The 230686-nt window shown below is 51.6% G+C and carries 208 protein-coding genes, 6 tRNA genes and 1 riboswitch (2 of these 215 only partly in view); of the genes, 179 read left to right on the plus strand and 35 right to left on the minus strand.

Annotation, left to right across the window (positions count from 1 at the left end; translation table 11 throughout):
• From CLFS41_RS15100 to CLFS41_RS15145, 10 genes are all read left to right on the plus strand, one after another.
• A protein-coding gene (locus tag CLFS41_RS15100) for a M28 family peptidase (RefSeq protein WP_045092752.1) crosses the window boundary here: on the plus strand, positions 1–789 show its 3' end. It extends 1227 nt beyond the left edge of the window; 789 of the gene's 2016 nt are visible here — the last part of the coding sequence; its start codon lies beyond the left edge, outside the window; its stop codon occupies positions 787–789.
• Positions 790–843: 54 nt separating this feature from the next.
• A complete protein-coding gene (locus CLFS41_RS15105; protein WP_045092753.1) occupies positions 844–1479 on the plus strand; it encodes a GNAT family N-acetyltransferase in 636 nt (211 codons plus the stop codon).
• A 138-nt stretch (positions 1480–1617) separates the two neighbouring features.
• Positions 1618–2592: a hypothetical protein gene (locus tag CLFS41_RS15110; protein WP_007861369.1), complete on the plus strand. Its 975-nt coding sequence runs from the start codon at positions 1618–1620 to the stop codon at positions 2590–2592.
• A gap of 258 nt (positions 2593–2850) precedes the next feature.
• Entirely contained in the window at positions 2851–4134 is a 1284-nt protein-coding gene (locus CLFS41_RS15115) for an HD domain-containing phosphohydrolase (RefSeq protein ID WP_045092754.1), read from the plus strand.
• A 160-nt stretch (positions 4135–4294) separates the two neighbouring features.
• On the plus strand, positions 4295–5380 hold the full coding sequence (gene leuB / locus CLFS41_RS15120; RefSeq protein ID WP_007861366.1) for a 3-isopropylmalate dehydrogenase: 1086 nt from the start codon (positions 4295–4297) through the stop codon (positions 5378–5380).
• A 114-nt stretch (positions 5381–5494) separates the two neighbouring features.
• On the plus strand, positions 5495–7159 hold the full coding sequence (gene ilvD / locus CLFS41_RS15125) for a dihydroxy-acid dehydratase (protein WP_045092755.1): 1665 nt from the start codon (positions 5495–5497) through the stop codon (positions 7157–7159).
• Between the two features lie 38 nt (positions 7160–7197).
• A complete protein-coding gene (gene ilvB / locus CLFS41_RS15130) occupies positions 7198–8880 on the plus strand; it encodes a biosynthetic-type acetolactate synthase large subunit (RefSeq protein WP_007861363.1) in 1683 nt (560 codons plus the stop codon).
• Positions 8881–9095: 215 nt separating this feature from the next.
• Positions 9096–10187: a 3-phosphoserine/phosphohydroxythreonine transaminase gene (gene serC, locus CLFS41_RS15135; protein ID WP_007861360.1), complete on the plus strand. Its 1092-nt coding sequence runs from the start codon at positions 9096–9098 to the stop codon at positions 10185–10187.
• A gap of 31 nt (positions 10188–10218) precedes the next feature.
• Positions 10219–11382 (plus strand): phosphoglycerate dehydrogenase, encoded by a 1164-nt coding sequence (locus CLFS41_RS15140; RefSeq protein WP_007861358.1) that lies wholly within the window; start codon positions 10219–10221, stop codon positions 11380–11382.
• A 110-nt stretch (positions 11383–11492) separates the two neighbouring features.
• Entirely contained in the window at positions 11493–12731 is a 1239-nt protein-coding gene (locus CLFS41_RS15145) for a DUF1015 family protein (protein ID WP_045092756.1), read from the plus strand.
• A 117-nt stretch (positions 12732–12848) separates the two neighbouring features.
• Here CLFS41_RS15145 and CLFS41_RS15150 read toward each other — a convergent pair whose 3' ends face one another.
• Positions 12849–14807, minus strand: a complete 1959-nt coding sequence (locus CLFS41_RS15150; RefSeq protein ID WP_045092757.1) for a sigma-54-dependent Fis family transcriptional regulator — start codon at positions 14805–14807, stop codon at positions 12849–12851.
• A gap of 317 nt (positions 14808–15124) precedes the next feature.
• On the opposite strand from CLFS41_RS15150, the gene CLFS41_RS15155 reads away from it, so the two are divergent.
• From CLFS41_RS15155 to CLFS41_RS15175, 5 genes are read left to right on the plus strand one after another with little or no spacing between them, the layout of a single operon-like run.
• Positions 15125–15919, plus strand: coding sequence for an aldolase/citrate lyase family protein (locus CLFS41_RS15155; protein ID WP_045092758.1), 795 nt, complete (start codon positions 15125–15127; stop codon positions 15917–15919).
• 42 nt (positions 15920–15961) lie between these two features.
• On the plus strand, positions 15962–17113 hold the full coding sequence (locus CLFS41_RS15160) for a tripartite tricarboxylate transporter substrate binding protein (RefSeq protein WP_045092759.1): 1152 nt from the start codon (positions 15962–15964) through the stop codon (positions 17111–17113).
• Between the two features lie 18 nt (positions 17114–17131).
• A complete protein-coding gene (locus CLFS41_RS15165; RefSeq protein WP_007861347.1) occupies positions 17132–17608 on the plus strand; it encodes a tripartite tricarboxylate transporter TctB family protein in 477 nt (158 codons plus the stop codon).
• An 11-nt stretch (positions 17609–17619) separates the two neighbouring features.
• Entirely contained in the window at positions 17620–19119 is a 1500-nt protein-coding gene (locus CLFS41_RS15170) for a tripartite tricarboxylate transporter permease (RefSeq protein ID WP_007861346.1), read from the plus strand.
• 11 nt (positions 19120–19130) lie between these two features.
• Complete coding sequence (locus tag CLFS41_RS15175; RefSeq protein WP_045092760.1) at positions 19131–20558, plus strand: four-carbon acid sugar kinase family protein; 1428 nt, start codon at positions 19131–19133, stop codon at positions 20556–20558.
• 18 nt (positions 20559–20576) lie between these two features.
• On the opposite strand, the gene CLFS41_RS15180 is transcribed toward CLFS41_RS15175, so the two are convergent.
• A complete protein-coding gene (locus tag CLFS41_RS15180) occupies positions 20577–21803 on the minus strand; it encodes a M23 family metallopeptidase (protein WP_045092761.1) in 1227 nt (408 codons plus the stop codon).
• 501 nt (positions 21804–22304) lie between these two features.
• Here CLFS41_RS15180 and CLFS41_RS15185 point away from each other — a divergent pair.
• The 9 genes from CLFS41_RS15185 to CLFS41_RS15225 all read left to right on the plus strand — a co-directional run bounded on the left by CLFS41_RS15185 (position 22305) and on the right by CLFS41_RS15225 (position 31830).
• Complete coding sequence (locus CLFS41_RS15185; RefSeq protein ID WP_045092762.1) at positions 22305–23336, plus strand: LacI family DNA-binding transcriptional regulator; 1032 nt, start codon at positions 22305–22307, stop codon at positions 23334–23336.
• Between the two features lie 11 nt (positions 23337–23347).
• On the plus strand, positions 23348–24853 hold the full coding sequence (locus CLFS41_RS15190) for a YjjI family glycine radical enzyme (RefSeq protein WP_045092763.1): 1506 nt from the start codon (positions 23348–23350) through the stop codon (positions 24851–24853).
• Between the two features lie 20 nt (positions 24854–24873).
• Positions 24874–25848, plus strand: coding sequence for a nucleoside hydrolase (locus CLFS41_RS15195; protein ID WP_045092764.1), 975 nt, complete (start codon positions 24874–24876; stop codon positions 25846–25848).
• Between the two features lie 68 nt (positions 25849–25916).
• Positions 25917–26399, plus strand: a complete 483-nt coding sequence (locus CLFS41_RS15200; RefSeq protein ID WP_007861340.1) for a nucleoside 2-deoxyribosyltransferase — start codon at positions 25917–25919, stop codon at positions 26397–26399.
• Positions 26399–27922, plus strand: a complete 1524-nt coding sequence (locus tag CLFS41_RS15205) for an ABC transporter ATP-binding protein (protein ID WP_045092765.1) — start codon at positions 26399–26401, stop codon at positions 27920–27922. The genes CLFS41_RS15200 and CLFS41_RS15205 overlap by 1 nt, the downstream gene beginning before the upstream one ends.
• Positions 27923–27925: 3 nt before the next feature.
• Positions 27926–29029 (plus strand): ABC transporter permease, encoded by a 1104-nt coding sequence (locus tag CLFS41_RS15210; protein ID WP_007861338.1) that lies wholly within the window; start codon positions 27926–27928, stop codon positions 29027–29029.
• Positions 29026–29982: an ABC transporter permease gene (locus CLFS41_RS15215; RefSeq protein WP_045092766.1), complete on the plus strand. Its 957-nt coding sequence runs from the start codon at positions 29026–29028 to the stop codon at positions 29980–29982. Before CLFS41_RS15210 ends, CLFS41_RS15215 begins: the two co-directional genes overlap by 4 nt.
• 70 nt (positions 29983–30052) lie before the next feature.
• A complete protein-coding gene (locus CLFS41_RS15220) occupies positions 30053–30640 on the plus strand; it encodes a hypothetical protein (protein WP_007861336.1) in 588 nt (195 codons plus the stop codon).
• On the plus strand, positions 30640–31830 hold the full coding sequence (locus CLFS41_RS15225) for a BMP family ABC transporter substrate-binding protein (protein ID WP_045092767.1): 1191 nt from the start codon (positions 30640–30642) through the stop codon (positions 31828–31830). Before CLFS41_RS15220 ends, CLFS41_RS15225 begins: the two co-directional genes overlap by 1 nt.
• A 146-nt stretch (positions 31831–31976) precedes the next feature.
• Here the strand turns inward: CLFS41_RS15225 and CLFS41_RS15230 are convergent, their stop codons facing one another.
• Together CLFS41_RS15230 and CLFS41_RS15235 are read right to left on the minus strand one after the other, a co-directional pair.
• Complete coding sequence (locus CLFS41_RS15230) at positions 31977–32630, minus strand: GDSL-type esterase/lipase family protein (protein WP_045092768.1); 654 nt, start codon at positions 32628–32630, stop codon at positions 31977–31979.
• Positions 32631–32647: 17 nt separating this feature from the next.
• Positions 32648–33565, minus strand: a complete 918-nt coding sequence (locus CLFS41_RS15235; protein WP_007861332.1) for a dihydrodipicolinate synthase family protein — start codon at positions 33563–33565, stop codon at positions 32648–32650.
• Between the two features lie 208 nt (positions 33566–33773).
• On the opposite strand from CLFS41_RS15235, the gene CLFS41_RS15240 reads away from it, so the two are divergent.
• The 6 genes from CLFS41_RS15240 to CLFS41_RS15265 all read left to right on the plus strand — a co-directional run bounded on the left by CLFS41_RS15240 (position 33774) and on the right by CLFS41_RS15265 (position 40115).
• Positions 33774–34457, plus strand: coding sequence for an N-acetylmannosamine-6-phosphate 2-epimerase (locus CLFS41_RS15240; protein WP_007861330.1), 684 nt, complete (start codon positions 33774–33776; stop codon positions 34455–34457).
• Positions 34458–34532: 75 nt separating this feature from the next.
• Positions 34533–35390: a MurR/RpiR family transcriptional regulator gene (locus CLFS41_RS15245; RefSeq protein ID WP_007861328.1), complete on the plus strand. Its 858-nt coding sequence runs from the start codon at positions 34533–34535 to the stop codon at positions 35388–35390.
• A 112-nt stretch (positions 35391–35502) separates the two neighbouring features.
• Entirely contained in the window at positions 35503–36837 is a 1335-nt protein-coding gene (locus tag CLFS41_RS15250; protein ID WP_007861319.1) for an extracellular solute-binding protein, read from the plus strand.
• A 140-nt stretch (positions 36838–36977) separates the two neighbouring features.
• A complete protein-coding gene (locus tag CLFS41_RS15255; protein WP_007861314.1) occupies positions 36978–37928 on the plus strand; it encodes a sugar ABC transporter permease in 951 nt (316 codons plus the stop codon).
• A 13-nt stretch (positions 37929–37941) separates the two neighbouring features.
• Positions 37942–38826: a carbohydrate ABC transporter permease gene (locus CLFS41_RS15260; RefSeq protein ID WP_045092769.1), complete on the plus strand. Its 885-nt coding sequence runs from the start codon at positions 37942–37944 to the stop codon at positions 38824–38826.
• A gap of 104 nt (positions 38827–38930) precedes the next feature.
• Positions 38931–40115, plus strand: a complete 1185-nt coding sequence (locus tag CLFS41_RS15265; protein WP_007861312.1) for an iron-containing alcohol dehydrogenase — start codon at positions 38931–38933, stop codon at positions 40113–40115.
• Between the two features lie 76 nt (positions 40116–40191).
• Here CLFS41_RS15265 and CLFS41_RS29040 read toward each other — a convergent pair whose 3' ends face one another.
• On the minus strand, positions 40192–41034 hold the full coding sequence (locus tag CLFS41_RS29040) for a LysM peptidoglycan-binding domain-containing protein (protein WP_052665765.1): 843 nt from the start codon (positions 41032–41034) through the stop codon (positions 40192–40194).
• A gap of 54 nt (positions 41035–41088) precedes the next feature.
• A complete protein-coding gene (locus CLFS41_RS15275) occupies positions 41089–41892 on the minus strand; it encodes an MBL fold metallo-hydrolase (RefSeq protein WP_045092770.1) in 804 nt (267 codons plus the stop codon).
• Between the two features lie 143 nt (positions 41893–42035).
• Here CLFS41_RS15275 and CLFS41_RS15280 point away from each other — a divergent pair, with 143 nt between their 5' ends.
• The 4 genes from CLFS41_RS15280 to CLFS41_RS15295 all read left to right on the plus strand — a co-directional run bounded on the left by CLFS41_RS15280 (position 42036) and on the right by CLFS41_RS15295 (position 46314).
• Positions 42036–43973, plus strand: a complete 1938-nt coding sequence (locus tag CLFS41_RS15280; protein WP_007861309.1) for a fructose-bisphosphatase class III — start codon at positions 42036–42038, stop codon at positions 43971–43973.
• The gene (locus tag CLFS41_RS15285) at positions 43973–44479 is read left to right on the plus strand and encodes a DUF1700 domain-containing protein (protein ID WP_007861308.1); all 507 of its coding nucleotides are present in this window, start codon (positions 43973–43975) and stop codon (positions 44477–44479) included. Before CLFS41_RS15280 ends, CLFS41_RS15285 begins: the two co-directional genes overlap by 1 nt.
• Before the next feature lie 166 nt (positions 44480–44645).
• Complete coding sequence (locus CLFS41_RS15290) at positions 44646–45365, plus strand: NlpC/P60 family protein (RefSeq protein ID WP_007861307.1); 720 nt, start codon at positions 44646–44648, stop codon at positions 45363–45365.
• Between the two features lie 226 nt (positions 45366–45591).
• The gene (locus CLFS41_RS15295) at positions 45592–46314 is read left to right on the plus strand and encodes an NlpC/P60 family protein (protein WP_007861305.1); all 723 of its coding nucleotides are present in this window, start codon (positions 45592–45594) and stop codon (positions 46312–46314) included.
• A 180-nt stretch (positions 46315–46494) separates the two neighbouring features.
• Here the strand turns inward: CLFS41_RS15295 and CLFS41_RS15300 are convergent, their stop codons facing one another.
• Positions 46495–46698 (minus strand): cold-shock protein, encoded by a 204-nt coding sequence (locus CLFS41_RS15300; RefSeq protein WP_007861303.1) that lies wholly within the window; start codon positions 46696–46698, stop codon positions 46495–46497.
• 763 nt (positions 46699–47461) lie between these two features.
• Here CLFS41_RS15300 and CLFS41_RS15305 point away from each other — a divergent pair.
• The 33 genes from CLFS41_RS15305 to CLFS41_RS30105 all read left to right on the plus strand — a co-directional run bounded on the left by CLFS41_RS15305 (position 47462) and on the right by CLFS41_RS30105 (position 76067).
• Entirely contained in the window at positions 47462–47707 is a 246-nt protein-coding gene (locus tag CLFS41_RS15305) for a hypothetical protein (protein WP_007861299.1), read from the plus strand.
• A 1082-nt stretch (positions 47708–48789) separates the two neighbouring features.
• Positions 48790–50625, plus strand: a complete 1836-nt coding sequence (locus CLFS41_RS15310; protein ID WP_007861297.1) for a sensor histidine kinase — start codon at positions 48790–48792, stop codon at positions 50623–50625.
• Between the two features lie 14 nt (positions 50626–50639).
• Positions 50640–52157, plus strand: a complete 1518-nt coding sequence (locus CLFS41_RS15315) for a response regulator (RefSeq protein ID WP_007861296.1) — start codon at positions 50640–50642, stop codon at positions 52155–52157.
• Positions 52154–53401, plus strand: coding sequence for an extracellular solute-binding protein (locus CLFS41_RS15320; protein ID WP_007861295.1), 1248 nt, complete (start codon positions 52154–52156; stop codon positions 53399–53401). The genes CLFS41_RS15315 and CLFS41_RS15320 overlap by 4 nt, the downstream gene beginning before the upstream one ends.
• Before the next feature lie 113 nt (positions 53402–53514).
• The gene (locus CLFS41_RS15325) at positions 53515–54918 is read left to right on the plus strand and encodes an extracellular solute-binding protein (RefSeq protein WP_045092771.1); all 1404 of its coding nucleotides are present in this window, start codon (positions 53515–53517) and stop codon (positions 54916–54918) included.
• 173 nt (positions 54919–55091) lie between these two features.
• Complete coding sequence (locus tag CLFS41_RS15330) at positions 55092–55976, plus strand: sugar ABC transporter permease (RefSeq protein ID WP_045092772.1); 885 nt, start codon at positions 55092–55094, stop codon at positions 55974–55976.
• Between the two features lie 13 nt (positions 55977–55989).
• The gene (locus CLFS41_RS15335; RefSeq protein ID WP_045092773.1) at positions 55990–56811 is read left to right on the plus strand and encodes a carbohydrate ABC transporter permease; all 822 of its coding nucleotides are present in this window, start codon (positions 55990–55992) and stop codon (positions 56809–56811) included.
• Between the two features lie 26 nt (positions 56812–56837).
• Positions 56838–60020 carry an alpha-mannosidase gene (locus CLFS41_RS15340; RefSeq protein ID WP_045092774.1) on the plus strand — a complete coding sequence of 1061 codons (3183 nt, stop codon included), beginning with the start codon at positions 56838–56840 and terminating at the stop codon, positions 60018–60020.
• Between the two features lie 321 nt (positions 60021–60341).
• A complete protein-coding gene (locus CLFS41_RS15345; protein ID WP_007861289.1) occupies positions 60342–60674 on the plus strand; it encodes a rhodanese-like domain-containing protein in 333 nt (110 codons plus the stop codon).
• 47 nt (positions 60675–60721) lie between these two features.
• Positions 60722–61279 (plus strand): phosphodiesterase, encoded by a 558-nt coding sequence (gene yfcE, locus CLFS41_RS15350; RefSeq protein WP_007861287.1) that lies wholly within the window; start codon positions 60722–60724, stop codon positions 61277–61279.
• A 20-nt stretch (positions 61280–61299) separates the two neighbouring features.
• Entirely contained in the window at positions 61300–62463 is a 1164-nt protein-coding gene (locus CLFS41_RS15355; protein WP_045092775.1) for a class I SAM-dependent RNA methyltransferase, read from the plus strand.
• A complete protein-coding gene (locus CLFS41_RS15360; protein WP_045092776.1) occupies positions 62460–63980 on the plus strand; it encodes a lectin like domain-containing protein in 1521 nt (506 codons plus the stop codon). The genes CLFS41_RS15355 and CLFS41_RS15360 overlap by 4 nt, the downstream gene beginning before the upstream one ends.
• Before the next feature lie 29 nt (positions 63981–64009).
• The gene (gene rdgB, locus CLFS41_RS15365) at positions 64010–64651 is read left to right on the plus strand and encodes an RdgB/HAM1 family non-canonical purine NTP pyrophosphatase (protein WP_007861282.1); all 642 of its coding nucleotides are present in this window, start codon (positions 64010–64012) and stop codon (positions 64649–64651) included.
• Entirely contained in the window at positions 64629–65129 is a 501-nt protein-coding gene (locus CLFS41_RS15370) for a YfcE family phosphodiesterase (RefSeq protein WP_007861280.1), read from the plus strand. The genes rdgB and CLFS41_RS15370 overlap by 23 nt, the downstream gene beginning before the upstream one ends.
• 111 nt (positions 65130–65240) lie before the next feature.
• Positions 65241–65315: transfer RNA gene (locus CLFS41_RS15375), tRNA-Pro, on the plus strand.
• Between the two features lie 26 nt (positions 65316–65341).
• Positions 65342–65412 (plus strand) — tRNA-Gly (locus tag CLFS41_RS15380).
• A gap of 236 nt (positions 65413–65648) precedes the next feature.
• Positions 65649–66497 (plus strand): MurR/RpiR family transcriptional regulator, encoded by an 849-nt coding sequence (locus CLFS41_RS15385; RefSeq protein WP_117450772.1) that lies wholly within the window; start codon positions 65649–65651, stop codon positions 66495–66497.
• Positions 66498–66558: 61 nt separating this feature from the next.
• Positions 66559–67497 (plus strand): GNAT family N-acetyltransferase, encoded by a 939-nt coding sequence (locus tag CLFS41_RS15390; protein ID WP_045092778.1) that lies wholly within the window; start codon positions 66559–66561, stop codon positions 67495–67497.
• 15 nt (positions 67498–67512) lie between these two features.
• Entirely contained in the window at positions 67513–68193 is a 681-nt protein-coding gene (locus CLFS41_RS15395) for a PIG-L family deacetylase (protein ID WP_007861274.1), read from the plus strand.
• Complete coding sequence (murQ, locus tag CLFS41_RS15400) at positions 68187–69119, plus strand: N-acetylmuramic acid 6-phosphate etherase (protein WP_007861272.1); 933 nt, start codon at positions 68187–68189, stop codon at positions 69117–69119. The genes CLFS41_RS15395 and murQ overlap by 7 nt, the downstream gene beginning before the upstream one ends.
• Before the next feature lie 14 nt (positions 69120–69133).
• Entirely contained in the window at positions 69134–69622 is a 489-nt protein-coding gene (locus tag CLFS41_RS15405) for a PTS sugar transporter subunit IIB (RefSeq protein ID WP_045092779.1), read from the plus strand.
• An 18-nt stretch (positions 69623–69640) separates the two neighbouring features.
• Entirely contained in the window at positions 69641–70426 is a 786-nt protein-coding gene (locus CLFS41_RS15410; RefSeq protein ID WP_007861270.1) for a PTS sugar transporter subunit IIC, read from the plus strand.
• Positions 70423–71292, plus strand: a complete 870-nt coding sequence (locus CLFS41_RS15415) for a PTS system mannose/fructose/sorbose family transporter subunit IID (protein WP_007861269.1) — start codon at positions 70423–70425, stop codon at positions 71290–71292. Before CLFS41_RS15410 ends, CLFS41_RS15415 begins: the two co-directional genes overlap by 4 nt.
• 65 nt (positions 71293–71357) lie before the next feature.
• The gene (locus CLFS41_RS15420; protein ID WP_007861265.1) at positions 71358–71768 is read left to right on the plus strand and encodes a PTS sugar transporter subunit IIA; all 411 of its coding nucleotides are present in this window, start codon (positions 71358–71360) and stop codon (positions 71766–71768) included.
• Positions 71769–71958: 190 nt separating this feature from the next.
• A tRNA-Arg gene (locus CLFS41_RS15425) sits at positions 71959–72032 on the plus strand.
• A gap of 34 nt (positions 72033–72066) precedes the next feature.
• Positions 72067–72142: transfer RNA gene (locus CLFS41_RS15430), tRNA-His, on the plus strand.
• A 48-nt stretch (positions 72143–72190) separates the two neighbouring features.
• Positions 72191–72262 (plus strand) — tRNA-Gln (locus CLFS41_RS15435).
• Between the two features lie 216 nt (positions 72263–72478).
• Positions 72479–73075, plus strand: a complete 597-nt coding sequence (locus tag CLFS41_RS15440; protein ID WP_007861263.1) for a (p)ppGpp synthetase — start codon at positions 72479–72481, stop codon at positions 73073–73075.
• 112 nt (positions 73076–73187) lie between these two features.
• On the plus strand, positions 73188–74081 hold the full coding sequence (gene rfbD, locus CLFS41_RS15445) for a dTDP-4-dehydrorhamnose reductase (protein WP_007861262.1): 894 nt from the start codon (positions 73188–73190) through the stop codon (positions 74079–74081).
• Complete coding sequence (locus CLFS41_RS15450) at positions 74078–75364, plus strand: dicarboxylate/amino acid:cation symporter (protein WP_007861260.1); 1287 nt, start codon at positions 74078–74080, stop codon at positions 75362–75364. The genes rfbD and CLFS41_RS15450 overlap by 4 nt, the downstream gene beginning before the upstream one ends.
• A gap of 151 nt (positions 75365–75515) precedes the next feature.
• Positions 75516–75827 carry a hypothetical protein gene (locus CLFS41_RS15455; protein WP_007861254.1) on the plus strand — a complete coding sequence of 104 codons (312 nt, stop codon included), beginning with the start codon at positions 75516–75518 and terminating at the stop codon, positions 75825–75827.
• The gene (locus CLFS41_RS31015; RefSeq protein ID WP_264470482.1) at positions 75814–75945 is read left to right on the plus strand and encodes a hypothetical protein; all 132 of its coding nucleotides are present in this window, start codon (positions 75814–75816) and stop codon (positions 75943–75945) included. The genes CLFS41_RS15455 and CLFS41_RS31015 overlap by 14 nt, the downstream gene beginning before the upstream one ends.
• Positions 75924–76067, plus strand: coding sequence for a hypothetical protein (locus CLFS41_RS30105; RefSeq protein ID WP_156200059.1), 144 nt, complete (start codon positions 75924–75926; stop codon positions 76065–76067). The genes CLFS41_RS31015 and CLFS41_RS30105 overlap by 22 nt, the downstream gene beginning before the upstream one ends.
• 90 nt (positions 76068–76157) lie before the next feature.
• On the opposite strand, the gene CLFS41_RS15460 is transcribed toward CLFS41_RS30105, so the two are convergent.
• Positions 76158–76231: transfer RNA gene (locus CLFS41_RS15460), tRNA-Arg, on the minus strand.
• Between the two features lie 222 nt (positions 76232–76453).
• On the opposite strand from CLFS41_RS15460, the gene CLFS41_RS15465 reads away from it, so the two are divergent.
• The 5 genes from CLFS41_RS15465 (at position 76454) to CLFS41_RS15485 (ending at position 82162) form a co-directional block, all read left to right on the plus strand.
• The gene (locus CLFS41_RS15465; RefSeq protein WP_045092902.1) at positions 76454–78145 is read left to right on the plus strand and encodes an ABC transporter substrate-binding protein; all 1692 of its coding nucleotides are present in this window, start codon (positions 76454–76456) and stop codon (positions 78143–78145) included.
• A gap of 191 nt (positions 78146–78336) precedes the next feature.
• Complete coding sequence (locus tag CLFS41_RS15470) at positions 78337–79260, plus strand: ABC transporter permease (RefSeq protein WP_007861131.1); 924 nt, start codon at positions 78337–78339, stop codon at positions 79258–79260.
• Positions 79260–80162, plus strand: a complete 903-nt coding sequence (locus CLFS41_RS15475) for an ABC transporter permease (protein WP_007861129.1) — start codon at positions 79260–79262, stop codon at positions 80160–80162. Before CLFS41_RS15470 ends, CLFS41_RS15475 begins: the two co-directional genes overlap by 1 nt.
• Before the next feature lie 10 nt (positions 80163–80172).
• Complete coding sequence (locus CLFS41_RS15480; RefSeq protein ID WP_007861127.1) at positions 80173–81198, plus strand: ABC transporter ATP-binding protein; 1026 nt, start codon at positions 80173–80175, stop codon at positions 81196–81198.
• Entirely contained in the window at positions 81188–82162 is a 975-nt protein-coding gene (locus CLFS41_RS15485; RefSeq protein ID WP_007861121.1) for an oligopeptide/dipeptide ABC transporter ATP-binding protein, read from the plus strand. Before CLFS41_RS15480 ends, CLFS41_RS15485 begins: the two co-directional genes overlap by 11 nt.
• Positions 82163–82197: 35 nt before the next feature.
• On the opposite strand, the gene CLFS41_RS15490 is transcribed toward CLFS41_RS15485, so the two are convergent.
• Entirely contained in the window at positions 82198–83499 is a 1302-nt protein-coding gene (locus CLFS41_RS15490; RefSeq protein WP_007861117.1) for an SLC13 family permease, read from the minus strand.
• Between the two features lie 32 nt (positions 83500–83531).
• Entirely contained in the window at positions 83532–84875 is a 1344-nt protein-coding gene (locus CLFS41_RS15495; protein WP_045092781.1) for an enolase C-terminal domain-like protein, read from the minus strand.
• Between the two features lie 190 nt (positions 84876–85065).
• Between CLFS41_RS15495 and CLFS41_RS15500 the strand changes: the two genes are divergently transcribed.
• The 3 genes from CLFS41_RS15500 (at position 85066) to recJ (ending at position 89241) form a co-directional block, all read left to right on the plus strand.
• On the plus strand, positions 85066–85962 hold the full coding sequence (locus CLFS41_RS15500; protein ID WP_040415815.1) for a LysR family transcriptional regulator: 897 nt from the start codon (positions 85066–85068) through the stop codon (positions 85960–85962).
• 145 nt (positions 85963–86107) lie between these two features.
• Positions 86108–87463, plus strand: coding sequence for a branched-chain amino acid transport system II carrier protein (gene brnQ, locus CLFS41_RS15505; protein ID WP_045092782.1), 1356 nt, complete (start codon positions 86108–86110; stop codon positions 87461–87463).
• Positions 87464–87501: 38 nt separating this feature from the next.
• Positions 87502–89241: a single-stranded-DNA-specific exonuclease RecJ gene (recJ, locus tag CLFS41_RS15510; protein ID WP_045092903.1), complete on the plus strand. Its 1740-nt coding sequence runs from the start codon at positions 87502–87504 to the stop codon at positions 89239–89241.
• Between the two features lie 10 nt (positions 89242–89251).
• Here recJ and CLFS41_RS15515 read toward each other — a convergent pair whose 3' ends face one another.
• From CLFS41_RS15515 to thiS, 5 genes are all read right to left on the minus strand, one after another.
• Positions 89252–89857 (minus strand): thiamine phosphate synthase, encoded by a 606-nt coding sequence (locus CLFS41_RS15515; RefSeq protein WP_040415218.1) that lies wholly within the window; start codon positions 89855–89857, stop codon positions 89252–89254.
• Positions 89850–91049: a 2-iminoacetate synthase ThiH gene (thiH, locus tag CLFS41_RS15520; RefSeq protein ID WP_347468570.1), complete on the minus strand. Its 1200-nt coding sequence runs from the start codon at positions 91047–91049 to the stop codon at positions 89850–89852. Before thiH ends, CLFS41_RS15515 begins: the two co-directional genes overlap by 8 nt.
• A gap of 62 nt (positions 91050–91111) precedes the next feature.
• Positions 91112–91918 (minus strand): thiazole synthase, encoded by an 807-nt coding sequence (locus CLFS41_RS15525; protein ID WP_045092904.1) that lies wholly within the window; start codon positions 91916–91918, stop codon positions 91112–91114.
• A gap of 88 nt (positions 91919–92006) precedes the next feature.
• The gene (gene thiF, locus CLFS41_RS15530; protein WP_007861098.1) at positions 92007–92648 is read right to left on the minus strand and encodes a sulfur carrier protein ThiS adenylyltransferase ThiF; all 642 of its coding nucleotides are present in this window, start codon (positions 92646–92648) and stop codon (positions 92007–92009) included.
• Positions 92649–92650: 2 nt separating this feature from the next.
• Positions 92651–92848, minus strand: coding sequence for a sulfur carrier protein ThiS (gene thiS / locus CLFS41_RS15535; protein ID WP_007861096.1), 198 nt, complete (start codon positions 92846–92848; stop codon positions 92651–92653).
• A 235-nt stretch (positions 92849–93083) separates the two neighbouring features.
• Positions 93084–93188, minus strand: a riboswitch (TPP riboswitch).
• A gap of 367 nt (positions 93189–93555) precedes the next feature.
• Here thiS and CLFS41_RS15540 point away from each other — a divergent pair.
• From CLFS41_RS15540 to CLFS41_RS15640, 21 genes are all read left to right on the plus strand, one after another.
• The gene (locus tag CLFS41_RS15540; protein WP_045092784.1) at positions 93556–94530 is read left to right on the plus strand and encodes an ABC transporter permease; all 975 of its coding nucleotides are present in this window, start codon (positions 93556–93558) and stop codon (positions 94528–94530) included.
• 2 nt (positions 94531–94532) lie between these two features.
• Entirely contained in the window at positions 94533–95417 is an 885-nt protein-coding gene (opp4C, locus tag CLFS41_RS15545; RefSeq protein WP_227161842.1) for an oligopeptide ABC transporter permease, read from the plus strand.
• Positions 95417–96412, plus strand: a complete 996-nt coding sequence (locus tag CLFS41_RS15550; protein ID WP_007861091.1) for an ABC transporter ATP-binding protein — start codon at positions 95417–95419, stop codon at positions 96410–96412. The genes opp4C and CLFS41_RS15550 overlap by 1 nt, the downstream gene beginning before the upstream one ends.
• Positions 96393–97403, plus strand: coding sequence for an ABC transporter ATP-binding protein (locus tag CLFS41_RS15555; RefSeq protein WP_045092785.1), 1011 nt, complete (start codon positions 96393–96395; stop codon positions 97401–97403). The genes CLFS41_RS15550 and CLFS41_RS15555 overlap by 20 nt, the downstream gene beginning before the upstream one ends.
• Before the next feature lie 24 nt (positions 97404–97427).
• Positions 97428–98549, plus strand: coding sequence for an aminopeptidase (locus CLFS41_RS15560; RefSeq protein WP_007861088.1), 1122 nt, complete (start codon positions 97428–97430; stop codon positions 98547–98549).
• A gap of 125 nt (positions 98550–98674) precedes the next feature.
• Positions 98675–100381 carry an ABC transporter substrate-binding protein gene (locus tag CLFS41_RS15565; protein ID WP_007861086.1) on the plus strand — a complete coding sequence of 569 codons (1707 nt, stop codon included), beginning with the start codon at positions 98675–98677 and terminating at the stop codon, positions 100379–100381.
• Positions 100382–100985: 604 nt separating this feature from the next.
• Entirely contained in the window at positions 100986–102491 is a 1506-nt protein-coding gene (gene abc-f, locus CLFS41_RS15575; RefSeq protein ID WP_045092787.1) for a ribosomal protection-like ABC-F family protein, read from the plus strand.
• 81 nt (positions 102492–102572) lie between these two features.
• The gene (locus CLFS41_RS15580) at positions 102573–103184 is read left to right on the plus strand and encodes an NUDIX hydrolase (RefSeq protein WP_117450832.1); all 612 of its coding nucleotides are present in this window, start codon (positions 102573–102575) and stop codon (positions 103182–103184) included.
• Positions 103171–103731, plus strand: a complete 561-nt coding sequence (locus CLFS41_RS15585; protein WP_007861082.1) for a DUF3795 domain-containing protein — start codon at positions 103171–103173, stop codon at positions 103729–103731. The genes CLFS41_RS15580 and CLFS41_RS15585 overlap by 14 nt, the downstream gene beginning before the upstream one ends.
• A 104-nt stretch (positions 103732–103835) precedes the next feature.
• Entirely contained in the window at positions 103836–104162 is a 327-nt protein-coding gene (locus tag CLFS41_RS15590) for a hypothetical protein (protein ID WP_045092789.1), read from the plus strand.
• A 93-nt stretch (positions 104163–104255) separates the two neighbouring features.
• Positions 104256–104963 carry a precorrin-2 C(20)-methyltransferase gene (gene cobI / locus CLFS41_RS15595; protein ID WP_045092790.1) on the plus strand — a complete coding sequence of 236 codons (708 nt, stop codon included), beginning with the start codon at positions 104256–104258 and terminating at the stop codon, positions 104961–104963.
• A 4-nt stretch (positions 104964–104967) separates the two neighbouring features.
• Positions 104968–105813 carry an ABC transporter ATP-binding protein gene (locus CLFS41_RS15600; RefSeq protein WP_007861079.1) on the plus strand — a complete coding sequence of 282 codons (846 nt, stop codon included), beginning with the start codon at positions 104968–104970 and terminating at the stop codon, positions 105811–105813.
• The gene (locus CLFS41_RS15605; protein ID WP_045092791.1) at positions 105804–106538 is read left to right on the plus strand and encodes an ABC transporter permease; all 735 of its coding nucleotides are present in this window, start codon (positions 105804–105806) and stop codon (positions 106536–106538) included. Before CLFS41_RS15600 ends, CLFS41_RS15605 begins: the two co-directional genes overlap by 10 nt.
• A 116-nt stretch (positions 106539–106654) precedes the next feature.
• On the plus strand, positions 106655–106942 hold the full coding sequence (locus tag CLFS41_RS30770; RefSeq protein ID WP_242856880.1) for a hypothetical protein: 288 nt from the start codon (positions 106655–106657) through the stop codon (positions 106940–106942).
• A complete protein-coding gene (locus CLFS41_RS15610) occupies positions 106939–108141 on the plus strand; it encodes a sensor histidine kinase (protein WP_242856881.1) in 1203 nt (400 codons plus the stop codon). The genes CLFS41_RS30770 and CLFS41_RS15610 overlap by 4 nt, the downstream gene beginning before the upstream one ends.
• Before the next feature lie 9 nt (positions 108142–108150).
• Positions 108151–109068 (plus strand): response regulator, encoded by a 918-nt coding sequence (locus CLFS41_RS15615; protein WP_007861076.1) that lies wholly within the window; start codon positions 108151–108153, stop codon positions 109066–109068.
• Positions 109069–109340: 272 nt separating this feature from the next.
• Positions 109341–110885: a sugar ABC transporter ATP-binding protein gene (locus CLFS41_RS15620; protein ID WP_007861075.1), complete on the plus strand. Its 1545-nt coding sequence runs from the start codon at positions 109341–109343 to the stop codon at positions 110883–110885.
• Positions 110886–110887: 2 nt separating this feature from the next.
• Positions 110888–111952, plus strand: coding sequence for an ABC transporter permease (locus CLFS41_RS15625; RefSeq protein WP_007861074.1), 1065 nt, complete (start codon positions 110888–110890; stop codon positions 111950–111952).
• A 215-nt stretch (positions 111953–112167) separates the two neighbouring features.
• Positions 112168–113280, plus strand: a complete 1113-nt coding sequence (locus CLFS41_RS15630; protein ID WP_045092792.1) for an ABC transporter substrate-binding protein — start codon at positions 112168–112170, stop codon at positions 113278–113280.
• A 340-nt stretch (positions 113281–113620) separates the two neighbouring features.
• Positions 113621–114616 carry an adenosine deaminase gene (gene add, locus CLFS41_RS15635; RefSeq protein WP_052665767.1) on the plus strand — a complete coding sequence of 332 codons (996 nt, stop codon included), beginning with the start codon at positions 113621–113623 and terminating at the stop codon, positions 114614–114616.
• A gap of 156 nt (positions 114617–114772) precedes the next feature.
• Positions 114773–116854, plus strand: a complete 2082-nt coding sequence (locus CLFS41_RS15640) for a methyl-accepting chemotaxis protein (protein WP_045092794.1) — start codon at positions 114773–114775, stop codon at positions 116852–116854.
• Between the two features lie 115 nt (positions 116855–116969).
• Here the strand turns inward: CLFS41_RS15640 and CLFS41_RS15645 are convergent, their stop codons facing one another.
• Positions 116970–118142, minus strand: coding sequence for a YgeY family selenium metabolism-linked hydrolase (locus CLFS41_RS15645; RefSeq protein WP_045092795.1), 1173 nt, complete (start codon positions 118140–118142; stop codon positions 116970–116972).
• Positions 118143–118322: 180 nt separating this feature from the next.
• On the opposite strand from CLFS41_RS15645, the gene CLFS41_RS15650 reads away from it, so the two are divergent.
• Entirely contained in the window at positions 118323–119225 is a 903-nt protein-coding gene (locus tag CLFS41_RS15650) for an AraC family transcriptional regulator (RefSeq protein ID WP_045092796.1), read from the plus strand.
• 66 nt (positions 119226–119291) lie between these two features.
• Here the strand turns inward: CLFS41_RS15650 and CLFS41_RS15655 are convergent, their stop codons facing one another.
• Positions 119292–121034 (minus strand): FUSC family protein, encoded by a 1743-nt coding sequence (locus CLFS41_RS15655; RefSeq protein ID WP_045092797.1) that lies wholly within the window; start codon positions 121032–121034, stop codon positions 119292–119294.
• A gap of 246 nt (positions 121035–121280) precedes the next feature.
• Here CLFS41_RS15655 and CLFS41_RS15660 point away from each other — a divergent pair, with 246 nt between their 5' ends.
• A complete protein-coding gene (locus tag CLFS41_RS15660) occupies positions 121281–121727 on the plus strand; it encodes a MarR family transcriptional regulator (protein ID WP_007861064.1) in 447 nt (148 codons plus the stop codon).
• A gap of 28 nt (positions 121728–121755) precedes the next feature.
• Here the strand turns inward: CLFS41_RS15660 and CLFS41_RS15665 are convergent, their stop codons facing one another.
• Complete coding sequence (locus CLFS41_RS15665) at positions 121756–122760, minus strand: choloylglycine hydrolase family protein (RefSeq protein WP_045092798.1); 1005 nt, start codon at positions 122758–122760, stop codon at positions 121756–121758.
• 168 nt (positions 122761–122928) lie between these two features.
• On the opposite strand from CLFS41_RS15665, the gene nth reads away from it, so the two are divergent.
• From nth to CLFS41_RS15680, 3 genes are all read left to right on the plus strand, one after another.
• Positions 122929–123570: an endonuclease III gene (nth, locus tag CLFS41_RS15670; RefSeq protein WP_045092799.1), complete on the plus strand. Its 642-nt coding sequence runs from the start codon at positions 122929–122931 to the stop codon at positions 123568–123570.
• Between the two features lie 191 nt (positions 123571–123761).
• Positions 123762–124157: a hypothetical protein gene (locus CLFS41_RS15675; protein ID WP_007861060.1), complete on the plus strand. Its 396-nt coding sequence runs from the start codon at positions 123762–123764 to the stop codon at positions 124155–124157.
• Positions 124154–124351: a hypothetical protein gene (locus CLFS41_RS15680; protein WP_007861057.1), complete on the plus strand. Its 198-nt coding sequence runs from the start codon at positions 124154–124156 to the stop codon at positions 124349–124351. Before CLFS41_RS15675 ends, CLFS41_RS15680 begins: the two co-directional genes overlap by 4 nt.
• A 195-nt stretch (positions 124352–124546) precedes the next feature.
• Here the strand turns inward: CLFS41_RS15680 and CLFS41_RS15685 are convergent, their stop codons facing one another.
• Positions 124547–125230 carry a GntR family transcriptional regulator gene (locus CLFS41_RS15685; protein WP_007861055.1) on the minus strand — a complete coding sequence of 228 codons (684 nt, stop codon included), beginning with the start codon at positions 125228–125230 and terminating at the stop codon, positions 124547–124549.
• A 263-nt stretch (positions 125231–125493) separates the two neighbouring features.
• On the opposite strand from CLFS41_RS15685, the gene CLFS41_RS15690 reads away from it, so the two are divergent.
• The 14 genes from CLFS41_RS15690 (at position 125494) to CLFS41_RS15755 (ending at position 143232) form a co-directional block, all read left to right on the plus strand.
• Complete coding sequence (locus CLFS41_RS15690; protein ID WP_007861052.1) at positions 125494–126783, plus strand: hypothetical protein; 1290 nt, start codon at positions 125494–125496, stop codon at positions 126781–126783.
• Positions 126784–126803: 20 nt separating this feature from the next.
• Positions 126804–127595, plus strand: a complete 792-nt coding sequence (locus CLFS41_RS15695; protein WP_007861051.1) for an SDR family oxidoreductase — start codon at positions 126804–126806, stop codon at positions 127593–127595.
• A 41-nt stretch (positions 127596–127636) separates the two neighbouring features.
• A complete protein-coding gene (locus CLFS41_RS15700; protein WP_045092800.1) occupies positions 127637–128140 on the plus strand; it encodes an L-2-amino-thiazoline-4-carboxylic acid hydrolase in 504 nt (167 codons plus the stop codon).
• A 165-nt stretch (positions 128141–128305) separates the two neighbouring features.
• The gene (locus CLFS41_RS15705; protein WP_330412758.1) at positions 128306–131383 is read left to right on the plus strand and encodes an ATP-binding protein; all 3078 of its coding nucleotides are present in this window, start codon (positions 128306–128308) and stop codon (positions 131381–131383) included.
• 219 nt (positions 131384–131602) lie between these two features.
• Positions 131603–132460 carry a patatin family protein gene (locus CLFS41_RS15710; protein WP_252208192.1) on the plus strand — a complete coding sequence of 286 codons (858 nt, stop codon included), beginning with the start codon at positions 131603–131605 and terminating at the stop codon, positions 132458–132460.
• A gap of 14 nt (positions 132461–132474) precedes the next feature.
• Positions 132475–132900, plus strand: coding sequence for a PPC domain-containing DNA-binding protein (locus tag CLFS41_RS15715; protein WP_347468540.1), 426 nt, complete (start codon positions 132475–132477; stop codon positions 132898–132900).
• A gap of 94 nt (positions 132901–132994) precedes the next feature.
• Positions 132995–133855, plus strand: coding sequence for an AraC family transcriptional regulator (locus CLFS41_RS15720; RefSeq protein ID WP_007861044.1), 861 nt, complete (start codon positions 132995–132997; stop codon positions 133853–133855).
• Positions 133856–134015: 160 nt separating this feature from the next.
• Positions 134016–135545, plus strand: a complete 1530-nt coding sequence (gene xylB / locus CLFS41_RS15725) for a xylulokinase (protein WP_007861043.1) — start codon at positions 134016–134018, stop codon at positions 135543–135545.
• Positions 135546–135631: 86 nt separating this feature from the next.
• Entirely contained in the window at positions 135632–136255 is a 624-nt protein-coding gene (locus CLFS41_RS15730; RefSeq protein WP_007861042.1) for a DUF4867 family protein, read from the plus strand.
• 31 nt (positions 136256–136286) lie between these two features.
• Positions 136287–137771 carry an L-fucose/L-arabinose isomerase family protein gene (locus CLFS41_RS15735; RefSeq protein ID WP_045092803.1) on the plus strand — a complete coding sequence of 495 codons (1485 nt, stop codon included), beginning with the start codon at positions 136287–136289 and terminating at the stop codon, positions 137769–137771.
• Positions 137772–138037: 266 nt separating this feature from the next.
• On the plus strand, positions 138038–139063 hold the full coding sequence (locus CLFS41_RS15740; RefSeq protein ID WP_007861039.1) for a substrate-binding domain-containing protein: 1026 nt from the start codon (positions 138038–138040) through the stop codon (positions 139061–139063).
• Between the two features lie 10 nt (positions 139064–139073).
• Positions 139074–140567 (plus strand): sensor histidine kinase, encoded by a 1494-nt coding sequence (locus CLFS41_RS15745; protein ID WP_007861038.1) that lies wholly within the window; start codon positions 139074–139076, stop codon positions 140565–140567.
• A gap of 12 nt (positions 140568–140579) precedes the next feature.
• Positions 140580–142166 carry a helix-turn-helix domain-containing protein gene (locus tag CLFS41_RS15750; RefSeq protein ID WP_045092804.1) on the plus strand — a complete coding sequence of 529 codons (1587 nt, stop codon included), beginning with the start codon at positions 140580–140582 and terminating at the stop codon, positions 142164–142166.
• Between the two features lie 7 nt (positions 142167–142173).
• Positions 142174–143232, plus strand: coding sequence for a substrate-binding domain-containing protein (locus CLFS41_RS15755; protein ID WP_045092805.1), 1059 nt, complete (start codon positions 142174–142176; stop codon positions 143230–143232).
• A 69-nt stretch (positions 143233–143301) separates the two neighbouring features.
• On the opposite strand, the gene CLFS41_RS31020 is transcribed toward CLFS41_RS15755, so the two are convergent.
• Positions 143302–143430 carry a hypothetical protein gene (locus CLFS41_RS31020; protein ID WP_264470481.1) on the minus strand — a complete coding sequence of 43 codons (129 nt, stop codon included), beginning with the start codon at positions 143428–143430 and terminating at the stop codon, positions 143302–143304.
• 222 nt (positions 143431–143652) lie between these two features.
• Here CLFS41_RS31020 and chvE point away from each other — a divergent pair, with 222 nt between their 5' ends.
• The 3 genes from chvE (at position 143653) to mmsB (ending at position 147718) form a co-directional block, all read left to right on the plus strand.
• Positions 143653–144852: a multiple monosaccharide ABC transporter substrate-binding protein gene (chvE, locus tag CLFS41_RS15760; protein WP_007861033.1), complete on the plus strand. Its 1200-nt coding sequence runs from the start codon at positions 143653–143655 to the stop codon at positions 144850–144852.
• Positions 144853–145000: 148 nt separating this feature from the next.
• The gene (gene mmsA, locus CLFS41_RS15765; RefSeq protein WP_045092806.1) at positions 145001–146539 is read left to right on the plus strand and encodes a multiple monosaccharide ABC transporter ATP-binding protein; all 1539 of its coding nucleotides are present in this window, start codon (positions 145001–145003) and stop codon (positions 146537–146539) included.
• 3 nt (positions 146540–146542) lie between these two features.
• Positions 146543–147718 carry a multiple monosaccharide ABC transporter permease gene (gene mmsB, locus CLFS41_RS15770; protein WP_007861029.1) on the plus strand — a complete coding sequence of 392 codons (1176 nt, stop codon included), beginning with the start codon at positions 146543–146545 and terminating at the stop codon, positions 147716–147718.
• Between the two features lie 148 nt (positions 147719–147866).
• On the opposite strand, the gene CLFS41_RS15775 is transcribed toward mmsB, so the two are convergent.
• Entirely contained in the window at positions 147867–148103 is a 237-nt protein-coding gene (locus CLFS41_RS15775; protein ID WP_045092807.1) for a hypothetical protein, read from the minus strand.
• Between the two features lie 339 nt (positions 148104–148442).
• On the opposite strand from CLFS41_RS15775, the gene CLFS41_RS15780 reads away from it, so the two are divergent.
• The 7 genes from CLFS41_RS15780 (at position 148443) to CLFS41_RS15810 (ending at position 154850) form a co-directional block, all read left to right on the plus strand.
• Complete coding sequence (locus CLFS41_RS15780; protein WP_045092808.1) at positions 148443–149288, plus strand: Rpn family recombination-promoting nuclease/putative transposase; 846 nt, start codon at positions 148443–148445, stop codon at positions 149286–149288.
• Positions 149289–149429: 141 nt separating this feature from the next.
• Positions 149430–149912: a peptide deformylase gene (locus CLFS41_RS15785; protein WP_045092910.1), complete on the plus strand. Its 483-nt coding sequence runs from the start codon at positions 149430–149432 to the stop codon at positions 149910–149912.
• Positions 149913–150081: 169 nt separating this feature from the next.
• Entirely contained in the window at positions 150082–150909 is an 828-nt protein-coding gene (locus CLFS41_RS15790) for a hypothetical protein (protein WP_007861023.1), read from the plus strand.
• Positions 150899–151621 (plus strand): GrpB family protein, encoded by a 723-nt coding sequence (locus CLFS41_RS15795; protein WP_242856882.1) that lies wholly within the window; start codon positions 150899–150901, stop codon positions 151619–151621. Before CLFS41_RS15790 ends, CLFS41_RS15795 begins: the two co-directional genes overlap by 11 nt.
• Before the next feature lie 11 nt (positions 151622–151632).
• Entirely contained in the window at positions 151633–152115 is a 483-nt protein-coding gene (locus CLFS41_RS15800; RefSeq protein ID WP_007861019.1) for a GNAT family N-acetyltransferase, read from the plus strand.
• Positions 152116–152194: 79 nt separating this feature from the next.
• A complete protein-coding gene (locus CLFS41_RS15805; protein ID WP_045092809.1) occupies positions 152195–153070 on the plus strand; it encodes an AraC family transcriptional regulator in 876 nt (291 codons plus the stop codon).
• A gap of 256 nt (positions 153071–153326) precedes the next feature.
• On the plus strand, positions 153327–154850 hold the full coding sequence (locus CLFS41_RS15810; RefSeq protein WP_007861015.1) for a 4Fe-4S dicluster domain-containing protein: 1524 nt from the start codon (positions 153327–153329) through the stop codon (positions 154848–154850).
• A gap of 6 nt (positions 154851–154856) precedes the next feature.
• Here the strand turns inward: CLFS41_RS15810 and CLFS41_RS15815 are convergent, their stop codons facing one another.
• Positions 154857–156200, minus strand: coding sequence for an MATE family efflux transporter (locus CLFS41_RS15815; RefSeq protein WP_242856883.1), 1344 nt, complete (start codon positions 156198–156200; stop codon positions 154857–154859).
• Positions 156201–156314: 114 nt separating this feature from the next.
• Between CLFS41_RS15815 and CLFS41_RS15820 the strand changes: the two genes are divergently transcribed.
• The 6 genes from CLFS41_RS15820 to CLFS41_RS15845 all read left to right on the plus strand — a co-directional run bounded on the left by CLFS41_RS15820 (position 156315) and on the right by CLFS41_RS15845 (position 165287).
• Positions 156315–157211 (plus strand): LysR family transcriptional regulator, encoded by an 897-nt coding sequence (locus CLFS41_RS15820; protein ID WP_007861011.1) that lies wholly within the window; start codon positions 156315–156317, stop codon positions 157209–157211.
• 65 nt (positions 157212–157276) lie between these two features.
• Positions 157277–158107: an MBL fold metallo-hydrolase gene (locus tag CLFS41_RS15825; protein ID WP_045092810.1), complete on the plus strand. Its 831-nt coding sequence runs from the start codon at positions 157277–157279 to the stop codon at positions 158105–158107.
• 442 nt (positions 158108–158549) lie between these two features.
• Positions 158550–160499 carry a DNA mismatch repair protein MutS gene (locus CLFS41_RS15830; protein ID WP_347468543.1) on the plus strand — a complete coding sequence of 650 codons (1950 nt, stop codon included), beginning with the start codon at positions 158550–158552 and terminating at the stop codon, positions 160497–160499.
• 45 nt (positions 160500–160544) lie between these two features.
• Positions 160545–161789 (plus strand): metallophosphoesterase, encoded by a 1245-nt coding sequence (locus tag CLFS41_RS15835; protein WP_045092811.1) that lies wholly within the window; start codon positions 160545–160547, stop codon positions 161787–161789.
• Between the two features lie 352 nt (positions 161790–162141).
• Positions 162142–164355 (plus strand): PTS transporter subunit IIABC, encoded by a 2214-nt coding sequence (locus CLFS41_RS15840; protein ID WP_007861004.1) that lies wholly within the window; start codon positions 162142–162144, stop codon positions 164353–164355.
• 113 nt (positions 164356–164468) lie between these two features.
• Positions 164469–165287: a PRD domain-containing protein gene (locus tag CLFS41_RS15845; RefSeq protein ID WP_045092812.1), complete on the plus strand. Its 819-nt coding sequence runs from the start codon at positions 164469–164471 to the stop codon at positions 165285–165287.
• A gap of 16 nt (positions 165288–165303) precedes the next feature.
• On the opposite strand, the gene CLFS41_RS15850 is transcribed toward CLFS41_RS15845, so the two are convergent.
• The 5 genes from CLFS41_RS15850 to CLFS41_RS15870 form a co-directional block, all read right to left on the minus strand.
• Positions 165304–166185, minus strand: a complete 882-nt coding sequence (locus CLFS41_RS15850) for a DMT family transporter (RefSeq protein ID WP_007860999.1) — start codon at positions 166183–166185, stop codon at positions 165304–165306.
• Positions 166175–167041 (minus strand): AraC family transcriptional regulator, encoded by an 867-nt coding sequence (locus tag CLFS41_RS15855; protein ID WP_007860997.1) that lies wholly within the window; start codon positions 167039–167041, stop codon positions 166175–166177. Before CLFS41_RS15855 ends, CLFS41_RS15850 begins: the two co-directional genes overlap by 11 nt.
• Before the next feature lie 427 nt (positions 167042–167468).
• A complete protein-coding gene (locus CLFS41_RS15860) occupies positions 167469–168413 on the minus strand; it encodes an ABC transporter substrate-binding protein (RefSeq protein WP_045092813.1) in 945 nt (314 codons plus the stop codon).
• A complete protein-coding gene (locus CLFS41_RS15865) occupies positions 168410–169156 on the minus strand; it encodes an ATP-binding cassette domain-containing protein (protein ID WP_007860993.1) in 747 nt (248 codons plus the stop codon). Before CLFS41_RS15865 ends, CLFS41_RS15860 begins: the two co-directional genes overlap by 4 nt.
• Complete coding sequence (locus CLFS41_RS15870) at positions 169156–169857, minus strand: GTP-binding protein (protein ID WP_007860991.1); 702 nt, start codon at positions 169855–169857, stop codon at positions 169156–169158. Before CLFS41_RS15870 ends, CLFS41_RS15865 begins: the two co-directional genes overlap by 1 nt.
• Positions 169858–170054: 197 nt before the next feature.
• Between CLFS41_RS15870 and CLFS41_RS15875 the strand changes: the two genes are divergently transcribed.
• From CLFS41_RS15875 to CLFS41_RS15965, 19 genes are all read left to right on the plus strand, one after another.
• The gene (locus CLFS41_RS15875; protein ID WP_007860990.1) at positions 170055–170717 is read left to right on the plus strand and encodes a Crp/Fnr family transcriptional regulator; all 663 of its coding nucleotides are present in this window, start codon (positions 170055–170057) and stop codon (positions 170715–170717) included.
• 46 nt (positions 170718–170763) lie between these two features.
• Complete coding sequence (locus tag CLFS41_RS15880) at positions 170764–171519, plus strand: nitrogenase iron protein NifH (protein ID WP_007860988.1); 756 nt, start codon at positions 170764–170766, stop codon at positions 171517–171519.
• Complete coding sequence (locus tag CLFS41_RS15885; protein WP_007860986.1) at positions 171516–172772, plus strand: nitrogenase component 1; 1257 nt, start codon at positions 171516–171518, stop codon at positions 172770–172772. The genes CLFS41_RS15880 and CLFS41_RS15885 overlap by 4 nt, the downstream gene beginning before the upstream one ends.
• Before the next feature lies 1 nt (position 172773).
• Positions 172774–173985: a nitrogenase component 1 gene (locus CLFS41_RS15890; RefSeq protein WP_007860985.1), complete on the plus strand. Its 1212-nt coding sequence runs from the start codon at positions 172774–172776 to the stop codon at positions 173983–173985.
• Positions 173986–174065: 80 nt separating this feature from the next.
• Entirely contained in the window at positions 174066–175235 is a 1170-nt protein-coding gene (locus tag CLFS41_RS15895) for an ABC transporter substrate-binding protein (protein ID WP_007860984.1), read from the plus strand.
• Between the two features lie 15 nt (positions 175236–175250).
• Positions 175251–176264 (plus strand): iron ABC transporter permease, encoded by a 1014-nt coding sequence (locus CLFS41_RS15900; RefSeq protein ID WP_007860983.1) that lies wholly within the window; start codon positions 175251–175253, stop codon positions 176262–176264.
• A complete protein-coding gene (locus tag CLFS41_RS15905) occupies positions 176261–177070 on the plus strand; it encodes an ABC transporter ATP-binding protein (RefSeq protein ID WP_007860982.1) in 810 nt (269 codons plus the stop codon). The genes CLFS41_RS15900 and CLFS41_RS15905 overlap by 4 nt, the downstream gene beginning before the upstream one ends.
• A gap of 95 nt (positions 177071–177165) precedes the next feature.
• Positions 177166–177927, plus strand: coding sequence for an SDR family NAD(P)-dependent oxidoreductase (locus CLFS41_RS15910; RefSeq protein ID WP_045092814.1), 762 nt, complete (start codon positions 177166–177168; stop codon positions 177925–177927).
• Positions 177928–178256: 329 nt separating this feature from the next.
• Positions 178257–179276, plus strand: coding sequence for an alcohol dehydrogenase catalytic domain-containing protein (locus CLFS41_RS15915; RefSeq protein ID WP_045092815.1), 1020 nt, complete (start codon positions 178257–178259; stop codon positions 179274–179276).
• Positions 179277–179301: 25 nt separating this feature from the next.
• On the plus strand, positions 179302–180255 hold the full coding sequence (locus CLFS41_RS15920; RefSeq protein ID WP_007860979.1) for a C-terminal binding protein: 954 nt from the start codon (positions 179302–179304) through the stop codon (positions 180253–180255).
• Between the two features lie 187 nt (positions 180256–180442).
• Positions 180443–181285 carry an IclR family transcriptional regulator gene (locus CLFS41_RS15925; RefSeq protein WP_007860977.1) on the plus strand — a complete coding sequence of 281 codons (843 nt, stop codon included), beginning with the start codon at positions 180443–180445 and terminating at the stop codon, positions 181283–181285.
• Between the two features lie 71 nt (positions 181286–181356).
• Positions 181357–183564 (plus strand): DNA topoisomerase III, encoded by a 2208-nt coding sequence (locus tag CLFS41_RS15930; protein ID WP_007860969.1) that lies wholly within the window; start codon positions 181357–181359, stop codon positions 183562–183564.
• 239 nt (positions 183565–183803) lie between these two features.
• A complete protein-coding gene (locus CLFS41_RS15935) occupies positions 183804–184016 on the plus strand; it encodes a FeoA family protein (RefSeq protein ID WP_347468572.1) in 213 nt (70 codons plus the stop codon).
• A 78-nt stretch (positions 184017–184094) separates the two neighbouring features.
• The gene (gene feoB, locus CLFS41_RS15940; protein ID WP_347468547.1) at positions 184095–186305 is read left to right on the plus strand and encodes a ferrous iron transport protein B; all 2211 of its coding nucleotides are present in this window, start codon (positions 184095–184097) and stop codon (positions 186303–186305) included.
• A gap of 84 nt (positions 186306–186389) precedes the next feature.
• Positions 186390–186659, plus strand: a complete 270-nt coding sequence (locus CLFS41_RS15945) for a transcriptional repressor (RefSeq protein WP_007860964.1) — start codon at positions 186390–186392, stop codon at positions 186657–186659.
• A 352-nt stretch (positions 186660–187011) separates the two neighbouring features.
• Entirely contained in the window at positions 187012–187476 is a 465-nt protein-coding gene (locus tag CLFS41_RS15950; protein WP_007860963.1) for a hypothetical protein, read from the plus strand.
• Between the two features lie 124 nt (positions 187477–187600).
• Positions 187601–188266, plus strand: a complete 666-nt coding sequence (locus CLFS41_RS15955; protein ID WP_045092817.1) for a YkgJ family cysteine cluster protein — start codon at positions 187601–187603, stop codon at positions 188264–188266.
• Positions 188267–188344: 78 nt separating this feature from the next.
• On the plus strand, positions 188345–188884 hold the full coding sequence (locus CLFS41_RS15960) for a nitroreductase family protein (RefSeq protein ID WP_045092818.1): 540 nt from the start codon (positions 188345–188347) through the stop codon (positions 188882–188884).
• 20 nt (positions 188885–188904) lie between these two features.
• Positions 188905–189834 carry a 2-dehydropantoate 2-reductase gene (locus tag CLFS41_RS15965; protein WP_007860956.1) on the plus strand — a complete coding sequence of 310 codons (930 nt, stop codon included), beginning with the start codon at positions 188905–188907 and terminating at the stop codon, positions 189832–189834.
• Positions 189835–189853: 19 nt separating this feature from the next.
• Here CLFS41_RS15965 and CLFS41_RS30775 read toward each other — a convergent pair whose 3' ends face one another.
• Positions 189854–190159 (minus strand): hypothetical protein, encoded by a 306-nt coding sequence (locus tag CLFS41_RS30775; RefSeq protein WP_215630090.1) that lies wholly within the window; start codon positions 190157–190159, stop codon positions 189854–189856.
• Positions 190160–190628: 469 nt separating this feature from the next.
• On the opposite strand from CLFS41_RS30775, the gene CLFS41_RS15975 reads away from it, so the two are divergent.
• Together CLFS41_RS15975 and CLFS41_RS15980 are read left to right on the plus strand one after the other, a co-directional pair.
• Complete coding sequence (locus tag CLFS41_RS15975; RefSeq protein ID WP_007860949.1) at positions 190629–191528, plus strand: hypothetical protein; 900 nt, start codon at positions 190629–190631, stop codon at positions 191526–191528.
• 44 nt (positions 191529–191572) lie between these two features.
• The gene (locus tag CLFS41_RS15980) at positions 191573–191923 is read left to right on the plus strand and encodes an arsenate reductase family protein (protein ID WP_040415761.1); all 351 of its coding nucleotides are present in this window, start codon (positions 191573–191575) and stop codon (positions 191921–191923) included.
• Positions 191924–192053: 130 nt separating this feature from the next.
• Here CLFS41_RS15980 and pdaA read toward each other — a convergent pair whose 3' ends face one another.
• The 3 genes from pdaA to CLFS41_RS15995 form a co-directional block, all read right to left on the minus strand.
• Positions 192054–192884: a delta-lactam-biosynthetic de-N-acetylase gene (gene pdaA, locus CLFS41_RS15985; protein WP_007860947.1), complete on the minus strand. Its 831-nt coding sequence runs from the start codon at positions 192882–192884 to the stop codon at positions 192054–192056.
• Positions 192885–193010: 126 nt separating this feature from the next.
• On the minus strand, positions 193011–193556 hold the full coding sequence (locus tag CLFS41_RS15990; protein WP_007860946.1) for a GNAT family N-acetyltransferase: 546 nt from the start codon (positions 193554–193556) through the stop codon (positions 193011–193013).
• A 61-nt stretch (positions 193557–193617) separates the two neighbouring features.
• Complete coding sequence (locus CLFS41_RS15995; protein ID WP_007860938.1) at positions 193618–194040, minus strand: DUF2000 domain-containing protein; 423 nt, start codon at positions 194038–194040, stop codon at positions 193618–193620.
• A gap of 377 nt (positions 194041–194417) precedes the next feature.
• On the opposite strand from CLFS41_RS15995, the gene CLFS41_RS16005 reads away from it, so the two are divergent.
• On the plus strand, positions 194418–194957 hold the full coding sequence (locus CLFS41_RS16005) for a Gfo/Idh/MocA family oxidoreductase (protein ID WP_270279456.1): 540 nt from the start codon (positions 194418–194420) through the stop codon (positions 194955–194957).
• Between the two features lie 174 nt (positions 194958–195131).
• Here CLFS41_RS16005 and CLFS41_RS16010 read toward each other — a convergent pair whose 3' ends face one another.
• Positions 195132–196157 carry a LacI family DNA-binding transcriptional regulator gene (locus CLFS41_RS16010; RefSeq protein WP_007860937.1) on the minus strand — a complete coding sequence of 342 codons (1026 nt, stop codon included), beginning with the start codon at positions 196155–196157 and terminating at the stop codon, positions 195132–195134.
• 402 nt (positions 196158–196559) lie between these two features.
• Here CLFS41_RS16010 and CLFS41_RS16015 point away from each other — a divergent pair, with 402 nt between their 5' ends.
• From CLFS41_RS16015 to CLFS41_RS16090, 16 genes are all read left to right on the plus strand, one after another.
• Positions 196560–197927, plus strand: a complete 1368-nt coding sequence (locus CLFS41_RS16015; RefSeq protein WP_045092821.1) for an extracellular solute-binding protein — start codon at positions 196560–196562, stop codon at positions 197925–197927.
• A gap of 111 nt (positions 197928–198038) precedes the next feature.
• Positions 198039–198911 (plus strand): sugar ABC transporter permease, encoded by an 873-nt coding sequence (locus tag CLFS41_RS16020; protein WP_040415200.1) that lies wholly within the window; start codon positions 198039–198041, stop codon positions 198909–198911.
• 12 nt (positions 198912–198923) lie between these two features.
• Positions 198924–199751, plus strand: coding sequence for a carbohydrate ABC transporter permease (locus CLFS41_RS16025; RefSeq protein WP_007860930.1), 828 nt, complete (start codon positions 198924–198926; stop codon positions 199749–199751).
• Positions 199752–199823: 72 nt separating this feature from the next.
• On the plus strand, positions 199824–200729 hold the full coding sequence (locus CLFS41_RS16030) for a nucleoside hydrolase (RefSeq protein ID WP_045092822.1): 906 nt from the start codon (positions 199824–199826) through the stop codon (positions 200727–200729).
• A 49-nt stretch (positions 200730–200778) separates the two neighbouring features.
• Complete coding sequence (locus CLFS41_RS16035; RefSeq protein ID WP_045092823.1) at positions 200779–202179, plus strand: L-fucose/L-arabinose isomerase family protein; 1401 nt, start codon at positions 200779–200781, stop codon at positions 202177–202179.
• Positions 202180–202249: 70 nt separating this feature from the next.
• A complete protein-coding gene (locus CLFS41_RS16040; RefSeq protein WP_045092824.1) occupies positions 202250–203083 on the plus strand; it encodes a transketolase in 834 nt (277 codons plus the stop codon).
• Positions 203080–204024, plus strand: a complete 945-nt coding sequence (locus CLFS41_RS16045; protein ID WP_045092825.1) for a transketolase C-terminal domain-containing protein — start codon at positions 203080–203082, stop codon at positions 204022–204024. Before CLFS41_RS16040 ends, CLFS41_RS16045 begins: the two co-directional genes overlap by 4 nt.
• A 4-nt stretch (positions 204025–204028) precedes the next feature.
• Positions 204029–205528, plus strand: a complete 1500-nt coding sequence (locus CLFS41_RS16050; RefSeq protein WP_007860925.1) for a glycerol kinase — start codon at positions 204029–204031, stop codon at positions 205526–205528.
• A 404-nt stretch (positions 205529–205932) separates the two neighbouring features.
• On the plus strand, positions 205933–206919 hold the full coding sequence (locus CLFS41_RS16055; protein ID WP_045092826.1) for a LacI family DNA-binding transcriptional regulator: 987 nt from the start codon (positions 205933–205935) through the stop codon (positions 206917–206919).
• Between the two features lie 72 nt (positions 206920–206991).
• Positions 206992–208386, plus strand: a complete 1395-nt coding sequence (locus CLFS41_RS16060; RefSeq protein WP_048929880.1) for an extracellular solute-binding protein — start codon at positions 206992–206994, stop codon at positions 208384–208386.
• 78 nt (positions 208387–208464) lie between these two features.
• Complete coding sequence (locus tag CLFS41_RS16065) at positions 208465–209343, plus strand: sugar ABC transporter permease (RefSeq protein WP_007860922.1); 879 nt, start codon at positions 208465–208467, stop codon at positions 209341–209343.
• Between the two features lie 2 nt (positions 209344–209345).
• Positions 209346–210212: a carbohydrate ABC transporter permease gene (locus CLFS41_RS16070; RefSeq protein WP_082082605.1), complete on the plus strand. Its 867-nt coding sequence runs from the start codon at positions 209346–209348 to the stop codon at positions 210210–210212.
• A gap of 45 nt (positions 210213–210257) precedes the next feature.
• Complete coding sequence (locus CLFS41_RS16075) at positions 210258–211619, plus strand: glycoside hydrolase family 32 protein (protein WP_045092827.1); 1362 nt, start codon at positions 210258–210260, stop codon at positions 211617–211619.
• 257 nt (positions 211620–211876) lie between these two features.
• The gene (locus CLFS41_RS16080) at positions 211877–212389 is read left to right on the plus strand and encodes a LysR substrate-binding domain-containing protein (protein ID WP_045092828.1); all 513 of its coding nucleotides are present in this window, start codon (positions 211877–211879) and stop codon (positions 212387–212389) included.
• 152 nt (positions 212390–212541) lie between these two features.
• Positions 212542–214905 (plus strand): DNA helicase RecQ, encoded by a 2364-nt coding sequence (gene recQ, locus CLFS41_RS16085; protein ID WP_082082607.1) that lies wholly within the window; start codon positions 212542–212544, stop codon positions 214903–214905.
• 201 nt (positions 214906–215106) lie between these two features.
• The gene (locus tag CLFS41_RS16090) at positions 215107–216447 is read left to right on the plus strand and encodes an MATE family efflux transporter (protein ID WP_045092829.1); all 1341 of its coding nucleotides are present in this window, start codon (positions 215107–215109) and stop codon (positions 216445–216447) included.
• Between the two features lie 76 nt (positions 216448–216523).
• Here CLFS41_RS16090 and CLFS41_RS16095 read toward each other — a convergent pair whose 3' ends face one another.
• Positions 216524–217438 carry a LysR family transcriptional regulator gene (locus CLFS41_RS16095; protein ID WP_007860895.1) on the minus strand — a complete coding sequence of 305 codons (915 nt, stop codon included), beginning with the start codon at positions 217436–217438 and terminating at the stop codon, positions 216524–216526.
• 240 nt (positions 217439–217678) lie between these two features.
• Here CLFS41_RS16095 and CLFS41_RS16100 point away from each other — a divergent pair, with 240 nt between their 5' ends.
• From CLFS41_RS16100 to rhaM, 8 genes are all read left to right on the plus strand, one after another.
• Entirely contained in the window at positions 217679–219007 is a 1329-nt protein-coding gene (locus CLFS41_RS16100) for a glycoside hydrolase family 28 protein (protein ID WP_007860894.1), read from the plus strand.
• Between the two features lie 67 nt (positions 219008–219074).
• Complete coding sequence (locus CLFS41_RS16105; RefSeq protein WP_040415195.1) at positions 219075–220019, plus strand: ABC transporter permease; 945 nt, start codon at positions 219075–219077, stop codon at positions 220017–220019.
• 12 nt (positions 220020–220031) lie between these two features.
• Positions 220032–220886 (plus strand): ABC transporter permease, encoded by an 855-nt coding sequence (locus tag CLFS41_RS16110; RefSeq protein ID WP_007860892.1) that lies wholly within the window; start codon positions 220032–220034, stop codon positions 220884–220886.
• A gap of 13 nt (positions 220887–220899) precedes the next feature.
• Positions 220900–222939, plus strand: coding sequence for an ABC transporter ATP-binding protein (locus CLFS41_RS16115; protein WP_048929874.1), 2040 nt, complete (start codon positions 220900–220902; stop codon positions 222937–222939).
• Positions 222940–222962: 23 nt separating this feature from the next.
• Entirely contained in the window at positions 222963–224612 is a 1650-nt protein-coding gene (locus CLFS41_RS16120) for an ABC transporter substrate-binding protein (protein WP_007860890.1), read from the plus strand.
• A gap of 28 nt (positions 224613–224640) precedes the next feature.
• The gene (locus CLFS41_RS16125; protein ID WP_052665775.1) at positions 224641–225621 is read left to right on the plus strand and encodes a mannonate dehydratase; all 981 of its coding nucleotides are present in this window, start codon (positions 224641–224643) and stop codon (positions 225619–225621) included.
• Between the two features lie 13 nt (positions 225622–225634).
• On the plus strand, positions 225635–226750 hold the full coding sequence (locus CLFS41_RS16130; RefSeq protein ID WP_007860887.1) for an alginate lyase family protein: 1116 nt from the start codon (positions 225635–225637) through the stop codon (positions 226748–226750).
• Positions 226751–226909: 159 nt separating this feature from the next.
• Positions 226910–227224 (plus strand): L-rhamnose mutarotase, encoded by a 315-nt coding sequence (gene rhaM, locus CLFS41_RS16135; RefSeq protein ID WP_007860886.1) that lies wholly within the window; start codon positions 226910–226912, stop codon positions 227222–227224.
• An 88-nt stretch (positions 227225–227312) separates the two neighbouring features.
• Here rhaM and CLFS41_RS16140 read toward each other — a convergent pair whose 3' ends face one another.
• Both CLFS41_RS16140 and CLFS41_RS16145 read right to left on the minus strand, forming a co-directional pair.
• Positions 227313–227747 carry a hypothetical protein gene (locus CLFS41_RS16140; RefSeq protein WP_045092831.1) on the minus strand — a complete coding sequence of 145 codons (435 nt, stop codon included), beginning with the start codon at positions 227745–227747 and terminating at the stop codon, positions 227313–227315.
• A 203-nt stretch (positions 227748–227950) separates the two neighbouring features.
• On the minus strand, positions 227951–228832 hold the full coding sequence (locus tag CLFS41_RS16145) for a LysR family transcriptional regulator (protein ID WP_045092832.1): 882 nt from the start codon (positions 228830–228832) through the stop codon (positions 227951–227953).
• Between the two features lie 143 nt (positions 228833–228975).
• Between CLFS41_RS16145 and CLFS41_RS16150 the strand changes: the two genes are divergently transcribed.
• Together CLFS41_RS16150 and CLFS41_RS16155 are read left to right on the plus strand one after the other, a co-directional pair.
• Positions 228976–230481 carry a UbiD family decarboxylase gene (locus tag CLFS41_RS16150; RefSeq protein WP_242856886.1) on the plus strand — a complete coding sequence of 502 codons (1506 nt, stop codon included), beginning with the start codon at positions 228976–228978 and terminating at the stop codon, positions 230479–230481.
• Positions 230466–230686, plus strand: partial view of a UbiX family flavin prenyltransferase gene (locus tag CLFS41_RS16155; protein ID WP_007860861.1) — the beginning only. Its footprint extends 340 nt past the window's final position; 221 of the gene's 561 nt are visible here — the first part of the coding sequence; its start codon is at positions 230466–230468; the stop codon falls past the right edge of the window. Before CLFS41_RS16150 ends, CLFS41_RS16155 begins: the two co-directional genes overlap by 16 nt.

Consider the following 230686-nt stretch of genomic DNA (forward strand, 5'->3'; position numbering starts at 1 on the left):
GATAATGAGAATTTTTACCAGGAACCCGTGTACCGGTTTCACCATGAACTTTACGGCAGCCTGGTGCTGGCCCTGGATATGACCACGGTGGTGCCCCTTGACTTTAAACGGCTGTTTTGGGCAGTTAGGGACAGCGTGGACCAAACCATATGCGCCAGGACAGGCACGGATGCGGGGCCCCTCCTTGAGGCGCTGAAGCAGGGGGCCGGGGTGGCTGGAGAGCTGTACCGAAAGATCATGGAGCTGAATGAGCAGGAGTGGCCTGTAGGTGCATGGAGGGAGCTGAACAAACGCCTGCTTGATGCGTTTCGCAGGGAACAGGACTGTTTTGTGCGCCTGAGCTGGCATGATGATGTGCTGTTTCCCCAGCAGTCCGTGGAAAACAACCTGAAATCCGTATACCGGGCCCTGGAGTGCCTGGATCACGGAAATGTGAGGGGAGCCCTGGAGGCTGTATATGACATTGACAACAACCGCTATGCATTCCTGTTTGATGAGGAGGTATTCCGGTATTTTACCGAATATGTGCTGGACCAGCCCCCTGACCGGCTGAAATGGGGAACGGGCAGGATCGTCCATCACGAGAACCTGTTTGAACTGGTCCGGGGGTTAAAGGAGAAGCTTGGAGACCCGGAGGCTGATGTGGAGCGGGAGCGCGCTGTGCTGGAACAGGTCCTGGACAATCAGGTGCTGTGCTATAAGGATGATATCAAATACATGACCTTGTCTGCGGGCAGGCTGACACAGATGCTGGGATCATGTGCGGAAATGATCCGGGATATTAATTAAGAGGAAACGCATTTAGAGGAAATAAATTCTGAGGAAAAGAGGTTTGAATGCATTATGGAAAGCCAGAGGCTATACCGGGTTAGAAAAGAGGATCTTCCAAAATTGGAGGAGCTGCTGACGCAGTGCTTTTCCAATGACCCTTTGTACTGTAAGCTGATACCGGATCAGGAGACCAGGGAACGGCTGATGCCGGAACTGTTTGAATGCGACCTGACTGAGTTTTTTGAGACATGTGAGATCTATTCCGACAGCCCTGAGATGAATGCGCTGGTGGTGGTATCAGATGAGTCGGAGCCATACAATCCCCTTACATACTATCTGGCCGAGGCCTGGGCCTCCCTGAAGGCGGATGAATACCTGATCAGGGAAGACCCAAGCCTTAAGACCCTTTGGAATTTTGTGCTGGGAAAGGATTACCTGAATTCCAGGTGGACCGCGCAGCTGCACCAGGAAAACCGTCTCCATATCATTTACCTGGCCGTAAGGCCCACCATGCAGCACCATGGTCTGGCGGCCATGCTCATGGACGAGATGATCCGTTATGCCGACAGCCATAAGCTGATGATCTCCCTGGAAACCCATAATCCGCACAATGTGCCTCTGTATGAGCATTTTGGGTTCAAGGTGTTTGGCGTGGTGCAGAAGCATTTTTCCCTAAAGCAGTACTGCCTTATCCGGGAAGTCCGGTGAGCCGCGGCAGGCATCAGGGGAATCTTAAGGAAATCTATATTGACATGACATGAAAATGCAGATAAAGTAAGGATATGACAGGGTACGGTGGACTCTAGGAGTCCCCGAGAGTACACTACAGAAAGAAGGAGGTATATAATGCGTATTATAAAGAAAAAAGTGGTGCCGGCACTGCTGGCAGGAGTTCTTGCCGCGGCCATGGTCATACCGTCATATGCTGCCAGCCGTAAGCCCATTAAATCCATCACACTGAGTATAAAGGCCAACATTGTGCCGGGCACGGGATTTGGTGAGGAAGAGATAGAGATTGAGACCAGCAACAGCAGGTTTTCCGTGGATGGTTATGACATACTGAACGATGACTTTGAATGGCGGGATGACTCGGTGCCCAAGATCAGGATCACCCTGACAGCGGATGATGATTACTATTTCCAGTCCCTTCCCAAGGATAAGGTCACATTGAAGGGAGGAGCCCAGTTCCTGAAGGCCAGCAGGGAAGATTCCAGTTCCACCCTTTTGATGGACGTAGAGCTTCCCTCCCTCTCCACCTCCATCCGTGACGTGGAGAACCTGAAGCTTTCCGACAATGGTATCGCCACATGGGATCCCATCAGCGCGGCCGGAAGCTATGAGGTAAGAGTTTACAGGGACGACAAGGCAGTGGGATCCGCCATTGTTGTGAACACCAACACCAGCAACTGCCGCGACCGCATGACAAAGGGGGATACCTCCTATACGGTGAAGGTCCGTGCGGTCAGCCGGTTTGACGGTGGGGAGAAGGGAAACTGGGTGGACTCCGCAAGCGTCTACATCAGCAGCGATCAGGCGGCTGAGTTCAGGGATAACCCTACGGGCGGAAGCGGTGCGTGGGTACAGTCCGCGGAGAACGGAAGATGGTGGTATGACAACGGCGATGGGACCTATCCGGCAAACAGCTGGAAGCAGATTGGGGATAAGTGGTATTTCTTTGACGCCCAGGGGTATATGCAGACCGGATGGATCCAGTGGGAAGGCAAGGAGTATTACTGCTCTGAGAACGGCGACATGCTGACCAACTGTATGACGGCGGACAATTACTGGGTCGGTGAGGACGGAGCAAAGATTGCCCAGTAGTGTGAAGTTAATGATAAAAACTGACCAGTGGCGTCAGGCGCTAAAATAAAGACTGCCCTGTGATGTCAGGGCCCAGAAAATGCTGTACAGGCGGATGAAACTGCCTGGTACGGCATTTTTTAATCCATGTTTTGCGGTCCGGACCCATTTCCGGTTGATTAAAAAGGGATTTTATGTCAGAATACAGGAAGGCGGCCGAACCGCAGTGGTTAAAGGCCGGGCTGGGATGTTATCACAGCCGGAAAAGGGAGAACGTTTATGTATGATTATATGCTTCCAATGAGCAACAGGGGGATCATAAGTGTGGCAAAGAGGGCCTTTGATCTGGTGGATGCCAGACTGATGGGCCACGGACAACGGGTGGCGTCCATCATGTACCAGCTGATGAAAGCGGACGGCGGCTATGACGGAAGGAAGATGAGGGACATGCTGACCCTGGCCGTGCTCCATGACATCGGGGCTTACAAGACAGAGGAGATAGACAAAATGGTGGAATTCGAGACAGAGAATGTCTGGAACCATTCCATTTACGGCTATCTGTTCTTTTATTATTTCTCATTGCTGAAGGAACTGTCCGGAATCGTGCTCTACCATCACACCCCCTGGAATGTCCTGAGGCGGATGGACCATGTGCCGGACCATATTAAAAAGGCATCCCAGCTTCTCCACCTGGCGGACAGGATCGATATTTATTTTGAACATTCAGCCGGGGATGTGGATTGGCTGAAACAGTACCTTGGGACCCAGAGGGACCAAAACTTCTGCGGGGAGGTGCTCGACCTGTTTGAGGGCATGGATTTTGTGGCGCCCGGCAGCAGTTCGCTCTTTTTGGAACATGAATACATTCAGATCATGGAGGAGGTTCCCTTTTCCTCCAGAGAAAAGCAGTCCATTCTCCGGATGCTGGTCTATGCCATTGATTTCAGAAGCACCCACACCGTAACCCACACCATCACCACCACCATCATCAGTTCGGAGCTGGCCCTGCGCCTTTGCGAACGGGCGGATACCATCAATGACGTGATCTTTGGGGCTATGCTCCACGATCTGGGGAAGATAGGGATCCCGGTGGAAATATTGGAGTTTCCCGGGCGTTTAAGCCCACAGGCCATGAATGTGATGCGCGGTCATGTGAAAATGACAGAGTATATCCTTCAGGACTGCGTCTCTGACGCGGTGAGGGATATTGCCCTGCGCCACCATGAAAAGCTGGACGGCTCCGGGTACCCCTTGGGGCTTAAGGAGGGGCAGTTAAACCTGCCCCAGAGAATCGTGGCGGTGGCGGACATTGTAAGCGCCCTCACAGGCACCAGAAGCTACAAGGACGCGTACCCCAAGGAAAAAACCAGCGCCATTGTTTCTGAAATGGCTGAAAAGGGGCTGGTTGACCCGGGGGTGGCTGCCGTGATGGTGGAGAATTATGATGCCATTATGGATTCAGTGCGCAACAGGACAAGGCCGATCCTGGAAAAATACCAGGAAATGCAGGAACAGTATAAGAAATTATCCCATGAAATGAGGGAGTATATGAAAGCCCTATAACTTTTGATTATGTCAATAATTCCAAACTTGTATATTTGCCAAGGTGGAAAATAATTCTGAAAGGTTGAAATACGGCTTTAAATGATATATGATGGAAGGAAATTATATTATTACGGATAGCTATAACTACAAAGAATAGAAGACAGGGGAGATATGTATCATGAATTATAATGTCACTGTGATTCCAGGGGATGGGATCGGACCGGAGATCGTAAGAGAAGCTAAAAAGGTAATGGATCAGGTGGGCATGGTTTACGGACACACCTTTGACTATACGGAGATCCTTATGGGAGGATGCTCCATTGACGCCCACGGCGTTCCGCTGACAGATGAGGCGCTGGAGACAGCCAGGAACAGCGATGCGGTCCTGCTGGGAGCAGTAGGCGGGGATGTGGGCAACTCCAGATGGTATGACGTGGCTCCGAACCTCAGGCCCGAGGCAGGACTTCTGGCGATCCGCAAGGGACTGGGCCTGTTTGCCAATATCCGCCCGGCTTATCTTTATAAGGAACTGGCAGGCGCCTGCCCTCTGAAAAAGGAGATCATCGGGGACGGCTTTGATATGGTCATCATGAGGGAACTCACAGGCGGCCTTTATTTCGGAGACAGGTGGACCAAAGAGGTGGACGGCTGTATGACAGCCACAGACACCCTTACATACAATGAAAAGGAGATCCGGCGTATCGCGGTCAAGGCCTTTGATATTGCCATGAAGCGGAGAAAAAAAGTGACCAGCGTGGATAAGGCCAATGTGCTGGATTCCTCCAGGTTATGGCGCAAGGTGGTGGAGGAAGTGGCAGAGGATTATCCTGAGGTACAGCTCTCCCATATGCTGGTTGACAACTGTGCCATGCAGCTGGTCATGAACCCGGGCCAGTTTGACGTGATCCTTACGGAGAACATGTTTGGGGACATCCTTTCCGATGAAGCCAGCATGATCACCGGTTCCATCGGAATGCTGTCCAGCGCCAGCATGAATGAAAGCAAGTTCGGCCTTTATGAGCCGAGTCACGGTTCTGCCCCGGACATTGCGGGCAAGGATATTGCCAATCCCCTTGCCACCATTTTGTCCGCTGCCATGCTTCTGCGCTATTCCTTTGACCTGGACCATGAGGCGGATGCCATAGAGTCAGCAGTACAGTCCGTGCTCACAGAGGGCTACAGGACAGGGGATATCATGTCGGAGGGATGCAGCCAGGTGGGAACCGCTGCCATGGGGGACCTGATCGCGGCAAGAATCAGATAGGCGGATCGCATCAGCAGACCCGATAGGCGGATCGCATCAGCGGGCCGAAACAGCAGAAATTGACGGTTTCAAACCTTAGATAGGTAAATTCAGATAAGTGAAAGGGGATACAACATGAAAAGTGATGCAGTTAAGACAGGAATGCAGCAGGCGCCCCACAGGTCCCTGTTTAATGCCCTTGGTATGACGGAAGAAGAGATGAAAAAGCCCATGGTGGGTATTGTCAGCTCCTATAATGAGATCGTTCCGGGCCATATGAACCTGGATAAGATCGTGGAGGCGGTAAAACTGGGAGTGGCCATGGCGGGCGGTACTCCGGTGGTGTTTCCGGCCATTGCCGTGTGCGATGGCATTGCCATGGGGCATATCGGCATGAAGTATTCCCTGGTGACCAGGGACCTGATCGCGGACTCCACGGAGTGCATGGCCCTGGCCCATCAGTTTGACGCCCTGGTTATGGTGCCCAACTGTGACAAGAATGTTCCGGGACTTCTCATGGCCGCTGCCAGGATCAATGTGCCCACCGTGTTTGTCAGCGGCGGACCCATGCTGGCCGGACATGTGAAGGGCCATAAGACCAGCCTTTCCAGTATGTTTGAGGCGGTTGGCTCCTATGCGGCCGGCACCATGTCCGAGGAGGATGTAAAGGAGTACGAGAACAAGGCATGTCCTACCTGCGGTTCCTGCTCCGGCATGTACACTGCCAACAGCATGAACTGCCTGACTGAGGTCCTGGGAATGGGCCTTAAGGGAAACGGCACCATTCCGGCCGTGTATTCTGAGCGCATCAAGCTGGCCAAGCATGCAGGCATGCAGGTCATGGAAATGTACAGGCAGAATATACGACCCAGGGATATCATGACCAAGGACGCGTTTATGAACGCGCTGACCATGGATATGGCCCTGGGCTGCTCCACCAACAGCATGCTCCACCTTCCGGCCGTTGCCCACGAGGCAGGCGTGGAGCTGAACGTGGATATTGCCAATGAGATCAGCGCAAGGACACCGAACCTGTGCCATCTGGCGCCGGCCGGACCTACTTATATCGAAGACCTGAACGAAGCGGGAGGAATCTACGCTGTCATGAACGAGATCAGCAAAAAGGGTCTTCTGAACCTGGACTGCATGACCGTGACGGGCAAGACCGTGGGAGAGAACATCAAGGACTGCGAGAACAGGAATCCCGATGTTATCCGCCCTGTGGAACATCCGTACAGCGAGACGGGCGGCATTGCCATCTTAAAGGGAAATCTGGCTCCTAATTCCGCTGTGGTCAAGCGCTCCGCCGTGGCTCCTGAGATGCTGAAGCACGAAGGGCCTGCAAGGGTATTTGACTGCGAGGAGGATGCCATTGATGCCATTAAGGGCGGCAGGATCGTGGCAGGGGATGTGGTTGTGATCCGCTATGAAGGACCAAAGGGAGGACCGGGCATGAGAGAGATGCTCAATCCCACCTCGGCTATCGCCGGTATGGGACTGGGTTCAAGCGTTGCACTGATCACGGACGGACGTTTTTCCGGCGCATCCAGGGGCGCATCCATTGGCCATGCGGCACCGGAGGCAGCTGTGGGCGGCCCCATTGCGCTTGTGGAAGAAGGGGACATTATTTCCATTGACATTGACAATCACCAGCTGAATGTGCTGGTTGACCCGGAGGAGATGGCTGCAAGAAAGGCAAAATGGCAGCCAAGGACCCCGCAGGTTACCACAGGATACCTGGCAAGGTACGCTTCCCTTGTGACATCCGCTGACAAAGGGGCTGTTCTGCAGGTGAAGTAGAGGCCGGTATATATTAAGAGAAAAGGAGTGCGGTAAATATGAGCAAATTGACGGGGGCAGAGATTGTAGTTGAGTGTTTAAAGGAACAGGGAGTGGACACCGTGTTTGGATTTCCCGGTGGCGCGATCCTGAATATATATGACGCATTGTACCAGCATCAGGATGAAATTACCCATATCCTTACATCCCATGAGCAGGGCGCATCCCATGCGGCAGACGGCTACGCAAGGGCCACCGGCAAGGTGGGGGTCTGCATGGCCACCTCAGGCCCTGGCGCCACCAACCTGGTAACAGGCATTGCCACGGCATACATGGATTCGGTTCCCATGGTGGCGATTACCTGTAATGTGACCAACAGCCTTCTGGGCAAGGACAGCTTCCAGGAGATCGATATCACCGGTGTTACCATGCCCATTACCAAATATAATTTTATTGTAAAAGACGTTAAAAGACTGGCCACAGTGATCCGCAGGGCATTCACCATTGCCCAGACAGGACGCCCGGGTCCGGTGCTGGTGGATATCACAAAGGATGTGACCGCTGCCGCCTGCGAGTATGAGAAGGAGGTTCCCGAAGAGATTGTGCGCCAGAGCGATACCATCCGAGAGGAGGACATGGAGCGGGCCGTGGAGATGATCCGCAAGTCCAGAAAGCCCTTTATCTTTGTGGGCGGCGGCGCGGTGCTGTCCAATGCGTCAGATGAGCTGAGAGCATTTGCACACAAGATCCAGGCCCCGGTGGCGGACAGTCTCATGGGCAAGGGGGCGTTTGACGGGTGTGATGAACTGTATACAGGCATGGTGGGCATGCATGGAACAAAGACTTCTAATTTCGGCATAACAGAGGCCGACCTGCTGATCGTGGTGGGCGCCAGGTTCAGCGACAGGGTGACAGGCAATGCGTCCAAGTTTGCAAGGAATGCCAAGATCCTTCAGCTGGATATCGACCCGGCTGAGATCAATAAGAATATTAAGGTGGATGCCAGCGTCATCGGCGATGTGAAGGTGATCCTGCGCAAGCTGAACGCCAGGCTGGATCCCATTAACCATGACGAGTGGATCGCCCATATTGAACGCATGAAGGATATGTACCCCTTGCGCTATGACAAGAACACGCTCACCGGTCCCTTTATTGTGCAGACCATCAATGAGGTGACCCAGGGAGATGCCGTGATCGTCACCGAGGTGGGACAGCACCAGATGTGGGCGGCCCAGTATTACAACCACCGCCAGCCAAGGACCTTTCTCACCTCCGGCGGCCTGGGGACCATGGGATATGGCCTGGGCGCCGCCATCGGAGCCAAGATGGGGTGCAGGGACAAGACGGTCATCAACATTGCGGGTGACGGCTGTTTCCGCATGAATATGAACGAGATCGCAACAGCCACCCGGTACAACATTCCGGTGGTGGAAGTGATCGTAAACAACCATGTGCTGGGCATGGTCCGCCAGTGGCAGACCCTGTTCTACGGCAAGCGCTACTCCCAGACCATTCTTAATGACGGGGTGGATTTCATAAAGGTTGCCGAGGCAATGGGAGCAAAGGCGTACAGGGTGACCCAGAAGGAAGAACTGGAGCCCACCCTCAGGGAGGCCATTTCCCTGAATGTCCCTGTTGTCATTGACTGTCAGATCAGCTGCGATGAGAAGGTGTTCCCCATGGTATCGCCGGGTGCGCCCATTGCGGATGCTTTTGACGATACGGACTTGAAAATTAATTAAAAAGAGTGTATAGTAGTCATTAATACTTCGGAAACGTTATCAGATTACCTTGGTAAAGTGCATGGGTAGAGGACAGAGGTACAATGATGTATACGGTCAGACGGCTTCCTTCTGTGAGGATCCTTAAAAAGGGTCTGCATAGGTGGAAGTCATCTGTGTATATATATTAAAGAGGAAATGTGCAGTAGCCACAACCATTTAAGGAGGAGAACAAGATGAGCAGAGTTTACAATTTCTCAGCAGGACCGGCTGTATTGCCGGAGGACGTCCTGAAGGAAGCCGCAGCAGAGATGCTGGATTACAGGGGGACAGGAATGTCAGTGATGGAGATGAGCCATCGATCTAAGGCCTATGACGCCATCATTAAAGATGCTGAATCAGACCTGCGGGATCTTTTACATATTCCGGACAATTACAAAGTGCTGTTCCTTCAGGGGGGCGCATCCCAGCAGTTTGCCATGGTGCCCATGAACCTGATGAAGAACAAGGTGGCGGATTACATTGTGACCGGACAGTGGGCCAAGAAGGCATACCAGGAGGGCGGCATATACGGCAGGGCCAACGCCATTGCCTCCAGCGCTGACAAGACCTTCAGCTACATTCCGGACTGTTCCGACCTGGACGTATCAGAGGATGCTGATTATGTTTACATCTGTGAGAACAACACCATTTACGGGACCAAGTTCTGGACCCTGCCCAATACCAAGGGGAAGATCCTGGTGGCGGACCAGTCCTCCTGTTTCCTGTCCGAGCCCGTGGATGTGACAAAGTACGGCCTTATTTTTGCCGGCGCCCAGAAGAATGTGGGACCTGCCGGAACCGTGATCGTGATCGTAAGGGAGGACCTGGTGTCTGAGGACGTGCTTGAGGGAACCCCTACCATGCTCCGCTACAAGACCCATGTGGACGCTGAGTCCCTGTACAATACACCGCCCACCTACGGCATCTATATGTGCGGCAAGGTGTTTAAATGGCTGAAGGCCAAGGGCGGTCTGGAAGCCATGAAGGAATACAATGAGAAAAAGGCTGAGATCCTGTATGATTTCCTGGACCAGAGCAGGATGTTTAAGGGGACCGTGGAAAAGAAGGACCGCTCCCTTATGAATGTGCCCTTTGTCACGGGGAATGACGAACTGGACGCCCTGTTTGTAAAGGAATCCAAGGCTGCCGGCTTTGAGAACCTGAAGGGACACAGGACCGTGGGCGGAATGCGGGCCAGCATCTATAATGCAATGCCCATGGAAGGCGTTGAGAAGCTGGTTGCATTTATGGCTGATTTTGAGGAAAAGCACAGCGACATGCTCTAAAGCAGCGCTGATGTAGAGGAGAATGATAATTATGAAAAAGATTCATTGCTTAAATCCAATTGCCAAATGTGGCACTGATCTGTTCCCTGCTGATTATGAGCTGACCAAGGATGCGGCTGAGGCTGACGGCATCCTGGTGCGCAGCGCTTCCATGCACGATATGGATTTTCCGGAATGTCTTCTGGCCGTGGGCCGTGCCGGCGCGGGAGTGAACAACATTCCCCTGGATGCATGCGCAGAGGCGGGCATTGTTGTATTTAACACCCCGGGCGCCAACGCCAACGGCGTGAAGGAGCTGGTGATCGCAGGTATGCTGGTGGCTTCAAGGGATATTGTGGGCGGCATTGAGTGGTGCAAGGCCAATGCCGAGGATGACAATATTACAAAGGATACGGAGAAGAGCAAAAAGGCTTTTGCCGGATGCGAGATCAAGGGCAAGAAGCTGGGCGTTGTGGGCCTGGGCGCCATTGGTGCGGAGGTTGCCAATGCAGCCACCCATCTGGGGATGGAGGTCTATGGATATGACCCCTATATTTCCGTGAACGCCGCGTGGAGATTGTCCAGGAATGTAAAGCATATTACCAATGTGGATACCATTTTCCAGGAATGTGATTACATAACCATCCATGTGCCCCTGCTGGATTCCACCAAGGGCATGATCAACAGGGAAAAGCTGGCCATGATGAAGGACGGGGTTGTGATCCTTAACTTCTCCAGGGATACCCTGGTAAATGATGACGATATGGCTGCTGCCCTGGAGGAGGGAAAGGTCCGCTACTATGTAAGCGACTTCCCGAACCCCAAGGTGGCCAATATGAAGAATGTCATCCTGATGCCCCATTTGGGCGCTTCCACCCAGGAGTCTGAGGATAACTGTGCGGTGATGGCCGTAAAGGAGATGACCGATTACCTGGAGAACGGAAATATCAAGAATTCCGTGAACTATCCTTCCTGTGACATGGGAATCTGCCAGACAGAGAGCCGGGTGGCTGTCCTGCATATGAATATCCCCAATATGATCGGACAGGTAACAGGTACACTGGCAGGCCAGGGCGTGAATATCTCTGATATGACCAACAAGAGCCGGGATAAGTACGCATACACGCTGCTGGATCTGGAGCACAAGGCCGAGGAGGCCACCATTGAAAAGCTGAGAGCCATCAAGGGTGTCCTGAGGGTGCGCGTGGTCAAATAATGGATCTACCCACTGAGGGTAATGTGATTAGGGCCTTCATGGCTGGGCAACCTGCTGTGGGGCCTTAATTGGTCTGTGAAGCGGATGAGCTTAAGAGAAGGAGAGAGAATATGGCGATTGTGAGACCGTTTGTGTGTGTCAGGCCCCAGGCGGGCAAGGCTGACAGGGTGGCGGCCCTGCCCTATGATGTGTATAACAGGAAAGAGGCCCTGGAAGCGGTAAAGGGGAACCCCCTTTCTTTTTTAAATATTGACAGGGCCGAGACCCAGTTTCCTGATGATGTGGATACATATGACGACAGGGTGTATGACAAGGCCAGGGAGATCCTGGACAGGCAGATCGAAGAGGGGGTCTATGTGACGGATCCCCAGGAAAATTATTATCTGTATGAGCTGACCATGGATGGCCGCAGCCAGACCGGAGTGGTGGCCTGCTGTTCCATTGATGATTATTTAAAGGGCGTCATCAAAAAGCACGAAAATACACGGGAGGATAAAGAGATCGACCGCATCCGCCATGTGGATACCACCAATGCCCACACAGGCCCTATTTTCCTGGCTTACAGACAGGATAATACGGTTAAGGGGATTGTGGAAGGGGTAAAAAAAGAGCAGCCTGTCTATGATTTTGTGACAGAGGATGGGATCGGGCACCGGGTATGGATCATCGGGGACAGGGAGCAGGTTGCAGCCGTGGGCCGCGCGTTTGAGCAGATCCCTGCCACTTACATTGCGGACGGGCACCACAGGGCTGCTTCCGCTGTGAAGGTAGGGCTTAAAAGGCGGGAAGCAGATCCCGGGTATACGGGGGAGGAGCCCTTTAACTATTTCCTGACCGTGCTGTTCCCGGATGAGGAACTGATGATACTGCCTTATAACCGTGTGGTAAAAGATCTGAATGGAATGGACCGGAACGGCTTTTTAAAGGCTGTGGCTGAGCGGTTTGAGGTAAAGGAACTGGGTGCAGAGGCATTTGCCCCAAAAGAAAAGGGTGTCTTTGGAATGTTCCTGGAGGATTCCTGGTACTCCCTTAAGGTCAGGCCCCAGGGCTTAAGCAGTGATCCCGTGGAGGGGCTGGACGTGTCCATTCTCCAGAACCAGCTGCTGGAACCTGTTTTGGGCATAGGCGATCCGCGCACGGATAAGCGCGTGGACTTTATCGGAGGCATCAGGGGGCTGGGGGAACTGGGGCGCAGGTGCCATGAGGATATGAAGGTGGCATTTTCCATGTATCCCACCTCCATCAGCGAACTACTCAGTGTTGCGGACGCAGGGCTTCTTATGCCTCCCAAGTCGACCTGGTTTGAGCCGAAGCTAAGGAGCGGGCTGTTTATCCACAGACTGTCATGAGACTGGAACAAAACTGCATATGAGTTTGCATAAATGAACTGTTATGCTGGAAAAATCCCCTTCTGACAGGCGGGCGCATTGAGACGGGCCTGCCTCAGAAGGGGATTTTTCTGCTGTTTATCCTTCTATATGGTATTCCTTCATCTTTCTCCACAGGGTGGAGCGGCTCATTCCCAGCATGGAAGCTGCCTGTCCCTTGTTGAAACGGCAGAAGGCCAGGGCTTCAAGGATCCGGCTCTCCTCTGCCCGGTGGGCGGCGGTGGAGGTCTCGGCGGTGGAAGGCCCGGCGCTGGAAGGCCCGGTGGTGGAAGGCCCGGCGGATGGTGCGGATAGATCCGGCGCGGATGGCCCGGATGCGGAGTGGCATTCGGGAAATGCCAGTTTGGCACATTCCAGGTCCACATAATAATCGCTGCACAGGACAGCCATGCGCTCGCAGATGTTAAACAGATGCCGGACATTGCCGGTCCAGTCAGCCTGTGAGAGGAACTGCACCACCTCCGGCGCCATCCGGATACCGGGGAAATTTTTTCCCATGTAATCAGCTGCCAGCAAGGGGATGTCCTCCCGGCGCTGGTTTAAGGGCGGTATGGTGATCCTCAGCACGTCCAGACGGTAGAACAGATCCTCACGGAACAGGTGGTCCTTGACCAGGTTTTCCAGATTTTTGTTGGTGGCGGCAATGATGCGGATATCCACATGGATCACGGAATCGCCGCCCACCCGCATGATCTCCCTCTCCTGAAGTACCCTTAGAAGCTTGGCCTGAAGGGGGAGAGGAATCTCACCGATCTCATCCAGGAAAATGGTGCCGGTATGGGCCAGCTCAAAGAGACCGGTCTTGCCGCTTTTTTGTGCGCCGGTAAATGCCCCGGGAACATAGCCAAAAAGCTCGCTTTCCAGCAGGGTATCGGGAATGGCGGCGCAGTTGACCGCCACAAAGGGGCAGAGGCTGCGGGGGCTGGCGTTGTGGATGCTCTGGGCCAGCACCTCCTTTCCGGTGCCGCTCTCTCCGATGAGAAGGATATTGGAGTTGGTGCGGCTGTATTTTTTTGCGGTCTTTATAACAGAGGCCATGGACGGAGAGGACCCGATCATATCGGAGAAGGTGAGCTTTGCCACAAGGCCCTTTTGATGGAGCTGCTTGCGGATATCACCTTCCAGCCACTGGATCTCATTGACCAGCTGGATGTTCACAATGGACCCTGACAAAAATGTCTGGGTTTTTACAAATGTTTTGCTGATGCTCAGCAGGGTGCGGTTGTACTGCAGGATCTTGTTGGCGTATTCATTGTTGTCGGACAGCAGGTTTTTAAGCTCCAAAGGGAAGGGGATGTCAATGATGCGTTTTCCCAGGCAGTCCTTGTCCAGCCCGAAGATGGACTGGGCTTTTTTGTTTGCAGTGGTGACCCGCCTGGAAGGGTCTATGAAAATGATCCCGTCATGGGAAATATCCAGTATGGTCTGAAGGCGCATGGACTTTTCTTGCTCCTTGCGGAATATATGCAAAGCGCGCTTGGCCGAGGAAAGGGCGTCCCAAAATGCCTCCTCGCTGGTTTCTATGAGCATGTTGGGCACGTGGATCATCTGCGCGTATCGGCAGGTATTAAGACCTCCCAGGATCACCTGGCAGCCCTCCCGGATCGCCTGGTCTGCCAGGGCTTCGTTGTTCCAGTTGGGGGAGAGGAGGTAGGTTTTAATGGGGACATCGCACAGGTCGGACAGGCCGGTGATCCCTGCCAGCATATTGCCTGCGGCAATAATGCCGATCTGCTTCTGACCGTAGAGCCGGGTGCATTTGCGGATCGTCCTCAGGATATCCGCGGTGGGAACGGAGATCTGGACCACAGGGATGTCACCGGGAAGGTTGGCCAGAATCTGGGCCAAAAGCCCCCGGGTGAGGATGATGTCGGCATCGATCTTTGTATGTCCGGCATTGGAGTTATTCATAATGATCTCGTCCATGACATAGGTTTCCGAATCCTCCTGTTCATGGAAACGGTTGTGCTGGCTGAGGATTTGGGAGGCGTGGGCGATAAAATTTTCACAGGGTACTACAAGGGCTATCTTTACCATGGATCATCTTCCTTCTTTCTTGTCAGGTATACCCTAATGGTACCATAACCCGGAGGAAAATAGAACAATATGTTTTATAAGAAACAAAATGGTGCATCAAAATAAAACATAGTGGAAATGAGGACAAAAGGAGGGGGAGGTAACAGCTGGTATTAGTACTAAAAATACTTAAGTATTTTTAGATAAGATCCACAAAAAATCCGGGCTTTCGGAGAGATCAGCATCTTGGCATGGAATTTGCTTTTATAATCAGTATAAAATGCCGGGACAAAGGCTGCTGCACGTACCCGGCAGAAGGAATCATAAGGAGGATATCAATGCTGAGAAGAGGAGAGGTATTCCGCAACAGGGCCAAGCGCCTTTTGGCGGAAAAGAAAAAGCTGTCAGCCGCCTGGCTGCAGGCAGCCAGCCCCATAACGGCTGAGATCATGGCTAAGGCCGGATTTGACATACTGATGGTGGACATGGAGCACGGGCCCGGGGGGATCATGGATCTGATCGGCCAGCTGCAGGCCGTATCCCATTATGATGTGGTACCCTTTGTAAGGGCGCCCTGGAATGATTTTGTAACCATTAAGCGGATCCTGGATGCCGGCGTCAGCGGGATTCTGGTCCCTTATGTCAACAGCGCTGAGGAAGCAGCCAGGGCGGTAAGCGCCTGCAAGTACCCGCTGGAGGGGATCAGGGGCATTGCTCCCAGTCCCAGGGCCGGAGGATATGGGATGAACCAGAGGGATTATCTGGATTATGCCAATGAGGAGCTGGATGTGCTGGTGGCGGTGGAGACAAAGACGGCGGTGGACCACATTGAGGAAATTGTTAAGACCAATGGACTGGATGGGATCTTTATCGGTCCCATGGACCTGGCCACTTCCTTTGGACATTTCTGCAATCCCAAGGATGAGGAGGTTCAGGAGGCGATTCGCAAAGTGGAGGCAGTGGTCCTGGGATCCGATAAATTCCTGGCAACCGTGGCAGGGAGTTTTGAGGAGGCAAAGAAGCTGTATGAAAAGGGATACAGTATGGTGATCATGATGTCAGACACCACCACGCTGGGAAAGGTTGCCCTGGATCAGGTGGAGCAGTTCAAAGAAATGTATCCCCAGAGATGACCGTGACCGTAGGTAAAACACAAGGAGAAGGAGATTGGGAATATGAAAAAAAGAATCATGGCAGTTACGTTGGCAGCAGTAATGGCAGTATCCATGGCAGGGTGTGCGGGAAGCAAGCCTGCCGGCACAAAGGCGGCTGAAACAAAGGCCGCGTCCAATGAAGGTTCGGCCCAAAAAGCGGATACGGCGGGCAAGGATACGGCGGACAAGGATGCTGCGGGGACGGAGGCAGCCGGAGCCGGGAAGGCGGATGGTGCAGGTGCGGTCAAGGAAGGCGCGGAGGACAAAGGACAGACGGATTTTCCTAAAAAGCCCATTCAGATCATCTGCCCTGTGAAGGCGGGAGGGGATACGGATTATAACACACGTGTGATCGCGCAGTACCTTTCAAAATACCTGGATGTGAATGTGGTTGTCACCAATGTGGAAGGAGGGGCCACTATTCTGGGAATGCAGCAGGTCCTGGACGGGGAGCCGGATGGGTATACCATGGTGATCAATGGTCTGGACGCTTATATCCCCAATATGATGGGCACAACAGACATTACCATTGACAGTTTTAAGACAGTAGGCATTCCGCTGTTTGACAATACCACGGTTCTGGTAGCCAATAAGGCGTCCGGTTATGAGAGTATAAAGGATGTGGTGGAACGCACCCAGGCAGCCCCGGGTACTATTGAGTACGGCATGAAGATCGGCGCGGCAAACCAGGTATACGGAATCGCCATGAATCAGGAGTGGGGAGCGCAGTTCAAACCAATGGATATTGGAAACAATGCGGCCAAGATGACAGCGCTGCTGGGACAGCAGACCGATACGGCCGTTCTTGCCTATGCCCTTGCAAAGGATTATTTTGCAACAGGGGAATTCCAGGCCCTTTGCCTGCTGGGAAGTGAAAAGAATGAACTGCTTGCAGATGTGCCCCTGCCTTCCGAATACGGATTAAAGGACATTGATTGCAGTAAGTGGTTCTGGCTGGGGGTACACCCCGATACCCCGGATGAGGTGGTGGATATCCTGTCAGACGCCTTGGAGCAGGTGACAGAGGATCCTGAATTTGTAAAGACCATGGAGGATAATTACCTGACCGTCAGATACATTGCCAAAAAGGACGCCCAGGATTACGCCGACCAGTTCTACCAGGATACACTGGTGCCATATAAGGACGAATTTTTATCCACCAGCAGCAAGTAAGGTGGAGAAGGGGGTAAAATGTCACATAACAAAAAGGAAATAGGATCAGGCGTGATATTTTTTCTCATTGCAGTTGCTCTGTATGCAGGCTCTTACGCCATTGTGGTCACCACAAACGATGCCATGGGTCCCCAGTTCTTTCCAAGAACCGTTGCCATATGTATGGGGATTCTGGCAGTGGCTCAGGTGGCATCCGGCCTGAAAAAGGAAAGGAAGGAACAGGGATCAGGGGAAAGGAGCGGCTTTAACATAAGGGCCGCTGCCACCATAGGGATCCTCTTTGCATACGCACTATTGGTTCAGACGGTAGGCTTTATCATCATGACAGCGGTCTACCTCCTGGCGCAGATCCTTCTGCTTCTGCCTGAGAAACGTCTGAGATCCGGGAAAGGTATACTGGTCACCGCAGCAGTCTCGGTTGTCACGCCCATATTGATCTACGAGCTGTTCTACCGTGCATTCAGTATATTCCTTCCCACTGGATTATTAGGATAAGGAGGAGGAAAATGCAGCTTATTCAAGGTTTTATGGCAGTGTTCCATCCTGTTACTCTGTCTCTTATTATCGGGGGAGTGGTTGCCGGGATCGTTTTCGGCGCCATTCCGGGACTCTCGGCCTTTACGGCCCTGGCCCTGTTTTTGCCCATCACCTTTGGCATGGAGCCGGTCAACGGTATTGCGTTTCTTATATCTATCTATGTGGGAGGGCTTTCAGGAGGCTTGATCTCAGCCATTCTGCTGGGAATACCGGGCACGCCCTCATCCATTGCCACCTGTTTTGACGGCTATCCCATGGCACAGAGAGGGGAGGCCGGCAAGGCCCTGGGCACTGCGATTGTTTTCTCCTTTGTGGGAGGGATATTCAGCGCCCTTATACTGACCTATCTGGGGCCGGTGATTGCGGGGGTGGCATTAAAATTCGGACCCTATGAGTATTTTGCGGTCATACTCTTTGCCCTGACCACTGTGTCGGGCCTTTCCGCGGGAAATATCAACAAAGGGCTTTTATCCTGTCTTCTGGGCATTGCCTTTTCCTTTGTGGGAATTGACCGTCTCAGCTCCTACACCAGGTACACGGGAGGGATCTCCAGCCTGGCGGCAGGGTTTAACCTGGTCCCGCTTTTGATCGGTACCTTTGCAGTGTCCCAGATCATTGAAACCGCCGCCAAGGGGCCATCGTCCATTCAGCGCGCGCCATCCGCCAGGGTAAAGGGATTTGGACTGAGCCTGAAGGAATTTGTGTACCAGCTGAGAAATGCCATTCCTGCTGCTTTTATCGGATTGTCTGTGGGAATCCTTCCCGGAATCGGGGGAAATGCTTCCAACCTTCTGGCCTATGCTTTTTGCAAAAAGCGGTCCAAGTACCCGGAAAAGTTCGGGACAGGGGTCATGGACGGGATCGTGGCTTCGGAGACGGCTAACAATGCCACCATCGGAGGCGCGCTGATCGTTCTTCTGACCCTGGGGATCCCGGGGGATAACGCCACATCCATGGTGCTTGCGGGATTCCAGATACACAGCATCACACCAGGGCCCCTGTTGTTTAAGACAAGCGCGGACCTGGTATATGCACTGTTTGCGGCATTTATCATAGCAAACATTGTGATGATGGTGTCTGAGCTTTTGGGGCTTCCGCTGTTTGCAAAGGTCCTCAGCATTCCCGGCTCTTATCTGCTGCCCGTGGTGATCGCCTGCTGCTTTGTGGGTTCATTCTCTGCAAACAACCGTGTGTTTGATATACTGGTCATGGTGATATTCGGGCTTGTGGGGTATGTGCTCAAGCGATGGGAGTATCCGCTGGCTCCCATGGTGGTGGGATTCATACTGGCGCCTCTTTTGGAGGAAAATGTAAGGCGGTCCCTGATGCGCACGGAAGGCAGTTTCCTTCCCATCCTGACATCACCCATAGCTCTGGTATTTTTTATCCTTACCGCGGTCATGGTGGTCCTGTCTGTGAGAAGCGAGATAAAGGACAGGAAAAAGCAGCGTGAGACATCAACTGTATAGAGGAGGACCGGATGCTAAAATATAGTGATCTGCAATGGAAGGATGGCCTGGATCCACGGGCCATCCAACTTCTCCTAAAGGAGGAGGCGGAAAAGGACGGTCATAAGATCGTGGTCCTGGATGACGATCCAACCGGAATCCAGACCGTCCATGATGTGCCGGTATACACGGACTGGAGTTATGAGAGGATCCGGCAGGGATTCCTGGAACCGGGGAAGATGTTTTTTATCCTGACAAATTCAAGAAGTTTTTCCAGACCCCAGACCATACGGGCCCATGGTGAGATCGGGCGCAGGCTGGCAGCGGTGTCAAAGGAGCTGGGTATTGCGTTTGCCGTTGTAAACAGGGGAGATTCGACTTTGCGGGGCCATTTTCCCCTGGAAACCCAAACACTGAGGGAGACCCTTGGGGAGCAGATGGGAGAGGAGATACACGGGGAAGTGATCTGCCCCTTTTTTGCCGAGGGAGGCAGATTTACCATGGACAATGTCCACTATGTAAAAGAGGGGGAATGGCTGGTTCCTGCGGGTGAAACGGAATTTGCAAACGATAAGACCTTTGGTTACCGTTCTTCGGATCTGAGGGAATATATAGAAGAAAAGACCGGGGGAACCGATAAGAAAGAGGATGTGATATGCATATCCGCGCAGCAGCTGCGGTCCGTGGATATAGACGGCGTGGAGCAGATGCTTATGAATGCCGGGGGATTTGACAAGGTGGTGGTAAACGCACTGACCTCCCTGGAGATCAAGGTGTTCTGTATTGCACTGTACCGCGCAATGGCAAAGGGAAAGCGTTTTCTGTTCAGCACCGCCGCGGGATTTGTAAAGGAGTTTGCAGCAGTGGAGGACAGAGGATTTCTCACCGGCCGGGAACTGGTCCCTAAGGGGAGGATGGGGGGAGGGCTGGTGGTGGTCGGCTCCCATACTCGCAAAACCACAGCCCAGCTGGAATGTCTGAGGGAACTGCCAAATATCCGCCTGATGGAGTTTGATTCGGATCAAGTGCTGGACCCGGCCGCCATGGAGGAGGAGATCGCGTCCGTGGTAAGGCGGGAGGAAGCATGTATCAGACAGGGGATCACCGCTGTCGTGTATACAAAGCGGCGTCTGCTGTCCGTAAAAGGGGATACGGGAGAACAGGCCCTGGAGCGGTCTGTTAAGATTTCAGAAGCGGTACAGCAGCTGGTGGGGCGTGTTCAGGAACCACCGGCTTTTATTGTGGCAAAAGGAGGGATCACATCCAGCGATATCGGCACCAAAGCCCTGGGAGTAAAAAGGGCCTGGGTGCAGGGACAGGTCCGCCCCGGAATCCCGGTGTGGAGGACCGGTCCGGAAAGCAGGTTCCCCCACATTCCCTATGTCATCTTTCCGGGAAATGTGGGGGAGGATCATACGCTGCGGGACGTTCTTCAGGTTCTGATGGAGCCCTGGTCCTGATGAGGGGAGGTAGGAACCCTACTCCTGGGGCGGGGCGGATGGAGCCGGAGGCGCTGCCTCTGACGGCGTGGCCGGAACAGTGGGGTCCTTGGTCTGGTAGATGCGTTTCCATTCCTTGGTCCCTTCCACCTTCACCGTCTCACACCGGTTCATGTTCAGGAATTTTACCAGCTCATAGCAGCTGACCCAGATTTCGTTGTTGCTCTCCTTCTGGGATTCGTCAAAGATCAGTTCCAGGCCAAAATGAAGATGGGGCTCATTGATATTGTTGGTGTTTTCCGTGCGGCTGTAGCCGGTGCGGCCCAGGTAACCAACCACATCCCCGGCCTGCACCACGGACCCTTCCTTCAGACCGGACTGATAGGGATAGTTTTTACGGAGGTGGGCGTAATAATAGTACCGCTTGTGGTCAAAACTGCGGATGCCCAGCCGCCAGCCGCCGTACTGGTTCCATCCGATGGCCTCCACATAACCTGATTCCACTGCGATGACGGGAGTTCCCACCTGTCCCATCATATCGTGGCCCAGGTGCTGGCGCTTGAAGCCGTAGCTTCTGGCCACCCCAAAGTCATCAAAATCACTGTAAGGAAATCCTTTGGCAATAGGGGAAAATGCTTTCAGCCCATATTTGGTCACCCATACGGTGGCAGGATCGCCGGGAGCTCCCCCGGCCACGCCGGAGGGAAGATAGGCGGCAGGCGCTTCGCTGGCAGGGATCTCGGCCTGGAACTGGCCCACCATCCCGTCCAGCACCGCGCCGTAGGCATCCCTGTAATATGTATAATATTTCATGTCTTTTGTCAGGTCCGCCATGGTGGTCTCGCCGGTTTTCAGCTTTTCCGCCACGGTCTTCATGTGCTCCGGCTTATATTTGCTGAAGTCACCCCCGTATCTTGCACCCAGGTAGGCAAGCAGATCCACCCAGTTTAAATGGATTTCAGCCTGGCAGGTATCCACATCATAGCGGAACGCCTGGTTCATGGCTTCCGAGGTTACGGCAAAATCCACCCATTTGATATATTCTTTTTTCTTTTCCTCCTGTTTCTCCTGGCCCGGGCCGTTGGTGTCTTCCAGGGGATTGACGGTTCTGGCCAATCTGGCCGCCTGGCTCATCACTGCCTGGCCGGAGTCTGTCCTGTAAAGGAAGATACTCAGACACAGCAGGCTTAAGGCCAGCATTTCACCGTAAATCACCGTTTTTGTACTGATATGCAAATGCTTCCTGAGCATATGGATAAGTTTCATGATATACCGCCTCCTGACAAGGGTTCCCGGAATATTGGGGCTCTATGTTAATCTTATGTTTGTCCGGGCCGGATTATGATTCCGCGCATCAATTCTTTGGGAGTGCGGGGGAAGATGAACATAAGATGAAAAAAAGTCCCGATTACAGTAAAAAAGTGTGCAAAATGCATAAATGCTATTGATTTGATAGATAGAATATGCTAAAATCATGGTGAAAAACATGTAACCGCTTACCTAAATTCAAAGAAAAGTATGGAAAATACAGCAAAACCCATTGGGGAAATACAGTAAAACCGTGTTTGTCCGCGTGGGAGGGGCATGTTTGGGATTTCAACAAGAATAACGAAATATCATTGTTATTTGAAGGAGGGGGAATATTTTTCCTTGCGGAAAACCGGCTTCAGGTTTTGCGGGGAAGCTGTAAGATATAAAATATGTAACCGGTAACATATATAACCGCTAATATAGTTTGGATTATTAAAAAAGGGGGTAGAGGCTGATATGACAATATCTGATATTGCAAAACTGGCAGGTGTTTCTGTTGCAACGGTTTCACGTGTGCTGAACAACAAAGGCTATGTAAAGGAAGAGACCAGACAGAAGATAGAGAATCTGATCCAGGAGAATGGTTACCGTCCCAATGCTGTGGCAAGAAGCCTGACCCGCAGCAATACATCCATGATCGCCGTGATCATGTCCAACAGGCTCAATCCGTTTTTCGCCAATGTCCTGGATGCCATAGAATCCCGGGCCGAGCAGCAGGGATACAGCATCCTGTTTTATAACACCTCGGAGGACAGGGACAAGGAGTGTAAAGCCATTGCCCAGGCCATTGAGCACCGTGTCATGGGGATCCTGCTTCTGCCCGTTCTGGATCCGGACGAGCGGACGGAGGAGCTGCTTGCAGGAGCGGAGGATTCGGGGATACCGGTGGTGCTCATTGACAGGGATTTACATAATAGTGATCTGGATATCGTACTCATTGATAATAAGAAGGTAGTGTACGAGGGAGTCAAACTCCTGATCGAATCAGGCCACAGAAAGATCGGGATCGTCACCTGTCCCGAAGTGGTGAAAAAAGGAAAGACAAGGCTGGACGGTTATGTCCAGTGCCTGAAGGATTACGGCATGGAGATGGAGGATGAATATATTTATCCCGGGGATTTTGATGAGAAGAGCGGATATCAGGCATGTGAAAATCTGCTGGGACTTCCCGATCCTCCCACAGCGGTGCTGGTCACCTGCAGTTCCGCCACCCTGGGCTGCATCCGGTATCTGAATGAGCACAGCCTGCAGATGGGAAGGGATATAGGATTGGTGGGATTTGATGACATTTCCCTTCTGGGCACCCTTGGATATGAAATTACAGTGATGGACAGGCCCATGAAGGAGATGGGGGAGATCGCATACGACCTTCTCACAGAACGCATGGCAAGTCCCGACACAAAAAGGCGCCGCAGGGAGATCCTGCTGCAGACCCGGCTGATCATCCGCGGCAGTGAGAAGCTGCAGGATGTGCAGGCCGTCTCATAGGAGGAATATTTATGACACAGGGAATCGAAGAGATCATCAAAGGAATTTTGGCAGATCCAAAGCTGACGTACCCTCAGAGGCTGACCGCCCTGGCCGGAGCGGCTGAGAACACGCCGGATCCCGTGCCTCTTAGCAGGGAGGCCCAGTGGTTTGCGGACAGGGATATTGTGTTTGATATGGGAGAGGGAAATGCACCGTACCGTCCCAGATATGTGCTCCCTGACTATGATACGTTTATGAGGCAGGGAAGCAGGTTCCTGATGCTGGATCCGCCCGGGGATATATGGGATGCGGTGTCAAATCTGCTGATCCTTTACCGCCATGTGCCCTCGGTGATCGCGGGGCCTGTGTACATCGGCCATATCGACAGGCTTCTGGATCCCTTTGTAAAGGATGAGGAGGAGGCGCGCCATGCCATCAGGATCTTCCTGACCCATGTGGACCGCACCATCAGCGATTCCTTCTGCCACGCGGACATAGGGCCTTATGACACAAAGGCTGGCAGGATCATCCTGGAGCTGTCGGCACAGATGCAGCGCCCGGTTCCCAATATGTCCCTGATCTACAATGAGCATACCACGGATGAATTTGCCTGCAAGGCCATTGAAACCGGCCTGGTTACGGCAAAGCCCAGCTTTGTGAACGATGCCATGTACACAGCGGACTGGGGGAGGGAATATGCCATTGTGAGCTGCTATAACGCCCTGCCCATCGGGGGCGGGGGGCTGACCCTTGGACGGCTGAACATGAAGAAGCTGGGGGACGTGGCTGAGAGCAGGGAACATTTCCTGGACCACCTGCTTCCGGCCGCAGTGGCAGCGCAGTGTGAGCAGATGGATAAAAGGGATACATATATTTTGGAGCAGGGAAGATTCCTGGAAAATACCTTCCTTTGCTCCGAGGGATTGATCCACAGGGATAAGTTTGTGGGCATGTTCGGAATGGTAGGCCTGGCGGAGTGTGTGAACACGGTGCTGAAGCTTGAAAAACCGGAGGAACGGTATGGGCATGGCAGGGAAGCGCAGGAATTTGCCCTTTTGATCCTGGACCGGATGCATGAGCAGATCAAAGCATATAAGCCCAAGTACGGACGCTTTGAAATGCATGGACAGGTGGGGATCGCAACAGATACTGGGGTCACCCCCAATACCAGGATACCTGTGGGGGAGGAGCCGCCTCTCCATGACCAGCTTTTATTCACGGCCCTGACCCAGAAGCATTTTGCGGCAGGGATTGGGGAGCTGTTTCCCTTTGAGGAGACAGCCAAGAAGAACCCTATGGCGGTACTGGACATTATCAAGGGGGCTTTTGGGGAGGGAATGCGCTATTTCTCCTTTTACTCCAGCAGTTCGGATGTGGTGCGTGTCACCGGTTATCTGGTAAAGCGCTCGGATATAGAGCGGTTTGACGCAGGAGAGGCCTGCCTTGGCAATTCCACGGTGCTGGGAAGCGGAGCCAGCAGGGGACTTCACATTTTTGAGCGGAGCGTGAGACAGGTACCGCAGGAAAAAGACTAACAGAAAGCCGGGTATACGATATGGGAAAGAAGATTTTATACAGCTGCGACACGGGGATCGATGACGCCCTGGCTATTGCTTACCTTTTGGCACAAAAGGAGTGTGAGGTAGTGGGCATCACTGTCTCATACGGCATGGGACATGTGGGAAATGTGTACAGGAATACAAAAGCCGTGCTGAAACTGTTTGACAGGGAGGATATTCCGGTGGCGATGGGAAGCGACACCCCTTTAAGCGGAATCCCCAATGACTACAGCGGAGGAAGCCGGTTCCACGGGTGCGAGGGCCTTGGAGGGATTCTGGGACCCAGCTCTCCTGAGGATTATGCGGGGGCGAAACCGGAGGAGGCCACCGACTTTATCCTTCGGATGATAAGGACATACGGGAAGGAACTGTACTGGGTCACAAGCGGCCCCCTGACGGATATTGCCAGGGTGCTGGATAAGGACCGGGAAACAGCTGAAAAGGCAGGGGCTGTCTATATCATGGGAGGGGCCATTGCTTCCCCCGGGAATACGGGTCCATACACGGAGGCGCTGGTGGAGGCAAACGTCAGGCTGGATATCCCGGCCACGGCCCAGGTACTGGATTCCAAGCTGCCGGTGGTGCTGGTGGGACTGGATGTGACCAGAAAGACGCTGTTAAGCTTTGAAGACCATGAGCGCTGGCATCAGATCGGCACCAGGAGCGCCCTGTTCCTTTACGAGGCCCTGAAACACTATCTGGGAGCATATGAGAAGTTCCACCCATACCTGGGAGGCTGCGGGCTTCACGATCCCCTGGCAGCAGTGGCAGCCGTCCATCCGGAGATCCTGACCACCATACCCATGCACATGATGTGCTTTACCCAGGGGCCCCAGGCAGGGAAAACAACAGAGAATGTGCTGCGGTGCAATGACAGGGATTATGAGATGAAGGCGGCCGTGTTTGTGGATGTGGATGCATTTTCAAAGGAGTTTTTTGGAAGAGTGGAGGAACTGCTCCGGGAACATTAAGGTGCGGAATGTGAAAGTGACGGAACATTAAGGTGACGAAACAATAAAGCAGACAGATGGAGGTGCATATGGACCGTATCTATGTGGCGGGGTTTGACGTGTTTTATCCGGACTGGAAAGGAAAACGGTATTTTGAGTACCAGGAACTGTGCAGGAAGTATGACTTCGAGATGCAGGCGCAGAAGGCTGCCCCCAATGAGGGGAGGACCCTTGGGGAGAAGGTTTTCCTGAAGAATATCCACTATATTGACAGCAGCGATTACGTGGTTGCCAACCTGAATCCCTTCAGGGGCAGGGAGCCGGACAGCGGAACCTGTTTTGAGATCGGATATGCCTATGCCCTTGGGAAAAAGATATACGGCTATCTGGAGGATGGCCGGACCATGATGGAGAAGACCGGGGCCGGGACAGATGAGCAGGGTTTTACGGTGGAGGATTTTGACATGCCGGTGAACCTGATGCTGGGATGCAGCATGACGGTCATTCCGGGAGACCTGGAGCATTGCCTGGAGCAGATCCGGGAGCGGGAGCAGGCGGAAAGGAGAGTCTGATGGGACATTTGCTGGAAGTAAAGGATGTAACAAAGATCTATGAAGGCGGCGTGCTGGCCAACCACAATGTGAACTTTACAGTGGATGAGGGTGAGATCCATGCACTGGTGGGGGAGAACGGAGCAGGCAAGAGCACGCTGATGAAAATGCTGTACGGTCTGGAGGGCATTACCTCAGGCCACATCTACTTAAACGGCAAGGAGCTGAAGCTGCAGTCCAGCAAGGAGGCCATTGAACACGGAATCGGTATGGTGCACCAGCATTTTATGCTGGTGGATTCCCTGACAGGGGCGGAGAACATGATGCTGGGGCTGGAAAAGACCGGTTTTGTGTCCAACAAAAAACGGGACATCCTGATCACGGACGAGGTGGCCCAAAAATATAATTTTGAAATTGACGCATCCAGGAGAGTCAGGGACATGAGCGTTGGAATGAAGCAGAAGCTGGAGATCCTTAAGATCCTCTACCGCAGTGCCAAGCTGATCATCCTGGATGAGCCCACGGCCGTGCTCACACCCCAGGAAACAGAGGAGCTGTTTGAGCGGCTGATGGAGCTTAAGGAGCGGGGGATGACCATTATCTTCATATCCCACAAGCTGAATGAAGTGAAGCGCATCAGCGACAGGATCACTGTTTTAAAGGGCGGCGTCACCAAGGGGACGTATCTTACAAAGGATGTGTCCGAGGAGGATATCTCCAACCTGATGGTGGGAAGGGAAATCTCCTTTGAGTATGATAAGGCCCGGGTGGAGGCAGGGGAAGTGGTGCTGAAGGCCCAGAACCTTACGTACGTGGACAAGTTTAAGATCCCCAAGCTTTCCGGGGTAAGCATGGAGGTAAGGAAAGGCGAGATCGTAGGTATTGCAGGTGTTGAGGGAAATGGGCAGAGTGAGCTGATCTCCATTATCACAGGCAACATGCGGGCCCTGGAGGGAAGGATCTTCCTCAATGGACAGGATATTACCAATGAATCCGTTACCAATATCCGAAAGATCGGCATGTCCCATGTGCCTGAGGACCGTATGATCGAGGGCTGTGCTCCTGAGATGAGCCTGCAGGAAAACCTGATCGTATCCAACATTGACACCTTTGCCAATAAGTTCGGCATGGTGGAGAATGCCAAGGTAAAGGAACACTGCAGGGAGCAGATCCATGAGTTCATGGTCAAGGCAAAGGATGAAAACCAGTCCATCGGCAGCCTTTCAGGAGGCAATATCCAGAAAGCCATTGTGGCCAGGGAGTTTATGGCGCCAAGCGACCTGCTTGTGTTAAACCAGCCCACCAGGGGCGTGGACGTGGGGGCGATTTCCTTTATCCATTCAAAAATCCTTGAGATGAGGAGCCATAACAAAGCCATCCTGCTGTCTTCAGCGGATCTGAATGAGCTGATCTCACTCAGCGACCGTATCCTTGTGATGCACAAGGGGAAGATCGTGGGAGCCCTTAGCAACACGCCGAAGGTGACCGAGCAGGAGCTGGGGCTTTATATGCTGGGTCTTAAAAAACAGGAAGGGTTGGGATAAATCATGGAGAATAAGAATCAGAATAAAAAGCCATTTGATATCATGGATTATTTCAGTGTCATGCGGATCGCGGCAGCTCTGCTGCTCTCCATCCTCCTTGTCTTTGTCATCATCTTTTTTGTCAGCCAGACACCTGGGCTGGCTATCCAAAAGCTGATGCTGGGACCCCTGGAGACCAAGAGAAGCTTCTTTAATGTTGTGGTAAGGGCCATTCCTCTGGTATTCACCGGTCTGGGGCTGACCCTGTGCTTAAAGAGCGGTATTTTCAATATCAGTTCAGACGCATCCTTTTACATGGGCGCAGTTGTTGCCACCGCCATTGCCATTGCATGCCCCCTTCCAAACGGCCTGCACCAGCTGGCGCTGATCCTGGCGGCAGCCGTGGTGGGCGGTGTGATCTCCATGCTGCCTGTCATTGTAAATAAGTACACCAAGGTAAACCCGGTGGTGCTGGCCATTATGGCCAATTCCATTTTCTATTATTTCGGGCTGTCCATTATCAGTTCCTTTTTCCTGGAGAAAAGCGGAAGCTGGGGAAGCTACAAGTTTCCGGACCACGCAAAGCTGGGGACCATGATCAAGGGGACCACCCTGCACTACGGTTTTGTCATTGTCATTGCGGTGACCCTGTTTGTGATCTTCCTGATGAACAAGACCTCCTTTGGATACAAGGTGCGGGTGACGGGAAGCAATCCGGCCTTTGCAAAGGCTTCAGGCATTAAGACCGGGTTTGTGATCCTGATGGCCCAGTTTATCGGCGGAGCCATTGCCGGCATGGGAGGGGCCATTGAGATCGTGGGAGTGTACAAGCGTTTCCAGTGGCAGTCCCAGACCGCTTACGTGTGGGACGGACTTCTGATCTATATGCTTGCCAACGGCAACCCCACCTTTATTCCACTGACTGCATTCTTTATCGCATACCTGAGAGTGGGTGCGGAAATCATGTCCAGGTCAACGGATCTGGATCCGGAGATCGTGACATTTTTACAGGGGATCATCATCCTTCTGGTTGCATCCCAGAGATTCCTGTACTTTTTGAAGCAGCGCCATGACCAGAAGATGTCCCTTAAACAGGCAGAAGCAGAAGAAGGAGGTGCAGCAGCATGATGGAGTTCTTTTTATCACCCACATTCTGGAAAACAGTGCTGGCAAGTACAACACCGGTTATGCTTGCAACCCTTGCAGCTAATATGATGACAAAATCAGGGATATTCAACCTGGCCATTGAGGGAACCATGCTGATCTGCGCGCTCACAGGCGTGATTGCCAGCGCCTTTACGCAGAACCTGTGGGTCGGCTGCCTGACGGCCGTGGTCATGGGAGTGTTCATCTCGTTTGTATTCGGCTATTTTGCCCTGGTCATGAAAGGGGCCATGAATGCCTGCGGCGTTGCCGTGAACCTGATCGCAACCGGCGTGACCGTGTTTGTGCTGGTTATGCTCACGGGCAGCAAGGCCAACTCCAGCGCGCTGAAAAGCCTTACCTTCCCGGTTGTGAACATACCGGTCATAAAGGATATACCGGTCCTGGGAACCATATTTTCCGGACAAAACCTTGTGACCTACATAGCGTGGGGGATCGTGGCGGTGACCGCATGGATGCTCTATAAGACAAAACTGGGCATCAATATCCGGGCCGTGGGAGAGAATCCGGCAGCGGCAAAGGCAGCTGGGCTCAGCGTGCTAAAGCACCAGTTTGCAGCCCTTGCCATCTGTGGGATATCCTGTGCCTTTGGAGGCATGTATCTTTCCATGGGCGCTCTTAAATCATTTACAACAGGAATGGTGGCGGGCAGGGGTTACATGTCCCTTGCAATGGATGCCATGAGCCAGGGCAATCCCATTGTGGGGTGTTTAAGCTCTTTGCTTTACGGATTTTCCGATACCATCACCGTTTACCTGCAGCTTTACAGCAAGATCGACCTGAAACTCATTGAAGCGTTCCCATATCTGTTTATCATCCTGGTGCTGGTCATTATCCAGTCCATCCGGAAAATGGTAGCGCGCAGAAAAGAAAAGCTTGCAAGCCTGGAGCAATTACGCTCCCAACAGGCAGCATGATAAACAGTGTACTCTCATAGTCTCCTGAGACTTGGGGAATACACAATAACAAAGAGGAGGACAATAAAAAATGGCACAGGAATATTATGATCCATGGTCAAACACAAGAACAAAAAATGGTCTGGAGGCGGATCTGGTCATCTCTGCAATGCAAAAGTGCATCAGAAGGGCGGAGGAGGAAACGGCCCTGCGCATGGCATATGAGCTTTACATCACATCCACATTCCATGAGGAGAAAATGTGGAACCGTCTGCTGGTGATCTCTGTGGAGGATGTGGGCTTTGGGGATACCCAGGCGCCTGTTTTTGTAAAGACCATGTACGACCTTCACAAGGAATACCCATATATGGACGGGGACAGGCCTATTTTCTTCATGCATGCGATCCGCTATATGTGCAGATGCCAAAAAGAGCGCTCAACAGACCATATCAAGAATATCATCATGAGGGAATTTGAGGCCGGATATGTTCCTGAGATCCCGGAATATGCAGTCGACATGCATACCATTAAGGGAAGGGCAATGGGAAGGGACGTCTTCTATTTCCTGGATGAGGCCAGCAAGGTACAGCCGCTCTGGGATGAGTATGATGATTCCTACCGTTTAAAGCTTTATGAAATGTGTAAAAAAGAAGCAGAACAGAAAAAGGAGGACAAGTAATGATGAAGAACTGGAAAAGGATTGCAGCACTGGCAATGTCAGCCGTAATGGCGGGCGCAATGCTCACAGGCTGTGGCGGAGGAGGCAAAACCACAGAGGCGGCCAAGGGCAATGAGCCAAAGGCAGAAGCCGGCGCACAGGCGGGTAAGGATGCAGGTGAAGCAGCTAACAGCGGCGAGAAAAAGCAGGTATATGTGTTCATCCGCGACAGGGGCGACTTGTCCTACTGGGACAGCATGGCAGCAGGCGGCGACCGCGCCGTGGCAGATTACGTAGACAGGGCGGACGTGCATGTGGTGGAGACAACGGCTGACCTTCAGGCAAACCTGCAGGCCATGTATGAAGCCGCTGATAAAGGTGCTGACCTGATCATCACTGCTTCCGACTTTAAGGACAACCTGGTGGAGGTTGCCAATGAGTATCCTGACATTGCCTTTACCATTATCAGTGAGGATGTGATCGACCAGTGTGAGAACAACAATGCATACGGCGTGGACTTTGCCACAAGCCAGGCAGCGTTCCTGGGCGGTATTGCTGCGGCTGATGTTGCAGCCAACGGCGCAGAGGGCATGGATCCCACCAATGTGATCGGCTTTATCGGCGGCATGGACGAGTCCCTGGTCATCCAGGAATTCCTGTGGGGTTATATCCAGGGCGCCCAGTACTACAACCCTGACATCAAGATCGTATACAACTATGTAGGCGCATGGAATGATCCCGACACAGCCAAGACCCAAGCCATGACCCAGTACAACGATGCAGGTGCGGACGTGATCTTTGCGTGTGCAGGCGGATCCGGCAACGGCGTCCACAATGCGGCGGAGGAGGCCCAGAAGTTCGTGATCGGCGTGGACAGCGACCAGTCCCAGCTTTATGAGGATGACAAGGCGATCCAGGAGAAGTTCCTGACCTCTGTTGTGAAGGAAGTGGGCAATGCTGTTTACAACGTGATCGGGGAATACCTGGACAACGGCACTCTGCCATATGGAGAGTATGAGGTCCTTGGACTGTCTGACGGCGCTGTAGGCATTGTGGAAGGCGACCAGTTAAACGGAGCACTGTCCGATGAGGGCAAAGCGAAGTTAGAGGAAGCAAAGGCCGGAATCGCGGATGGCTCCATTGAAGTTAAGAGCGCCATCGGCAAGGGACAGGATGAGGTAAAGGCATTTATTAATGAGAATTGCCAGTAAGGGAAGAAAAGGCAGCTGATTGGAATGCTGGAAGATTGGAAAAAAGAAAGATAAGATAAAAAAGAGGTAAACCGCGCGATGGCCCCAAAGCACAGAAGAGTTTGTGCCTTGGGGCTATCGTGTGGTTTGCCTCTTTATTTCATTTCTTATTGTGAGTTAAATAAGGAAGATATCACTTCCGCCAATGCATCAGCCAGTTCCTGATGCCCCTCTCTTGTCAGATGCATAAAGTCATAATGGTTCTGTTCCGTTACCACGGTATTGGCGTCCAGATAATGGCACCCCATCTGGGATGCTATCCCTTCAAATTCTTGGGCCAGGCCTTCTGATTTCTCAGCGCAGCCCATACCCATGGTCTTGCCAACCTGGGTGGCCTCATAGCGCTTGTCAATGGACTTGGGCGTGACCACCAGGATGTTGGCCCTGCCTGTTCTCCAGGCGTCAAAAGTGGAAGCAGCCTTGGCAATCAGGCGCTTTAGGCCCAGGGCAATGCACGCGGCGGAGGCGCCGAAACGCTCCTTTGTATCATTGGTCCCCAGCATGATGACCAGCAGGTCCACCGGCTCGTGGCTCATGAGACAGGGATAGATGTAGTCCAGGCCGGACAGCCCCTCGTGGATGGGGTCTGAAAAGCAGGTGGTCCGTCCGGACAGCCCTTCCTCTATGATCAGATAATTATCCCCCAGCTGTTTCTGCAAAAGGCAGGTCCAGCGCTCCTGCTCATCATAGCGGCCGTCATCCGAAGCGCGGTAGCCGTGGGTGTTGGAATCGCCGAAGCATACAATATGTCTTTTTTTCATCAGCGCGCCTCCTGGATCTACAGGTCCTTTGTATCTTTAACAGCCTGCCTGATGTCATGGTACAGGGCCGCCAGCTGTGGATCGTCAAGGGCCACGGGCAGGAATGGAAGCCGTGGGTCACCCATGGGACAGCCGTCCAGGGAAATGATCCCCTTTACAGCACCGTGCATGGATGCAAAGGAGCAGAGACGGTAGATCAGAGGCGTCACCAGGTTCTGTACCATCTGTGCCTTCTCCCATTCGCCCCGGTTAACCAGATCGTCCATCTTTAAATATAATTCAGGCATAGCGCCGTAGGTGCCGCCGATCCCTGCGTCAGCGCCCATGAGACGGCCCGCGATAAACTGCTCGTCCGGTCCGTTGAATACAAGGAAATCCTTTCCGCCGGCCAGCTTAAAGCGCAGGATGTCCTGGGCCGGGTCGGAAGAGCATTTGATGCCGGCTACTTTTTCATTCTCCAGCATACGCCTGAACAGGTCCATGGAAAGGTTAAAGCCTGTGAGCTGGGGGATGTTATAGATGAAAAATGGGAGATCCGCTGCCTCTGTGATCCTGGTCCAGTGCTGGAACACGCTTTCTTCGCCCATGCGGTAGTATACACATGGAACAGCAGAGGTGGCATTGGCGCCGGCTTTTTCTGCGTGCCTTGCCAGTTCTTCGGAATGCCTGGTATCCGGGCAGCCCACGTGAACAATGATGTTCATCCTTCCGGCCGCTTCCTCCACCACGGTTTCCGTCACCGCCATCCGCTCCTGCGTATCCAGCAGAAAGCCTTCCCCCGTACTTCCGCACACGTACATCTGCCGTATCCCCTTGTTGTAAAAATAATTGACCACGGCCCTGACAGCCTTTAGATCCACACTGCCGTCCGGCTGAAAGGGAGTGTTAAGAGCAACGGTGACCTGTTTGAATTTGTTGACATCATACTTTGACATAATATTTCCCCGCCTTTTATAAAAGATTCATTGGTGCCCTTGTCTACCGAGGGTATCATAGTTGAATCATACCATTGAGAAGACAAAAAATCAATAAAAAGCAGAAACTTTTTTTTGTTTATATTTTATGTTGAAAAATTTTTTTATACATGCTATAGTTGAGTTAATATAGAAAAAATGCATAAAAAAAAGCGGGAGGAGAACAAATATGTGTGAAAGTGTGCTGGAACAAATCAAAGGAGGCCTGATTGTTTCCTGCCAGGCATTAAAAGAGGAACCGCTTTACAGTTCCTATATCATGTCGCGGATGGCATATGCAGCCATGCTGGGCGGGGCGGTTGGGATCCGGGCCAATACGGTTGTGGATATTGAGGAAATAAAAAAGACAGTGGATCTCCCTATTATCGGAATCATCAAGGAAGTATATGGAGACTGTGACGTATACATCACACCAACGATGAAGGAGATCGATGCCCTTGCCGCCTGTGGAGTGGAGATCATTGCCACAGACGCGACCTGCAGGCAGCGCCCGGATGGCCGGACATTGGAAGAATTTTTCATTGAGGTACGGGAGAAATACCCCGACCAGCTGTTTATGGCTGACTGCTCAAACTATGAGGAGGGGATCCGTGCGGCGGAGATTGGCTTTGATCTGATCGGCACCACTATGAATGGATATACCAGTTATACGCTGGGAGCACAGCTGCCTAATATCGATCTGATGAAACGCCTGGTGAAAGACTGCGGCAAACCGGTGATCGCAGAGGGCGGGATCTGGCTTCCGGAGCAGTTAAAGGCCGCCCTGGACGCAGGGGTGCTGGCAGCAGTTATCGGAGGAGCCATCACCAGGCCCATGGAGATCACAAAGAGGTTTGTGTCCGCCATCCGCTAGGCAGGGATTTATTTTATGACAGGATTTAAGACAGAGGATTTAAGACAGAGGATTTAAGACAGACAGGAGGTTACTATGCAAGGAGACTTTTTGATAAAAGTAAGGGCGGTATATAATCAGTTTACAAAAGCGGAAAAGAAAGTGGCGGATTATATCCTGCAGCATCCCAAGGATGTGCTGTTTATGTCCATCACGGACCTGGCCGAGGCCTGTGATGTGGGGGACACCAGTGTGTTCCGTTTCTGTAAGACCATGAATCTGAAGGGGTATCAGGAGTTTAAGATGATGTTGTCCCTGAGCCTTCACGAGGGGGACGGCAAGGACATGGAGCGGCTTGCCGGCAATATCAGCCTGGAGGACTCTTTTGAGGAACTGTCGCAAAAGGTGCTCAATACTAATATCAATGCCCTGACTGAGACATTTTCCCTTCTGAATACGGAGCATTTCCTGAAAGCCATCGACTATCTTGGACAGGCGGACAGAATCTGCTTTTTCGGGGTGGGCGCCAGTCTTCTGACCGCCCTTAAGGCAACCAATAAGTTCCTTCGCATCGAGCCCAAGGTGTATTGTATGCAGGATTCCCACATGCAGGCCATGGTGGCGTCCATGATGAAAAAGGAGGATGTGGCGGTCCTGTTTTCCTATTCCGGCGCCACCAAGGATACCATTCATGTGGCGGAGGTGGCAAAAAAGGCAGGGGCGAAGATCATCTGCGTTACCAGATTTGTAAAATCACCTTTGACCTCCTACGCGGACCTGGTGCTTTTGTGCGGGGCAAATGAGGGACCGCTTCAGGGCGGCTCCACCTCTGCGGAGATCAGCCAGCTGTTTTTGATCGACTTAATGTACTCAGAATATTACAGGCGTTATTTTGATGTTTGTAGTAAAAATAACGAAAAAACTTCGGCCTCTGTCCTGGAAAAACTTTGCTAGGTGGAAAAACTGTCGAATAAAATAGAAAAAAATATTTTTTTTTATAATTTATTGACAAAATTATTTTTCTTATATATAATGAGTTTATCAAATATTTCAAGGAGGAGAAATCATGAAAAAAGTTTTATCTCTTGGTTTGGCAACAGCATTAGCGGTTGGAGCCCTGTCTGGCTGTGGCGGGGGCAAACCGGCAGAGACCACTGCAGCGCCTGCAGCAGCGCAGACTACCGCAGCGGGGGCGGACGCTGAGACAACAGCAGGATCTGCTTCGGAAGTGACGGAGATCACCTGGTGGGCATTCCCCACATTTGGTGTGGATACCGGTTATGAGCAGGAGGTGGTTGACGCATTTAACGCCGCTCATTCCGACATAAAGGTTAAGGTTGAGTACATAGACTTTACATCCGGACCGGATAAACTGACGGCAGCCCTTACCTCAGGCACTGCACCTGATATCCTTTTTGACGCCCCGGGCCGTATTATTGAGTTTGGCGAGGCGGGATACCTGGTTTCCCTGGATGATATACTGGGTGACCTTAAGAGCGACCTTACCAGCCAGTCACTTGTGGAAACCTGCGTGGGCGCGGACGGCACAGCCTGGATGTATCCGATTTCTTCCTCTCCATTCTATATGGGTCTGAACAAGGAAGCGCTGGAGAAAGCAGATGCGCTTCAGTACGTGAACCTGGAAGGGGACCGTACCTGGACAACGGAAAACTTTGTTAAGATGTGTGAAGCCCTTCGGGATGCAGCTCCCACTCAGGTTCCGGGTATTGTATACTGCGGCGGACAGGGCGGCGACCAGGGCACCCGCGCACTGGTGAACAACTTATACGGTTCTTCCATCGTGGGTTCTGACGGAACGTGGAACATTGACGCAAACGGTGTTAAGGCCCTTACACTTTTAAAGGAAATGTACGATAACAAGTCCATTGACGCTGGATTTGATATGGCTGCTGCTGATGAACTGCAGAAGTTCCAGCAGGAGACCTGCGCCATGACCTTCTGCTTTGGCACATCCGCAGAGATCACCTACGCATCTGAAGATTATACCCAGATCGCAGTGCCATTCCCATCTGAGGACGGCAAGCCTTCTCTGGAATACCTGGTAAACGGTTTCTGTGTATTTGATAATAAGTCAGATGCCCGCGCAGCCGCATCCAAAGAGTTTATTAAATTTATCTGTGACGATCCTGAATGGGGACCAAAGAGCGTGGTTAAGACCAATGCATTCCCGGTCCGCACCTCCTTTGGCGATTTATATCCCGGAGACGAGCACAAAGCTATGCTGGCTTCCTGGAGCCAGTACTATGGCCCTTATTACAACACACGCGCCGGATTTGCCGCTATGCGTCCTCTGTGGTTCAACATGCTGCAGCAGGTATTTAACGGTACCGACCCACAGGCGGCAGCAGATGAGTTTAACGCATCTGCAAACAGCAACTAACTGAAATATACCATGGACTCCCTTCCTCTGCCGGGTGCGGGGGGAGGGAGTCTGCTTTCATAACATGTTTGGATGGGATGTTTCCTGCATCCGTTCAGAACGGATATTTTGAACCAATCTTTAGAGAGGAATGAAAGAATATGGAAAAAACAACTGTTTCCAAGCAAAAGGAGAGAAGGCCCGGGAAGGAAAAGGCGCCGGCGCGCAGCATGGTCCTTCAGCGTAGGGAGACCATGGTCTCATATCTGTTCCTGCTTCCGGCATTGTGTTTCTTTGTGGGGTTTGTCATCACTCCTATGGCAATGGGTGTTATTACCAGCTTTACCAACGCCAGCTTTGCGGATCCCAAAGGAACGTTCGTGGGTTTGGAGAATTACATCCGTCTTTTTAAGGATAAGATATTCCTGAAATCGGCTGTCAACACCGTGATCATTGTGGCAGTCTCAGTTCCCGCCGTTACCGCATTCTCCCTATGGGTAGGCTCCGCTATCTACAGAATGCGTTCCGGTATCCGTTCATTTTTTCGCTGCGTCTTTTACCTGCCGGTAGTCACCGGTTCGGTAGCGGTTGTTGTGGTCTGGAAGTGGATGTTTGACAAATATGACGGTCTTCTCAATTATGTGATCAGGAGTTTTGGGGGCCAGCCTCTTCCCTGGACCGCCAGCGAATCCATGGCTTTGTGGTGTATCATCCTGATCCTGTTCACTACCTCCATTGGCCAGCCCATTGTCCTCTATGTAGCTGCCCTGGGCAATGTGGACAGTTCCCTGGAGGAGGCTGCCAAGGTTGACGGCGCCAACAGCTTCCAGGTATTCTGGCGCATCAAGTGGCCATCCATCATGCCCACCACGCTGTATGTTGCCGTCATCACTACCATCAACAGCTTCCAGTGCTTTGCCCTGATCCAGCTGCTGACTTCAGGCGGGCCTAATTACAGCACCAGCACGGTTATGTACCTATTATATGAGATTGCGTTCAAGACAACCAAGGAGTTTGGCTATGCCGATGCAATGGGTGTCGTCCTGGCAATCGTGATCGCCCTGTTCAGCGCCCTGCAGTTTAAGGTCATGAACGGCGGAACAACAGAATAGGAGGACAAAACATATGACAGGCAAAAAGAAAATATTATCTCCTTATTATGTGGTCACGGTTATCATCCTTGTGTTCCTGGCTGTATTTTTCCTCTTTCCCCTTTATTGGATCGTCACCGGATCTGTAAAGGAAAAGAGCGATATCATCATCAAGTCGGGTGAGATGGTCAAATGGATCCCCACCACTGTTTCCTGGGACAACTTTGCAAGGCTGTTTAAGAGCAAGACAGAACTGTTTGGCATAGGTATGCCCATGGCGATCCGGTGGCTGTTCAACAGCGTGTTTATCTCGGCGACAGCCATGATACTTACCTGTATCACCGCATCCCTGGCAGGCTATGTCCTGGCAAAGAAACGCTTCTGGGGTAAAAGACTGATATTCAGCCTTTTTGTGTGCGCCATGGCGCTTCCCAAACAGGTTATCCTTATTCCATTGATGAAGGAAATGTCGGATCTGGGATTGATCCACTCCGTGTGGGGCTCCATGTTTGCAGTGATCTGTCCCGTGGTGGGCTGGCCCTTTGGCGTGTTCATGATGAAACAGTTTTCTGAAAATATCCCTGTTTCCCTGCTGGAAGCTGCCCGTATTGACGGCGCCGGTGAACTGACAACCTTTATCAATGTGGCGTTCCCCATCATCAGACCGGGATTCGGCGCCCTGGCGATCTTTACCTTTATCAATTCCTGGAACGAGTATCCTCTGCAGCTGGTCATGCTGACCCAGAATGAGTCCAAGACCATTGCCCTGGGTATTGCCAGCAAGCTGAGCGAGATGTCCAATGACTTTGGGCTTATTATGGCAGGAGCTGCCCTGGCTTCTGTTCCTATCATTATTGTGTTCCTTTGCTTCCAGAAGTATTTCACCCAGGGCATTACCATGGGTGCTGTTAAGGGATAAGAGCAGAGCCCGGCCCTTGGCGGCCCGGCACTTGAAGCATGAGATGGTTCGTGATAGAATACCATTAGGTTCTATTTTACATGTGGAGAGGAGAACGGATCATCATGGAAAATTTTGAGTTTTTTATACCCACCCGGGTGATATTTGGAAAGGAAACCCATTTGCAAGTGGGAAAAATTGTAAAAGAATATGGTTTTCACAGGGTATTGGTGCATTTTGGCGGAGCCAGTGCCAAAAAGACAGGGCTTTTGGATGCGGTCCTGGACGCCCTTAAAGCAGAGGGGATCGGCTGTGTGACCCTGGGCGGAGTGCAGGCCAACCCTACGTTATCCATGGTAAGGCAGGGGATCGAACTGTGCCTTAAGGAACATGTGGACTTTGTGCTGGCAGTGGGAGGCGGAAGCGTGATCGATTCGGCCAAGTGTATTGCGGACGGAGCAGGCAATCCGGGAGTGGATGTGTGGAGCTACTTCCGCCATGAGGCGGTTCCACGTACAGCGCTGCCTGTGGGCACCATCCTTACCCTTTCGGCTTCCGGCAGTGAGATGAGCGCGTCCTGCGTGATCACTAATGAGGAAAACGGATTTAAAAGAGGCTTTAACAGTCCTACCCACCGCCCCCTGTTTTCTATCTGCAACCCTGAGCTGACGTACAGCGTAAGCAGATATCAGACCGGCTGCGGCACGGTGGATATTATGATGCACACCCTGGAGCGGTACTTTACCCGGACCAGGGACACCATGCTTACGGACCGCATTGCGGAGGGAATCCTGAAGTCCACCATTGAGGCGGGAAGGATCGCGGACAGGGAGCCGGACAATTATGAGGCGCGTGCGACCCTTATGTGGGCGGGAAGCCTTTCACACAACGGACTGACCAGCGCGGGCAGAAGCTTTCTGATGCAGGTGCATCAGATGGAGCATGAACTTTCCGGCATGTATCCGCAGATCGCCCACGGCGCGGGCCTTTCTGCCCTGTGGCCGTCCTGGGCAAGATATGTGTGTTCCCATGATGTGAGCCGGTTTGCCAGGTATGGGGTGAATGTGTGGAATATTGACATGGATTTTGAAAACCCCATGAACACGGCTCTGGCCGGAATACAGGCCACCGAGGATTTCTACAAGAGCCTGGGCATGCCCGTGACCTTAAAGGAACTGGGCGTGGAGCGGGACCGTATTGAGGAGATGGCTGAAAAGTGCACCAATATGGGCCAGCGCAAATTGTCAGGAATTGTTGAACTGGGCAAGGAAGAAATGATAGAGATCTATGGCATGGCCATGGGGGAATAAAAAACAGAGAAGAAATGAACATACGGGCCAGCGGTTGATGAGAACCGCTGGCCCGTATGTTCATACAGGGCAGAAATCATTTCACCACAAACCGCTCCGGCATATGGATCATCTGCCCTGCAATGATCACATCAGGGTCTGTAATGGTATCACGGTTGCATTCATATATTTCCCGCCAAAGGGATGGGTCGTGGTACCACAGGTTTGCCAAGCTGGAAAGGCAGTCTCCTTTCCGGACCATGTATTCGTGTCCCCATCCGTCACTGTTGACTTGGTAATAGGCGGGCTGCCGGTCCATGAAGAAGTGGGTGCCCAAAGGCATGGTATGTTCCACCCCGTCTTTATCCAGAACGCGGAAATACAGGGTTACTTTTATGGTTTTTCCCTTCCCTTTATAGGCTTTGTATTTGTCAGGAAGCAGGGAGAACCAGCGGTCCGGCTCCGCATCGGGATTGGCCCGGTATACGGATGCGGGAGCTCCGTTCACGGCCTCCACGGAGGAGATGGCCATGGGCTCAATAGAAGCGCCCTCGATCCGTTCTGTTTTTCCATCCATCTCCATTTCGCTGAAATAGGAGACATCCGTGTCCAGGCTGAAGTAGGTGTATTGAAAAGCAGAATCCCAGTGATTCACCGGATCGTGCATGAACTGGTCGGAATATGCGTTTTGCTCATGGGACCAGTGGATCCCTCCGCTAAAATTAACCCCCTGGTCTGAGGTACTGAATTCAATATCCGTGGGCGGATACAGGACAGGATTGCCCTTGCTGTCGCTCACTCCTTCCATCAGCCCCACGGGGCCGGAGGTCTCCGCCCGGGATTCTGCCTGAAAAAAGAGAGCGGAACAAAGGCAGATGGAACCAAATAATAGGAGGGCAGAAAATATCACCCTTCCTGTCCTGCTCATTGATCTTGTCATTCCGGTCCTCCTTTTCTTATACGGCGGCTTTTCAGATGGCAGTGCGGCCGCTCCTTAGAGAGATATGATCTCCCTGTCCTCAGGCACCAGCAGATTGCCGTGATAGTACTCCCTGCCTTCCTCTGTGTACAGTGCTTTGCGCTGGGCCAGCTGTTTGTCCTCCGTGTGCCACAGCACAAGGTTTGGGATGTTCAGCTCCCCGGCCAGTTCACAGGCCTCCTTGACAGTGCTGTGGTGCTTTTCATAGGGGGCAAATATTTCGCGGTCCCGGTACAGGCAGAATGCCTCGTGGAGAAGCCAGTCACTTCCCTCCACATAGGCGCGGCAGTCGGGATTGTATGGTTCATCTCCAGCACAGGTGAATTTAAGCCTGTTCTTTAAGGTGGTGGTAAAACCAAACTGCTTGGCTTTGGTGGAAAGGATGTCAAAAAATGTCACGTCATAATCCAGGATATGGACGGTTTCCCCGTCCTCCACAGGAACCAGGAAGATGCGGCTTCCGATCATCTTATAAAATTTGCCCTGCATGGTCAGGCGGCAGATGGTGGAAATGGTTTCCACCAGGTCCTGGTGGCAGTAGATCTGCAGTTCGCCCTCGTAGGCGCTCTTTCTCATAGCGGTTGCAATCATTCTCACCATCCATACGATTCCCAGGATATGATCCGTGTGTTCATGGGTCACAAAGATGTTGTGGATATGGCATATGTCTACATCCATATCCTCCAGAATACGCAGGATGCCGTTGCCGCCGCCCGCATCCACCATAAAGTATTCATCCCCGTCCCTGAGGGCGAAACAGGTGTTATAGCAATGGGTTGCCTGGGCATTTCCTGTTCCAAACACATATAAATTTTCCATATATTTCCGTCTCCTTAGAAAAAATTTTAGATAATCTTAATCAATATTAACTCTTTGTTCAGCTGGAAAAACTTTTCATTTACTTAAGAATATGTTACTATAACTTTAAACAAAATGCAATTGTGATTGGGGAGAATATGACAATGAGGGATTTGGCATATCTGCGGCTTCTGGCAAAGGAATACCCCACGGTTAAGGCGGCGACCAGTGAAATCGTCAATCTCATGGCAATCTGCAGCCTTCCAAAGGGAACGGAATACTTTTTCAGCGATCTCCATGGGGAATATGAAGCGTTCATTCATCTTTTGCGCTCATCCTCCGGTATTACCAGAGAGAAGATCAAAGACACCTTCGGCCACCTGATACCTGAGGATGAACAGGTGCAGCTGGCAAATCTGATCTACTATCCTGAGCGGAATCTGGGCAGAATGATAAAGCAGGGACATTTTACGGAGGATTGGCAGAAAATTACCATCTACCGGCTGGTGCAGAGCTGCAAGGAGGTATCCTCCAAGTACACCCGCTCCAAGGTGCGAAAGAAGATGCCCAGGGAGTTTGCCTACATTATTGATGAGCTGCTCCATGTGGATTACAATGATGACAACAAAAAGCTGTACTACAATGAGATCATCCACTCCATCATTGACAACAACATTGCGGACAAGTTCATCATAGCGCTGTGCCATTTGATCCAGAACCTGACCATTGATAACCTTCATATTATAGGGGATATCTATGACAGGGGGCCGAGGGCAGACATTATCATGAATGAGCTGATGAATTTCCATGATGTGGATGTACAGTGGGGCAATCATGATATTTCCTGGATGGGGGCGGCAACCGGCAACCTGGCCTGTATCTGCAATGTGCTGCGCATTGCCATCAGCTATAACAGCTTTGATGTGCTGGAGGACGGGTACGGCATCAACCTTCGCCCCCTTTCCATGTTTGCGGCCAGGGTGTACCAGGATGACGCCTGCGTGCGGTTTATGCCCAAGATACTGGATGAGAATATCTATGATGCAGTGGACCCCGGCCTGGCTGCCAAGATGCATAAGGCCATTGCCATTATCCAGTTTAAAGTGGAGGGGGCCATGATGAAGCGCCATCCTGAGTACGGGATGGAGAACCGGGTCCTTCTTGACAATATTGATTTTGAACAGGGGACCGTGTCCATTGACGGAAGGCCATATCCCATGATGGATATGAACCTGCCCACTGTGAATCCGGGGAATCCGCTGGAGCTGACCAGGGGGGAAAAGGAACTTTTGCGCACCCTGCAGGCATCCTTTAAGCACAGCGATCTTCTGCACAAACACGTTAAATTCCTCTATTCCCACGGAGGTATGTATAAGTGCTACAACTCCAATCTTCTGTACCATGGCTGCATACCCATGAAAAAGGACGGAACCTTTGATACCATCACCATTGACGGAGTCGATTACAAGGGAAAGGCGCTGATGGATTATTTTGACCGGCAGATGCAGAACGCATATTTTATGCCTGAGGGGACTGCGGGGAAAGAGACTGCCATGGACCTGATGTGGTATCTCTGGTGCGGAGCCAAGTCACCGGTGTTCGGAAAGGACAAGATGACCACATTTGAGCACTATTTTGTGGAGGATAAGGCGACCCACAAGGAGGTCATGAATCCATATTACCAGCTGAGTGTGAAGGAAGAATTCTGCAACCGTTTATTGGAGGAATTTGGCCTTCCCGTGGAGGGATCCCATATCATCAACGGTCATGTGCCGGTGAAGTTAAAGGACGGGGAAAAGCCCATGAAGGCAGGCGGTAAGCTGTTTATCATTGACGGAGGGCTGTCCAAGGCATATCAGAGCACCACGGGGATCGCGGGATATACCCTGATCTATAATTCCCATCACCTGGCCCTGGCGGAGCACATGCCCTTTGACCCCAAAAAAGAGAGCACGCCTAAGGTATCGGTGGTGGAAAAGGTAAAAACCAGGGTCATGGTGGCGGACACGGATAAAGGCCGGGAATTAAAGGGGCAAATCGCTGATTTAAAAGAGCTGGTGGCGGCTTACAGAGAAGGTACCATAAAAGAAAGGGTTGAGTAATGAGTAAGTTAGAATTTTTACAGGGATTAAAAGCTGAGCTGGAAGGGCGTGTACCCCATTCCATCATACAGGAGAATCTGAGATATTATGATTCCTATATTACGGAGGAGGCTGCCAAAGGACATACCGAGGAGGAGGTCATTGAAGGGCTGGGCGGTCCCAAGATCATTGCCAGGACCATTGTGGATGCCGCTTTGGATACGGAAGACCGTCCGGACGGGTTTGACACTTACGGCTCAGGCGCTGCTTATGATGAGGGGACAGGGGGAGGATACACCCAGAGAGAGAGCCAGGATCCCTACCATAAGGACCCCAAATTCCACTATGTGGATTTCAGTAAATGGTACGTCAGGCTGATTGCAGGCCTGGTGGTATTCCTTTTTATTCTCCTGATCATGACCGTGTTCTTTGGGATCATGGGCCTGGCAGGCTGGATCCTGTCCTATATCTGGCCCATACTCCTGGTTATGATGGTGGTGTGGATGTTCAGGGGACCCCGCAGATAAGGGGCTGTTCTGGAAAAAGGACAGCCCTGGCAGAGATATCCTGCTTTAATAATATCCTCTTATAGTTGACAAATATGTAAAATAATTATATACTTTATTTTAACAAATGTAATAATTACGTAACATATTGTAATCGAAATAAAAGGATATAAGGCAGGAAACAGGTTTGAATAAACGTGATTTTTGGAACGGGTTACTGAAGATATCGGGAGTTCTGTGCCTGGTGGCAGGTCTGTCCATTGCATGTCCCCAGGACAGCCAGGCAGCTGCAAGGCAGGCAGAGGTTAAGACGCGGTCATCCTATGTGGTGAAGATTGAAGCCCCGGCCGTGGATGTATATACATACGCAAGCGAGCGTTCAGAAAAGCAGGGCCAGGTCATGAGAGGCCAGACCTACGAGGCGCTGTCCGGCGCCGGCCAGGGATGGGTAAAGATCCGCACCGGAGGACGGGAAGGGTATATCCGGACCACGGGCAATGCATCCGTGGTGGAAAAGGCCCATGAAACCGTTGATGAGAACGTTAAAAAGCGCCGTCAGGTAGTGGAATATGCCATGCAGTTTGTGGGAGGCAGATATGTGTACGGCGGAGTTGACCCCAACCGTGGGGTGGACTGCTCCGGTTTTACGCGGTATGTGCTGTCCAATTCAGCTTCCATCGCCCTGCCCCATTCTTCCAAGGGACAGTCTTCCTATGGGAAGCAGGTGACCGTGGAGGAGATGCAGCCCGGGGATCTGTTGTTCTACAGCGGCTCAGGCGGTATCAACCATGTGGCCTTGTATATAGGAGATGGCAAGATCGTCCACGCCTCCACTGAAAAGACGGGAATTAAAACATCCCCATACGATTACCGGGAGCCGGTTAAGATCGTCAGCCTGCTGTCTTAGGACAGCAGGTTTTTTGCTTTGCAGAGACGCGCTTCTAATCCGCCTGATATGTTATATCTTGCACTGAAATTGTTAAAAATGATATTTAAATTATTAAAAATGTCTAAAGATGTTGACGAAATATGAAAATGTGATATAATAAATTCGTAATGAATGTAACACTTATGTAACAAATCAAGAACAGGGTTGCATTCACCATTAAAACAGGATGGGAGATTTCCTTTTAATGAAACGTATGTTAAGTCAACTTTTAAGAACAGGCGCTGTGTGCGGAATGCTGATGGTAATGAATCCGTTTACATCCCTGGCAGCCATCGGACCAGGATTTACAGCAGGTACATATGTAGCGACCATTACATCAGAGAGTGTGAATATCAACAAAAGCCAAGACAGCGAAGAAGTACTGATGACAGCCCAGGTAGGGAATACATACGAGGTATTAGAGGATTTAGGAAACGGATGGATGAAGATCCGTGTGAACGACACCGAAGGATATCTTCCGGTATCCGGTAATGCTACGGTAGAAGAGGTGGCGGCGGATGAGATGGCGGAAGTGCAGCAGGATGCACTGGAGTCTTCCAACAGTTACAAAAGGCAGCAGGTGGTTAATTATGCCATGCAGTTTGTAGGGGGAAGATACAGATACGGCGGCAGCGATCCCCGCACAGGTGTGGATTGTTCCGGATTTACAAGATACGTGCTCCAGAACTCCGCAGGCATCAGCATGAACCGCTCTTCCGGTGGACAAGCCCAGCAGGGTGTGGCCATTGGAGCCGACCAGATGCAGCCGGGAGATCTGCTGTTTTACGGCAGCACAAGGGGTATCAATCACGTGGCCATGTATATTGGAAACGGACAGATTGTACATGCTTCCACGGAGCGCACGGGTATTACCATATCTAACTGGAATTACAGGAATCCGGTTAAGATCATTAATGTGTTAGGATAGATTTTCAAATATAATAAAAGACGCGCCCTGGGACGAAAGTCTCGGGGCGCGTTCTTTTGCGCTGAAATTGTTAAATATGTCTTCCCAGGACAGCCGGGCCTGTGTCCGGGCAGCAAAAAAGGAGCCTGCAAAACTCCCGGTCCTGCGGTGCCCCTTTGATCTGTCACGAAACGTATATGCTTAAGCTACGCACACATTAACAGCCTGTAAGCCACGATTGCCATTGGTAATGTCAAAAGTAACGGACTGTCCATCCTCTAATGACTTGAAGCCATTGGAAGCGATTCCTGAATAATGAACGAAGATGTCCTCGCCATTCTCTGCGTTTGTGATAAAGCCAAATCCTTTTTGTGAGTTAAACCACTTAACTGTACCTTTGTTCATGAAAGATACCTCCTGTAATATAATATGTGTTTCTTGAATAAAAATAAAAATCACATATTTTTGTAAATCATCAACTCGTTCATGACTTACAAAAATATGTGAAATCAGAATTAATCAAAAATACTTTTTTAATATATCATAGGGGAGGGGATTTGTCAAGAGGGAAATTTATCGGCAGCCAGCGATTCCACCGCCAGAGATTCCAACGCCAGAGATTCCAACGCCAAAAGTTACGGTTAAAAGTCCCACCGCCAGATGTCCCATACGGAGAAACACCGGATAGGGGAGCTATCCGGTGTTTACTCAAGGGGAGTATAAATAATTAATAAGGATGAGGTCATGGTTTAAGGGAAACCATTTTTCCTCATATTATTTATAATATATTTTCAGGAAAAAAGCAACCTTATTTTGACGATATGGATGTTTAAAGCGGTGAACAATCCCTTGGTTTTATTGTATTTTCACTACAGTGTCTTTTTTGCTCCTCATTTTTGCGGGCAAAAGAGATGGTTTCTGACCGGAATGACATGGAATTATCGTGGCAAAGTCACAAGCGGACAGGGACTTTACTGTTAGATGGTGTGTGGACATATTAAAAAATTCATGAAAATTGCCAGAGATGGAAAAATGAACCCTGTTTAATTTTAGAATAAGAACAGACAGACGTTCTGTTTATTTTTTTGTTTTCTCTGGAATAAGAGGACTGCATTTATGCCATACTAAGGCTGTAACTAAAAAAACGTGTTTTTAGGAGGTAGTGAAGATGTCTAACAAGAATAACTACAACAACGACATGGAAAACAGCTCAAGAAATTGCAAGAACATGGATCAGCAGAATAACAGCCAGAACAATTCTCAGAACAGTTCCAAGAACAGCTCTCAGAACAGTTCTCAGAACAAGTCCCAGAATAGTTCTCAGAACAGCTCTCAGAACAGCTCTCAGAACAATTCTCAGAATTATTCCCAGAACAGCAGCCGCAACAGCAGCAGAAATGAGTCTAATTTCTAATCTGGCAGTTTGTTGTGCAGATCGATCCGGAGTAAAAAAGAAGGCCGCCGCCGTGATAAACGGCGGTCTTTTTTTGTTTCATAGGGTGCGCCCAGTAAAGGGATTGAAGTTCGGTGGGTGAAAGTCCCACGCTGTAAGGTATAAGCCGTACCGCAGCTAGCGAGTCTTGGGTGGGTAGTAGAGATACTGACTCCTAAGCGTAGACAGCGAAACTTGCAGGGCATAACTATATATAGCCTTGATATCAAAATGTAATTGGGAAGGAAGAGGTGCTCCTATTCACTGAAAGCAATACGGCTGTAAACGATAATGGCGAGAATACAGCCGCTTCCCCGGTTTTTTTAGGTTGGTCATGCAAGGAAGGATTTTAAGTCAACCGGGGAGGTCTGTCTGGATCCGGAGGAGTTGCGTACATCTGGTATGTGGAACAACTGAAGAAGGGAGAACCACAAAATACCCAGCAGAAGTCGGATGGCCGAATAGTACACAGAAGAAATAAAGTTGTGGAAGTCGAGAAGAACCTGTCCTCGCACCTGTCCTCGCAGGTCTGTCATGTAAAGTCATACCAAAGAGGAAACATAGTCTGTACACAGAGACGGGAGGAACTATGGAAACGAAATTGGCGAGAATATCACAGCTGTCGAGCGAAAATCCAGACATGGTGTTTACGTCCATAGGACATCAGCAAGCCTGAACTCGTTTTATAATATCGTGCGATACAGGCTGTACTACTGGCTGAATAGAAGAAGCCAGCAAAAAAGCTATACAAAGGAAGGGTACAAAGAACTGATGAAACAGTTTCCGCTTGCCCAGCCACGTATTTATGTCAGTATATACAGATAGCAGTCGATGTATAAGCTTTACAGGGAGCCGAATGCGGGAAAGCCGCACGTTCGGTTCTGAAAGGGGTAAGCCCCGTAAGGGGCTTATCTGCTTACCAAATGCCCTCTCCGCTCAAAGGAACGCTGGGATGCTCTCTGCATGGGGATTTTGTGGTTGCAGGCACTTGGACTGGGGCGAAAATCATGCTAGAATATGGGAAGATGCAGCGAATAAAATCTTCTGATGAAAGGTGACCAGCCATGATAAATATGAGAGGTCGACTGACTGCAAAATACCGGTCCATGGAATTGGGAAAAAAGATCCTGGTTATCCTTTTGTCCGTGTCCCTTTTGCAGATCGGAATTATTCTGATGATATCCTACCACTTAAGCTCCGCCATTATAACGGAACAGACACAGGAACTGATCAGCGAGAGTCTGGAACAGAGTGCGGGGAATATAAGGGCAACATTTGAACGCTTTAACAGCGTGATACAGGAGATCTATACCAACCCGGACTATATTGACGACCTGAAGATCATCAATTCCTGGGACGGGGAGGATTATTACCGGTCTAAGCATTCCCTGGAGGACAAGCTGCGGGATATCATATATATGAACGAGGAGATCATGGGGATCGCCATTGTGGGGAAATATGGGGATGAGTGCTTTTATGACAGCGTGACCTTGTCAAGCCGGAAGCCGTATTGTTTCCCTCCCAACCTGAAGAATGATCCGCTGGTAAAGGATGCCATGAAGCAGAAGGGCAGTATTTATTCTCCCCTGACCAGTAAGAACGATGAGGAATATGGAAGCCACTCCTACTTTTTCATAGCCCACCCCCTTGCTGATTTTAACAATTACAAAAGGGGAGCCGAGGGCTGTGTGATTCTGTGTATTGATGAGAGCCGGTTCCGCAGGGTTTACAGCCAGGGAGGCGAGGAGTCCAACATTTCTTTTCTGGTGGATTGTTACGGCAACATGGTATCATTTCCCCAGCAGGGATACCATGATACCAACCTGTTTCCAGGGCGGTCCGGGGTGATGATAGGAGAGGAGGATATGGATGTCCTTAAAAAGGCGTCCTATGATTTTATCAGCAAGATCCATTACTTTCGTGCCGGAAACCTGTCTGTCAATGCCCTCAGCATTCTGAACGGGGAATTCTTTATTGTGAATATCCAGGATCTGAACTACTCCCTGTCTAAGCTGCGCTATCTCCTGATCATGATCTGTCTGGTGGCAGGGCTGGTGGGAGCAGTCTGTTTCCTAATTGTGTATTACATATCACAGGATACGGACCGGTCCGTGAAGAAGATACTAAAGGCCATGAACGAGGCCAATAGAGGAAATCTGGACAGCAAGGCGGTGGTGGAAGGAAATGACGAGTTTGCCAGGATCTCCGAGCACTTTAATGATATGCTGGCAGAGATCAAGAAGGCGAACCAGCAGGAGCGGGAGTCCATGGTCCGGGAGAAAAATGCAGAGATACGGTCCCTGGAAGCCCAGATCAATCCACATTTCCTTTACAATACACTGGATACCATCAACTGGCAGGCAATTGAACAGCAGCAGTTCTCCATCAGCCAGATGATCACAAAGCTGGCCCAGATCCTGCGCTACAGTATCCACAACAGCAATGAGATCGTGACGATCCGGACAGAGCTGGAATTTTTGAAAAAGTATATCTATTTACAGCAGCAGCGCTTTGACTACTCATTCCAGTGCTCCATTGATGCGGATGAAAAGGTGGAGGAGTGCTGCATCCACAAACTCCTGCTGCAGCCACTGGTGGAAAATACCATTATCCATGGATTTCCGGACAGCGGGAGGCCGGGGGAGATAGACATATCCATACAGTACACAGAAGAGGGAAATATTTCCATAGAGATCAAAGATAACGGCGTGGGCATGAGCCCTGATCTGGTGCGGCAGCTGAACTCATATGACGGCAGGGCTGACACCCTGGGCAAAACCATTGGAGTCAGGAACGTGATCACCAGGATCAAACTGTATTATGGGGACAAAGGGGATATCCGTTTTGACTCAGACTTGACAGGGACCACGGTGCGCATTGTGATTCCGGAAGTACATTAGGAAGGGGTGATGGGATGAGGATCGTTCTGGTGGAGGATGAACATAAAACCAGGAATGGCATTCTGAATATGATAAAGCAGTTTACCGCCCATGAGGTGGTGGGGGTTGGGGAAAATGGGCAGGAAGGATATGAACTGGTGAAAGAGAAGCAGCCGGACCTGATTATCAGCGATATCAGGATGCCGGTCATGGGCGGCCTGGAAATGCTCCAGAAGCTGTTTGATGAAAAGGTCAGGTTCAATGCAATTCTTCTCACCGGGTACTCGGACTTTGAATATGCAAGGAAGGCCCTCCAGCTTCAGGTGGTGGACTATCTCCTGAAACCGTTGGACGTGGAGGATTTTTTAAAGAATCTAAGCGCCGTGGAGACAAGGATCTGTAATACGAGGATCCAACAGGTTTCCGTGGAACAGCTGCTCATTAATTACAAGGAGTGCCAGGAAGAGCAAAAGGACTCAGTGCGCCTGGTGCTCCAGGAGATGCTTCACATGAATGACAAGACAGAACTGACCTTGTTTTTATTGTCCCCGGGAAGGATGTTTGTGGACCGGGTGGCGGAGTTTATGAACTGTACAAAGGAACTGCTGGAATCACTCTGCATTGAAAATTCCTGTGTCATCTCCGTGCCCGGGGAAAAGCGCATCCTGGTCATTGCGGCCGGCACGGAGAGAAACAGGGGGTTTAAGAACCGGTTTGCCATAAAGGTCCTGCCGGAGCTGGAGGAGATAGGGGCCTGTACCTGTGTCTGCCACCGGGTCTGGGGAATTGAAAATTTGTGGCCCGGGGTGGAACAGATGACAGGCTGGCTGCCCTATGCGTTTTCCCTTGATCCTGACAGGATGATCGATGAGGAGACGGTTGCACAGGTGCGCTACGGGCCATTGGAATATCCTGAGCATTTAGAGAAGTCCATGATCCGCGAACTTCGCAATGGCAACAAGAAGAAACTGGAAGAATATGGAAATAAATTTATCAGGGAGGTTGCGGACAGCAATGGCAGACCGGAAGAGATACGGGAGTGCGCCGTACGCCTGATCGCCAATGTGTTCAATGTGGCCAGGGAGATGAAGGAGTATTTTAACCAGGAAGAGAACATTCAATATTTTATTGAAATGGTCGTATTGAGTGAAAGCAGAAGCGAGGTCCATTACCAACTGGAAAAATTCATACATATGATCTCCAAAGAGCCGGGGGAAGAAATGCCCACGGAGAACGGCATGGTCATGAACGCGGTTTCCTATATACGCACCAACTATAAAGAGGACATCACACTGACGGATGTGGCCAGGATATGCAGGGTGACGCCGGAATACCTGAGCAGGATTTTTTACCGGGAAACAGGGATTAATTTCAGCGCTTTTTTACAAAATTTCAGGATCAGCGCTGCCAAGCGGATGCTGATGACCGGCAATTATAAGATCTATGAGGTGGCTGAGGCCGTTGGCTTTCATGACCAGAAGTATTTTATTAAGGTATTTAAAAAACTCTGCGGGGTGACTCCGTCAGAGTATAGGAAGGAATCCAGGTTATGAGCATAAAAAGGGTTATGCCTGTTGTAATAGGAACACTTATGATCTCCATCCTGATTGTATATGTCCAGTTCCAAAAGGATATCCCGGAGGATAAGTCTGCACAGGACCAAACCGCGGTCATCAAAGTCCTGTCCTGCTATGAGATCATGGGGCAACAGGAGATATTAAGGCAGTTTGCGGATGAGTTTAATGAACAAAATCCAGGCCTGCGGGTGGAGATGGAATTTATTGACAAGGAAAACCTGAAAAAGGACATATGCCTGAGGGAGGAACGGGGAGATAAGGCGGACATGGTTATCTGCGACAGCCTGGAGATGGCCGGACTTCTTGACATGGATGTGCTGGAAGACATCACCCCCTACATTACCAAGGAGCGGAGGGCCAGCGTCATATGGCCGGATATGTGGCAGGCTGTTATGGATGATGGGAAATACTATGGGATCCCCTTTAGCTGCGATCCCTATGTACTGTTTTCCAATACCGGATATTTTGAGAAAAAGGCTCTGGATGTGCCGGATAACTGGAATCAGGTATTTGAAGTGTGCAACAGCATTGACAGCAGCGGGATTTACGGCCTTGGATTCGGCGTGCGGCGCACAGGGGATGGAGCGCGGCTTTACAGCAGCGTGCTTTACATATGCGGCGGAAGCTACTACAGTCTGGACAGCAGTCCGGGGATCAGGTCCCTGGAACTATTCGACACCCTGAAGCGGTGGGGCTATGTGGATAAAAATGTGATCAATTATACACAGACAGATATTGCGCGGGAATTTGCAGATGAAAAGGCAGCCATGATCATTGCCCCCATCAGCGTAAAAACCTATCTGGACCAGCTAAAGAGCGGTATATCCTACAGGATCACTGCGGTGCCCGGGGAGGTTAGGGAGGGGTATGTCCTGTCAGGGGACAATATAGGGATCCTGAAAAACGGGGACAGAGGCGCCCTTGCATTTATGGGGTATCTGTACCAGCCGGAGGTCAGGACGCGTTTCTTAAATGCCACAGGCACCCTTCCCCTGTTTCAGGCAGAAGCAGGAGAAGGCGGAAATGACAGGGATATGCTGCAGCTGAAAAAGGGTTTTGTCAACCAGGGGATTTTGTTAAAGAGTTACAATTCCTGGTTTGAGGTATCCAGCATCCTTTCCGAATATGTTTGCAGCCTGCTTACAAAGAAAAACATAGATGTGCCCGAAACTGCAAGGAACCTCCAGGATGAGGTGAGGGTTGCGATCATGAACCACTGATGCTTTTTGCGTCAGTGGTTAAAATTTTACCCTTTTTTCAAAAAAGTGGAATATACTTTGGCTGTTTGAAATGATACCATCAGTGTACAAAGAAAAATAAAGGAGAGGGAAAAATGAAAAGAAAATTGATCAGCGCGGCATTGGCCGCTGTTATGGTTTCCAGCCTGGCTGCATGCGGGGCCTCCGGGTCTGCATCCGCCACCGCAGCCCCGTCTGAGCAGAAGAGCGGGAAGGAGGAGACCGGGGCGTCATCAGGGGAAAAGAAGACTCTGACCGTTACATTTAAGGATGATGGCCAGGGAGAAAACCATCCGTGGTATGTATGGCTTAAGAAAAGCTATGAGGAATGGGACCAAAAGGATGGGATCAATCTGGAACTTGCCCCCATCACATCCTCTGAGGGGGATTATTATACCAAAGTTGCCCTGCAGCTGGCGGACAAGAATACCTGCCCGGACATTGTGATCGAGGATACCTTCCAGCTTCCAAGTGATGTAAGCGCCGGATACCTGACTAATCTGGACTCTTATGTGGCCGGTTACCCGGAATGGTCCGATGGGACATATTATGATTCTCTGAAGTCAGGTTCTGTTGCAGAGGACGGCTCTGTCTACGGTATCCCTTATTCCACGGATGCCAGAGGGATCTGGTACAACAAGGAGATCTTTAAGCAGGCAGGTCTTCCCCAGGAGTGGCAGCCGGAGAACTGGCAGGATATTCTGGACGCGTGCGCTGCCATCAAGGCCAATGTTCCGGATGTGATCCCATTCTGGTGTAATTCCGGTGTGGCAACCGGTGAGGCCACCTCCATGCAGACCTATGAAATGCTGCTGTACGGAACAGGTGAGCAGCTTCTGGATGAGAATGGAAAATGGATCGTAAAGAGCCGGGCCATTGAGGACACCCTGCAGTTTATCAGTGACATTTATACCAATGGCTACGGACCCTCCCTGTCCCTGGTACTTAACGGGCAGGCCACCAACACGGCCAGGCGCGAATATCTGCCCCAGCAGAAACTGGCAATGTCCATGGACGGAGCCTGGATCTGTGCAAACTGGGAGGAGACAGGCGCTTCCCCATGGCCTGAATACCAGGAGATCATGGGATTTGCAGCCATGCCCACACAGAACGGCGGCGGTGTGATCACCATGTCAGGAGGCTGGTCTGTTTCCATTCCTGAAAATTCCGATATGAAAGATGAGGCGTTTGCCTTTGTTAAGAAATTAATGGAACCGCCTCTGTACACCGAATCCGTGATCGCCCAGGGAAGTATTGTCACCAGGACGGATGCGGCTGCGGATGAGGCATATACCTCCCTTCCCTTCCGCACGGAAGCAACCGACCTGCTGGAGGGAGCCTTCTTCAGACCACAGAACGAGCAGTATTCAGTTGTGACCAATAATATCCAGACCATGGTGGAGGCGGTTGTATCCGGCAGTACGCCGGAGGATGCCATGAACCAGTATGCCATGGATGTGGCCCGCGTGGTGGGGGATGACAATGTAGTGGAGAAATAAGTTCATCTTTCCCGGAAAGATGAAGCCTGCGGCGGATCGTGTAAGGCGCACATACCTATCATGTCATGCAAAGCATGAGGCGACTTACACAAGTACGTTCAGGCGTACCTGAATTGTGGAGCGGCGATCAGACGGATTACCCTCCACATTTTTATGAAAGGAAGAGTTGTCCAATGACAAACAGACAGGTATATAGTTGGCGGGAGGAGATGAGAAAATCCGTGCTTCTGCTCCCGGCAGTGGCAGTCTTACTGTGCTTTTTCATCGTCCCCATTGTATTGACCGTGTATTACTCGTTTACAAATATGGCGCTCAGCGGTTCCAATGCCAGGAATTTGAAGTTCATTGGCCTGGAGAATTACCAAAGAATGCTGACAGACCCCAGCACCATCACGGCTATCAGGAATACCCTGGTATTTTTGGCGGGCAGCCTGGCAGGACAGACCATCCTGGGGTTTGCAATCGCCTATTTTATGAAACAGAAGGCCAGGGCTTTCCGCAGTGTGGTGGGCCCCTGTTTCCTGGTGGGCTGGGTGATGCCGGAGATTGTGGTGGCATTATGCTTTATGGCCTTTTTTAAGGAAAACGGAACCTTAAACGTGCTTCTGGGCGCTGTGGGGATAAAGGGCATTGCCTGGCTTTATGAACATCCCATGCTCTCGGTGATCATGGCCAACGTGTGGCACGGGACCGCATTTTCCATGCTGAATTTCCAGTCCGCCCTGGATAACGTATCCGGGGAGATAGAGGAGGCAGCCCGTGTGGACGGCGCCAACCGGCTCCAGGTTCTGATCCGTATCATTGTACCCTGCATCAAGGACAGCATTGCCACCAATGTAATGTTAAACACCCTGTCCACACTGGGGGTATACGGACTGATCTACGCCATGACAGGAGGAGGTCCTGCCAATAAGACCACCACCCTGCCCATTTACATGTACAATCAGGGACTTAAGGGAATGCAGCTGGGATTTGGAACTGCCATCGGAATGCTGATCCTTCTGGTGGGCATCATATGCAGCCTGATATATGCCAGGATCTTAAAATCAAAGGATTAGGGAGGAGCGCAGCATGAATAACAAACAGGTCAATTATCTGCATTATATTGTATTGAGTTTTATGGCGCTTACATTCCTTTTGCCCCTGGTGTGGCTGGTGGCGGCGTCACTGGACCCCAATGCCAGCGATGCCCTTAAGACCCCTGCGGCCTGGACCATGGGCAACTTTGTCAGTGTGCTGACGGAAAAAAGCAATCTGCGGGCTTACTGGGTGGGCTTTGTGATATCATTTGTGGAATCACTGGCAGTGGTCCTGCTGTCCTGCCTGGCCGCTTATCCGCTGTCCAGATACAAATTAAGCTACAAAAAGGCATTTATGAACATCATACTGTTTATGACCGCCCTGCCCATGATCGCCGTGATCGTCCCGGTTTATAAAATGTACCTGAGTCTGGGGCTTTTGGACAAAATCTGGGAAGTGATCCTGTACCTCTCGGCCTCATCCCTTCCCTACGGGCTGTGGCTGATGAAGAATTTTATGGACGCGGTTCCCCAGGAACTGGAGGAGGCTGCCTGGGTAGACGGGGCCACCACTATGAAATCCATTACAGGGGTTGTGCTGCCGTTAATGTTTCCGGGAATCTGCACCGTGTTTATCTACACGTTTTCCAAGAGCTGGGGCAACTTTTTTGTTCCGTATATCCTTCTCAGCTCAGCGTCCAAGATGCCGGCTTCCGTGAAGCTGTATCAGTTTTTCGGCCAGTATGGACTTATTGACTACGGTCCTCTGGCAGCTTATTCCATCATCTACACGCTGCCCTCCATCCTGCTGTACATATTGTCCCAGAATTATATGTCCAAAGGATTCAGTTTATCAGGAGCCGCAAAAGGGTAGAGTTTCAAGATTTAAGGAGGTTAGAAATGATCATGCTTCGCCAGCGGATAGGAAAGTTCCTTTCTTATCTGGAACAACAGATTTACCCCCTGACCCGGGAGGTAACGGATATACGCTTTATCAAGTCGGAGGAAAACTACAGGGGCAGAATGGATCTGAATGCTTCGGAATGGAAGCCCTTTGGCAGCGGGGGGATATGGGGAGGCCACAGAGAGTATTACTGGTTCGACCTTAAGGCAACGGTACCGGAATGCTTTGAGGGAAAATGTGTCTGCCTTGAGATCCTCACCGGAAAGGAAGGGGGATGGGACGCAACCAACCCGCAGTTCTCCTGTTATGTGGACGGCGTGCTGCGCCAGGGATTGGATGTCAATCACCGGGAGGTGGTCCTTTCCGAACATGCTGCGCCGGGGCAGGAGTACCGGATCGTTCTCTCTGCGTTCACAGGGGACCAGAATTTTAACTTAAAACTCAAGGCTTCCCTGAAGGTGCTGGACCGCCTGACCGAACAATACTATTATGATATTTCCGTGCCATATCATACGGCCTGCCTGCTGGACGAGGAGGACCGGGATTTTATAACCATCATCAATACCATCAACCAGTCCGTCAATCTTCTGGATTTCCGCAAGGAGGGGTCGCCTGAATATTATGAAAGCCTTGCCAGGGCGCAGCAATACATAACAGAGGAATTTTATGAAAAACGGTGCGGCACCAAGGACAGGCCGACCATCTGCTGTGTGGGCCACACCCATATTGACTGTGCCTGGCTGTGGACCCTGAGGGTCACGCAGGACAAGGCTGTGCGCAGCTTTTCCACGGTGCTGGAGCTTATGCGGCAGTATCCGGAGTATAAGTTCATGTCCAGCCAGCCCCTTTTGTACCAATTTGTGAAAAAGAACGCCCCTGAGATCTATGAGGAGATCAGGGAACGGGTCCGTGAAGGGCGGTGGGAGACAGAGGGGGCCATGTTTGTGGAGGCGGACTGCAACCTCTCATCAGGGGAATCCCTGGTGCGCCAGATCCTGTACGGCAAGCGTTTTTTCAAGGAAGAATTTGGAAAGGACAATGTGGTAGTATGGCTGCCGGATGTGTTCGGCTACTCAGCGGCCCTGCCCCAGATCATGAAAAAGACAGGGATCCGGTATTTCATGACCACTAAGATCAACTGGAATGAATTCAACCGCATGCCCTATGATACGTTCATGTGGAGGGGGATCGATGGCACGGAGATCCTGACGCATTTTATGCCCACCAGGGATTATAAGGACACGGCGGACAATGCCAACAGGACCAACTTTTTCACCACTTATAACGGCTTTATCAATCCGTCCCAGGTCAAGGGATCCTGGAAACGGTACAGCCAGAAATACCTGAACCAGGAGACTCTGATGGCCTGCGGCTACGGGGACGGCGGCGGAGGGACCACCAGGGAAATGCTGGAAAACCAGAGGCGGCTGTCCAAGGGGATCCCGGGCTGCCCCAACACCAGAATGTCCCATGTAACGGAGTTCTTTGAAAAGCTGGAACAGGATATATGCCAAAACCCCTATCTGCCTGTGTGGAGCGGCGAACTGTACCTGGAATACCACAGGGGCACTTATACCACCATGGCACGGAATAAACGTTATAACAGGAAATCGGAGTTTGCCTGCCAGAACATGGAATGGCTGGGAGTGATGGAGGAATGCCTGCTGGGGGAGGAAGACCTGCCTGGCGGAGGGCATCCGGGAGGGAAGTATCCGGCCCGGCTGCTAAAGGAGAGCTGGGAGACCGTGATGAAGAATCAGTTCCACGATATACTGCCCGGTTCATCCATCAAAGAGGTATATGAAGATTCCAAGGCAGAGTATGAAGAATTGCTGGAACGTGCCGGGCAGCAGATCAGGGAACAGCTTCAAAGGCTGGCGGATCATGTGGATGCCGGAGCCGGGGACGTGGTGGTGTTTAATCCTTACGGCGCTTTGGGAGAAGGGATTGCGGAATTTTCACCGGGGAAGGGGAAAGAGGTAACCGGGCTTCGGGACGGCTCAGGAAAGATTCCGGTCCAGCAGACAGCGGAGGGCCGCTGCATCTTTGAGGCCCTGGGAGTGCCCTCAAGGGGGTACCGTACCTACGGGTATGGGGAGGAGAACGCCATGCCTTCGGAACTGACTGTCAGCGAGAGGGGAATGGAGAACCGGTACTTTATCCTGGAATTTAACGAAAAGGGCCAGTTTTCACGCATTTATGATAAGGAGAATAAGCGTGAGGTCCTGAAGCCGGGCCGGGCCGGCAATGTGATCATGAGCTACGAGGACCGTCCCCACAACTATGATGCGTGGGATATCAATAACTACTATACGGAGAAAAGCTGGGAAGTGGATCAGGTCTCATCTGTTCAGGTTACGGAGATGGGGCCGGTGCGCGCCGCGGTGCAGATCGACCGGCAGTACCTGGATTCAACCATTTCCCAGACTATTTACCTGTATGGCCATACCCCCAGGATCGATATACGGACCAAGGTGGACTGGAACGAGCACCTGATTATGCTGAAGGATATATTCCCGCTGGATGTCCATACGGATGAAGCGTCCTTTGAGATCCAGTACGGCAATGTAAAACGGCCCACCCATTCCAACACCTCATGGGATTTTGCAAAATTTGAGGTATGTGTCCATAAGTGGCTGGATGTGTCCGAGTACGGGTACGGGGTCAGCTTTCTCAACGACTGCAAATACGGCTGCAGCGTAAAGGACGGAGTGGTGGGGCTGACCATGTTAAAGTCCCCTCTGTATCCCAATCCGGATGCGGACAAGGAAAAACACGAGTTTTGGTATTCCATTTATCCCCATAAGGGGGACTGGAGGGAAGCCGGCACGGTGAAACAGGCGTATCTGTTTAATAATCCCCTGATGGCAGCTGTGAAAAACGGATCTGACCGCACCCTCCCGCCACAGTATTCCCTGGTATCCGTGGATGCGGATAATATTGTGATCGAAGTGGTGAAACAGGCGGAGGACAGCCGGGATGTGATCCTGCGAATGTATGAGTGCTTTAACCAGCGCACGGACACGCGCCTCACATGGAGGCTTCCGGTAAAGGGGGCTGCGGAATGTGATATGCTGGAGGCAGAGGAGAGGACGCTGGATGTGGCAAAGGAGGGAACCAGGCTCTCATTTATGCCCTTTGAGATCAAGACCGTGAAACTTATGCTTCAAAGCCCATAGAGAGCAGGGGAAAGTGCGCAAATACAGCACGGGAAATGAAGACGCCGTAACAGGCGGGTCAGTAAAAACCGATAATCATAGAACAATAGAATAACGGAACGGCTAAAGAGCCGGCGTGCAACCAAGTACGCCGGCCTTTTGGTGGTGTCCACGGCCAGAAGCCCCGGGATCAGGCCCGCCCCGCCCAGGTCCGCCCCAAAGTCCCCACAATCCCGGTTTGATCCTTCACCCCATGGACCACACCGCATATATTGATAATAGGACACGTCTGACAGGCTTTTTTGCCGGCCGGCCGTAAAGGAAAGGGCAGGTGAGTAGGAAATGACGACATTTCCAATGATATCATATAGACAATTTGACGAATGGCTGGAGCAGGGAAAAGTGGCCCAGCTGGTGGATCTGCGGGAACCGTGGATGTATGAGCATGACCGCCTGTGGGGAAGTATGAACATTCCCTACGAGGAGCTGGAGTGTAACATGGATCTTATTAGAAGGGACGGTACCGTGGTGTTCTATTGTGACCGGGGGGCGAAAAGCATGGTGGTCTGCCGGGACCTGTGGAGATTGGGCTATGATGCAGTGGATCTGGCTGGAGGAATGTTGAATTACCGGGGGAAATACATTGACAGAAGCCCGGTTTCAGCTATAGAATAGAAACCGTAAGTTTGAGTGATAAAAGCTGTTTTCAGGAGGATAAACCCATGAAGATAATGTTTGCATCGGATATACACGGTTCTGCGTACTATTGCAGGAGGATGCTGGATATATATGAAGGGACCGGAGCAGAGCGCCTGGTTTTGCTGGGAGATATTCTGTACCACGGTCCCCGCAATGACCTGCCAAGGGATTATGCGCCCAAGGAAGTCATTGCCATGTTAAATTCCATGAAGAATGAAATTTATGCGGTTCGGGGAAACTGTGATACAGAGGTGGACCAGATGGTGCTTGATTTCCCCATCATGGCGGATTACGGACTGTTTGTGATCGAGGGCAAAACCTTTTATGCCACCCATGGACATGTGTTTGACCAGGACCATCTTCCTCCCATGAAGGAAGGCGATATCCTTGTTCATGGACACACCCACCTTCTGAAAGCGGAGACAGTTGACAATACACCCTGCGGACGCATCACTGTGCTCAACCCAGGGTCTGTTTCCATACCCAAGGGAGGGAATCCCCATACCTATGCCATGCTTGTGGACGGGGTATTCCGGATCCTCACCCTGGACGGGGACCTGGTAAAAGAAATGAAGCTGTAATATGCGGAGAGGATAATTGATTGAAGACATATGAACTGATCGCACCCTGCCATTTTGGACTGGAAGCGGTGCTGAAAAAAGAGATACTGGATCTGGGATATGAGATATCCCTTGTGGAGGATGGCCGTGTTACCTTTATCGGTGATGATGAAGCGATCTGCCGCGCCAATATATTCCTGCGCACCGCGGAGCGTGTGCTTTTAAAGGTGGGGAGTTTTAAGGCAGAGACATTTGAGGAACTGTTTCAGGGTACAAAAGCCATTGCCTGGGAGGAATATGTGCCGGAGGATGGAAAATTCTGGGTTGCAAAGGCTTCCTCCATCAAGAGCAAGCTGTTCAGCCCCTCTGATATACAATCCATCATGAAAAAGGCAATGGTGGAGCGGATGAAAAAGCATTATGGCGTATCATGGTTCCCTGAAAATGGAGCCAGCTATCCCCTGCGCGTATTTCTGTATAAGGATGTGGTGACAGTGGGTATAGACACCAGCGGCGATTCACTCCACAAACGCGGATACAGGACACTGACCAGCAAGGCGCCCATTACAGAAACCCTGGCGGCCGCACTGATTATGCTGACCCCGTGGAACAAAGAACGCATACTGGTGGATCCCTTTTGCGGAAGCGGGACATTTCCCATTGAAGCGGCCATGATGGCGGCCAATATGGCGCCGGGTATGAACCGCTCCTTCCTGTCTGAGGACTGGAAGAATTTGATCAAGCGTAAATGCTGGTATGAGGCCATGGATGAGGCCAATGAACTGGTGGACAGGGATGTGAAGGCGGACATTCAGGGGTATGACATTGACGGTGATATTGTAAAGGCGGCCAGGGCCAATGCAGAGTCTGCCGGAGTGGACCATATGATCCATTTCCAGCAAAGGCCTGTCAGCGCTTTAAGCCATCCCAAGAAATATGGATTTATTATATCCAACCCGCCGTACGGCGAGCGGCTTGAGGAGAAATCCAACCTTCCAGCCCTGTACAGGGAGATCGGGGAGCGCTATGCTGCCCTGGATGCATGGTCCATGTACCTGATTACTTCCTACGAGGACGCGGAGCAGTACATTGGGCGCAAGGCGGACAAGAACAGGAAGATCTACAATGGTATGATGAAGACATACTTTTACCAGTTCATGGGACCAAAGCCTCCCAGACGCAGTCAGGAGAGCAGAGAGAATTGAGAAACAGCAATACCTTTATTTCATATACAGGCCAGAAGTGGCTGATATTGGCCCTGGCCGGCGTTTTGCTGGCGGGGTCTGTTTCCGGTTGCGGCAGTCTTGGGGCGGGAAATCCCCGGCAGGAGATGCAGCAGGAGACGCAGGAGAGCTTATCAGGCACGCAGGAGAACAGCGCCGGCCATACGGCCGGCCGGACTGACGGGGGAGAGACGGGAAAGGAAGAAGAACGGGAAAAAGAAACGAAGGAAAAGGATACACAGGAAAAAGAGACAAAGGATGAGTATAAACCATATATATGGAACCGGGGTGACGGACCGCAGGTAAAGCTGCCGGCTGCCTATGACTACAGGACAGAGGGAAGGGCGCCCCAGATCGGCAACCAGGGATCCCTGGGAACGTGCTGGGCCTTTGCATCCCTCACCGCTCTGGAGTCTTCCCTGCTGCCTGGGCAGAGGATGACATTTGCAGTGGACCACATGTCCATGCACAACAACTTTCTTTTAAGCCAGGATGAGGGTGGGGAGTACACCATGTCCATGGCCTATCTTCTGGCATGGCAGGGGCCTGTGCTGGAATCCGAGGACCCTTACGGGGACGGTTATTCGCCGGATGGTCTAATGCCTAGGAAGCATGTGCAGGAGATCCAGGTCCTGAAGGCCAAGGATTATGATGCCGTTAAACGGGCCGTATACCTGGAAGGAGGGGTGCAGAGTTCTCTGTATACCTCCATGAGGGATTACCAGAGCGAGTCCGTGTACTATAACCGGGAAACCAATTCCTACTGTTATATGGGCAGCGAAAAGCCGAACCATGATTCCGTGATTGTTGGATGGGATGACAATTATTCCAGGGAGAATTTTAATATGGACCTGGAGGGGGATGGGGCGTTTATCTGTACCAACAGCTGGGGTGAGGATTTTGGGGACCAGGGATATTTTTACGTATCCTACTACGACACCAATATCGGGGTTCATAATATTGTCTACACAGGCGTGGAGCAGGTAAATAATTACGATAGGATCCACCAGAGCGATCTGTGCGGCTGGGTGGGCCAGATCGGATACGGCCAGGACGAGGCATGGTTTTCCAATGCGTACAGGGCCGGTTCCGGGGAAATGCTGGCAGCCGCCGGATTCTATGCAACGGACAGTGATACCCAGTATGAGCTTTATGTGGCCAGACATCTGCCTGAGGCCGGGGATCCGGAACTTGAAAAGGCGCTGAACAGCCGCACACTTCTGGCACGGGGTAAGCTGGCCAATGCGGGGTTTTATACAATTCCCCTGGAAGAAAAAATACTATTGGATGATGATGAAAAATTTGCTATAATAGTTAAAATAATAACACCCGGGACCGTCCATCCGGTTGCCATAGAATATGATGCCGGGGACGGGATCGCTTTGGTGGACCTAAAGGACGGGGAGGGTTATCTAAGCCATGACGGCAATGTCTGGGAACATGTGGAGGAAACCCAGGGCTGCAATATCTGCCTGAAGGTTTACACCAAGTATAAATAATTGAAGTATAACAGATGAGGATCGGAAAAATGGGACACAGAATCATTTTTGCCACTGGCAATGAAGGAAAGATGAGGGAGATCAGAGCCCTCTTGGGAGATCTGGGGCTGCCTGTGCTGTCCATGAAGGAGGCAGGTGTGGATCTGGACATCGTGGAGGACGGAACCACCTTTGGGGAGAACGCTGAGATCAAGGCCAAAGCGGTCTGGAAGGTGACAGGCGATATTGTGCTGGCAGATGATTCCGGTCTGGCGGTGGATTACATCGGCGGCGAACCGGGGATATACTCCGCAAGATATATGGGGGAGGATACCTCCTATGAGATAAAGAACAGGAATATCATTGACCGGCTGAAGGATGCCGGGGGCAGGTCCCGCAGCGCCCGGTTTGTGTGCAACATAGCGGCCGTGCTGCCGGACGGACGGGTCCTTCATACGGAGGAGACCATGGAGGGAATGATAGCAGAAGAACCTGCCGGAAGCGGAGGGTTTGGGTATGATCCCATTCTTTTCCTGCCCGAGTATGGTCTGACATCGGCTGAGATCACCATGGAGGAGAAGAATAAGATCAGCCACAGGGGGAAAGCCTTAAGGGCAATGAAAGCGGCTCTTGAGAAAGTGCTTAAAAGAGAGATGGAGAGGACGCAGGATGAAAATATTAATTGTCAGTGATACTCATAGAAAAGACGGAAACCTGAAACAGGTCATTGCCCGGACAGGACATCTGGATATGCTGATCCATCTGGGAGACGCGGAGGGCAGCGAGCATATGATCGCGTCCTGGGTCAATGAGGACTGCGACCTTCAGATGATCCTGGGCAACAATGATTTTTTTTCCAATCTGGAACGGGAAAAGGACATTATGATCGGTGGTTACAGGACCCTTCTGACCCATGGACATTATTACAATGTATCGGTGGGCGCCGAGTACCTTGCAGAGGAAGCCAGGGCCAGGGGCTTTGACATAGCCATGTTCGGCCATACCCACAGGCCGTTCTATGAGGTGGACAGAAAGCCCGGGGATAAGGATCTGATCGTGCTGAATCCTGGCAGCCTCTCCTATCCGCGCCAGGACGGACACAAGCCGTCCTATATGCTGATGGAGATCGATAAGGAAGGGGAAGCCCATTTTTCCCTGAATTTCCTGTAAATTCGGGCAGAAGAAAAGATAAAATACTTATTGACATTCTCATAGGCATAGTATATAATAACTCTTGCGTCTTAAAGACGGGAGAGAATGACGGGTATATTATGCCGGTGCCGGGGTGTGGCTCAGCTTGGCTAGAGCGCCTGGTTTGGGACCAGGAGGTCGCAGGTTCAAATCCTGTCACCCCGATTTTCAACTCAATAAATTGCATATATGCAGGTGTAGTTCAATGGTAGAACACTAGCCTTCCAAGCTAGATACGTGGGTTCGATTCCCATCACCTGCTCTGAGAGAGAAGCCTTACAGGGCTTCTTTTTTTGTATTATAAAACAGTGTTGGCATGATGAGATCCGGAAATGTTTGTGAACAAAGTAGCAGAGATAAGGAGGAAATTGTTAACAAGTTTCAAACAATTTATTTTAAAAGGAGTAATTATTACATTGATTGAAATAAAGTTTCGTTATATAATGGATTTATTGACAATTTAGTTTCATTTCTTATAATTAAAAGTGAGGACGGGATATGATGAAAAATGTATTGGTAAGACTGCAGGAGTACAGGGTACAGGCCAACGGAGCGGAGAAGGACCTGGTCCGGTATCTGCTGGAAAAGCCGGAGGAAGCATCCAAACTCAGCATCCATGTTCTGGCTGAGAAGACCTATACCTCGGCGGCCACGATCATCCGGCTGTGCAAAAAGCTGGGATTCAGCGGCTACAAGGAATTTAACAGTTCCCTGAATTACGAGCTTGCACTGCGCAGTGAAGCGCGTAAGGACATCAGCACGGAAATCAGCCGGGATGACGGACTGAAGGACATTGTGGATAAGGTTACTTACAGAAGCATACAGGCGTTGGAGGACACTCGCAAATTAGTGGACCTGGACGAACTGCAGAACTGTGTGGACATCATTGAGAAGGCTAAGACCGCAGGGCTGTTTGGGATCGGATCCTCTCTGCTGGCAGCCAGGGATATGTATCTTAAGTTCCTCAGGCTTAACAAGCCCTGTATCTGCAATGATGACTGGCATTCCCAGCTGGTGTGCGCCAGGAACCTGACAAAGGAGGATGTGGCTGTCATATTCAGCTACTCAGGCCTTACCAGGGAAATGCTGACCTGCGCCAGGGTGCTGAAGGAACAAAACGTTCCTATTATCACCGTGACCCGGTTTGCGGAAAATGATCTGACACGTCTGGCTGACTGCAAACTGTATGTGTCTGCCAAGGAACTGCTGGTGAGGACAGCGGCAACCGCATCCAGGATATCCCAGCTGAATATCATCGATATCCTGTTTACCGCATATGTGAAGAATAATTACGAAAGAAATATTGCCAGGCTCAAAAGCAATGTGATAACAAAGGACATTATATAAGTTCATTTTCACATCGGATGTCCTGAACAGTTACGTATATTTTAAGGAAGGAAGGACGATCATGGAACTCTTAACCTATAACCAGGCATATGAAGCCCAGGTGGTGGAACTCTGGAACCAGGAGCTTTTCGCCGACCCCATAACCGTACATAAATTCCGCCGGCAGGCACTGTTGGACGACAACTTTGATTCGGATCTGTGCTATGTGGCCAGGGAGGATGAAAAGACAGTGGGATTCCTGCTGGCCACCAAACGTAAATTTCCTTATCTGGAACGCGGCACAGAGCCGGAGCGGGGATGGATCAATGTGATGTTTGTGGCAGGGGAATACCAGGGAAAAGGGATTGGCACTGAACTCCTTGTGAGGGCTGAGGGGGATCTAAAGGCAAGGGGAGCAAAGAACATCACCCTGGCAGCCTATAGTCCCAGTTACTTTTTCCCGGGTGTGGATACTGAGAATTACCCTGGGGGCGCTTCATTTTTTGAAAAGCATGGCTATGTACAGGGAAAGACCAGCTACTCCATGTGCAAAGACCTGCACGGCTACCGCCTGTCGGATGAGACAAAGAAACGGTTAAAAAAGGCAAATGAGGCAGGTTTTTGTTTTAAGATGTTCACTTACCAGTACGCGGTGGACCTGCTGAATTTTGCCCGGGATGAATTTGGCGGGGGATGGAAACGCAACTGCCTGCTGACCATGCAGCATGACCGGGCAGAGGACTGTATCCTGCTGGTCCTGGACCAGCAGGATCAAATATGCGGATTCTGCACCAGGATGATCGATGAGAATCCCATGCGCTTTGGTCCCATTGGGACAGCGGAGCGTGTGAGGAATCAGGGGCTTGGCAGCATCCTTTTTGACCTGGCTCAGCTGGAGATGGAAAAGCGGGGGATCTATCACCTGTATTTTGTATCCACGGATGAACCGGGGCGCAGGTTCTATGAACGACATGGAGTTCATGTGTTCAGGACATTTAAAGATTACCGGAAAGATCTATAGGGGAGGGAACAGGATATGGAAATTGCAAAACGCGTGGTGAGTATTGGAGCCCATTCATTGGATGCTGAACTGCTGGGAGGGCCTTTGGTCATAAAATATGCAAAGCAGGGCAGCCGCTGCACCCTGATTCATGTGACACAGGGCAGGCTGGAGGATCCCAATGCGGCAGAAGAGGAAAAGCAGGCGTATCTGAAGTCGCTTCTGGACCAAAACCAGAGGGCGGCCAAGGCTCTGGGCGGGGATACCATCTGGCTGGGATATGTGTCCAGCAGCATGCCCTCCCTGGAAGACTTTGCCGGACGCTTGGAGGAATATTTTGAGGAGGAGAAAGTGGAACTGGTCATCACGCACTGGCGCGGTTCCATGCATCCAAGACATATCAATACCCATGACGCAGTGACATTGGCAGTGAAGCATTTAAGGAAAAAAGGAAACCCCATCCGTCTTGTGTATGGGGAGACCTTTGAGGATCTCCAGGGCTTTATCCCCCAGGCATATTACAGCCTTAGTGAGGAGGAGACGGACCAGTGGTTCAGGGCCCTTAAGGAGTACCAGGTATTTAAGGGGGAGATCAATGATTTCCCATATATTCCTTATTATACTACCAATCTCAAGGTAAGGGGAATTGAATCAGGAAATGACTGCAATACAGTGGGCTATATGTATGCAAGCCAGATAGAGGAACGCTTATGGTAGGGTTGAAGGGAAAAGATAAGGAAGTATTATCCGGTTTAAAGACAGAGAGCAGGAACCCCAGGACACTGGACCTGGACCTGATGAGTGTGGGGGAACTCCTGACCGTGATGAATGAAGAGGATAAAAATGTCATTGAGGCGGTAAAACAGGCGCTGCCGCAGATCCAGGAAACCGTGGAAGCGGTCATCTGTGCGCTGAACAAGGGGGGGAGGCTGATCTACGCCGGAGCCGGAACCAGCGGAAGGCTGGGGATCCTGGACGCGGTGGAGTGCCTGCCCACATTTTCCACCACGGACGAGGTGGTGGGGATCATGGCAGGAGGTGAGAAAGCCTTTGTCCACGCCCAGGAGGGGGTGGAGGATTCCAAAGAGGAGGGCAGAAAAGACCTGGAGCATTTAAAGGTGGATGAGCGGGATGTGGTGGTGGCCCTTTCTGCTTCCGGGCGCACCCCATACTGTATCGGCGCATTGGAATGTGCAAGGGAAGCAGGCGCATGCTGCGTGGGGCTTTCCTGCAACCGGCCGGCAGAGCTTACGGATTATTCGGATATCGCCATTGAGGTGGACGCCGGTCCTGAGATCCTCACAGGGTCTACCAGGCTGAAGGCGGGTACGGCTGAGAAAATGATCCTGAACATGATCTCCACCGCGGCCATGGTGGGGATCGGGAAAGTATATGGAAATCTTATGGTGGATATGCGGGCCACCAACCTGAAACTGGTGGAGCGGGCCAAACGGATCGTGTCCATGGCCTGCGGCTGCACGGAGGAGACAGCACAGGCAGCCCTTGAACTGGCGGATGGAGGGATCAAGGCAGCGATCGTCATGATTCTGACAGGGATAACGGCAAAAGAGGCAAAGGAACGCCTGGAGATTCATAAGGGATTTGTGAGGAAATGTTTGGATGGTACACACGGCCGTGACTGAAAGGAGGAACTGCAATGGCAGATTTGTATGTAAGGATTGACGACAGGCTGATACATGGACAGACCATCGTGGCGTGGTGCCCCACTCTGCAGATCAAGGAGATCGTGGCGGTGGATGATGTGAGCGCCAAGAATCCCATGCTTAAGACCATTATGACCATGGGGGTTCCGGGCACGTACAAAACGCATATTGTTACAACAGAAGAAGCCAGGGAGATATTGAAAAAACCGGGAAGCGGCAACCGGCTGATGATCGTAAAACAGCCTGAAGTCCTGACCGCGCTGAAGGAGGAGATCGCAGGAGCCAAGGCGGTTATGCTGGGAAACCTGGCTAAAAAGGAGGACTCCAGGCACAAACTGGACGGAGCCACGGGAATCTTTTATCTCAGTGACCGGGATGTGGAGATCCTGGATGGATTTGCTGCTGGCGGACTGGATGTATTTTTCCATCAGCTGCCAACTTCAGCCAGGACCACGTGGGAAGCGTTTAAGAAAACAATTTAGCGTATAGGAGGGGAAGAAATGAGTGTCATACAGATTATAGCGATTTCACTGTTTGTGTATCTGGGTTCCATTGGCTCCATTGTGGGAAATACCATAGGGTGGTACACCCTGGGAAGACCCCTGGTGGCTTCCTTTGTGGTGGGCGTGATCATGGGGGATCTGCAGACAGCCATGATCGTGGGCATTGCCCTGCAGATCATGTACATGGGCAATGTGACTCCCGGCGGCGCCGTGGCCTGGGACTTGTCCTATGCCACCTACATTGGTACGGCCGGCGCTCTGGTATTTGGAACCGGCATGGAAAGCACACAGGTCATCGGCCTGGCCGTGGTGTTTGCGGGAATCGGCGGACTGGTGGGACAGATGGTATGGAACCTGTCCTATGCCCTGAACCTGCCTTTAAACCGCCTTGCCAACAAGTACGCAGAGGCTGGTGAGACCGGAAAGATGTATATTCCCAATGTTGTATGCGGGCAGCTGATCGGTCTGGCCTGCCGTTTTATTCCGGCAGTGATCCTTCTGACCACCATGACAGCCGCATCGGCGCAGGCGGATTTTGCGTCCATGATACCGGGCTGGCTCACAACCCTGCTCAGCACCTTTGGCGGCATGATGGCGGCTCTTGGAATGGGGATCATCATCTCGTTCCTGTTAAAAAAGCAGTGGCAGATATGCATTTTCCTGCTGGGCTTTGTACTTGTAACTTATTTTAACTTAAACACCATGGCGGTGGCTGTGATCGCAACCCTGCTGGCAGTGATCTACTATGTGTTTCAGATTGAGCAAAAGGAGGCAAGGGCATGAGCAGGCAGTTAAGCAAAAAAACATTGGATCAATCATTCTGGAACTGGTTTTTCTGGAACGGCTGCTCCCAGCAGGCGGAGAGTATGCTGGGCATGGCCTTTGGCCAGTCCATGGCTCCTGTTGTGGAGGAACTGTATGACACCAAGGAGGAAAAGGCCCAGGCTTTGAAACGCCACGTGACCCTCTTTAACACAGAGGCACAGGTGGGATCCATCTGCAACGGCATTGTATGCGGCATGGAGGAAGCCAATGCCAATGGACAGTGCACGCCGGATGTGATCAACACCGTAAAGGTGGCTCTGATAGGCCCCACATCCGCCATTGGCGATTCACTTTGGGTGGCCACCATTATCCCCATTCTCCTGACCATATGCATGTCCATTTCACAGGGGCTTGACAGTTCCATGGCATGGGTGGGGGCTGTCATCTATCTGCTGGCTTATCCGGTCCTGACCTGCATCCTGTCCAGGAAATTGTTTTACTTTGGGTACAAGTCAGGTCTGGAGGGCATGTCCGGATTTATGGCAACCGGTAAAATGGATATTCTCACCAACTCCATGAATTTCATGGGACTTTTGGTAGTAGGCGCCCTGACCGCGTCCTTTGTCAGCTGCTCCATCCCGTTCCAGATTGTAAAGGATGTATTTGACGCGGCTACCGGGGAGGTGCTGGCAGGACAGGTGATATTTAACGCAGACGCCACAATCAACAACATTTTCCCAAGGCTGGTGCCTTTGGGGCTGACCCTGGGCGTATACTGGCTGTACGCCAAGAAAAAGTGGTCGCCCCTTAAGCTGATGGGGCTGATACTGGTCCTGGCAGCCATACTGACCGGTATTGGGTATATGAGCGGGTTCTACGCATAGCCGGCCGCCCTCAGGGCAGCTGTCTTAAAAAGGGGAGTAAACAATAGAAACCAGGAGGGGCTTAAGTGACAGGACTTGTAGTGACAGGCCACGGGCAGTATGCGCAGGGAGTGATGAGCGCCATCGAGCTGGTGGCCGGTGTACCGGAACAGGTACAGGTGGTTAATTTTGTAAAAGGGGAGGGCATAGAGGAACTGAAGTCCCATATGGTGCAGGCGATTCGTGACCTGGAATCGGATGATGTGCTTCTTATGACCGATATCCTGGGCGGATCGCCCTTTAATGTGGCGGTGCAGCTGCTGGCGGAACCGGTTGGAAAAAATCTCAAGGTGGTGGCGGGAGCAAACATGGCATCCGTTGTCCAGGCCGTGTTCATGCGGGAAAATGTTCCCTTTGAGCAGCTTCCGGGCCAGGTGATCCAGGCGGGCAGAGAGGGAATCGTGGATGTGTCGGCTATGATGGAAGGAGCCGTGTAGAGGGACTCCATGCGCCTTATAAGAAATGCCGGAAGATGCTTTAGCAGTTCTCTTTAAAGAGGTTCAAAAAGGGTCTTCAAAAAAAATATAAAAAAGTGCTTGCAATCTTCAGAAACCTATGGTAAACTATCTCTCGTTGACAACGGTAGACGGACAAAGTGTGACATCATGGTAAGTTGTCAGCGAGTGTGAGTCTGTAGCTCAGTTGGATAGAGCAACGGCCTTCTAAGCCGTGGGTCGGGGGTTCGAATCCCTTCAGGCTCATTGAGCGCAAGCTCTGAATTGAATAATTATGTATGGTGGGTATGGCGAAGTTGGTTATCGCGCCAGATTGTGGCTCTGGAGGCCGAGGGTTCGAATCCCTCTACTCACCTTTCCCTTATGGGAATTTTTTTTTATCTGGATATTTTATCTGAGATTTTTGGGCCGTCGCCAAGCGGTAAGGCACAGGACTTTGACTCCTGCACTCGAGGGTTCGAATCCCGCCGGCCCAGTTAACATAATTGACAGGGCAGCTGTTCTGCCCTGACCAGCAGATGTACCGGTAAAGGTATGTCTGCTTTTTTGTTTCTAAAAATTTGTTCCGCCGAGAAGAAAGGAATATAAATTTTATGGATTATACAGAAAGCCATCACAGAATACTCACAAATTCCAGGTATGCTGGTTAAATGTGGAAATCTTGAGAGAAACAGGGAGGTAGGGTCCGCAGGATGACAAATGAGCAGTATTACGATTTTATCAAGCCTTATGAGGATGCCAGGCGCGTTCTGAACACCCGCATGGAGGTGTTAAACCACACCCTGTATAAGGAACGGTCCGTTTCCGGCCCCATACACAACATCCAGAGCCGGATCAAGGAAAAGCGGAGCATTGAGGAAAAACTCAGGCGTTTGGGGTTTACGGACAGTATGAACAATGCCAGGAATGAACTCCAGGATATTGCGGGAATCCGCGTTATCTGCTATTTTGTAAATGACATTTATAACATGGTGCATATCCTCAAACGACAGACCGATCTGGTCCTGATCAAGGAAAAGGATTATATACGGGTTCCAAAGCCTAATGGTTATCGGAGTTACCATCTGGTCCTGGGCATTCCAGTATACTGTCTGGACACCATGGAGTATTTTCCGGTGGAGGTGCAGTTTCGGACCATGGCCATGGATTTCTGGGCCAGCATGGAGCACCGGGTGTGCTATAAAAAGAAACCGGAAAACAAGGAGTGGCTGGAGCAGGAATTCTGCCGTTATGCCCGAATCCTTAAAGAGATAGAGAGCGAATTTGAAATCCATAATGAAAGAAAATAAAGTGCTTTATAACCGGCATTCAGGGATTTTTCCCCGGATGCCGTTTTTTTCCCGCTTTTGTACATAATAATGGGTAAGGATTTCCATGATAAAGGATATGGAGGTAACAGTTATGCAGAAAATATGGATATGCGGGGCCAACGGGCGGGTGGGCAGAAAGATGACGAAGATCTTAAAGTCCCAGCCGGTGGAACTGCTTTTAACAGATATGGATGACCTGGACATCACGGTTTCCAGGGATGTGATGGAATATGCCAATATTAACAGGCCCCATTTTATTGTAAACTGCGCGGGAATGACGGACCTGGGCCAATGCGGGCAGAACAAAGAGGAGGCATTTAAGGTCAATGCCCTGGGAGCCAGGAACCTGAGCATAGCGGCCAGGATGGGGAAGGCCAGGCTGGTGCAGTTTTCCACAGATGATGTGTTTGACGGTAACAGCCGAATCCCCTATACGGAGTTTGACACTCCGGCGCCTCTGACCGTGTATGGAAAATCCAAGCTGGCGGGAGAAAATTTTGTAAGGGAATTCTGCAGCCGCCATATCATTATCAGAAGTTCATGGATCTTTGGGGAAGGAAGCCCCTATCTGGAGACCATACTGGATATGGCTCAGAGGGGCAAGACCATACAGGCGGCAGGGGACCAGTTCGCGTCTCCCACAGGGGCAAAGGAACTGGCTGAAAAGGCCGTGGAACTGATGTATCACGGGGAAGACGGCCTTTACCATGTGACTGGCAGGGGGATCTGCAGCCGCTATGAGTTTGCCAAGGCTGCGGTAAGCCTTTTGGAACTTGATACCCAGACCGGTATTCGGACCGGTGCCCGTGTGGTGGAGGTAAACTCGCCTGAGGACAGGCTCAGCGCCATGAGGCCGTCATACAGTGCTCTGGATAACATGATGCTCCGCATATCGGGCATTGAGCAGCTGCCGGAATGGCAGGTTATGCTGGAGGCGTTTATGGAGCGCCGGAAAAAGAGGCGGGAGGGACGGCTGGTCAAATGAAAGAAAAGAGGAAAATAGGTCTTACAACAGCTATTTTTATCGGGCTGATACTGGGCGCTGTCACGGGGATTCTGCTTCATTATGTGGTCCCCGCCGGACCGGTCCGGGACAGCGTGGTTATAGACGGTATTTTTTATGTGGTGGGAAACGGTTTCCTGCGCCTGATGCAGATGCTGGTGGTCCCACTGGTATTCTGCTCCCTGGTGTGCGGCAGTATGGCCATGGGGGATACAAAAAAGCTGGGGAGAATCGGGGTAAAGACACTGGGATTCTATCTTGTGACAACAGCCCTGGCCATCACTGCGGCCATTCTGACCGCCAATGTGATCGATCCCGGCAAAGGGCTTGACATGACCTCCATTGAGACAGCGGACGTGGCCATTGGGGAGCGCGCCAATCTGGCGGATACCCTTCTTGCTATCATCCCCACCAATCCCCTCCATGCCCTGGCAAGCGGTGACATGCTGTCCATCATCCTGTTTGCTCTGTTCGTTGGTGTGATCCTGGCAGGCCTGGGGGAGAGCGGGGAGACTGTGGGGAATTTTTTCAGCCAGTTTAATGATGTGATGATGCAGATGACCGTAATGGTCATGAAGCTGGCCCCTTACGGCGTGTTCTGCCTTACGGCCAGGACCTTTTCCGGCATTGGCTTTGATGCCTTTGTGCCACTGCTCAAATATATGGCCGGAGTCATGATCGCCCTGGCTATTCAGTGCCTGGTGGTCTATATGGTGATCCTAAGGGTATTTACAGGCCTTAGTCCGGGTAAATTCTTAAAAAAGTTCCTGCCTGTAATGGGATTTGCCTTTTCCACAGCCACCTCCAATGCCACCATACCCATGTCCATTGACACACTTCACAGAAAAATGGGAGTTGCCAAACGGGTATCCTCCTTTACCATTCCTCTGGGAGCCACCATTAATATGGACGGCACGGCCATTATGCAGGGCGTGGCCGTGGTGTTTGCCTCACAGGCGTTCGGCATTCACCTGGCCATGGCTGATTACCTTACAGTCATCCTCACAGCCACCCTGGCGTCCATAGGCACGGCCGGAGTGCCCGGGGTGGGACTGATCACCCTGTCTATGGTATTTGCCTCTGTGGGGCTTCCTGTGGAGGCTATTGCGCTGATCATGGGCATTGACCGAATCCTGGATATGAGCCGGACTGCGGTGAATATTACGGGGGACGCGGTGTGCACTACCATTGTGGCCAGCCAGGACGGGGCGGTTGACCGGGAGGTGTTCAATGACCCGGAGGCCGGGGCGGGAATGGAGGAGTGAATCCGGGAGTCAGGAGCGGTCTGGGGAGAAAGGGAGCGGACCGGGGAGAAAGGACCGGACCGGGGAGAAATTTCTTGACGTTCCCTGCTGCGGATTTTATACTGGTACCAGGAGATTCCGAGAGTACACGGAGAAAAGGCAGGAGGATGTCATGAACGTATTTGGGATGGAGTTTAAAAGCAGGGAAGAGAGGGAGCGGGAGGAACAGGAGTACCTGTACCGCATTTTCCCTGGAGGGAATGAGCAGAAGGACCGGGTGGAAAAAGAACTGACATCCAGGCTGCCCGGCCTGGACGGCAAAGGACTGATGCTCTATTATATCCTGCTGCGGGATGCCATGACGGGCAGGGATGGGATGTGCTTTGAGGATGCGGCGGCCAGGATATCCAAGAAACAGCGCATTCTAAAGGCAACGCCTGAGATGCTGTCAGTGGTAAGGGCTGTTATGGATGAAAATTCATGAGGACAAAGACGACAGTGCTGAACGTACGGTTTCCGGGTGTGTGGGGATCCTCTCCTTCATGCTGGGTAAGGACCATATAAAAGCAGTGCGGATCTTTTGGACAGCCATGAAACTGTGAGCAGGGAAATGCTGGATGAGAAAAAAGCAGATGAGGCCATCACCATCTATCAGTCCAGATTCCCTGACCTTAAGATGGCGGCAAGTCTTAAGAGTAAGCTGAAGGTGACAGAGGACAGCTGAGGTTTTATCCTAAATTTATTCATATAATTTGTACATATAATTTATATATACAAAAACCCCGCAGATATCATACCTGCGGGGTTTTATTCATGCGCCAGAGAAGATTCGAACTCCCGACACTACGGTCCGTAGCCGTATGCTCTATCCAGCTGAGCTACTGACGCATGCTGCTGTTTTGTTTCCTCAACAGCGCAAAAACTAGTATATATGAGTTGGACAGAAATGTCAATGGTTTTTTGAAAAAAATTAAAAGTATTGAAAACAGATTTTGCCTATGGTATCATTACTTTCATAAAGTTAATTTTTCGGATGAGGATGCATTGGCGCAGAAAACAGGTGTACTGCGTCTTTTTGTGTATGAGGCCGAACAAAAAGGAGGAGAATCTATGAAAAGAAAATTGAGCCTGGTTCTTTCACTGATGATGGCAGCCAGCCTGGCGCTGTCCGGCTGCGGAGGCGGCAAGGGAGGGGAAGCATCCAAGGCGGAGTCCGGCGCGCCGGCTGAGAGCAGCGCTGCAGACGGCCAGGGGACATCCGGCAGCGTGGGGGATACCAGCATTGATACCACAGGTTTTCTTAATGTGGCATTAAATGCGGATATCCAGACAGCAGATATGCAGAAGACATCCAAGGATTATCAGATCCCCATTAATATTTATGACAGCCTTTGTGAGATCAAGGTGGCGGATGACGGCACTTCCTCCATCCAGCCATGTCTGGCGGAGAAGTGGGAAATCAGCGATGACGGCATGGAATATACCTTTTATCTGAGAAAGGGCGTCAAGTTCCACAACGGAGAGGAACTGAAGGCCAGCGATGTCAAATATACATTTGAGCGTATGCTTACAGTGCAGGGAGGGACCAACTCTGAGTTCCTGGACCAGATCAAGGGGGCGGGCGCGCTTTTTGAGGGCACAGCCACTGAATTGGAGGGATTTGAGCTTGTGGACGATTATACCTTCAAGCTGATATTGGAGGAGCCCTATTCCGGTTTCCTGGCATGTATCTCAACCCCGGCTGTTTCCATTTATAATGAGAAAGCCACCGAGGAGGCGGGGGACCAGTTCGGCCTTGACCCGGCCCTTACAGTGGGGACCGGTCCATTTAAGTTTGCCAGCTGGACCTACAATGACCAGCTTGTACTGGTGAGGAACGATGACTATTTCCAGGGTGCAAGCCAGCTTCCCGGCGTTGTGATCAAGATCGTGCCTGATACGGAGACACAGACCATGATGTTTGAGAGCGGCCAGCTGGATCTTCTGGACATGGATTATGTGACAGAGCAGATCGACCGCTTCCAGCAGTCTTATCCGGACCAGCTGGTATCAGGCCCGCGTCTGGGAACCACCTATTTCACCATGAATCAGAAGCTGGAGCCATTTAACAACCTGCAGGTAAGAAAAGCCGTTCAGATGGCCATTGACCGTCAGGTGATCCTGGATACCCTGTGGGGCGGCAGGGGCCAGCTGGAAAACGGCATCTTCCCCCACGGCCTCATTGGATTTAACGCCAACATGCCGGAGATCAAATATGATCCAGAGGGGGCAAAGGCCCTTTTGGCAGAGGCAGGATATCCGGATGGGTTTACCATGGAGATTGCAGCCGACATGTCTGCATCCGATACCGTGACCATGGCCCTGGAGATCATCAAGGAGCAGCTGGCCCAGGTGGGGATCAATGCTGAGATCAAGAACTATGATGAATCCACATGGCTGGAGACCAGAAAGTCAGGGGAGCTGGGTTCCTTCATGTCCACATGGACTGCGGATTACAATGATCCCGACAACTTTATCTACACCTTTTTCGGCAATGGGGAAAAGACCACGGCCCGTTCCCTGAATTATCCGGATACCGCTGTGATGGACCGTGTGGCAAAGGCCAGGACCATTCTGGATAACGATGAGCGTATGAAGGAATACAATGCACTGGAGGAGAAGATCATTTCCGAAGATGCGGCATGGGTGCCCATGTTCTCCAGACTTCATGTCTTTGCAGTATCTAAGAGAGTCCAGAATTTCAGGGTTGCCTGGAATGGTCTCAGCGACAATGATTTTTATCCGTTGTCCATCACTGAATAAAATAAGAATAAGTGTAAGTACGCCCCGGCTCCGGTGGGAGCCGGGACTGCCAGGGGTGCCGCATGAACTGCGGCACCTTTGGCAGATATGCGGAGTGCCCTCAGAAACCTCTTTGTTCCAGCGCATTTTCACAGTCCCTTATGGCAAGGTGGTTTCTGAGAGTACTCCCATTACGAAAAGGGGGTAATCCTGTGCTGAAGAAATGTTTAAAACGTATCGTCATATCCATTCCGGTCCTCATAGGTGTTGTCCTGATCATATTCGTTATGCTCAGGATCATTCCGGGCAACCCTGTGACCACCATGCTGGGGGAACATGTAAACCAGGCTGTTATCGATAAGGTCAGCAGGGAGATGGGTCTGGACCAGCCCCTGTACATACAGTTTTTCCGGTATGTGGGCAATGCCCTTAAGGGGGATTTCGGAACCTCCTATAGGCTGAACCGCAATGTGACCAAGATCATCCTGGAAGCGTTTCCTAATACGGTGAAGCTGTCCGTGTGCGCGGCCGTGGTTGCCTGGGTGATCGGGATCACAGCCGGTATCGTGGCGGCGGTCAAACAGAATAAACTTCTGGACCGTCTGTTTATGGGCTGTGCGCTGATGGGTGTTTCCATGCCTGTATTTATGACAGCCCTGGTGCTTCAGTACGTGTTTGCCTTTAAGCTTAAGCTGTTTCCCGTGTCCGGGTATGATTCGCTTATCTGTATGGTGCTGCCCGCCATTGTGCTGGGATGGAATTCAGCCGGAAGCATTGCAAGGATGACCCGGTCCAACCTGGTGGAGGCCATGCAGGGAGATTACATACGGACGGCCAGGGCAAAGGGGCTGAGGGAGTGGGGCGTCATTGTGCATCACGCCCTTAAGAACGCCATGCTGCCGGTGGTCACCATGATGGCTCTCCAGGTATCCAGTATGCTTTCCGGTGCAGTGCTTACCGAGAGCGTGTTCGGAATCCCGGGAATCGGACGTCTGGCAGTCAATGCCATTGAGACAAGGGACATGCCGCTTTTGCAGGGCACGGTTATTTTTACCACAATTCTTGTAATTGCAGGAAACCTGGTGGCGGATATGCTGTATTCGGTGCTGGATCCGAGAATCAGGGAGGGTGCATGATGAGCGAGGAGAAAATAACGATCAATTCCATAGATATGGAATCACAGATTGGGGAGTCGGAAACACTGCTGGACCAGATAAGGACCATGGTGCGCCAAAATAAACTGGCGGCCCTGGCAGCGGTGGTGATCGCGGTCATTGCCCTGGCGGCCATATTTGCGCCTTTGGCAGCTCCGTACGACCCATATGCGCAGACCCTGACCGACAGGCTCCAGGCGCCCAGCGCAGCCCATATCCTGGGCACGGATGAGCTGGGGAGGGATGTGTTCAGCCGGATCATCTATGGGGCAAGGGTATCTCTGATGGTAGGGTTGGTCCCCACTGTGATCTCTATGGCCATTGGGACGATCCTGGGCCTTTTGGCAGGATTTTACGGTGGCAAGACAGATTTTGCCATCATGCGCCTGGCGGATGTGATGCTGGCTTTCCCTTCCCTGCTTCTTGCAATGGTCATCACCTATACCATCGGCGGAGGACTGGTGAGTATTTTTATGGCCCTGATCCTGGTGAACTGGGCAGGGACGGCCCGGATCGTCAGATCCCAGACCCTTTCGTTAAAGGAGGCGGAGTATGTGGAGGCGGCCCGCTCCATAGGAGTAAAAAAATGGAAAATCATGTTCCGGCACATCCTTCCCAACTGCCTGCCTTCCCTGATCGTTCTGTTTACACTGAACATTCCGGCGGCTATCCTGACAGAGTCCTCCCTAAGCTTTCTGGGAGCGGGACTTCAGCCGCCGTCCGCCAGCTGGGGCCTTGCGGTGGTAAGGGGAAAGAAATACCTGTTTTCAGAACCATGGCTTTCCATTGCGCCCAGCGTGGCAATCATGATCGTGGTGATGGCGTTTAACTTCCTGGGGGATGGACTTCGGGATGTGCTTGACCCGTATTTGAAAGAACAGTAGGAGGCCGCGGATGAAGGAAGAACATGTATTGACCATAGAGAACCTGCAGTCCTATTTCTTTACTGCCAAGGGAACCGTACCGGCGGTGGATGATGTGACCATTGAGGTGCCGGCCGGGAAGATCATTGGTCTGGTGGGAGAGTCGGGCTGCGGAAAAAGTATGACAGCCATGTCTGTGATGGGGCTTTTGCGCCATCCCGGCAAGGTGGTGGGGGGCAGGATCCTCCTGGACGGAAGGGATATCACCCATCTCGGGCCAAAGGAAAGGGCAGGTGTAAGGGGAAATGAGATATCCATGATTTTCCAGGAACCCATGACCTCCTTAAACCCCGTGTACCAGGTGGGAAGACAGGTACAGGAAGCCATTCTCCTGCACCAGAAGGTGTCCAGGGAGGAAGCAAAAAGGCAGGTGATCGAGATCTTCAGGGAGGTGGGGATCCCGGAGCCGGAGAAGCGGTACAATTCTTATCCGCACCAGCTTTCCGGCGGCCTCCGCCAGCGTGTGATGATAGGCATGGCCATGGTCTGCAAGCCCAAGGTCATGATCGCTGATGAGCCGACCACTGCCCTGGATGTGACCATTGAGGCCCAGATCCTGCGGCTGATGAAGCGCCTGAGGGATGAGCAGGGAACCTCCATTATCCTGATTACCCATAATATGGGAGTGGTTGCGGAAGTCTGTGATTATGTGTATGTAATGTATGCGGGAAAAGTGATGGAGCAGGCGGAGGTCTTTGATCTGTTTGCCAACACAAAGCATCCCTATACCCAGGGTCTGCTGAGGTCTATTCCCAAGCTGGACAGCAATGAGGAGCGCCTGTATACCATAGAAGGCGTGGTGCCCAACATGCTGCACCTGCCCCGGGGATGTAATTTCTGCAACAGATGTACAAAGGCGGCGGCACGATGCCTGGAGGAAAAACCGCAGCTGTATGATACGGGGACGGATGAGAACGGAATGAGCCACAAGGTGAGGTGCTTCCTGTATGATGACAGAAGCGCGGAGGGCAGTCGGGAGGCGGAACATGGCAGATAAGAAAATACTCCTGGAAGCCAGGGATCTTGTAAAGGAATTTGCCCTGGAGGGCGGAAAAAAGGGAAAGAATGTGGTCCACGCAGTTTCCGGCGTGAACCTGAAGATCTATGAGGGAGAGACACTGGCCCTGGTGGGGGAGTCCGGATGCGGCAAGAGCACCCTGGGCCGGACCCTGATCAGGCTTTTGGATGCCACGTCAGGCACCATAGAATTTGACGGAATGGATATTATGGGGATGAAGGATAAGGAATTTGCCGGGATCAGGCGGCAGATGCAGATCATTTTCCAGGATCCCTATGCATCCCTGAATCCAAGAATGAATGTAAAAGAGATCATTTCCGAGCCCCTGACCACTTACGGTCTGGCAAAAAACAGGGCAGATGTAGAGAGCCAGGTCCAGGCGCTGATGGATGAGGTGGGGATTCCCAGGGAATTCATCAACCGTTACCCTCACCAGTTTTCAGGCGGACAGAGGCAGAGGATCGGGATCGCCAGGGCGATCGCCCTTCACCCAAGGCTGATCATCTGTGACGAGCCTGTGTCTGCTTTGGATGTGTCCATCCAGTCACAGGTATTGAACCTGCTAAAGGATCTGCAGGAACAGTACCAGCTGACGTATCTGTTCATCTCACATGACCTTGGGGTGGTAAAATTTATCTCCGACAGAGTGTGTGTGATGTTTCTGGGAATGGTCTGTGAGGTGGGGGATACACATGAATTGTACAACCACCCACTGCATCCCTACACGCGTTTTCTTCTCAACGCCATACCCAAGGCCGATCCCAGGCTTAGGAGCGATGAGCAGGAGCTGCTTACAGGGGAGATCCCAAGTCCGGTCAATCCCCCCTCGGGCTGCCGGTTCCATACCAGGTGTCCTTATGCAAAGGAGGTATGCAGCCAGAAGGTTCCGGAGGGGACTATGGTTGGGGAGAGACAGGTGTTTTGTCATTTTCCGTTAACATGAGACCGAGGGGTGGATCCTTTACAGAGCTGGATCCTCTAACGGAAGATCCCGATGCAGTACCCTATGACAACCCACAGCACGGAGAGAATCCACAGGGGCACGAATGAGAATTTAACGTAATCGGCCAGTTCCGTGCCATCGGCCAGATCACAGGCCAGGTATATCTGGGGCTGGGCCACAGGGGAAACCATGGCGCCCATGTTCATGAGAAGGGTCAGGATGACCACCTCGCCGGGAATGCCGAATTTGCTGCTGACGCCGGCTACAATGGGCACCAGGGCGTATTGCCAGATATCATTGGTAAAGATAAGCATGAGCGGAGTGCTGAACAGGGCGATGATCAGGTAGACCCATGGACCCATGGCACCCGGGATGATGCGGATCAGGAAATCCACCATGGCATCCATCATACCGCTCTCGGAAAGGACGCCTACCACCACGCCGGACAGGAACACGGCGCATGCAGTGGAGTACATTTCCTGGGAATATTTCTTTAACAGGCTGCCCTGAAGTTTCAGGTCAGGGTAGTTGACGCACAGAGCCACGATCAGTCCGATGGCAAATACAAAATAGTCAGGGCAGGGAACCGCGCTCAGACCGATGATCAGCAATATGGTCCAGATCAAGTTGAACCAGAACAGCCTGGGGCGTTTAAGCTCTGAGGACTCCATGGTTACAGCCGTGTCCACCTGTTCATCCATCTGGCCGGCTCCTTTTTTCATCTGAATTCTGGCCAGGATGACAGCAAGGCAGACACACAGTACAATATAGATGAGCATCATGGGCAGCATCTTTGAGAAAATGTAGTTCTGGGGATTTTCAATGCCCTCCAGCAGAGTGGCTGCCCTCAGGGTACGGCCGTTCCAGGGCGTTACGAACAGGGCGCACATGGTTGCGGAACATAAAAGCAGCAGTACTTTTGGATCGATTTTTAACTTTTTGTACAGAGGAAGCATCATGGGTATGGTCACCAGATAGGTGGAGGTGACGCTTCCGTCTATTTCCGTGATCAGAGATACCAGCACGGTGATGATGCAGATCACCGTGACACTTAGTTTTGTGTGCTTTAGCAGGAACTCCACCATGATATCAAAAAGTCCTGCTTCCGACATGACTGAGAAATAGGGCAGTGAGAAGAATATGATGAACATCAGATCCCTGGTCTTCCCAAGTCCCACATTAATATAATCACATACTTCCGTAATGCTGGCACCCACCAGCAGGGCCCCGATTATGGGAATGATGGTAAATGCAAACAGGGTGCTTACTTTCTTTTTCAGGAGCAGTGTGGTGATGAGTATCATCATCCCAAAGCCCACGATGGCTGTATAACTCACGTTTTATTCCCTCCCTTTATTTATAGCGTTTCCTATCTCACAAGACATGGCTTTTTGGAATCATAGATCCATCCCGGGATCAGGTACTGCATGGCCATGGCGTCATCCCTGTCATGGCTGGGCAAACGGTTGTAAAGCTTGTTGGCCTCCATTACCTGATCCATGTCCAGTGTGACACCAAGTCCGGGACGGTCCGGAACTTCCAGGTAACCGTTCTTTATGGCCGGGGTATCCTTTAACAGGTTCTGGCCGTCCTGCCAGATCCAGTGGGTATCCAGGGCCGTGGGACTGCCCGGGGCAGCTGCGGCCACATGGGCGAAGGTGGTAAGGGTTATGTCAAAGTGGTTATTGGAATGGCTGCCCCAGGTAAGTCCCCAGTCATTGAGGAGCGCGGCCATGCGCAGGCTTCCCTCCAGACCCCAGAAATGCGGGTCCGCCAGAACAATGTCCACTGCTTTTAAGGCAGCGGCATGGTAGAACTGCCTCCAGTTTGTGGCAATCATGTTGGTGGCAACCAAAAGTCCGGTGGCATTTTTGAATTCCGCCATGATCTCACGGCTGGAGAATCCTGCCTCGGGGCCGCAGGGATCCTCAATATAGGACAGGATGCTGCCCATGCCCCGGCACAGGCGGATGGCTTCCTCCAGACTCCATGCGCCGTTGGGGTCTATGTTGATGCGGCCCTGGGGAAACTGCTTTTTGAGAGCCCTTACCGTGTCCATTTCGTAATCCCCTGAGAAAACGCCGCCCTTGAGCTTGAAGTTGCGGTAGCCGTATTTGTCCTGAAGGCAGCAGGCCTGTTCCACGATCTGTTCATGGCTGATCATTTCCTGGCGTCTCATCCTGAACCATGGATCACGGCTCTGGGATTCATCCAGGTAGGGAAGGTCGGTTTTGTTCTTATCCGATACATAGAACAGATAACCAAGTACTTCCACCTGATCCCGCTGCTTTCCCTCTGCCAGAAGTTCGCACACAGGAATGCCCAGGTGCTGTCCGAGAAGATCCAAGAGGGCGCATTCAATGGCCCATTCTGCCTTTACCACAAACTTCAGTTTGCTGATGTCCAGGGTCTGAATGCCTTCCCCGTCATCACCCGCAGCCTGTTTGCCGCCTCTGTGGATACATCCCAGAATGGAACGGTATTTGCCTACTTCCTGTCCCACGACCAGGGGAATACAGCTGGTAAGGCATTCATATGTATAATCCCCTCCGTGGATCTCTCCAATGCCTGTATGGCCGGAGCTGTCCTTTATAATGACCAGATTCCGTGTAAAATAGGGAGCATGGGCTCCGCTGAGTGTCATTTCCATGCTGTCGTAACCTGCTACAGGAATTACCTGCATCTCAGTGACAATAGGTGTGTTTGCTGACATGTTTTATTTCCTCCTATATACAAATGCCTTGCTTTTTTGACTGTTTTTATTATAATACAGTTAGGAAAATCAGGCCAATATGTAAAAATAATCGGGGCAATCACTTTTACTAATGGTGAATGTGAATAAAAACAGGCCTGCAAAGACAGGTCCGCAGCGGGTCTGCCCATATGCACACGGGGGGATTATATTGGATACAAAATATTTAAACTATATTTTAACCATTGCAAGAAGAAAAAACATGACAAAGGCTGCGGAGGAACTGTATGTGTCCCAGTCCTCCTTGAGCCAGTATTTGTCCAGGCTGGAGCAGGAGATCGGGGATCCTCTGTTCATACGGGCAAAAGGGGAGCTTTTGCTGACCCCGGCAGGGGAACTGTATGTGGAGGCTGCCAGGAAGGTGATACGGATCCAGAAGGACCTTTATCAGGACATACGCAGCCTGAACAATAAAAGCCATATCACCATTGGGGTCACGTCCCAGTTTGGCCTGAGGATGCTGACGGAGATCATACCCGCGTACAAAAAGGAGTTTCCCCAGGTGACCATTGAGATCTCGGAATCCAATGTGCCCGCCCTTACAAGGATGCTGCTGGATGAGGGGATCGACTGCGCCATTATGGCCCTTAATGGTACGGATGCCTTTTCCAGGGAGCAGGTTTCCGTATTGCGGGAAGAGGAAGTGCTTTTCGCCATACCGGCATCCCATGAGTACAGGAAGCGCAATCAGGACAGTGCCATGACCCAGGAGGAACTGGTGAGAGAGTTCGGTAAAGACAATTTCATGCTTTCCAAGAAGGGTTCTACCCTGCGGGTGCTGGCGGACCGGATCTTTACAGCCTGTGACTTTCAGCCCAGCACCATGTGTGAGACCAACAGCATCATTGCCACACGGGCCATGGTGGCAAAGGGTATAGGGGTTACTTTTATTGCCAGCTCCTGCGTCAGCGACCGGGAAAATGTAGCTTACTATTCATTGGATCCCAAACTTTACCGGTACAATGTGCTGGTGCTCAGAAAAAATCTGATACAGAACCGGCCGGAAAGGGTATTGTTTCAGTATATATATGACTATTTTAAAGAGTAGGAACCAGAGGCGCCGGGAAGGCGCATTTCCCGGTTAATGTTGAAACATGGGGACTTTTGTGATATCATTATCAAAGAAAGAGATAAGAGAAATCGGGGGATAAACTCTTATCTCTTATTTTGTACTGAGCGGGGATATATACATTATGAGACAGAAACTATCAAAGCACAATCTGCTGCTTGTTGGATTTACATTATTTTCCATGTTTTTTGGCGCGGGAAATTTGATCTTCCCGCCTTTTCTGGGCGCTCAGGCAGGCAGCCTTACATGGCAGGCCATGGGAGGATTCCTGATCAGCGCGGTGGGCCTCCCTGTGATGGGGGTGGCGGCAGTTGCGCTGTCCGGTGGACTGACCAATCTGGCAGGAAGGGTGCATCCCTGGTTTGCCTTTCTGTTTACGCTGCTGATATATCTTTCCATCGGACCATGCCTGGCCATACCAAGGACTGCCAGCACCTCCTTTGAGATGACGGTGCTCCCTGCCCTCACCGGCATGAATCTGAATATGCAAGGTGTGGTGGGCCAAACCGGGTTTACCCTCCAGACACTTTCACAGTTTGCCTATTCGGCCCTGTTTTTTATTGTGGCCATGATAGTGGCTTTCAGGCCCGAGAAGCTGACAGACCGGCTGGGAAAGGTTTTGTGCCCGGCGCTTTTGGTCCTGATCGGCGTCATATTTACCGGGTGCCTGGTATGGCCCATGGGACCTTACGGGACGCCGTCCCAGTCCTTTTCATCAGGACCTGTGGTTAAGGGATTTCTGGAGGGATATCAGACCATGGATACCATTGCCGCCCTTAATTTCGGAATTGTCATTGCCCTGAATATCCGGGCAAAGGGGGTGGAGCAGGAGGGCGCCATTGTGCGGGAGACCATCAAGGCGGGGGTGATCGCAGGAATACTGCTGGCCCTCATCTACGGAGCCCTGGCCCATATCGGGGCGCCGGCAGGCACTGTTACGGCTGATACGGAAAATGGAGCCAGGATCCTTACCTATGTTGCGGGAAGCCTGTTTGGACAAGCGGGGATGATGATATTGGGAATGATCTTCCTCATTGCCTGCTTTAACACCTGTGTGGGACTGCTCAGCTGCTGCAGCCAGTATTTTACCACCATCATTCCACTGATCGGATACAAAATGTGGGTGGCTGTGTTTGCGGTCATCAGCCTGGTGATCTCCAGCGCGGGTCTGAACCGGATCCTGGCGGTTTCGGTTCCTGTGCTCAGCGCCATTTATCCCGTGGCCATTGTGCTCATTGTGCTGGCATTTATGGATCCTCTGACAAAAAGATGGCCGGCCATGTTTCCATGCAGTATATTGTTCACAGGGATCGTCAGTGTGGTTTATGCGCTGGAGCAGAGCAAGGTGGTCATACCGTTCCTGAGCCAGGCAACCACCTTCCTGCCTGGTTATGGGGCCGGACTGGGCTGGATCGTACCTGCCCTGGCCGGAATGGCGGCCGGTGTGGCCGTGTCCTCCGCAATGGAAAGCGGCTGGTGACGGAAGGCAATGCTATAAAGAAAAAGGATATAAGAGAGATGACACAGACAAAATGGATGCTGCACGCCAAAAAGGCGGATTTTAATAAGATAGCAGAGAACTTTGGGATAAGTCCCGTGACAGCAAGGATCATACGCAACCGGGGGATTGAGGACATGGAGTCCATCCGGCATTACCTCCATGGCTCAATCGAAGATCTCCATGACCCGCGTCTTCTTCCGGACATGGAAAAGGCGGTGGGCATACTGAGGCGGAAGGCGGCGGAGGGAAAGACCATCCGTATTGTGGGTGATTATGATATTGACGGAGTGTGCTCCACCTATCTGCTTTACCGGGCTTTAAAGCGGATCGGGGCCAGGGTGGATTATGAGATACCTGACCGTATTAAGGACGGATATGGAATCAATGAGATGATCATCGAGGCAGCTGCATCAGACGGCATTGATACCATACTTACATGTGACAATGGGATCGCTGCCGTCAGCCAGATCGCCAGGGCAAAAAAACTGGGGATGACGGTTATTGTCACGGACCACCACGATATACTGGTGGAGGAAAATGAGGAAGACCTGCCTGAGGGGGGGAGGGAAGTGCTTCCTCCGGCCGATGCGATCGTGAATCCCAAGCTCAGGGGATGCGCGTACCCGTTCACCGGTATCTGCGGCGGAATGGTGGCGTTTAAACTGGTGCAGGTGCTCTTTGAGGAGTCGGGAGTTTTGGCGCAGGAGTGGCTTGACATGCTGGAGATCGCGGCCATTGCCACGGTGGGGGATGTGATGAAGCTCCAGGGGGAAAACCGTATCATTGTAAAGGAAGGCCTGCGCTGTCTGGGCCATACCTCCAATCTGGGGCTGAAGAAACTGATCGAAAAAAATAATCTGGTACCGGGCTCCATTACTGCCTATCATATCGGGTTTGTGATCGGCCCCTGCCTGAATGCCAGCGGACGCCTTCAGACAGCTAAGATCGCATTGTCCCTGCTGCTCTGCGAGGATGAGGAGGAAGCCGACCGCATGGCCATGGAGTTAAAGGAACTCAATGACCAGAGAAAGGATATGACCCAGGCCGGGATTGACCAGGCCGCAGCCATGGTGGAGGAACGGTATTTGGATGACAAGGTCCTGGTAGTGTTCCTGCCCGACTGCCATGAATCACTGGCCGGGATCGTGGCGGGAAGGCTCAGGGAGAGATATAACAAGCCCTCCTTTGTGCTGACCCGGGCAGAGGGCTGCGCCAAAGGCTCCGGGCGTTCCATAGAGGCCTACCACATGTTCCATGCCCTGGTGGAGGTGAAGGACCTGCTGCTGAAGTTTGGGGGCCATCCCATGGCAGCGGGGTTTTCCCTGGAGGAAAAGGACGTGGACGAGTTCCGGAGACGCCTGAATGAGAATGCCAGGGAGCGTTTGACGGAGGAGGACTTTATCCCCAGGGTGTGGATCGATGTTGCAATGCCCTTTGAATACATAACGGAGCCGTTTGTCAGGGAACTGGAACTTTTGGAGCCATATGGGCAGGGGAATGAGAAGCCGCAGTTTGCCCAGAAAAGCATGGTGATCCGCAGTGCCCATGTGATGGGGCGAAACCGGAATGTGGTACGGCTGAGTCTGGTCAATGAGCGGGGAGTATCCATGGACGGCGTGGTATTTACAGATGGGGACCTGTTCATGGAGGAGAAAGGAAACAGCCGCCTCATGGATGTGATCTATTATCCAGGCATTAATGAATACAATGGGAACAGGAACCTGCAGATCGTGGTAAAGGACTGGAAGTTCCATTGATGACAGCGCTTTAAAGCGCCATCATCCCCGACATGATACATCCGCCAACGGCCCCACATGACATGACTTCCCGGATCTGGGCCGCCTCCAGGCGGATGCCTCCTATGGCATAGACCGGTATGGAAACGGTTTGGCATATCTCCCTTAAAAAAGCAGTTCCCCGCGGGGGCAGTCCCTTTTTACAGTCAGTGGCATAGATGTGGCCGGCTGTCAGATAGGTGGCTCCCAGGGACTGGGCCTCCAGGGCCTCATTGGCGGCATGGACCGATACACCGATGGTGGTGAATCCGTCCAGCTGTTTTTTTTCTGCCGCCTCCCTTAATTTCCACAGCGGCAGATGGATTCCATCAGCACCCAGAATGTGGGCGGCCTCTGTAAAGGTGTGGAGGATGCAGGGAACCTGATAGGATGCACACAGTTTTAAGACCTCCCGTGCCATGGATTCATAGTCTGCCTCATCCATGTCCTTTTCCCTCAGGACCAGGGCTGCCGGATGAAAACAGCATATCCGGCGGACCTGGTCCATAAATGGCCGGGTGCAGAGACTGCGGTTGGATACGGCCATGATGCGGTCCCTTATTTCCTTTGGTATTGTTTGTTCTTGTATATTACACATAGATATAATCACTCATCACCGGCTGGAGATTCCTGCTCAGCAGGTCGCGGAACACCTGATCCACGCTGCGGTTGTCGGAAATCTCAAACTGGCTGTCTCCTTCCTCTTCTATTTCCTCTGAATGTCCTCCAATCCCGGTGCTTACCCCGGCAGATACCTTGGTGGCCGCAATGGATGCCAGATGATCCCTGACCCTGGCGCATTCCCTGGTGGACACGGTGATGCTGGCCCAGGGCATAAGGAGACGGTAAGCTGTGACCACCTGAAGAAGCTGTGTCTCATGGACATCCATGGGATTGATCTTGTCATTGTTGATAATGGGTCTGAGGCGCGGGCAGGAAAACGCGATCTCCCCGTGGGGATATTTCCTTTGAAGCAGCCAGGCGTGGCATCCGGTTGCAAATGCGTCCTTGCGGAAGTCCGACAGTCCTAAAAGGGCTCCCAGACCCACGCCCCTCATTCCGCCCTTCAGTGCGCGTTCCTGGGCATTGAGGCGGTACGGAAAACAGCGCTTGTGGCCGGACAGGTGCAGGGTCTCATATTTGTCCGGGTTATAGGTCTCCTGGAATATGGTTACGTAATCCACTCCGCAGCTGTGCAGGTAAGCGTACTCATCAGAGTTCAGGGGATAGATCTCCAGGCCGATCACCTTAAAATACCTGCGGGCGATCTTACAGGCTTCTCCAATATAAGAGACAGTGGACTTTGCCCGGCTTTCACCGGTAAGGATCAGGATCTCCTTCAGCCCTGTGCGGGCAATGGATTTCATTTCCTCCTCGATCTGTTCCGGTTCAAGCTGTGCACGCCTTATCTTGTTCTTGCAGTTGAAGCCGCAGTAAATACAGTAGTTTTCACAATAATTCGCAATATAGATAGGGGTAAACATGTAGATGGAGTTGCCGAAATGTTTTCTGGTTTCTACCTGGGCAGCCTTTGCAATGTCTTCCAGCAGAGGCTGTGCGGCAGGGGAGAGCAGGGCGGCGAAGTCCTCCAGGGTGCGTGTTTCATGGGCCAGGGCTGCTTTGACATCCGCGGCCGTGTACGCTGACGGATCATAGGCGTTCATAAGGGACAGGACCTGCCTGCCGATTTGTGAATCCAGTACCTCCATATCGGGAAGATAGGCCATGTGGTCAGTGCGTTCCTTTTTCAGGTCCTGGCTGATCTGGGGGTTCAGGATACTTTCATTCATGGGTTCATTGTTCTTTTCATTTTGAGACATGGTGTCACCTCTTTTTATCATAGGGTTTGTGGTTAGTCGTGGAGAAATCCGGTCAGGGGGGAGGAGGCACTGGCTTCCTTGTCCAGTGTCCTTCCAAGACCTGCCAGGTATGCCTGCCTTCCGGCTTCAATGGCCAGCTTAAATGCCCCGGCCATTGCCGGTACGCTGCCTGCTGTTGCGATGGCTGTGTTGGCCATGATGGCGGCGGCGCCCATTTCCATGGCCTCACAGGCCTGTGAGGGGCGTCCGATCCCCGCGTCAACAATAATGGGAAGATCTATTTCATTGATAAGGATCTGAATGAATTCCCTGGTGCACAGTCCCCGGTTGGTTCCGATGGGAGCGGCCAAAGGCATGATGCAGGCGGCTCCTGCACTGGCCAGATCCCTGGCCGTGTTCAGGTCCGGGTACATGTAGGGCATGACCACAAAGCCTTCCTTGGCAAGGATTTCCGTGGCTTTGATGGTTTCTGTGTTGTCGGGCAGCAGATATTTTGCATCGCGTATCACCTCTATTTTTACAAAATCCCCGCACCCGGCCTCCCTGGAGAGACGGGCGATCCGGACGGCCTCCTGTGCGTTCCTGGCGCCGGAGGTGTTGGGAAGGAGGGTGACGTGGCTGGGTATGTAGTCCAGGATATTGGCGATGCCGCCTTCATTTGCCCGCCGCAGGGCAAGGGTGATGATCTGGGCTCCTGCCTGTTTTACGGCTGCCTGGATCAGATCCAGGGAATACTTTCCCGATCCCAGGATAAAACGTGAGGTAAAGGTGTGGCCTCCGATCACAAGAGGGTCGCTGCAGGAGCTTAGGGCTGACTGCTCCGTGTTTTGTTGTTCCATTTTTGTTTGTTCCATCTTTGTCTGCTCTCTTTCTTTTTGTTCCATGTTTCAATTCTCCTTTGCTTTTAAACTGTGCAGCGGCTGTCTCTCAGACGGTCTCCTCTCCAAGGATCAGCCGTGTGATCATATTGGCCTGGTGGGCGGCGCAGAGCATGACCCTGGGCGCCATAAGGCCGTTTCCCGGCCCGGGAAGGGAGGTGCCGTCTCCGCACACATAAAAATGCCTCCCGGCTCTTTTGGTACAGATACTGTTGCCGCTCCCGAAACCCGCCATTCCGGACGCGGATACCAGGAACTTGTCCGGAAACTGTTCCAGGATCCCATTGGCCAGCATGGCTTTTGCCTCAGGGCGGTCAAAGGCTTCGCATATGATGGTCTCATGTTCAAACAGGGACTGGATGTTGGATTCAGTGACCCTGACACAATGGGTATATATATCCAGGAAAGGATTGATCTCCTTTAATTCATGGGCCAGCGCAAGGGTTTTGTACATGCCCAGGTGGCGCGCCGTATATTGCTGGCGGTTCAGGTTGGTTATGTCCACAACATCAAAATCAATGAGATGCAGGTGGCCCACGCCGATCCTGGCCAGTGCAAACGCCACATTAGAGCCCAGGCCTCCCAGCCCTGCCACAGCCACCCGGGCATGGTCCAGTTTTTCCTGGACCTGGGCCGTGTGCCGTTCGGTCAGGGCACGGTGAAGCTGCTCTTTGTTTAAGACAGTGTCCATATTCAGCCTCCTCCTACAAAACTTACGATCTCCAGTACATCATCATCCCCAAGCCGGGTAGTGCCATAGCTTCCTTTGGGCAATATGGAACCTCCAAATTCCACTGCAATCCTGTCCAGACGGTATCCCTGTTCCAGCAGATACTCCTCTACTGTGACCGGCTGTGACAGCTGCGTTTGCCTGCCATTGATCATGGGCATTTGTTACACCTCCTTTCCTGCAGTGGGCGCTGGGAAGCTCCTGGCGGCAGGAAAGCTTCCGGCGTACATTGCAGAATAAAAAAATGTTCACAAAGCAATACACCCGCGGTGGTGCACCCCTTCATGAACATAGATTCACTCTGTCTGCCTGTATTTGATTGTGGATTGCGGACCGGATCTGGTCCCGTATGGTGGAGAGAACAACAAAATACGGGAATACCAAAGTATTCCCGCTAAGAAGTTTCATGATCGGTCCCTACGTTGGCATTATCCAAATCAGGTTCATGGGTCGAAGTTTAAAACTTCCTCTCAGCCTATTCATAAGCTCCCCGTTTTTTACAAAATCCAGTATAGGACACGGGAGCGGGTTTGTCAATACTGTTTTTAAAAACAGGGGGAGGGGAATTGGATACCTCATTTGGATACATCTGTATGAATCCATTGTTTGTTAAAATTGGATAAGTAGATATGTAGATAAATCATATTGACAAATTTTGACGAATTTTGTATAATAAGTTAATTTACATTGTCATTGTAATTCGGTATGGTCTTACATATTGCATGGTATATGCGGGTTAATACATACATATAAAAGCAAAATCACCAAAACATGCGCCTTTTGGGAGGGCGCAGGGGTGGCTGCGTGCTGCAGGAAGCCTGTACCGGACCCTTACAAGACAAAAAGAGGAAAGTATGGAGGAACACGAATGGGAAAGTATATTGGGAAAAGACTGCTGACTTCAGTGGTCATTCTGTTCGGTGTGTCGGTGATTGTTTTCTTCCTGGTCATGAGCATCCCCGGCGACCCTTATTCCGGCATGTACTCGCCGGATATCCCACCTGAACAGATCGCAGCAAAATTGGAGGAGCTGGGTGCCAATGACCCCTGGCCCGTACAATATGTAAAGTGGCTGGGCCGTGTGGTGACAGGTGACTTTGGTTATTCTATCTGGTACAAGACCCCCGTCATCGGCATCATCCTGGACAGACTGGGAAACACCGCGCTGCTGGCATGTGCAGCCATTGCACTGAGTACCCTGTTGGGTATTACTGTTGGTATTTATTCGGCAAGGCATAAAAAGGGAATCGTGGATAATACCTCGTCCATCCTGGCTTTTGCAGCCATTTCCATTCCCAGCTTCTTCTTCGGCATGGTGCTGATCAAGATCTTCGGCGTCAACTTAAAGCTGCTGCCGATTTCCGGAATGGTCACGGTATCGGCCAATCCTGTCACAGGCCCGGCCTATGTCCTGGATGTGGCCAAGCATATGATATTGCCTACCATTGTCCTGGGTCTGATGAATGCGGCTACCATGATGCGCTATACCCGTGCCAGTATGGTGGATATCCAGTCCATGGACTACATACGAACTGCCCGTGCCAAGGGCCTGCCTGAGCGCAAGGTCATCTATAAGCACGGTCTGAAAAACGCCCTGAGCCAGATCATCACGATCCTCAGCCAGCAGATTCCCAGTCTGCTGTCCGGTTCTCTTTTGACAGAGATGGTGTTTCTGTGGCCCGGCGTTGGCCGTTTGAACTTTGAAGCTGTTAACCACCGCGATTACCCGCTGATCATGGGCATCGTGCTGATTTTGGCCAGTTTTACGCTGATTGCCAACCTGATCGCCGATATCTCTTATGCTCTCATTGATCCCCGGGTTCTGCACGAGGAGAAAGGATGAGGATGATGGAAATAAAAAAAGAAAAGATCCAGACTCCTTTCCAAGAAAGTCTGAAGAAAATTTTATCCAACAAGCTGTGTTTGGTCAGTCTGATCGTGCTGGTGATCCTGATCTTGTTTTCTATCTTTGGCCCCATGTTCACAGGATATGAATCTGATTCCATTGACCTGCTGAATATGCTTACCGGCCCCAGCGATACGCATTTGCTGGGCACGGATGAATTAGGCAGGGATATGTTCACCCGTCTGGCTGAAGGAGGCCGTGTATCCATCAGCGTGGGCTTGATCGCAACGCTTTTTAAGCTGTGTATCGGTGTGCTGCTGGGCTGTATTGCAGGTCTGTACGGCGGGATTGTGGAAAGTGTCATTATGCGTATCGTGGATATTATTATGTGCTTCCCCTTTTTTGTCATTGCCCTGTGCATCGCTGCCATCACCGGTCCCAGCTTCCATAACACAATTTTTATCATTGGTATTCTGGGCTGGCCCGGTGTGTGCCGTATCGTGCGCAGTCAGGTGCTGAGCCTGAAAAATGTTGAGTATGTGGATGCAGCCCGCTCCCTGGGCTTAAACCAGATGGAGATCATCTTCCGTCACATCCTGCCCAATGCCAGCGGTCCTATTATCGTCTATACCACCCTGAGCGTGGCTAACGCCATCCTGATGGAGGCGTCCTTAAGTTTCCTGGGTCTGGGTATCGCTATGCCACAGTCCAGTTGGGGCACGATCCTGTCCACTGCCCAGAACATGCAGATCCTTCAGGACTGCTGGTGGATGTGGATTCCCGCAGGTATCCTGGTCCTGAGCACCGTTCTGGCTATCAACTTCCTGGGTGACGGCCTGTCCGAGATCCTGGATCCTAAGAAAAAAGGAAGGGGTGCTGACTAATGGCGGAACATGATATATTCTTTCAATTAAAAGATCTTTGGATCAAGTTTGGCCCCGCGGGCAAAAGCTATCCTGTTGTCAAGGGGATCAACCTGAATATCGAGCGCGGCAAGGTGCTGGGGCTGGTGGGTGAGTCAGGCTGCGGCAAGAGCGTCACCATGCTTTCCTCCATGGGCCTTTTGCCCAAAAATAACTGCGAAGTCACCGGCAATGTCCTCTTTGATGGTCAGGAGCTGAACGGACTGCCTGACAAGGAATTCCAGAAGATCCGCGGAAAGCGTATCTCCATGGTGTTCCAGGAGCCTATGACCAGCCTTAACCCTGTGTTCACCGTGGGCCAGCAGCTCAGCGAAGTGCTGGAACAGCACCTGAACATGACCGGACAGGCCAACAAGGCCAAGTGCCTGGAACTTTTGAACCTGGTATCGATCCCTGATCCTGCCAGTGTATATGACTATTACCCGTTTAAGCTCTCCGGCGGCATGCGCCAGCGTGTGATGATCGCTATGGCCCTGGCCTGCGATCCCGAGCTGGTCATTGCCGATGAGCCAACTACGGCCCTGGATGTAACGACCCAGGCGCAGATTATCGATCTGTTCAAAGAATTGCAGAAGAAGCTGAACACCACCATCATCTTTATATCCCATGACCTGGGGGTGATTGGTGAGATCAGCGACAACATTGCTGTCTTGTATGCCGGTTATGTGATGGAGGAATGTGATACCAAGACCTTGTTCCGCAATCCTCTGCATCCTTATACCTTCGGCCTGATGAGTTCCCGTATGGGACGCAGCCTGAAAAACAAGGGTAAGCTTTACAGCATCCCCGGAATGGTGCCCAGCGCCGAGAATATGCCGGCGGGATGTCCCTTTGCCCCTCGCTGCCTCAAGGCAGGCGGCCAGTGCGCCTGCGAGATCCCTCCTTTGGTGGAGGTAGAGCCTGGCCATAAAGTACGCTGCTGGGAGGTGACTAACCATGTCGAAGCCACTGATTGAAGTTGAAAATCTGAAAAAATATTTCCCTCTGGGAAAGAACCCTTTTAGCAAGAAGAGCGGCCGCGTGGTCAAAGCTGTTGACAATGTGTCGTTCCAGATCAATGAGGGCGAGTGCTTTGGCCTGGTGGGTGAGTCCGGTTCGGGCAAATCCACCACGGGCCGTTGTGTCCTGAACCTGCTGTGCCCCACCAGCGGAAAAGTATATTTTGACGGCAAACCCATCTTTGATGAGGAGAAGGGCATTGCCCTGAACCGCAAAGAGATGATGGAGTACCGGAAGGAGATGCAGATCATCTTCCAGGATCCCAATGCCAGTCTGGATCCCCGCATGACCGTGGGCCAGATCGTGGAAGAAGGAATCAAGAAACACAAGATCGCCACCGGCAAGGAGGCAAGCGACCTGGCCGCCTATTATCTGGAGTTGTGCGGCTTGGACCGCTCCATGGCCAACCGTTATCCCAGCCAGTTCTCCGGCGGACAGAAGCAGCGCATCGGTATTGCGCGGGCTCTGGCTGTGAAGCCCCGTTTTGTGGTGGCTGACGAGCCGTTGTCCGCATTGGATGTCTCCATCCAGTCCCAGGTTCTGAACCTGATGAGCGAGCTGAAAGAGAAGCTGGGCCTGACTTATCTGTATATTTCCCACGATCTGAAGACCGTGGAGTATTTCTGTGATAAGGTCGGGGTTCTGTACCTGGGCACCCTTTTTGAGACCGGCACCACGGAGGAGACAATGACAGAGCCCCTCCATCCCTACACCAAGGCCCTGTTTTCCGCTATCCCTCCCGAGGATCCCACCGCTGATGATAACCCTGAGCGGATCAAGCTGATAGGCGAGATCCCCAGTGCTACCAATATGCCATCAGGCTGTAAGTTTCACACCCGCTGTCCGTACGCCACTGACAAGTGCAAGAGCACCGAGCCTCAGCTGGCCTGCACGGGCGGAACCCATTTTGTGGCCTGCCATCATTGGCAGGAGATCAATCATAAGTAAAGCAGGAAAGGAAGTAGAAAGATTATGGATCCCAGATTTAAAAAGATCGCTTCTACCGTTATGTGCCACAGTTTAAAGATCCAGCCAGGTGAGAAGGTGATGATCTCAGCCGTGGACGATGGCGACAAGCTGGCAGAAGCTCTGGTGGAGGAAGCATATGCCTGTGGTGCTGTGCCCTTTGTCAGTTTGGAGCAGACCACCATCCGCCGTGCCATCCTAAGGGGGGCCACCGCAGAACAGCTGGAGCTGATGGCTAAGCCCAGCGTGGTTCTTATGGATGAGATGGACTGCCATGTTACCATCTCCGCTCCCTATAACAGTTGCGAGTTTTGCCTGATCTCTCAGGAAAAGCAGACCATGTACACGAAGTATTGTAAAAGCTTGATCAGCCGTGCCAAAAGCAGGCTGCGCTGGGTGTCCCTGACTTATCCCAACCATGGGATGGCCCAGAATGCGGGCATGAGCCTCAGCGAATTCTCCGACTATTATTTTGATCTTATGACCATGGATTATGACAAGCTGGAGAAGGCTTCCCTGCCCATGGCCCTGCGTATGAGGGCCGCGGACCAGGTACGCATTGTGGCACCGGGTACGGATCTGACCGTGTCCCTGAAGGGCTTTACCGCTCTTATCGCTGCCGGCGAGCACAATCTGCCCGATGGGGAGATTGCTTCAACCCCTGACCGCTGTTCTGTTAACGGCACCATCAGCTTCAATGTTCCCTCCATGCACAATGGCTTTCTCTTTACCGATGTGCGCCTGACCTTTAAGGACGGCAAGGTGGTGGAGGCTTCCGCCAATGACACAGAGCGTTTCTTAAAGGAGATCTCCCTGGATGAGGGCTGCCGCTACATAGGCGAGTTTTCTATGGGGACCAGCCCCTATGTGCAGCGTGTTGTACACGAGACTCTTTTTGACGAGAAGATGGGCGGATCCATGCATATGGCCCTGGGCGCCTGCTACAATTTCCCGGGCCGTGACAACGGCAACCGGTCCAGCATTCACTGGGATCTGATCCAGAGCCACCGGCCTGAACACGGCGGCGGTGAGGTGTGGATCGATGGCGAGCTGGTGCGCAAGGACGGCATCTACCTGCCTGAGGATCTGCGCGTACTGAACCCGGACGTTTATTTTGCCCAGGATTGATAAATGCCGCTGATGCGGCAATAACCTTTGGAAGCATCTCTTTGGGAAAAGCCCGGGAGAGTAGCGATAGGCGGATTCCTTAATCCGCAAAGGCTTCAGAAAAATTTTTGAAAGTAGGGAAGATTATGAAAAAGAAGATCACAAAAGTTCTTTCTACTGGACTGGCTCTTACCATGGTTCTAAGCATGGCTGCCTGCGGCAGCAAAAAGCCTGCCGGCGACACACCAGCCGCCACCAGCCCCTCCAGCAGCGCAGCTGCAGTTGTCGGTACCGACACCGGCAAGGTTGCCGAGGTTACGGATGAAACTGTTTCTGCCAAGGATACTCTGGTTTGGGGCTCCAAGGCCGGGGCATCCGGCGTTTTCCACCCCACCCTCCAGTACTCCAACTATGACCGCGAAGTTGTTTTCCTGGTCTATGACCGTCTTCTGACCAAAGATGTTGACGACAATTATGTTGAGAGCCTGTGCGATTCCTATGAGATCAACGAGGACGCCACTGTGTACACCTTCAACCTGAAGAAAGACATCAAGTGGCATGATGGTGAGGCTTTTACTGCTGAGGATGTGGCGTTCACCTATGAAACCACCTGCCATCCCGATTTTGGCAAGGGCTATGATGAGTTTTCCGCCGCTCTGCTGGGCGCTGACGCTTACCATGACGGCACTGCCGACCATGTGGAAGGCATCAAGGTCATTGATGACTACACGGTCAGCTTCACCTTCAAGGCGCCTTACCTGGATGCTCTGGTGAAATTTATTGACAAGCCTGTACTGGCAAAGCACATTTGGGAAGGCACCCCTGTGGGAAAGTGGGGCGATGCCACCGAGCTGCTCCAGAACCCTGTGGGTACCGGCCCCTATAAATTTGTGGAGTTTGTTCCTGACCAGTATGTCAAGCTGGTTGCCAACCCTGACTACTTTAAGGGCGAGCCCCTGATCAAGAACTTTATTTTTAAGGTTTCCAACAAAGACACCTGCCAGGCTGAGCTGGTAAACGGGGACATTGACGTCACCGAGGTCAGAACATGGCGTCCTGATGGTATCCAGACCTTCCTGGACAACAACATCCCTATTGCAGAGCAGCTTGACACCAACGCCACCTACCTGGTGTTTGACACCACTGATCCTATTCTCAGCGATGTAAGGATCCGTCAGGCCATCATTTACGCTATGAACCGTCAGGCCATGGTGGATGGACTGGTTGCCGGTCACGGGTCCCTGTCTAACGCTTTGATGAAGCCATCCCTGTCTGTGTATCCCGACACGCTGAACACCTATGATTACAGCATTGAGAAGGCTCAGGAACTGCTGAAGGAAGCCGGATATGAGGATACCAATGGTGACGGCATTGTTGACAAGGACGGCAAGAACCTGGCTCTGACCCTGCAGTACAGCACCGGAAGCAACGATGAGCTGGTTCAGGTTATCCAGAATTTTGCAAAGGCTGCCGGGATCCAGGTAGACTTGGTGGGTCAGGACTTCAACACGGTTCTGGCAACTCTTAAGGATTCTACCGCTGAGTTTGATATGGCGATCATGGGAGCTACCTACCGTGCCAACATGGGTTACGGCGGTTCCAACTCCTGGATGTCCCGCTGGGATAAAGATCCCAAAGAGGTTGAACTGCTGAATGCGGCTGCTGCCTCCAAGAATATGGAAGAGGCTGCTGCCAATTACGGGGCATGGTGTGAGTACGATAATGAGATGACTCCTCAGTTCGTCCTGTACTTCTATAACCAGGGTTATGCCTACAATCCAAAACTGGTCAACTATGTGGTAGCTCCTGATGAGTGGTTCTACAATGTTGAGACCTGGTATTTTGAAAACTAATTGACCACCTGATAAAAAGGGGCTGCTGCAAACGTAGACCATCTACCGCAGATCATCTACCGTAGATCATCTACAGGAGCATCCGCTCCTTTTTGCTGTTTTTCGTTTCCGGAGCGGTCCTGCGGTGGTATGGATAAAGGGGCAAAACTTAGCCGCCAATAACTCGGGCGGCAATATCCCAGGTATTTTTGGTGTTGACATCGGCTCGGTGTGCTGTTATAGTTACAATTGTGATCAATTATAAGAAGATGGGAGATGAAAGGATGAGAATGTATTCTTGCAGATAATGAATTTCATAGACAGCATGGAGATGGTGCAGCAGATGTTTCTTCCTTTTACAGGGGACGGGGCGCTGGCTGCCGTGCCCCAAAGGTGCTTTTCCATGCGATGCAGGAATATATATCCTTTTATCTTTATAATACAGGCGCACAGTGCTGTCGGGAGAAGTGTTGCCGGTGGGAATGTGCGGTCCGCTGTCATGTTTTTTCAGGATCCGGGTTGAGATCATGGGACCCGGGACGGACTTCGGAGCTTATGTAAGGGATGCAGGAATATTCTTGCATCCTTTTTGCTTGGAGAAAATCGAAATGGAGGGATGAAAAGAATGGCGCAGATACAGGTAAATCATTTGACATTTTATTATGAGGGAAACTACGAGGAATTGTTTAGCGATGTTTCCTTTGCCATAGACACGGATTGGAAATTGGGATTTGTGGGCAGGAACGGAAGGGGAAAGACCACCTTTCTCAACCTGCTCATGGGAAAATATGAGTACAGAGGAAGCATTTCGGCTCTGGTCCATTTTGAATATTTTCCCTTTCAGGTTAAGGATAAGTCCAGGATGACCATTGACATAGTGGAGGAGATGGATCCCGGTTATGAACTGTGGAAACTGCTAAGGGAAATAAACCTGATGGAAATGGAACCGGAGCTGCTTTACCGGCCATATGACACCCTGAGCAATGGAGAGCGCACCAGGATCATGCTGGCGGTATTATTTACCAAAGAGCACAGCTTCCTTTTGATCGATGAGCCTACCAATCATCTGGATGCAGAGGCGAGGCAGGCTGTGAGCCGGTACCTGAACAAAAAATCGGGGTTTATCCTGGTATCCCACGACCGCAGGTTTATGGATGAGTGTGTTGACCATGTGCTTTCCCTGAATAAGAGTACCATTGAAGTGGTGCAGGGGAATTTTACCACGTGGTGGGATAACAAGAGACAAAGGGATGAATGGGAAGCTCAGGAGAACGAAAAGCTGAAAAAGGAGATCGGGAGGCTGAGGGTGTCGGCCAGGCAGACGGAGCGCTGGTCTGACGCAGTGGAGAAAACAAAAAAAGGGACCAAGACCGGCGGGCTGAAACCGGACCGGGGGTATGTGGGACATAAGGCGGCAAAGATGATGAAACGCTCCAAATCAACGGAGAGCCGGATGGAGAAAGCAGCGGAGGACAAGGAAAAGCTGCTGAAGGATGTGGAAACAGCAGAAAGCCTGAAGATCATTCCACTCCGCCACCATAAACAGGTCCTTGTGTCCATGGAGGATGTATCCCTTGGGTACGCCTTGGAAAAAGGTCCGGTCCTGGAACATCTGACCATGGAGATCAGGGAGGGAGACCGTGCTGTCCTGGACGGAAGAAACGGCTCCGGTAAATCCACGGTGATCAAAGCCATTGTGGGAGGGGATGGAGACCCCCTTGTATTATCAGGGAGAATCCACACGGCGTCAGGCCTTGTCATATCCTACGTGTCACAGGATACCTCCTGGCTTTCAGGGAGTGTCAGCAGGTTCACGGAGCAATACGGACTGGACGCCACCTTGTTCCGGGCAATCCTGAGAAAGCTGGATTTTTCCAGGGACCATTTTTCAAAGGAAATGCAGTTTTACAGTGAAGGGCAGAAAAAGAAGGTCCTGCTGGCAAAAAGCCTTTGCGAACAGGCGCATCTTTATATCTGGGATGAGCCGCTGAATTTTATTGATGTATTTTCCAGAATGCAGATAGAGGAGCTGATTATGAGCCATGGACTGACCATGATATTTGTGGAGCATGACCAGGCGTTCAGGGAAAAGGTGGCAACAAAGGGGATCAGTCTGAATGACATGGCCTGATCACAGGATTTGTGTTACAATAATTCCAGACCAATGCCGGAAGGCAGAAAATACAAAAAGAGTGGAAAGAAGGTTGAGGAAATGGACCTATTGGAACAAATGGAAGCATATCATCCCTTTAACGAGCAGGAGGAAATGGACCAAAAGCTGATCCTCAAATGTCTGAGACAGGATGAGGATATATTTACACGAAAGAACAGCCTGGCCCATATGACCGCATCGGCCTGGGTGGTGAATCAGGACCGTACCCGGGTGCTGATGGCATATCACAATATCTATGATTCCTGGTCCTGGCTGGGAGGCCATGCGGACGGGGACCGGGATCTGCTGCGGGTGGCTGTCCGGGAGGCCGTGGAGGAAAGCGGGCTTTCGGATATACGGCCTGTGACGGATTCCATCTATTCCATAGAGGTGCTGACCGTGGACGGACATGTAAAGCGGGGGGCATATGTTGCCTCCCATCTGCACCTGAACGTCACCTATCTTCTGGAGGCGGATGACCATGGAATTCTGCACACAAAGGAGGATGAGAACAGCGGCGTTGCCTGGTTCCCCGCGGAGGAGGCGGTCAGCGCCTCCTCGGAGCCGTGGATGCGGGAGCGGATCTACAGCAAATTAAATGCAAAGATGGCTGCATACGGAGGTCTTCAGGAAGCGGCGGGGATCAAGGAGGCTGCTGATGAAGGGATTTGACCGGGATTATCCATGGCTGTCCCTCTGTGGACTGAATTGCAGGCTGTGCACCCTGTATATGGATCAGTATTGTCCGGGCTGCGGAGGCGGGGAGGGGAACCAGTCCTGCGCCATTGCAAGATGCAGCCTGTCACATGGGGGAGTCACGTTCTGCTCCCAGTGCGGAGAATTTCCCTGCGCCAGGTATGAGCAGGCGGAGGAGTACGATTCCTTTATAACCCACCGTAATAAAAGGAGGGATCTGGAAAAGGTGCTTCAGATCGGCCGGGATGCCTATGGGGAGGAGCAGGAGGAAAAGGAACAAATATTAAAACAACTTTTGGCCGGTTACAATGACGGCAGGCGCAAATCATTTTTCTGTGTGGCGGTCAACCTCCTAAAACTGCAGGATCTGCGGGAGATCATGGGCCATCTTGAAAGCCATGAGGCGGCGGAAGATGAGACCGTCAGGGAAAAGGCGGTGTACGCGGTGAAACTGTTCCAGGAGCGGGCCGCAGAGCGGGGCCTGGAACTGAAGCTGAGAAGAAAGCCCGGAAAGAAAAAGTAAAGATTCTTAATAAAATACCCTCTATTATTGTGTGCCCATTATCATATAATTAGGTTGTAAACAGGTTCTGTTTTATCTGATCAGTTTGTGAAAGAGGGTGCAATATGGAGTCTGCACGTTACCGCTACTTTTCAATACGCACAGATTGTTACTCCAATACATGGCCCACTGATGATGTTGAGGCTTACATAGAAAATTCCGGGCTCTTTTCCAGGTTATCTGCAGGGGCGTACCATGGGCGGAACTTTTTCTGCGCCCTGCAGATCATGCGTGTAAAGGATTGGGATGGCTGGAGCAGCAATGATTATGACAGCAGGAGATCAAATTATATTGATATTGTCACATCCCATGAAGCCTCCCCTGAACGGGATGCATTTCTGGGCAGTCTTTCCCGTTACCTGGGATGGAGGATGGTGGAAGAGACCGGATGACAGGTATCCCATTGATCCGGCCGGAACCAATTGCGCTTTCATGGCGGATATGATACCATGTCATGGTATGAAAAACGGAAAGGGGACTTAAGAATGGGAAAATTATACGGAATCGGCGTGGGGCCGGGAGATCCTGAGCTGCTGACATTAAAGGCCCATCGGATCCTGGGTGAGGCGGATGTGATCTTCTGCCCGGAAAAGAAAAAAGGCGCGGGCAGTTTTGCCTACGATATCATTAAAGGACTGCTGAAAGACGCCGGGGTGGAGATCGTTAATCTTGTGTATCCCATGCATTACCATGGGGACCGGCTGCAGGAAATGTGGAAGGAGAATGCCGCGCAGATCGCCGAATGTCTCAGCGGGAACAGGATTGGGGCTTTTATCACCCTGGGAGATCCGGCTGTTTACAGCACATTCATGTATACACTGCCCTATATAGAACAGGCCGGTGTGGATGTGGAGGTGGTGCCGGGCATCACCTCTTTTTGTGCGGTGGCTGATTCCATGAAGATGCCTTTGGTGGCCTGGGATGAGGATCTGGTGGTGGCTCCGGTACGGGAAAACAGCAGCGAAGATCTTGGAAGGATCCTGAGAGAACATGACAATGTGGTGCTGATGAAGCCTTCCGCCAACCAGCAGGCGCTGCTTCAGGCGATCCGGGAGAATCATCTGGAAGACCACTTTGTACTGGTGACCAAATCTGGTACGGGTGAGGAGCGTCTGGTGACGGATTTTGCAGAACTGGAGCAGTATGAGATCCCATACCTGTCCACGGTCATTATCAAGCGTCAGGGAAGGTGAGTCAATGATCGTATGCAATGATCTGCATAAGGGGTTTGGGGATGTGAAGGCAGTGGATGGAATCTCCTTCCAGGTGCCGGACGGAACATTTCTGGGGCTTTTGGGACCTAACGGAGCGGGGAAGACAACGCTGATGCGCATGATGACCGGACTTCTGGCGCCGGATACGGGCACGGTGGAGTTTGACAACAGGCTTATGGACAGGAATGCCATAGGGGTGAAACAGGTGATCGGCGTCACCAGCCAGCATGTAAATCTGGACAAGGAGCTGACCGTGGAGGAGAACATGGAGTTTGCGGGGCGCCTTTACCGCATGAGAAGGAATGAGATTGCGGCTGCCGCGGACCGGCTTCTGGCGTTCCTGGGACTGGACAGTGTCAGGGGACGGGTAGTTCAGGGACTGTCCGGAGGGATGAAGCGCAAGCTGATGATCGCAAAAGCCCTGATCCACGATCCCCGGTATCTGTTCTTAGATGAGCCCACGGTGGGAATCGATCCCAAGGCCCGCCGGGATATCTGGGATTTTCTCCATGTGCAGCACAAGGAGGGAAAGACCATTGTGCTCACCACCCATTATATAGAGGAGGCACAGCACCTGTGTGATAAGGTGATGCTCATTGACGGGGGCAGGATTTTTAGGGAGGATACGCCGGAGGCGCTGATCGCGCAGATCGGCAGGTTCAAGGTGGAATATGACACCGGGGAACGGATGGAGGCCGAGTTTTTTACCGACCTGTCAGGGGCAAAGGCCCGGGCCGGACAGCTGGATGTTCCCTGCAGCGTGCTTCCCTCCACACTGGAGGATGTGTTTTTCCATTACACCAGCAAGGAGGTGGAGGGATGGAAATAACAACGATCCTCTGGAGAGAGTGGCTGTTCTTAAAGCGGAGGTTCTGGCGGGTGACATTTTCACAGATGGTCTCCCCGCTGCTGTATTTTGTCACCTTTGGAATGGGGCTGGGGGGCATGGTGAATGTGGACGGACAGCCCTACCTCCATTATTTGATCCCCGGGCTTCTGGCCATGACCACCATGCGCAACAGCTACACCTCTGTTTCCACGCGCATCAGCGTCATGCGTCTCCATGAAAAAAGCTTTGAGTGTTACTTCTATTCCCCCACGCGGATGTATCTCCTTGCTATTGGGCATATTCTGGCAGGGGCCTTGAGAGGAATGTACTCAGGGGTGTTTATCCTGCTGCTTGGCCTGGTATCCAGGGCGGGTCTTGTATATAATGGCTGGCTCCTGGCAGCGGTGGTCCTGAACGCCTGGATCTTTTCAGCGTTGGGATTCCTGGCAGCCATGGTGATCCGGAGCCACTATGATATGAATAACTTTACAAATGTTGTAATTACCCCCATGTCCTTTCTGTGCGGAACCTTCTTTTCTCTGGAGGGGATTCCCCAGGCCCTGAAGCGGCTTGTAAATGTCATGCCCCTGACCCATACCACCCGGCTGATACGGGGGCTTTCCTTTGGAGGCAGCGTTAACTGGACGTCCATGGCAGTCTCCGCACTGTTTGCGGCCGTGCTCACAGGATGCTGTGTGTGGATCTGTTACAGGGAGGCGGAGTAGTTAAGATTCCGTTCAGATTTAGGAAGGCTTATTGACACAGTTCCGCCTTTTTCTTATAGTAACCTGAGAGCCTGTTGATGGATCAGGGCTGATTCAGGTGAAAAGGAGCGGACAGGGTGGGGAAGACCATAAGCCGGGTCGTGGATATCTGGTATCATATGACCCTGAGAAGGAAGCTGTCTGTAATCATTGCAAGCGTGGCTGTGATGATGGCGGCTTCCATTTATATTAACCTGATAGTAGTGTATTATTTTGTGGATCATGGACAGGAGATCATGGATGACAATCTGTCCTGCTATAAGTTCCAGGATGCCCTGGAGGAGGAAGCCGCCTGTTTTGCCAGGCTGATCGGGGAGAGAAATCTGGAGAGCGAACAGGCTTATAAGGATTCCGGCGTGCGTTGACGTATTTGGAACAACTGCCCTTTGACTATAACCAGGTGGGAAGGGACAGGTACGCCATCACATGGAGCATCCGCAACAGCTATGGCGAATATGAGAAGCAGAAGAAAAAAGTCATTGCCATGGAAGCGGATGAGGATGGGTATATCAGGGAGCTATACAAGGTGTACAGCATGCAGGGGTATCTGAACACTTACGCATCGAGGCTTACAAGGGCAGTCCTCACAGAAGGAAACAGCTACTATGAGGCCCAGGTGCCGTCCCTTAGACGGATGCCTCTTGTGCTGGTGCTGATCAGCATTACGGCATTCATCGCATTAGTGGCCATGCTGCGCTTTATTACGGGAAGCATTGTAAAGGTATTGGTACACCTGGCGTCCTCATCCGGGAAAATAGAGTTCAATGATTTTTCAGGCGCTGATGTGGTCTGGGCCGGAAGGGATGAGATCGGACAGCTGGTCAGTGCATTTAACAAGATGAAGCATTCCACGGAGCGTTATTTTGCCGCGGCAGAGGAAAAAAGAAAGATGGAGGAACAGCTGCATTGTCAGGAACTTGAACGTACACAGCTGGAACAGCGTTTTTCACTGGCTCAGCTCCATCTGATCAAGAGCCAGCTCAATCCCCATTTTCTTTTTAACACACTGAACATGATCACCCGCATGTCCCAGGCGGAGGATGCGCCTGTTACCGAAGAAATGCTGGTGGCCATGAGCAATCTTTTGCGGTACAGCCTGAGAACCACCAATGCCTTTACGCCATTGGGACAGGAACTTAAGGTGGTGGAGGATTACATGTACATACAGCGTATGCGCTTTGGAAGCAGGATACGCTGGAGCGTGGACTGCAGCCGGGATCTTTGTGAAAGGGAGGTGCCCGTGTTCCTGCTCCAGCCCCTGGTGGAGAACGCAGTGATCCACGGCATAGCGGATCAGGAGGAGGGCGGCGCCATCTATATACGGATCCGGGAAAAAGGAGAACTGCTGTGGATCTCGGTGGCGGACACGGGAGCGGGGATTCCCGGAAAGCACTTGAGGGAACTGCAAGAGGCATCCACATTGAGGGGAAAGCGGCTGGGAATCGGACTGGGCAATATTTACCGCAGGATTACCGCTTATTATGATAAGGGCAGGATCCTGCTTGACAGCAGGGAGGGCTGCGGCACCGTGGTCCAGATGGAATTTGGAAAAAGGAAGGAATAGGATTGGGGAATGGCCGGTTTAATGATTGCAGAGGATGAGCTGATCGAGCGTATGGTTCTTAAGAAAATGCTCCAGAAAAAGTTTGGGGAACAGTGTACCATCTATGAGGCCCAGAACGGTCATGAGGCAGTGGAGTTAGCCAGGCGGGAAGAGATCCAGGTGATCATCCTGGACATCGGTATGCCGGGGATGAACGGGATCCAGGCAGCAAAGATCATACGCAGGGAGCACCCGGAATGCTGCATCATTTTCCTTACCGCCTATGACCGCTTTGAGTATGCCAGGAGTGCCATTTCCGTGGGGGCCATGGAATACCTTTTAAAGCCATATTCCAGCCGGGAGATCATTCACGTGACAGGGGAAGCCCTGCACCTTGCGGACCGGTACCGGACATGGAGGGCCGGAAAAAATGGAGCCGGCGGGGATGGAGCCGGTGGGGATAGAGCCGGTGGAACCGGAGCAGAAGCAGCGGCCGGAAAGGATGGGGCCGGTGGGACTGGGGCTGGTGAAACTGCGTCTGGTGAGATCCTGCCCTTCACTCTGCGTCTGGTGGACGAACCGGATCAGGAAAAGGAAAATGATGAGTCGTGTACCCGCCTGTCCCTGATGGTTTCCATGGTGGAGGAGTATATACGAACCCATTATATGTATGAGATATCCATGCATGATGCGGCAAAGGCAGTGAATTATTCCGATCCCTATTTCTGCAAGATGTTCAAACAGCAGTTTGGCCAGAACTTCACATCCTATCTGGCGGAGTACCGGATCAATGAAGCCAAAAAGCTGCTCTGCCAGCCCAATGTGAATGTGAAGGATGTGGGCATCCGCGTGGGGTATCCGGACAACAACTATTTCACCAAGGTATTCAGGCGGCTGGCCGGCATGAACCCTTCGGATTACAGGATGGAGCTGCTTCAGAAACTTTGATAAGAAAAATGAATATGCGTTAAGATAGTGTTAAAATCATCTAATAAACTTATTTATTAGATGATTTTTTTGTATATAATACATAATAAAAAGCTAAAAAATTACTACGGATGATAAAAAGATACGATATAAATGGAAAACAGGCGAGGCTATAATTGAGTTATGAAACACAACACTGTGCAGGAAAGAATGACTGTTATGACACACTGCCAAAAGAGGCGGGAGCCTCAGGCGGAAGAAAAGCAGAAGGAAAGATGAAAGGAGAACGGGATATGGAACAGGAGCTGTTTCGCATGGAGGGGATCAGCAAAAGCTTCCCCGGGGTCAAGGCTCTGGACCGGGTATCCCTCACTGTAAATAAGGGGGAGGTCCTTGGGCTTGTAGGTGAGAACGGCGCCGGAAAGTCAACGCTGATGAAGATACTCTCAGGGGTGTACCGGGCAGATGAGGGGGACATCTACATTGAGGGCCAGAAGGTGGTGATCGACTCCGTGGCAAAGGCCCATGAACTGGGAGTCAGCATTATCATGCAGGAGCTGAACATGTGCGGGCATCTGAGTGTGGCGGACAACATTTTTATTGGAAGAGCCCACAAAAAGGGACTTTTTATCGATGATAAGAGGATGCATGAGGAAGCCCAAAAAATACTGGATGACCTGGGTATTGATCTGAATACCTACGCCCATGTGGGTAGTCTGAGCATTGCAAAACAGCAGATGGTGGAGATCGCAAAGGCCATCAGTTTCCACTCAAAGATACTGGTGCTGGATGAGCCCACGGCCACACTGACAGAGAGGGAAATCGAGCAGCTGTTTGGGATTATACGCAGGCTGAAGGAAAAGGGAGTGGGCATGGTCTACATCTCCCACCGGATGGCTGAGCTGAACCAGATCTGTGAGCGGGTCACCATTATCCGCGATGGCCAGTACATAGGGACCAGGAACCTGGCTGATATCACCATGGATGAGCTGGTGAACATGATCGTGGGACGCTCCCTGGAGGACAAATACCCCAAATATGTGCGGACCCTGGGGGAGGTGGCGCTGGAGGCCAGGAATGTGCGCAGGGGGAACAAGGTAAACGCCGGTTATTTCTATGTGAGAAAAGGGGAGATACTGGGCATTTCCGGTCTGGTGGGAGCAGGGCGTACCGAACTGATGCGGTGTATTTTCGGAGCTGACAGGGCAGACCATATGGAACTGAGCCTGGAGGGAAAGCCGGTGAAGATCAATTCCGTGATCCAGGCCATAAAACATGGGATCGGTTATGCGACAGAGGACAGAAAGAGGGACGGGCTGGCTCTTGGCCTGGATGTAAAATATAACACCAATATGGCTCATCTTCCCAGCATCACCCATTTTGGGTTTATAGATGACAAGGCGGGAACCGTGAACGCGGAAAAATATGTGGATCTGCTGCGCACCAAGACGCCCAGTATCCATCAGCTGTGCCAAAACCTTTCAGGAGGCAACCAGCAAAAGGTGGTGCTTGCCAAATGGCTGTGCAATGATGTAAAGGTCCTGATCGTGGATGAACCCACAAGGGGAATCGATGTGGGAGCAAAATACGAGGTATACGAGCTTTTTAACAGGCTCAGCGACCAGGGAGTGGCGATCATCATGATTTCATCGGAATTGCCTGAGATCCTTGGGATGAGTGACAGGATACTGGTCATCCATCAGGGAGAGATCAACGGCGAGCTGGATGCAAAGACGGCCACCCAGGAACAGATCCTGTACCTGGCAGCCGGATATAACAAATTAGAAGGAAAACCAGCCCCCACATTATCAGCAGGGGCAGAGGGAAAGGGAGCGTAAGTATGGCGGATTTAAAAGTAAAACAGGAAAATGAGGCAAAGGGCAAAAAAGGCAGCGGGTCCTTTGGCAAATTAAATGCTGCCACCAGAAGGGCGATCTATTCCTTTGGCATTCTTGCAGGGCTGTTCCTATTATTCTCCGTGCTCCAGGTGGATAAGTTCCTGGCCCCGGCCAATCTTCAAAATCTGCTGCAGCAGATCGTTACATACACCATTATCGGGTGCGGACTAACCTTCTGTCTGGTCTGCGGGGGAAATGATCTGTCCGCCGGTGCATCCATGGCATTGTCCGGCATCATCATGGTAAGCCTGCTGACCCAGGGGCTGCCGCTGGGGGTATGTATCGTCCTCTGTCTGGCCATGGGAGTTTGTACCGGGATCATGAACGGATTTTTTATTGAGATCCTGGGTGTGGTGCCGTTTGTGGCAACCCTTGCAACCCAGTGGGTGTACAGGGGCATGGCCAATGTACTGGTGAACGGCGCTCCTCTTTACACCACCAATATTCCGTCTGAGGCGGTCCAAAAGCAGTTCTATGTGCTGGGAGGCGGAAGGATCGGAGGGGACGGCCTTCCCTACAGCGTGATCATAACCCTGGTATATGCCGTCATACTGGGGATCGTCCTGGCAAAGATGCGCATCGGGCGTCAGATCTATGCCTGCGGCTCCAACCTGGAGGCGGCAAAACTGTCAGGCATTAATGCGGTAAAGACGCGTATGTTTGCATATTGCATCTCCGGATTGTCAGCAGCCATCTGCGGTATTCTGGTTGCCTCACGTCTCTCCAGCGCCCAGCCCACTGCCGGAAATGGATATGAGATGGAGGCGATCGCGGCATCGGTTCTGGGAGGGATCTCCATCCTGGGAGGCGAGGGCACGATCCTGAACACGGTGATCGGAGCCCTGATGATGGGCGTGATCCGAAACGGCCTGAACCTGAATGGAGTCAATTCCTTCTGGCAGCAGGTGATCGTAGGCTTCATACTCCTTATTGCTGTTGCGTCACAGACAGCAAATAAAGGCGGGAACCTGAATTCCATCAAGCGCTTTTTCGGTTTGAGCAAATAAAACCGTAGAGATAGACAAAACAAAAATAAGAGTGTACTATCCGGATCTTTTGGTACTCAGATTTGCGAGATGATTTTTTGTCAGTTGCGCATAAAATTATGAGGTGTACGCGGTGTGTATATTGAATAAATTTGTATGCGGCTGGCGGGAAATCAGCCGCAAAGATGGGTGCCGGGGAGACTCCGAGAGTGCACAAGAATAGCAGGAGGATCATAATGAGAAAATTAGCAGCGGTTTTAATGGCAGGAGCATTGGCAGCATCAACACTGGCAGGGTGCGGGAGCAGTACGGCCTCCAACACCCAGGCAGATACCACGGCAGCCCCTGCGGATAAGGAAAACACAAAGGCGCAGGGAGCTCAGTCAGGGGCGCAGGGGGCACAGTCAGAGGCGGGAAGCAGTGAAACCCCGATAACGGATAACAGTGAAAAGACTATTTATGTGATCGTTAAGGTGTTGGGAAACCAGTACTGGAGTATCCTCCAGGCCGGTGCAGAGCAGGCCGGCAAGGACCTGGGATGCAAGGTGGTGGTTGTGGGAACCGCTCTGGAGTCTGATATTGAAGGCCAGCTGACCCTTCTCCAGAACGCGGTATCCGCCCAGGCGGCAGGGATCGTCATAGCGCCTCTGGACAGTGTTTCCCTGGATGCGCCTATCACAGAGGCATACAATTCAGGCACTCCGGTTGTGCTGGTGGACACGGTTACAAAGAGCGATAACTACAGCGCAGCCCTTCTGACCAACAATGTGGAGGCTGGGAAAACTGCAGCGGAGGAAATGATCCGAAGATTAAAGGTAAAGGGCCTTTCCGAGGATGAGACAGCACAGATCGCCATCCAGGTAGGATCCACCGGCTCCCAGACCATCAACGACAGGGTAAAGGGCTTTAACGAGTACTGGGAAGCCAATGCCCCTGAAAAATGGGTGGTTCTCAATGACGACATCAAGGTAAATGAAGGCGATATCAGCAAGGCGGTTGGTTTCTGCCAGGACTTTATCACCACCTACCCTGATCTGAAGGGGGTATTTGGTCCAAACAACGGTTCCACGGTTGGTTTTGTAACAGGGCTGACAGAATCCAAGCGCACGGATATCACCATGGTAGGATTTGACTTCTCCGCAGAGATCGAAACCATGATCCGCAGCAATGAATATGATGTTGCTTCTGTTGTCCAGAGACAGTATTTTATGGGGTATGACGGAGTAAAGACAGCAGTGGAGCTGGCAAACGGCCAGACTGTGGAGGATAAGACCATTGATACCGGTGTTGTACTGGTGGACAGCAAGAATGTGGACTCTGATGAGGTCCAGGGGATCATCCATCCATAAATGATCCCATGACAATTGGAAGCTTGAAACTAAATGGAGGCAGCCGCCTTTGCGATTGAGTGATCGTAGAGGCGGCTGTCTTTTTTCTTGATCCTGGGGAGGGCTGTCCTCTGCCGCCCCTTGGCTCTAGGAGGCCGGGCGTCAGTCTGGCCGGGTAGGGGTGGGGGGGGGGTGCAACAGGGAGGCATTCATCGAAGCCAGGCATGAGTAATTTTTTTGTTGCCCCCCACTTTTCGCTATGCTATGATTAGAATCAGAACGATTCTTAAATATGCTGTATGGATCATTGGTATAGCAGAGAAAAATGTGATAGAACAGAAGCATGAGAGAGGTACACAAAATGAGACGAATGGAAACAGATTTACATCTCCACTTGGACGGCTCCCTGTCCATGGATGTGGTGAGGACCCTGGCAGAGAGGATCGGATATGACCTGGAGGGAAAGGATTTAAAGAAGCTGTTGTGTGTGGGAGATGACTGCGCCAGCCTGGCTGAGTATTTAAGCTGCTTTGATCTGCCGGGCATCCTTCTTCAGACGGGGGATGCCCTGGAAATGGCCTCCTGCGACCTGGTAAAGCGCCTGGCCGCCCAGGGGCTGGTGTATGCGGAGATCAGGTTTGCCCCGCAGCTCCACAGACAGAAGGGGCTGACCCAGGAGCAGGCGGTGGAGGCCGTTGTCAGAGGGGTACAGGCAGGCAGCCGGGAGAGCGGTATGTATGCAGGGGTCCTGCTCTGCGCCATGGTAAACGGCAGCGATGGGGACAATGAGGAGACACTGGAGCTTTCCAGAGCGTATTTGGGAAAGGGTGTTGTGGGCGCCGATATCGCAGGGCCTGAAGGGCTGGTGCCCATGAAGCATTTTGAAGGGATGTTCAGACGGATCTATCAGGTGGACGTACCGTTTACCATCCATGCGGGAGAATGTGGGGATTACGAAAATGTAGCGCTGGCAGTGTCCTACGGGGCCCGGCGCATCGGTCACGGCTGCGCGGCCATCCGCTCTGAGGCGTGTATGGACCTGCTGAAACGGGAGAATATCACCCTGGAGATGTGTATTGTCAGCAACCTTCAGACAAAGGCGGCGGAGAGTATTGAGGCCCATCCCCTGAAGGAGTTTTACGCCAGGGGGATCAGGGTGACCTATAACACGGATGATATGATGGTGTCGGATACGGATCTGGAGCGGGAAGCAGCCCTGATCACCGGCCGGATGGGGCTGACCCAGAAGGATCTGATCCGGATGAACGAGATGGCTGTGGAAGCAGGATTTGCCGGGGCTGAAGTGAGAGAGGGGATTTTGAGACGGATGAGGGAACAGTCCGGTATATGGAAGTAGGAAAGGGATAACTTGGATGAATGCCTGGATGAAAGCCTGGAGGAATACCGGGTGTGGTGATAGGCTGACTTTCCCATTATCATTGCCTTTTATTGGAATAATGATATAATGTGTTTATGAGTTCTTAACAGTTGACAGGATAGTGGGGTTAATGATATGGGGAATGATTTAAAGCAGCCGGCGACAGTAAAAGAAAGGGCGGTAAGGCGGTGGGAGGAGTCCCTTGGATTCAGGATCAGCCTGCGGGTCACGGTGGTGTTGATTCCGTTTTTGGTCCTCCTGATCGTTGTCTCGTGTATTCTGTCCGTCCGAAGCATTTCATCTCTGAATGACAAGCTTTTGGATGTCCAGACCGACTATGCGGTGTCCATTGTGGATGATTTTTTCAGCAGCAAGCTGGCGGTTGTCAGCATGTTTGAGAACAATGATGACCTTCAGGCATATTTTCAGGCGGTATCCGTGCCTCAGGATATAGAGGGGTACGAGGACAGGGAAAAGATACAGGAACTCCTGTCCATGGTCCTGGAAAAGATGGGGGATGAGATGGTGGCGGAGGCCTGGGCAGCCGATGCCAGGACGGACCGGTATCTGCTTTCCGGCGGTGAGGTGGTGGAGGCAGGGCTTAAGGATACCGTATGGTATGAGCCTGTTCTGTCCGGCAGAGAGCCTTTTATATCAGATCCATACAGGGATCCGGCCACGGGAGAACAGATCGTTTCCGTGGTGGCTCCTGTGTTTTTTGACAACGGACAGGAAGCGGCCGGATTCATGGGGGTTGACGTGTATGTGAGCAATCTGTCCGAACTGCTGTCCGGGATAAAGGTAGGGGAACGGGGGTATCTGGAACTGATCTCTAATCGTTCCGACTACATATACAGCGAGGATCCCACTGCAATGGGACGGAATGTAACGGAGCTGGATATATCAGACGACTATAAGAATAAAGTCCAGGCCAATTACAACGGCGTAACGGATTTCAGCTATGGAAAAATCAGATACACGGCCATGTTCAGAAACAGCAGGACCACAAACTGGCTGGCGCTGGCAACCCTTCCCGTGTCTGAGATCAATGCAACCCGCAACCAGCTGATCGCTGTTATGGCCTTTTTATCTATCCTTATACTGGCGGCCCTGGTCGTGCTGATCATCAGCATGATCCGCAGGATAACAAGGCCTCTTGCCGATATAAGCGGCAGGATGCAGGACTTTTCCCGGGGTGATCTGCGGGGGGATATCCAAGTATGGGGAAAGGACGAGATCGGGCGTCTGGCAGACAGCATCCGTTCATCCACCCGGTCATTAAAGGATATGATCGGGGATATTTCTCATATACTGGAGGAGATATCCGGCGGAAACCTGGACCTTAGGGTAAAAGGAACATACATCGGCGACTTCAGGTTTATAAAGGAAGCCCTGGAACGGATTGTGCAGTCCCTGAACGAAACACTGGGGCAGATCGGCATTTCTGCGGAGCAGGTAAGCAATGGTTCCGAGCAGGTGGCGGCAGGCGCCCAGGCCCTGGCCCAGGGGGCGGCGGAGCAGGCGGGAACAGTGGAGGAGCTGGCGGTCAGCATAGGGGAGATATCCAGGCAGATCACTGCCAATGCGGACAGCGCCGCGGATGCCAGCCAGAGAGCAGAGGCTGTGGGCAGGGAAGCGGCGGAGAGCAACCGCAGGATGCAGGACATGCTTGCAGCCATGCAGGAGATCCGTTCCGGTTCCCGTGAGATATCCAAGATCATAAAGACCATTGAGGACATTGCGTTCCAGACCAATATCCTGGCGCTTAATGCGGCTGTGGAAGCAGCGCGTGTGGGGGAGGCAGGCAAGGGATTTGCTGTGGTGGCAGGGGAAGTGAGAAATCTGGCCACCAAAAGCGCCGAGGCGTCCAGGAATACGGCGGATCTGATCAACGGCTCCATGAGAGCCGTGGAAAACGGAACCAGGATCGCAGACCATACTGCCAGATCCATGCAGAATGTGGAGGAGGGAGTCAGGATAGTGGTGGGCGCAGTGGAGGGAATATCTGTTTCCACCAGTAGACAGGCTGAATCCGTGACCCAGTTATCCCAGGGCATTGAGCAGATATCAAATGTGGTCCAGGTCAATTCAGCTACGGCAGAGGAAAGCGCGGCGGCCAGTGAGGAACTTTCCGCACAGGCAATGCTTTTAAGGGAATTGATTGAAAGGTTTCAGCTTAGGGGAAATACATCAGATGAAAGTGAGCTTGCCGACTGATCTGCCAGGTTATCATATGATAGAGGATACCAAGAATCATAAAAAGAGAGGCGGCCGTTCCTGTGCATTGGCAGGGACGGCCGTCTTTGATATATAAGGAACATAAAGAGACGGATCAAAGTTCCCGGATCAACTGTGTGTAGATGCGGAACGCGTCCTTGATCTTTTGTAAATCGCAGTGTTCATCCCTCATATGTGCCAGCTTATATTCTCCCGGGCCGAATCCAATGGTGGGAATGCCCATTGCAACGGGGGTGATGGCATTGGTGCCAAAATCCCAGAAGTCATAGGAATCCGGGTCCCTGCCGTAAATGCAGGTATATGCCCTGCGCAGGGCCAGGGCCAGATGGCTGTCCTTGTCTATTTTCCATGGATCGTGCATGGGTTCATAGTCCAGCTGGCCTCCGTTCCAGGAGGTGTGGTGCAGGGTCCCCACTTCCCAGTGGGCGTCCTTGCCCTTTATCAGCCCGTCCATTTCTTTTCTCACCTGGTCCAGTGTCTCTCCCCAGGCAAGCCTTCGGTTCAGGTAAATGCTGCACTGGCTGGGGACAGCGTTCAGGGATGCACTGACACAGGATATGTCGGAGAGCACAATGGTCCCGTGAGGGCCTTCCCTGCGGGACAGCTCCTGGTTCAGCCGGTCCACGCGGCTGATGATCTCCGCCATTTCATAGACTGCGTTCTTTCCTTTTTCCGGAGCTGACCCGTGGGAGGATATGCCATGGGTGATGATGCGGATCTGGGCTTTGCCCTTATGGCCTAAGGTGATCACATTGTCACAGGGTTCGCAGATAATGCAGTAATCAGGTTTCAGGTCATATTCCCTGTAAAAATGTTTCAGGTTCTCGCCGTCACAGTATTCTTCGCACACAGTTCCCGTGACGTAGACGGTTTTGTCTTCCAGATATCCCATTTTCTTTGCAAGGGCAGCGCCGTACAGGGCGGCGCACAGGGCGGATTTCATATCCACCGATCCTCTTCCCCAGATGGCGTTGTCCACGATTTCTCCTGAGAAAGGCGGCACCTGCCACTGGTCGGCGTCATTGACCTGGACCGTGTCCATATGGCCGTCAAAGTGTATGATGGTTTTTCCGTTTCCGATCCGCCCCACTACGTTTCCAACAGAATCGATCTCTGCCAGGTCATAGTCCAGGCCTTCCATGTGTTTCCTGATCAGATGTGCCAGATTCCCCTCCTCATCCGAATAGCTTCTGGTCCGTATGGATTCTGCGATCAATCCCACCAGATCCTCTTCCATATTTTCCGGTATGTTCAGATTAGTTTCCATAGTTTCCTCCTTTACACGGTTTAAGTCCGAAGTCCTTGATGATTTCATTATATTAAGATTTTATTGCTTTTTGTGTCATAATATATGGATAAAATATAACTATATTGACGGAGTAATGGACCGAGTCATATAATGAAGTTTAACTGATAGACAGTATTTGAAACAGGGAGGTGAAATGCCATGCAGGTCTACAGCATTCCCATCAACAGTGACCAGAGGGAGATCACTCATCATGGCACCAGCGAATTTCCCATTGCGGTCTATGAAACGGATCTGGAGAAAAATGTTCTGGGTTATGTCCCATGGCATTGGCATGAGGAGATCCAGTTTTGTTATGTGGTCGGCGAAAGGGTGTGCTTTCACATAAACCATCAGAAGGTGGTTCTGGAAAAGGATCAGGGGATCTTTATTTCCTCCAATATCCTGCACATGGCAACGCCGGCAGACGGAAAGGGCGGAGTTTATGTGTGCATGGATGTGGATCCCGCGCTGCTAAGAGGCTTTGGGGGCAGCGTCATAGCCAGGCGCTATGTAAATCCCGTGCTGGAGAATAAGAACAGGCCCTGTCTGTACCTTTGGGGAAAGGACGGGTGGGAGAGGGAGGCCGTGGCATCCATGAAAACGGTTTACGACCTGTACAGAAAGAAAGGGGAGGGGTATGAGATGGACATAACCATAGCGCTGCTTTCCCTGTGGAAGGAGCTGTACCTGAGAATAAGGGAGATGGCCGGCACGGACGCGGACCCGGTGATGACAGGGCGTGACAATGAGCGTATCAAGCAGATTCTCTCCTACATACATGAGCATTTTTCAGAAAAGATCACTTTGGAACAGATTGCCGGACAGGTCAATGTCAGCAGGAATGAATGCTGCCGATTTTTTAAAAGGTATATGGGATGCTCCATTTTCACTTATCTCATGGATTACCGGATCCTGAAAAGCACGGAACTGCTGCTGGCAACCGACTGGCCGGTGAGTATGGTTGCCTCCAGCTGCGGTTTCCATACTGCCAGTTATTATATTGAACAGTTCCGCAGAAAGAGAAATGCCACTCCCGGGGAATACAGGAGCGGCAGGCGGTGAGACGGTAGGGAGATGACCGGCTGTGGGAATTCTGTTTTATCAATTGCGGTGCGGATCCCAGGGGTCCTATGACAGATGCCCGGGTTCAAATACCGGGGCATTTTCACGTTCCGTGATCCGGGACCGGTGGGCACTGCGAACCTGCTCCCTGCAGCCGGCAAGAATATCGGAAAAGCCGGACCATTTTTCCAGATGGGCATTCTGCACCAGTTTATCTTCCTGGAGATGGGCCTGGATGACCAGGTTATAATACAGCTGGGTGTCTACTTCCGGGGAACGGCAGACGCGGGTCAAAAGCTGGGTGACGGCCCTGTATTTTTGAAAAAGCTGCCTGGTGGCCTTGTCACGGCGGTAGGGAGTGATCAGGCAGTTGAGGATATATCCGGCAGCGGCCCCGGCCAATATATAGCCAAGGCGTATGAGGAAGATGCTGCCCACTGCCTGAAATCCAAAGGCATCCATAAACACTGCGCCTCCCAGGGCGCCCACGGTGGAGCAGGCAAACGTCTGGGCGTAATCTGAAAAATAAAAGGAAATGTAACCTGACAGCATCATGGCAGCGGTACGTCCCAGGGGGGAGGGAATCAGAGCGTAGATGACCACGGAGACCAAACCTCCGGTTATGGTTGCCAGCACACGTTTTTTGATCTTCACAGGCACATCATCAGCGTATGGCAGGGATACGGATGCCAGGGTAAATAAGAGCCATTTGCCGTGGGGAAGGGACAGAACCCGAACCAGAAAGGTGGCGCAGGCCAGGATCAGGGCTGTGCGAAGGGCGTATACCGCACGCACAGGGCTGAGATCCAGAGCGGTCCTCAGCTGCATCTTTAAGGACAGGGCCGTGGGGCGGTAGTGCTGTCTGTTCTGGGGATCCGTCATATGGAGGAGCCTGTCGCGGATGTATTCCAGGCTGTGAAAAAACAGGCCCGCCCTCTTGTCATCCAGAAGGCCAAAGAAATCCTTGGCGTCCGGTTCCGGTATCAGGGTGATATCCTGGTGAAGAAAGGCGCAAAATGTCTGAAGGCGGTCCGAAAGATTCTGGAGCATCTCCCTGTCCTTAAGGGACAATTGTGAGGGAAGTTCATGGACCAGGATCAGAAGGTGTTCCAGGCCGCGGCCTGCGTCTATCATATAAAAGCTGGCATCGGACACACACAGCACCTTTTTTCTGCGCTGGTACACGATCCGGCTTAACTGGCACAGCTTGCTCCTCATGGCGGCGGGATCCGGCCGGTTGGGAGTTCCTGCCAGACGGCAGGCAATGGAAAGTCTGATGCTGTCTATCATTTCACTGAGCACATCCCTGGCAGTCTCCTGAACGCGATTCCTTCCCATAAACAATTGGTACAGGATAATGGACAGGGCGCCGGTCAACATGCCGGCAATCCTGCCCGGAAGCTGGTCTGCGCTGACCGGAGAGATAAAGATAAGGAACAGGTAGGATAATATATAAGGAAAATACATATGGCTGGAATATTCATAAGTATATGCATACAAAATACCCAGCAGTGTGATAAAATGGACAAAAACGGACAGGGGAGCGGGAAGGGCATTGACCCAGTAAGCGGCCAGGGCCATCCAGACCAGTACCAGGGCCTGGGTAACCAGATGCCGCAGCGGTGTGGCGGTCAGGTCGCGTACCATGGAGGCGGACATCATAATGGTAAATATAACGCCCACAATGGTGTTCTCAGGGCCGAATATGTATGAAAACAGATGCACATAAGCCAGGATAAAGATAAAATTGAGAGTGCTGGAACGGAATTTTTCCCGGATCATTCCGGGCAGTTTTAATTGGCTGCTCATAAATAGCTGTATCTCCTTTTTGGTTGTCCTGTGTTTGGATGCCCCGTTCACTGCGGTGAGTTTTGGGGAGGGATTGACTTTGAACTCATATATTTATATAATCGGAAAGAAAAGTCATTTAAATATGATTGTCATACTTTGATTACTAATTAATAAGAATATCATGTCCGTAAAAGAATGTCAATATTCAGAAGGGATTTCCCGAATGGGGTATTTAAAAGGGATTTCCCAAATGGGGAGGATGGAATGGGAGCAGGAAAAATTTCTGAGAAGTTTGTTCAAAATCTGTTAATCGCAATGCCGGTCTGGCATTCTAAACTGGTGCGTCCGTTTAAGGATACCCTGAACGGGGAGATGAGCCTGGAGACGTATTATTGTTTGGAAACAGTGAAGATGCGCGGGACAGCCACCATGACCGAACTGGCCCGCCAGTTGAAGGTACCGAAGCAGCAGGCCACAAAACTGGTCGACAGGCTGAGTGAAAACCAGTTTGTGGAGCGGGTGCATAACCAGGAGGACCGCAGGGTCACGTGGATACGCCTGACCCCCAAAGCGGTTTCCTACCTGGATGAGTATTATCTGAAAAACACGGCATTTATCGGGATGATGGAGGAAAAGCTGACACAGGAAGAACTTTCCGATCTGAATCATGCCATGGAGATCCTGGGGGATATCCTGCCTAAATTAAAATAAAAGAACGTACGGTACAGCTGCTTGTGTCTCAGCAGTTGTGGCATTCAAAAGTAACCGGCCGGTTCAGTTTTCCCAATGATACGATCTCTGAGCCGCTGTCGTGATCGGGGACCAGCTTTGCGGATTCGATCTGGCTGTTATTGTATGTGTTGAAAAAATATTCCTGATCTGAGAGGCTCATGAACGCGGTGTACTGGGTATAACTGGGAATTTCCAGGTCAGTCATCACAGCCCCCTTAGGAATGGAGACATTGTTCAGGATGTGAAAGCCTGTTATGACAGCCGCCTCCCGGCCGGAGGGAACGGATACATGGCTTTTCAGATAAGCGGCCCGCACAAAGCGGGAGGGCGGCGCAAAATCTCCCGGCAGTCCCAGTGTACCGGCTCCCTGGCCAAAGGGGGTAAGGCTCACTGAGTCCCAGACAGCTTCCTTTTCCTGGTAAGGCGATACGTTCATGTAATTGCGCAGATTGGTCATATGCCATTGAAAGCCCGGGCTGTTGGTAAGTACGCCAATGGGGTTATCCAGCAGGTACAGGCCGTCTACCGTCTTCTCCACAACCAGGCAGGCCCCGGTCTGATCCGTAAGGATCCAGTGAAGAGGAGCCACGGTGTTGGTGATGCTGTCCTCCTCCCCCACAATGCGGATCGAGTCCAGCACGGTGACTGCCTGATTGACGTTTTTGCAGATTCCCAGAAGAAAATTAACAAGTTCAAGGGAGGCAACCGAGATCACTCCCGGCCCCTGAGTCCGGTCCGGGGCCGGATCATAGCTGGCAAAACCGGGAAAATACAGGACAGCTGCGGCGAACCCCATCTCGTTGACCCCGTCCACAAAAACAAGGGGTGAGATATCCTGTCCAATGCCTATAAAGCGGTAGCGGTTGGTGATCTTATGGGTTTTGAGCATATTGTTCCACTCATAGCCTCTGGGCGAAATATAAAGTTCCGGATCCAGGGGAAATGAAAAATCCATGGTACGCCCAAAATAAATATCCCCCTGCATGGTCTGCATTGTAATTGCTGTACACATCCAAAAACCTCCTGAATTTACAAAGATATTCATATCAGGCTATGTATATTCCGGCGCAGGGAAAAACATTCGTCCTTGCCCGCAAAATATAATTGCGATAGAATAGCAGCATACAGTGTACTCCCGGAGTCTCCGGAAGTACACTACAGTACAAAGGAGGAGCATGGAATGACAAAAGAAGAATTGGCCCTGGAGATCGTGGACCGTTTAAAAAAGGAATACCCGGATGCGGGGTGTACCCTGGATTACAATCAGGCATGGAAGCTGCTGGTCAGCGTGCGCCTGGCCGCCCAGTGTACGGATGCCCGGGTGAACGTGGTGGTACAGGACCTGTACTCCCAATATCCCGATGTTGCCTCACTGGCAGCAGCGGATGCGGCGGATATTGAGCGTATTGTTAAGCCCTGCGGTCTGGGACACAGCAAGGCCAGGGATATCAGTGCCTGTATGAAGATCCTGCATGAGGAATATGGCGGTAATGTGCCGGACGATTTTGACGCGCTGCTGAAGCTTCCGGGGGTGGGACGCAAGAGCGCGAACCTGATCATGGGGGATGTATTCGGCAAGCCGGCCATTGTAACGGATACCCACTGCATCCGTATTGTAAACCGCATGGGCCTGGTAGACGGCATCAAGGATCCGAAAAAGGTGGAGATGGCGCTGTGGAAGCTGATACCTGCCCAGGAGGGGAGCGATTTCTGCCACAGGCTGGTTTATCATGGAAGGGATGTGTGCACGGCGCGGACCAAGCCCCATTGTGAGAAGTGTTGTCTGGAAGATATATGTGCAAAAGCCGGGGTGACGGAGTGAGATATAAGACTTGGCCGACCCCTGAACCACTTGGCTCCTGCAGAAAAAATGTCCAGGAACGGCCCTCTTTCCATTGAGAAAAATTCACAAACTTTACAGTAAATAAAAGTTTACATTTGCATTTTCAAAACAAAAAATGGTAAAATAGGAAGGAAGCAAAAGGTTGATATTGTTTTCAGGAAGGTGAGAAAATGCTGAATGAGACTGTGAGGCACATCAAATACGGATTGGGTAAAGTGGCGGAGGTGGATCAGAACCATATATGGGTTTCTTTTTCAGGGGAAGCCGGGACAAAGCTGTTTTTATATCCGGATGCCTTTGAACGGTTTCTGAGTTTTGAATCCCAGGGCCTTCAGGAGGAGGCGCTGTCTGCCCTTGCGGCTGCCGGAGCGAAGAAGAAGGAAGAGGAAGCCATGCGGCTGTTCCGATATAAAGTATATGAGGCACAGCGGAAAAGGGAACAGTCGGAGCTTCTTAAAAGACGCAGGAAGGCGGCGCGGGAAAAGGCAGTACGGGAAAAAATGCCGCGGGAAAAGGCAATGGCGGAACATGGGGGAATGATATCAGTGGAGGGGCAGGTCAAATGAAAATCATCAATCAGAGGGTGGAACACAGACGTTACGGTGCGGGCACTGTTTTTGCTTTAAAGGGCAAAAAGGTTTACGTTGCCTTTGGCAAGCTGTATGGTGATATGGCATTTCCTTATCCCGGGGTGTTTAAGGAGGATATGAAACTGGCAGACCCGGACATGATGGAGGAACTGTTGGAGGACATTGGATAGAATGCCGGTGTGCTGTGGGTTTTAATTTAAAAGCAGTTTAGGCTGCACTATTTGATGATAAAGAAAGAATGACGGATATGGATTCGCCCCTATCCCGCTATCTTTCGTAATTGGTCAAATAGTGCAGCCTTTTTGTAAGCAGGAATAATATCCCGGACATCAAAGCCATTGCGGACTCCTTTAGGCATGTGGTATCTAGCACAGGCTGTAGGTAGGGACCTCAGCATTGATAGGGTGATTTTGCTTAACGCGCTGAAGGGCATCGTTGGTAGGTATTTTCTCAATATCCGCCCGGAGAAGGGTCATGGCTGTTTTAATATCGCCTTTTTCAATGTAGTCCAGCATGGCAAAGTGAAGGTCTGCCGCCAGATAATAGTTTTTCATGATCTCCACAAAGTAAATAACTTGACGGTCCATGGATTCCAGCAATGTATGGAGGGCGAAATCATTCCCATAACAGGAAAAAAGCTTTGCATGAAAGTCACGGTTTAATTTCCAGTAGTTAATAAAGTTCTTGTCCTGTTTGTCGGCGTATTGCCGGCAGATTTCCCGCAGTGACTGGATATGTTCGGGGGTAATGGAGTAATAATACTGTTCCAGGAAACTGCATTCCAACACAGCGCGGAAGTTTACAATATCGCGCAGCTCCTGCTGGTCCGGCCTGCGTATGCGGTATCCGTGACGGGGAATGCAGACGATAAAATGGTCGCTGCGCAGCTGCATCAGGGCCTCTCTTACAGGCGCCCGGCTGACATTGTATTTTTCCATCAGGGCTTTTTCGGTAAGGTATTCATCAAAATCAAATTCATTGTGGATAATATCGGAAAATATTGCATTGTATACCTGGTTCATAATTGTTTTCGTCTCTTTTTGTTCCATATATAGCACAGTCCTTTCAACGTAATTTCTTACATTAAATCATATCATAAAAATCCAAAAAACACCTTATGTTTTTGAATCATATCACAAAAATAAAAAGCAGGGGAAGATTTTGATAAAAATTGTTGAAAAGCTACAAATATTATTAAAATATATTGTATATAATGACAAAAATCACAATATATATTGTGAATGGAAAAAATCTGTGATATGATTACAGAAGCTCCAAGAGGGAGAAAAACAAAAGAAAGAAGGGCTTGAGTATGAGCGAACAAAAGAATTCCAAAAAGTGGATCGGTTATGGATTGCTTGCTCTCATGGCTGTTGCCTATCTGTATTTTGGCATTTATAAGATTGCCATCGGAGAGGCGCAGTGGGATGTACAGACCGCATTTTTGACCATGCTGATTCTGGTCATTATTGGAGAGGTCATTTCTACCGCTACGAAAGCATTTGTACCATCCATGTTTATTACGGCAGTGTTATTTGTAATCGGATTCTGGACCTTCCTGCCGGCAGACATCCTTCAGCAGGGTGGAGTTGCCGCAAATTTACCCACATTTCTGGTTATGATGATGGTTGTGCACCTGGGAACCATGCTGGATATCCAGGAACTGATCGATCAGTGGAAAACGGTTGTTGTCACTCTGGCGGGTATGCTGGGCATTCTGGTGGTTATCCTGACCGTGGGAACCCTGGTCCTGGGCAAGGAGACAGCGGCGGTTGCAGCTCCTCCTCTGACAGGCGGTTTTGTGGCAGCTATGATGATGCAGTCCGTTGCGCCTACAGAGCATCTTGCAATCCTTGCAATGGCGGTATACGTACTGCAGGGTTTTGTGGGATATCCTCTGACCAGCATCTGTCTGAAGAAGGAAGGATATTCTGTACTGAACCAGTATAGAAAAGGAACCTGGCAGACAGCAGCAGTACAGAAGACGGCGGCTGCAGAGGAAAACAAACATGTTCTTTTCCCTCAGCTGCCCGGCAAGTATAAGAGCGACTTTACATATCTGTTTACAATGGTAATCCTTACCGTGATGTCCGGTTATCTGGATAAGTTAAGCGGTGGATATATTTCCAAGTTCGTATGGGCGCTGATCCTTGGAGTATTTGCAACAGCCTTTGGCTTTACAGAGAAGAATGTTTTGGTTCGTTCCCGCAGTATGGGTTTTGTTTACACGATCATCATGATGTTTGTATTCTCACAGCTCAGCAGCTGTACGCCGGATACAGTGGTTCAGCTGATCAAGGATTTTGCAATTTTAATCGTGCTTTCAACCGTTGGCATTGCAGTTTTCGCTATCCCTCTTGGAAAGAAGCTTGGGATGAGCACGCCGATGGCATTTGCTCTTGGCTTAGGTTCCATTGCAGGGGGCTTTCCGGCCAGCTATACTTTAAGTGTTGAGGCAGCTAAGGTATGTGCGGAAAATGAAGAGGAGTATCAGGTTCTGGAGCAGCATATGCTTCCAAAGACGCTGGTTGCAGGTTTTGTCAGCGCTACATCCGGTTCCGTATTCATTGCAGGAGCCGTTATGGCCATGTTCTTTAAATAAGGTTTTACGGGAGGTATTCCATGGATTTAGGTTTACAGGGCAAGACGGTGGTAGTGACCGGAGCCAGCAAGGGAATCGGCTATGCAACGGCGGAAGCCTTTCTGAAAGAGGGCGCAAAGGTTGCAGTCTGTTCCCGTCATGAGGATGAATTAAAGGAAGCTGCCCAGGCGCTTTCCGGTTTGGGAGAAGTGTATTATGAGGCATTTGACGTATCATCGGCAGCGGAAAATTATGCGTTTGCAGAGCATGTCCATGACCATTTTGGAAGTCTGGATGTGTGGGTGAATAACGTAGGTGCCACAGGCTATAAGAAAGGTGAAGAGTATGATGATGAGGAGATCGACTTCATGACAGGAGTCTGCTTTAAGTCGGTGATCTACGGCTGTCAGGCGGCATTCCGATATATGAAGGAGCAGAAGAAGGGGGCGATCGTCAATGTAAGTTCCCTTGCTGCGCGCTGCTCTTCCGCGGGAAGAAGTACTCTTTACGGACCATTAAAATCCGCGGTTAACAATCTGACCAACACCTTTGCCGGAGAGTACTGCGCACATAACGTGAGAGTAACCTGTATTATGCCGGGCTTTACCGTAACGCCTCTGGTAAAAAAAGCCATCAGTCAGGAGGAGCTGGACCGTAATGCATCATCTACTCTGCTTCGCAGAATGGCTGAACCGGAAGAAATTGCAAAGCCAATTGTATTTCTTGCCAGTGACGCTGCAAGCTATATGACTGCTGTTACGATTGAAGTATCCGGTGGAAGAAGCATGACGCTTAATCCAACCTATGCTTATGACAGGCTGGAAGCAAAATAGAAAGCAAAATAGAAAGCAAAAGAAAAAGGAGGATATTTAAGATGATCGACAACAAAATTACAATTAAGGATGACGAGAAGGTTAATATTCAGAGAGGGGCCATCGGACATAGATCCACTTGGACAGGTTTAACCTACAAATATGCCGTAGAAGAAGGAAAGGCAGAAGAGGTTGAGGCCATTATACGCAAGGCTATCAGTGAGACGGGAAGAGTACAGGGAAGTGAGATCAGGGAACGCTGCGAGAAGCCGGAGAGCTGCGAAAGCTTTTTTAATACCATGTTTACGCCAACTCTTCAGAAATCCTTTGAGGTAGAAGTTAAGGAGAAGAATGACGATGTCCTGGATGTGGAGTTTCACCACTGTCCGCTGCTAAAGGCATGGCAGGACCTTGGCTTTGACGATGCCCTGTGTGCAAAGCTGTGCGATATGGCCATGGACGGTGACAGGAATATAGCTAAGGCAATGGGATTTGACTTCCATTTGGGCGATACCATTGCAGACGGATGTCCTACCTGCCAGGTAAGATTTTCCAGGAAAAAATAACAGGAACACAGAGGACGGCTGGTTTTTTAGCTGTCCTTATTTTTGGGGAGCTTTATCCCGGAGCCGGTGCCGCAGCCCCGGCTTTTTTCTTGACGCGTCCTTGTTTATCAAGTATGATTAAAACAGCAAGCTATTTTCGCAGATAAGTGAAAGCAGGTTATGATTGTGGGAAAACAGAATGGGGTTACAGGCGCGCAGCGCATGGAAGATGCAAAGCGGCTGGCAAGCCGGCTGATGCACCTGCACTATTGTGAAAATGATGTTGATAGTATCATATCCGCATTTGCCCCGGAGTTTTTATGGATGGGCGCGGGGGAAGATGAGTATATAGCCGGACGCCAGGCGTGCACCGGCGCATTCCGGCAGATGAAGGGCGAAATCCCCAGGTGTAATATATGGGATGAGGAATATGATGTCATCCAGCCGGCAGCAGGTTTTTACATAGTGACAGGGAGGATGTGGATCGCCACGGATCCAAGCACCCGGATGTACCTGAAAGTGCATCAGAGGGTGTCATTTGTGTTCCAGGAAACGGATGAGGGGCTTAAGTGTTCCCATATCCACTGTTCCAACCCATATCAGGAGATGATGGAGGGGGAGCAGTTCCCTGAGAAGATCGGAAGGCAGTCCTATGAGTATGTCCAGGAACGGCTGAACCGGCTGGAGGAGGAGATGCAGAAAAAGAACCTTCAGGCAGAGGAGGATGCCAGGCGTCTGCGGGAACAGACAGGGCTTCTTAGCAGTATCTATGATACGGTGCCCTGCGGCATTATCCGTTTTTCACGGAGCCGGGACAAGGGCTACCGGCTCATCTCCGCCAACAGGGCGGCGCTGACCCTTCTGGGATATGACAGTGTGGAGGAAGGACTGAGGGACTGGCATGACGGCGTGCTGGGAACCGTCCTAAGGGAGGACCAGGAACGGCTGCGGGACTGTTATCTGAAGCTTCAAAGTCCCGGGGACAGGCAGGATATGGAATACCGGGCGCAGTGGAAGGACGGCTCCATCCACTGGATGGATGGAACCAACATGGTGGTGGGGACCACACCGGAAGGGGATTATATCATTCAGCGCACCTTGGTGGACATCACGGCCCGCAAAACACTTCAGCAGCAGCTGGATAGGGAACAGGAAATGTACCGTGTGGCCATGGAGGCCAGTGCTGCCGTCATGTATGAATACCTGATGGATTCTGATACATTTATCAGCTATGAGCCCAGGCTGGGGGAGGGAATCCTGCGCGGTGAGCTGCATCCGTACTCTAAGGCGCTGGTAGAGCAGCAGATCGTGCATCCGGATGATGTCCCCATGGTGATCGACAATATATGCAAAGGCAGGGCGGAGGCCTTTGAGGTGCGCTGTGCCACTCCGGGAGGGAAAAAGGGCGAATATATCTGGTACAGGGTGAACAGCCGCCTTATACAGGAGGATGGAAAGCCCGGCCGTGTGGTGGGAGCACTCTATAATATTCACAGTATGAAATCCCTTCTGTTTGAAAACAGTGAACGGCTCCATATGAACCAGTCGGCCCTGCTGGCAATAAACGGGGTGTATGTGAGCATTTTCTATGTAAATCTGCCTCAGGACAGCTATTATGGGGTGCGTGTGCCGGATGCCAGGGAGACGAAACTGCTGCCCAGGGCCGGTAAATTTTCATCCATCCTGCGAAGCTATATCCTGAATCAGGTGGATGATACGGACTGGCATAAGATAGAGCTGATGTGTGACAAAGACTGGCTTATGCAGATGATCACCCAGAAGAATGAACACATGGAAGCGGAGTTCAGGATGGCGGCCGGCGCCAGTGAATCTCCCATGTGGCTCAGGCTGGAGATCCATCTGGTTGCCATGGAAGGGGGAAGGCCTAAGACTGTGATCCTGGCATTCCGCAATATCAGCAGTGAAAAGCAAAAGGAGTTGGAGCACCGTGAGGAGGAGCGCAAGGCCAAGCAGGCCCTGGAGGAGGCGTACGCGGCAGCGAACCGCGCAAACCAGGCGAAATCTGAGTTCTTATCCAAGATGAGCCACGATATCCGCACGCCTATGAACGCGATTCTGGGCATGGCTGCAGTGGCAGAGGGATATCTGGAGGATAAGGCGAAGGTGGCGGACTGTCTTTCCAAGATCCGTATGTCGGGGGACCATCTGCTGGGACTGATCAATGCGGTGCTGGACATGTCTAAGATAGAATCAGGCAGCGTTTGCCTTACGGAGTCTGTATTCAGTTTGAATGGTATGATGCGGGAGATCGGCCTGATGATCCGCCCGGACACGGAACAAAAGGAGCAGCACCTGGAGGTTTATGTGGGTGATCTGAGCCATGACGCTGTTTACGGGGATTTGGTCCGGGTAAAGGAGGTCCTTCTGAACCTGCTGTCCAATGCGGTAAAGTACACTCCAAAAAAGGGCTGTATCCGTGCGGCCCTGGAGGAAAAGCCCTCCGGGAAGGATCATGTGGGCTGCTATGAGTTTACGGTGGAGGACAATGGGATCGGTATGTCCCCTGCTTTCCAGGAAAAGATGTTTACCCCCTTTGAGCGGGCGGCGGACGCGCGGGTCAGGGGAATCCAGGGAACCGGCCTGGGACTTGCCATCACAAGGAATCTGGTCCAGATGATGAATGGGACCATCCAGGTGGAGAGCAGGCTGGACGAGGGCACCAGATTTGTGGTAACTGTATTTATGAAGCTGGCCGGAGAGAAACCAGAGGAGGATGGGCAGGCGCCGGGGAAGGCAAAGGATAAAGCCGGGGAGCCGGCCGGTGAGAAGGCTGGGGCGCAGACGGCCGGTGAGAAGGCTGGCCGGTGTCACAACACCGGTAATCCGTCCGGGACCGCGGCTTTTGAACCAGGCGCCAGGATCCTGCTGGCGGAGGATAATGACCTGAATCGGGAGATCGTGCAGGAACTTCTGATGCTGCAAGGGCTGGAGACGGCCTGCGCTGTCAATGGCCGGGAGGCTGTGGACCTGTTTGCAGGGAATCCGCCGGGTACATACGCCCTGATCCTTATGGATATCCAGATGCCTGTGATGAATGGTTATGAAGCTTCCAGGGCCATCCGTACCATGGGGGAGAGGGGGGAGCGGCCGGATGGGGCGGAGATTCCCATTATTGCCCTGACAGCCAATGCATTTGCCGATGATGTGTACCGGGCCAAGCAGGCGGGAATGAATGAACATATTGCAAAGCCCCTGGAAATTGACCGGCTTTTGGAGGTCATGCACCGGTGGATGGATAAATGAGGGTCGTCCCTCCCGTGATGGAACCTGCGGCGGGGATCCCCTTTAAATGTTGGATATAAGGCTGTGGTGGAAAAAGCTGGGGATCAGCCGGACCGCCGCGGCCTTTTGATTGTTTTTTTGCGGTAAAAAGAGTATAATCAACATTCAGAAGCGGATTTCCCCAGCGGACAAAGGCGACTGTGTGATGCCTTGGCCGCGGAGAGCAGTAAGAGGTGAAGAATGGAAATGATAAAAACAGGAATCGTGGTGGAAGGCGGAGCAATGCGCGGCATATACGGGGCAGGCGTGCTGGATGTGCTGCTGGAAAAGAATATTCATGCAGATGGGCTGATCGGCGTTTCGGCAGGAGCTATTCATGGATGCAGTTTTGTATCGGAGCAAAAGGGACGCTCCATCCGGTACAATCTGAAATATTGCAGGGATCCCAGATACATGAGTTTTCAATCCCTGATCAGAACAGGGGATATGTTTGGAAAGGACTTCTGCTATCATGAGCTTCCGGAAAAGCTGGATCCCTTTGACAATGATACCTTTGAGGCTTCCGCCACCAGGTATTATGTGACCTGCACGGATGTGGGGACAGGGCAGCCCGTGTACCATTACTGCCCGAGCCTCAGGGGAGAACTCATTGACTGGGTGCGTGCTTCCGCATCCATGCCCCTTGCTTCCCGCATGGTGGAGCTGGACGGCCGCAAGCTGCTGGATGGAGGGGTTTCGGATTCCATTCCGGTGGGGGCTTTCAGAAAGATGGGGTACAAAAGAACTCTTGTGATACTGACACGGCCGGCGGGATACCGGAAAAAGCAGAATCCCATGATGCCCGTCATACGAAGGGCGTTCAGGGAGTATCCGGAATTTGTGGAGGCGGCCCGGAGACGCCACCTTGTGTATAACCGTGAACTGGATGAGATCCAGCGTCTTGAGCGGGAGGGACAGGTGTATGTTATCCGCCCCAGCCGCCTCATTAAGATCCGGAGGACAGAGCGTGATCCGGAGCGGATCCGCCAGATGTATGAGCTGGGACGGGAGGACGCGTTGAGGGCATTTCCCGAGATCGAGACTTTTATGGTTCAATGAGATAGAAGGAGGATATGATGGAATATAAGAGATGGGGAGAAAGACTGGTGCTTCGCCTGGACCCGGGGGAAGAGGTGGGGGAGTGCCTGTTGGAGGTCGGCAGAAAGGAGGACATCCGGCTGGCTGAGATCTCAGGACTGGGAGCAGCTTCCCTGGTGGAACTGGGGATGTTTGACACGGAGACAAAAGGCTTTACAGAGGCGTGCTACCAGGGAACGTATGAGATCGCTTCCATTACAGGCAGCATTACAAGGTTGGATGGGGAGCCGTACCTGCATGTCCATATGGTGATTGGAAACCTGGACCGCGGGGAATGCCACGGGGGACATATGATCCGGGCTGTGATCAGTGCTACTGCGGAAATTTTTGTAAATATCATATCCGGCCAGGTGGAGCGGAAGATGAATGAGGAGATTGGCCTGCATCTGTTTGATCTCTAAGGGTATTTTCCCTTTTAATAAGTAAAAAGGGCAAGAAATGGTTGTCTTAGAGCATTTGCGCACATACTCTGGGCTTTACAGGAGAAATAGGAAGATGAATATGGATTATAAGCATGAACTGGTCATTCCCAATGAAGACCTTCCATTCCGTCTGTTCCTGTTTGAGGGAAAGGACGGCAATTACCGCGTGCCCAAACACTGGCACCGCTCCGTGGAGATTTTCCTGGTTTTGGAGGGACAGATGGAGTTTTTCATCAATAATAAGAGGCTTCCTTTAAAGGCCGCTGATTTTGTGATCGTCAACTCCAATGAGATCCACTCCATCGAGGTGCCGGACCCCAATACCACTATTGTGGTGCAGATTCCTGTGTCCTGCTTTAAGGGATATCTGGATGAGGATGATTACGCCCTGTTTACCAAACAGTCGGATGAGGATAACCTGAATCTGGTACAGCTGATCGTGCGGATCTACAGAACCTATGTACAGAAGGAATTTGCCTATGAATTAAAGGTAAAGAGTTTATTTATGGAACTGCTCTATCTTCTGGTGACCCGGTTTATGCGGGCGGAGGAGGATCTGGGGAATATACGCCATAAGCGCCATCTGGACAAGCTTTCCAATATTACGGCCTATATAAAGAATAACTATAATAAGGATATCTCACTGGAAAGCCTGGCCGCTACCTTTGGTTTTTCCCCCACCTACCTGTCCAGGATGTTTAAGCGGTACGCCAGTGTCAGCTATAAGACCTATCTGCTGGATCTCCGCACCGAATACGGACTCAGGGAAATGATGAATACCAGCCATAGCCTGACGGAGGTGGCTCTGAACAACGGATTCCCCAATGGACGGGCATTTTCCAAGGCGTTTTCCAAACGTTACGGATGTCTTCCCAGCGAATACCGCAGGATGATGGAGGGGGAAGGGGACGGTCCCCGGGGAAAGCAGAGCTGACAGCCATGGATTTGGTAAAAGAAAAATTATAAAAGGGCAAAAAAGTGCTGTTATGAAGATAAGTTTGAATCTGGAAAGCTGAACGTTTTATGGGTATAATCGTTATTAGGAATGATTTTGTTTGAAGATTCCGGTGGAATCACAGAAAGGAGAACAAAACATGAATTATCTGATAGGCGTTGACGTGGGCACATCCGCAACAAAGACCGTGCTGTTTGATGAGAACGGCACCGTGGTTGCCTCAGCTTCCCGGGAGTATCCGCTGTACCAGCCTGAGAACGGGTGGGCGGAACAAAAGCCTGAGGACTGGAGGGACGCAGTCCTCGCAACCCTGAAGGCAGTGGCGGAGCAGTCCGGTGTACCGGCAGAGGAGATTAAGGGGATCGGCATCTCAGGACAGATGCATGGCCTTGTGATGCTGGATGAGGAAGGCGAGGTTATCCGCCCTTCCATTATCTGGTGCGACCAGAGGACGGGCAGGGAAGTGGAGGACATGCTGGAGATCATGCCCAGGGAGCGCTGGATCGAGATCACAGCCAATCCGCCTCTTACAGGATGGACTGCGGCAAAGATACTTTGGGTCAGGAAGCATGAGCCTGAGAACTATCAAAGATGCCGCCATATCCTGCTTCCAAAGGATTACATACGCTATGTGCTCACCGGGGATTTTGCCACCGAGGTATCGGATGCCAGCGGCATGCAGCTTCTTGATGTGCCCGGCAGGTGTTGGTCGGAGGAAGTGCTCCATGCCCTGGATATCGATGAGTCCCTGTTGGGAACGGTTTACGAGTCCTGCCAGGTGACAGGCACCCTGCTTAAGACTGTGGCGGACCAGACCGGGCTTACCGCGGACGTGAAGGTGGTAGGGGGAGCGGGGGACAATGCGGCCGCGGCAGTGGGAACAGGGATCGTAAGGGATGGAACTGCATTTACCACCATCGGAACTTCCGGTGTGGTATTTGCTCACAGCAGCAAGGTTTCCATTGACCCCAAGGGAAGGGTGCACACATGCTGCTGCGCCGTACCGGGGGCCTGGCATATCATGGGCGTCACCCAGGGGGCGGGCCTTTCGCTGAAGTGGTTTAAGGACCAGTTCTGCCAGGATTACGTGGAGGAGGCCGGGACCAGGGGCAAGGATGTGTATGACCTGATCAATGAGGATGCGGCTGGCATAGCGCCGGGGAGCGACCGCCTTATTTATCTTCCCTACCTGATGGGAGAGCGTACCCCTCATCTGGACCCGGACTGCAGGGGCGTCTTTTTCGGACTCTCTGCCATCCACACCAAGAAGCATATGCTCAGGGCGGTAATGGAGGGGGTTTCCTATTCCCTGTGCGACTGCAATGAGATCCTGAAGGAGATGGGCGTGGAGGTCACCCAGATGATGGCCTGCGGAGGCGGGGGCAAAAGCCCTGTGTGGAGGCAGATGCTGGCTGATCTGTACCAATGTACTGTAAAGACCGTCAGACAGGACGAAGGACCCGCCCTGGGAGTTGCCATCCTGGCAGGCGTGGGATGCGGGATCTATCCTGATGTGGAGACGGCCTGCAGCCGGCTGATCAGTGAAAAGAGCAGCACGGATCCTGTAAAGAACAACGCGGAGGTTTACGCGGATTACCACAGGCTGTATCAGCACCTGTACGGCAGCCTGAAAGGGGACTTTAAAACCCTGGCCGGCCTGAAGGGCTGAGCTTACCGGGGAGAGAGAAAGAACATGAAGGGACCGGAGCTGTCCATATACGGCGGCCAGGTGCCCATGATCCAGGAGGAGACGACATGGAAGTGATGGATGTGCGCGGACCGGAATTTAAGGCTTACGGCCGGGTCATAGAAGGATATGATGTAAGCGGACTTATGAAGGCAATGGAATCCACTCCTCTGCCTGACGGAGTGGTTTATGTGGCTTCGGTGCCGGAGCTGGAGGCGTTGTCCGCTGCCAAAGAGCTGGCAGATGGGATTTACGGCCAGATGAAGATCCAGGTGGGGTATTGCAACGGACACAACAGAAAGCTGAATGCCCTGGAATATCACAGGGATTCAGAGGTGAACCTGGCGGTGAAGGACCTGATCCTGCTTCTGGGCAAGCAGCAGGATATTTCGGAGGATTTCACCTATGACACATCAAAGGTAAAGGCATTTCTGGTGCCTGCGGGCACCCTTATAGAAGTGTATGCCACCACCCTTCACTACGCCCCCTGTGAGGCCGGGGACGAAGGGTTCCGCTGCGTGGTGGTGCTTCCCCAGGGAACAAATATGGAGCTGGACCACAGGCCCGTGGACCGGTGCGGAGAAGAAAAGCTGCTGGCAGCCAGGAATAAGTGGCTGATCGGCCATGAGGAGGGCGGCCTGGATGAAGGCGCCTGGATCGGACTGACAGGGGAGAACATTTCCCTTTCATGATCACACAAAAAGAAGATGGAGGATACATACTATGATTAACATGCCTGAGGTGAAGATCGGTATTGTGGCTGTAAGCCGCGACTGTTTTCCGGAGAGCCTTTCCGTAAACCGCAGAAAGGCCCTGGTGGAAGCATATAAAAACAAATATGACGGAGCAAACATTTATGAATGTCCGGTCTGCATTGTTGAAAGTGAGATCCACATGGTACAGGCCTTGGAGGATGTAAAAAAAGCGGGCTGTAACGCCCTGGTGGTGTATTTGGGCAACTTCGGACCGGAGATTTCCGAGACACTGCTGGCAAAGCATTTTGACGGGCCGTCCATGTTCATCGCAGCGGCTGAGGAGAGCGGCAATAACCTGGTACAGGGAAGAGGGGATGCATACTGCGGTATGCTGAATGCCAGCTATAACCTGAAGCTGCGCAATATTAAGGCATATATCCCCGAGTATCCGGTGGGAACGGCAGAGGAATGTGCTGATATGATCGAGGAGTTTGTTCCCATTGCGCGCGCCGTGGTTGGGCTTAGCAGCCTTAAAATCATCAGCTTTGGACCCAGGCCCCTGAATTTCCTGGCATGCAACGCGCCCATTAAGCAGCTGTACAACCTGGGCGTGGAGATCGAGGAAAATTCCGAGCTGGACCTGTTTGAAGCATTTAACCGCCATGCAGGAGATAAGCGCATTCCCGATGTGGTTAAGGATATGGAAGCTGAACTGGGGACCGGGAACAAGAAGCCTGAGATCCTTGAAAAGCTGGCCCAGTATGAGCTGACCCTGTTAGACTGGATCGATGAGCACAGGGGATACCGCAAATACGTTGCCATTGCCGGCAAATGCTGGCCCGCGTTCCAGACCCAGTTTGGATTTGTTCCATGTTATGTAAATAGCCGCCTCACAGGACGGGGGATCCCGGTATCATGTGAGGTGGATATCTACGGCGCTCTCAGCGAGTTCATCGGAACCTGCGTAAGCCAGGATGCGGTAACACTGCTTGATATCAACAACTCTGTTCCGGCAGATTTGTATGAGGAGGACATCAAGGGCAAGTTTGACTACACCCAGAAGGAGACCTTCATGGGCTTCCACTGCGGCAATACCAGCTCCAAGAAGCTGTCCTTCTGTGAGATGAAGTACCAGCTGATCATGGCCAGGGCGCTTCCTGAGGAAGTGACCCAGGGCACACTGGAGGGAGACATTACTCCCGGGGACATTACCTTCTACCGCCTCCAGAGCACGGCTGACAGCCAGCTGCGCGCATATATTGCACAGGGAGAGGTGCTGCCTGTTGCAACCCGTTCCTTTGGCGCCATTGGCATATTTGCCATCCCTGAGATGGGAAGGTTCTACCGTCACGTACTGATCGAGAAGAATTTCCCGCACCATGGCGCGGTTGCCTTTGGCCATTACGGAAAAGCCATCTACGAGATCTTCAAATACATTGGAGTGGATGTGGAGGAGATTGGGTTTAACCAACCCAAGGGAATGCTGTATAAGACAGAAAATCCATTTGCATAAAAACCAAGCGTTATACCGGTATGAATCCATGCAGCCGTAACCAAAGCCCAGGCCATCGCTTAAACGATGGCCTGAAGTTTTGGCTGCGGCTGTATCTGTGTCCTTTTCTTTTACAGGCCGCGGATCTGAAGCAAGGGTGCCCTTGTCAGGAGAAGGTGATTTGCGGCTTGTGCAAAAAAATGCTATCCCACTGCAAGATTATCCTGCTTTTGTTTTAAAGAATTGTTTTGTATAATAATGAAAGACAAGGAGAGGGGGGTGAGGGGATGGACAGGAATAAAAAGAAATTATTCTGGCTGGTATTTGCCGGCCTGTTCAGCATCATGTTTCTCACCCTTTTGACCATTTCCTTTTACGGATACGTGCTTGAAAAGATCGGTGTGGATCATGCGGAAAATATAAGAAGCTATGACAAGCATTTTGTGATGATTGTGGGTAATACGGAATCCCAGTTCTGGAAGGATGTTTACGCCAGCGTAAAGGAGGAGGCAGCTGACCAGAACGCGTATGTGGAACTGAAGGGGACAAACCAGTCTTCCGCTTATTCCATGACGGACTTCATGGACATGAGCATTGCCGCAAAGGTGGATGGGATCCTGCTGGAATGTACGGCCGAGGAGGCGCTGGAGGAAAAGATCAATGAGGCCACGGACCAGGGCATACCGGTGGTCACCATTTTAAACGATGCCCCCAGGACGGAGCGGAAAAGTTATGTGGGCATCAACCCATATCAACTGGGACAGGAGTACGCCAGCCAGATCTGGAAAATACTTCCCCAGGACAGGGAATCCCTGCGTATCACGGTGCTGCTCCATGACAATGCCATTGACAGCAACCAGTCACAGATCTTTTACCAGATCAATAACAGGATGGTCACATCTGAGGAGACGGCGGAACGTGTAAAGGTGGAGGAGATCAGGATCTCCTCGGAGCGTGCCTTTGAATCCGAGGAGATTGTTTGGAACCTGTTCCAGAACCAGCAGGGAGCGCCGGATATCATTGTGTGTATGGATGAGGTGGATACCGAGGCGGTATATCAGGCCGTGATCGACTATAACCGCGTGGGGGAGACACAGGTTATCGGGTATTATAAGTCCGCCGCCACCCTGGAGGCGGTCCGGCGGGGAACCATGGCCATGTTTCTTTACATAGACACGGAGCAGATGGGGCGTGACAGTATGCAGGCCATGATGGAGTGCATCAGGGACGGAAGGACCAATTCTTTTTACAGCGTGGGCCTTCAGTTTGTAACCAGTGAAAATGTTTCTTATTTCATAGATATGGATCAGTAGAGGGACATTTATGGGAAAACGTTGGGCGCGGTTCTGGGAAAATCTTCCTATAACCCACAAATTATTTTTGGAGATCGCATTGACGGCTGCTGCGCTGTTTGCCAGCAACCTGTTGATCTATGCCCAGATCAACAAACTGGTAGTAAGGATGGATTCCGTGTACTCCAGCAATGTAAACCTTAATGAGCTGTCCGAATGTCTGGATGACGTGCAGAATTTCATGTACAAGTATCTGGAGGTCAGGGATTCGGATTCCCTCACCGCCTACTACCGGGCGGAACAGGAGTACCGCGACCTGCTAAACGGACTGAATATGGAGATCACGGACAATCCCATCCGCATTCTTGAGAAAAATATACGGAACATGTCGGAGACCTACCTGGTGGTTACGGACGAGGCGGTGCAGGCCAAGAGGGGTCTGAACGTAGAAAAATACAAAAGCTCCTATGAATCCGCCCTGAAGCTTTTTCAGTACATTAACCAGGATATCGATCTGCTTAACGGGCAGCAGTTTAAGAATAACTCCGCCAGCTACCAGACACTCCAGTCCGCCCTGCGGTATCTGGAGATCATCAGTCTTGTGATCCTCTGTATCGTCATGGTCATCAGCCTGGCAGTCATGATGATGCTGACCCGGGATATTGTGACCCCGCTCACCAATCTGGCGCAGACCGCCAAGCTGGTGGGGCAGGGGAACTTCCATGTAAAAGTGACGCCCATCCAGTCCAGAGATGAGCTGGGGATCGTTACAGGAACATTTAACCAGATGGTGGACAGCCTGGACCAGTATGTAAACAAGATAAGGGAAAGCGCGGAAAAGGAGCAGGAGATGCGGGCGCGGGAGCTTCTCATGGAAAATCACCTGAAGGAGGCCCGGCTCAAATACCTGCAGTCACAGATCAATCCCCATTTCCTGTTTAATTCCCTGAACGCAGGGGTCCAGCTGGCAGTAATGGAGGATGCGGAAAAGACATCGGTATTTATTGAGAAAATGGCTGACCTTTTCCGCTACAATGTAAAGAAGGGATCGGAGGACGCCACCATACGGGAAGAGGTGGAGACAGTGGAAAACTACATCTACATCCTGAACGTGCGGTTTGCAGGCGACATCCACTACGATTCCCAGGTAGATGAAGGGGCTCTGGAACACAAGATACCCAGCATGATCTTACAGCCTCTGGTGGAAAATGCGGTTAATCACGGCATACGCGGCATTGAGCGGCAGGGGGAGATCCGCCTGAAGATAGGGGAACAGGAAGACCGGATCGAAATACGCGTGGAAGACAATGGACGGGGAATGACAGAAAAACAGATCCGGGAAATACTCTCAGGGACCCGGGTGGCTAAGGACAGTGATTCCACGGGAATCGGCCTGGGAAATGTGATATCCAGGCTGCGGCTGTACTATGGCACGGAGCAGGTGCTTCAGATCGCCAGTGAGGGGGAAGACTGCGGAACGGCTGTTATCCTCACAATCCCAAACACACACGCCGGGCCAACATAAGGAGGCAGATATATGTTCAGGATATTAGTAGCAGATGACGAAGGGATCATGCTGGAGTCCATCAAAAGCATCATACTTTCTAATTTCGGAAGCGAATGTGAGGTTATGTGCGTGAAAACAGGACGGGCAGTGATCGAGCAGGCAGAGGCTTTCAGGCCGGACATTGCCTTTGTGGACATTCAGATGCCCGGGCTGAGCGGTATCCAGGCCATCAGGGAAGTGCGTAAATTTAATTCATCCATGGTCTTTATCATCATAACAGCTTATGACAAGTTCTCCTATGCACAGGAGGCAGTCAATCTTGGGGTCATGGAGTTTATCACTAAGCCGGTGAATAAAAAGAAAATACTGGAAGTCTGCATCCGGGCCATGCGGCAGGTGGAGGAGGCCAGGCAGAAGCTGAGCGATGACCTGAAGATAAGGGAAAAGCTGGAGCTGGTGGTTCCCATGATCGAGAGCGGCTTTATCTACAACCTTCTCCAGGATGACACGGATATTTACAGAAGCGATTATCTGGACATGCTGGATATCCGAAAACAGTATGGGTTCATGGTGGTGCTGGAATTCGGGGACAGCATGGTGGACGGGCTTATGACCAATGCAGTGGGCGCCAATGTACGGGTAAACAAACACTATAACCAGCTGCGGGAGCTGGTAAAGGATTACTTTGACTGCATCATCGGCCCGATCATGGGGAACAGGATTGTGCTGCTGGCGCCTTTTGACAGTGAGAAGACCCGCTATGAGGAACGGGTGGAGATCATTACCAGGGCCAGGAATATGATCCATAAACTGGAGGGCGCCATTGATATCCGGTTCAGGGGCGGTATCGGCACGGTGAAACCTGTAAGGGATACCAGGGATTCCTACAAGGAAGCGCTTAGGGCCCTGAGGGAAAGTGACAGCCATGTGGTCCATATCATGGACATTTCCACGGTTGCGGACTATGACGGGGAGTACCCCCTGGAACTGGAGGTCCAGTATTTCCAGAGAGGAGTCAAGGCGGACCGGGAAGGGGCTGCGGGCTGCGCCAATGAGTTTTTCGACTGGATGGTGGCCCATGCTGGGAATGTAAGAGCCAACATCGAGGTGAAGGTGCTGGAGCTGGTGATGCGCCTGGAGCAGAAGGCGTGGGAGATGGGCTGTGTCCAGTATGGGTTCCGCTACAGGGAGAATTACCTGAATGAGATCCAGGGAGCAGGGGATATGAATGCCCTCCGGCACTGGTTTATTGGGAAGACAAGGGAGATTTGTGAGAATATAAGCACATTCAGGGAACGGGAAAATGAGAATGTAGTCTCCAGGGTAAAGGGGTATATTAATGAAAACTTTGTCAAGGATATTTCCCTGGATGATGTGTCACGGCTGGTGGATATCAGCCCTTACTATTTCAGCAAGCTGTTTAAACAGGAGGTGGGGGAAAACTTCATCGAATACCTGACCCGCACCAGGATCGGGCACGCCAGACAGCTTTTGGGAGATCCCAGGTACAGCATCAAGGAAGTGTGTGTCATGTGCGGGTACAGCGACCCGAATTATTTCAGCCGTATTTTTAAAAAGTACGAGGGAAAGACCCCCAGCGAGTACAGGGAGAGGTGAGAAGCTTATGCGGGGAGAAATATGGAAAAAATTAGGAATTATTACTGTGGCTGCAGCCATTACGTGTTCGGTGGTCCTGGGCGGGTGCAAAAAGACGGAGGAGGCCATAGAGACCAGCGGCACGGATGGAGGAAGCCGTCTGCAGATCGGACTCAGCTTTGATTCCTTTGTGATCGAGCGGTGGATCAGGGAGCGGGATGTATTTGTATCAACCGCCAAGGCCCTGGGGGCGGACGTGAATGTCCAGAATGCCAACGGGGATGTGCAGGAGCAGATTGAACAGATCGAGTACTTTATTAAGAAACAGATGGATGTGATCGCAGTGGTTGCCGGTGACTGCGATGCATTGTCGGACGTGATGAAAAAGGCCAAGGATGCGGGAATCAGGACCGTGAGCTACGACCGGCTGATCACCAACGCGGACTGTGACCTGTATATATCCTTTGACAATGAGGAAGTGGGACGGCTGATGGCCCGGTGCTTCCTGGAGCACGTGCCTGAGGGCGGCGATATTTTCATGATACAGGGACCTGAGACAGACGGAAATGTGCTCCAGATCCGGAAAGGATTCAACGAAGTGCTGGCCGGAAGCGGTCTGAATGTGGTCTATAAGGCCAACTGCGAGGGCTGGCTGGCAGAGTATGCCTTTACCTATGTAAAGGAGGGACTGGCGCAGCACCGGGACATCAAAGGCGTTATGTGCGGCAATGACGATCTTGCCACCCAGGCCTTCCGGGCGCTCTCAGAGGAGAGACTGGCCGGGAAGGTGGTCCTGACAGGCCAGGACGGAGACCTGATGGCCTGCCAGCGGATCGTGGAGGGCACCCAGAATATGACAGCCTTCAAATCCGTGGAGGAGGAGGCCAGACTTGCGGCAGAGTATGCGGTAAAACTGGGCAGGGGAGAAAAACTGGCCGATATCACCAAGACCATTGATGACGGCACCTATGAAGTGCCGTACAGGGAACTGGTTCCCGTGGCAGTGACAAGGGACAACATGGATGAGGTGATCATCAAAGGTGGATTCCATGCTGAGGAGGATGTGTATTTAAATGTGAGAAAATAGGGCGGGACTGCCGGTCATTCAGGAGAATGTACCACTGGGGGACTCCTGTCTGCCGGGCAATGCATTCGTTTATGCTGCCCTGTACTTTTCCCGGGGGACCTTCCATTTTTCATGAAACCACCCGGCGGCGCGGGCCGCCCATTCAGGGTGGTTTCTCAATTCTGTTATTTCAAATGTGTTCTGTTCCATACTTGCCATCTTTTTTCTCTTGATCAGATTCCCTTATTTTACCACACGGTGCATGATCATGCCATGTCCGGAGGATATGTTATATAGCATTTTTTTGCTGTGAAAATGTCCAGCCCTGTCCTCCTCTTTTTTCAAACTCATATTTTTGTGCTACTGGTTCACAAGCAAGTCCTGTGCTGGTTGTGATAGGATAAGAACATCAAAAATAAATGTTTGGAGGAGGAATCATCAATGAAAAAAAGACTTTTTGCAACCGTACTAACAATGGCACTGGCAGCTTCCCTGATGACCGGATGCGGTTCAGGAAAGGCGGCGGACAGTGCGGCGCCGGCCGCGGCTGAGACGGCAAAGACAGAGGGCGGGGAAAACTCAAAGGACGCAGGGAACAGTTCAGACGCGGCAGCGGACAAAGCAGGCACGGCAGCGGACAAGACCGGCCCGTCCGGGGGAGCAGGAGCCCTGATCGGCGTTGCAATGCCCACAAAGGATCTCCAGAGATGGAACCAGGACGGCGCCAACATGAAGGCGGAACTGGAGGCAGCAGGCTATGAGGTGGATCTGCAGTATGCCAGCAATGATGTCCAGACCCAGGTATCCCAGATTGAGAATATGATTTCCAACGGCTGCCAGATGCTTGTAATCGCATCCATAGACGGAAGCTCCCTGGGCGAGCCTCTGGGGCAGGCAAAGGAGGCCGGAATTCCGGTCATCTCTTACGACCGCCTGATCATGAACTCGGATGCGGTTACCTACTATGCAACCTTCGACAACTATAAAGTAGGGCAGAAACAGGGGGAGTACCTGGTGGAAGCCCTTGGACTTGAGACAGCCACAGAGCCAAAGAACATTGAACTGTTCACCGGTGACCCGGCTGACAATAACTGTAACTTCTTTTTTGGCGGAGCAATGGACGTATTGCAAAAATACATAGATGAGGGCAAGCTGGTTGTGAAATCAGGCCAGACCGCATTTGAGCAGGTAGCCACTGCCAACTGGGATTCTGAAAAAGCCCAGAACCGCATGGATACCATTATTGCGGGAAATTACTCAGACGGCACCGTGCTGGATGCAGTGCTCTGCTCCAATGACTCCACTGCACTGGGTGTGGAAAATGCCCTGGCATCCTCCTACACGGGAACCTATCCTGTCATCACAGGCCAGGACTGTGACATTGCAAATGTTAAGAACATGCTCAGCGGCAAACAGGCCATGTCCGTGTTCAAGGACACACGTACCCTTGCAACCCAGGTGGTCAAGATGGTGGATGCCGTTATGCAGGGCGGTGAGGCCGAGATCAACGACTCCTCTTCCTATGACAACGGTACAGGCGTGATCCCCACTTATCTGTGTGAGCCGGTGGTTGTCACAGCTGATAATTACAAGGAAATGCTGGTGGATTCCGGTTATTACACCGAGGATCAGATCAAGTAGATCAGCATTCAGAAGCGGATTCCCCTGCCTGTAAAGCGGCGGGGGAAAACAAATTTCAGGGACGGCTGATGCACCAAAGCCTGTCTGGACCATCAGGCACGCAGGGCAGGGCCGTCCCAAACTTAAATTTGTTCAGGGAGGGAGAGCGTTGGCAAAAATACTATTGGAAATGAAGAATATCGTGAAGACATTTCCGGGCGTAAAGGCTCTTGATAATGTTAACCTGCAGGTGGAGGAAGGGGAGATCCATGCTCTGGTAGGTGAAAACGGCGCCGGGAAATCCACGCTGATGAATGTACTCAGCGGCATTTACCCTTACGGAAGCTATGAGGGCCATATAATTTATGACGGCGAGGTATGTAAATTCAGCCGTATCAGTGACAGTGAGGAAAAGGGCATTGTGATCATCCATCAGGAACTGGCTCTGGTGCCCTATATGTCCATTGCTGAGAACATGTACCTTGGAAATGAGAAGGGAAGAAAATACGCGATCAACTGGAATGAAACCTACGGGGAAGCGGACGAATACCTGAAAACAGTGGGGCTTTTGGAATCCTTCCATACGCTGATAAAGGATATCGGGGTGGGGAAACAGCAGCTGGTGGAGATAGCCAAGGCATTGGCAAAACATGCGAAGCTGCTGATCCTGGATGAGCCAACGGCTTCCCTGAATGAGGATGACTCCAGGGCGCTTTTGGAACTGCTCCTTAAGTTTAAGTCCGAGGGAATGACATCCATCATCATCTCCCATAAACTCAATGAGATCGCATATGTGGCGGATAAGATCACAGTGATCCGCGATGGCTCCACCATAGAAACACTGGACAAAAAAACAGATGCCGTTACTGAGGACCGGATCATTAAGGGAATGGTGGGGCGGGAGCTGGTGGACCGCTTCCCTAAACGTATTGGCGTCCATGTGGGAGAAACCGCCATGGAGGTGCGGGGATGGAATGTATACCATCCGCTGTATTCTGACCGAAAGGTGGTGGACAATGTATCCTTCCGTGTGGGAAAGGGCGAGGTGGTTGGAATCTGCGGGCTTATGGGAGCAGGGAGGACAGAGCTGGCCATGAGCATTTTCGGAAAAAGCTACGGCACCAATATTTCGGGAAAACTGTTTATTCATGGAACGGAGATCAAGCTGCATTCAGTGCGGGATGCCATCCGCCATAAGCTGGCTTATGTGACCGAGGACCGGAAGGGGAACGGCCTGATTCTTTCCAGCGCCATTAAAACCAATACGACCCTTGCCAATATGGAGGCGGTGAGCAGGCATACGGTTATTGACAAGGACAAAGAGTACATGGTGGCGGAGGAGTACAGGGACAAACTGAAAACAAAATGTCCCTCCGTGGAGCAGAATGTGGGGAATTTAAGCGGCGGGAACCAGCAAAAGGTGCTGCTGGCCAAATGGATGTTTGCAGAACCGGACATTCTGATACTGGACGAGCCCACCAGAGGGATCGATGTGGGGGCCAAGTACGAGATCTATTGTATCATCAACCAGCTGGCAGCCGGGGGGAAGTCCGTTATCATGATCTCATCTGAGCTTCCGGAAGTCCTTGGAATGTCTGACCGCATATATATCATGAACGAGGGCAGGATAGCCGGCGAGGTAAAGGCGGAGGAAGCCACCCAGGAATACATCATGTCCTGTATCCTGAAATCAGATAAAGGAGAGTAGAGTATGGAGAACAAGATAAAATTATCTGAGGTGTTAAAGAAATATACCATGGTCATTGTCCTGGCCGTGGTCGTAATCCTTTTCACTGTAAATACAGGGGGAAAAATGCTTCTGCCCCAGAATGTGAACAACCTGATCGCCCAGAACGCCTATGTGTTCATCCTTGCAACCGGCATGCTGTTCTGTATCCTTACTGGAGGGAATATCGACCTGTCCGTTGGCTCCGTGGTATGTTTTGTGGGAGCCATCGGAGGGAGCATGATGATCAATATGGGAATCAATCCCTACCTTACGCTATTGGCCATGGCCATGATCGGCATGGCAGTTGGCGCATGGCAGGGATTCTGGATCGCCTATGTGAGGATCCCTCCCTTTATTGTTACCCTGGCAGGGATGCTTATGTTCCGCGGATTGTCCAATGTGGTGCTTCAGGGAATGACATTATCCCCCATACCGGATCCGTTCTTAACCCTGTTTAATACATATGTCCCGGATATCTTTGGCATGGAAGGCCTGAACATGACCTGTATGCTGGCCGGGGTTGCGGTCAGCCTGATCTATGCGGTAAGCAGCCTTTACGGACGCATGAAAAAACTGCAGAAGGGATACCGGGTAGACCCACTTGGGGGAGTGATCGCAAAGATCGTGATCATAAGCGGGGTGGTCCTGTTCTTTACCTTCAAGCTTGCCCAGTACAAAGGGATCCCCAATGCGCTGGTCTGGGTCAGCGTGATCATCGGAATTTACAGTTATATTTCCTCAAAAACCACCACCGGCCGGTATTTCTATGCAGTGGGCGGCAATGAAAAGGCCACCAGGCTTTCAGGCATAGATACCAACCGCGTGTATTTCCTGGCATATCTGAACATGGGGCTTTTAGCCGCAGTGGCCGGAATGGTTACCGTGGCAAGGCTTAATTCCGCCAATCCCACGGCAGGCAACAACTATGAGATGGATGCCATCGGCGCCTGCTTTATCGGAGGGGCATCCGCCTACGGCGGTACGGGAACCGTGCCCGGCGTGATTATCGGAGCCACCCTTATGGGCGTCCTGAATCTGGGAATGAGCATCATGGGCGTGGACCAGAACCTGCAAAAGGTGGTAAAGGGCGCGGTGCTGCTGGCAGCGGTTATCTTTGATGTGGCGAGTAAGAGGAAGTCGTTTATTGTGAAACAGTAGGATCGGAACAATCATATATTGCAGGCAGAGGGCGGAACATGGAATTGTCTGCAACAGATAGAAAGCCAGGCTGGACTTCTCCGGCCTGGCTTTCTATCTGTGTTTTGATGAATTTGTTTTGATGGTTTGTGTCTTAATGGTTTGTGTTTTAAGGGGTTACTTCTTCATGGTCCGCTTCCTCAGGCGTGCTGCCCTGTGATCTTGGGGTGCCGTCACAGTTACGGTTGATCTGACAGTAATGGGGGCAGCCTCCGCATGCCTTGCCTCCTACGGGCATTCCTCGTTTGCGGGAGTCCTCGATCAGCCAGTAGGCTGCTCCGATCACGGTGAATACAACAAACATGATGATCCATTCGGCCAGGGTGATACTGCTTATAAATTCCATGGGGTACCTCCTTTAAAATAAGGCGTACTCTCGGGGACTCCGAGAGTATATTGAAACATCAATGACAATTCTGATTACTATTATTATGACATCTATAGCCATATATGTCAAGTTGATTCTTGCCTTTAGTTTCTGTCAATATAGCATTCCAATAGCACCGGCGCAAGAATATAAGGAGGATTTAGAATTAAAAATGCTTGCTTCACCGGATTCCTGGCAGTATGATAATCATATCTTAAAAAATCATAGGGCATTCGCCCAATCGGCATATCGCCGGGATTTTCCAAAGAAACCTTAACAAGGAAATCATTGTATGTTAAAATGAAGGGAGAAGGAAGTATGAAACAAAAGACAAGAAAGCCGCTGGGGGAACTGAACCTGCTGAACCGATTTCTGTTTGGCGAGGTGATGGAGGATTCCGAGACATACCAAAGTGTTTTGGAGATTATCCTGGGCCATGAGGTTAATTTACGGGATAACACCCAAAGTGAGAAGGAGATACGCACCCTGCCCACGTTCCGTGGGATCCGTCTGGATGTGTGGGGACAGGAGGAGGACGGAACGATCTACAATTCTGAGATGCAGGCATTCAACACAAAGAACCTGCCCAGACGCAGCAGATATTACCAGTCCGTACTGGACGCAGGGCTCCTGGAGCCGGGAACCATTGATTTTAACCATCTGGCCAATGTGTACCTGATAACCATAGCGCCCTTTGATCTGTTTGGGAAAAGACTCTGCCGATACACATTTAAAATGAGGTGCGAGGAGGATGATTCGTTGCGTCTGGAAGATGGGGCGGTGAGGATAATCCTGAATACCAGGGGAGAGGGGGATGACCGCATCTCCCCGGAACTTATGGCGTTTTTACGGTATGTGGAACACTCTACAAAGGAGAATGCCGCGGCAGTGGACAGTCTCAGGCTCAGGAAACTCCACGACCGTGTACAGTCCGTGAAGGGAAACGAAGGAATTGAGGTGAAATATATGCAGCTGTGGGAAGAAAAAGCCATGGAACGGTTGGAAGGGCGAAAGGAAGGACGCCAAGAAGGAGAGGAGTACTTTGCGGCCCTGACGGAAAGACTGTTAAAAGATTCCAGAACTGAGGATCTGATCAAGGCAACAAGTGACAAAGGATTCCGGGAAGTGCTTTATAAGGAATATGGAATTAAAAACCAGATTTGATAAGATTTTCAGTGTCCTCCGTGTATAAAACGGAGGATTTTTTTCAGGATAAATGCTATAATGGCGTCATATGGGCTGCGGGGCTGCCGGACGGACGAGGCAGTGCTGCACTGGAATACAGGGAACAAGGGAGCGGATACAATGGAAAAAACAATCTTATTGCTGGGAAATCCGGATTTATATCAGGTCTGTGAGGAAGTAAAACAGGAAGAACTGGAACAGATGAAATCCTTAAAAAAAGACTTAAGGGATACACTGCTAGGTTTCCGCACACGGTATGGAGCGGGACGTGCCATTGCCGCGCCCCAGATCGGAGTGAGAAAACGCGTTATATACAGACATTTGGATACAGAGATCCTTTTTATTAATCCATGGCTGGAGTTTCCCGATGAGGAGGAAATGGAAGTATTGGATGACTGTATGTCATTTCCTGATTTGCTGGTAAAGGTGAGAAGACGCAGGCGCTGCATTATCCATTACAGGGATGAACAGTGGAACGAATGTGCCATGAAGCTGGAGGGGGACATGTCGGAACTGCTCCAGCATGAGTACGACCACCTGGACGGAATACTGGCCACCATGAGGGCAGTGGATCAGCGGGCGTTTGTAATGAAAGCACATTAAGCGCGCCAAACCAAACATAAGGAATATACCTGGGCAGGATATGCTGGCGCAAGCGCATGGGTAGAAAGCATGGTTAGGAAGCATGGTTAGGAAGCATGGGCAGGAAACGCCTATAGATGCATCAGCAGAATGCGCCCGATTACATACAGATAGGAGAACTGGGGATTTTATGACCATTGACAGAGATTCATTTTTAAAAAAATATAATATAGAACTGGAAGACTTCCAGGCGGCCGGCATGCCATGGGAGGAACTGGCAGCTATCTATGAGGACTATCAGGCAAACGAGGGTAAGCTTCGCAATATAGGTAAGGATTTTGTGTATGACTACCTCTATGATATTGAAAAGGCGGGAATCCATTCCTATCGCTACAGAACAAAGGATCCGGGACATCTTCTGGAGAAGATCATACGCAAAAGAAATGAACAGTTTGACCGGTTCGAGACGATCAACAGGGATAATTACTACAAATATGTGACGGACCTGATCGGCATCCGTGTGTTTTTCCTGTACCGGGAGGATTGGATCCATTTCCATAGTTATATTACAACTGTGTTTGAAAATGATCCGGACCTTTATGTGGTGGACCGGATCCACGATTTTGATGAGAATCCCAGACATTACTATATTGCGGAACGCCCTAAGGTTTACCGCAGGAATGGGGACACCAGGATCTATGATGATAATCTGATCGAAATAAAATCTGACGGGATTTACAGATCCCTCCACTATATCATCAAGTACAAGGGATATTATGTTGAGATCCAGGGAAGGACCCTGTTTGAGGAGGGCTGGAGCGAGATCGACCACGATATCGTGTACCCGTACTTTAAGGATGATGAGATGCTGAAGGATTTCTCCACGTTATTGAACCGCTTGTCCGGAATGGCGGATGAGATGAGTTCTTATTTCCGCAGGATGAAGAATGCCAAGGAGGCATGGGAGCGCAAACTGGAGGAAGACGGAAGGCCGGGGGAATGGGAGGATGGGGAATAGGGCAGAGGAAAATAGTGTAGAGGAAAATAGTGTAGAGGAAAATAGTGTAGAGGAAAATAGTGTAGAGGAAAATAGTGTAGTGGAAAATAGTGTAGTGGAAAATAGTGTAGTGGAAAATAGTGTGGAGGAAAATAGCACAGAGGGGAAATTGTCTTTGTTGTCTCTTGACGAACTGTGGGAACTTTTTCCCATTTTCCTCACAGAGCATAAAGATGAGTGGTCCGGCTGGTTTGAGGAAGAAAAGCTGGCGTTAGAGTGTGTACTTCCCATGGAACGCACTGCAAGGATCGCCCATGTGGGAAGTACGGCCATTAGGTCCATCTGGGCAAAACCGATCGTGGATATACTGGTGGAAATGACGCCGGAAGGAGGGATGGAGGAATTCAGATCCTCAATCTTACAGGCAGGCTATACCCTTATGTCTAAAAATGAGAGCAGGATGTCCTTTAACAAGGGGTATACCGGAGCGGGGTTTGCCGAGAGGGTATTTCATCTGCACCTGAGAAAAAGCGGGGATCACCACGAACTGTATTTCAGGGATTACATGAGGGAACATCCCGAGGCAGCCGGGGAATATGAGGCCTTAAAGCTGAAGCTGTGGAGACAGTATGAACACGACCGGGATGCCTATACGGAAAACAAGTCCGAGCTGGTGAACAAATATACTGCTATAGCCAGGACGGAATATAAGGGCAGATATGATGGGGAATAGGAGGGGGATATATGGTTTTTGAACCTGCTGTGATGAAAGAGACGGACAGGCTGAGGATAATTGCCAGGGAATCAGAGGCCCACTGGGGATATGATAAGGCATTTATGGATACATTTGACAGGACGTTTAACATTACCGGGGAATTTATAGCCAGGTACCCTGTTTTTTGTGTCAGGGAACATGGGGAGATCACAGCCTTCTGGGGCGGTATGCCTGAGGAGAATGTTTTTCATCTGGAGTATTTTTACATAGGCAGGCAGGTGATAAAACGGGGATATGGAAGACGCATGTGGGAGCATATGACTGCCTGGTGCAGGGGAGAGGGGATGGAGAGGGTCATCTTTGTCACCAGCTGGCAGGCGGTTGGATTTTATGAAAAAATGGGTGCGTTACAGGATGGGGTATCCCGGTCATTGATCGATGGCAGGGATATTCCTCGTTTTATATATTGCATAAAGCAGGGAACCTGTCTGGATCTAAAGTCCTGCCCATAATTTCAGCCTGGCAAAAAAAGTCGAGTGCCTTTTGGCAATAACCGGTACAATCATATACGAAAGGCGGTGAAGAGCAGATATGGAGGAACAGATCGAAGCCGTGCAGAGAATGCAGGATTATATCCAGGCACATTTGAATGAGAGCATCACTCAGGCGGATCTGGCCAGGGTATCCCTGTATTCCCCTTGGTATTCCTACCGGCTGTTTGTGCGGCATGTGGGGATGACGCCATCGGATTACATCCGCAGGTTCAGGCTGTCACGGTCCGCCATGCAGCTCAGAGATGGGAGGGCCAGGGTGACGGACACTGCATTTGAAATGGGGTTTGGCAGTGTGGACGGATACCAGCGGGCATTCTTTAAGGAGTTTGGCTGCAATCCGGGCAAGTATGCAGTGAACCCTGTTCCCATCAGCCTTTTTACACCGTATGGAGTCAAGTACCGGCATATCAGAAGGGAGAAAAACATGGAACAGGTAAAAAATGTGTTTATTCAGGTGATGGAGAAACCGGAGCGCAAGGCCCTGATCAAAAGGGGGATCAAAGCAGAGGAATATTTCTCCTATTGCCAGGAAGTGGGATGCGATGTATGGGGATTGCTTACCAGTATCCGATCCCTGTGCGGGGAGCCGGTATGTATGTGGCTGCCCAGGCGCTTCATAAAGCCGGGAACCTCACCCTATGTCCAGGGGGTTGAGGTCCCCGCGGACTATGAGGGCGAGATCCCGGAGGGATTTGACGTGATGGCGCTTCCCGCCTGCAGGTATCTTATGTTCCAGGGGGAGCCTTTTGCTGAGGAGGATTACTGTCAGGCAATTGAGCAGGTCCAGAAAGGGATTAAAAAATATGACCCATCGGTGATTGGTTATCAGTGGGATAAGGATAATCCGCGCATTCAGCTGGAGCCTGTGGGGACCAGGGGATACATTGAGCTTTTGCCTGTGAAACCCGTTTAGGGGAATCACAGGTGTGCCAATGCTTTAAATTGGAAACAATGGTTAAAAAGCAGTTAATTTGCTTGCAATTGCTTTCTTATCATATATAATCGGTACTGTATTACTGAGATGTGTGAATGAGGATATAATAGTACGGGAAACCATACCCTCAGTGGACAAGGGGACGCACGGTTTTGCACCACAGATTTGTGATTCCGGGGCGTATGTGCCATTGTCCACTGAGGGTAGGACCGATAGATATCATAAGGAGGCGCGCATGAGAGGCGTAGAGACACGTATACAGGAAATCAGACACAGGATATTCACGGAAGTGGCGCGTATGGCTTACCATACGGAGTGGCCGGTGGACAAGAGGATTGAAGAACTTCCCTATAAGATCATACCGGGGGAGGTGGGAAAATTCCGCAATGATGTTTTTTTGGAGCGTGCCATTGTGGGGGAAAGGCTGAGGCTGGCCATGGGACTCCCCTACCGCAGCGCGGCCGAGTCTGCTCCGATATCGGATAATATCGGAGCGGCGGACCAGTCTGAGACATACTATACCCCGCCGCTGATCAATGTGATCAAGTTTGCCTGCAATGCCTGCCATGAGAAGCGGGTGGTTGTGACAGACGGCTGCCAGGGCTGCCTGGCCCACCCCTGCGTGGAGGTATGTCCAAAGGATGCGGTTAGTATTGACCGTTCCAATGGCCGTTCCCATATTGACCAGGATAAATGCATCAGGTGCGGCCGGTGCGCTGAGGTGTGCTCCTACCATGCCGTTATCGTGCAGGAACGGCCATGTGCGGCTGCCTGCGGAATGGACTGTATCCATTCAGATGAAAACGGTAAGGCGGACATTGATTATGATAAATGCGTATCCTGCGGTATGTGCCTTGTAAACTGCCCCTTTGGAGCCATTGCGGATAAGTCCCAGATATTCCAGGTGATCCGGGCCATCCAGTCGGGAGAGCGCGTGTATGCTGCGGTGGCGCCTGCATTTGTGGGACAGTTTGGCCCAAAGGTAACGCCGGGAAAGCTGCGTGCAGCCATGAAGGCCCTTGGGTTTGCGGACGTTTTTGAGGTGGCGGTGGGGGCTGACCTGTGTGCCACCCAGGAAGCCATTGATTTTATGCAGGAGGTACCGGAAAAGCTGCCATTTATGGCTACATCCTGCTGCCCTGCCTGGTCCATGATGGCAAAGAAGCTGTTCCCTGAACAGGCGGACTGTATTTCCATGGCGCTGACCCCCATGACCCTGACCGCGCGGCTGATCAAGCGCCACCACAAAAATGCAAAGGTGGTTTTTATTGGCCCGTGTGCGGCTAAAAAGCTGGAGGCCATGAGGACGGATATACGAAGCGATGTGGACTTTGTCCTGACATTTGAGGAAATGACCGGAATATTTGACGCTAAGCATTTGGAAGTGGAAAAAATGGAGGAGGATCCGGACGGCGTTAACGATGCGTCTATGGATGGACGTAACTTTGCCGTGTCAGGCGGTGTGGCCAGATCCGTGGTGGATGTGATCCATAAGCGTTTTCCGGACAGGGAGATCAAGATTGCCAACGCAGAGGGTTTAAAAGAGTGCAGGAAACTTCTGACCATGGCTAAGGCGGGGAAATACAACGGATACCTGCTGGAAGGCATGGCCTGTCCGGGCGGATGCGTGGCAGGGGCAGGAACCATGCAGCCCATTAAGAAATCCCAGGCAGCGGTCAATCTATACGCTTCCAAGGCAAAACACAAAAACTCCAATGAGACGGAGCATGTAAAAGAGCTGGATAAGCTGGTGGATTAAAACCCCTTAGCGGCGGGCGGGGCCGGGAGATACCAGATAGACGACCCACCACAGGGAAACTGCCAGCAGCCATCCGATGCCGGTGGCCAGGGCCACGGCGTTTAACCCGGCGGATCGGACAAACAGCCATGAAAGGATAACTCTCAGGGTGATGTGCATGGTGGCTCCGATGATGGGGACCGTGACCCGTCCGTTCCCCTCAAAGTATCCCACCAGGCCATTGCCTATAAAACAAAGGACATAAAAGCAGGAGATGACTTTTAAATAGCCGGTCCCCTCTGAGAACGCTGTTCCCTGACCCGTACCCAGCATAAAGGACATGGCCAAGGATGCGGTGAGATACATGATAAGGGAGCAGAGTACGCCCATGCCTGACAGCATGGAAACGCCGGTTAGAAATCCCTTTCTGGCCCTTCCTTTGTCCCTGTTCCCTATATTCTGGGCAATGAATACCGAGACAGAGGCAGAACCGCTGTCGCCAAAGGAATTGGCAAATCCCTCGATCCTTCCTGCGGCAGTATAGGCAGCGATCACATCAGTGCCCAGGGTATTGACAGAACCCTGTACCAGCATTTTTCCGATATAAACACTGGACTGGTGGATGGCCGTCACGGAGCAGTAGGCCCATGTCCGTTTGAGAAGTGACGGGTCCACGGCGGCATCCTCACGGCAGAACATCAGGTCCGGGGCTTTGCACTTTATATAGAGAAGGCAGAGGACCACGGAAATACCCTGGGACAGGATGGTGGCCCAGGCAGCACCGGGAATCCCTGTGCCAAGTACTGCCACAAACAGCAGATCCAGTGCCAGGTTGAAGCAGACTGCAATTGCCAGAAACAGGAGGGCGGCCTTGGTATCGCCTGCCGCGCGGAGCACCGCACTGCAGAAATTATAGAGAAATGTGGCGGCCAGTCCGCCGAATATGACCATCAGGTATGTACGGGCCAGCACGGCCACTTCGCCGGGAGTACGGATCATGCGGAGTATGGGGGAAAGAAGCAGGATGCCGGACAGGCTGAGGGCAGCTGTAAACGCTGCTCCGGATACAAGGGAGGTAAAATACTCCCTTCGGAAACTCCTCTGATCCCCGCATCCGTAAAACTGGGCAAGGATAATGGATATGCCGGTGCAGAATCCATTGATGACAAACACAAACAGATTCATCACGGTACCGGACACTCCGATGGCTGCAAAGGCAGCCGGACCCGCATATCGTCCCACTACCAGGGCATCAATGGTGTTGTAAAACTGCTGCAGGATATTTCCCATAATAAGGGGAAGCGCAAGTGAAACCAGCTGTCTTTGAATGTTACCTGAGGTCAGATTCTTCATGGAAATGATTCCTTTCACCAGTTATTTTCCTTTCTTTAAGGATAAAAGGAAAATGAATGATTGTAAAATGCCTAATTTGTGGTTAAAATATAAACAAGTATTTATATTTTAACCATAAACTAGGAGGTTGGGATGACAGAACTGGAGATCGAGGCTTTTTTAGCTATTGTAAGGACCGGAAGTATTTCGGCGGCAGCCCAGAAGCTCTATGTGACCCAGCCGGCCCTCAGCCGCCGCATCCATGCCCTGGAGCAGGAGCTAGGGTACAGTCTTATGGTCCGCAAAAAGGGAGTGAGGAGCATAGAACTTACATCCCAGGGAAAGGCGTTTATTTCCCTTGCTGAAAAATGGAAAACAGTTTGGAATGAAAGCAGGGAACTGGGCAATCCGGACCGGAGCAGGACCTTTCATATCGCATCCGTGGGAAGTGTGAGCACATACCTGCTTCCAAACGTGTTGGAGCGCTTTATGGAGCTGAGACCGGACTGCTCCCTGAATTTTCATCACTGTCATTCCCTGGAGAGTTACGGTTATGTGGAGAGCGGGGAGATGGATCTGGCCCTGATCTCCGATGATATGTTTTCACACACTGTGGAGACAGTGCCTGCATTTAAGGGAAAAATGGTGTTGGCAACCCGGCAGAGCTTTGAGCACAGTCCCGGTCCCCTAAGCCTTGATCCAAAAAAAGAGATACGGCTTCCCTGGGATCCTGAATATGACTTGTGGCATGATTACTGGTTTGGTCCCCGCGTGCGCCCCAGGGTGATGCTGGACCAGATGTCACTGATGGAGTATTTTCTCCGCGAAAAAGAATGCTGGGTCATTGTTCCGGAGTACATTGCCAGGATCCTGACGGATCAGGCAAAGGACAGAGGGGGGCTGAACCTGTATGAGATGGAAGACGGTCCGCCGGAGTCTGTGATCTATTATCTGATAAAAAAGGGCCGGAGCCCTGCCCATGCGGCGGGATTCCTGGAGGTGATGAGACAGGTGCTGGAGCATCAGGAGGGAGTCACGGTTCTGATGTAAAATAGGATGTGTATGGAGAAATCCGGATGGAATAAAGTGTAATATCCGAAAGTGGAGGATGCAGATTGAAGATACGGATCGTAGTGGATAATAACACGCTCATTGACCGCTATTATGTGGGGGAACCAGCTGTTTGCTATTATATTGAGATGAATGGGAAACGGATCCTGTTTGATACGGGATACTCGGATGTGTTCCTTGCAAACGCCAAAGCCATGGATATCGATCTGAGAAGCCTGACCCATATTGTGCTGTCCCATGGCCATAATGACCACACAGGCGGACTGGCTTATTTGTTGAAATCAGACCTTCCGCCCTGGGTACGGCTGGTGGCCCATCCGGGGTGCTTTGAGGCCAAGGCAGTGGAACATGAGCCGGTGGGTGCTCCCGTCTCCCTTGGGGATATTGAGAACAGGTTTCAATACATACCTGCCGTTCAGCCATGGGATCTGTCAGAAGGCGGACAGGACTGCGTGTTCCTGGGACAGATACCCAGGAAGCTTGAATTTGAGGGCCGGGACGAGATCGGATTGCGCAGGTGCGCGAATGGATGGCAGGGGGACCGGCTGGAGGATGATTCGGCCCTGGTGTGCAGGCTGAAGGACGGGCTGTTTATTGTCACAGGGTGTTCCCACAGCGGGGTATGCAATATTGTGGATTACGCAAGGAACGTGTGCAGAGAATCCAGGATTGTGGGGATACTGGGCGGATTTCATCTCTTTGATGTGGATAACCGGCTGGATAAGACCATTGAATTCATGAAAAAGGCACGGGTGGGAACCGTGTATCCCTGCCACTGCGTGTCCCTAAAGGCAAAGGCCAGGATGATGGAGCGGCTTTTGGTGGAGGAAGTGGGGGTTGGAACGGAAATTTGTCTGGAAGAAATTACTGCTTGACCTTTTTGCCATGATCTGATATTATCTGTACCATAAAGAGTTTGAAAGCGAGGCGTTTTTTTGTTAATTGTGTCTGTTTGTGGAAGATAATGAATCTATGGTGTACAAAGCAGGCTGCGGTCCCATTGTGGATACGGGCATTGTTTTTGTACCTTTATCCATGACAGATGACCATATAGAGTGGCGGCGTGTCTGACAGCAATGTTTGGACATGCCTTAGAACGTACCTATGTGACACAGCCTGTTGGTGGATGTCCATGGGTTTTTTATTTTCCATTTTTATTCTGTAATTGTTTAGGACATCTGATGTGAAAATAGGTGCAAAAACGGACTTATAAGCAAGCTTGGCGCCGCCTTTGCACTCATTTTTCCGCTGTCCTGAACTGTTACTTTATTTTCTTGAACCGTATAACTGAAAGAATAGAAGGGAAAGACAGATACAATGACAGCTGTAATCAATCAAACATTTGAAGCATTAGCATTCACAGAGATATTAAAACAATTGGAGGAATATGCCAACTCTCCCATGGCAAAGGAGCGCATAAGGGCTTTGAGCCCATACCTGGAGGAGGGGGAGCTTCGCAGACAGATGAGGGATACCACCCAGGCCAGACAGATGCTGGATCTGCTGGGAAATCCGCCCCTTCCCATGATGGAGCAGGCAGAACATTTACTGGAAAAGGCGGTTCTTGGCGAACTGCTGCTGGCAGAGGAGATGGAGGAGATCGGGCTGTTCCTCACCGCGGTGGGCAGAATGCAGTCATATCTGGAACGGGGCAGGGAGCACCGCATCCCGGCTGCCTATTACAGCGATAACCTGATGCCTTTGACGGAACTCAGGGAGGAGATCCAGAGATCCATCCGCGGCGGAAGGATTGACGACCATGCTTCAGGCACTCTCAGGGATATCCGCAGGGAACTGTCGGTCCTGGAGGAAAAGATAAAGGAAAAGGCAGAGTCCTTGCTGAAATCACAGAAAAAATACATGACGGAAGGGTTTGTGGTTACAAGAAACCACAGGCTGTGTCTGCCGGTAAAGCGGGAATATAAATCCATGATCCCGGGCAGTGTGGTGGACAGTTCCTCCACCGGTGCAACTGTGTTCATTGAGCCACAGGCCGTGGCCAGGCTCCAGGACGAATATGATACGCTGAAGATAGAGGAGGACTGTGAAGAGCGGAAAATCCTCTATACCCTCATGGACCTGATCGCAAATGAGGAGGAAGCCCTAAAAGGCAACCTGGATACCTTGGCTAAACTGGATTTTATCTTTGCAAAGGGCAAGCTCAGCGCGCAGATGGACGCCAGGGAACCGCTGGTCAACACAGAGGGGCGTATCTGCCTGAGGGACGCCAGGCATCCCCTTCTCCCGCCGGAAACCAACGTGCCCCTGCAGTTTGAGATGGGCGGGGAAAGCCGTGGAATGATCATAACCGGACCCAATACGGGGGGGAAGACGGTTGCCATTAAAACAGTAGGGCTTTTTACGCTGATGGCGGGGTGCGGCCTGCACCTGCCTTGTTCCTATGGGGATGTGGCCATGAGGAATCAGATCCTGTGTGACATTGGCGACGGGCAGAACATGGAGGACAATCTTTCCACGTTTTCAGCCCATATAACCAATGTGCTGGACATACTGCGCCGGGCCACCGGAGACAGCCTTGTGATCCTGGATGAACTGGGGTCCGGCACCGACCCGGCAGAGGGCATGGGGATTGCCATTGCCATATTGGAGGAACTGCGCCATCGGGGCTGCCTGTACCTGGTAACCACCCATTATCCCGAGGTGAAATCCTATGCCAGGAGACATGGGGAGATCATCAGCGCCAGGATGGCATTTGACAGGGAAAATCTGAAGCCGCTTTATGGGCTGGAGATGGGAAAATCGGGGGACAGCTGTGCTCTTTATATTGCAAAACGTCTTGGAATGCCGGCCCATATGCTGAAAGTGGCGGCGGGAGAGGCGTACGGCCAGGTAAAGGAGAGCCTGAATAAAGAATTGGACCTGGAACACCCGGGCGGGGAAGAACTGGAGAGGATCTATGTGCCCGGGATTACACCCATTAAAAGAAAGACGGAATCAAAGGATGTGTCCGGTGTTTTTTCACGGGGAGACAGCGTAAGCGTGGAATCCACCGGGGAACCGGGAATCGTGGTAAAGCCGGCAGATCTGATGGGAAATGTTCTGGTACAGGTCAAGGGAGAAAAGCGTATGGTGAACTATAAGCGTTTAAAACTCAGGGTAAAGGCTTCCCAGCTGTATCCTGAGGACTATGATTTCTCCATTATCTTTGACAGTGTTAAGACCAGGAAAGCCAGACATGATATGGACAGGAAGTACCAGAAGGATCTGGAGATACAGGTGGAGGATTATAAAACCGGTAAGCAGTGAGGGGCAGCGGAGACGGGACTTCACTAAAGGAGGCTGGAAGTACGTATGATATGGATAGGGATTCTCATTGGGGTGCTGGCAGTGATCGGCGTGTATTTTTATGTTTATTTCAGGCGTATGATCGGCTGGCTGAGGAAAAAGAAAGGGGATACGGCCACACGACTGCTGTCAGGCTTCTGCGCAGGCGGGGCAGCGCTTCTAACCCTTAATATGCGCAGTATCTGGGCAATTGTGATGCTGCATTTGTTTGGTTTTGCCCTTTGCATGGAGCTGGTGCATGCTGTTATCCGATGGCTGACAGGCCGTCATATGGGAGAACGCAGGCCGGCGGGCCGTCATATGGGAGAACGCAGGCCGGCGGGCCGTCATAGGGGAAGACGCAGGACGGCAGACCGGCAGATGAGCGGCCGCCGGAAGACTGCCTTAGGGGAAGAAAACAGCCCGGACAGATGGGACGGTCTTTACCGCTGCGGGATTATTCCGATCCTGTGCACTGCCCTGACGGTGGGATACGGGTACTGGAATATGAACCATGTGATCCGGACCGATTACCGCATAAAAACAGAGAAAGACATCAGAGACCAGGGATATGTGATCGCCCTGGTTTCCGACCTGCATTACGGCACCACTATGGGAGCAAAAAAGCTTCGGGAGTATGCGGATATCATTCAGGACGCTTCAGCGGATATGGTGGTTCTGTGCGGGGATATGGTGGATGAGGGGACCACCAGGGAGCAGATGGAGGAAGCCATGGGAATCCTTGGTTCCATCCAAAGTCCCATGGGTACATTTTTTGTTCATGGAAACCATGACAAAACACGCTATGCAGGCAATCCGAATTTTACCGCAGAGCAGTTGGAGGACGCGGTCAGGAACGCCGGGATCCGGATCCTGGCCGACCAGAAGGCGGAACTTCCCGGCGGACTTCAGGTGGTTGGGCGGGATGACCGTTCATTCCCAAGGGGAGGGAGGAGAAAGAGCATAGAGGAACTGACAGAAGATATGAATCAGGACAAGTTCATCCTTTTGCTGGATCACCAGCCCTGTGAACTGGAGGCAGCAGACCGTGCCGGCTGCGACCTGATGCTGTCCGGCCATACCCATGCGGGGCAGATCTGGCCATCCGGCCTTATCAGCCAGGGGACGGGGATGGTGGAGTTGAACTATGGATACCGCATGATGAACCATCTGCAGGTAATCGTATCCTCGGGGATTGCCGGCTGGGCATATCCTGTGCGTACCAGCAAACACTGTGAGTATGTGATTGTCACGGTGGAAAGGGCTGAGTAACGAACACGCAGCATTTGGTGAAGATGTACAAAAACATACAAGGATTTTGTTGCACAATTCTCATTGACATTTTGATAGGATATTGTTTATACTAAATGCGCAATTAAAAAGAGAGCGTGTTACTGGTAATGCAGGCATTAACTATGAAAGAACATTGGAAGCAGTGTTCTTTATGGTTAATGCCTTTTTTGCATGTGCGGATCATGTGATGTGTATGGGTAATGCTTTGTGTGGTCAATACTGTACATATCGGGTGCCGCCCATACTGCCGGCAGCAGGAAGGTTATGGCTGATGCCTGTATGATCAGGACACGGAATAAAGAAAGAATGAAAAAAGACAGGAGAATGGAAAATGAAAGACAGGATATTTGGTGTACTTCAGCGGGTGGGCCGCAGCTTTATGCTTCCCATTGCAGTACTGCCCGTGGCCGGGCTGCTTTTGGGGATCGGCAGTTCTTTTACCAATGAGACAACCATTGCAACCTATGGACTGCAGGGAATCTTGGGAAGCGGAACCATGTTAAACGCTCTTTTGGTTATTATGAGCAAGGCCGGAAGCGTTATTTTTGACAACCTGCCCATTATCTTTGCGGTGGGAGTTGCCATTGGTATGGCAAAGGCGGAGAAAGAGGTGGCAGCCCTTTCAGCCATGATCGCATTTCTGGTTATGCACGTATCCATCAATGGGGTGCTTACCATCACGGGCAAGGTATTGCCGGACGGAAGTGTTGCGGCGGATGTGCTGGAGGGAACGGTTGCCAGCGTGTTTGGGATGCAGACGCTCCAGATGGGGGTGTTCGGAGGCATTATCGTGGGCCTGGGTGTGGCGGCGCTTCACAACAGGTATCACAAGATCGTGCTCCCAAATGCACTTTCCTTCTTTGGCGGTTCCAGGTTCATACCCATTATCTCCACCGTGGTATATGTGGGAGTGGGAATCCTTATGTATTTTATATGGCCGGCCGTACAGAACGGGATCTATGCCCTGGGAGGCCTGGTAACGGGGACCGGTTATCTGGGAACCCTGATCTTCGGAATCGTCAAGCGCTCCCTGATCCCCTTTGGACTGCACCATGTGTTCTATATGCCCTTCTGGCAGACCGCCGTGGGGGGTACCATGGTGGTGGACGGGAATCTGATCCAGGGCGGGCAGAATATATTCTTTGCCCAGCTGGCATCCCCGGATGTGGTACATTTCAGTGCGGACGCAACACGGTACTTTTCCGGTGAGTTTATTTTTATGATATTCGGCCTGCCGGGCGCTGCCCTTGCCATGTACAGATGCGCAAAGCCGGAGCGGAAAAAGGCAGCGGGCGGGCTTCTGCTCTCAGCGGCCCTGACCTGTATGCTCACCGGTATCACGGAGCCCATTGAATTTTCTTTCCTGTTTGTAGCGCCCATGCTGTTTGTAGTGCAGGTGATCCTGGCCGGAAGCGCGTATATGATCGCCCATATCCTGAACATCGCGGTGGGGCTGACATTTTCAGGAGGCTTCCTGGACCTGCTCATATTCGGCATCCTTCAGGGAAATGCAAAGACCAGCTGGATAAGGATCCTGCCTGTGGGCGTGATCTATTTCCTTTTATATTATTTTATCTTCAGTTTCCTGATCAAGAAGTTTGACCTGAAGACACCGGGCAGGGAGGAAGAAGATGAGGAGACAAAGCTGTACACCAAAGCGGACGTCAATGCCAGAAAGTCTGCAGGTGCAGGGGATGGCGGCAAAGCCGGAGAGGATGAGGACCAGGCCAGCGCAGCCATTGCAAGAGGTCTGGGAGGAGCCGGTAATATCACTTCTGTGGACTGCTGTGCCACCCGTCTGCGGTGCTCTGTGGATACCCCGGAGCTGGTGAATGAGAAGCTGTTAAAGGCCACCGGAGCGGTGGGAGTAATCAAAAAGGGCCAGGGCATACAGGTGATCTACGGGCCTAACGTGACGGTGATCAAAGCCAATCTGGAGCATTATCTGGAGCATGCGCCAAAGATAAAGGAGACGGCTCTTTACGGCGGCAGTGAAAACAATGGCGGTAAGGACAGCGTGAAGCATGACGGGGAAGGCGGCAGCCCGGACCGGACGCCGGATGCAGGCCCTGATCAGGACAACATTCCACACACAGGCCGCCGCATTCTTCTTTCTCCATTTAACGGAACAGCGGCCCCCATTACGGAGGCTCCGGATGAGGCATTTGCCAGCAGGGCCATGGGGGATGGATACATGGTCATTCCCTCGGACGGCCAGGTGGTAGCCCCCGAGGACTGTGAGGTGGTGTTTGTGTTCCCGTCCAAGCATGCCATTGGCCTTAGGAATGCCCAGGGCATGGAGTATCTGATCCATGTGGGCGTGGATACGGTAAAACTTGACGGCAAGGGATTTGAAACCTTTGTCACGGACGGACAAAAGGTGGAAAAGGGCCATAAGCTGATGGAGTTTGACCTGGAATTTATCAGGAAACACGCGGCTTCAGACGCATGTATGACAGTGTTTACCGGCCTGAAGGAAGGGCAGGAGATCCACATGGAAAAAACTGGAGATGTAAAGGCACTGGAAGAAATCGCCTGGTACTGATGGCCAGATCATAAAAATCCTTCCTGCAAGTAGATGTTTTCATGGATTTTATGTATAATGGAAGCTGAGATGAGTACGAAATAAAAGGATCGGTCCTGTCAGGGAGGATTTTTATGTACCGAGTAATAAAGGTTTTAAATAATAATGGATTATTGGTTCTGGACGGGGAATCCGGCCGGGAAGTCATTCTTCTGGGAAACGGCATTGGATTTGGGCATAAGACCGGTGAGCGGATGGAATCTCCCGGGGAGGCGAAGCGGTATGAGCTGGTGAGCAGACAGGCATCGGCCCTGCAGCAGGTGAACAGCATAGACCCTGTGTTCATTGAGGCTGCGGGCAGGATCATTGAGGCGGCCGAGTCTGCCATGGGTCCTTTAAGCCACGATATCCTGATCCCCATGGCGGACCATATTGCCCTGGCCGTAAGCCGGGCAAGGGAGAACAGGGAGCTGCCCAATCCCTTTAAGTATGATATAAAGGCGCTCTTTGCCGGGGAATACCAGGCCGCCACGGAGGGAATCGGGATCATAAAGGAACTGACAGGAGTCAGTATATCCGAGGATGAGGTGGGGTATATTACCCTGCACATCCACGCCGGGCTTTCCAGGGAGAATGTGGCAGCAGCCATGGAGGTCGCCAGGCTGGTGCAGGACAGCATCCGTTTGATTGAGAAAGAGATGGACTTCGGCCTGGCTTCGGACACCCTGGGATATAACCGGCTTGTGAGCCATATCCGCTATATGATAGCCCGGACAAGAAAAGGGGAGCGGGCCAATCTGGATATGGAGGACTATGCAAAGAAAAGTTTCCCCAGGACCTATGAGGCGGCAGACCATGTCTGCCAAAATATGGAACAGCGTCTGGGCGTTAAAGTGGCGCCGGAGGAGAGGGGATTTCTGGCCATACATATCCAGCGGGTCATGCAGGCGTAGAAGCTGACTGCGCGCTCTAGGACCTGCGCTCCGACAAAAAGAGTCCTGCCAGCGTGAGCAGGATGCCGCAGACAGCGGTTATGGTCACGGGCTCTTTTAATATGATGGCGGAGCTGACCGTGGTAATGACCGGAACCATGTAGATATACACGCTGGTCCTTACGGAACCCAGCAGCTTTACGGCCAGGTTCCAGGTGACAAAGCACAGGGCGGATGCGCCCAGCCCCAGGAACAAAAGGTTGCAGAGGTTCAGGGGATTTATGATCCGGTCCAGGGTAACATGAAAGTCCATGATTAGGATTGCGGGAACCATGAATAAAATTCCATAAAAGAATGTGCGCCTTGTGGTCTGTATCGTGCCGTAGCCAAGGGCGCTTATTTTTTTTGTCAGGGTGGAATAGACGGCCCATATGACAGCGGCAGCCACTGCCAGGACATCACCCACGGGGTTGATGGACAGGGCCGCGCTGCTTCCGAAGCTGATGAAGCAGATGCCTGCCATGGCCAGAAGAAAGCCTGTAAAAAAGCGCTTTCCCGGCCTGGATCCGCCCAGGAACAGGCAGTTGAGGATCGCTGTAAAAAAGGGTGCAATGCTGATGATGACGCCCACGTTGGATGCCAGTGTAAAGGTGAGGGCGATATTTTCCAGAAGATAGTACATGGTGATGCCGCAGAGGCCTGCTGCTGCAAAGAGATATTCCTGTTTCCGGGAATCCAGGACAAGGTTTCCGGGACACACCATCCACAGGGCCAGGTATCCGATGATAAAACGGATAAACAGGATCTCCACAGGGGAAAAGGATCTTAAAAGCACCTTGGTGGAAATAAAGGTGGTCCCCCAGATCAGGATGGTGACAAATGCGGCCAGATGGCCGGCGGGTGTTTTTTCATAGTTCATGACGCGGCTCCTTTTCCGGCTTGGCCGGTTCTGATGGATCTGAAAATATTTTTTGATATTGTCTGGGTGTCAGCCCGATGAATTCCTTAAAAAAGTTGGTAAAGTGGCTCTGGTCCGAAAAGCCTGCCATGGCAGCAGCGTCCACGGGCGGGATCCCCTGCTCCAGGAAATGCTTGGCCTTGTCCAGGCGTATGGTCTGGAGATAACGGTAGGGGGAGACGCCCACCTGTTTGGTAAAAGACCGCAGCAGGTAGGATTTGCCGAAGGTAGTCATCTCAGTAAGCTCATCCAGGGAGATATTTTCTGAGAAATGCTCCTCCATATAAGTACACAGGGACTGGATCTGCGGGTTGGGACGGGATACGGCTTCCTCATCAAAGGGGGAGGCGTATTCCTGAAGGACCTGTTCCAGAAGAAAGAACATGGTCTCTTCCTTTTCAAACCTGGCCGCATGCCTGAGAATGGAATCATAAAGAGTGGCCACGGACCGGGCGATCTCGCTTCGGTAAACCACATTTTGTGTGAAATAAGGTTTAAAGTCTTTTCCGGTGATCTCCTTAACAAACCGCTCCATCACCTGGGGATTGATGTTCACGGCACGGTAATCCAGGGGCTCCCCGTCCAGCGGTCCGCAGCAGTGGTTGTCCCTGGGATTAAACAGAAGCAGATCCCCGGTACTCACATCATATTCCTGGTTCTTGCACCAGAGATGACGCTTTCCTCCCTCAATAAACCCAATGACGTAGAAATCATGAAAATGGTTGGGGAATTTCTGTACGATTCCGCTCAGCTGATAGGCTTCTATTTCCAAGTCGCGGTCATAGTGCACATGGCGCTGTTCTTGTTCCTGTAACATTTGATGTTCCTCCTGACGTAATCTGATCTGCTGTGAATACTGGCGCTATGGGCTATGATGAGTGTCCCGCAGCTTCAGGCAGTGTCCCGCGGCTATGACGGGGGGTATCATGGCTATGGCGGGCGTATCACGGCTACGGGTAAGTGTATCACGGTTTGGACGGGATTTCTTGTATGATATGACACTTGTATGTTGAATCCGCCTTGGCCGATGGGGGACAGCCCAGGCCGTTGGATTGTATAAAAAAGGGATGCCCGGGGCATCCGGGAATCCCTTTTTGTGGCTGCTGTTATGTTGACGATACCGTAGATCATGCACCAGAGCGTGGCTGAACATTGGGTTCTGACAGCTGTACCTTCCGCCATTGTTCCATTGTACCAGAATTTTCTGTATTATGCCAGCTTGGTCCCGGGCGGCGAAACTATCTTCAGGCCGATGTCGCTGTCTCCGTGCCCAGGCAGTTTCGATACAGCTCATAAAAGGATCCGGCGGTCAGGGTTTCCAGGAAGCCGGGAGAGGGAAGGCGCAGGAGACCTGAATCAGACATCCAGATATCCTTGGGACTTTGGGGACTGCAGCTGATCAGGCAGCCGTTATTCACATAGAAATGACTGATCTGCGGAGCCCGGAGCGCATTGATCACAGTTAAGGCGGCATCCTCCGGTATGGTCTTCCTGGCGCATATGTATGAGGGCACGGCCACGGCTCCGTCTGCGGGCCAGAATGCCTTTTTTTGCCTGCCGTCCGCACGGAGCGCATACACGGAGGGGACTAGTGCCAGGGCGGCTTCCCCTGTCCGCACACTCTGAAATGCCTGTATGGGCATGTGGGTCACGGTGCAGTTGGACAGAAAACGTCTGGCATTGTCCGGTCCGCAGGATTCCCAGATGGTCTTTACCACGGTCTTGGCCGCGGAATTTTCCACACCCCCAAAGGTCAGAGGGTATCCCTCCTTTACCAGCTGGTCCAGGCAGATGGAATCGCTGCCTCCGAATTTACGGCTGTCCGCAAAAAACACCAGGGGGATTGCCAAATAGGGCAGGAGGCAGTCACTGCGGTGCAGCCGGCGGACACATTCCGCCTGTTTTACAGGCAGGCAGTTCGCCAGGGGGTGCAGGCCTGACTCTGCGAGACGGATGTAGATCCTCTGGTCCTCAAAGACCTCCAAATCAGCGGACACCACAATATCGGGAAGGATTGCTTCCGGCTCCATCAGGTATTCGGACATATGGTGGGAATATCCCAGACCAAAACAGCGGACATTGAGGTCAATCCCCTTTTGTCTGAGATCGGACCGGATCCGGTCTAAAAAAACAAGCTCCTGCCTGTGCAGGATACAGATATTATTCCAGTAGAGTTGGATCTTGATCATATAAGGGTTTCTCCTTTCCGCAGTCTGGACTGCAGGAGCATCTGCTCCTCATACACCTGGTCCAGACGAGCAAACAGCCGGGTCTCCTCAGGGGTGCGTGCAAGCACGGCCCGGACAGCCCCGTTATCCATAATGATCCTTTTGCGGGCCATCAGGGCCGTGTGCGGGTCATGGGTGACGATGAGCACCAGCTTTTTACTGTTTGTGAGCAGGTGCAGGGCTTTTTTCTTGTCGATCCCGGCATTTTCTATTTCATCGATCAGTATTACCGGACTGTCACACACCAGCGCAATGTCGGCAATCATCAGTGCCCGGCTCTGCCCCCCGCTGAGCAGGTTCAGGTGGTCAGAGGAAAACACAGGTTCCGGTGTGATGGTATTGGCCATGTCCAGAATTTGTTTGGGCATCAGGCCGGTTTGATCCCGGCAGCGGCAGTGAAGAGCCAGAAAGTCCATCACCGTCAGGTCCAGCACAAACCGCATACTCTGGGAGAGATGGGCCACAAGCCGGCCGGAGACGGACTGGCGGCTTCCAAATGGCACGGCTTTGCCGTCTAAGAGGATACGCCTTCCGGTTGGGGATTCCCCGTTTACCAGCTGTTCGATATCCTTGATCAGTCTGCTTTTGCCTGACCCCGTGTTGCCTGCCACCGCGCACAGATCTCCGGGTCCCAGGACCAAAGGGGCAAATGCTTCCGGCCTTTGATCCTTTCCGCGGCCGGGATGGATGGTTAACTGGTTCATCACAATACCTCCTGAAAGTCGATTTTCCCCACCACACCCTGCTGGAAGGAGCTGCCCACCCTCTGTTCCCCTACGCAGTAGGAGCAGACACCGGCCGGCATGGTGTGGCGCAGGCAGTCATGTTCAAAGCCCGCGCTGTCAGGAAGGGACAGCAGCCAGTCCCCCAGGAATTCTACACCGTAGCCTGCCAGTGCATCCACGGGAAAGATCCTGGCGCCTGGATTCAGCTCCTTCAGGTTCCAGTGTATGATCTCCAGTTCAGCCTGGGATACCATATCGGTTTTGGTTGGGACGATAAAATCCGCCTGAAGCAGCATGGGACCCAGCTGCCCGGGAGCGCGGCAGCTGGCCGTGCAGTCCAGGATGCAGCCTGCAATGGAATGAACCGTGGCAGGGGAGCACCGGTGGCAGAGACCGGCTGTCTCAATAAAGAGAAGACTGCAGTTTTGCCGGTCGGCATAATCCCACAGTTCCGGCAGATTGGACACCAGAAAGTGGTCGGGACAGATGTCCCGGCTGATTCCTGAGACTGCCGGGATCCCCATGCTTTGATAGAGCGCTGCATCCTCTGTCATCAGGCAGTCGATCTTGCAGACCATGGGGGATTCCCCTTTCTCCCGCATATAGGGAAGGAGGGTGCGGAGCACGGACGTCTTTCCCACAGCAGATGAGCCGGAGAAAAGAATGGTTTTCTGGGGCATGTCAGGTACCTTCTTTCATTTTTAATTGGAAAACAGCATACCAGAAGGCATGGATTCCGTCAGTATCAGGTGAGACCTTATAGAGAATTTTTTTTCTTGATATTTAAATGGCGGTATGTTACTATTTTGGTTAGTTTAAACTAATTAGAGTAAATCATAACTAACCCATATCGCACTCTATAAGGAGGGGAGGACCAATGTGCCAGGAAGAAATCCAGGAGGCGGTTTGTGCCTCTTCCCTGCTCCGTGACAGCGGGCTTTCCGCTGACTGTATGAAGGTGAGGAAATGTCACAAAGGGCAGATCATCAGTGACAGGCAGAAAGGGCAGGAAATTCTGGGACTCGTTGTTTCGGGCCGGGTGGATGTGTACAGCATTGCCCTGGACGGGCGCGAGATCCTGCTTTCGCAGTTAAAAAGAGGGGATTGCTTCGGGATCATCAACCTGTTTACGGATACGGAGCTTCCCACGGTCTTAAGATGCCGCAGCGACACCACGCTTTTGATGATCCCAAAATCAAAGCTGATCGAGGCAATGGAAGCCAACGGATCCCTGGCGATCCGCTATGCGGGCGTCTGTAATCGGAAAATGCAGTTCTTGATCCGCCGCATTGAATTTCTTACAATGCAGTCGGGCAGGAAAAAGCTGATTCAATACCTGCTGATGCAGCCGGAATGCCATGGGGAAGTATGTCTGGAGGAATCCAGGGAGGAACTGGCATCCGTACTGGGAATCAGCCGCGCTTCCTTGTTCAGGGAGCTGGCCCTGCTCCAGAACCGGGAACTGATCAGCCAGGAGCACGGGAGGATCAGGATATTGGACCGGAAGGAACTGGAAGACATACTGTATTGCTGCAGCTGACCTGCAAAGATGTTTCTATAACAATGAAGGGACAATGAGGAAAACCATGAAGAAGATAGCAATTTACGGAAAAGGCGGAATTGGAAAATCCACCACCACATCCAATCTGTCCGCGGCTCTGGCAGCCCGGGGCCTGCGCGTTATGCAGATCGGGTGTGATCCCAAGGCTGATTCCACGAAAAACCTGATGGCGGGAAAAAAGATACCCACCGTACTTGACCAGATACGTCAGAAAGAAGAGGCGGTGAGCCTGGAGGATATTGCATTTCGGGGATATGGAAATATTGTGTGCGTGGAATCAGGGGGCCCCACCCCCGGGATCGGATGTGCGGGAAGAGGCATCATTACTGCCTTTGAAAAACTGGAGGAATTGGAAGCATATGAGGTGTTCCGGCCGGATGTTGTTTTTTATGATGTGCTGGGGGATGTGGTCTGCGGAGGATTTGCCATGCCCATACGGGGCGGGTATGCGGACCATGTGATGATCGTCACATCCGGGGAGATGATGGCTCTGTTTGCGGCTGACAATATTGCCCACGCCATCCGCAATTTCGGGAAAAGGGGTTACGCAAAGCTGGCAGGCTTTATCCAGAACTCCAGAAATGTGGAGGGGGAGGACGAGCGGGTGCGCCTGGCGGCGGAGGAGAACGGAACAGGGATCCTCCACATCGTGCCCCGGGACCGGTCGGTACAGCTGGCGGAAAACCAGGGCATGACAGTGATAGAGGCATATCCGGACAGCCCTATGGCAGCTTGCTACCAGGCGCTGGCCGATAAGGTACTGGAGGTGACGGGAGTATGAGCTGCTGCTTTGAAAATACCCTTCACTATTCTTCCCCGGGTCACGGAGACTGGGGCGTTGTGAGGATCGGGATGCTGGCGCCGGAAAGCGTACAGCTGTTTGTATGTCCCAGTGCCTGCGGAAGGCATGGGGCAATAGGGGCCATGAAACAGGGGCTGAAGGACCGCCTTTTTTACCTGTATGTCAGCCAGAGCGATATTGTGGATGGATATGACCCGCTGATACCGGAGGCTGTAAAGAATGTGCTGGAGGCCCTGAAAAAACAGCCAAAGGTATTTTTTATCTTTGTGAGCTGCCTGGACGATCTCATCGGGACAGACCACGAGGCACTGCTGGAGGAGCTGGGAAACAGTTATCCCGGCATACAGTTTCGGGTCTGCCACATGAATCCCATTTCCCTGGGGTCCAAAACACCGCCTCCCGTATCTATCCAGAATAATCTGTACAGCCTTCTGGAGCCGGCACAGGACCGGGACAGCGGAGTAAACGCAGTGGGAAACCTGGAGCCGGTTGCCCTGTCCAGTGAACTTTACCCCTTCCTTAATACATACGGAGCCGGAGAACTGCGCCACATTTCCAGGTACACTGTATATGAACAGTACCAGGAGATGAGCAGAAGCAGGGCCAACCTTGTGATTGGGCCGCCCGGAAGGCAGGCCGCCGGGCAGATGGAGGAACGCCTGGGGATTCCCTGGGTCTTTATTCCGGTATCCTATGATATGGAAGAGATTGAGGGGGGCTATGCCAGGCTGAAGCAATTGCTTGCCCCGGATGCGGAGGACTGCTTTGACTTTGCCCCGGCCAGGGAACGGGCTTTAAAAGCAGTGGAGAGGGCGCGGCGGAGGGTGGGGGATATTCCTGTCATCATTGATGCGTCCGCCACGGTCCAGCCCTTTGGCATGGCAAAAGCGCTCCTTACTTACGGATTTCAGGTGACACGGGTGGAAGCCCAGGATTGTATGCCCTTTGACAGGGAACATATGGAATGGCTGGTACGGAATCATCCCAAGGTGGAGATCTGCCAGCCTGAACATCACCGCGCCGTGCTGTTTTCCCGCAGGCTGGAGTACAGCCTGGGAATCGGTGTGGAAGGGGCGTACCTGGCCGGCTCCAGGCATGTGGCGGATCTGTTTAATGACGCAGGCATGTTTGGCTATGACGGGATCGTCAGGCTCATGGGGCTAATGGAAGGCGCAATGGAGGCTGAGGTGGATTTGGAACAGATGATTAATGGATACGGATTGGTGGTGTGATATGGCTAAATTATCAATATGGCTTCCTCCCTTTTCCCCGGATTATTCCGGAGTTTCAGCGGTTCTCTTTGACCTGGACACGGTGACGGCAATGCATGATGCCTCGGGCTGTACGGGAAATTACACGGGGTATGATGATCCCAGGTGGTATGGCTCCCGATCCGGAATTTTCTGTTCCGGGCTCAGGCAGATGGATGCGGTGCTGGGGGATGATGAAAAACTTATGGAAAAGATGGAGGCGGCCGCAAAGGACTTAAAGCCGGATCTCCTGGCCCTGGTGGGAAGCCCGGTGCCCATGGTGATCGGGGCGGATCTGAAAGGGATCGCATATGAACTGGAGGAACGGACCGGGATTCCCGGTTTTGGCTTTGACACTACAGGCACGGCGTATTATGACAGGGGAGCCTTCCTGGCAGCCAGGGAATTGCTGGACCGGTTTGCGCAACCCGGGGAAATGCAGCAGGGCCGGGTGAATATCCTGGGTGCCCTTCCCATGGATTTTGGGGACGGAGAAAATATCAGCTGCCTTAAGACTTGTCTTAAACAGAATGGGTACGAGACAGGCCTGTGCCTGGCAATGGATTACAGCCTGGAGGATCTAAAAAAGGCCGCTAATGCCCAGGTCAATCTGGCGGTATCCAGATTTGGTTACCTGACTGCCCTGTATATGGAGCGAAGGTTCCACATCCCCTATCTTTGCGGTTTTCCGGTGGGGGAAAAGGGACAGGAGGATTGGCTGTCCGCTGTAAAAAGGGTGGCACAGACCGGCAGGACGGAAATGCTCTGGGAGGCGGATACATCCGTGGCTGACGCTGCATCCGCGACCGGCAGTTCCGCCCGCGTTCTGATCATAGGGGAACAGGTGATGTCGGACTCCATCAGGTATGCCCTGAACAGGGACTTTGGATTCACGTCCGTGACAGTGGGGTGTCTGTATGGAATGGAGCAGGCGCTGGCATCCCCCGGAGATATGGACCTTGGGGACGAGGGCCGGATCAGGGCGGCGGTTAACAGCCCGGACTATGAGATGATCATAGCTGACCCTTTCATCCAGCCTCTTTTGGAGGAGGGCTCAGACAAACAGTTTTTACCCATTGCCCAGTACGCGATATCCAGCAAACTGGGAGTGGAATACAGTGCCTGCGTTGCAGGCGTACATTTTAACCAATGGATGTGCGCTCGGAGTCTCCCCGGAACCCGTCTTTGGGGCTGATGTTCCGCCGGCCCCACACAGATCGGTCTGGTTGCCGGGAGATTCCAAGAGTACACATAGTTTCAAGGGAGGATAAACAAATGATCAAACGAAATGCAGTGACAGCCGCCTTGCTGGCGGCAGGTATGGCAATATCTCTCATTGGCTGTGGTTCGGGTGCGGCAGGAACCGCTTCCGTCCAGGACACCCAGGCCCGGGAAACGGTCCTGGACCATTCTCCGGACCAGTCCCCGGAGGGAGAGACGCGTATTGTGGTGGACCACACGGGAAGGGAGATTGAGATTCCGGCAGAGATCAACCGCATTGTCATCTCGTCCCTCCTGCCCCTTCCCTCCGTGTACAGCCTGTTTGAGGGCTCGGCGGAGAAGCTGGTGGGCATCCATCCGTCTTCCATGGCAGCGGCGGAGAATTCGATCCTGCCCAAGGTGGTGCCTGACATACTGGATGTAAACACGGATTTCCTTCAGGGAGGGGAGCTGAATATTGAGGAACTGCTGAACCTGAAGCCGGATGTGGTGTTCTACAGTGCCAACAATACGGAAGAATACGAAAAACTGGCGGCGGCAGGCATACCTGCGGTTGGGTTTTCCACCTCCAATTGGGACTTTGACTGTGTGGCAACCTTTGAAAACTGGGTAAAGCTCCTGGGTGAGGTACTGGGCCAGGAAGATAAGGCGGCCGGGATCGCGGATTATGGACACCAGGTATATGACGAGGTACAGGCTGTGCTAAATGGAGCAGGGGACATAGAAAAGCCAAGGGTATTGATCCTGTTTAATTACGCAAACGGGGTGATCAAAACCTCGGGCAGCAATTTCTTTGGACAGTACTGGATCGAGTCCACCGGCGGCATCAATGTGGCCGCGGACCTGACCGGAACGCCTGAGATCAACATGGAACAAATCTATGAGTGGGATCCCGATATCATATATATTACAAATTTCAGCCCCTATCTTCCTGAGGACCTGTATGACAACACCATTGAAGGCCATGACTGGAGCAGTGTGAAGGCGGTAAAAGAAGGAAAGGTCTACAAGTTCCCTCTGGGCATGTACCGCTGGTTCCCGCCTGCATCAGACACACCGCTGGTATTAAGGTGGCTGGCACAGAAAAACCAGCCCCAGCTGTTTGCGGATGTGGACATGGAACAGGAAGTGCGCACATACTATGAGCGTTTTTACAATGTGGCGCTGTCGGACGAGGACATCACACAGATCTTTAACCCGGCCAGGGAAGCGGCAGGGAACTAAATGCAGGAGCCTGGTATGGAGAAAATAAAAAAGAAACACAACCTGATGAGCCTTGTCATATTCCTTTTGCCCATTGCGGTAACTATTATCTGTATTGGAATCGGAAGGTATCATATATCGCCTCTGGAATCCCTGCAGATATTAGTGTCGCCCCTCACCGGGCAGGAGGTGGATCCCCAGGGCTGGTCCGTGGTTTATCATGTGAGGCTGCCCAGAATCATGCTGGCCCTTGTGGCCGGCATGGGCCTGTCTATATCAGGCGCGTCCTTCCAGGCACTGTTTTCCAATCCCTTAGCTACCCCGGATACGCTGGGGGTGGCCACGGGCGCATCCTTTGGCGCGGTGCTGGCCCTTTTGTTTACCAGAAATGTGTTTGTGGTGCAGCTGGCAGCCCTGGCCATGGGATTGGCAGCCCTGGCAGGAACCTGCATGATCAGCAGGCTCAATGGAAAAAGCAGTATCCTTATGGTGGTTTTGGGAGGAATGGTGGTGTCATCCCTGTTCCAGGCCCTGGTATCCCTGGTAAAGTATGTGGCTGATCCGGACGAGGACCTGCCTGCCATCACATACTGGCTGATGGGAAGCATGTCCAGGGCCACCTATCAGGGGCTGGCAGTGGGGATCCCGCTGATCTTACTGGGCGTGGCGCTTTTGTTCCTGCTGCGGTGGAGGCTTAACATCCTGTCCCTTCAGGAGGATGAAACCAGGGCCCTGGGAATCGATGTCAGAAAACTGCGGATAATGGTCATGGCAGCTTCCACCCTGGTGACCGCATCCTGCGTTTCACTGTGCGGGCAGGTGGGATGGGTGGGACTTCTGATCCCCCATGTGGCCAGAATGCTCTACGGAAGCGATAACCGCAAGATCATTCCGGTGAGCATGGGTCTGGGCTCTGCCTTTATGGTGGTGATCGACACAGCGTCCAGGGCGGCCACGGCCGCGGAGATACCGGTGTCCATACTGACGGCCATTATAGGCGCGCCCTTTTTTATCATACTTTTACGCAGGACAGGAGGTGCCAGACTGTGAGATTTGAGGTAAGGAACGGAAATTTCGGATACGGGGCATCCCAGGTCCTTCACCAGGTGTCCTTTGACCTGGAGGGGAATCAGGTCCTGGCAGTGCTGGGGCCCAACGGCGTGGGAAAGACCACCCTTTTAAAATGTATGATGGGTCTGCTGAAGTGGGACTCCGGGGAAAGCCGGATCGATGGCGTTCCCATGAATACACTGAAACATTCTGAAATATGGAAACGGATCGCCTATGTTCCCCAGTCAAAGGGAATATCCTTGTCCTACACGGCCCTGGAAATGGTGGTCATGGGACGGTCGGCCCGCCTGGGGCTTTTTGCCCAGCCCTCAAGGGAGGATATGGAGGTGGCAAAAGCATCCATGGAGGAGGTGGGCATTACCTTTCTTATGGATAAACCCTGCAGCCAGATGAGCGGAGGAGAGCTTCAGATGGTCCTTATTGCCAGGGCACTCTGTACACAGCCGGAAATGCTCATCTTGGATGAGCCTGAATCCAATCTGGATTTTAAGAACCAGCTGGTCATTCTGGATATGATCAGGCAGCTGTCCTCCAACCGGGGCATAGGAGCCATTATCAACACCCATTATCCGGCCCATGCCTTAAAAATCGCGGACAAAGCGCTGATATTAAACCGGGACAAAAGCAGCTTTTACGGGGGAGCGGGGGAGACGATTACGGAGGACAATATGAAGAAAGCGTTTGCAGTGGAGGTAAAAATCGCGGATTACTACTATGAAGATGTGAATTACCCCAATGTGATACCCATCCGGGCCTTCAGCCCCATGAGCTCCCATTCACTGTAAAAGCCCTTGATTTTTACAGAAAAAGATGTTACTCTTAGTTTAACATTTCACACACAACCGGCTCCTGAACCACACACATCCAGGAGGGTAAAAGAATGAATTTATTTGATCTTACAGGCAGGAAAGCAATTGTAACAGGCGGAACCAGAGGGCTGGGCCACGGCATGGCCGAGGGTCTGATGGAGGCTGGAGCCGAAGTGGTTATATTCGGCAGTTCCGAGAAAGTACATGATGTGGCCACACAGTTCTGTGACCGCGGATTTAAGTGCCATGGCATTGCGGTGGATCTGGGGGACAGTCAGGCCAGGGCAGATGCATTTGCTGAAGCAGTGAGCGCCATGGGCGGCCTTGACATCCTGGTGAACTGTGCCGGCATCCAGAGACGTCATAAGAGTGAGGAATTCCCGCTTTCAGATTGGGAAGCAGTTATGAATGTGAACCTGACAGCACCCTTTGAACTGTGCCAGATGGCGGCCAGGGAATTTATGGCCAAGGAGAAACCGGGAAAGATCATTAACATTTCCTCCATGCTGGCATTTTTCGGCGGCTTTACCGTGCCTGCATATGCTGCATCCAAGGGAGCTGTTACCCAGATGACCAAGGCGTTCTGTAATGAGTGGGCAAGCAGGAATATCAATGTAAACTGCATTGCACCCGGCTATATGGACACGGAGATGAACACAGCGCTGACAGACCCGTCCAATCCAAGATATGCGGAGATCACAAACCGCATACCTGCACACCGCTGGGGAACCCCGGAGGATATGAAGGGGGCTGTTATTTTCCTTGCATCCCCTGCATCCGACTATCTGAACGGAGCCGTGATCCCGGTGGACGGAGGATATCTGGTTAAGTAAGAAGTTTACAGTTTTATACATATTATGGAATAGTATACCAACACCGCATCTGGTTTATCCGGATGCGGTGTATTTTTTTGCTAAAGCAGCAGGAATTATATTGACATCATAGATAAAATGTGATTAAATTAATTCATAAGATAAAAAACAGGAACATTGTTCCGAATAACGGAACAAAAGCCGGTTGTAAAGTGTGAATGTGTGAAATGTGTGAGTTAAGCCAAGAAAGGCCAAAGTAAAAATTAAGCAAAGCCAAAGTGAAAACAAAGCAAAGCCAAAGTGAAAACCAAGTAAAAACATGTGCAGCGGAGTAAGGAGGATTACAGATTATGAAGACATTGGTATATGCAGCGCCAGAGAAAGTGGAAGTCCGTGATATGCCGGTACCGGAGCCAAAGGAAGGGCAGGTAAGGATCCGGGTATCATACTGCGGTATCTGCGGGTCTGATATTGGTATTTTTGCAGGCAAGCATCCCCGGGCAAAGGCTCCCCTGGTGCTGGGCCATGAATTTATCGGAACCATTGAATCCATCAATGGAGGAAACGGCCGGTTTAAGGTGGGCGACAGGGTATCCCCATACCCCCTTCTCTCCTGCGGACACTGTTTTGCATGTAAGACAGGCATTCCCCATGTATGCCAGACCTTAAAGCTGATCGGCATTGATGTTGACGGGGGTATTGCGGAGTACGTGACCTGTGACGAGAATGTATTGTTTAAGATCGATGATGAAGTTTCCGACAAGGCAGCTGCAGTGATCGAGCCTCTGGCAGTGATCGTCCGCACCATGCATCAGGCGCGTTTCCAGACCAGGGATACAACAGCCATCATCGGAGCAGGCCCCATCGGCATTCTGACAGGTATCGTGTTAAAGCACGCAGGCGCTTCCAGGATCATTATCTCCGATGTGGATGAGGCAAGGCTGGCCATGTGCAGGGAATTTGGTTTTGAGACAGTGAATGTAAAGAACGAGAGCATGGTCGATTATGTGAATAAGGCCACAGACCATGTGGGCGTGGATGTGGTGTTCGAGTGCAGCGGTTCCGAACCATCAGCCCTGGAGGTCACAAAGCTCTGCCGCATTGGCGGCATGATCTGTCTCACCGGTGTACATAAGGTTCCCCATGCAGTTAATCTGCAGGATGTGAACTTCAAGGAGCAGACCCTGGTGGGAAGCCGTGTTTACACACTGCGTGAGTTCGGCCAGGCCGTGGAGTACGCAAAGGAGATCGCTCCTGAGCTGGAGAAGATCGTTACACACATAGTTCCGCTGGCAGAGTCTGAGAAGGTATTTGATCTGATCAAAGATCCTTCAGAGATGACAGTGAAGGTTTTGGTTGACTGCAGATAAGGATTCATAACTAGGAGGAAAGACCATGAAGATCATTGTAACCGATTGTGATCACGACAATATGATCCAGGAGGAGGAAGTGTTCGGCAAAGCCGGAATGACCTATACTCATCTTGCGTGTAAGACAGAGGATGACCTGATCGAACAGGCCAAGGGCGGGGAGATCATGATGACCCAGTATGGTCCCTTCAGCCGCCGGGTGATGGAGGCCTTAAGGCCGGAACTGAAGCTGATCCTCAGATACGGTGTCGGAGTGAATACCATTGACCTGGAGGCGGCGACCCAGCTGGGTGTGCAGGTATGTAATGTGCCTGACTACGGCATGAACGAAGTGGCCGACCAGGCCATGGGTATGATGCTGGGCCTGGCGCGCAAGATCTGCGAGATGAATGACTGCACCAAGCACAAGACCTGGAATTATACGGAGGCTATTCCGGTGCACAGGATCCCCGGGTCTACCGTGGGGATTGTGGGCTTTGGAAGGATCGGCCGCACCTTTGCAAAGAGGATGATGGGCTTTGACTGCAGGCGGATCGCATGTGATCCCGTATACGAGGAGGGAAGCGTCCATGAGGGAGTGGAGATCGTGACACTGGATACCCTGCTTAAGGAATCGGACATGATCTCCGTTCACTGCCCCCTGCTTCCTGAGACCATGAACATGATCAACATGGAGGCGTTTAAGAAAATGAAGCCCACGGCATACCTGGTCAACACAGCCAGGGGAGGGATCGTCAACGAGGGGGACCTGTTGACCGCCCTTCAGGAAAAGATGATCGCAGGGGCTGCCCTGGACGTGGTTTCAGAGGAACCCATGGAAGTGGGAGCCGCCCTGTTTGAGTTTGATAATTTCCTGTGCAGTCCTCACATGGCATGGTATTCCCAGGAATCAGCCCTGGAATTAAAGCGCAAGATCGCAGAGGAAGCAGTTCGCTTTGCAAAGGGAGAGCCTGTGATGTATCCGGTGAATCATCTGTAGCAGGCCGCGGTACACCAGACCGCAATGCTGCAGTCTGCAATGCAGCAGGCCGCGGTACACCGGTCCATAGTATAATAAAACAAAACCAAATGGCCCGTGCATGGGCCGCATCAATAAGGGTGCCGCGCCAGCGGTGCCCTTTTTTTAACGGAGCGTGTTTGAATTGCACCGGAATCGGAACTGTGTTATGATACTGAATGAATATCAAATACCGGGCCGCCCAGGCAGGGCCGGGACAGAATACGGAGCGGGACAGAATATGGCAAGGGAAACAATACAGTCCGTTGAGCGGACATTTCAGGTAATAGAGCTTTTGGCGGAAAAGGGTGCCATGGGGGTGCGGGAGATCGGCCATGAGACAGGCCTTCATTCCACTGTGGTGCACCGGGTGCTGGGTACCCTGGTGGATATGGGGTATGCAGACCAGGAAGCTGAGACCGGGAGATACCTTCTCACCTACAAAATGCTGGCAGTGGGCAACTGTATCCAGGAGCGCAACAGCGCGGTAAAGCTGGCCCATCCATATCTGGCCGCATTGTCGGAGGAGTGCAGGGAGACCGTACACTTTGTGGAGCGGGCGGGAACCAACATCAGGTACATTGATAAGATTACACCCACGGCCAACATGTTTGCCACCGGTTCCCATGTGGGCCTGGAATTTCCGCTGGCCGGAACAGCGGTGGGCAAGGCCATACTGGCGGAACTGTCTGAGGAGGAAGTAAAGGCAGTATGGCAGGACAGCCATATTGTGCAGTACACGGCCCATACCATCTGCGACCTGGACCGGCTTCTGAGCGAACTTAAGGATACCAGGAAAACAGGGTTTGCCTATGACAGGGAAGAGCGGGAAGCAGGACTGTTCTGCGTGGGCGTCAGTGTGCCGGACTACAGGGGGATGTACAATTATGGGATCAGCATCTCCGCTCCCCTTGCCAGGATGCAGGACGAGCGTCTGGAGGAAGTAAAGCAAAAGCTTTGGGATACAAGGGAAAGAATCACCAGTATCATAGGCGCCAGAAGAAAGGGATGAGCATTAAAAGGGGAAAGAGGATGGGGCGGCTGAAACATAGATCAAAAATAGAAGTATAGGAGTCAGGAAAGATGAAATCACTTGTAATCGCGGAAAAACCATCCGTTGCCCGGGATATTGCCCGGGTATTGAAATGCGGTAAGAACCAGAACGGAGCTATTGAGGGGGACCGCTATATCGTCACATGGGGACTGGGCCATCTGGTCACCCTGGCGGATCCGGAGGATTATGACAAAAAATATAAGGAGTGGAAGATGGAGGACCTGCCCATGCTTCCGGATGTGTTTAAGCTGGAGGTGATCGGGCAGACCGCCAAGCAGTACCATGCGGTGAAAACCCAGATCCACAGAAAGGATGTGGGGCTCATCATCATTGCCACAGATGCAGGGAGGGAGGGGGAACTGGTTGCCCGGCTGATCCTGAAAAAAGCGGGCAGCAATAAGCCCATAAAGCGGCTGTGGATCTCATCTGTCACGGACAAGGCCATCAGGGAGGGATTCGCCAACCTGAAGGACGGAAAGGAGTATGACAGCCTCTATGATGCGGCCATGTGCAGGGCCGAGGCGGACTGGATGGTGGGGATCAACGCCACCAGGGCATTGACCTGCAAGTACAACGCCCAGCTTTCCTGCGGGCGTGTCCAGACCCCTACCCTGGCCATGATCGCAAAGCGGGAGGCGGATATCCGCAGCTTTGTGCCCAAACCCTTCTACGGCCTGCAGGCAAAGGGGGATGGGCTGACCCTCACATGGCAGAACCAGGCATCGGGAAGCTTCTGTACTTTTGACAGGGACCTGGCCCAAAACATTTTGGAGAACCTGAAAGGGGAGACGGGAGTGGTGTCCCAGGTGAAGCGAACCCCGAAAAAGACATTTGCCCCCCTGCTCTACGACCTGACGGAGCTTCAGCGGGATGCCAACAGACGGTTCGATTATTCTGCCAAGGAGACATTAAATATCATGCAGCGCCTGTATGAGAACCATAAGGTGCTGACTTATCCCAGAACGGATTCCAGGTACCTGAGCAGCGATATCATCCCTACGCTGAAGGAGCGGCTTAAGGCCTGCGCCGTAGGACCATACCGCGCCCTTGCAGGCAGGCTTGCCATGCAGGCTTTGCCGGCCAAGCCCTTTTTTGTGGACAACTCAAAGGTATCTGACCACCATGCCATCATTCCCACGGAACAGTTTGTACAGCTGGACCACATGACCATTGATGAGCGCCGTATTTATGATCTGGTGGTGCGCAGGTTCCTGGCAGTGATGTATCCGCCCTTTGAGTATGAGCAGACCAGTGTGAGTGTGCAGATTGGCGGGGAGAGTTTTATTGCCAGGGGTAAGATTGTGAAGGAGCAGGGCTGGAAGGCGGCCTATGACAATGGGGCCGAGGGGGAGTCCCAGGATGATGAGGAGACGGCGGAAGGGGTGCCGGTAAAGGAACAGCAGCTTCCCGACCTGAAAAAGGGGGACAGGGTCGCGGTCCTTTCCCTGTCCATGACAGAGGGAAAGACAAAACCTCCGGCACCGTTTAACGAGGCCACTCTGCTCTCGGCAATGGAGAATCCGGTGGCCTACATGGAGTCCAGGGACAAGGCCATGGCAAAGACACTGGGGGAGACTGGGGGATTGGGAACCGTTGCCACCAGGGCGGATATTATTGAAAAATTGTTTTCCAGTTTTCTCCTTGAAAAGAGGGGAAAGGACATTTATCTCACATCCAAGGCCAAGCAGCTGCTGGAGCTGGTGCCCGAGGATCTGAAAAAGCCGGAGCTTACCGCCGACTGGGAGATGAAGCTGTCAAGGATTGCCAAAGGGAATCTGAAGCGCGGGGCCTTTATGTCTGATATCCGTGTCTATTCCCAGGCGCTGATCGGCCAGATCAGGGCAGGGGAGGGCAGCTTCCGCCACGATAATCTGACCAACACAAAATGTCCGGTGTGCGGAAAGCGGATGCTGGCCGTGAAAGGAAAGAACAGTGAGATGCTGGTGTGCCAGGACCGGGAGTGCGGCCACAGGGAAACGATCTCCCGCACCTCCAATGCACGCTGCCCGGTATGCCATAAGAAGATGGAATTAAGAGGCAAGGGGGAGGGACAGATTTTTGTGTGCAGATGCGGGCACAAGGAAAAGCTTTCCGCCTTCCAGGACAGGAGAAAAAAGGAAGGGGCAGGTGTGTCCAAACGGGATGTGGCAAACTATTTGAACCAGCAGAATAAAGAGGCCAAAGAACCGGTTAATAATGCATTTGCCCAGGCATTGTCAGGGATCAAGCTGGATTAGAAACTGAAAAAATTTCTTGACAATTCAGTTAGCAGATGCTAATCTATATATGCAGTTAGGAGAACCTAATTTCTCCTGCTGCATATTTTAGCATATATGTTCGTTTATATGGTTAGCTTCAGGTACGCCCCGGCGTACGTGTGCCCGGCGCACGTCATGCTTAGCATGACATACTGCATACGCGCGCCTTAAGCAGTCTGCCGGAGGTAGGGATGAACTTACTGAGCAAAGGAGTGATCATGATGCCTTTAACAATGGCCAGTGTTGGCGAGGTCGTATCGATCATACGGATTGGCGGCAAAGAGGAAGTAAAGCGTCATCTGGAGTCCATGGGATTTGTACCCGGTACCCACATTACAGTGATATCTGTAAACAACGGCAATGTGATCGTGGGAATCAAGGAATCCCGGGTTGCGATCAGTAAGGAGATGGCCAATAAGATCATGGTTTAGATCCGCGCGGTACATATGAAAGAACATTTTTTATTACATATGAGTTAGTTGAAACTAATACATAGTCCGAAGGAGAGTATGGAAATGTCGATAAAGATAGCGCTGGCCGGCAACCCCAACTGCGGAAAGACCACACTGTTTAACGCCTTGACGGGTTCCAACCAGTTTGTGGGAAACTGGCCCGGAGTTACGGTGGAGAAAAAGGAGGGAAGGTTAAAGGGAAACAAAGATGTGACCATTGTAGACCTTCCGGGAATCTATTCCCTGTCACCCTACACCCTGGAGGAAGTGGTGGCACGGAATTACCTGATCAATGAACGGCCGGACGCCATACTGAACATTGTGGACGGGACCAACCTGGAGCGAAACCTGTACCTTTCCACCCAGCTGATCGAGCTGGGGATCGGAATGGTCATAGCTGTGAATATGATGGATATCCTGGAAAAGAAGGGCGATACCATTGATGTGAAAGCCCTGGAACGGAACCTGGGATGTCCGGTTGTGGAGATTTCAGCCCTGAAAGGCGCAGGTGTGTCCAGGGCCGCGGCAAAGGCAGTGGAGATTGCCAAGTCAGGGGAACCTGAACCGGAGGAAGTATTTTCAGGTGCAGGAATCCCCTTTATGCCGGTCCGCCGCTTCAGCGAGGATATGGAAGCCGTGCTGGAGGAGATTGAGCGTTACCTGGATGATGAGATTCCGGAAAACCAGAAACGTTTCTATGCGGTGAAGCTGTTTGAGAGGGATGAGAAGATCGCTGTCCAGATGCACCGGGTACCCAATGTGGAGGCCATTATCAAACGGGCTGAGGACGCCATGGATGATGATGCACAGAGTATCATGACCAATGAGCGCTATACGTATATCGCGTCCATGATCGGACAATGTCACAGTACAAAAAGAGGACGGGAACTAAGTGTTTCCGACCGGATCGACCACATTGTGACCAACCGCTGGCTGGCTCTTCCCATCTTTGCTGCGGTGATGTGGCTTGTCTACTACGTGTCGGTTACCACGGTTGGAACCTGGGCCACGGACTGGGCCAATGACGGGGTGTTTGGAGAAGGATTCGCGCTGTTTGGTCTGGAAGTGCCCGGCATACCGGTGGTGGTGGGGAATTTCCTGGAGACAGTGGGCTGCGCTCCCTGGCTTTCCAGCCTGATACTGGACGGGATTGTGGCAGGCGTTGGCGCTGTGCTGGGATTTGTGCCCCAGATGCTGGTGCTCTTTATCTTTTTGGCATTCCTGGAATCCTGCGGATACATGGCCAGGGTCGCCTTTATCATGGACCGTATTTTCCGGAAGTTCGGTCTTTCCGGTAAGTCCTTTATCCCCATGCTTATCGGCACGGGATGCGGTGTGCCGGGCATTATGGCAAGCCGCACCATTGAAAATGACAGGGACAGGAAGATGACCATCATGACCACCACGTTTATCCCGTGCGGCGCAAAGCTTCCCATCATCGCGCTGTTTGCAGGCGCATTGTTTGGCGGCGCTTCCTGGGTGGCGCCAAGCGCGTATTTTGTGGGGATTGCGGCCGTCATCTGTACCGGTATTATCCTGAAAAAGACAAGAATGTTCGCAGGGGACCCGGCCCCATTTGTCATGGAACTTCCGGCCTACCATCTGCCCACGGTTTCCAATGTGCTCAGAAGCATGTGGGAACGGGGGTGGTCCTTTATCAAAAAAGCCGGTACGGTTATTCTTTTATCCACCATGTTTATCTGGTTCACGTCCAGCTTCGGCATTGTGGAGGGACGGTTTGGGATGGCGGAGGACCTATCCCAGGGATTTCTGGCTAATATCGGAAGCGCCATTGCCTGGATTTTCACGCCTCTGGGATGGGGGAACTGGCAGGCGGCAGTGGCAGCCATCACAGGCCTTGTGGCAAAGGAAAATGTGGTGGGGACTCTGGGGATCCTTTACGGGTTTGCCGAGGTGTCCGAGGACGGGGCTGAGATATGGAGTACACTGGCCGGCAGCTTTACAACAGTGAGCGCCTACTCGTTCCTGGTGTTTAACCTTTTATGCGCTCCCTGCTTTGCGGCAATGGGAGCCATCAAACGAGAGATGAACAATCCAAAATGGACCTGGTTTGCAATTGGTTATCAAACCGGTCTGGCATATGTTTCATCCCTGTGTATCTACCAGCTGGGTACATTCATTACCACGGGTGACTTTGGGATCGGAACAGCGGCGGCACTGGCAATGCTGGCATTATTCATATATCTGCTGGTCCGTCCTCACAGGGAAAGCAAGATGTTAATTGTTAACGCAGGTGCAAATGCCTGACAGCCGGGACCGGACCCCGGGTATGTCCCGGACATATGCTCCGGGGCCCGGAACCGGCAGAATTCAGAAGGAGGTAATTCTTATATGTGGCAGAAGGAACAGGTCATCCATGAACTTCAGAAAAGCGGCAGACGGGTAACGAAACAGCGGGAGATACTTCTGGAAATTATTCTGGATGGTACATGGAACTGCTGCAAGGAGATATACTATGAAGCGATCAAGAAGGACCCATCCATCGGGCTGGCAACCGTGTACCGGATGGTAGGGACTCTGGAGGAAATCGGTGTGCTCACCAGGAGTTACCGCTACTGCCTTCCCGCAAGGGAACCGGAGAGCGGTCAGCTGGGAGCTTAGAAAAGGAATATGGCAGGAGGGACAATGGCCGGAAACGGGCTGTCCCTCTTTTTTATATCATAAGAAATTCATCTGGGATCCCCGGTGATACCAAAAACGTTCTCCGGGGGTCGCACTGCGGCGGAAGGGAAGATGCCGCTGAAGCGGCCCGCCGCAGGCGGAGAATCCTGCGGGCAGAATTCTTTATTCTAAGGACCAGAGGGTCAGGGAGATTGAGCAGGAGGCGGCAGCCCTGGTCCTGGTACGGGAACTGTGCGGCGAAATCAGGGACCGGGAATGGAAGTTTGATACACTGGACCCGGGATTCCTGGATCTCAGGTTCAGGGAAATGAAGATGACAGGAGGTTCTTTTATGAAGAAAGACAGAATTGATAAATGGTGCAGGATCAGGGATCTGGCATTCCTGTTCTGTTTTGTGTGTATTGTATCCATGATCATGTTTCCCATCAACAGCATTTTGGGGTTACATGTGCCCAAGGGGATACTCACCGTATGGACGGCGGTCATAGGGATTTCACCCTTTCCGGCACTGATCCTGCGGGCCGTCACGGCCAGAAGAGCCAGATGGGATGTGCCGGATCTAAACCGGATCCTGCCAGACAGCGGAAGCATGTTAAAGGAGGTGGAGCGGGGTAAGGGGAAGGGGTATGAAACCGCAAAACAGTTTAACCAGGTGTGCCTGCTATCCCTCCTTGTGCTGCCCATAAACCGTATGCTGGGTATCACGCTGCCGGTATGGGTCATGGGAATCTGGACGGCGGTGGCGGCAGGATCCGCGGTCACACTGATGGTCATGAAAAACAGAGCCCCCCGGTGAACCGGGAAAAAGAATCGAAAAACCACAGTTGCGCCGGGATGGAAAAGAATGGTATACTTACAGCATACATGGCTGTACAGGTATCATCATACCGGTAAATTAAATGAAGCGAGAGGATTTTGTTATGGAGCGCAATGTCAGTCTGGAAGAGATATCAGACGGAAAACGATATGAGGGCAATGATCTGGTAAAAGCAGACTGCGGTGACTGTGAGGGATGTTCGGCCTGCTGCCAAGGCATGGGAAGTTCCATTCTTTTGGATCCCTATGACATAAAGCGTATGGAGGAAGGGCTGTGCATGGATTTTAACCAGTTGATGGCGGGCCATATTGAGCTGAATGTGGTGGATCATGTTATTCTCCCCAACCTGAAGATGACTGGAAGCGGGGAGAGGTGCAGTTTTCTGGACGGACATGGCAGGTGCAGCATCCATCCGTACCGTCCCGGCTTTTGCAGGCTGTTTCCACTGGGAAGGGTATACGAGGACCGTTCCTTCCGGTATTTTCTGCAGATCCACGAATGTCCCAGGGAGAACCGGACCAAGGTCAAGGTACGCAAGTGGGTGGATACACCGGACTTCAAGTCCTATGAACGGTTTGTGGCGGACTGGCATTATTTCCTCAAGGACCTGGGAGAGCGGCTGAAGGAAAGTGGAAACCAGGAAACTATAAAAGCCGTGAACATGTATGTGCTGAACCAGTTTTATGTCACGCCTTACAAGGCAGGGGAAGATTTTTATCCCCAGTTTTACCGGCGGCTGGAAGCAGCCGCAGCCATTGCAGCTGTTTGATGTTCAGCATTGGAACGCTGCTTCTGAGGGCCGCACCCTGTTGGGGCGGGCATGGATCAAAACAAGGAGGATGGATAAATGGATCTGGATATGATATTAAAAGAGAGAAGAAGTATACGCAAATTCAGGGAAGGGGCCGCGGTGGACCCGGCCCTGGTGAAGGAGATGCTGCAGGCCGCTGTCCAGGCACCGTCCTGGAAAAATTCTCAGACAGCCAGATATTATGTGGTCATGTCCAAAGAGATGTTAGGCAAGGTAAAGGCATCCTGCCTTCCGGAATTTAATCAGAAAAACTGCAAGGATGCCCCTGTGCTGATCGTCACTGCATTTGTAAAAAACCATTCCGGCCATGACAACCAGGGGAACCCGGTCAATGAAGTGGGCAATGGATGGGGCTGCTATGACCTGGGCCTCCACGACAGCCATCTGATACTGAAGGCAAAGGATCTGGGACTGGATACCCTGATCATGGGAATACGTGACGCGGATGCCCTGAGGGAGCTTCTGGACATAGGCCAGGACCAGGAGGTGGTGTCTGTCATTGCCGTGGGATACAGGGATATTGACCCGGCAGGGCCTGGCAGGAAGGGTCTGGACGAGACCGCACGCTTCTATTAAAGGATGGAGGATTGATTTATATGGACAGGATCAGGCGGGTATCCATTGTGGGAATGGGAGCCCTGGGTATTTTATACGGGGATTTTTTTGCAGGGACCCTGGGGCAGGAGCAGGTGACGTTCCTGGCTGACAGTGACAGGGTGAAGAATTATAAGGATCATCCGGTATACTGTAATGACAGGGAATGGAGGTTTCAGGTTCAGGACGGGGCGGTGCCGGATTCCAGGGGAGCGGCGCAGCTGATACTATTTGCCGTTAAGGCCACGGCATTGGAGGCAGCGGCCCGGGCTGTTAAAAACCAGGTGGGGAAGGATACGATCATACTGTCCGTGCTCAACGGCATCAGCAGCGAGGAAGTTATTGGCCACATCCTTGGGAGGGAGCATATGCTGTACTGCGTGGCCCAGGGCATGGATGCGGTGAAGCTGGGAAACCGGCTTACATACTCCCATATGGGAGAGATCTGCATCGGCATACCTGAGTCCGAGGCGGAAAAGGAGCCCCTTTTGAAAAAGGTCACAGACCTGTTTGATGAGACAGGGCTGCCCTACACAAGGGAAGCCGATATTCTGCGCCGTCTCTGGTGTAAATGGATGCTTAACGTGGGGGTGAACCAGGCTGTTATGGTGGCCGAGGGAACCTATGGGACCGTGCAGAAGCCGGGCAAAGAGCGGCATATGATGATGGATGCAATGGCAGAGGTAGTGGCCCTGGCGGAAAAGGAGAACATACAGGTGACAGGAGAGGATCTGCAAAGCTATGTGGACCTGGTGGATACCCTGAATCCGGAGGGAATGCCCTCCATGCGTCAGGATGGTCTGGCGCACAGGCGGTCCGAGGTGGAGTTTTTTGCAGGCACAGTGATCCGGAAAGCAGAAAAGCACGGACTGGATGTGCCGGTGAACCGGGAACTGTACCAAAGGATCACAGAGATGGAGAAGGCATATTAGGCTTCAGGAATGGTTTATATCATAAAAGGGACAGGAGCATGGGAAATGCCGCCGTATGGGCAGTGGTTCCCGGCCCCCTGTCCCTGATCATTTTGGGGTGATTGATTCCACCTATATGCATCCATCTGGGCGTTACAGTGGACGCATCTAAGAACATACAGCCCTGAACTTTGGCAACCTCCTCATACAGTGGGGAAAGGCTGCGGGATTTGGCCGGAGCCGTGAGGCCAAAGCTGGCATATGGGCAGTGGACCATGTCCTCGCCGATATAGACCGGTGAAACGATCAGGACCTGGGGGATCTTGTATCCCGGGCCGTAGTCCATATGCTGCATCATGCAGCAAAGGCGTTCCATCCCACACCGTGGTGCGTGAGCCCATTCCCTCCTGGATGACATAGTATTCGGGACCTGACAGGACCTGCAGGCGTCCGGGCCACCGGGTATTCCAGGCATGGCGGCCTCCCTTGGGATTGGTGCCGAAGGTATTGGAATCCCCAAAACAGAGAAGATTGATCATGAACAATGCCTCCTTATTTTTTGCTGATTCCTATGATATTACAAGTGATAGTAAAATGCAGGGATTTATGATAAAATATACAAAATATAATATGTACTCCCGGAGTCTCCCCGGCACCCATCTTTACGGCTGATTTCCCGCCAGCCGCACACAAATCTATTCAACGTACACACCGTGTACGCCTCATAAATTTATGCACAACTGACAAAAAATCATCTCGCAAATCTGAGTACCAGGAGACTCCGAGAGTACACAAAACTGTAACAGGAGGAAACAATGAAAAATCTGCCTAAGGAGTTTTTTGGGAGGACGGCGCGGGCTATACTGTTTATCGGCCTTGTGGTTGTATTTTGTACCACCGTGTCAAGCGCAGGCATGTTCCTGGCATCCAGGTTCGGACTTACCCAGTCCAGGGAGCAGGTTCCCCTGACCGCTCTATCCATTGGACGGGACGGGGAGGTTAAACTGCCCCAGAGAGGGAAGATGGTAGAGGGAAATGGATGGAAGCTGAGAAATTCCAGGGACATATACACGCTGACACTGGATAATGCAGTGATCGAGGAAGCGGAGGAGGGGGAAGCACGGGCGGCTGTCTGCATTTCCGGGGATCTGATCATGGAACTGAGGGAAGGCAGCGGAAACTGGATACACTCTGAGGGGGTGGGGATATTGGCGGACTCCGGAACCCTGGTCATCCGGGGAAACGGCAGCCTGGAGATCAGCGCGGGACAGACCGGCATTGACGCAGCGGATCTGGAGCTGGCCGGAAAGGAGAGCGTGATCCGGGCTGAGGCTGAGGATGGGATCGGAATACGGGCCGCATCACTGGCTGTGGATGAAGGTCTGGGACAGCTGAAGGTCAGTGGAAATTCAGGGGCGGTGATCACGGCAAAGCCGGAACCGGCGTCTCCGGATCTCCGGATCCATAAGGATGTGCAGATCACCCCTCAGTCCACAGGAATCAGGGAGTTTAAGAGCACTTTTATAGGCGGCAAAAGCGGCAAAGATGGCAAGGATGGCAGAGATGTCAGGGATGGAGCCGGTGAGAAGGAAGCTGAAGGGGAAAAGATCCGCTATAATGTGAAGACCTTTTCCTCGGAAGCCTCGGTGGCCTATGATGAGGGGACAGGCTGCTTTGCGGGGGCAAAAAAGGAGATCACCCTTACGGGAAAATAATAAAAATAAAAGTAAATGCAAGAAAGGAACATGAGATCATGAATATGACCGTATTATGCTATAAGAAATGCAGTACATGCCAGAAGGCGTTAAAATGGCTGGATGCCAACGGGATCCAATACCAGGAGCGCCCCATCAAGGAAGAGCATCCAAGTGAGGCTGAGCTGAAAGCATGGTATGAGAAGAGCGGGTTGCCACTGAAGAAGTTCTTTAATACAAGCGGCAATCTTTATAAGGAAATGGCGCTTAAGGACAAACTTCCCCAGATGAGCGAGGAAGAGCAGCTGGCACTTCTGGCAACCGATGGAATGCTGGTCAAACGCCCTCTGGTGGTGGCGGATGATTTTGTACTCACCGGGTTTAAGGAAGGCGAGTGGAAGGAAAAGATGATGTAGGGACCAAAAACGGGCCGTCAAAGGAAGAGAAGATCCTTCCTCTGGCGGCTCTTTTTTGGAGAGTGTTTATTGTAATCAGTTTGAATGCGGAAATATCTGGGAAATCTGCGCCTGAGGCGCAAAGGTAATACTATTGGGCCGCCACCAGGTCATCCAGGGAACCGAAGCGGTAACCCATTTCCTCCCATTTGGTCAGAAGTTCATCCAGGATCTGGGCGTTGGTCTTGGAAGTACTGTGCAAAAGGACAACAGCGCCGGGGTGAATGCGTCCTAACAGCTTTTTAAATGCTTCCTCCTTGGAGGGCTGCTTATCTTCATACCAGTCAACATAGGCAAGACTCCAGAAAAATGTCCTGTATCCCATGTCGTTTGCCATTTTCAGGTTGCTCTCACTGTACTTGCCCTGGGGCGGGCGGTAGTATTTTTTCATGGGCTGGCCTGTGGTCTGCTGGAACAGGGTTTCCAGGTCATTTAACTCTTTTTCAAAGCTCTCCTTGGTGGAGATCTTAGACATATCCGGGTGGTGGAAGGTGTGGTTTCCCACGGTGTGGCCTTCCGCTACCATGCGCTTTACCAGATCCGGGCTGGTTTCCAAATAGTTGCCCACCAGGAAAAAGGTGGCGGGTACATTGTGCTTTTTTAACGCATCCAGGATCGTGGCAGTGTTGCCGTTTTCATAACCCGCATCAAAGGTGAGGTAGATCACCTTATCCTGGGTATTCTGGCAATAGTATGAATTAAACTGCTTCAGGTAATCTGCAGTGGCATTTCCCACAGGCGTCTGGCCCTCAACCGGAAAGCTTAAGCCCCAGTTCCCATCGGCCGATGCAGCCGCCGCCTCCGGGGTATTGGCATAGTTTGCGGTCTGGAGCCCCCTGTTGTACTCCACCACCTGGGCGGTGAGACGTCCGGCGCAGAATGCCAGGACAAATAGCAGGGTGGTCCGCAGCAGTTTTTTCATAGGGAGTCTTCTGAGTTTGTTTTTCATTCTGATCGGTTTCCATTTCAGAAGTGTTTAGTTAAGTATATCGGAATAGGGGATGTATCATTCCTGGAAAGGGAAATTAATATTTGGAAACCGTTACCCTCAGTGGGCAAGGGCGTGTGTGCCCTTGTCCACTGAGGGGATGATCCGTTTGTACATGATGCTGCGGGGAAGGGAGCCGTACTTCTGCGTGGTGGTTACAACCTTATAGCCCAGGTTCAGGAAATTGTTAAGACTGTAGGTGTTGTCCGGGTGAACAGTCCCCATGAGATGGCAGAAGGAGGTGGCGGACAGGTAAGTCTCGCCGTGGGCCATCAGGCCATACTGAAGGCGGCGGCCCCGAAACCGGGGCAGCACGGCCAGGGAATCCATGTAAGCCACGTTCAGGAGTTCCTTTTCATCCAGGTCCATATAGTGCCCCAGGCTGGTATCCGTAAGACCGGGATAATGAATAATAAAAAATGCGCCCACCTGTCCATCCTCCACTGCCTTAAAGACAATGCCCTTGGCGGGATCCTCTATGTGTTCCCTCACATACTCTTCGGTATCAATGCAATACCAATCCTTGTGTTCCAGAAGGGAATAGGCAAGGTTCATGATGCGAAAAATCTCCCCTGTATCCTCCGGTCCTGCTTTTAAAAATTCCACTGTGCGTACCTCCCTGGCGTTGATTATAATAAAAATATAGTATCATGCCACGCTGGATTTGTCATCTCAGCAGGGGAAGATTGCCGGTCAGTTTGTTTACCAGTTTCTTGCTTCCGCAGATTCCAATACCCAGATACTGGAATTCCTTTTCCTCTGCAAGGGAAGCCTTGCGGATAAATTCGTCATAGGTCTTACAGCTCTGGGCCACATCGGAAAAATCCACCACCATTAAATCAGAAAAATCCGGTTCATAAAGCTGCTCCCGGATCGTGCGGATCCGGTCCCTGTCCGCTTTCAGGATAGGTACGGGAAATTCAATGATCCCAAGATGTTCGTACCCGCTTTTATCCAGGACATCAGGTCCCACTGTTTCCGGCATATATTTTCCCAATGTAATGCCCATGATCCCCGCTGTATTTGCAATGATGCCAAGGGGAAGGTCCTGATCCATTACCATAACGCATTTTCTGTTCTGCATGTCCATGTGTGATTGCTCCTTTTTACTTTCAATAATAATGGTTTGTAATACGTAATGCTTCAAGGCATATGTTACCATGGGAACGAAAATGTTTCTTGCAGGATATGACACCTGGATGAGCGGCGAGATTTCTAGTAAGGCTCTTTCGTAGGGTTCTTTAGTAGGGTTCCAAGTAACTGGTCGACTTATTGATCGTCAGCCGGGCCTGAAGGATCTGACGCTTTTTTTCAGAACTGTCGGGAGCATCGATCCGCTGGAGAAGAATCTGAGATGCCGCCAGGCCCAGCTCATGGCAAGGCTGATAGATGGCGGTAATGCCGGGGGAGATGAGCTTGCACCATTCCCAATAAGAATCAACGACACATAATCCCATATCCTGGGGCGTGCATCTGCTTGACCAGATACTTATGATGATCCGCGAACCCATAGAATCTGTTTTTGCGCAGCTCACCTATGTAACGAATGAAGCGGTGGATGACGGATTTAAGATCCTGCTCCGTTTTGCGCCGAAAGAGGGAGAGGAGGAAGGGCTGTGTGTTCATGTGGAAGTGGGGACCAGCAACTTTATCTCTCTGCCGCGATGGTATATTCTGGGAGAAAATGGAAGCGCTGTCATTGACAACTGGAAAGTTGACGGAAAGATTGTAATGGTCTCCGATTGGGAAAAGCGGGATGCGGTTCCTGTTGTTACAGCGGCGGGGCTTACAAAGACCATGGCGCCGCGTACCAGCGAAACCGTAAAAGAATACCCTCTTCCAGTGGTCCATAGCGATGTGCGGGAGTTCTACCGCAATGTATTTAAGGCGATCCGGGGCGAGGAGGAATCCCTGATCAAGCATGAGGAGGTTATGAGAGTTATGCGGCTGATGGAGGCGGTTTTCCAGTCGGCATATACGAATCAGGCAGTAAAGCTGAGGATCTGATCAGGACAAAGAGATACTGAGAGGTATAAAAACACAGGCAGTGAGTCGGATATTGAGATGGGAACCTTTGGGTTCCCATCTATTTTGTTATGCCTAAAAAAGTGGATCAAAAAACATCCCTGTCAGAATAGTTAAGGCTGTAAAAACCTTGCTTCTAACAGGGATGTTTGGTCTCTATCCTTTAACGGTACGGATACTCTGGCGCTCTACCAGGGACGTGCGTATCTCAATGGTAAGGATCTCACGGCTGTTGCTGTTGATCTTTTCCAGGAGCCGTTTGACGGCCTGTACGCCCATCTGGTGCTTTGGCACATGCATGGTGGTGAGAGGGGGATCCATGAGTTCGCACATAGGCATGTCGTCAATGCCGATGATGGAGATGTCCTCGGGGATACGGTATCCCTTTTCCTTTAATGCGCGCATGGCGGATAAGGCAATGATGTCATTGTCGGCAAAGAACGCTGTGGGCATTACCGGGTCATGGCTCAGTATTTCCTTCATCTCACTGTAGGCGCCGTCCACGGTGGGAGTCAGCTTGTACTCGTGCTCCGTGGGAATGTGCAGCCCGTTTCTGCGAAGTTCCCTGTGGTATCCGTCTTTTCTCTCTGAAAAGTTATTGATATGGCATGCGGAATGGAGATATCCGATGTTGGTGTGGCCGCTGTGGATCAGCTGTTTGGTGGCGCATCCGGCAGCCTGTTTGTTATTGATCACAATGGTGTCCAGGGCGATCTCGTTAAACGCACTGTCTAACAGCACGGTGGGGCATCCCAGGGATGTGAATACGGAGGCGTCTGCCAGGGCCATCTCCGTGGCCAGCAGCAAAAGCCCCTTGCATTCTTTGGAATGGATCAGCGGCAGAGTGGTGGAGAGGTCGCTTCCTTCATTAAAATACGCAATCTGAAGATTGTATCCACTGCTCTTGCAGGACTGCTCTATGCCTTCGATCAGCTGTGAAAAGAAGGGGGTATCACCCACTACCTTTCCGTGCTTTTTAAATATGACAAAGTAAATGAAGTCAATGGTCTGTGGTTTATATCCGTAGGCGGGTGACAGGGAACCCAGTTCTATCATTTTGTCAAGAACCAGTTTCCTTGTGCTTTCGCTGATCCCAGGCTTGTTGTTTAAGACCATGGAAACAGTGGAGGGGGATATGCCCAGCAAATGTGCCAGATCTTTGGCTTTGATCGTCTTGTTCATGGGAAACTCCTATCTAGTGCTGCCCGGCACTCATATATTGCTCTGTGTCTTCTTAATATAGCATCATTATAAAAGATGTGGGGGGATTCGTCAATAGAAATTCAATAAAATTTAATAAATAATTGAATAAATTTAAATGGAGAAATTCAATCGAGAATGTTGGTGTACAAAGTTAACAAAAAAATATCACAATATTAATGCAATATATCCATTGAAAAATGGGTAAAATTGATATAAACTATCGATAAGTTCAATTAAAAAATTTAAAATTGAGAAAATATTGAAATAAAAGTCAAATTTAATTCAATTAAATTTAGTAAAAAATTTAACATTAATATGGAAAGTAATGAATGTAAGACAGATAATGTTAAAATTTTAATAAAAACAAAGGAGAAGAGAAGCATGAAAAAAAGATTATTGAGTTTATTGGTCTGTGCGGGGATGGTAGGCAGTATGCTGACAGGATGCGGCGGCTCAGGAGGAGCGTCAGGAGGAGCGTCAGGGGGAACCCAGGGAGGGACCACCCAGGCGGCTTCCGCCCAGGCTGGAACGGAGGCAGGCACCAAAGGACAGGAAGCTTCGGGGGAAGCGGTGGAACTGACCTTCTGGTCCATGGCCCAGAGAAAAGATTTTGAGGACAAGATCATTGCCGCATTTACAGAGAAGAATCCGCAGATCAAGATCACACCCACCTACTATTCAACAGACGATATCAAGGCAAACCTGAAGGTGGCGGCATCTTCGGGCACCTTACCGGATATGTGGTACAACTGGGGCGGGAGCCTGGCAAGTTATTATCCGGCCAACGGGCTTACATATGACTTTACGGAATACGCAAAGGAACACAATTGGGATGACAAATATCTGGCTTCCTCACTGGAACTGTGTACACTGGAAGGACAGCTCAGCGGCATTCCCCAGAGCGTTGCCATGATGAACCTGTGGTACAGGCAGGACATTTTTAAACAGTTTAACCTGGAGGTTCCAAAGACCTTTGAGGAGCTGGAAACAGTGTGTGAGACACTGAAAGCGGGCGGGGTTATTCCCTTTGCTACCGGCGGACAGTACGGATGGCACGTAATGAGATATATCCAGGACCTTTTGGAATATTACGGCGGAGCCGAGGAGCATGACGGACTGAACAATATGACCACTGACTGGGGAACATCCGAGGCAGTGACAAAGGCATTTGCTAAGTTTAAGGAGTGGACGGACAAGGGATATTTCAATGAAGGCTTCCTGACCGAGGATCCCAATGACTGCAGGATGTACCTGTACAACGGCACCTGTGCCATGATCATTGACAGTCCCACCATGGCTTCCCAGATCCTGAACGCGGAGCAGGATACCAGCTTATACAGCTTTTTTGCTTTTCCAACCGAATCCAACGGGGACGGAAGCGGACGTATGGCAGCCTATGTGAAGATGACCCAGGTAAATAAAAATGTAACTGACGCGCAGCTGGATGCAATTGTAAAATTCTGGGATTTTTATTACAGCGCGGATGAGAATCCTGAATTCTCTAATATTGAGCAGCCCATCGCCCTAAAGGGGGCTCAGCTTCCTGAGTCACTGGCCATTGCGGACGGCGTTATGGAACTGATGGATGCCTGCGGTATCTATACACAGATGGATCAGGCCCTGCCTGCCCAGGTGGCGGACCAGATGTTTGCGGCACAGGATAATGTGGTGATCGGAAACATGAAACCGGAAGAAGTGGGGGCAAGTGTGCAGACTGCCATCCAGTCTTATCTTGCAGAGAATCAGTAAAAGAGAGGTCAGGAGCTGTGCCTTATGTGCACTGTAAGGCACAGCCTCACCTTCAGGGGCGTGTTTGAAGACCCATTCCCGTCCCGGCTATGCATCAGAAGGAGGTATTCCTTGAAACAGAAAAAAATAGATATAAAGGCTTACTTGTTTTTGCTACCGGCATTTGTTATTTTCAGTTCCGTGGTGATCGTACCCACTTTGTATTCCTTTTACCTGAGTTTTTTTTCCTGGAATGGGATTGGGGAAAAGAAATTTGTGGCATTTAAGAATTATGTAAATCTGTTTACACTGGATCCGGTATTTATCACAGCTTTAAAGAACAACTTTATCTGGATCCTTCTGACCGTTCTTTTCACCGTGACCATGTCCCTGCTGCTGGCAGTGGTGTTAAACCGCTCTTTTAAGGGAAGGGTGGTATACAGGGCCATTTTCTATGTGCCCTATATGCTCTCATGGGTTGTGGTAGGCGTTATCTGGAAATGGATGTATAACCCCAATATGGGATTTATCAATGAATTCCTGAAAGTCATTGGCCTGGGAAACCTGAAGGTGGCCTGGCTCTCAGAGCCTAAGATCGCTCTTTACTGTGTATATTTTGCTGCTCTCTGGCAGGGGATCGGCCAGCCCATGATCCTTTTTCTGTCCGGGCTCCAGACCATTCCCGGGGATGTGCTGGAAGCGGCAACCATTGACGGGGCCGGCAAGGTGAAAGCCTTTATCCATATTACGGTTCCCATGCTGAAAGAGACATTTGTTGTTGTTTTTGCAACATTGATTATAGCAGCCATGAAAGTGTACGATATCATCAAGGTAATGACAGGCGGCGGGCCGGGAAATGCCACGGAGACCCTGGCAACCTACATGTATTCCCAGACGTTTATGTACAACAACTTCGGCAAGGGCAGCGCCATTGCCAGCGCCATGTTCCTGATGATGATCTTTATCATTGTGCCATATGTGATCTACACTGCCAAGGAAGACTAAGGGGGAACGGGAATGAAGAAGAAAAGAAAGCAAATCATTTTTTATATTCTGCTTACATTGCTGGCCCTGCTCTGGATGGCTCCCGTGGTCACTGTGTTTATCACAGCCCTAAAGTCACAGGGGGATTTCTATTCCGGGAACAGCCTGTTTTCCCTGCCGGACCAGTTAAAGTGGTCCAATTTCACAGATGCTTGGACCAAGGGACGGCTGGGCACCTACATGAAGAACGGCCTTATCATCTGCCTGTTGAAGGTCCCTCTGGGCATTCTGGTGGAATCCCTGGCTGCATTTGCGATCACACGTCTGAACATTAAACACAAGACAGCCATCTTTGTATTTTTCCTTCTGGGCATGATGCTGCCTCATCAGATGGCCCTGATCCCATTAAACCGTGCATTTTCCAATTACAATCTGATCAACAACTATGCGGGCCTGTTTGTGGTGTACACGGGGTTTGGTATCGGGTACGGCATACTGGTGCTGAGAGGATTTATGAGGTCCATTCCAAAGGACCTGGACGAAGCCGCTTACATAGACGGATGCGGTAAGCTGCGTTTGTACTATAATATCATACTTCCCATTACAAAGCCTGCCATTGCAACCGTATTTATCGTGGATTTCCTGAATACATGGAACGAATTCCTGTTACAGAGTATTTTGATCACCAGCGATTCACTGAGGACAGTGCCCAATGGCCTGATGAGCTTTATTGGGGAGTATGGAACGGATTACGGCCTGCTGAACGCAGGCGTGCTGATTTCCATCGTACCTGTGCTGGTGGTATACCTGTCCTTCCAGAAATACTTTGTGGAAGGAATGGCCGGAGCGGTAAAACAATAGGAGCCGGAAGACGGAAGCCCGGCCAACAGGAGATGCAAAGCATTAAAAAACAAACATGAAAAGGAGAATATTATGGTTTATAACAATTATCATTTCAGGATACCCGAGGGTAAGATGGTCAGGCTGATCGTGAATACAGATGCCAAGAATGAGGCGGATGACCAGTATGCCATTGTCCATGCGCTGCTCAGCCCCAAGTTTGACAACCGGGGGATCATTGCCGCCCATTTCGGCAATGAGAAAAGTCCCCACAGCATGGAGGACAGCTATGACGAGGTCCTGAAAATGCTGGATCTCATGGATTTTCCAAGGGATCTGGCATACAAAGGGGCGGACCGCCGGCTGCCGGATGAGAAGACGCCTGTGGAATCCCAGGGGGCAAGGCTGATCATTGAGGAAGCCATGAAGGAGTCGGACATGCCGCTGTACGTGATCTTTCTGGGACCCCTTACGGATATGGCGTCCGCTTATCTGATGGAGCCCAGGATCGCGGGGCGCCTTACCTGTATCTGGATCGGAGGAGGCAAATATCCGGAAGGCGGGTATGAATACAATCTGAACAATGATATCAGATCAGCCCGGGTGGTGATGAACTCAGATATGCCTGTATGGCAGATTCCCAGAAATGTATACAGCCAGGTAATTGTTTCTTTGGCGGAGCTGGAGTACAAGGTCCGTCCCTGCGGGGAGCTGGGCAGGTATCTGTTTGACCAGCTGGAAGAGCATGGGCACACATCCTTTGCCAGGGCAACCACAAGGACCGGGGAATACTGGTGCCTGGGAGACTCGCCGGCAGTGGGGGTACTGCTGTTTGCCCATATGTTTGATTATGACTGGGTCCAGGCGCCCCTGATCACGGACAATATGACCTATGCAAAGAACAGCCAGAACCGCCCCATCCGGGTGTACAACCGTGTGGATCACAGGTTTATTCTGGAAGATTTCTATGCAAAACTGGCGCTGTTTACAAATAAGTAACAGTTACAAATAATCCATTAAATAATCCATGACAATGAGGTGAGACAGGATGAATAGTATAAAAATCGGATTTGCACCCACCAGAAGAAGCATTTTCAGCGCGCCGGATGCGATCAAGTATGCAGGGCTTACCAGAAAACGCCTGGAGGAGCTGGGAGTAGAGTTCGTGGATATCACGGATATCAATGGGGAGGGACTGCTCTATGACGAGGGGGACCGGCTGAAAATAGAGGAAAAGTTTCGCAGGGAAGGGATTGACGGACTGTTTTTCCCGCACTGTAATTTCGGCACCGAGTATGTGGTGGCCAGAATGGCCCGGGATCTAAACGTTCCCGTCCTTCTCTGGGGGCCGAGGGATGAGCGGCCGGATGAAAACGGGATCCGCCTCAGGGACAGCCAGTGCGGCCTGTTTGCCACAGGAAAGGTGCTGCGCAGATTCCGGGTGCCCTTTACCTATATGACCAACTGCCGCCTGGAGGATGCCGAGTTTGAGCGGGGAATCAGGGATTTCCTGGCTGTCTGTAATGTGGTCAGGGTGTTCAGGAACACCAGGATCCTCCAGATCGCTCCCAGGCCCTTTGACTTCTGGTCCACCATGTGCAACGAGGGGGAACTTCTGGAAAAATTCAATATCCAGCTGGCGCCCATTCCCATGCCCGAGCTTACGGCTCAGGTGAAGCTGGCCAAAGAGGAGGGCAGAGAAGTAAAGCGTGTGATGGAATACTGCCGCCAGACCATGGATGTGAAGGTCAAGGAGGAGGAACTGGAAAATATAGCCGCCATGAAGGTGGCCATGAAACGCCTTGCGGTAAAATACGGCTGCAATGCAGTGGCCATCCAGTGCTGGAATGCCCTTCAGGGCGAGCTGGGCATCATGCCCTGCGCGGCCAATTCCCTGTTAAACGAGGAGGGGCTGCCGGTGGTGTGCGAGACGGACATACACGGCGCCATCACGGCGGTTATGGTGGAGGCGGCTGCCATGGACGGGACCAGAGGGTTCTTTGCCGACTGGACCGTGCGCCATCCGGACAATGAAAACGGGGAACTGCTTCAGCACTGTGGTCCCTGGCCCATTTCCGTGGCCCAGGAAAAGCCGGTGATCGGATATCCGCTGGCATTTGACCATCCGGGAGCAGTGGAGGCCCTGGCCAAATACGGGGATGTGACGCTGGCCAGATTTGACGGGGACAACGGCGAGTATTCCATGCTCATGGGAAATGCAAAGGGGATCGAAGGCCCCTACACAAAGGGCACCTACCTGTGGGTGGAGGTGGAAAACTTAAAACGTCTGGAGGATAAGCTGGTATGCGGTCCCTATATCCACCACTGTGTGGGAATCCATAAAAAGGTGGTCCCGGTGCTCTATGAGGCATGTAAGTATATCGGTGTGAAACCGGATCTGTATGACCCGATCGAGGAAGAGGTAAAGGCGTATATCCGAGGGGAATAAGGTTGGAACACAAAGCCCGTCCTGACGGAAAGCAATTTTCAAACACGCTCTAATACAGGAGGTATGATAGATGGATGATTTATCAGTAATGGCTTATGAAATGCGAAAGGATGTGCTGGATATGATCTGCCGGGCCGGGACCGGACATATCGGAGGCGATTTCAGCGTGATGGAGATCCTGACAGACCTGTATTTCAGGCAGATGAACATTTCGCCGGAGCTTATGGATGACCGGGACAGGGATCGTTTTGTCCTGAGCAAAGGGCATTCCGTGGAAAGCTATTATGCGGTTCTGGCCAGAAAAGGATTTTTTGACATAGAGGAGGTAAAAGCCAGGTTCTCGGCTTTTAATTCCCCGTACATAGGCCATCCAAACAATAAGCTTCCAGGCATTGAAATGAACTCCGGTTCCCTGGGCCACGGGCTACCTGTCTGCGTGGGCATGGCCCTGGCAGGGAAAATGGATCAGAGGGACTACCGGGTGTACACGGTGATGGGGGACGGTGAACTGGCGGAAGGCTCCGTGTGGGAAGGCGTGATGGCGGCATCCCATTATAAACTGGATAACCTGTGCGCTGTAGTGGATCGAAACCGGCTCCAGATATCCGGCCCCACCGAGGAGATCATGCACCATGATGACCTGGGACAGCGGTTTTCCAGCTTTGGCTGGCATGTGGTGACAGCTGACGGGAATGATATCCCCTCCCTGGACCGGGCCTTTGGAGAAGCCAGGCAGCAGAAAGGACAGCCCACGGTTGTGATCGCCAACACCATCAAGGGATGCGGGGTGTCCTTTATGGAGAACCAGGCGGGCTGGCACCACCGGGTGCCTACGGATGAGGAGCATCAGGCAGCTGTGAGGGAACTGGATGAAAAGGTGAAAGGAGGCGGAATCTGTATATGAATAAGGTTGCAAACCGTCAAGTGATATGCCAGGTTCTCTGTGAGGAAGCAAAAAAAGACAGGGATATCGTGGTATTGTGCAGTGATTCAAGAGGTTCGGCTTCCCTGGCGCCTTTTGCAAAGGAATACCCCAACCAGTTTGTGGAGACAGGGATCGCGGAACAGGATCTGGTGGGGATCGCAGCAGGGCTGGCAAGGAGTGGGAAAAAGTCCTTTGCAGCGTCACCGGCCTGTTTTCTCTCCACCAGGAGCCTGGAGCAGGCAAAGGTGGACGTGGCATATTCCAATACCAATGTAAAGCTCATAGGCATCAGCGGAGGCATCAGTTATGGAGCGTTGGGGATGAGCCATCACTCTGCCCAGGATATTGCGGGAATGTCGTCCATCCCCAATATGAGGGTGTACCTGCCCAGCGACCGCCACCAGACAGCCTGCCTTGTGAAGGCGCTGCTAAAGGATGAGAAGCCTGCCTATATACGGGTGGGCAGGAATGCGGTGGAGGATGTGTATGAGGAGGGAAAGGTTCCCTTTGTGATGGACCGGGCTAATGTGCTGAACCGGCAGGAACAGGGGGCGGATGTACTGATCGTGGCCTGCGGTGAAATGGTGCGTCCTTCCCTGGATGCGGTTTCCTGTCTGGCAGAGGAGGGAATCCGGGCAGAGGTGATTGACATGTACTGTGTAAAACCCCTTGACACATCCACCCTCTTAAAAGAGGCAGGAAAAGCCCGGGCAGTGGTGACAGTGGAAGAGCACTCGCCCTTTGGCGGCCTTGGCTCCATGGTAAGCCAGGCAGTGGCAGGCCATTGCCCTAAAAAGGTGATAAACCTGTCCCTGCCGGACAGTCCGGTGGTGTCCGGAACATCCAGGGAAGTTTTTGATTATTACGGACTGAATGCAGCGGGGATCACGGCTGCGGCAAAGGAAGCGCTTGAGAGGTAATGGAATGGAACATGAAACAAAGTATATGCTTTCCGTGGACCAGAGCACCCAGGGAACCAAGGCACTGATATTTGACCGGTCAGGGAAGATGATCCAAAGGCATGACATCCAGCACCGCCAGATCGTGGACGGGAACGGATGGGTGGAGCACGATCTGGAGGAAATCTGGGAAAATACAAAGGCGGCTGTGAAATGGGTGATGGAAGAGGCCGGGATTTTGCCGGGACAGATCGTTGGACTGGGGATCAGCAACCAGAGGGAGACGGTAGCTGCCTGGAACCGGAAAACGGGCAAGCCCATTTTCCACGGAATTGTATGGCAGTGTCCCCGGGGGGAACAGATCTGCGAAGGGGTCAAGGCACAGGGGTATTCCGCAATGATCAAAGACCGGACCGGATTGGAGCTGTCCCCTTATTTTTCAGCCAGCAAGCTGGCATGGATCTTTCAAAATGTACCGGAAGCAGGTCCTTTGGCGGAAAAGGGGGACCTGTGCTGCGGGACTATAGATTCCTGGCTGGTTTTTAAACTCACCCAGGGGGCTGAGTTTAAAACAGATTACTCAAACGCATCCAGGACCCAGCTTTTAAACCTTTGCTCCCTCACATGGGACAGGGAGATCTGCCGTATATTCGGCATCCCTGTGTCATGCCTGCCTAAAATCTGTGATTCAGACGCCATATTCGGAAAGACCCGCATGGAGGGGCTGTTTGATGAGGCGATCCCCATCAGCTGCGTCATGGGGGATTCCCACGGCGCCTTATTCGGCCAGGGATGCCTTGAGCCGGGAATGGCCAAAGCCACATACGGAACAGGTTCATCGGTTATGATGAATGTAGGTGATGCACCTGTGTTCAGCAATCAGGGTCTGGCTGCATCATTGGCCTGGTCCAGGGGAGGGAAGGTCCAGTACGTGCTGGAGGGCAATATCAATTACACAGGGGCTGTCATTACCTGGCTGCAGAAGCAGCTGGGGCTGATTGAACATGCCTCTGAAACGGAAGGTCTGGCCCTTAAGGCAAATCCCAGGGACAGGACGTATATTGTCCCTGCATTCACAGGACTGGGGGCTCCGTATTACAACAGCGATGCCACGGCCCTGATTACCGGGGTTACACGGATGACGGGAAAACCCGAGCTGGTAAAAGCCGCCCTGGACTGCATCGCCTACCAGATCCAGGATGTGCTGGTATTAATGGACCGGGAGTTTGGAAAAGGAACCGGCAGAGGCATTGCCGCCCTGAGAGTGGACGGCGGTCCTACGAGAAACCGGTATCTGATGCAGTTCCAGTCAGATGTTCTGGGAATACCGGTGGAGGTGCCTGGGGATGAGGAGCTTTCCGGCATTGGTGTGGCCTATATGGCCGGGATCCGGTTGGGCTTCTATGACATTACAGACCTGTTTGGGGATTCCGGAAGAGAGCGCTATGTTCCCCGGATGGACCAGGAGGTAAGGCGGGAAAAGATATTGGGGTGGAAGAAGGCCGTGGAGCGGACGGTGCTTTGACGGGGCTCAATGGTTAGTAAGAATGAATGGTTAGTGAGAATAAGTGGTGATTTAAACTGCACGATTTAGTGATGATCGTGCAGTTGTTTTTTGTATTGGATCCTATTTACACATAGCCGGAGAAATAACCGGAAAAATATCATATAAATTATTTTACACATATCTTGAAAAGTAAAATAATTGTGATATAATTATATGGAAAATATGTGGATAATCCGGTGAAACCACCTGCATTTCCCTGGTAAAGAGATAATTATCTCTAAATTTACGGATAAATCCATATAAAACACTTGACAATACGGATGAAATAAAATATAATTATCTCATAAATTTAAAATAATTATACGCAAATATGGAGATAATTATTTTAGATAACATCCCGTATTGTTCTATAAGGAGGAAAAATGAGCAATATTAAGGATGTAGCAAAGCTGGCCGGTGTGTCAGTGCCGACCGTTTACAAAGTATTTAGCAGTAATCAATATGCAAGTCCTACAGTAGAAGAAAAGGTGATGAAAGCAGCCAGGGAATTGGGATATGTCCACAAGGCGGCGCAGAAAGGAAATACGGAGAAAACCATAGCGGTCATCATTGATGATATTACCAATCCCTTTTACGGCGCCATGGTCAATGAGATCAGAAAGGGCCTGAACCGGTACGGACATCATCTGATCACCATATCCAATGCGGAAAGCTGGGAGCAGGAGGGGAAGGATATACAGGCGCTGATGGAATGTAGGGCGGACGCCCTGATCTTTGTTCCTGCCCTGGGAGAACCACAGCAGGCCGTGAACCGGCTGATCGCCCAGAACTATCCGCTGCTCCAGCTGTTTCGGCCCTTGTATCCGGATATTGATACCATACTCATCGATGATGAGCTGGGAGCATATCTGGCAGTGAAACATCTGCTCCAGAGCGGACACAGGAGGATCATGCTGATCACCCGTTCCAACCCCCTTTTGGTCAAACGCGAGGAGGGATATGCCAGGGCATATCAGGAATTGGGTATCCCCATGGATGAACAGTGTATCTGCCTTATGACTTATGTGGATAATATTAAGGAAATGCTGAAAACCAGGATACGGGAGATCGAACCCACGGCGATCCTGTCAGTGGGGGAGCGGCTCAGTGTGAGTACGGTCCAGGCCCTGCGTGAGATGAACCGCAAGGTTCCTGATGACGTAAGCCTCATTGTCTATGATGACCTGGCCTGGACCGCGGCATTTGACATCAGCGCCGTGTCCCACTCCTTTGAGGCCATTGGAAACCTTGCGTCCGAGCTGATCATGGAACGGCTCAAAGAGTCGGACACAGGGGAGCGCAAGCCCCCGGCAAGGCTGGTTCTGGATCCAAAGCTGGTGACACGCAATTCAGTAAAAATACTTCTATAATGATACTTTTAAAAATACTTCTATGAAGGTACTTCTGTAGGATACATGCAAAGAGGAAGGGAAGGATCAGACATGAAAAAAAGATGGGGGATATTACTGGGAATAACAGGTATGGCGATGGCAGCGCTGCTTACGGGCTGCAAAGGAACAGGGGAGGCCAAGGCTCCCGGGGGAGCCGGGGGAGAGACCTCTGTGGAAACTTCTGCGGCAGGACTGTCGGGGGATAAGACAGGAGATGCGGCAGCGGGCGCGGCAGGGGAAGGGCAGATCACATTTACATTTGCCGAGCATGTGGCAAACATTGAACAGCAGGCTCCCCAGGTTTACGGGGTGGTGCAGGAGTATATGAAGCTGCATCCCAATGTGACCATTGAACTGACCGGGGCCAGTGCGGATGACCTGACAAGAAACATCCAGATGGCTGCCCAGAGCAACACGCTGCCGGACCTGTTCTGGATCCGCCAGCCCGTGGCTGTGGAGATGGCAAAAGCCGGATATCTGGCAGACCTGTCCGAGGATATTTTAAATGACCGGGAACTGACGGACACGTTTCTTCCTCATGTCCTGGATTCCCTGAAGATTGACGGAAAGCTCTATGGGATACCATGTGAGCTGCAGTCCAATGGCTTTTGGGTCAACAAGGCCATTTTGGACCAATACGGCCTTGAGATGCCTGTTACCTATGAGGATTTCATCTCATGCTGCACTGTACTAAAAGAAAATGGCATCATTCCCGTGGCACAGGGAGGAAAGGACGTGTTTACTGCCTGGGCCTGGGAAAACGCCCATTGCAGATATGGTTTCTATGACCATATTGACGGAATTATCGCGGGCACGGACAAGTGGAGCAATCCGGATTATCTGAAATTTTACCAGAAGCTTTCCGATATGAGGGATGCGGGCGTGTTTTCTGAGAATGCTAAGAATACGGATTATGCCCTGTCCGTGGAACAGTTTTTGTCAGGGCAGGCAGCCATGCTCAATTCCGGTGTCTGGGACACCAAAAAATTTGATCAGAGCGATCTGGCAAAGGATATCTATTACTGGTGGGGACCAACCTTTGAGGATGGAGTGGGGGAACAGGAGGTTTCCATGAAAGCGCCTGCCCATCCATACGTGGTATCTGCGCGCCTTAAGGAGGAGGAACCTGAAAAGTATGCGGCTGTGATCGATTTCCTTAAATTCTATTATGGCAAACAGGGAACGGAGATCATTGCAAAGGATAACCAGAGTATTCCGGTTACACGTTATGAGGGGGAGATCGATGCAGAGACATACCCTGTTTTTGCAAGGGTGATCACAATGATGAATGATGACTGGGAGAGCCCGGCAGTGTGTCCGGATATGTATATCTCAGGCCAGATCATCAACCAGTACAGGGAAAGCATCTGCGGTGTGATTAATGGGATCTATACGCCTCGGGAGGCAGTGGATTATCTGGACGGGATACAGGCAACCATTCAGTAATACACGGCAATTGAGAAACAAGGGACAGGAACGGGCCGCCAGAACAATCTGGCGGCTCTGTTAAGAAAGGACAAGATTATGCGCTGGCTCAGCAAAAAGCAATCATTTGTGATTCTTCTGGCGCCGACCCTGATTCTGTTTACGCTGTTTGTGGTGGTTCCGGTTGGGATTGCATGTTACTACAGCTTTACGAATTTTACAGGGATCGGTTCTCCCACATTTGTAGGTCTTAGTAATTATATGACTCTTTTTAAGGATAAAGTGTTTTTCCTTGCACTTAAAAATACCGGAATCGTTCTTGGTGTGTCTGCTGTCACGGTCATACCGCTGTCATTTTTGCTGGCACTATTGCTGGACCGCGCCTTTCCCGGCACAAAACTGGCAAAAGCCCTGAACTTTTCACCCAATATCATTGCGCCGATCCTGGTGGGGCTGATCTGGGTCTTTATCCTGGACCCCGGCATGGGACTGGTCAATGCCCTGCTGCGCCAGCTTGGCATGGTTTCCTTACAGCCTGAATGGATCGGGGGCAGGACGCTCACCCCTTATTCCGTGGCATTTGTCTATCTGTGGAAGGTGCTTGGATATAATGCTACGATATTTATGGCGGCGTTTAAGATGATCCCCGGCGATATCTATGAAGCGGCCAGTATTGACGGGGCGGGAGGAGCGAAGAAGCTGTGGTATATTACCATCCCCATGATAAAGCCCACCCTGCTGATCGTGACCATCCTGCTGATCACAGGCGTGTTTAAGATATTTGAAATCGTAGTGCAGCTCACCGCAGGCGGACCGAACCATTTATCCGAGCTTCTTGTTACGTATATGTATTACATGACATTCCAGTCCACCAAATACGGCTATGGCATGAGCATTGCCATTGTGACCTTCCTGCTCACAGCGGTGTTTGCCGTTATCTATATTGGTGTGACCAGAGAAAGGATAGGGGAGGAATAGACATGGGACATTCCGATAAAAAAAGCCATTATACCACCGCGGCCCGCAGGATGGACCGGATACTTAACTGCATTGTAGTAGTCATAACCGTGATGATGATCATCCCGTTTTTGTGGATCATCCTTATGTCCTTTAAGACGGATTCCGAAATATTGACAACTCCTTTTTCTTTGCCGGAGCAGTTCAGTCTGGACAATTACAAACGGGCCCTGGACATCCTGCCCTTGGGCAGCATGTATCTGAATACAATGATCATTGCCTTTTTTTCGGAGGCGATCTGCCTGGCAGCCACGTTTATGAGTTCCTATGGGCTCACAAGATTAAAATACAGATCGTCAAAACTGCAGAACGGATTATATCTTTATATCATCAGCGGCCTGATGATACCCACCTATATCCTGCTGTTTCCAATTTACAGGATCAACGTGATCCTGAAGCTGACAGGGACTTACACGGCGCTGATTCTGCCGCTGGCCGCATCATCCATCTCCTTTAATACGCTGATGTTTGTGGGATTTTTAAAATCCTTTCCATCGGAACTGGAGGAGGCTGCTGTTATTGACGGATGCGGGCTGATCAGGCTTTGCTGGTCTGTGGTAATGCCCCTAATGAAGCCGATCATGGCCACTGTGGTGATCTTTAATGTCCTGTATGTATGGAATGAGTACCCTCTTTCAGTAACCCTGATCCAGGACCCTGCCATGAGGACCATATCCATGGTGGTGTCCATGTTCCGGGGAGCGTACAGCATTGATTACAGCGGTCTGGTGGCTGGCACGATCATCATACTGATCCCCCAGCTGATCTTTTATGGGATTTTCCAGAAGTATATTGTGGGCGGCCAGACAGCGGGAGCAGTGAAAGGTTAAATACAAACTATTATATCTGAAAATAAATTTTACGGAGGAGTCGCTATGCAGCACAGACCAAAATACCATTTTTTACCTGAAAAAAACTGGATGAATGATCCCAATGGGCCCATTTTCCATGATGGGGTACATCACCTGTTTTACCAATATAATCCCACGGACTGGCACTGGGGCAATCTTCACTGGGGCCATGCCACAAGCCGGGACCTGGTCCACTGGGATCATCAGCCCATCGCCTTATATCCAGCGGTGGACCGGGGGGAGACAAACTGTTATTCCGGGTCCAGCTATATCCACGATGGAAAGATCGAACTGATCTATACAAGCGTGGGAGCGGGAGACAGAAGACAGATCGATGGCTCCGAGCAATGGGTTGCAGTGACGGATGACGGCATTACCTGGAAACAGATTCCGGAGAATCCTGTACTTACCCTGAAGGATCACGGAGGAAAGAGGCTCACCCAGTGGAGGGATCCCTTTATATTTGAATACAAGGGAAAGACGTACCTGCTGATTGCGGGGATTTCCGATGGCAAGCGGGGGGCGGTCCATATTTATACAGGGGAAGACGCCCGCCACTGGACCTATCTGGGGGAATTTTTCAGCAACAGCACGCCGACCAAGATCATCGAATGCCCCAATGTGGCGGTGTTTGGGGACAAACTGCTGTTTTTATATTCTGTGTGGAATCAGAGGGAAGTCCGCTACCATATCGGGACCATGGACGACCAGTATTGTTTTGTATCTGAGTCAAGCGGAAGGATTGATTACGGGGAATTCTTTGCCTCACAGATCTCCTTTGACGGGCAGGGAAGGACATACCTGTGGGGTTGGCTCAGGGAATTTCCACGCAGCCTGATCTATACGGACGGAGAATGGGCCGGGGTGCAGGCAATCCCCAGAGTGATCTCCCTGAATGAAAAACAGGAACTGGTGATCCGGCGTCTTCCGGAGACTGACCGGCTGAGGCGTGAATCGGAATCCATTACCCTGAGGGAATTCACCGGACGGCACGTGTTTGGGATGGAAGGCAATACGGTTGAGGTCGTGGCCAGGGTAAAGACAGATGCCCCGTTTAGCATCAGGGTGCTTGCCACCGAAGACTTAAAAGAATATACGGACATTATCATTGATCCCAGGGAAGGGACCATGGAGGTGCCGCTGCGCAGCTCAAGCCTTTTGGAGGAGGTGGACCACAACCTGTTAAAGGGGAGGTTTTGCCGGTCTGAGGACGGGGTGGTGGAAGTGGACATCCTGTTGGATTGTTCTGTTTTGGAAGTGTTTATTAATGACAACGGCTGCATCTCCCCCCGGGTTTATCCTGCACTGGATGGAAAATGCATCTCCTTTGCATCGGATGGCGTGGTGCAGGAAGCGGAACTGACCGTGTACCGTATGGAACTGTAGATTATATTGATGCGGGCCGTCATAGAGGTCTGTGATAAGAGATAAGGGGCTGCCCGGAATATTTGACAAATGTCAGGTGTTCCGGGCGGCCTTTTTAATGATGCTGGAAAACGGATCCTGATAAAACTGGAGCGGTATGGAATGTCACAGGGCCGGTTTTTTCGGGCACACCGGCCGGATAAACCGTGAGCACACGGTTATGATAGCGGATATAATAAAATCACAGATCAATAAGAACTTTGATGGAGGGGAAGTACATGGAATTAAAAGAAAAATTTAAACAGGAGAGGGAGTATTATCCGGCCCTTGCCCATTGGACGTATCTGGACCATGCGTCCGGCGGCCTGTATCCCAGCTACAGTACACAGGCGATGAAAGCGTATCTGGATGACATGTCTGAAAACAGCATGACATTCCGGGAATTTACGGAGACCTGGGACTTTGCGGATGAGATGTTTTTATTTACAAAAAGGGATTCTGTTTACTATGAGGAGGCCAACAAGCTTTTTAAAAGTTCGGGAATGAATCTGAATACCAGCTTTTTTATTGACAGCGCGGAGCTGATCAAAAAATATGTTTCCGACAGCAGGCATATCGGATTTCTGGCCAGGAGCACTCTTAAGAATGAGATCGAGTCGGGAAGCCTGGTCTGCCTGGAATTTGACGGGCCGTCCATGATGATCGACATTGTGGCCGTGACATTGCTGAAAAGCAATCAGGAGCCTATGATACAGGAACTGATACATATTGCCGGGAAGTATGCCCTTTGAGGGTATGATCTGTACGATACCGGAAAACTCGTATGGCAATTTGCTGCAGAAAATGGTATGATATGAATCATTAAGGATAATCCCCTGCAATCTACAGGGGGTTATATAAGAGAGCTAATAAGGAGAAATAAATAAGGAGAATCAAATACTTAATGGATAAATATCAGGTATTAAAGCAGTATTTTGGCTACGATACATTCCGGGAAGGCCAGGAGGCGCTGATCGATGGGATCCTTGCCGGACGGGATGTGTTTGGGATCATGCCGACAGGCTCAGGAAAATCTCTGTGTTTTCAGATACCGGCGCTTATGATGGAGGGGATCACCCTTGTGATCTCACCCCTGATCTCCCTCATGAAGGATCAGGTGTCAACCCTGAATCAGGCAGGTGTCCATGCGGCCTATCTCAACAGTTCACTGACCGCGGGCCAGTATTATAAAGCCCTCAGCCTTGCAAGGGAAGGGCGCTATCCCATTATCTATGTGGCTCCGGAGCGCCTGGAGACGGAAGGGTTCCTGGATTTTGCCCTGCACGCAAAGATCACCATGGTGGCCGTTGACGAGTCCCACTGCGTGTCCCAGTGGGGACAGGATTTCCGCCCCAGCTATCTGAAAATAGTGGATTTCATAAAAAAACTCCCAAAACGCCCGGTGGTCAGCGCGTTTACCGCCACAGCGACCAAAGAGGTGAGGGAGGATATCATAGATATTCTCATGCTTCAGGATCCGGTGGTGGTTACAACCGGATATGACCGCCCCAATCTTTATCTCGGCGTACAGTCCCCCAAGGATAAATATGCAGCCCTTAAGAATTTTGTGGAGATCCATCCAGGACAATGTGGGATCATCTATTGTCTGACCAGGAAACTGGTGGAGGAGGTCAGCGACAGATTGAGGGCGGACGGCATTTCCGTAACCCGGTACCATGCCGGTCTCAGCGACAAAGAGCGCAGGCAGAACCAGGATGATTTCATCTATGACCGGTGTCAGGTGATGGTGGCCACCAATGCGTTCGGCATGGGGATCGACAAATCCAATGTCCGGTATGTCATACATTATAATATGCCCAAGAGCATTGAGGCGTTTTACCAGGAGATAGGACGCTGCTCCCGTGACCAGGAACCGGGGGAATGCATCCTGTTTTACAGCGGCCAGGACGTGGTCACCAATCAGCTGTTTATTGATAACAACCAGGATAACCAGGAACTGGACCCCCTGACCCGCCAGATCGTGCAGGAGAGGGACAGGGACCGCTTGAGAAAGATGACGTTTTACTGTTTCACCAATGAGTGTCTGAGGGATTATATCCTGCGGTATTTTGGGGAGTATGGCTCCAATTACTGCGGCAACTGCCAGAACTGTATTTCCCAGTTTGAAAATGTGGATGTGACGGATATTGCCGGGGCATTGATCGGCTGTGTGTCGTCCTGCCGCCAGCGGTATGGGGTGAATGTGATCATTGACACGGTCCGCGGAGCCAATACGGCCAAGATCCGCCAGTACCGGATGGACTCCAACGCCTATTACAGCGCGCTGGCCAAGGTGCCCGCCCACAGATTGCGGATGGTGATGAACCATCTCATGCTCCAGGATTTTCTCACCGTGACCAATGATGAGTATGCCATTGTAAAGCTGACCGGGAAATCCCTCCAGGTTCTGGAGGAGGGGGAACCGGTTGTGATGAAGATGGCCAAGGAACAGGATCATCCCGCCAAGATAAAAAGTGAGAAAAAGACCAGGAAGAATAAGACCGCAGGTGTTTCCCTGTCGGATGCGGATGAGGGATTATTTGAAAAGCTGCGGACCCTGCGTATGGAGATCGCCAGGGAGGAAAATGTACCGCCTTATATTGTGTTTTCAGATAAGACCCTGGTGTCCATGTGTATGGTAAAGCCAAGGACAAAAGCCGAGATGCTGACCGTGTCCGGGGTTGGGGAATTCAAGTTTGAGAAATACGGAGAACGGTTCCTGGCCTGTGTCATGGAGGAGGCGGGGGCTATTGGCAGCGAGGGTGATCCGGCGGATGAGCCATATGATACCGGCGGGGATGACCTGTACTTTACCAGTGACAGTGATGAGTTTGACGACTGGAACCTGGAGACGGCCATGGATGCCTGGGAGAATGGAAGCCAGGAAAAGCCGGAGCCGGACAAAAAGAAAAAGGGTAAGAAGACCAAGACCGAGTTCATCATGACACAAGAACTGGCGGAACAGATCCATTATTCAGAGAAGGCATCCCTCAGTGACTTGATAGGCCAGATCAATGATTTAAGGGACGGGGAATCCATGAAGCGCCTGACCATAAAGTCCGTAGAGCAATGGCTGAACGACATTGGGAATTTTGAGATATGGTTCCTTAATGGAACACCCCGGAAGCGGCTGACAGAGGAAGGGGAAGAGTTTGGGGTCCAGGCGGAAAAGCGGCTCAGTGATAAGGGAAATGAATATGATGTGTTTTATTATTCCAAGAAGGCACAGAAGCGGATTGTGGAGTGGCTGCTGGGAAATGGCGGCTGACAGGCGGATTTCATTCCGGAGCACGATCCCTTGACATGGCACGGATCTTTATGCTATACTGTCAATACTAAAATTTTGGTGTGGACTTTTCCAGTCTGACTTTTTTCGCCACACAATCATCCCATGGGTGATTGTGTGGCTTTTTGTGTATCTGGGAAAGTGAAATGCCTGAAATAGCTGAATTTTAATATGGAGGGAAAAATGAAAGACAGTTTTATGAAAGAAAAACCCGTGCTGCCGCTGCTGGTATCCATGGCTTTGCCCATGGTCATCTCAATGCTTGTGAATTCCCTGTATAACATAGTGGACAGCTTTTTTGTTGCACGGATCAGCGAACAGGCCATGACGGCGCTGTCCCTTGTCTATCCGGTGCAGAACCTGATCAATGCGGTTGCCATCGGATATGGCGTGGGGATCAATGCGCTGATAGCGTTTTACTCAGGGGCTGGCGACAGGGTAAGCGTGGACACGGCCGCCACCCAGGGCTTTTTGTTTGCCGCCATCCATGGGATTTTGATTACGGTTGGAAGCATTTCCATCATGCCGGCTTTTTTACATATGTTTACATCTGATGAAGGTGTCATTGAATTGGGAATACAGTATTCCACTCTTGTGTTTATGTTTTCCCTGGTGATTATGATAGGTCTTTCCTTTGAGAAAATGTTTCAGTCCGTGGGCAGGATGGGGATGACCATGATCAGTATGCTGTGCGGATGCATTTCCAATATCATACTGGATCCCCTGTTGATTTTCGGAATCGGATTCTTCCCCGAAATGGGGATCGCCGGTGCGGCCTGGGCCACCGGGATCGGACAGGTGATCACATTGGCAGTGTACGTTTTCATGTATTTGGCGCGTCCCATTCCCGTGCGTATCAGGCGGAATTATTTGAAGTTCAATAGGAGCATGGATCTAAAGCTTTATTCCATCGGCATACCCGCGATCTTAAACCTTGCCCTTCCCTCTCTGCTGGTTTCGTTTTTGAATGGGATTTTAGCCCTGTATTCACAGAGTTATGTTGTGATTTTGGGGATTTATTATAAATTACAGACATTCCTCTATCTACCGGCCAATGGAATTGTCCAGGGAATGCGCCCTATCATTGGATATAATTACGGTGCCGGAGAACATAAAAGGGTCAGAAGGATATATGACATGACCCTTTGTATGAGCTGTATCATCATGGTTTTGGGAACCGTCCTGTGCCTGACGGCATCGAAACAGCTTATCAGCCTGTTCACCAGTAATCCTGAAACGGTTTTATCCGGACAGAAGGCCCTTCGCATCATCAGTGCCGGTTTTATTGTCTCATCTGTTTCCGTCACGTCCTCGGGAGCGCTGGAGGGACTTGGGAAGGGAACGCAGTCCCTTATTATCTCACTGTTTCGGTATGTGGTGATCATTATTCCTGCCGCCTTTATCCTGTGCAGGATCTGGGGGCCTGTTGGGGTCTGGAGCGCTTTTTGGATCACGGAATTTATCACAGCGGCAATATCAGCGGTTGTTTACCGCTTATCAATTAAATTGAAACAGACAAATTAAAACAAGGATTGAGCACTGGCAGCCCAAACAGCCGGTGCTCAAATTTTTTGCTTGTGCTATTTTTAAATAAAAGAATTTATAGGTTTTTCCAGTTTTCCTCCACATATTTTTGTGCCAGCTTTACCAGATACTTATGGGGCGGTTCCATGATCAAGTCTTTCCTGAACAGGATCGCATGGATCCGGTACATTTTGGGTTCCAGGGAAAAGTAAGTGATCCTGGGGGAATCCACCGCATAGCCCGTGGGGATAAAGCCCACGCCGATGTTGCTGGAAACCATGTCGCAGATGGACTGGGCGTGGCTGGTGCTGCAGGCAATGATGGGATTAAAATCCTTGCCGAAAAATGCATCCACCAGATAACGGATGCAGGAACCTTTGAGCTGCAGGATAAATGGTGTGTTTTCAAAATGTTCCAGAACCTGTCTGCTTGTCAGGCTGTAATGCTTTCCCGGCTCCAGGGACTGGCAGTATGGGTGGCTGATGGGGGCGGCAAAGACCACCTCCTCTTTTTTTAGCTCCAGGCTTTGCCCCTTGTGCTGGTCCAGGGCGTTGGCTGTCACAAATGCAATATCGATCTCACCTTTGGCCGTGGCGTTCCTCATGGCCCTCAGATTATCATCGGACAGGGCCAGCTCCACCCGGGGATAATATTTGCGGAAATCCACCAGGATAGAGGTCAGCATCTGCAGCGCGCGGGAGGCAGAGGTGCCGATCCTGATGCGGCTGGCAGTGGAAATGCGCTGTATGTCTTTTTCCAGAATGTCGGTGAGGGTGAGGACCTTCCGGGCATAATCCGCATACAGATGCCCTACCGGGGTAAGGGTGTATACACCGCCGGTGCGCTGGAACAAAGGGGTGCCCAGTTCCTGTTCCTGCTTGGACAGAAACTGGCTTAAGGTGGGCTGGGAAATATAAAGCTTGCCGGCCGCCCGGGTCATGTTGCCTGTCTCTGCCAGAACCAGTATGTACTCAAGATAACGTATATCCATTGTAAGCCTCCTTTCGTAATGAGTATTATTACTATTATAGTCAATGCTTATAATAATGATAGGAAAGGGTCATTGGAAACTATGCACAATATAATATATAATTAAAACATGCAAATGGTAATAATATACATAATTATGCAAATGGGTCAAAAGATAAAAGGATAAAATAACCATTTCACCATTATAACAGAGTTTGTCAGTAATGAAAATGGCAAAAGTATATAAACCGGAGGAATAGGCATGGAATATAATGTGCGTGATTACGGAGCTGCCGGAGATGGTGCCTCAAAGGATAGGAATGCGATCCAGAAAGCCATAGATGCATGTTCTGAGGCAGGGGGAGGCCGTGTGGTGCTGCCGGGCGGGGGAACCTATATGTCAGGCTCCCTTGTTTTAAGATCCAATGTGGAACTGTATGTGGAAAGCGGAGCGGTGCTAAAGGCAAGTACCGATCCCTCCGATTACCAGCCTTTGGATCCCCAGGACCCTGAAGGTTCCGTGGAGCATGAGGAAAGCCTTCCTTCCTATATTAATTGTGAGTATGACGGAAAGCCGCGCTACTATTTCATCTATGGCCGGGGCGGAGAAAATATCAGGATCACAGGCTTTGGAACCATTGACGGATCGGAGGAGATCTACTATGGAAAGCAGATACGGTACCATATCGAGGGCGCCTATTATCCAAGGATCCCCATGATCCTCATGGAGGATGTAGAGCACCTGACCGTGAGGGACGTCACACTTACACGCTGCGCCTTCTGGACCCTTCATATGGCAGGCTGCCGGGATGTGCTGGTGGATTCGGTCCGCATCCTCAACAACCTGAGAATGGCAAACTGTGACGGGATCGACCCGGATCACTGTCAGGATGTGCGGATTGTGAATTGCCATGTGGAATGCGCGGACGACTGTATTGTCCTGAAAAACACAAAGGGATTTGAAAAATATGGTCCCTGTAAAAATATCCTCATATCCGGGTGTACGCTGATATCCACCAGTTCAGCGGTCAAGATCGGAACAGAGAGCGAGGATGACTTTGAAAACATAATCATTGAGAACTGCTGTATCAGCCGGACCAACCGGGGAATCTCCCTTCATCTAAGGGATAAAGGAAATATAAGAAATGTTCTGGTCTCCAATGTGACCATTGAGACAAGAAGGTTTTCAGAGCAGTGGTGGGGACGGGCAGAGCCTGTTTACATCACGGTCATGGACAGAAAGGAAGGCGTCACGGCCGGACAGATCAGCAATGTCAGATTGAGGGATATAAACTGCAGGGGAGAAAACGGCATCTTTATCTGCGCAAGTCCGGACCATGTTATCAGGGGGCTGAAACTGGAAAATGTTCATGTGACCCTGGAAAAGCAGTCCAAATGGCCGTGTGACAGCTATGATATCCGTCCATGCCGGGAGAATGGGATCCTGCATTCGGGGCTTTATGGGCTGTATGCAGAAATGGTGGACGGCCTGGTATTGTCCGATCTTCAGATTGAATGCTGCAAGAGTATGGAGCCATATGTGGCCGGGGAAAGAAATCTCCGGGGGGTAAACGGTTTGAAGGAAGATTAGCAGATCATAAAACAGATACAGGAAGGGAGGAATATGGCAGGGGGGAGATTCCTGCCGTAGAAACAAGATGAAGACATACATAGTAAAGCGTACAGGACAGATGTTGCTGATCCTCATACTTATTTCCATTTTTACGTTCATGCTGGTGTCGTTCATTCCGGGCGATCCGGTATACGCAATGCTGGGTGAAGAGGTTTCCCAGGAGGAATACGATAGGGTCTATCATGAACTGAAGCTGGACCAGCCTGTGATCAGGCGGTATTTCAGCTGGCTGGGAGGAGCGGTGCAGGGGGACTGGGGGCAGTCCACACAGTTCCATAAAAGTACGCTGGAGGTGCTCAATGAGCGGATCCCCATTACCATGTTCTTTTCCCTCAGCGCATTTGTCATAAGTATCCCTCTGGGGATTCTATTTGGGGTCATCAGCGCTGTTTACCGGGGGCGGCCCGCGGATACGGTGGTGACATTGATCGCCAATATTACGGCCTGTCTTCCCCAGTTCTGGATCGCCCTTTTAGTCATGTATATATTTGCAATGAAGCTTGGATGGCTGCCCTCCTATGGCTTTACCTGGTTTTCACAGGACTTGTCCATGGGTATACGCCAGACCATCATGCCGCTGTTCTGCCTGGCGCTGGGAGGCATTGCCACCACCACAAGGCAGACGCGTTCCAGTATGCTGGAAGTCATCCGCCAGGATTATGTCAGGACAGCTAAAAGCAAGGGACTCTCCAGCCGCAAGGTCATTTACATCCATGCCCTTAAAAATGCCCTGATACCGGTTATCACCATCCTGGGAATGCGCCTGGGCTCCATGCTGGCAGGCTCCATGTTTGTGGAATCCGTATTCAATATCCCGGGCATGGGCTCCCTGTTTGTGAAGGCGATCCAGTCCCGTGACATTCCGGTGGTACAGGCCTGTGTGCTGGTAACCGCTCTTGTATCCTGTATCATCAATCTTTTTACGGATATCCTGTATGCGGTGGTGGACCCCAGAGTCCGCTATGAGTAAGGAGGCAGCGCGATGAAAAATAATGGAAGATGGAAAAAAATAGTTAAGACATTGTTTGCCAGAAAGGTGGCAATGGTCAGCGCGGTTGTGGTAGTTCTGTTTATCGCAGTGGCAATACTGGCGCCTGTAATCTCACCCTACGATCCCAATTATGCTGACTTTGCGTCATTTCTCCAGGGACCCGGCAGCGCCCATTTGCTGGGCACGGATAATTACGGAAGGGATGTGCTGAGCCGTATTATTTACGGCACAAGAGTGAGCCTGATCATTGGTGTGTTTGCCGTTATGATCGCATGTATCATCGGTACCTTTTTCGGCATGATCGCCGGTTACTTCGGAGGGATCGTGGATGATGTGATCAACAGGATCATGGAGGCTATCAGGGCGATCCCGCAGATCATCCTGGCCATGGCGCTGACTGCTGTGTTTGGCAGCGGCATCCGCAATCTGGCGATCATCCTGGGCATCTCATCCATGGCAGGATATGTGCGTATGATGAGAGGCCAGGTGCTGACCATCAAACAGGCGGATTACATTATGGCGGGAAAGCTTCAGGGCAATAAGAATTTCAGGCTGATGTTCAAACACATCCTGCCCAACAGCATTTCCCCTATCATTGTTATGATGACCCAGCAGGTAGGCCAGACCATCCTGGCGGAGGCGGGCTTAAGCTTTTTGGGGCTGGGGATCAGCGCGCCTACTGCTTCCTGGGGAAGCATGGTCAGCGAAGGGCGTCTTTTCCTTTTGCAGAACCCGGTATTTGCCCTGACACCCGGTGTCTGTGTGGCAGTGCTTGTTATCTGTCTGAACATGTTTGGTGACGGTGTCCGCGATGCTCTGGACCCAAGACTCAGAGGCGAAGTTTAGGAGGAGGCCAAGGATGGAACACTTGTTGGAAATAAAAAATATTGAGACCTGTTTTAAGACAGACGGGCAGATGGTAAAGGCAGTGGACGGGGTTTCTCTGTATCTGGATCCCGGCGAGATCATCGGTATTGTCGGGGAGTCGGGGAGCGGAAAATCCGTTACCATGATGAGTATGCTCCAGCTGATCAGTTCTCCGGGAAAGATCACAGGGGGAGAGGTTTATATACAGGGCGAGGAGCAAAACATGCTGGAACTGGGCGTGGACAGCGAAAAGATGCGCCATATGAGGGGCGGAAAAGTCAGTATGATCTTCCAGGAACCCATGACTTCCCTGAATCCGGTGCTGACCATTGGGTATCAGATCCAGGAAAACATTATAGAACACCTTAAGATGAGCAAAGAGGACGCGAAAAAGCGTACCATTGAAATGCTTAAGCTGGTCAATATCCCGGATGCGGAGCAGAGGTTTGATTATTATCCCCAGCAGTTTTCCGGCGGCATGCGCCAGCGCATCATGATCGCCATGGCCATGTCATCGGAGCCAACGGTCCTGGTGGCGGACGAGGCGACCACGGCGCTGGATGTGACGACCCAGGCACAGCTTTTGGAGATGATCCGTGATATTGCGAAAAAGACGAATACGGCGGTCATTATTGTCACCCATAACTTGGGAATCGTAGCGCGGTTTGCGGAGCGGATCTACGTGATGTATTCCGGCAGCGTGGTGGAGATGACGGACGCCAAACGGCTGTTTGCCAATCCGGAACATCCCTACACCAGAGCGCTTTTGCGGGCGATCCCAAGGCTGGATGACCCCAAGGACCGCATCCTGATCCCCATAGAGGGACTGCCGCCAAACCCGGCCACACGCCCGTCCTACTGTCCTTTTTACGAGCGGTGCGAGTACAGGATGGACCGGTGCAGGGAGTGCGCCAAACCGGGGCTTAAGGAGCTGGAAAAGGAGCATTTTGCAGCCTGTCATCTGACTGAGGAGGAAAAGGCTGCCAAGGCAAAGGAGATCGCGGACAAAGAGGTGAAAAAAGCGCCTAAGATCCTTGTAGGGGATGAACTGTGCCTGAATGTAAAGAATGTAAGAAAATATTTCCCCATTTACAGCGGCATGATGCGCAAAAAGACTGGGGAAGTAAAGGCCATTGAGGATATCAACTTTTACGCAAAAAAAGGTGAGACCCTGGGGATCGTGGGCGAGTCAGGCTGCGGCAAGACGACCCTGGCCCGGTGTATTATGAGGGTCTACAAACCGGAGGAGGGTGAGATCATCTTTAATGGCACGGATATAGCTGGTTTTAATGACAGGCAGATGTATCCGTTCCGGAGAAAGATCTCCATGATCTTCCAGGATCCGTTTTCCTCACTGGATCCAAGACAGACCGCGGAATCTATTGTGGGAGAATCGCTTCTGCTGCACAAGCTGGTTAAGAATAAGGCGGAATACAATGCCAGGGTGGACGAACTGTTCCGTATCGTGGGCTTGGATCCGGCGTTAAAATACAGGGTTCCCCATGAGTTTTCAGGGGGCCAGCGCCAGAGGATCGGTATAGCCAGAGCCCTTTCATCGGAGCCGGATATGATCATCTGCGATGAACCCATATCCGCGCTGGATGTTTCCATACAGGCCCAGATCATCAACCTGCTGGAGGAACTGCAGTCCCAGCTGGGCCTGACTTATCTGTTTATAGCCCATGACCTGGCTGTGGTAAAACATATCAGCAACCGGATTCTGGTAATGTACCTGGGCAGAGTGGTTGAAATCGCGGACTGTGATGAGCTTTACAGCAACACCCTTCACCCCTATACCAAGACGCTGCTCAGCGCGGTTCCTGTGGCTGACCCGGCAGTGGAGGAGTCCAGGGAACGTGTTCCCATCCGCGGTGAGGTGCCCAGCCTGACCAAACGGCCGGAGGGATGCCCCTTCCATGACAGGTGTTCCCATGTGTGCGACAGGTGCCGCAGGGAAGTGCCGGTGCTTAAGGATGTGGGAAAGGGACATGAGGTAGCATGCTTTTTATATGAACAGCAGTTCAACAAATAAAAACTATATAACAGGAGGAATGAATGATGAAGTTATCGAAGAAAGTCTTGGCACTGGCACTGGCCGCTGCAATGACAGCGGGTATGGTATCCGGCTGCGGAGGCGGCAGTAAGACATCCGCCACAGCAGCGCCCTCGGCAGGAAGCCAGGCTGCAGGAAGCGAAGCGGCGGGAAGCCAGGCTGCAGGAAATGATGGGGCAGAGAGCAAGGTTCCGGGTGAGATTGAAGCCGGAGGCAGCCTGACCATTGCCATACCGCAGCTGCACAATACATTTTTTATGCCCCAGTCCACTACCACCAGCGACCGCTTTGGGGCACAGCCCGTTCTGGAATCCCTGGGACGCGCTGATACGGAGGGAAATTATTTCCCATGGCTGGCTGAAGAGTTTGTTACGGATCCCGACAATCTTACGTTTACCATTAAATTAAGGGACGGCGTTAAATTCCACGATGGCTCTGTGTGTGACGGGGAGGCAGTTGCATGGAACATCCAGCAGTACATTGACAACGGCAAGGCAAGTGAGATCGGGACGCCCAGGGAAGTAAAAGTGGTGGATGACCTGACCGTACAGATCCAGTACGATGAGTGGGCCAATAACTGGGACAATGTAATAGGGGACATCTATATCTGCTCCAAGGAAGCCTATGAGAAGAACGGGGTGGAATGGTGCCAGACCCATGCAGTGGGAACCGGTCCATTTATCCTGGAATCCTTTATTGCCGACAACAAGATTACTTACACCAAGAACGAGGACTACAGGATCGAAGGACAGCCCTATATTGACCATCTGGAGATCGACATGATCACAGACACCAACACCATGATGTCCGCCCTTTTGAACAAGGAGGTGGGCGTGGCCATGAAGTTTGAAAATGATGCCATTATCAACGCCATCAAGCAGGCGGGATTTGAATCCGTGGGACGTAAAAACGCCAATGTAGCCGACATCAAGCACATTATCTGGAACAGTAAAAGCGACAAGCATCCAATGGGAGATTTAAAGGTACGTCAGGCCATCATGCATGCGATCCAGTGGGATGATGTTGCAAAAGCATTATCCGGCGGACTGGGAGAGTCAACCCCTCTGTTCTGTACCTCTGACTCCTGGGCATATGCACCGGATGCAAAATTCTATGAGTATGATCCGGACCTTGCAAAGCAGATGCTGGCGGAAGCAGGCTATCCGAACGGATTTGAGACAACCATCTATACAAAGGCGGTTGATAATGACACGGCAACCGCATTCCAGGCCATTTTGGCACAGATCGGTATCAAGGCTGAGGTCAATGTAATGGACAGCTCCGCCCTGGCGGCGATCCAGAAGGAAGATGACATTGACGGATTTATTGCAAACAGGGGAGCCAGCAAGATGGACTTCACAAACAACTATATCCGCCTCTATTCCTCAGAGGGGATCAAGAACCACGGCATCATGCTGCGCCCTGCTGAGTTTGAGGAGCCATTATTTGCAGCAAGGGCAGCTAAGACCATCGAGGAGAAGAAGGCCAACCTTCAGAAAGCTGCCAAGGCGCTGGTGCAGGATTATGTGATGATCACCCCAATGGCGGTGGTATATTATGAAACCTTTGCAGTTCCGGGATTAGAGGACAGCGGCATCTATGATGTGAGTCTGGAGCAGTGGACACCAGAGGCAGTACACTGGACAAAATAAAAATGACTAGAGTTAAAGGGGATTAATTATGCTGGGAGACAAAATCAAGGTTCAGTCAAAAGTAGTGTCTGATTACACGGATGAACAGCTTTTGTTCATCAAACAGATGGGTGTAAAATACGTATATGTGATATTTAAGGATGAGCACACGGACTATGATTCCGTGATGCGGTTCACGGAACGTCTTAGGAAATTTGACCTGACCGTAACGGATGCTGGTAATGTTGGGCTTTACAAGAGCGATAAAATCCACCTGGGATTAGAGGGCAGGGATAAGGCCATTGAGGATTACAACAATTTTAACCGTATCCTGGGAAAAGCCGGGATCCCTGTTGTGTACATGACATGGGAGCCCAACCAGGTACTGACCACCGCGTTTAAGGTGAGCCGGCATACCAGGGGAGGAATCGGGCGTGTGGTTGATATCGGCGAGCTGGAAAAACGTCCGTATACACACGGAAGGCTCTACACAAAGGAGGAAATGTGGGATAACTTTAAGTATTTCCTGGACCGTACCCTTCCTGTTTGTGAGGAGGCAAACGTTAAAATCGCCCTTCATCCCAACGATCCGCCCGTGGACTGCCTGGTTGGGATCTCCAACCTGATCACATCGGCGGAGGATTACAAGCATGCCTTTGAGCTGGCCGGCAACAGCCCCTATCTGGGGATGAAAATGTGTATCGGATGCTGGCTGGAAGGCGGGGACAAGTTCGGCAATGTAATGGAGGACATTAAATATTTTGTGGAGAACAAAAAGGTTCTCCTGGTGCATTTTAGAAATGTAAGCAGTACGATCCCGTATTTTGAGGAGACCCTGCTGGAGGACGGATACATGGATATGTATGAACTGATGAAACAGTTTGTACGCTATGATTATGACGGAGCCATCCATGTGGACCATGTTCCCGTGTGGGGAGAAAGCGTGGGAGGGGAGAACCCGTCCTGGGCCTACTGCACCGGATATATGAAAGCATTGCTGAACTGCGCAAAAGCAGAATTAAACAGATAAAGCAGGTAGGAATATGATCAGGTACAAAATGGATTATAAGACAGAACCCAGGTGGCGTGATACGGATTGGGTGATGGAAAAAGCGCGGGCGGCCTTAAAGGCCCCAGTGCTCCATATCACGGATGTGCAGAGCCCGCGCAGCACAGGCGGACCCCATGATTATTACTCCAACGGCGATTATTGGTGGCCAAATCCCGATACGCCGGATGGACTGCCATACATACAGAGGGACGGACAGACCAATCCGGACAATTTTAACGGACATCGGATCATCATGCGCCAGATGCGTACCAATGTTGTATTCCTCACATCTGCTTATGTTCTCACAGGGGAAGAACAATATGCAGCGCGGGCGGTCCGGCACCTTGGGGAGTTTTTCCTGGACAGGGACACCTATATGGCGCCTCACCTGTCCTATGCCCAGGCCATTCTTGGAATCTGTCCTGGCAGGGGGATCGGGATCATTGATACCCTTCATCTGGTGGATGTGGTGTTTGCCATTGAGCATTTGAGAAAGTCACCTTCCATGGAGCCTGAGGTCTACGAGGGACTGAAAAAATGGTTTGCCAGGTATCTTGGATGGATGCTGACTGATGCCAACGGCATACAGGAAATGAACAAAGACAACAACCATGGGGTGTGCTTTTTTGTACAGGCAGCGGCATTTGCGCGATTTACGGACAATGAACGGATCGTGGATTTCTGCAGGGAATATTACAAGAAGGGCCTTTTAAAACAGGAGGCAGAGGACGGTTCTTTTCCCCGGGAACTGGGAAGGACCAAACCCTACAATTATTCCCTCTTTATTGTGGACAACATGGTGTCGATGTGCCACCTTTTGTCCTCGCCCGGGGACAATCTGTGGGAGTATGAGTCCCCGGATGGAAGAAGCATAAAGAAGGCCCTGGATTTTATAACCCCCTATGTATTGGACAAGAAATGCTGGCCGTATCCCCCGGACGTCATGCATTTTGATGCGTTCCCGGCAAGGTATGGATTTATGATCCTGGCCGGCTGCGCGCTGGGGCGCCGGGAACTTCTGGATCTGTACGACCGGCTTCCGGCGGAATCCACGGATGAGGAGGCCAGGAGAAATATTGCATCACGGCAGCCTATGCTGTGGGTGTGAGAAAAACTGTAAGTGTGGAAATGCAGGTGTGAAAAAATGCAGGTGTGAAAAGGCTGCGGATTGTAAAATAAGGACGTTGTTTTGAACAAATAACGTCCTTATTTTTTACCCGTTTTTACAGTATGATAAGTATAAGGGTCAACAAGGAGGGGACAAAGCATGACCAGGAAAGGATTTAAGATGTTCCTCTATCCGGGTATGGCAGAGGAATATGAGCGCCGCCACAATGAACTGTGGCCGGAGATGAAAGAGATGATCCGCCGGCATGGCGGGAAGAATTATTCCATTTTTCTTGACAGGGAAACCAATGTTTTGTACGGTTACCTGGAGGTGGAGGATGAAGCCCTCTGGGCCGGATCAGCGGACACGCCCATCAACCGCAAATGGTGGGATTACATGGCTGATATTATGGAAACCAACCGGGATAACAGCCCGGTATGCGTGGATTTCCAACCAGTGTTCCATCTGGATTAAGGATACGGGGCTGCCCCATCTCAATAAAATACCTTCCATGAGAGGTGCACGCACCACTCCATGGAAGGTATTTTATTAAAACATTTAATTACTCAACTTCGATATCTATAACAACCGTGTCCATATTATCCGGGCTGGGAAGGCCGTTGGTGTAGGTAACGGAAACCGTATCTCCGGGTTTGATATCCTTATATGTTTCGCTCTGCTTTTCATCCAGGCCAAAAACATAGGATTCTGAATCTTCATCAGAGATAACGGTGATCATAAATCCTTTATTCACATCCACAATACCTGTGAGTACGCCCTCGGACGTATTGGAGGCGTTTTCCTCCTCCGGGTCGGTATCAGTCTGCTCTTTGGATGCCTGCTCTTTGGATGCCTGTTCTTTGGAGTCCTGTTCTCTGGAAGCCTCTGCCATTGGGACAGTGGTTGTCTTGGTAACGCTTGCTGTCTTGCCGGAGCAGGCGGAAGCGGATAGGGCAAAAGCCAAAATTGCAGCAGCCACTAAGTATCTTTTTTTCATTATGTATTCCTCCATATCATGTCACTAATTTTGATTACCCTCATTAGACGTGGCAGAAATGGAAAAAGTTGCATGGTTTCTAAATTAATTTCTGAATACACTTCCGGCACATACGCCTGTTGATCCGGTAGAGCACCCGTTTCAGAATCAGTTCCGTTAGGATGCTGATCGCAGAGAGCGGAGAACGGAATGCGGAGCACCTGTCACCGCCCCAGCTCCCGGCCGCAATAATCCCAGAACTGCCCCATGGCTTTTGTAACATGCCTTCCCTTCATCCGGCCCAATACCACGGGAATGGGGATCCCTGGTTCCAATGGCACCACGGCTATCTCCTCCGGTTTGAAGATACGGACGCTGTTTCCGGCCAGCAGGCTGATGCCCTCGCCGATCTGGACCGCGCTGAGAATGGATTCCACCCTGGCTGTGCGCAGGATGTTGGGAGTAAACCCAGCTTGGGAGCACAGCCTGGAACACAGCTGGTGAATGGATGTATAAGGATTCATGAAGATAAAATCCTCATTCCGCAGCTCCTCCAGACGGACAGAGGACCGGGAGGACAGAGGATGGCTGCGGGGAAGCACGGCATCCAGTTCATCATCCCCGATGAGCTGCCACACATGGTGCACCCTGTCCAGCATGGCGCACCTTGCAATGACTAAATCGTAAGCGCCCCGGTCAAACCCTTCCATCAGATCCTCCTCCTCCACCTCGTGAAGGGACAGGTGCAGCCGGGGGTGGGTTTCACGGAAATGAGTGAACACAGGTGTGAGCTGATATTGGGATAAAATGGGAAGCGTACCGATGGACAGGGTATATTGCGCCTGGCTCCGATACCTGTTAAGCTTGTTTTTCGCGTCCGTATATTGCTTGATCAGGATCCGGGCATCCTGATAGAAGAGCAGCCCGGCTTTTGTAAGAACTGCTTTCCTTTTTTTTCTGTCCCACAGCTCAACTTCCAGTTCCTGCTCCAGTTTCATGATCTGTTTGGAAAGGGAGGACTGAGATATATGCAGGGATTCCGCTGCATCCAGAAATGTATGCTCCTCCACTGAGGCAATAAAACACTGCAGCTGTTCAAATGTCATAATACACCTCCGGCCAGTCTGATAATCATTCCAATCTGGAAACAATTATACCACAACTTGAATTGATTCCATAGGTAAAAAAATATAAACTATGGGTAGGAATAATGACATTGATCGGATCAAGGAGGAATAAAGCGGTGGAGATGACAAAGATGGAAAAGAAAAAGGCGGACACAAAAAATGGAAAGCATCCTGTAAAGGATCTGCGTTCGGCCCTGGAGCTGCTAAAAACAATCCCGGGACAGTATGCCGAGACAGATGTGGAGGTGGATCCAAGGGCGGAGCTTTCCGGCGTATACCGCCATATTGGGGCAGGCGGTACGGTGATGCGCCCCACCAAAGAGGGACCGGCCATGGTGTTTCATAAGATCAAGGGACATCCGGATGCAAGAGTTGCCATTGGTGTCCTGGCTTCCAGGACACGGGTGGCCGCGCTTCTTGACTGTGAGCCCCAGAATCTGGGGAAACGGCTTTGGGAATGTGCATCCAACCCCATACAGCCCGTGCTGATAGAAGGGGACGCTCCCTGCCAGGAGGTGGTGCACCGGTCTGATGAACCAGGGTTTGACCTTGCAAAGCTGGTGCCTGCGCCCACTAACACACCGGATGACGCGGGACCTTATATCACTTTGGGAATGTGCTATGCCAGCCATCCGGACACAGGTGTCAGTGATGTGACCATCCACAGGCTGTGCATCCAGGGAAAGGATGAACTTTCCATCTTTTTCACCCCGGGTGCCCGCCACATAGGGGCAATGGTGGAGAGAGCGGAGGAATTGGGCCGCAGCCTGCCCATATCGGTGAGCATCGGGGTGGATCCGGCCATTGAGATCGGTTCCTGCTTTGAGCCGCCCACCACGCCCCTGGGCTATGATGAGCTTTCCATTTCCGGAGCACTCAGAGGAGAGCCGGTAAAACTGTGCCGCTGTCTGACCGTGGACCAGCGCGCCATTGCAAATGCGGAGTATGTCATTGAGGGGGAAGTGTGTCCAGGCGTAAGGGTACAGGAGGACCAGAACAGCCATACCGGGTATGCCATGCCTGAATTCCCCGGATACACAGGGCCTGCCAGCAGCCAGTGCTGGATTATTAAGGTAAAGGCAGTGACCCACAGGCTCCATCCCGTGATGCAGACCTGCATTGGCCCCAGCGAGGAGCATGTCTCCATGGCGGGCATCCCCACCGAGGCCAGCATTTACGGAATGGTGGAAAAGGCCATGCCGGGCAGGCTGCAAAATGTATACTGCCCATCGGCCGGTGGAGGAAAATATATGGCGGTGCTGCAGTTTGAGAAAAAGACGGAGAGCGATGAGGGGCGCCAGCGCCAGGCTGCCCTGCTGGCCTTTTCCGCCTTCAGCGAGCTTAAGCATGTATTCCTGGTGGATGAGGATGTGGACTGTTTTGATATGAGTGATGTGCTGTGGGCCATGAATACGAGGTTCCAGGGAGATACGGATATCATAACCATTCCGGGAGTGCGATGCCATCCCCTGGATCCATCCAATTCCCCGGAATACAGCGTTAGCATACGGGGCAAAGGAATTGCATGCAAAACAATCTTTGACTGTACCGTGCCCTTTGGACTTAAGGAAACGTTTAAGCGGGCACGCTTTATGGAGGTGAACCCTGACATATGGCTGAAAAATTAGTTATTGGGATCAGCGGAGCATCGGGGGCACCCATTGCCATTGCCCTGTTAAAGGAACTGAGAAGATCCGGCATCGGAACTCATCTGGTTATATCCAGGGGAGGGGAACTGACCATTGACCAGGAGACCGGATACGGGCTGGAGGAGGTGAAGCGGCTGGCCGGCACAGTGTATGACAACCAGGACCTGGGCGCTTCACTGGCCAG

The sequence above is a fragment of the Clostridium sp. FS41 genome (assembly GCF_000954015.1).
GTDB classification, from domain to species: domain Bacteria; phylum Bacillota; class Clostridia; order Lachnospirales; family Lachnospiraceae; genus Enterocloster; species Enterocloster citroniae.

Excerpts from the sequence above, each read along its gene's own strand:
- CLFS41_RS15370 (WP_007861280.1), top strand. The coding sequence starts at position 64,629 with ATGAAAATATTAATTGTCAGTGATACTCATAGAAAAGACGGAAACCTG.
- CLFS41_RS15810 (WP_007861015.1), top strand. The coding sequence starts at position 153,327 with ATGAGAGGCGTAGAGACACGTATACAGGAAATCAGACACAGGATATTC.
- nth (WP_045092799.1), top strand. The coding sequence starts at position 122,929 with ATGACAAAAGAAGAATTGGCCCTGGAGATCGTGGACCGTTTAAAAAAG.
- CLFS41_RS15830 (WP_347468543.1), top strand. The coding sequence starts at position 158,550 with ATGACAGCTGTAATCAATCAAACATTTGAAGCATTAGCATTCACAGAG.
- CLFS41_RS15260 (WP_045092769.1), top strand. The coding sequence starts at position 37,942 with ATGACAGGCAAAAAGAAAATATTATCTCCTTATTATGTGGTCACGGTT.
- CLFS41_RS15605 (WP_045092791.1), top strand. The coding sequence starts at position 105,804 with ATGGAAATAACAACGATCCTCTGGAGAGAGTGGCTGTTCTTAAAGCGG.
- CLFS41_RS15695 (WP_007861051.1), top strand. The coding sequence starts at position 126,804 with ATGGATTTAGGTTTACAGGGCAAGACGGTGGTAGTGACCGGAGCCAGC.
- CLFS41_RS15565 (WP_007861086.1), top strand. The coding sequence starts at position 98,675 with ATGAAAAAGAAGATCACAAAAGTTCTTTCTACTGGACTGGCTCTTACC.
- CLFS41_RS16040 (WP_045092824.1), top strand. The coding sequence starts at position 202,250 with ATGGATGATTTATCAGTAATGGCTTATGAAATGCGAAAGGATGTGCTG.
- thiH (WP_347468570.1), bottom strand. The coding sequence starts at position 91,049 with ATGAATGAAAGTATCCTGAACCCCCAGATCAGCCAGGACCTGAAAAAG.
- CLFS41_RS15710 (WP_252208192.1), top strand. The coding sequence starts at position 131,603 with ATGGAAATGATAAAAACAGGAATCGTGGTGGAAGGCGGAGCAATGCGC.
- CLFS41_RS16130 (WP_007860887.1), top strand. The coding sequence starts at position 225,635 with ATGATCAGGTACAAAATGGATTATAAGACAGAACCCAGGTGGCGTGAT.
- CLFS41_RS15440 (WP_007861263.1), top strand. The coding sequence starts at position 72,479 with ATGACAAATGAGCAGTATTACGATTTTATCAAGCCTTATGAGGATGCC.
- CLFS41_RS15245 (WP_007861328.1), top strand. The coding sequence starts at position 34,533 with ATGCAAGGAGACTTTTTGATAAAAGTAAGGGCGGTATATAATCAGTTT.
- CLFS41_RS15160 (WP_045092759.1), top strand. The coding sequence starts at position 15,962 with ATGAAAAAAAGAATCATGGCAGTTACGTTGGCAGCAGTAATGGCAGTA.
- CLFS41_RS15780 (WP_045092808.1), top strand. The coding sequence starts at position 148,443 with ATGAAACAAAAGACAAGAAAGCCGCTGGGGGAACTGAACCTGCTGAAC.
- CLFS41_RS16100 (WP_007860894.1), top strand. The coding sequence starts at position 217,679 with ATGGAATATAATGTGCGTGATTACGGAGCTGCCGGAGATGGTGCCTCA.
- CLFS41_RS15265 (WP_007861312.1), top strand. The coding sequence starts at position 38,931 with ATGGAAAATTTTGAGTTTTTTATACCCACCCGGGTGATATTTGGAAAG.
- CLFS41_RS16150 (WP_242856886.1), top strand. The coding sequence starts at position 228,976 with ATGACAAAGATGGAAAAGAAAAAGGCGGACACAAAAAATGGAAAGCAT.
- CLFS41_RS15790 (WP_007861023.1), top strand. The coding sequence starts at position 150,082 with ATGACCATTGACAGAGATTCATTTTTAAAAAAATATAATATAGAACTG.
- CLFS41_RS15640 (WP_045092794.1), top strand. The coding sequence starts at position 114,773 with ATGGGGAATGATTTAAAGCAGCCGGCGACAGTAAAAGAAAGGGCGGTA.
- CLFS41_RS15720 (WP_007861044.1), top strand. The coding sequence starts at position 132,995 with ATGAATATGGATTATAAGCATGAACTGGTCATTCCCAATGAAGACCTT.
- CLFS41_RS15240 (WP_007861330.1), top strand. The coding sequence starts at position 33,774 with ATGTGTGAAAGTGTGCTGGAACAAATCAAAGGAGGCCTGATTGTTTCC.
- CLFS41_RS15600 (WP_007861079.1), top strand. The coding sequence starts at position 104,968 with ATGATCGTATGCAATGATCTGCATAAGGGGTTTGGGGATGTGAAGGCA.
- CLFS41_RS16090 (WP_045092829.1), top strand. The coding sequence starts at position 215,107 with ATGAAAGACAGTTTTATGAAAGAAAAACCCGTGCTGCCGCTGCTGGTA.
- CLFS41_RS16080 (WP_045092828.1), top strand. The coding sequence starts at position 211,877 with ATGGAATTAAAAGAAAAATTTAAACAGGAGAGGGAGTATTATCCGGCC.
- CLFS41_RS15870 (WP_007860991.1), bottom strand. The coding sequence starts at position 169,857 with ATGCCCCAGAAAACCATTCTTTTCTCCGGCTCATCTGCTGTGGGAAAG.
- CLFS41_RS15700 (WP_045092800.1), top strand. The coding sequence starts at position 127,637 with ATGATCGACAACAAAATTACAATTAAGGATGACGAGAAGGTTAATATT.
- CLFS41_RS15410 (WP_007861270.1), top strand. The coding sequence starts at position 69,641 with ATGAGTGTCATACAGATTATAGCGATTTCACTGTTTGTGTATCTGGGT.
- recJ (WP_045092903.1), top strand. The coding sequence starts at position 87,502 with ATGACACAGACAAAATGGATGCTGCACGCCAAAAAGGCGGATTTTAAT.
- serC (WP_007861360.1), top strand. The coding sequence starts at position 9,096 with ATGAGCAGAGTTTACAATTTCTCAGCAGGACCGGCTGTATTGCCGGAG.
- CLFS41_RS15840 (WP_007861004.1), top strand. The coding sequence starts at position 162,142 with ATGAAAGACAGGATATTTGGTGTACTTCAGCGGGTGGGCCGCAGCTTT.
- CLFS41_RS15630 (WP_045092792.1), top strand. The coding sequence starts at position 112,168 with ATGAGAAAATTAGCAGCGGTTTTAATGGCAGGAGCATTGGCAGCATCA.
- CLFS41_RS15735 (WP_045092803.1), top strand. The coding sequence starts at position 136,287 with ATGATTAACATGCCTGAGGTGAAGATCGGTATTGTGGCTGTAAGCCGC.
- CLFS41_RS16140 (WP_045092831.1), bottom strand. The coding sequence starts at position 227,747 with ATGAAAAAAAGATACTTAGTGGCTGCTGCAATTTTGGCTTTTGCCCTA.
- CLFS41_RS15860 (WP_045092813.1), bottom strand. The coding sequence starts at position 168,413 with ATGATCAAGATCCAACTCTACTGGAATAATATCTGTATCCTGCACAGG.
- CLFS41_RS15415 (WP_007861269.1), top strand. The coding sequence starts at position 70,423 with ATGAGCAGGCAGTTAAGCAAAAAAACATTGGATCAATCATTCTGGAAC.
- rdgB (WP_007861282.1), top strand. The coding sequence starts at position 64,010 with ATGGGACACAGAATCATTTTTGCCACTGGCAATGAAGGAAAGATGAGG.
- CLFS41_RS15660 (WP_007861064.1), top strand. The coding sequence starts at position 121,281 with ATGGGAGCAGGAAAAATTTCTGAGAAGTTTGTTCAAAATCTGTTAATC.
- CLFS41_RS16060 (WP_048929880.1), top strand. The coding sequence starts at position 206,992 with ATGAAAAAAAGATGGGGGATATTACTGGGAATAACAGGTATGGCGATG.
- CLFS41_RS15680 (WP_007861057.1), top strand. The coding sequence starts at position 124,154 with ATGAAAATCATCAATCAGAGGGTGGAACACAGACGTTACGGTGCGGGC.
- abc-f (WP_045092787.1), top strand. The coding sequence starts at position 100,986 with ATGGCGCAGATACAGGTAAATCATTTGACATTTTATTATGAGGGAAAC.
- CLFS41_RS16070 (WP_082082605.1), top strand. The coding sequence starts at position 209,346 with ATGGGACATTCCGATAAAAAAAGCCATTATACCACCGCGGCCCGCAGG.
- CLFS41_RS15335 (WP_045092773.1), top strand. The coding sequence starts at position 55,990 with ATGAATAACAAACAGGTCAATTATCTGCATTATATTGTATTGAGTTTT.
- feoB (WP_347468547.1), top strand. The coding sequence starts at position 184,095 with ATGGAAATGTCGATAAAGATAGCGCTGGCCGGCAACCCCAACTGCGGA.
- CLFS41_RS15185 (WP_045092762.1), top strand. The coding sequence starts at position 22,305 with ATGACAATATCTGATATTGCAAAACTGGCAGGTGTTTCTGTTGCAACG.
- ilvD (WP_045092755.1), top strand. The coding sequence starts at position 5,495 with ATGAAAAGTGATGCAGTTAAGACAGGAATGCAGCAGGCGCCCCACAGG.
- CLFS41_RS16025 (WP_007860930.1), top strand. The coding sequence starts at position 198,924 with ATGAAGAAGAAAAGAAAGCAAATCATTTTTTATATTCTGCTTACATTG.
- add (WP_052665767.1), top strand. The coding sequence starts at position 113,621 with ATGAGACGAATGGAAACAGATTTACATCTCCACTTGGACGGCTCCCTG.
- CLFS41_RS16035 (WP_045092823.1), top strand. The coding sequence starts at position 200,779 with ATGAATAGTATAAAAATCGGATTTGCACCCACCAGAAGAAGCATTTTC.
- CLFS41_RS15195 (WP_045092764.1), top strand. The coding sequence starts at position 24,874 with ATGGGAAAGAAGATTTTATACAGCTGCGACACGGGGATCGATGACGCC.
- CLFS41_RS16065 (WP_007860922.1), top strand. The coding sequence starts at position 208,465 with ATGCGCTGGCTCAGCAAAAAGCAATCATTTGTGATTCTTCTGGCGCCG.
- CLFS41_RS15845 (WP_045092812.1), top strand. The coding sequence starts at position 164,469 with ATGTACCGAGTAATAAAGGTTTTAAATAATAATGGATTATTGGTTCTG.
- CLFS41_RS15750 (WP_045092804.1), top strand. The coding sequence starts at position 140,580 with ATGTTCAGGATATTAGTAGCAGATGACGAAGGGATCATGCTGGAGTCC.
- CLFS41_RS15395 (WP_007861274.1), top strand. The coding sequence starts at position 67,513 with ATGGAAATTGCAAAACGCGTGGTGAGTATTGGAGCCCATTCATTGGAT.
- CLFS41_RS16050 (WP_007860925.1), top strand. The coding sequence starts at position 204,029 with ATGGAACATGAAACAAAGTATATGCTTTCCGTGGACCAGAGCACCCAG.
- CLFS41_RS15385 (WP_117450772.1), top strand. The coding sequence starts at position 65,649 with ATGATGAAAAATGTATTGGTAAGACTGCAGGAGTACAGGGTACAGGCC.
- thiS (WP_007861096.1), bottom strand. The coding sequence starts at position 92,848 with ATGCCCATGATCAATGGCAGGCAAACGCAGCTGTCACAGCCGGTCACA.
- CLFS41_RS15110 (WP_007861369.1), top strand. The coding sequence starts at position 1,618 with ATGCGTATTATAAAGAAAAAAGTGGTGCCGGCACTGCTGGCAGGAGTT.
- brnQ (WP_045092782.1), top strand. The coding sequence starts at position 86,108 with ATGAGACAGAAACTATCAAAGCACAATCTGCTGCTTGTTGGATTTACA.
- CLFS41_RS15820 (WP_007861011.1), top strand. The coding sequence starts at position 156,315 with ATGACAGAACTGGAGATCGAGGCTTTTTTAGCTATTGTAAGGACCGGA.
- CLFS41_RS15665 (WP_045092798.1), bottom strand. The coding sequence starts at position 122,760 with ATGTGTACAGCAATTACAATGCAGACCATGCAGGGGGATATTTATTTT.
- CLFS41_RS15340 (WP_045092774.1), top strand. The coding sequence starts at position 56,838 with ATGATCATGCTTCGCCAGCGGATAGGAAAGTTCCTTTCTTATCTGGAA.
- CLFS41_RS15890 (WP_007860985.1), top strand. The coding sequence starts at position 172,774 with ATGGCTAAATTATCAATATGGCTTCCTCCCTTTTCCCCGGATTATTCC.
- CLFS41_RS15805 (WP_045092809.1), top strand. The coding sequence starts at position 152,195 with ATGGAGGAACAGATCGAAGCCGTGCAGAGAATGCAGGATTATATCCAG.
- CLFS41_RS31020 (WP_264470481.1), bottom strand. The coding sequence starts at position 143,430 with ATGGCAAGTATGGAACAGAACACATTTGAAATAACAGAATTGAGAAAC.
- CLFS41_RS15740 (WP_007861039.1), top strand. The coding sequence starts at position 138,038 with ATGGACAGGAATAAAAAGAAATTATTCTGGCTGGTATTTGCCGGCCTG.
- CLFS41_RS15215 (WP_045092766.1), top strand. The coding sequence starts at position 29,026 with ATGATGGAGTTCTTTTTATCACCCACATTCTGGAAAACAGTGCTGGCA.
- CLFS41_RS15285 (WP_007861308.1), top strand. The coding sequence starts at position 43,973 with ATGAGTAAGTTAGAATTTTTACAGGGATTAAAAGCTGAGCTGGAAGGG.
- yfcE (WP_007861287.1), top strand. The coding sequence starts at position 60,722 with ATGAAGATAATGTTTGCATCGGATATACACGGTTCTGCGTACTATTGC.
- CLFS41_RS15310 (WP_007861297.1), top strand. The coding sequence starts at position 48,790 with ATGATAAATATGAGAGGTCGACTGACTGCAAAATACCGGTCCATGGAA.
- CLFS41_RS15225 (WP_045092767.1), top strand. The coding sequence starts at position 30,640 with ATGATGAAGAACTGGAAAAGGATTGCAGCACTGGCAATGTCAGCCGTA.
- CLFS41_RS16110 (WP_007860892.1), top strand. The coding sequence starts at position 220,032 with ATGAAAAATAATGGAAGATGGAAAAAAATAGTTAAGACATTGTTTGCC.
- CLFS41_RS15140 (WP_007861358.1), top strand. The coding sequence starts at position 10,219 with ATGAAAAAGATTCATTGCTTAAATCCAATTGCCAAATGTGGCACTGAT.
- CLFS41_RS15835 (WP_045092811.1), top strand. The coding sequence starts at position 160,545 with ATGATATGGATAGGGATTCTCATTGGGGTGCTGGCAGTGATCGGCGTG.
- CLFS41_RS16095 (WP_007860895.1), bottom strand. The coding sequence starts at position 217,438 with ATGGATATACGTTATCTTGAGTACATACTGGTTCTGGCAGAGACAGGC.
- CLFS41_RS15785 (WP_045092910.1), top strand. The coding sequence starts at position 149,430 with ATGGAAAAAACAATCTTATTGCTGGGAAATCCGGATTTATATCAGGTC.
- CLFS41_RS15450 (WP_007861260.1), top strand. The coding sequence starts at position 74,078 with ATGAAAGAAAAGAGGAAAATAGGTCTTACAACAGCTATTTTTATCGGG.
- CLFS41_RS15955 (WP_045092817.1), top strand. The coding sequence starts at position 187,601 with ATGGAGCGCAATGTCAGTCTGGAAGAGATATCAGACGGAAAACGATAT.
- CLFS41_RS15525 (WP_045092904.1), bottom strand. The coding sequence starts at position 91,918 with ATGGAACAACAAAACACGGAGCAGTCAGCCCTAAGCTCCTGCAGCGAC.
- CLFS41_RS15560 (WP_007861088.1), top strand. The coding sequence starts at position 97,428 with ATGGATCCCAGATTTAAAAAGATCGCTTCTACCGTTATGTGCCACAGT.
- CLFS41_RS16145 (WP_045092832.1), bottom strand. The coding sequence starts at position 228,832 with ATGACATTTGAACAGCTGCAGTGTTTTATTGCCTCAGTGGAGGAGCAT.
- CLFS41_RS15745 (WP_007861038.1), top strand. The coding sequence starts at position 139,074 with ATGGGAAAACGTTGGGCGCGGTTCTGGGAAAATCTTCCTATAACCCAC.
- murQ (WP_007861272.1), top strand. The coding sequence starts at position 68,187 with ATGGTAGGGTTGAAGGGAAAAGATAAGGAAGTATTATCCGGTTTAAAG.
- CLFS41_RS15865 (WP_007860993.1), bottom strand. The coding sequence starts at position 169,156 with ATGAACCAGTTAACCATCCATCCCGGCCGCGGAAAGGATCAAAGGCCG.
- thiF (WP_007861098.1), bottom strand. The coding sequence starts at position 92,648 with ATGGACACTGTCTTAAACAAAGAGCAGCTTCACCGTGCCCTGACCGAA.
- CLFS41_RS15945 (WP_007860964.1), top strand. The coding sequence starts at position 186,390 with ATGTGGCAGAAGGAACAGGTCATCCATGAACTTCAGAAAAGCGGCAGA.
- pdaA (WP_007860947.1), bottom strand. The coding sequence starts at position 192,884 with ATGAAAAAACTGCTGCGGACCACCCTGCTATTTGTCCTGGCATTCTGC.
- CLFS41_RS15540 (WP_045092784.1), top strand. The coding sequence starts at position 93,556 with ATGGGAAAGTATATTGGGAAAAGACTGCTGACTTCAGTGGTCATTCTG.
- CLFS41_RS15465 (WP_045092902.1), top strand. The coding sequence starts at position 76,454 with ATGAAAAGAAAATTGAGCCTGGTTCTTTCACTGATGATGGCAGCCAGC.
- rhaM (WP_007860886.1), top strand. The coding sequence starts at position 226,910 with ATGACCAGGAAAGGATTTAAGATGTTCCTCTATCCGGGTATGGCAGAG.
- CLFS41_RS15495 (WP_045092781.1), bottom strand. The coding sequence starts at position 84,875 with ATGTCAGCAAACACACCTATTGTCACTGAGATGCAGGTAATTCCTGTA.
- CLFS41_RS15555 (WP_045092785.1), top strand. The coding sequence starts at position 96,393 with ATGTCGAAGCCACTGATTGAAGTTGAAAATCTGAAAAAATATTTCCCT.
- CLFS41_RS15515 (WP_040415218.1), bottom strand. The coding sequence starts at position 89,857 with ATGTGTAATATACAAGAACAAACAATACCAAAGGAAATAAGGGACCGC.
- CLFS41_RS29040 (WP_052665765.1), bottom strand. The coding sequence starts at position 41,034 with ATGACAAGATCAATGAGCAGGACAGGAAGGGTGATATTTTCTGCCCTC.
- CLFS41_RS15855 (WP_007860997.1), bottom strand. The coding sequence starts at position 167,041 with ATGTTACAGGAACAAGAACAGCGCCATGTGCACTATGACCGCGACTTG.
- CLFS41_RS15165 (WP_007861347.1), top strand. The coding sequence starts at position 17,132 with ATGTCACATAACAAAAAGGAAATAGGATCAGGCGTGATATTTTTTCTC.
- CLFS41_RS15170 (WP_007861346.1), top strand. The coding sequence starts at position 17,620 with ATGCAGCTTATTCAAGGTTTTATGGCAGTGTTCCATCCTGTTACTCTG.
- CLFS41_RS15900 (WP_007860983.1), top strand. The coding sequence starts at position 175,251 with ATGGAGAAAATAAAAAAGAAACACAACCTGATGAGCCTTGTCATATTC.
- CLFS41_RS15915 (WP_045092815.1), top strand. The coding sequence starts at position 178,257 with ATGAAGACATTGGTATATGCAGCGCCAGAGAAAGTGGAAGTCCGTGAT.
- CLFS41_RS15180 (WP_045092761.1), bottom strand. The coding sequence starts at position 21,803 with ATGAAACTTATCCATATGCTCAGGAAGCATTTGCATATCAGTACAAAA.
- CLFS41_RS15995 (WP_007860938.1), bottom strand. The coding sequence starts at position 194,040 with ATGGACATGCAGAACAGAAAATGCGTTATGGTAATGGATCAGGACCTT.
- CLFS41_RS15580 (WP_117450832.1), top strand. The coding sequence starts at position 102,573 with ATGGACCTATTGGAACAAATGGAAGCATATCATCCCTTTAACGAGCAG.
- CLFS41_RS15935 (WP_347468572.1), top strand. The coding sequence starts at position 183,804 with ATGATGCCTTTAACAATGGCCAGTGTTGGCGAGGTCGTATCGATCATA.
- CLFS41_RS15190 (WP_045092763.1), top strand. The coding sequence starts at position 23,348 with ATGACACAGGGAATCGAAGAGATCATCAAAGGAATTTTGGCAGATCCA.
- CLFS41_RS15255 (WP_007861314.1), top strand. The coding sequence starts at position 36,978 with ATGGAAAAAACAACTGTTTCCAAGCAAAAGGAGAGAAGGCCCGGGAAG.
- CLFS41_RS15685 (WP_007861055.1), bottom strand. The coding sequence starts at position 125,230 with ATGGAACAAAAAGAGACGAAAACAATTATGAACCAGGTATACAATGCA.
- CLFS41_RS15485 (WP_007861121.1), top strand. The coding sequence starts at position 81,188 with ATGGCAGATAAGAAAATACTCCTGGAAGCCAGGGATCTTGTAAAGGAA.
- CLFS41_RS15145 (WP_045092756.1), top strand. The coding sequence starts at position 11,493 with ATGGCGATTGTGAGACCGTTTGTGTGTGTCAGGCCCCAGGCGGGCAAG.
- CLFS41_RS15480 (WP_007861127.1), top strand. The coding sequence starts at position 80,173 with ATGAAGGAAGAACATGTATTGACCATAGAGAACCTGCAGTCCTATTTC.
- CLFS41_RS15975 (WP_007860949.1), top strand. The coding sequence starts at position 190,629 with ATGAAAAATCTGCCTAAGGAGTTTTTTGGGAGGACGGCGCGGGCTATA.
- leuB (WP_007861366.1), top strand. The coding sequence starts at position 4,295 with ATGAATTATAATGTCACTGTGATTCCAGGGGATGGGATCGGACCGGAG.
- CLFS41_RS16105 (WP_040415195.1), top strand. The coding sequence starts at position 219,075 with ATGAAGACATACATAGTAAAGCGTACAGGACAGATGTTGCTGATCCTC.
- CLFS41_RS15885 (WP_007860986.1), top strand. The coding sequence starts at position 171,516 with ATGAGCTGCTGCTTTGAAAATACCCTTCACTATTCTTCCCCGGGTCAC.
- CLFS41_RS15910 (WP_045092814.1), top strand. The coding sequence starts at position 177,166 with ATGAATTTATTTGATCTTACAGGCAGGAAAGCAATTGTAACAGGCGGA.
- CLFS41_RS15295 (WP_007861305.1), top strand. The coding sequence starts at position 45,592 with ATGAAACGTATGTTAAGTCAACTTTTAAGAACAGGCGCTGTGTGCGGA.
- CLFS41_RS15715 (WP_347468540.1), top strand. The coding sequence starts at position 132,475 with ATGATGGAATATAAGAGATGGGGAGAAAGACTGGTGCTTCGCCTGGAC.
- CLFS41_RS15690 (WP_007861052.1), top strand. The coding sequence starts at position 125,494 with ATGAGCGAACAAAAGAATTCCAAAAAGTGGATCGGTTATGGATTGCTT.
- CLFS41_RS16120 (WP_007860890.1), top strand. The coding sequence starts at position 222,963 with ATGATGAAGTTATCGAAGAAAGTCTTGGCACTGGCACTGGCCGCTGCA.
- CLFS41_RS15475 (WP_007861129.1), top strand. The coding sequence starts at position 79,260 with ATGAGCGAGGAGAAAATAACGATCAATTCCATAGATATGGAATCACAG.
- opp4C (WP_227161842.1), top strand. The coding sequence starts at position 94,533 with ATGATGGAAATAAAAAAAGAAAAGATCCAGACTCCTTTCCAAGAAAGT.
- CLFS41_RS16075 (WP_045092827.1), top strand. The coding sequence starts at position 210,258 with ATGCAGCACAGACCAAAATACCATTTTTTACCTGAAAAAAACTGGATG.
- chvE (WP_007861033.1), top strand. The coding sequence starts at position 143,653 with ATGAAAAAAAGACTTTTTGCAACCGTACTAACAATGGCACTGGCAGCT.
- CLFS41_RS15105 (WP_045092753.1), top strand. The coding sequence starts at position 844 with ATGGAAAGCCAGAGGCTATACCGGGTTAGAAAAGAGGATCTTCCAAAA.
- CLFS41_RS15795 (WP_242856882.1), top strand. The coding sequence starts at position 150,899 with ATGGGGAATAGGGCAGAGGAAAATAGTGTAGAGGAAAATAGTGTAGAG.
- CLFS41_RS15675 (WP_007861060.1), top strand. The coding sequence starts at position 123,762 with ATGCTGAATGAGACTGTGAGGCACATCAAATACGGATTGGGTAAAGTG.
- CLFS41_RS15345 (WP_007861289.1), top strand. The coding sequence starts at position 60,342 with ATGACGACATTTCCAATGATATCATATAGACAATTTGACGAATGGCTG.
- CLFS41_RS15115 (WP_045092754.1), top strand. The coding sequence starts at position 2,851 with ATGTATGATTATATGCTTCCAATGAGCAACAGGGGGATCATAAGTGTG.
- CLFS41_RS16015 (WP_045092821.1), top strand. The coding sequence starts at position 196,560 with ATGAAAAAAAGATTATTGAGTTTATTGGTCTGTGCGGGGATGGTAGGC.
- CLFS41_RS15655 (WP_045092797.1), bottom strand. The coding sequence starts at position 121,034 with ATGAGCAGCCAATTAAAACTGCCCGGAATGATCCGGGAAAAATTCCGT.
- CLFS41_RS15220 (WP_007861336.1), top strand. The coding sequence starts at position 30,053 with ATGGCACAGGAATATTATGATCCATGGTCAAACACAAGAACAAAAAAT.
- CLFS41_RS31015 (WP_264470482.1), top strand. The coding sequence starts at position 75,814 with ATGAAAATTCATGAGGACAAAGACGACAGTGCTGAACGTACGGTTTCC.
- cobI (WP_045092790.1), top strand. The coding sequence starts at position 104,256 with ATGGGAAAATTATACGGAATCGGCGTGGGGCCGGGAGATCCTGAGCTG.
- CLFS41_RS15250 (WP_007861319.1), top strand. The coding sequence starts at position 35,503 with ATGAAAAAAGTTTTATCTCTTGGTTTGGCAACAGCATTAGCGGTTGGA.
- mmsB (WP_007861029.1), top strand. The coding sequence starts at position 146,543 with ATGGAGAACAAGATAAAATTATCTGAGGTGTTAAAGAAATATACCATG.
- CLFS41_RS15315 (WP_007861296.1), top strand. The coding sequence starts at position 50,640 with ATGAGGATCGTTCTGGTGGAGGATGAACATAAAACCAGGAATGGCATT.
- CLFS41_RS15275 (WP_045092770.1), bottom strand. The coding sequence starts at position 41,892 with ATGGAAAATTTATATGTGTTTGGAACAGGAAATGCCCAGGCAACCCAT.
- CLFS41_RS15875 (WP_007860990.1), top strand. The coding sequence starts at position 170,055 with ATGTGCCAGGAAGAAATCCAGGAGGCGGTTTGTGCCTCTTCCCTGCTC.
- CLFS41_RS15880 (WP_007860988.1), top strand. The coding sequence starts at position 170,764 with ATGAAGAAGATAGCAATTTACGGAAAAGGCGGAATTGGAAAATCCACC.
- CLFS41_RS15235 (WP_007861332.1), bottom strand. The coding sequence starts at position 33,565 with ATGTCAAAGTATGATGTCAACAAATTCAAACAGGTCACCGTTGCTCTT.
- CLFS41_RS15405 (WP_045092779.1), top strand. The coding sequence starts at position 69,134 with ATGGCAGATTTGTATGTAAGGATTGACGACAGGCTGATACATGGACAG.
- CLFS41_RS15615 (WP_007861076.1), top strand. The coding sequence starts at position 108,151 with ATGGCCGGTTTAATGATTGCAGAGGATGAGCTGATCGAGCGTATGGTT.
- xylB (WP_007861043.1), top strand. The coding sequence starts at position 134,016 with ATGAATTATCTGATAGGCGTTGACGTGGGCACATCCGCAACAAAGACC.
- ilvB (WP_007861363.1), top strand. The coding sequence starts at position 7,198 with ATGAGCAAATTGACGGGGGCAGAGATTGTAGTTGAGTGTTTAAAGGAA.
- CLFS41_RS15775 (WP_045092807.1), bottom strand. The coding sequence starts at position 148,103 with ATGGAATTTATAAGCAGTATCACCCTGGCCGAATGGATCATCATGTTT.
- CLFS41_RS15950 (WP_007860963.1), top strand. The coding sequence starts at position 187,012 with ATGAAGAAAGACAGAATTGATAAATGGTGCAGGATCAGGGATCTGGCA.
- CLFS41_RS15625 (WP_007861074.1), top strand. The coding sequence starts at position 110,888 with ATGGCGGATTTAAAAGTAAAACAGGAAAATGAGGCAAAGGGCAAAAAA.
- CLFS41_RS15305 (WP_007861299.1), top strand. The coding sequence starts at position 47,462 with ATGTCTAACAAGAATAACTACAACAACGACATGGAAAACAGCTCAAGA.
- CLFS41_RS15730 (WP_007861042.1), top strand. The coding sequence starts at position 135,632 with ATGGAAGTGATGGATGTGCGCGGACCGGAATTTAAGGCTTACGGCCGG.
- CLFS41_RS15550 (WP_007861091.1), top strand. The coding sequence starts at position 95,417 with ATGGCGGAACATGATATATTCTTTCAATTAAAAGATCTTTGGATCAAG.
- CLFS41_RS16055 (WP_045092826.1), top strand. The coding sequence starts at position 205,933 with ATGAGCAATATTAAGGATGTAGCAAAGCTGGCCGGTGTGTCAGTGCCG.
- CLFS41_RS15455 (WP_007861254.1), top strand. The coding sequence starts at position 75,516 with ATGAACGTATTTGGGATGGAGTTTAAAAGCAGGGAAGAGAGGGAGCGG.
- CLFS41_RS15930 (WP_007860969.1), top strand. The coding sequence starts at position 181,357 with ATGAAATCACTTGTAATCGCGGAAAAACCATCCGTTGCCCGGGATATT.
- CLFS41_RS15925 (WP_007860977.1), top strand. The coding sequence starts at position 180,443 with ATGATACTGAATGAATATCAAATACCGGGCCGCCCAGGCAGGGCCGGG.
- CLFS41_RS15965 (WP_007860956.1), top strand. The coding sequence starts at position 188,905 with ATGGACAGGATCAGGCGGGTATCCATTGTGGGAATGGGAGCCCTGGGT.
- CLFS41_RS15755 (WP_045092805.1), top strand. The coding sequence starts at position 142,174 with ATGCGGGGAGAAATATGGAAAAAATTAGGAATTATTACTGTGGCTGCA.
- CLFS41_RS15320 (WP_007861295.1), top strand. The coding sequence starts at position 52,154 with ATGAGCATAAAAAGGGTTATGCCTGTTGTAATAGGAACACTTATGATC.
- CLFS41_RS15230 (WP_045092768.1), bottom strand. The coding sequence starts at position 32,630 with ATGAAAAAAAGACATATTGTATGCTTCGGCGATTCCAACACCCACGGC.
- CLFS41_RS15175 (WP_045092760.1), top strand. The coding sequence starts at position 19,131 with ATGCTAAAATATAGTGATCTGCAATGGAAGGATGGCCTGGATCCACGG.
- CLFS41_RS15620 (WP_007861075.1), top strand. The coding sequence starts at position 109,341 with ATGGAACAGGAGCTGTTTCGCATGGAGGGGATCAGCAAAAGCTTCCCC.
- CLFS41_RS16010 (WP_007860937.1), bottom strand. The coding sequence starts at position 196,157 with ATGAACAAGACGATCAAAGCCAAAGATCTGGCACATTTGCTGGGCATA.
- CLFS41_RS15210 (WP_007861338.1), top strand. The coding sequence starts at position 27,926 with ATGGAGAATAAGAATCAGAATAAAAAGCCATTTGATATCATGGATTAT.
- CLFS41_RS15590 (WP_045092789.1), top strand. The coding sequence starts at position 103,836 with ATGGAGTCTGCACGTTACCGCTACTTTTCAATACGCACAGATTGTTAC.
- CLFS41_RS15330 (WP_045092772.1), top strand. The coding sequence starts at position 55,092 with ATGACAAACAGACAGGTATATAGTTGGCGGGAGGAGATGAGAAAATCC.
- CLFS41_RS15650 (WP_045092796.1), top strand. The coding sequence starts at position 118,323 with ATGCAGGTCTACAGCATTCCCATCAACAGTGACCAGAGGGAGATCACT.
- CLFS41_RS15280 (WP_007861309.1), top strand. The coding sequence starts at position 42,036 with ATGAGGGATTTGGCATATCTGCGGCTTCTGGCAAAGGAATACCCCACG.
- CLFS41_RS15150 (WP_045092757.1), bottom strand. The coding sequence starts at position 14,807 with ATGGTAAAGATAGCCCTTGTAGTACCCTGTGAAAATTTTATCGCCCAC.
- CLFS41_RS15325 (WP_045092771.1), top strand. The coding sequence starts at position 53,515 with ATGAAAAGAAAATTGATCAGCGCGGCATTGGCCGCTGTTATGGTTTCC.
- CLFS41_RS15980 (WP_040415761.1), top strand. The coding sequence starts at position 191,573 with ATGACCGTATTATGCTATAAGAAATGCAGTACATGCCAGAAGGCGTTA.
- CLFS41_RS15300 (WP_007861303.1), bottom strand. The coding sequence starts at position 46,698 with ATGAACAAAGGTACAGTTAAGTGGTTTAACTCACAAAAAGGATTTGGC.
- CLFS41_RS15895 (WP_007860984.1), top strand. The coding sequence starts at position 174,066 with ATGATCAAACGAAATGCAGTGACAGCCGCCTTGCTGGCGGCAGGTATG.
- CLFS41_RS15960 (WP_045092818.1), top strand. The coding sequence starts at position 188,345 with ATGGATCTGGATATGATATTAAAAGAGAGAAGAAGTATACGCAAATTC.
- CLFS41_RS15800 (WP_007861019.1), top strand. The coding sequence starts at position 151,633 with ATGGTTTTTGAACCTGCTGTGATGAAAGAGACGGACAGGCTGAGGATA.
- CLFS41_RS15205 (WP_045092765.1), top strand. The coding sequence starts at position 26,399 with ATGGGACATTTGCTGGAAGTAAAGGATGTAACAAAGATCTATGAAGGC.
- CLFS41_RS15390 (WP_045092778.1), top strand. The coding sequence starts at position 66,559 with ATGGAACTCTTAACCTATAACCAGGCATATGAAGCCCAGGTGGTGGAA.
- CLFS41_RS15850 (WP_007860999.1), bottom strand. The coding sequence starts at position 166,185 with ATGAACTATGAAAAAACACCCGCCGGCCATCTGGCCGCATTTGTCACC.
- CLFS41_RS16030 (WP_045092822.1), top strand. The coding sequence starts at position 199,824 with ATGGTTTATAACAATTATCATTTCAGGATACCCGAGGGTAAGATGGTC.
- CLFS41_RS16115 (WP_048929874.1), top strand. The coding sequence starts at position 220,900 with ATGGAACACTTGTTGGAAATAAAAAATATTGAGACCTGTTTTAAGACA.
- CLFS41_RS15200 (WP_007861340.1), top strand. The coding sequence starts at position 25,917 with ATGGACCGTATCTATGTGGCGGGGTTTGACGTGTTTTATCCGGACTGG.
- CLFS41_RS16045 (WP_045092825.1), top strand. The coding sequence starts at position 203,080 with ATGAATAAGGTTGCAAACCGTCAAGTGATATGCCAGGTTCTCTGTGAG.
- CLFS41_RS15585 (WP_007861082.1), top strand. The coding sequence starts at position 103,171 with ATGAAGGGATTTGACCGGGATTATCCATGGCTGTCCCTCTGTGGACTG.
- CLFS41_RS15920 (WP_007860979.1), top strand. The coding sequence starts at position 179,302 with ATGAAGATCATTGTAACCGATTGTGATCACGACAATATGATCCAGGAG.
- rfbD (WP_007861262.1), top strand. The coding sequence starts at position 73,188 with ATGCAGAAAATATGGATATGCGGGGCCAACGGGCGGGTGGGCAGAAAG.
- CLFS41_RS30775 (WP_215630090.1), bottom strand. The coding sequence starts at position 190,159 with ATGGACTACGGCCCGGGATACAAGATCCCCCAGGTCCTGATCGTTTCA.
- CLFS41_RS16125 (WP_052665775.1), top strand. The coding sequence starts at position 224,641 with ATGCTGGGAGACAAAATCAAGGTTCAGTCAAAAGTAGTGTCTGATTAC.
- recQ (WP_082082607.1), top strand. The coding sequence starts at position 212,542 with ATGGATAAATATCAGGTATTAAAGCAGTATTTTGGCTACGATACATTC.
- CLFS41_RS15155 (WP_045092758.1), top strand. The coding sequence starts at position 15,125 with ATGCTGAGAAGAGGAGAGGTATTCCGCAACAGGGCCAAGCGCCTTTTG.
- CLFS41_RS15645 (WP_045092795.1), bottom strand. The coding sequence starts at position 118,142 with ATGGAAACTAATCTGAACATACCGGAAAATATGGAAGAGGATCTGGTG.